We start from the raw sequence: 208,822 nt of genomic DNA, 5'->3' as shown, positions 1-208,822 counted from the left end.
ATGAAGTCGCCCTTCTCGTTGATGCCCGAGAAGTCGACGATCTCCTGGTAGCGCTCCTTGATCTGCTCGCGGGACATGCCCATGGCGAGCCCGCCGAGGTGGACGTTCCGCTCGCCGGTCAGGTCGTTCATCAGGGCCGCGTTCACGCCGAGCAGCGAGGGCTGGCCGTCGGTGTAGATCTTGCCGCTCTCCACCGGGAGCAGGCCCGCGACCGCCTTGAGCAGCGTGGACTTGCCGGAGCCGTTGGTGCCGATCAGGCCGATGGCCTCGCCGCGGTAGGCGGTGAAGGAGACGCACTTGACCGCGTGGACCTTGCGCACGCCCGCCGCCTTCTCGGACTGCTTGCGGCGCAGGATGCGGTTGAGCGCGGCGGTGGCGCTGCCCCGTCCGGCGCCGGTGCCGTTGACGCGGTACACGATGTCGACGCGGTCCGCGATGACGGTCGGGACGCGCCCGTCGCCGGCCGCGGGCGCCGCGTCCTGCGGCTGGGTGTCCTGCGTGATGATGTCAGCCACGGCCGTACCTCTCCTCAGCCTTCCAGAAGTAGATGAAGCCGCCGACGGCCGTGACCACGGCCCAGAAGACGGCGATGGCCCACACGTGCGGGGGCAGGTTGGAGGAGCCGTAGCCGTCGATGAGCGCGAAGCGCATCAGGTCCATGTAGACGGCGGCCGGGTTCACCTGGAGCACCCGGGCGATCCACTCGGGCCGGCTGGCCAGCATGGTGCTGATGGAGAACATGACACCGGAGGCGTACATCCAGGTGCGCATGATGAACGGCATGAGCTGGGCGAGGTCGGGCGTCTTGGCGCCCATCCGCGCCACGATCAGCGCGAGACCGGTGTTGAACAGGAACTGCAGGAACAGCACCGGGACGATCAGCAGCCAGGACGGGCCCGGGTAGCTGCCGAAGGCGATCGCCACGACGAACAGCACGAGCATCGAGAAGAGCAGCTGCTGGAGCTGCTGGAGGGCGAAGGACACCGGCAGCGAGGCGCGCGGGAAGTGCAGCGCGCGCACCAGCCCCAGGTTGCCGGAGATCGCCCGGACCCCCGCCATCACCGAGCTCTGCGTGAAGGTGAACACGAAGACGCCGGTCACCAGGAACGGGATGTACACGTCGTGCGACATGCCGTGGTTGGCCTTCAGGATCAGGCCGAAGATCAGGAAGTAGACCGCCGCGTTGAGCAGCGGCGTCACCACCTGCCAGAGCTGGCCCAGCTTGGCCTGGCTGTACTGGGCGGTGAGCTTCGCCTGCGAGAACGCGAGGATGAAGTGCCGCCGGCCCCAGAGCTGACGGACGTACTGGATCAGTCCGGGCCGGGCCCCGCTGACCGCGAGGCCGTACTCGGCGGCGAGGGCCGCGGCGTCGCCGGCGGGGGGAACCGGTGACGCTGTCGGGGGCGGTGTGTTGAGGACCTGGCTCACATCCGTTGCTTTCGCTCGGGGGGTGGGGGTGCGCGGTCGGACCCGGGGCGTTTCCGACGGCGTTTCCTGCCGTTTTCCTGCGTCGGAACGGGACCGTATCGTCGTAACGCGAGAGTAGGCCCAGTCGACGTCGGAACGCAACCGTTTCGTCGTAACGCCCTATGCTGGTGCGTATGACGACGAACGCCGACACAGCCGCGAGTGCCGCCACGCCCGCGCCTGCCGACGGAAAGCCCCGGCGCCGCCGGGCTCCCGCCGGTGCGGCCGTCCTCCGCGAGGACGTCACCGAGGCGATCCGCGCCGCCGTCTTCGAGGAACTCGCCTCCGTCGGGTACGCCAGGATGTCCATCGAGGGCATCGCCCGCCGCGCGGGCGTCGGCAAGACCGCGGTGTACCGGCGCTGGCGCTCCAAGCTCCATCTCGTGCTCGACCTGGTCTCGGCGATCGCGGTCCAGGGGCTCCCCGCGCCGGACACCGGTTCCCTCGAGGGTGACCTGCGGCTGCTGTACGAGGTCACCTCGCGCGCGCTGCGGCACCCGGTGGCCGGCCAGATCATCCCCGACCTCCAGGCCGAGGCGGCCCGCAACCCCGAGATCGCGGACGCCATGCAGCGGGCGCTGAAGGAGGGCCAGCAGTCGGTGGCGAGCGGGATCGTCGCGTCGGCCGTCGCGCGGGGCGAGATCCGCGAGGGCGTCGACGTCGAACTCGCGCTGGACCTGATGTCGGGACCGCTGTACTGGCGCGCGGTCGTCGTCCGCGGACCCAAGGTCCCCAAGGGCTACCTGGCCAGCCTGGCCCGCGCGACGGCGGCGGCGCTGAAGGCGCTCTGACCCCGGCGGCGCTACCCGGCGGGCCGCCGCCCGGCCAGCCGGACCGCGAGGTCGGCGAGGTCGGCCGCCCGCAGGACCCGCCCGCCGAAGCCCGGCAGGGGCACGTGCAGCGGCTCGCTCCAGCGGGCGGGCACGGCGTCCTCCCCGTACACGGCCCCCGCGAGCGCGCCCGTCACCGCCGCGACCGTGTCCGTGTCACCGCCGAGGTCGACCGCGGCGCGCACGGCCTCCTCGAAGGAGCCGGTGGTCCGCACGGCCCAGACGGCCGAGCCGAGACAGGGCCACACGGCTCCGTTGAACTCGGTCGCCAGGTCGGGGTGCCAGTCGTCGGCGAGTACCGTGGCGTAGCGGGCCCGGTGGTCCGGGTGGACGGCGTCGAGGGTGTCGGGGAGCGCGTCGAGGGGGTCCTCGCCGAGCAGCGCGACGCGGATCAGTTCGTGGAGGACCGCCGTGCCCTCCCAGGCGGCACGGTCGCCGTGGGTCAGGGCGGCGATGCGGCGCGCGGCGGACATCGTGGCGTCCCGCCCGCGGGGGGCGAAGAACACGGCGGAGGCCGACGCCCGCATCAACGAGCCGTTCCCGGCCCCGCGTTGACTGCTCTGGAAGTGCAGGGCGGCTGCCAGGTCCCAGGGGTCGCCGCCCGTCAGGACCGCCTCGGTCTGCAGGCCGATGTCCTTCGGGTCCGCCGCCGCCCAGCGCCGGAACCGGTCGAAGACGTCCGGGAGTTCGAGACGGCCGTACCGGGCCAGCGACTCGCCGACCAGGACGGCCATCTGCGTGTCGTCGGTCGCCTCACCCGGGTCCCAGCCGCCGCCCCCGCACATCTCGCCGTCCTGCCCGGGCACCGGGAAGCGCCGGGTGAACGCGCCTTCCGGGCCGAACTCGAAGGGCGCGCCGAGGGCGTCGCCCACCGCGGAGCCGAGGACGGTGCCGATGGCGGTCATGGGGCGAGCGTACGGGGTGATGTGGAGGGGGCCGCCGGGGCCCGGACCCGGTCAGGGCGACAGGGGCCCGGGCCGGCTCGCGCCCGGGTGGTGGCGGAGCCAGCCCGACCAGGCGGAGGCGATCATGTCGTCGACGCCGTGGCGGGCCTTCCAGCCGAGCTCCTCGGCGATGCGGTCGGCGGAGGCGACGACGCGGGCCGGGTCGCCGGGGCGGCGCGGGGCGGTGACCGGGGGCCGGTCGTGGCCGGTGAGCGCGTTGATGCGGTCGATCATCTCGCGCACCGAAACCCCCTCGCCGCGGCCGATGTTGAGGGTCAGACAGGTGCCGGGAGAGGCGGTGAGGGCACGGGCCGCGGCCACGTGCGCCTCGGCCAGGTCGACCACGTGGATGTAGTCGCGCACGCAGGTGCCGTCCGGCGTCGGGTAGTCGTCGCCGAAGACGCTCGGCGGGGCGCCGTCCGTCAGCTTCTCGAAGACCATGGGGACGAGGTTGAAGACGCCCGTGTCGGCCAGCTCGGGGGCCGCCGCGCCCGCCACGTTGAAGTAGCGCAGGCAGGCCGTGGACAGACCCGTCGCACGGCCGGTCGAGCGCACCAGCCACTCGCCCGCCAGCTTCGTCTCGCCGTACGGGCTCATCGGCGCGCACGGGGTCTCCTCCGTCACCAGGTCCACGTCCGGCATGCCGTACACCGCGGCCGAGGAGGAGAAGACGAACGCCGTCACGGAGGCCGCGGTCACGGCCTCCAGCAGGACGCGCAGGCCCTCGACGTTCTCCCGGTAGTAGTGCAGCGGCAGCTCCACGGACTCGCCGACCTGCTTCTTCGCCGCCAGGTGGACGACACCGGTGACGGAGTGCTCCGCGAGTGTCCGGGCCACCAGGCCGCCGTCCAGGGTCGAGCCGACCACCAGCGGAACGTCCGGGGGCACCCGCTCCGCGACCCCCGTGGACAGGTCGTCGTACACCACGGCCTGCTCGCCCGCCTCGCGCAGGGCGCGGACCACGTGCGCTCCGATGTAGCCGGCGCCGCCGGTGATCAGCCAGGTCATGTGCGGCCCTTCCCCTCGTGTGTGAGTCCGTGGTGCGGACCGTGTGCCCGCGGGCGGGGAGAGGCGGGCGCGCGTGACGGTGTCCGCGTCCGGGCCTCGTGTCTCCGCGTCCGCGTATCAGTGAAGCAGGCGGCGGAGCCTGCGGGAGACCACGCCGGCCGCTCCCCTCCAGCCGGACGCCGTCCGCAGCCCCAGTGCCCCCGCGTGCGTCCGGTACGGCTGTACGAGGAGAACACCGTGGTGGGCGTCAGCCAGCGCGCGGCGGCGCAGCAGACCGGGGCCGCCGAGGGCGTGCGCCGACACCTTCCGGCTCGTACCGTCGTGAAAGCGCACGGACAGGCGCAGATCCCAGGTGCCCGCGCCCAGCGCCGACAGCTCCACCGGCGCCTCCGCGCGCCAGGAGGCGCCGTGCCGGTCGGCCACCAGGACCGCCGTGCCGCTCAGGCCCACCCGCCCCTCCTCCCGGTGGACGAACTCCACGTCCACCGAGGCGGGGCCCGCCTCGGCCATCCGTCCGTACAGCTCGTGCAGGCGCAGCCGCAGCCGGGTGCCCCGCGCGCGGGGGCGCAGTTCCGCGTCGACGGCGGCGGGCAGCAGGTGGGCGGGCCGCTCCAGGAAGTGTTCCAGGGTGACCTCGGGGAGGTCGGCGGACCACACGGGCGTGCCGTCGTCGTCGCGGGTGTAGGGCGGCAGCAGCCGGGCCGGGCGGGCCGCCAGTTCCCTCAGGCGGGGCAGGTCGCGCGGGGCGGGGCAGGCGAGGATCACGCGGGCGACGAGGCGGCCGGGGGCCGAGGGGCCGACGCCGAGGTCGGCCGCCCCGAACGTCGACAGGTACGCCCGCGTGTGGTCCCACCAGGCGCTGCGGTAGCCGGGGGAGCGCAGTTCCAGTTCGCGCGTGTACATCCGCAGCTCGTGGTCGAGGAACTTGGCGCGCACGGCCCGCGCGAGCCGTTCCTCCCCGGCGTCCAGGAGGATCTCGTACGCCGCGCGGTTCGCCTCCGTGCGCGCCCGCCAGTTGCCGATGCCCGCGCGGTCGAGCGAGATGGACAGGCGTTCCGCGTCGCGCCTGACGTGCCAGACGTACACGGTGTCGGGGATCAGAGCGATGCGCGGAGCGGCGGCCAGCACCCGCGCGGTGAACACGAAGTCCTCGTAGGGGTAGCGGCCTTCGGGGAAGCGGATGCCGTGCTCGCGCAGGAAGCCGGTGCTGTACAGCTTGTTGACGCAGAGGGTGTCGTGGGCGAGGCGGGGGCGGCGCGAGGGACGGGATATCAGGGCGGGCCGCGCGTAGAGCGCGCGTTCCCAGGGCACCTCGCGGCCCGAGGGCAGTTCACGGCGTACGCACAGCCCGGCCGCGACCTGGGCGCGGTGGTCCTCGGCGGCGCCGAGCAGCGCGTCCACCGCGCCGGGCGGCAGGATGTCGTCGCTGTCCAGGAACATCACGTACGGGGCGCGGGCCGCGTCGACGCCGTCGTTGCGCGGGCTGCCGCAGCCGCCGCTGTTGGCCTGCCGGTGCACCACCCTGAGGCGGGGCTCCCCGGCGGCGAGGGCGTCGAGGAGGGCGCCGCTGCCGTCCGTCGAGCGGTCGTCCACGGCGATCACCTCGCGCACGGCCGGACCCTGCGCGAGCGCCGAGCGCACGGCGTCCGCCACATGGGCGGCGTCGTCGTACCCGATGACGACGACGCTGACCTTCGCGTGGTGAGAGTTCATGTGATCCCGCTCCGAAATCGCAAGGATTGCGGGCAATTCTCCGTCAAGCGGCGGTCACTGTCGCGTCCGGAGCCCGGCGTGCGCCGGGTGGGCGCCGCGCTCCGGCCCGGCCGGCGCGGCGCGGGGCGCGGCCGCGGACACGCCCGACCGCCACAGCCGTACGAACGACATCCCCGCGGCCGTCGCGAGCAGGCCGTTGCGCGCGAGCATCAGCAGACAGCCGGTCCAGGTGCTGCGCACCACCTCGCCGTACAGCCCGGGGTACGCCACCGCGCTGACCGCCGTCGCCGCCAGGACCAGCGCGGCGACCGGGCGCTGGGTGGTGTGCCGCGAGGTCAGGCAGACGGCACAGAGGCCCAGCAGCCACACCATGTACTGGGGGCTGATCACCCGGCTCGTCACGGTGAACAGCAGGACGGCCGTGAGCGCCGCGTCGTACGGGGTGGCCGTCGTCCAGCGCCGTGCGCGGACCCGCCACAGCAGCACGAGCGCGAACGCGGCGACGGTCAGGGCGAGCGAGCAGGCCGCGACCGCGCCGGTGTACGGGCCGACGAACTCCATCGCGCCGTACTGGTAGCGGGCGGTCCCCGGCCAGCCGGCGTGGCGCGCGAGGCCCAGGACGGTGCCGCCGAAGGACTCGATCTGGACGCCCCGGCTGCCCTGCTGGCGCAGGAAGTCGAAGGGGCCGTCGAAGAGGGCCGCGAGGACGGCGAGCAGCGCGGCCGCGGTGACCGCCGCCGAGGCCCACGCCTGCCGGGTGGTGCGGCCCCGCGGGGTTCCGATCAGCGCCAGCGCGGGCCAGACCTTCACCAGGGCCCCCGCCGCGGCGAACGCGCCGCCCACGCGCGGGCGGCGCGCGAGCGCCAGCAGGGAGACGACGGCGAAGGCGGTGACCTGCACGTCGTAGCGGGCGAGCGGGATGTGCAGCAGGAGGGGCAGGCCCAGCACCCACAGCCAGGCGCCGCGCGGACTGCGGCCGGGGCGCAGCCCGGCGCGGGCGAGGGCGGCGGTGACCACCGCGTCGGCGGCGAGCGTGCAGGCCACGAACGCGGTGAAGTACGTCAGCCCCGGCAGCAGTCCGGGCGCCAGCAGCACCGGGCCGGCGCCGGGCGGGTACTGCCACAGCCGGTCGTCCACCGGGAACGAGCCCCGGGAGAGCACGCCGTACCAGTGGAAGTACAGATGGCCCACCTCGCGGGACACCCCGCCCCTGCCGAGCGGGGCGAGCCGGTCGTGGGCGAGGAGCCACAGCATCAGGGCACGGGTGGCCAGCCAGGCGGCGGCCAGGGCGGGCGAGACTTCGCGGGCACGTCCTGGCGGGCGGGGGTTCCGGAGGGTGCTCATCAAGCCCGGATCGTAAGCCGCATGGATGGGGCATGCCGCGCGATACGCCGTCAATACCGAATAAAGGTTGTTAATAGCAAAAAATCGCTCCCATGGTGCATGCGTGGATGAGGCTGCCGACGGCCCGGCGTCCGGCGGCCGGACCCCCGGCCGGGCGGCGCCGGGAGGCCCTGGGGCGGGAGGCCCTGCGCCGGGAGGTCCGGCGTGGGAGGACCCGGCGCCGGGAGGCCCGGCGCGGGAAGGTCCGGCGGCGGGAGACGGCGGCCGTCGTCCTGTCCGTCCTCGCGCCCGTCCTGGTCATGCTCGCGGTCGGTCTGTGGGGCCTCGACCGCGGCGGCATGTGGCGCGACGAGGCCGTGACGTTCCAGGTCGCCCAGCGCTCGGTGCCCCAGATCTGGCACCTGCTGCACACCGTGGACGCCGTGCACGGCCTGTACTACCTCCTCATGCACGCCGCCGTCGCCCCGCACCCCGGCGAGGTCGCCCTGCGCCTGCCCTCCGTCTGCGGCGCCGCCGCGACCGCCGGGCTCGTGGCCGCGCTCGGGGTCCGGCTGAGCCGCCCCCGCGTCGGCCTGTGGGCGGGCCTGCTGTACGCCGTCACGCCCATGGCCGGCCACTTCGCCCAGGAGGGCCGCTCCTACGCGCTGGTCGCGGCCGGGGCGGCCGGGGCGACCCTGCTGCTGGTCCGGGCCGCCCGGTCCACCCGGCCCGGCCCCTGGCTCGCCTACGCGGCGACGGCCGCGGCCACCTGTCTGCTGCACGAGATGGCCCTGCTGCTGCTCCTCGCCCACGCCACGACGCTGGCGCTCGTCCGCGTACCGGCCGGGGTGTGGCGGGCCTGGGCCCTCGCCGCCGCGGCCACGGTCCTGGTGCTCGTGCCCCTCGTCCTGGTCTCCCACGACCAGGCCGCACAGGTCGCCTGGCTGCCCCGCACCGGCCTCGCGAGCGCCCGCCGGCTGCTCGGGCTGTTCACCGGACCGGCCCGGCTCGTGATCGTGCCGTACCTGGTCCTCGCCGCCCTCGCCTTCCGCCCGGAGCGCACCCCGCGCGGCACGTTCTCGCTCCCGGCCGTCGCCCTGCCGCTGGTGGCCGTCCCCCCGGCGGTGCTGCTGACGGTGTCCCACTGGCGGCCTCTCTACGACGAGCGCTACGTCCTGTACGCGCTCGCCGGAGCCCCGCTGCTCGCGGCCGCCGGAGCCGACCACCTCGCGACGAGACTGCCGCGGCTGCTGCCCCACGCGGTCACCACCGGCGTCCTCGCCGTGACCCTCGTCCTCGCCGTCCAGCTCCCGCTGCTGCGCGCGGACCGCAGTCCCGCCCGCCGCCCCGACGACCTCGCCGCCGTCTCCGTCGTCGCCCACCGCGAGCTGCGCCCCGGCGACCCGGTGCTGTTCCTGCCGTCCCTCGCGCGGCGCGCGGCCCTCGCGTACCCGAAGGGCTTCCGCGGGATCCGCGACGTCGCGCTGAGCGTCCCCGCGCCCGCGTCCGGAACCCTGTACGGCCGCGAGGCGGGCCCCGCCGAACTGCGCCGCAGGCTGGATCGGCTCGACCGGGTGTGGGTGGTCGCCGCGCCCTTCGCGGCACGCCGGTCCTGGAGGCCGGGCGCGGCGACCGAGCGCCTCAAGCTCGCCGTGATCGGCGAGCAGTTCGAGCGGCGGGAGCAGATCGTGCGCAGGGGCGTGACGCTGCGCCTCTACGTGCGCCGGCCTACGCGCATCCCGGAGCCTCCGACAGGGCTGCCTCGTCCAGTGCCGCCGTCAGCCGGTCCAGCCGGGCCCGGAGCGCTCGGATCTCCTCCAGGTCCGCCCCGGTAGCCGCCGCGATCCGGCGCGGCACGTCCAGCGCGCGCTCCCGCAGCGCGGCCCCCTCCTCGGTGAGCCCCACCCGCACGGACCGCTCGTCGCGCGCGCTGCGCTCCCGGCGCACGAGCCCGGCCGCCTCCAGCCGCTTCAGCAGCGGCGACAGGGTCCCCGAGTCGAGCCGCAGGTGCTCGCCGACCTTCTTCACGGGCAGCTCGCCGTGTTCCCACAGCACCAGCATCACCAGGTACTGCGGGTAGGTGAGCCCGAGGTCCTTCAGGAGGACGCGGTAGACGCCGCCGAAGGCGCGCGAGGCGGCGTTCAGCGAGAAGCAGATCTGCTCGTCGAGGCGGAGGAAGTCCCCCGCGGCGGGGGCCCCGGGGCCCGGGGCGGGTGTCACGGTCATGACCCCAGAATAGCTCTGGTGAGCAATTGAGTTGTGCACAATTGAATTGCGTGCTCTAATTCTGGTCGTGGGGCCGCCGGACCGGCGGTCCCCGCAGGATCTCGACTTGAGAGGGATGGTCCCCATGGACGCGCTCTACACCGCTGTCGCCACCGCCACCCACGGCCGCGAGGGCCGCGCCGTCAGCTCCGACGGCACGCTCGACCTCCAGCTGGGCATCCCGGCGCAGATGGGCGGCAGCGGTCAGGGCACCAACCCCGAGCAGCTGTTCGCCGCCGGGTACGCGGCCTGTTTCGCGAGCGCCCTCGGCCTGGTCGGCCGCGCCGCGAAGGTCGACGTCACGCAGGCCGCGGTGACCGGCGAGGTGAGCATCGGCAAGCAGGGCGAGGGCTTCGGCCTGGCCGTCACGCTCCGCGTCGAGCTGCCCGACACCGTGGACGAGGCCACCGGCCGCAAGCTCGTCGAGCAGGCCCACCAGGTCTGCCCCTACTCCAACGCCACCCGCGGCAACATCCCGGTCGAGCTCGTCATCGAGTAACCGGCACCGAGCGGGCCGGTGCGGGACGGTCCGTCATCGAACGGCACGGACCCCCGCGCCGGCCTTCACCCCGGCACCCGCACCACCTGTCGCGCCGGCCCCTGCACCGGCCGGCGCACCGGTGCGGGTGCCGGGCCACTCGCCGATCCGGGCCAGCACCTCCCCGGTCTCCGGGCTCCACGCCACCACCGTCGCCTCCTCGGGCACCTGGCGCCAGCGCGTCAGCAGCAGCCAGCGGGCGTGGTAACGGCGGGCCACGGCGGCGCGTCCGGCCCTGGTCGACGACGGGTCGAGATAGGCGCGGACCGCCGTGAGCCGGCGCAGCCGCTCGCTCTCGGCGAGGGCCGGGTCGGGCCAGGCGGGCGCCGCGAGGTCCGGGCCGTAGCCCGCGAGCAGGTGGACCGAGTAGTACCCGTCCGCGATGACCGCCTCGCCGGGCCTGATGTGCCGGGCCGCCCAGTCGTACGTCGGCCAGCGCGGCGGCTGGGCGAAGCCGACCGGGTCGAGCCGGCGTGGCACCACCGCCCCGGCCTGCACGGTCAGGAACCCGGTCAGCGCGCCCGCCGCCGCAACCCCGCCCAGCACCCGTCGCCACACCCCCCACGGCCGCGGCTCCGCCAGCTCCACCCCGAGCGCGAACTGCAGCGGCACCAGTGTGAGCCCGAGGATCCTGCCGTACGTGTAGTGCCCGCTCACCCAGCCGTACGCCACCGCCGCGCACTCCAGTACGAACATCAGCACCAGGGGATCGCGCCACCACTGCCCCCCGCTCCGCCGGGCGCGCCGGACCCGCAGCCACAGCGCGGGCACCCCGGTCAGCGCCAGCCAGAAGTGCCCGGGCATCGACTCGTACAACCGCCTGTGCATGGCGTCCACGCTGCGGTCGCCGGTCAGCGCGAAGACGTCGAAGTACGGCCACGCGTACGCCACGAGGAACGCCGACGCCGCCGCGAGCAGCCAGCGGGCCGCCACCGCCGGACGCCGGCCGCGCTGCGGTCCCGCCGCGAACGCCACCCCGCCCAGCACCGCCGCGACCGACGTGATCGGATGCACGAGCAGGACCAGCCCGTACAGGGCGCCGAGGGCCGCGTACCCCCACAGGCTCCCGAGGCCGCCCGGGCCCACGAACCGGACGGGGCCGCCGGTGCCCGCGGCGAGCCGGCCGGTGAACGCCCAGGCCCAGAACGCCAGCCCGATGGCGAGCGTCGAGGGATAGCCGAGGCTGCCCGTCATCGACATCAGCCCGAGGTAGCCGCTCCACCAGGCGCGCTCCGTGCCCCACAGCAGCACCATCGCGAACAGGCACAGGACCGGGGCCGTGCGGCGGGGCGTCAGCACACGGACGAAGCGGCCGATGCCGGTCAGCAGCACCAGCAGGTTCACGGGCCCCGACAGCCGCACCACCGCCCAGCCGCCGAGCCCGGTCAGCCGGGCGAAGGCGCCCTGGGCCACCGCGTACGGCGAGTAGTACGGGCTGCCCGCGCCCGGCAGGTCCGCCATCGGATGGCGCGGGTGCAGCAGGTCCGCCCGCAGCCGTTCGACGACCGCCGCGTGCTGGCCCGCGTCGCAGCACAATGGGACCCGCCAGTAGGCGAGCGTCATCACCAGCCAGAACAGGCCGCCCCAGACCTGGTACGGCGTCGGACGCCGGCGGCCCCGGCCGCGCAGCGCGGTCGCGCCGCGGACGGACTCCCGCCGGCTGACGACGTCGGCGCTCATCGGGCGGCGGGGGAACGGGGAGCGGCGGTTTCCGGCATCTGCCGTATATGCCCGCCCCGATCGGCCGCCTAGCCCTCGATCACCTCATCGGGCGACCCCGGACTCCTTCCGCCCGGGCCCCGGAACCAGCCCGCCGGGCAGCCGCGCCCCGGGCCGGACGACCGTGTCGAGGAGCAGCGGGAGGCCCACCGCGGGCAGCAGCCACAGCAGCACGATCAGCCGGTCGCCCCAGACGTTGATGTCGGGGTGCGCGGCCTGGTTGAGCACCCCGGTGCCCGCCGCCGCGACGAGGAAGACGGCGAAGGCCCGGTGCCTGCGCAGCGCCCCCCACCCGGCCGCCAGCACGGCCGCGAGGAACAGCGGCTCCCAGAATTGGCGGCGCGTCCACTCGATCCAGAAGGCCGACTCCAGATGGAGGAACTCCGGCCACGGATGGACGCGGTCCGGACGCGCGTAGTGCCCGGTGAGCAGGTCCTGCAGGCTCTCCGACTGCGACGGGTGGTGCAGCGCGTCCGCGAGCAGCACGGTGGCCAGCACGCCGCAGCCCGCCACCACGCCCAGGGTCCGCAGCGGCCCGTCCCACCTGCGCCGGCGCGCCAGGAGCACCGCGCAGGAGGCGCCCAGGCACAGCCCGAGGAACAGCGCCTGCGAGTGCTTCACCGTGAACAGGACCGCCAGACAGCCGCCGGTCAGCCAGGTCCCGGCCCGCGCGCGGCCCTCCAGGACCAGCGCGCAGCCCCACAGGGCCGCGAGGGTCAGGGCCATCATCAGGCCCTCGGTCATCGGGCGCATCGCCGTCGTGCCGCACGGCAGGACGTAGTAGAGGACCTGCCCGGTCAGGGCCGCGCCGGTGGAGACGCGCAGGGTGCGCAGCAGCAGGAAGACGAGGACGCCCCCGGCCACCGTCACGGCGACGGCCGAGGCCCACAGGCCCCAGGTCACCCCCAGCACCGTGACGAACGGCACCAGCAGCACCGGGTACCCCGGCCGGGCCTCGAAGATCCGCATGAAGCGGGGCGGCATGAACGGCACGGTGTGCTCCGTCGTCCGCCCCGTCGCCAGCCGCGCGGACACGCCCCGCCACTGCTCGCGCCGGCACTCGGCGACGACCCGCCGGGTCGGGCTCGCGCGGTGGAAGCGCACCACGTCGACGGCCTGGTTCCGTCGGGCGACGGACGCCTTGCCGGCGCAGACGTAGTCGATCGTCAGGGCGGCGGCCTCCTGCTTGCCGTAGCCGCTGAGGTCCAGCGCGTACGACAGGTAGTTCTTGGTGTCGGGGGTGTCCCGGCCGGTGACGTTGGCGAGCTGGAGGACCGCGAAGACGAGGGCGATCAGGATCACCCGGGCCCGGGCCGTCCGTGGGGCCCGCACCCGGAACCGACGGACCCGCCCGGCCCCGGCCGCACCACCTGAACTGCCTGAACCGCCTGAACCGCTGGAACCACCTGAACCGCTGGAACCACCGGGACCGCCCGGGACGCCGACCGCCGTGCCGATCACGGGTCCCCGCGTGGGACCGTTCGCCGTGCCGATCACGGGTTTCCGCGCGGGGCCCGGTGCGGGTCCGTCCGGAGGGCCGGTCGCGGGGCCGGTCATGAGGGGGCGAGGACGTCGTGGCCCGCCTGGGCGGGCAGGGGGGCGACGGTGGCCGGCGGCACGGGCCGCTCGCCGAGCATCAGCGTGCGCACGACCCGCTCGGCGGCCCGGCCGTCGTCGAACTCGCAGAACCGCGCACGGAATCCGGCCCGCAGCCGCTCCGACTCCCCGTCCTGCCAGGCCCCCGACGCGAACAGCTCCACCAGCTCGGGCCGCGAGCGCGCCACATGACCCGGCGCGTCGGAGGTGATGTCGAAGTAGGCGCCCCGGCTCGCCGCGTACGCGCCCCAGTCGTCGGCGAGGAGCACGATCGGCCGGTCGAGGTTGGCGTAGTCGAACATGAGGGCCGAGTAGTCGGTCACCAGGGCGTCGGAGGCCAGCATCACGTCCTCGACGCGCGGTTCGTCGGTCGCGTCGAGGACGACACCGCGCCGGTGCAGCTCGGCCAGCCCCGTCCCGCGCGCCGGACCGTCCGCGAGCGAGGGGTGCAGCCGTACGACGAGGGTGTGGTCCGGGCCGAGGCCGTCCGCGAACGCGGCCAGGTCCAGGCGCTCGGCATGCCCGCCGCGGACGTACTCGCGGCGCGTCGGCGCGTACAGCACCACCCGGTTCCCGGCCGGGATCCCGAGCCGCGCGCGGGCCGCCGCCCCGTCCTCGGGCCGGGCCCGCACCAGGACGTCGTTGCGGGGGCTGCCGCTGCGCAGCGAGGCGAAGTGGCAGGGGTAGGCGCGCTCCCAGACCAGCTCCGAGTGCCGGTTGGCGACCAGGCTGTAGTCCCAGCGGTCGGCGCGGCGCAGCATCTGCGGCACGTCGACGCCGTGCCGCGCGCCCGGCTTGTGCAGCAGGTCCGCGGCCATGTACTTCAGCGGGGTGCCCTGGTGGGTGTGGACGTGGACGCTGCCGGGGCGCTTGGCCAGCGAGCCGGGCCAGTTGACGTTGTTCACGAAGTACGTGGCCCGCGCGGTGATCCGGCGGTAGGCGAGCGAGTCGAGCAGGACGTGCTCGGTGTCCGGCGGCAGCAGCGCCGCCGTCTCCTCGTCGCGCACGACCCACACCCCGCGCAGGTGCGGGGCGAGTTCACGCGCCGCCGCGTACACCGCGGCCGGATCGCCGAGGACCCCCCGGTGCGAGAACGCCGAGTACACCGCCAGGTGCGGGTCCAGCGGACGGTGCCCGTGGACCGCGGACCAGCCGTGCTTGACCCGCGCGGCGGCGGCCCGGCGGACCTGACGGCCGCGCCGGCCCAGTTCCCGGCCCGCGCGGCCGGCCTGCCGCCGCAGCCGGTAGCGGGCGAAACCGCCCTCCAGGACGCGCAGTCCGGGCGGCACGGGACCGCTCCCGTGCTCGCGGAACAGCGCGGCCGTCAGCCGGAAGAACTCGGCCTTGTCCTCCTCGGGCAGCCGGTCCTCCTTGGAGAGGATGTCGAGGCAGTGCTCGCCCATCTTGTGGCGCAGGTACGGGCGCCAGTGCGCGAGCTCGGGCCGGGAGCCGACGAACGCGAAGACCCGCTCGTACTGGTCGTGGACGTCGAAGTGCTTGCGGCTGGTGGTGGACAGGATGTTGCCCTGGCGCCGCTGGCGGTAGGCCAGACAGATCCGGTCGAGGGCCGCGATCCGCTCCGCGCTGAGCATCACCGGGAACGTCCAGGGCGTGTCCTCGTAGTACCCGGGCGGGAAGGCGAAGCCCTCGCGCTCGACGAACGCGCGGCGGTAGACCTTGTTCCACACCACCATCAACAGGTCCAGGATCTCCGGGTGTTCGGCCGCGCAGAAGGTGCCGGGGCCGGCCTCCGCGAGGACCCGCGCGAGCACGTTCCTGCGGGTCCCGCCCCACCAATAGGTGCGCGCGTAGTCGAAGACCAGCACGTCGGGGTCGGCGGTCTCGTCCAGACGGTCGGCGACGGCGCGCAGCGCGCCCGGGGTGAGGGTGTCGTCGCTGTCGAGGAAGAGGAGGTAGTCCCCGCGGGCGAGCGGCATCCCGGCGTTGCGGGCGCGGCCGAGCCCCACGTTCTCCGGCAGGTGCAGCACCCGTACCCGGGGATCGCGGGCCGCGTACTCGTCGAGGATCTCCCCGCAGCCGTCCGGTGAGCAGTCGTCGACGGCGACGACCTCGATGTCCGTGTACGACTGCTCCAGGACCGAGTCGAGGCACTCGCGCAGGAAGCCCTGCACCTTGAAGACGGGGACGATGACGCTGAAGCGGGGCACGTCAGCTCCTTACGAGGGTGGACGCGGCGGGAGCCGGGACGCGTTCGGCGAGCGGCAGGACGGGCGGGATCGTCTCCGGGGACTCGCCCAGCAGCACTCTGCGCACGACCCGCTCGGCGGCGTGGCCGTCGTCGAACTGGCAGAAGCGCTCGCGGAAGCGGGCCCGCAGCCTGGCCGCGGCCGGGTCCGCCCAGGAGCCGTCGGTGAACAGCGCGGCCAGTTCGTCCGGGGTGCGCGCCACCTTGCCCGGCGGCTCCTGAAGCACGTCGAAGTAGACGCCCCGGGTCTCCCGGTAGACCTCCCAGTCGTCCGCGTACACGACGATCGGACGGTCGAGGTTGGCGTAGTCGAACATGATCGACGAGTAGTCCGTGATCAGCGCGTCGGCGGCCAGACAGACGTCCTCGGAGGACCGGTGCCCGGTCACGTCGATGATCCGCCCGCCGCCGCGCCCGCGGCCCTCGTCGTAGAAGTAGTGGGCGCGCAGCAGGACGACGAACTGCTCGCCGATCGCCTCGCAGAACGCCTCCAGGTCGAGCCGGGACTCGAAGCCGGTGCTGTGGTCGCGGTGCGTGGGCGCGTACAGCAGCGCCGTCCGGCCCTCGGGCACCCCGAGCCGTTCACGGATCCGGGCCACGTCCTCGGCACTCGCCGTGCAGTAGACGTCGTTGCGCGGATAGCCGTACTCCAGGGTCTCGTAGCCGCCCGGGAAGGCCCGTTCCCACATCTGGGTGGAGTGCCGGTTGGAGGAGAGGTTGTAGTCCCAGCGGTCCACCCGGGCCAGCAGTTTCGTGAAGCTGCCGGTCGCGGCGGCCACCACCGGGAACGTCGACTGGTCGACGCCCATCCTCTTCAGCGGTGTGCCGTGCTGGGTCTGCAGGTGCACGCTGCCGGGGCGTTTGACCACGCCGTCCGCGAAGTTGGCGTTGTTGACCAGGTACTTGGCGCGGGCCAGCACCTCCCAGGCGCGCCGGCTGCCGATCACCGCGTGCTCGACGTCCTCCGGCAGCGCGTCCACCGCCTCCGGCTCGACCAGGAACACCGACCGGATGTGCGGGGCGAGTTCGCGGGCCTTGGCGTGGACCGCCGCCGGATTGCAGGCGTAACCCCGGCCCCAGTACGCGCAGTACACCGCGAGGTTCTCGTCGAGGGGGCGGCGCAGCTGGAGGGCGTAGCGCGCCCGGGTGCGCAGCGTCCGCCCGCGGGGTACCCGCCGCAGCACACCGGAGACGGCCCGGTTCGTGCCGCGCAGCGCGCGGAACGCGCTGTACGCGCCCGCCGCGAGCAGCAGGTGCTGCACCCCGAGACTGCCCGCCGGAACCCGGAACCCGGCCGGACGGTGCCGCCGGTAGAGCCTGCCGGCCCGGCGGAAGAAGGCCCGGCGGCGCCGCGCGGGCACCCGGGCCGGGTGCGCGGCCGTCTTCAGGACCAGGGAGAAGAGTCGGCCGAACAGCGCCTTCGACCGGGCCGCGGGCAGGGTCCGCTCCGAGGCGTGGACGAGGACCCGCTCGACCTGGTCGAGGAGGTCGAAGTGGTGCTCGCCCGGCGCGTTGAGCCGGCTGCCCTGGCGGCGCAGATGATGCCGCACGCAGACCGTGCGCAGCACCGCCGGACGCTCGGCCGTCACCGTCACCAGGCCGCCCCACCCCGTGTCCGTGAAATGCCCGTCCGGGAAGGCGAGTCCGTGCTCGGCGACGAAGCCGCGGCGGTACACGGCGCTCCACGCCGGAACGTGCACGCCCAGCACCTCCGGGGCCTTGTCGAGCGGGGGCGTGCTCGGCTCGCCCTCCCACCAGGGCACCCGCTGGTGCGCGAAGTAGAGGACGTCCGCGCCGGCCGGGAGCCCCGCGTCCAGGGCGCCCAGCGCACCCGGCACCAGTTCGTCGTCCCCGTCGAGGAAGAGCAGGTACGCGCCCTTCGCCGCCGCGATCCCTGCGTTGCGCGCCGCGCCCAGTCCGTCCGACGGCGGCGAATGGACCGGGACCACCCGGGAGTCCCGGTCCGCGTACGCGGCGGCGACCGCCGTGGCCGGGGAGTCCGGCCCGTCGCATACCGGGATCAGCTCGAAGTCGCCGAAGGACTGGGCCAGGACCGAGTCCAGCGCGCGGGCCAGGTGCCCGGCGACTCCGAAGGTGGGCACGATGACACTGAAGCGGGGCATTCTGCTCTTTCTCTCAAGGGCGCCGGAGGGGATTCATCGCCCGGGGCGCCCGGCCGGCCGCCGGGTGGAGGGCCGGGCGGGCACGGGCCGCGAGGGACCGGACGGCACGCGGACCCCGGATCAGAGGGACTCGGTCAGGGGAACGGCGGCACCGGGGGCCGGCACGCCCCCGGACGGCAGACCCGGGTCCGGGACGCCCCCGAGCGGTCGGCCGGAGTCCGGGGCGCCCGGGTCCGCGACGCGCGCGAGGACCGCCTCGGCCGAGGGGACCGGGCGGCGCTCGGCGAGGGGGACGAACGGCGGCAGCCCGGCGCTCTCGCCGAGCACCACGTGCCGTACGACCCGTTCGGCGGCCCGGCCGTCGTCGTACGGGCAGAACCGTTCGCGGAACGCGGCCCGCAGCCGCGCCGATTCCGGGCCGCGCCAGTACCCGGTCGCGAGGACGTCGACCAGCTCGTCCTCACCGCGGGCGAGGGCGCCCGGCGGGAAGGCGCGCACGTCGAAGTAGGTGCCGCGGGCCGCCTCGTACGCCTCCCAGTCGTCCGTGAGCACGACGACCGGCCGGTCCAGGACCGCGTAGTCGAACATCAGCGAGGAGTAGTCGGTGACCAGCACGTCCGAGGCGAGGCACAGCGACTCGACGCTCGGATGGCCGGAGACGTCGATGACCCGGCCGCCCGCCGCCTCGGCGAGCGGAGTCCCGTAGCTGTGGTGGGCGCGGGCCAGCACGACGAAGCGCGGGCCCAGCCGGTTCAGCACCCGCTCCAGGTCCAGGACGTGCGGCTGGCTGTGCCGGTAGTCCCGGTACGTCGGCGCGTACAGCACGGCGACCGTGCCCGCGGGGACGCCGAGCGAGGCGCGCAGCCGGTCCACGTCCCCGGGCGTCGCGTGCTGGAACACGTCGTTGCGGGGCAGCCCGTACTCCAGCGTCGTGTACGAGGAGGGGAAGACGCGTTCCCAGACGAGCGTGGAGTGGCGGTTGGCGGACAGGCAGTAGTCCCACGTGTCGGCCCCGCGCAGCAGCTCGGCGAAGTCGGTGCCGCGCGCGGCGGCCGGGCGGTCCTGGAGGTCGAGCCCCATCCGCTTGAGCGGTGTCCCGTGCTGCGTCTGGATCATGATCTGGCCGGGCCGCTTGACCAGCCGCCGGTCGAAGTTGACGTTGTTCACCAGGTACTTGGAGCGGGCGAGCGCCGTCCAGTACCCCGCCGTGCCGGGACGCAGCCGCCGCGTCCGGTCCGGGATCGTGTGGTGGTGCTCGGCGCGCGCGATCCACGCGGTGCGGACGTGCGGCGCGAAGCTGCGGAACGCGGACTCCAGGGCTCCCGGGTTGCAGCCGTGGCCCCGGCCCCAGTAGCTGGAGAAGACGGCGTGGTCGGCGCGCAGCGGGAGCCGGAGCTGCACGCGGTAGTGGAGCTGGAGCGCGGCCCCGTGCACCGCCTGCCGCAGCCCGGCGGCCCCCCGCACCGCTCTCCTCGCGACCCGCGACAGGAGCGACAGCAGACGGTACGTGCGGTGCGTGCCGAGGCCGACCATCGCGTGGCGCAGCCGGGTGCGTCGGCCGGCCGGCGCACCTGGGACGCGGTAACGGCGGTAGTGCGCACGGGCCTTGAGGAGGAACTCGGCGCGGGCCGCGCGCGGCAGCCTGCCGCGCTTCACGAACACCGTGGCGAAATGGTCGATCATGCGCCGGAACAGCACCGGGCGCCACCGGTCCAGCTCCGGGTGGGCGGCGACGTGCGCGAAGACACGGTCGTACTGGTCGAAGACGTCGAGGTGCTTTCGGCTGCTGGTGCCGAGGATGCTGCCGTGGCGCCGCTGGCGGTAGTGCACGCAGACCCGGTCGAGGGTCGCGATCGCCTCGGCGGACATCAGCGCCGGATACGTCCAGGGCGTGTCCTCGTAGTAGCCGGGCGGGAACCGGAGACCGGCGCGCTCGACGAACTCCCGGCGGTAGGCCTTGTTCCACACCACCATCAGCAGCCGCAGCAGTCCGGGCCGCTCCTCCAGCAGGAAGGGCGCCGGGCCCTCCTCGGTGAGCTGCGCCGCGACCTGGTTCCGTACGGTCTCGCCCGACCAGAACGTGCGCGCGTAGTCGTAGACCAGGACGTCCGGCTCCCCGGTCTCCTCGATCCGGCCGGCGATGGCCCGCAGCGCGTCCGGGGTGAGGGTGTCGTCGCCGTCCAGGAAGACCAGGTAGTCGCCGGTGGCGCGTTCGAGGCCGGCGTTGCGGGCGCGTCCGAGCCCCACGTTCTCGGGGAGGTGCACGGCGAGCACCCGGGCGTCACGCGCCGCGAACTCGTCGACGATCGCCCCGCAGCCGTCGGGCGAGCGGTCGTCGACCGCGATGAGTTCGAGATCCGCGAAGGACTGGCCGAGCACGGATTCGAGGCACTCGTGCAGGTACGCCTGAACCTTGTACACGGGGACGATGACACTGAACCTGGGCACGGGACATCCATGGGTCGGCGTGGGCATACCTTGCCCGAAAACGGCCGAAGGGGTGATTCGGTTACGCCAGATGTGGCATCCGGGGGACGCGGGGTGAACGCCGGGGGGCGGGCCGGTGTCCGGCCCGCCCCCCGAAGACCTCCGCGACCTGCCTACTTGACCGCGCCCGCCATCACCCCGGAGACGAACTGCCGCTGGAACGCGAAGAAGACGGCCAGCGGGACCACCATCGAGATGAAGGCGCCCGGCGCCAGCACGTTGATGTTGTTGCCGAACTGGCGCACCTGCGTCTGGAGCGCGACCGTGATCGGCTGGCTCCCCGAGTCGGAGAACACCAGCGCGACCAGCATGTCGTTCCACACCCACAGGAACTGGAAGATCCCCAGCGAGGCGATCGCGGGACCGCCGAGCGGCATCACCACCCGGGCGAACAGGCGCAGTTCACCGGCGCCGTCCAGCCGGGCCGCCTCCAGCAGCTCCCTCGGGATCTCCGCGAAGAAGTTCCGCAGCAGGAACACCGCGAAGGGCAGGCCGTACCCGACGTGGAAGAGGACCACGCCGGTGACCGATCCGAAGACGCCGATCTTCCCGAAGAGTTCGGCGATCGGGATCAGGGCCACCTGCACCGGGACGACCAGCAGGCCGACCACGCCGAGGAACCACCAGTCGCGGCCGGGGAACTCCATCCAGGCGAAGGCGTAGCCGGCGAGCGAGCCGATCACGACGACCAGCAGCGTCGCCGGGACCGTGATCAGCACCGTGTTGAGCAGCGAGTCGGTGATGTCGCCGTTCTCCAGGAGCTTCCGGTAGTTGTCCACGGTGAGCTGCGAGGGCGCGCTGAACACCTTCCACCAGCCGCTGCCGTTCATGTCCTCGGGGCTGCGCAGCGAGGACAGCAGCAGCCCGATCGTCGGCACCAGCCAGAACAGGCCGACGAGCAGCAGGAAGACGCGTACGACGCCGCCGCCGAGCCCGCTCGCGATCCGTGAACCGAGCGAGGGCCGCGCCCTGTTCACGGCCGTCGCGGGCGCGGTCCTCTCCACCTGTCCGGCATGCGTGCTCATCGCCGCACCTCCCGCCTCAGCCGTCTCACGTTGAAGGCCATCACCGGGATCACCAGCAGGAGCAGGAACACCGCGATGGCGCTCGCCACGCCCGGCCTGCCCTCCGAGAAGCCCTTGCGGTACAGCTCCAGGGCCAGCACGTTCGCGTCGTCCTGGGAGGAGCCCGGCGCGATGATGAACACCAGGTCGAAGACCTTCAGCACATTGATCATCAAGGTCACCGCGACGACCGCGAGCACCGGCGCCAGCAGCGGCACGGTGATCCGGCGGAAGACCTGCCACTCGTTCGCCCCGTCGACCCGGGCGGCCTCCAGGAGCTCACGCGGCACACCGGCCAGGCCCGCGGCGATCAGCACCATGGCGAAGCCCGCCCACATCCAGACGTAACTGCCGATGACGGCCGGGGTGACCAGCGACGGGCCCAGCCAGTCGACCCCGTTGTACGGCTCCGCGAAGTTGCTCGCGGGGAGCCGCAGCCGGGCTCCGTCCGCCTTGGCCGACAGCGAGAACGTGCCGTCGTCGCCCACCTCCGCCGAGTCGACGACCTTCCCGTCCTTGACCGCCTCGATCCTCATCCCGGAGTAGCCCAGCTCGCCCGGGTCGACCTGGCCGAGCCTGCCGACGCCCTTGCCGCGGGTGAAGTCCTGCCAGGCCGTGCCGGTGACCTTTCCGGGGTCGGTGGCCGCCTGTACGGCCTTCTCGGCGCTGTCCGGCATCAGGTCCGGGGCGACGCCCACCAGCGGCAGGGCGACGGACTGTCCGGTGTGCACGGCGTCCCGGGTGATGAACCCGCCCCCGTCGGCGGTGAGGGGCGACTGACGGCCCGGGTGGGCCTTGGGGAACGCCGACGACGGGGCGAAGGTGTCGTGCACCCCCACCCACACCGCGTTCGCGACGCCCTTGTCCGGGTCCTGGTCGTACACCAGCCGGAAGATGATGCCGGCGGCGAGCATCGAGATCGCCATCGGCATGAAGACGACCAGCTTGAACGCCGTTCCCCAGCGCACCCGTTCGGTGAGAACCGCGAAGACCAGCCCCAGCGCGGTCGCGACCGACGGGGCGAACACCACCCAGATGACGTTGTTCTTCAGCGCGGCACGGATGCCGTCGTCGGTGAACAGCGCCTCGTAGTTGTCGAACCCGGCGAATCCGTCGCCCTGCTGGTCGTAGAAGCTGCGCACGACCGAGTACCCGATCGGGTAGACCACGAGCGCGCCGAGCAGCACCAGGGCGGGCAGCAGGAAGAGCGCCACCACCGCCTTGCGGGTCCCGGTCACGCTCTTGCGTGTACGGGCCGGGGGCACCGGTGCGGTGTCCCCGGCCGTCGCCGACGTCATGGCCGGATCAGCCCTTGTAGGCCGCTGCGGCGTCCGATTCGAGCTTCGCCTGTGTCCCCGCCACGTCCTTCGGGTTCTTCAGGAAGTCCTGCAGGGCCTTCCACTCGCCCTTGCCGGGCGTTCCGCCGAAGGCCTGCGGGGCCTGGTCGGACATGTCGAAGCGGAAGTCGTCGCCGGCTGCGACCAGCGCCTTGGCGATGGCCCGCTGGACGGCGTTGGGATAGGCGGACTGAGCCACGTTCTTGTTGGGGGAGAGGTAGCCGCCGAGCTTCGCCTGGATGGTCGCCGCGTCGGGCGAGGCGAGGAAGGTCAGCAGCGCCTGGGCCGCCTTCGAGTCCTTCAGGACGACGGCCGCGTCACCGCCGCTGACCACCGGTGCCTTGTCGCCGACCGCCGGGAACGGGAACACCTTCGCGTCCGTCCCGATCCTCGCCTTGGTCTCCGCGATGTTGACGCCCACGAAGTCGCCCTCGAAGACCATGCCCGCCTTCGGCTGGTCGCCGCCGGTGAACGTCTGGGTGACCGAGGCCGGGAACTCCGTCTGGAGCGCGCCGTCCGGCCCGCCCGCTATGAGGTTCTTGTCGCCCCACAGCTGGGCCAGCGTGGTCAGGGCGTCCTTCACGGACGGATCCGTCCACTTGATCTCGTGCCGGGCGAGCCGGTCGTACTTCTCGGGACCCGCCTGGGAGAGGTAGACGTTCTCGAACCAGTCGGTGAGCGTCCAGCCGTCGGCGCCGCCGACCGAGACGGGGGTGACACCGGAGTCGTAGACCGTGCGCGCGGTGTCCAGGAACTCCTTCCAGGTCCCCGGCTCCTTCGCCCCCGCGTTCTCGAAGACCTTGGTGTTGTACCAGACCAGGGACTTGTTGGCGGCCTTGTAGTACACGGCGTACTGCTTGCCGCCGACCTTGCCGAGGTCCTGCCAGCCCTGCGCGTAGTTCTTCGTCAACTGCGCCTGCGCGTCCGGCCCGACGGGCTTGGCCCAGCCCTTGTCGACGGCCTGCTTCACCGCGCCGACCTGGGGGAGCAGCGCCACGTCCGGGGGCGCGCCGCCCGCGATCTTCGAGCCGAGGAAGTTGATGATCGGGTCCTGCGCCGGTACGAAGGTGACCTTCGCGCCGGTGCGCTCCTCGAACTCCGTCAGCACCTTCTTGAAGTTGGCCTGTTCCGCCCCGGTCCACACGGCGGCGACCTCCAGGGTGGCCCCGTCGAGCTTCGGCAGGGTGACGGAGTCCGCGCCGGCGCTCCGGGTGGCCGTACCGCCGCTTCCCTTGTCGTCGTCGCCGCCCCCGCACGCCGTCAGCGTGAGGGCGCCCGCGACGGCGGCGGCTGCGGCGGCCGCCGCGACTCTGCGCGAGCGGTGGGTGGAGTGACCGGGCGACCTGCGTATCTGAGGAATGCTGCGCATCACTGCCCCGTTCTTCGTTCCTCGTCGAACGTCAAAGCGGCTGCTGCCCCGATCGCTCCGGTCTACGCCTGCCCCTCCGGGTCGGCAAGACCGCCGGTACTGTCAAGTGGGCGATCGTGACGGGGTCGTGACGTCACGTCACGGAGGCGGGGCGCGCCGACGCGGCTCGGGCCGACGGGGGCGGGAGCGGCGCCGACGCCGTGACGTGCGGGGCCGCGGGACACCGGTCCCGGGTTCCGCCCGCGCGGGCGCCCCGGCCGCGGGGGTCAGGCGTCCTGGTCGTGGGTCACAGCAGCGAGGGCGTCTCGGCCGCGGAGACGGAACGCGCGGCCCGTTCGAGGGCGCTGGCGAGCAGGGCCAGGTCCGTGGGTCCGTTGCCCAGCTCGCGGACCGGGCGGCGGGCCGGCGGGTCGCCCATGCGGTGCCACTCCAGGGGGACGACCGTGGGGCGCAGGGTCGCCGTCCGCGGAATGCGCCCCGTGACGCGCCCGCCCTGGAACGGGGTCTCCCGGCCGTCAGGGAGCAGCAGCCGGCCCCGCCCGGGAGCCGGTTCCTCGGGTCCGGACGACAGCGCGTCGAGGGTGACGCGCAGCGCGGCGGAACGCGCCAGCTCCGACGCGGCCGTACGGCCGCCGGCGCCGGACGCCGCCACGAGGTGCACCCCGAGCCGGTCGCCCTCCCGGACCACGGCCTCCAGCGCCCGTACGACCGAACCGGCCGCCGGGCGTCCCGGGGACCCCAGCGGCGGTGACAGCAGGGCGTCCAGGTCGTCGACGACCACGACCAGGCGGGCCAGCGCGGGCCCCGGCTCGGTCTGCCGGCGGGCGGCGGCGGGGCGCAGCCGCAGCGTCGAGCTGGACGGCGTGTCGAGGTCGGCGGCGCCGGGGGACGAGGTCCCGGTCGACGAGCTGCCGCCCGAGCGCTGGGCCACGATCCGGCCGGGGACCGTCCGTCCGGCGTGCCACTCCGCGAAGCCGAGCCGGCCCAGCAGCTCGGACCGCCGTTTCAGCTCGGCGCTCAGGGACTGGGCGAACTCCCGCATCCGCACGGGGTCGTTGGCCGTGAGGTGCGTGGTGACGTGCGGCAGGTCGGTGCAGGCCCGAAGGCCCTCACCGCCGCCCGCTCCGCCGGGGGCCGCGGCCGCGTCGCGTCCGTCCACCAGGACGATCCCGAGCCGGTCGGGCCGTTCCGCGGCGGCGAGGGACGCGGCGACCGAGCGCAGCAGTTCCGTACGGCCGCTGCCGGGCGGGCCCTCGACGAGCAGGTGCGGGCCCTCGACGGGCAGGTCGACGGCGACGGGTCCGCGCGGGCCGGCGCCGAGCACCGCCCGTGCCCGTCCGCCGAACGTCTCGCTGTCGTCCGCGGCGTCCGCCCAACGGGCCATCAGGGAGGCGGGGGTGGCCCGCGCCAGCCCCAGCTCGTCCAGCAGCCGGGCCGTCTGGGGCAGGGGCGCCGACACGCGCGTGTGCCGGTCCCCGAGCGTGCCGTCCGTCCGCAGCGGCGCCAGCGAGCGGGCGAACCGCTCGGCCCAGGCCAGGGACACGGCGTCCACGGCGGCGACGGTGCCGTGGCCCACGGGGCCGCGCGTGAACCGGCCCGTGCGGCCGGCACCGTCGCGCCGGGGACCGGAGTGCGCGGGCGAGGCGTGCGCGGCGCCGGACGGTCCGCGTCCGGCGGCGTCGGGTCCGCCGTGCCGGGACCCCGGGTGCGGGGCTCCGTCCGGGGCGCGCTCGCCGCTGCCGCCCGGTGCCACCCGCATCAGCCGCAGCGCCGTTGCCACGTCCCCGCTCAGCAGCGCCACCGCTCCGCACTCACGGAACGCCGGTGACGCCCCGCACGCCGCCTCGTAGGTCTCCGTCACCGGTGACGCGGGGGAGGCGGCGGCGGTCTCGGCGAGGCACACCAGGTGGATCCCGGCCCGCGAGCCCTCGTGCGCGAGGCGCATCAGGCCCTCCCGCACGTCGGCGCCCCCGGGGTCCCCGTCCACGATCACCACCGCGTACGGGCCTTCGTACCCCTCGTCCGTGTCGTCGGCCCGCGCCCAGGACGGCCTGCGCGCCGCGCCCCGCGAACCGGTCCCGGCGGACGGGGCGGCGTGCCCGCCGTCGGCGTCGTGCGTCCCGGAGCGGGCGGCCGGAACCGTGGCACCGGAGCCCCCGGACGGCGCGCCCCGCGTCTTCGCCGGGTGGTCCTCCAGGCGGCGCAGGAGCTCGTCCACGCGCGCCGCCGCCTGGTCGCGGTCGTAGGCGAGCAGCAGACGGCAGTCCTGGCCATGGGCGGGACGCAGATGGGGGAGCCAGCCGAGCCAGGACCACTCGGCGGTGCGCTCCTCGACCGTGCGGGCCCGGTCGGTGCTGACGAGGACGATCTCCAGGGTGTCGGGGGAGTGCAGCGCGGCGAGCTGCGCGACGACCGAGCGGGCCAGCCCCGACAGGCGCGCCCGCGGTCCGGCCAGGCCCAGGGAGCCGGCCTCCCGCAGCCCGGCGGTCACCGGCACGGCGGGCAGCAGGCCCGAGCCGTCCGGCGCCGCCCGGTCGGCCGTGCCCAGCCGTACCGTCAGCGCCTCGGGGTGGCCGGGGCTCCGCTCCCACAGCCGGGGACCGGGGCCCAGCGCGGTGAGCAGCAGGGTCGCCGGGTCGGGCCAGCTGTCGGGCGAGCGCCGCACCGCGGGGAGGAGTTCCTCCACCGCGACGTCTCCGGCCCCGTACACGTCCCGGCCGGCCTGGGACGGGCCTCCGCGGCCGCCCGCCAGCCGCCGGGCCCACGCGCCGATGCCGCCCCGCCTGCGCGCGCCCGGGACGTCCGCGCCGTGCGCGGGTGTGCCCCCGCGCGCGCCCGGGACGGTGGCCCCGGGCGTCTCGGACGCGTCCTCGGCACCGGGGCCGAAGGTCCCCGCGTCCGCCGGGCCCGTCCCCTCCCGTCCGCCGGCGTCCGTACGTCCGCCGGTCCCGCGGGCGGAGCCGCCGGCGCCGAAGCCGCGGCCTTCCGTCGTCGAGCCCCGCGGTCCGCTCTCGATCCGGGGTGCCCGGCCCTGTTCCGGAACGGCGGGGGGCACCGCGAGTCCGTGCTCCAGCGCTCCGGGGACGGCGCCGGCGAAGGCGCCCCACTCCGCGGTGCCGTAGGCGTGGTGCGTCTCGTCGGCGGGCGGCAGAACACCGCCCCGGGCGGGCGAGGGGCTCTCCCCGCGCGCGTGGGGCACGGCTCCGCGCGGCGCCGAGGCGCCTTGCGGGGTGCCCTGCGGGGTGGCGGAGGCCGCGCCCGGTCCGGTGGCGGCGCCCGATGCGGGTTGCGCCGGGAAGCCGCCGGTGCTCACGGAGGGCGCGGAACCCGGGGAGGCCGCGGAATCCGGGGAGGACGATCCGGGCCGGGCGGTGGCGGAGGTGCCCGCCGGAGCGCCGTGCCCGGCGGACCGGGCGGACGCCTCCTCGGCGGACCCGGCCCGCACCCGTACATGACCCTCGCCGTCCGGAGCCGTCTCCACGGGGCCCGGGCCTCCCGGCGGGGCGAGCCGCAGGGCGGACTCTCCGACGCGCAGCAGCGCGCCCGGGGCGAAGGGGACGGGGCGGCCGCCGACCCGGGAGCCGTCGAGCGTCGTGCCGTTCGTGGACCCGTTGTCCGCGACCGAGACACGGCCGTCGGGGGTGACGGTGACCGCGCAGTGCAGGCGGGACACGTCGGGGTCGTCCAGGGGCACGTCGGCGTCCGCGGAGCGGCCGATGCGGATCTGGCCGCCGTGCAGCAGGTGCACGCCGCCGGCGTCGGGTCCCGCGACCACGTGGAGCTGGGCCGAGACGCCGTCCAGGTCGGGACCGGGTTCGGCGGGCGCGCCCAGACTGAGCACGGCGCCGTCGGTCAGCGGCGGCTCGCCGAGCGTGCAGCGCTGGGCGTCGAGCCGCTCCGCGCCCGCGTAGAGCACGGTCTGGCTCCCGCCGGGCTCACGGCCCCGCTCGCCCGGGGAGGCGCCCCCGCTTCCCCCGACCGCCGCGGCCAGCCCCGACGCGACCGCGGCCAGCGCCGTACCGGCGGGCGCGGTGACCAGGACGTCGCAGGCCGTGCCTCGCCCCCGTGGCTCCGAGGGCGAGCCCAGCGGGTCTACGACGGTCAGCCGGATCTGCATCGCCGTCAGGGGTCCCTTCCGCGCAGGTGTCCGCGACGAGGACGAGGCTGCGCTGCGGTCCCCCACCGCAGATCCCCCCACCGCACACGGGCACGTCGGCCAGTAGCTGGAGGCATCCTCGCACCTGTCACCGACAGCGTGCCCGCTCCCCACCCGTAAGTGATCTTGATTGGTCGGCTCTGCCCGTAAAAGTTCCTGACAGGTGGCCGCCCGATGTCGGCTTGGGATCGCTCACGCCCGCTCCCTGGCAACCGAGCGACCGAAGTGAGCGTCTTTCCGTCGAACGACATGCGGGCGCCCTCACCGTCGAACACGGACGGCGGCGTCCGCGCAAGCGTCCGTGCGAACCAAAGGTGCGCACGGGACCTATGGGAAAGCACACGGGCGGGACAGCCCGTCGCCGGGTGGTACGGCACTACAGTGGGTCGGAAACTCCTGTACCACGGTGATCACGGTGGACGGACCAGGCAAGCAAGCAACAGGGAGCGCATGACGTGCGGCCGGTAGGGAGCAAGTACCTCCTTGAGGAGCCGCTGGGGCGCGGCGCCACAGGCACGGTCTGGCGAGCCCGCCAGCGGGAGACCGCCGGCGCGGAGGCGGCCGTCGCCGGGCAGCCCGGCGAGACCGTGGCGATCAAGGTTCTGAAGGAAGAGCTCGCCGGGGACGCCGACATCGTGATGCGGTTCCTCCGGGAGCGGTCGGTGCTGCTGCGCCTGACCCACCCGAACATCGTGCGGGTGCGCGACCTCGTCGTCGAGGGCGAACTCCTCGCCCTCGTCATGGACCTGATCGACGGTCCCGACCTGCACCGCTACCTGCGCGAGAACGGACCGCTCTCGCCCGTCGCGGCGGCCCTGCTCACCGCCCAGATCGCCGACGCGCTCGCCGCCAGCCACGTCGACGGCGTCGTGCACCGCGACCTGAAGCCCGCGAACGTCCTGCTCAAGCAGGAAGCCGGCCAGATGCACCCGATGCTGACCGACTTCGGCATCGCGCGGCTCGCCGATTCCCCCGGCCTCACCCGCACCCACGAATTCGTCGGCACGCCCGCGTACGTCGCCCCGGAGTCCGCGGAGGGACGCCCGCAGACGTCCGCCGTGGACATCTACGGCGCCGGCATCCTGCTGTACGAGCTGGTCACCGGGCGCCCGCCGTTCTCGGGCGAGTCCGCCCTCGAGGTGCTGCACCAGCACCTGAGCGTCGAACCGCGCCGCCCCTCGACCGTCCCCGACCCGCTGTGGACCGTCATAGAGCGCTGCCTGCGCAAGAACCCGGACGAACGGCCCAGCGCGGAGAACCTCGCGCGCGGACTGCGCGCCGTCGCCGCGGGCGTCGGGGTGCACGCCTCGCCCGCGCAGATCGCCGCCGCCGAGGGCGTGGGCGCCCTGCTCGGGCCCGACCCGGCCCCGGCGCAGGTCCCGGGCATGCCGCCCGGCGCGGCCGACGCCACCCAGGTGCTCCCGCAGGGCGCGGGCTCCTACGACCCGTACGGCGCCACCAGCGTGCTGCCGCACACCGCGGGCGCGGGCGCGGCCGACCCGACCGCCGTGCTGCCGCCGGTGCCGCAGAACCAGCCGGGCGGAGCGCCCGGTCAGGGCGAGGACCCGCACCCCTGGCAGAACCAGATGCGCGCGGCCCGCGACCGCAACGAACAGACGCAGGTCCAGTACCTCGACCCGAACGAGGACCCGCTGCGCCGCAGGCCGCAGCGCCAGGTCGCGCGCCCGCAGCAGCAGCCCCAGCAGCAGCGCCCGCAACCGCAGCAGCCCCAGCAGCGCCCGCAGCGGGGCCAGCAGCCGCCGCCCGGATACGGCTATCCGCAGCAGCAGCAGCAGCAACAACAGCAGTACGCGCCGCAGCCCCAGCAGCAGCGCTACGCTCCCGCGCCCCAGCAGCAGCCCCAGCCGCAGCGGTACGCGCCCGAGCCGCAGCGGCCCCAGCAGCCCGCCCCCCGGCAGCCGCGCGAGCCCCGTCAGCGCAGCGCAAACCCCATGAAGATCCCGGGACTCGGCTGCCTCAAGGGGTGCCTGTTCACGATCGTCATCTTCTTCGTGGCCGGCTGGCTGATCTGGGAGTTCAGCCCCCTCCAGGACTGGATCGGCTCGACCAAGAGCTTCTGGGGCCAGCTCACCGACTGGTTCGACACGGTCACCGACTGGATAGGGGATCTCGGCTCGAAGGACCCCTCGGGCGGCTCGGGCACCTCGGGCACCTGATCCCCGGCCCCCGGACGGCCGGCTCTGGGGATTTGTCGATATCTGACGGGTGATTTCGGTCCCGGGCGTGAAGACTGGCTCCGCGGGCGCGTACTTTAAGCGGCAACACGCGTCTGTAGGAGCAGTCTTGGCACGCAAGATCGGCAGCAGGTACACCGCGAACCAGATCCTGGGGCGGGGGAGCGCCGGCACGGTGTGGCTGGGCGAGGGGCCCGAGGGACCCGTCGCCATCAAGCTGCTCCGCGAGGACCTGGCGTCCGACCAGGAACTGGTGGGGCGCTTCGTGCAGGAGCGCACCGCGCTGCTCGGCCTCGACCACCCCCACGTGGTGGCGGTGCGCGACCTGGTCGTGGACGGCAACGACCTCGCCCTCGTCATGGACCTCGTGCGGGGCACCGACCTGCGCACCCGGCTCGACCGGGAGCGCAGGCTGGCCCCGGAGGCCGCGGTCGCGATCGTCGCCGACGTGGCGGACGCCCTCGCCGCCGCGCACGCCGCCGGGGTCGTCCACCGCGACGTGAAGCCCGAGAACGTCCTGCTCGACATGCAGGGACCGCTCGGTCCCGGCGGCTCCCACCCGGCCCTCCTGACCGACTTCGGCGTGGCCAAGCTCATCGACTCGCCGCGCCGGACCCGGGTCACGAAGATCATCGGCACGCCCGACTACCTGGCGCCCGAGATCGTCGAGGGTCTGCCGCCGCGCGCGGCCGTCGACATCTACGCGCTGGCGACCGTGCTCTACGAGCTGCTCGCCGGCTTCACGCCCTTCGGGGGCGGGCACCCCGGCGCGGTCCTGCGCCGCCACGTCACCGAGACCGTCGTCCCGCTGCCGGGCATCCCGGACGAGCTGTGGCAGCTCGTCCTCCAGTGCCTGGCCAAGGCGCCCGCGTCCCGGCTGCGCGCCTCCGAGCTGGGCGCGCGCCTGCGCGAGCAGCTTCCGCTGCTGGCCGGGATGCCGCCGCTGGACGTGGACTCCCCGGACGCGGAATCCGCGGACGAGGACGCGGAGCCCGAGGAGAGCGCGGAGCCGGCCGCGCCCGCCGTGGCGCGCGAGCGGCGGGGGGCCGTGCCCCTCGTGCCGGGGGCCGCGCCCGATTCGAACCGGGACACCCACACCTCGATGCGGGTGCCGGCACCCGACGAGCTGGCCGGCGGGGCCCGGGGGACGGCCCGTGTGCCCCGGGCCGCGGGCGCGCCCCGGCCCGGTTCCGCCCGGCACCGTGCCTCCGCGCGCAGGCGGCGGCTCACCCTGGGGGCGGCGGCGGTCGCCCTGGTCGCCGCCGTAGGGGTCGGCACCTGGCTCGCCACCTCCGACGACGGTGAGGCGGCCCCCCAGGACACGGAGAACTCGGCCCCGGCCTCCCCGTGACCCCCGGCCGGCACACGGGAAAGGCTTTTCTCGCCCCCTCCGCCCCTGCCCTCCCCCAAGGTCTCGGCTTCGCTCGACCGGGGGGGGACCCCCATCGTCCCCGGGGGCTACCGCCCCCGGACCCCCGCTTCGGCCTGACGGCCTCGTCCTCAAACGCCGGACGGGCTGAGAAGTCAGCCCCTCCGGCGTTTGAGGAGCGGGGTCCGGGGCGGAGCCCCGGGTACGGGAAGGGAAGGGGCGGAGGGGGCGAGATCTGCTTGGTGGCCGGTCGCGGGGCGGGGTTCCCCGCGGGGACGAGGACGGGCCCGGTTGCCGTAACCGTTACGCTGGAGGCGTGGCAGTCGTCGATGTATCCGAAGAGCTCAAGTCCCTCTCCTCGACCATGGAGTCGATCGAGGCCGTCCTGGACCTCGACAAGCTGAGGGCAGATGTCGCCGTGCTCGAGGAGCAGGCGGCCGCGCCGTCCCTGTGGGACGACCCGGACGAGGCGCAGAAGATCACCAGCAAGCTGAGCCACCTCCAGGCGGAGGTCAGGAAGGCCGAGGCGCTCCGCGGGCGCATCGACGATCTGGCCGTGCTCTTCGAGATGGCCGAGGAGGAGGACGACCCGGACACCCGCGCCGAGGCCGACGCCGAGCTCGTCGCCGTCAGGAAGGCGCTGGACGAGATGGAGGTCCGTACCCTCCTGTCCGGCGAGTACGACTCCCGCGAGGCCGTCGTCACCATCCGCGCGGAGGCCGGCGGCGTGGACGCCTCGGACTTCGCCGAGAAGCTCCAGCGCATGTACCTGCGCTGGGCCGAGCGCCACGGCTACAAGACGGAGCTGTACGAGACCTCGTACGCGGAAGAGGCGGGCATCAAGTCCACCACCTTCGCCGTCCACTCGCCGTACGCGTACGGCACGCTCTCCGTGGAGCAGGGCACGCACCGGCTGGTGCGCATCTCGCCGTTCGACAACCAGGGGCGCCGCCAGACCTCCTTCGCCGGTGTCGAGATCCTGCCGGTCGTCGAGCAGACCGACCACATCGAGATCGACGAGTCCGAGCTGCGGATCGACGTGTACCGCTCGTCCGGTCCCGGCGGCCAGGGCGTCAACACCACCGACTCCGCGGTGCGTCTGACCCACCTTCCCACCGGCATCGTCGTCTCCTGCCAGAACGAGCGGTCGCAGATCCAGAACAAGGCCTCGGCCATGAACGTCCTGCAGGCCAAGCTCCTGGAGCGGCGCCGGCAGGAGGAGCAGGCCGCGATGGACGCCCTCAAGGGCGACGGCGGCAACTCCTGGGGAAACCAGATGCGTTCGTACGTCCTGCACCCGTACCAGATGGTCAAGGACCTGCGCACGGAGTTCGAGGTCGGCAACCCCGAGGCCGTGTTCGGCGGCGAGATCGACGGCTTCCTGGAAGCCGGAATTCGCTGGCGCAAGCAGCAGGAGAAGTAGGCACCCGGCCGAAGCGGTCCGGGCGGACGTTCCCCGCCCCCGCCGAAGCTTCTTTGTCGACAAGGCAACTGCCGCCCACCGGGCGGCAGTTGCCTTGTTTTATGAGGCTGTCTGGGTTTTCCGTCACAGTCACATGTCCTCAGGCCGGGCAAACAATGGTGTTCCGGACATCGCGTACGCAACGACCTTGACGCTGCTTTGAAAACTGGGAAGGGTGACGTGTGGCATGCGTATCACCGGGGTGCATGTGAACCGGGGGGTCGAACGCAATCTCCTGTGACGCCGTGGGCTCCGGGCGCTGCTCCATTGACGATCGGCTACTGGGGGTAGCAGGAAGATGACCAAGAAGACGCGGATCCGCGTGGCGCGAATAGCCGCCTGCGCGGTGATCGCCGCCGGCGCCTCACTGACCGCGGCGGGTGCCGCCTCGGCGCTCGACCTCAACGTCGGTCTCACCGCGACCACCGCGGACAACCCGGCCCCGGACCCGGACCCGGACCCGACCGGCATCCCGACGGACCCGGCGCCGACCGACCCGGCCCCGACCGAGCCCGCGCCGACCGAGCCGGCTCCCACGGAGCCCGAGCCGACCGAGCCGGCCCCGACCGAGCCGGAGCCCACCGAGCCGGCCCCGACGGAGCCCGAGCCGACCGAGCCGGCCCCGACCGCGACCGACCCGACCGAGGAGCCCACCTCCGGCAGCAGCTCCGGCCCCTCCGGCGGCGGCACGGGCGGCAACGACGCCGACCCCGACGGCGGTTCCAGCACCCAGGAGGAGGGCTCCTCCGCCCTCACCGACACCGGTTCGGACGCCCAGGTCCAGGGTGAGGACGGCGAGCTGGCCGACACCGGTGCCGGTCAGACCACCTTCCTGATCATCGGTGCCGCCACGATGATCGCCGGCGGTGTCGGCTTCCGCCTGCTGCCGCGCCTCGCGGGCGGCCGCGGCGCCGCCGCCTGACGTTCCGCACGTACGACGAAGGGCCCGGAGCAGCTCGCTCCGGGCCCTTCCCGTGCTACCGGGCCCCCGGGGAGGCGGCGGCAGTGCCGGGCCGTCCCCGCGCCTCTCACACCGTCTGGTGGGCCAACAGGGCCAGCGCCGCGATCAGCACCACGAGCAGGGCGATCAGTGTCATGGGGTTGAGCCCCGCGAAGAGGCTCTCCTGCTGGAGCCGCTGCCGGTTCGCGCGGCAGACGGGGCAGCGGCCCTCGCTGACGGGTGCCGCGCAGTTAGCGCATACCAGTCGGTCGTACGTCATGCGCCGGCCCTCCTTGCGACGTCTCCGCGTACGCGGCACTGCCGCGTACACATCGCTCTCTCAACGCTGCGGCTAACGCAACCGTTCCCCTACCACTGTGCCAGGTTCCGCGGATTTCGGCGCGGCCCTCCTCGTCCTGCCCCGTCCGGAGTACCCTCAGCCCCTCTGGACGGGTGTGAATCGCGCCTCGGATCCATGACAAATCGTGCAAGCGGTGTGTAACCCCGTACGCCGACTGCGCTCGCACACCCGGTTCGCGTATGGTCACGCACACCTACCCCCGGCGACCCGTGGTGCACCCGTGATCCGATTCGACAATGTCTCCAAGGTCTACCCCAAGCAGACCCGCCCCGCTCTCAGGGATGTCTCCCTGGAGGTCGAGCGCGGAGAATTCGTGTTCCTCGTGGGGTCCTCCGGCTCCGGAAAGTCCACCTTCCTGCGGCTGATCCTCCGCGAGGAGCGGACCAGCCAAGGCCAGGTGCACGTCCTGGGCAAGGACCTCGCGCGCCTCTCCAACTGGAAGGTGCCGCAGATGCGCCGCCAGCTGGGGACCGTCTTCCAGGACTTCCGCCTGCTTCCCAACAAGACGGTCGCCGAGAACGTGGCCTTCGCCCAGGAGGTCATCGGCAAGTCCCGCGGCGAGATCCGCAAGTCCGTGCCCCAGGTGCTCGACCTCGTCGGTCTGGGCGGCAAGGAGGACCGGATGCCCGGCGAGCTGTCCGGTGGTGAGCAGCAGCGCGTGGCCATCGCGAGAGCCTTCGTGAACCGGCCCAAGCTCCTCATCGCCGACGAGCCGACCGGAAACCTCGACCCACAGACCTCCGTGGGCATCATGAAACTGCTCGACCGGATCAACCGGACGGGCACCACGGTCCTGATGGCGACGCACGACCAGAACATCGTGGACCAGATGCGCAAGCGCGTCATCGAGCTGGAGAAGGGCCGCCTCGTCCGTGACCAGGCGCGCGGCGTCTACGGCTACCAGCACTGATCATCGTCCACGGAAAGGTCTGAGGAAGACGCCATGCGCGCGCAGTTCGTTCTGTCGGAGATCGGTGTCGGTCTCCGCCGCAACCTGACCATGACCTTCGCGGTCGTCGTCTCGGTCGCCCTCTCGCTCGCCCTGTTCGGCGGGTCGCTCCTGATGAGCGACCAGGTGAACACCATGAAGGGCTACTGGTACGACAAGGTCAACGTCTCGATCTTCCTCTGCAACAAGAGCGACGCCGAGTCCGACCCGCACTGCGCCAGGGGCGCGGTGACCAGTGACCAGAAGAAGCAGATCGTCGCCGACCTGGAAAAGATGTCCTCGGTCGTCCAGAAGGTCACCTACGAGTCCTCGGACCAGGCGTACAAGCACTACAAGGAGCAGTTCGGCGACTCCCCGCTGGCCAGCTCCCTCACGCCGGACCAGATGCAGGAGTCGTACCGGATCAAGCTGAAGAACCCGGAGAAGTACCAGGTCATCGCGACCGCCTTCGACGGCCGGGACGGCGTGCAGTCCGTCCAGGACCAGAAGGGCACCCTGGACAACCTGTTCGAGCTGCTCAACGGCATGAACTGGGCGGCGCGCGCGGTGATGGCGATGATGCTCGTCGTCGCCCTGATGCTGATCGTCAACACCGTGCGCGTCTCGGCGTTCAGCCGGCGCCGCGAGACGGGCATCATGCGGCTCGTCGGCGCCTCCGGCTTCTACATCCAGGCGCCGTTCATCGCCGAGGCCGCGGTGGCCGGACTCATCGGCGGCGGCGTCGCCTGCGGGTTCCTGCTGATCGCCCGGTACTTCATCATCGACCACGGCCTGGCGCTGTCCGAGAAGCTCAGCCTGATCAACTTCATCGGCTGGGACGCCGTGTTGACCAAGCTCCCGCTCATCCTCGCGACGAGCCTGCTGATGCCCGCCCTGGCCGCTTTCTTCGCATTGCGCAAGTACCTGAAGGTGTGACGCATCCCAACAGGGCCGCCCCGTCAACCGACGGTGCGGCCCTTCGCGTTGTCCTAGACTCACCGGCATGTCAGGCCGTGACCTGTTCTGCGAGCCCCGCCGCATCCGCCGCGGGGCGGCCCTGACATTGGTGTTCGCGAGCCTCCTCGTCGCGGGCGCGGCCACCGGGTCGTTCTCCGACTCCGACCCGAAGACCGGGGCCGAGGCGCCCGGTTCGGCGGCGGCGCGCCGGCACGACGAGGTCGCCCGGGCCGCCGCCCAGGCGATGGCCGACGGCAAGTCCCCCGTGGAGGCCGCGGAACGGGCCGTCAGCCGCAGCGGAGACCGCTGGGGAGCCGTCTACTCCCAGGGCGAGTACGAGGAGTTCGAGGAAGCCCTCGACGGCCAGTACACCGGCGTCGGCCTGTGGGCCCGCCGCGAGAGCGACGGGCGGATCGAGGTCACCCGCGTCAGCACCGGCTCGCCCGCGGCCGCCGCGGGCATCCGCCAGGGCGACCTGCTGCGCAGCGTCGACGGCGCGAAGGTGGACGGCCGGCCCGTCACCGAGGTCGTCTCCTTACTGCGCGGAGACGCGGACGGCGCGGCCGCCGGCACGAAGGTCTCCCTCGGCCTGGAGCGCGGCACGCACTCCTGGAGCCGCACCCTGCGCCGCGCCCGCCTCTCCACCGACTCCGTGACCGTCAAGGGCCTTCCCGGCCGGGTCACCCTGATCAAGGTCGACGCCTTCACCAAGGGCGTGGGCGACGCCGTACGCACCGCCGTCGGCCGGGCGCCGGACCGGGGCGGGATCGTCCTCGACCTGCGCGGCAACTCCGGCGGCCTGGTCGCCGAGGCCGTCACCACCGCCTCCGCCTTCCTCGACGGCGGCCTCGTCGCCACGTACGACGTCAACGGCGACCAGCGCGCCCTGCACGCGGACGCGGGCGGCGACACCGCCAGACCCCTCGTCACGCTCGTGGACGGCGGCACGATGAGCGCGGCCGAACTGCTCACCGGCGCCCTCCAGGACCGCGGCCGCGCGGTCGTCGTGGGCACCCGGACCTTCGGCAAGGGCTCGGTCCAGATGCCGAGCCGGCTGCCCGACGGCTCCGTCGCCGAGCTGACCGTCGGCCACTACCGCACCCCCTCGGGCCGCTCCGTCGACGGCCGGGGCATCACCCCGGACCTGGAGGCGGACAAGGAGCCGCTGCGGCGGGCCGGGACCGTGCTGAGCGGCCTCGGGGACCTTTCCTGACCCGTCGGACGCCGGCCCGGTAATCGGCTTTCCCCCAGGGCCCCCCGTAGTGCGAAAATGGCCAGCACTATGAGCAAGGGAATGTACGTACCGAAGGAGTCCCAGCCCAAGCAGGGCGGGGCTGCCGCCAAGTCCAAGGACGGCGAGAAGGGCGGCAAGCGCAAGATCGTCGCGCAGAACAAGAAGGCCCGCCACGACTACGCGATCATCGACACCTACGAGGCCGGGCTCGTCCTGACCGGCACCGAGGTCAAGTCGCTGCGCCAGGGCCGGACCTCGCTGGCCGACGGGTTCGTCCAGATCGACGGGGGCGAGGCGTGGCTGTACAACGCCCACATCCCGGAGTACAGCCAGGGCAGCTGGACCAACCACTCCGCGCGCCGCAAGCGCAAGCTGCTGCTGCACCGCGAGGAGATCGACAAGCTGTCCGTGAAGTCCGAGGAGACGGGTCACACGATCGTGCCCCTCGCCCTGTACTTCAAGGACGGCCGGGCGAAGGCGGAGATCGCGCTCGCCCGGGGCAAGAAGGAGTACGACAAGCGGCAGACCCTGCGCGAGAAGCAGGACCGGCGCGAGTCGGACCGGGCCATCGCGGCGGCCAAGCGCAGGCAGCGCGGCGAGTAGCGCGGCGCCCCGCCGGAATAGGCTGGCACCGTCGTGCGTTGGTCACGTACGATGGCATCGCACCTCACAGCGGGTGCGGGTTCCTCCCCGGAGGGACCGGAGCTTTGAAAAAACAACATGGGGATGATCGGTTTCGACAGCGGCTGTCGAAGCAGGGGAAGCGTGTCGAGGAAGCGGCAATGATCTCGTAAACCATATGTCGCAAAAAATAATCGCCAATACCAAGAGCGATTCCCAGTCCTTCGCCCTCGCTGCCTGATAAGCAGTGAGTGAAGGACCCTTAATGGGTGTCAGCCCGGGGATGTTCCCGACCCGGATCCTGGCATAATCTAGGGAACTAAACCAGCGGGCCCGGTCACGGGGTTCGCTGGGAAATCAAACAGTGACTGAGCCCGTCGGCGACTTGTTCGCGTGATCGCCGGGGCTGAGAAAATCGCAGCGAACTGCACACGGAGAAGCCCTGATTCTGCACCGTTGGACGCGGGTTCGATTCCCGCCATCTCCACTCATCCCATGTTTTAATTAAATAGCGTTCAATTGAATATCGTGACGAAGGCCCCGCTGCCCAGGCAGCGGGGCCTTCGCCTTGCCATCTCAGGAATTCAGCGTCCGGGGGGCCGTGCTGGCACGCTCCGTCATCCGGGGCGTGAGCAGGGTCGCCTCGGGGCAGGGCGTGCCGTTCAGCTTCCTCATCAGCAGGTCGACGGCCCGTCCGCCCGCCTCGGCCGACGGGATGGCGATGGAGGTGACCGGGACGCGCAGACCCTCCGCGAGCTCGTCCGGGCAGATGGCCGTGACGGACAGATCGTCCGGAACCCGCAGACCCAGTTGCTCGAAGGCGTCGATCAGCGGTTCCAGTACCGGCTCGTTGTGGACCACGACACCGGTCAACGCGGGCTGCTCGCGCAGGAGTTGCTCGGCCACCCGGCGCGCGGCGGCGGGCGATGCCTCACAGGGCCGGACGGACGAGACCAGGCCGCCTCGGTCGGCGGCGGCCGTGAACCCCTGCACCACCCGCTGCGCGAACGCCGTCCCCCGCACGTACACCTCGGGCGGCGACCCCACCAGCGCGACGACCCGGTGCCCGAGCCCCGCCAGCCGCTCCACGCACAGTTCGCCCGCCGCCTTGAAGTCCAGGTCGATGCAGGTGAGCCCGTCGGGGGCGGCCGGGAAGCCGATGAGCACCGACGGCCGGTTCAAGGCGCGCAGCAAGGGCAGCCGGGGGTCGTGGAGCTGGACGTCCATCACGATCAGCGCGTCCACCAGCGCGGTGTCCGCCACCCGCCGCAGCCCCTCCTCGCCCTCCTCCTGGGTGAGCAGCAGGACGTCGTGGTCGTGCAGCCGGGCCGCCGTCACCACCGACACCGCGAACTGCATCACCACCGGCACGTGGATGCCCGCCCGCAGCGGTACGACCAGCGCGAGGACGTTCGACCGGCTGCTGGCCAGTGCCCTGGCCCCCGCGTGCGGACGGTAGCCCAGCCGGCGGATGCTCTCCTCGACGCGCTGCCGGGTCGCCTCGGAGATCGGCCGCTTGCCGCTGAGGGCGTAGGAGACGGTGCTCGGGGACACCCCGGCGTGCCGCGCCACATCGGTGATCTTGACCATCAGTCCGCCTCCGGCTCGTCCGGCTCCAGTTCGACGGAGAGGAAGCCCGTCCCGGCGCGGGCCCGTGCCTCGCGTCCGCCCGCGGCCAGCCCCCAGGGCGCGGAGGGGTCGCTGCAGGACGCGCGCAGGGTGTTCCCCTCGCGCACGACGGTGAAGGTGACCGCGCCGACCGGCACCGACACCCGGGCGCCCCGCTCCAGGCCGTACGCGCGCAGGGTGACCCCGTCGGCGTGGTCGTACTCGGGGCGGTCGTCCACCGCGCCGACCGGGATCACCGCGCCCGGCCGCACCAGCAGCGGCACGCTCAGGAAGCCGTGCCGTTCGCGCACCCAGCGCGGCCCGGTCACCGGCGGGCCACCGAGGTAGGGGGTCCAGGTGCCCTCGGGCACGTAGTACGAGACGTCCCCCTCGTCACTGAAGACGGGCGCGACCAGCAGGTCGGGGCCGAGCATGTACTGCCGTTCCAGGTGCGCGCACCCCGGGTCGTCCGGGAACTCCAGGACCATCGCCCGCATCATCGGCACCCCCTCCGCGTGGGCGGTGCGGGCGGCCTCGTACAGGTACGGCATGAGGCCCATCTTGAGCCGGGTGAACAGCCGCAGGACGTCCACGGCCTCCTCGTCGAACAGCCAGGGCACGCGGTACGAGGACGAGCCGTGCAGCCGGCTGTGCGAGGACAGCAGCCCGAAGGCGATCCACCGCTTGAACAGCGCGGGCGTCGGTGTCCCCTCGAAGCCGCCGATGTCGTGGCTCCAGAACCCGAACCCCGACATGCCGAGACTGAGCCCGCCGCGCAGCGACTCGGCCATCGACGCGTACGTCGCCTCGCAGTCGCCGCCCCAGTGCACCGGGAACCGCTGGCTCCCCGCGGTCGCCGAACGGGCGAAGACGACGGCCTCCTGCTCCCCGCGGTGTTTGCGGAGCACGTCGAAGACGGTCTGGTTGTAGAGGTACGTGTAGTAGTTGTGCATCCGCTCCGGGTCGGCGCCGTCGGCGTAGGCCACGTCCACCGGGACCCGCTCGCCGAAGTCGGTCTTGAAGCAGTCGACGCCCTGGTCCAGCAGCGCCTCCAGCTTTGCGGCGTACCAGTCGCGGGCGGCGGGGCTGGTGAAGTCGACCAGAGCCATGCCCGGCTGCCACAGGTCCCACTGCCACACGCTCCCGTCGGGCCGCCGCAGCAGGTGCCCGAGGGCCCGCCCCTCCGCGAACAGCGGTGAGCGCTGCGCGATGTACGGGTTGATCCAGACGCAGATCCGCAGCCCCTTGTCCTTCAGCCGCGTCAGCATCCCCTCCGGATCGGGGAACACCCGCGGATCCCACCGGAAGTCGCACCAGTTGAACTCGCGCATCCAGAAGCAGTCGAAGTGGAAGACGGACAGCGGTAGTTCCCGCTCGCGCATGCCGTCGATGAAGGAGGTGACGGTGTCCTCGTCGTAGGAGGTGGTGAAGGACGTCGACAGCCACAGGCCGAACGACCAGGCGGGCGGCAGGGCCGGGCGCCCGGTGAGCGCCGTGTACTTGCGCAGGATGTCCTTCGGCGTCGGGCCGTGGATGACGTAGTACGTCAACTGCTGCGTCTCGGCGCTGAACTGGACCCGGGAGACCGCCTCCGAGCCGACCTCGAAGGAGACCCGGCCCGGGTGGTCGACGAAGACCCCGTAGCCCGCGTCCGTCAGATAGAACGGCACGTTCTTGTAGGCCTGTTCGGTGGCGGTGCCGCCGTCCGCGTTCCACATGTCCACGACCTGGCCGTTCTTGACGAGCGGACCGAACCGCTCGCCGAGCCCGAAGACCTGTGTGCCGACACCGAGGTCGAGCTGTTCGCGCAGGTAGTGGGCGCCGGTCGCGTCCCGCATGATGCCCATGCCCTTGGGGCCGCTGCTGGTGAGGGTGCGGCCGTGCGCGAGGAAGTCGATGTGCCAGGGGGTGGTGCGGGCGATCCGGACGGACAGGGCGCCCGCGGTCAGGGTCGCGTGGCCGTCGTCGTACTCGGTGTGCGGGGTGAACCCGGTTCCGTGCAGTTCGAACCGGGGTCCCCGGGGTTCCTCGCCCTGGAAGTGGGTGAACGTGACGCCGATGACGTCGGGCATGGGCGCGTGGGCGCTGATCGTCACGACCGGTCCCTTCAGCAGGTCGCCGCGGTGCCGGATGGGCTGTGTCGGCGCGTGGATCTCCAGGCCGCCGGGGTCCGAGGTCACGTCGAGGACCTCGACCGGGTGGGCCGCGGTGACCCCCTCGCGCAGCAGCCAGTAGCCGTCCGTGAACTTCACTTTCGTACCCCTTACTTGACCGCGCCGACGGCGATGCCGCGGGTGAGGGTCCGTTGGAAGACGAGGAAGAAGACGACGGCGGGCAGCACACCGAGCAGGGCGGCCGCGTTCGTCATCGTGGCGTCCATCAGGCGCTGTCCCTGGAGGACGCCGAGGGCCACCGACACCGTCTGGTTGTCGTTGGAGATCAGCATGACCAGCGGCAGCAGGAACTCGTTCCACGTCCAGACGAAGAAGAAGACGAGGAGCACGCCGATCGTGGGGCGGCTGACCGGGATCACGATCCGCCACAGCACCTGCCACCGGCCGGCCCCGTCGATCCGCGCGGCCTCGATGATCTCGCGCGGGAAACGGCCGAGGACGGAGGAGAGCAGGTAGGTGCCGAAGGCCGCCTGGATCACCGTGAACACGATGATCACGCTGAGTCTGGTGTCGTAGAGGCCGGCCTGTTTGCTCAGGTGGTACAGCGGATAGACCAGCGCCTCCTGCGGCAGGGTGTTGGCGAGGACGAAGAACGCGAGCACCCAGGCGCGGCCCCTGATCCGGCCGATGCCGATCGCGTACGCGTTCAGCACGGACAGCACCGCGGCCCCGATGGCCGCCGAGCCGGAGATCAGCACCGAGTTGAGGAGCTTCCGCCCGAAGTCGACGCGCTGCCAGAAGTCCCTGAGGCCGTCGAGGTGGAGGCCGCGCGGAAGGCTGAGCGGGCCGTGCGCGGAGTAGTCGGCGGGCGACTTGACCGCGTTGAGGACGACCAGGGCGAAGGGCAGCACCATGAACAGCGCGCCGACGGCGAGGGCCACGAGCACCGGGTAGCGGCGGAGGGCGGTCATGCGCGGACCCCTTCCTCGGCGTCCTCGGCGCGGGTCTGGAACCTCAGCCCGACCATCGCCAGAGCCAGGACGACCACGGTCAGGACGGTGGAGATCGCCGCGCCGTAGCCGACCTGGGTCTTCTCGAAGAAGGTCGTGAAGGAGAAGTACGACGGCACGTCGGTGGCGCCGCCCGGACCGCCCTTCGTCAGGACGTAGACCGCGCCGAACACCTTCAGCGCGGCGATCGTGCACCACAGCAGGACGACCGAGATCTCCGGGCGGAGCTGCGGCAGCGTGATGTGCCGGAACCGCCGCCACCAGCCGGCGCCGTCCAGCTCGGCGGCCTCGTGCAGCCCGGGGTCGACGCGTTGCAGACCCGCCATGAAGACGACCAGCGGGAAGCCGAGTTGCACCCAGACCATCACCCCCATCACGCTGTACAGCGCGAAGTCCGGGTCACCGAGCCAGTCCTGCCGCCAGGAGCCGAGACCGACGGCGTCGAGCAGCACGTTGAGCGAGCCGTCGTCGGGCGCGAGGATCCAGCTCCACACGATGCCCGCGACCGCGATCGGCAGCACCTGCGGGAGGTAGTAGCAGGCCCGCAGCACCGCCACGGTCCTGCTGCCGAAGTGCTTGCCGATGTGGTCGAACAGGGCCGCGGCCAGGACGAGTCCGATCGCGGTCGGGACGAGGGCCATCGCCAGCACCATGAAGAGGCTGTGCCGGAACGACGCCCAGAACTCGCTGTCGTCCACGAGCTCGCGGTAGTTGGCGAGACCGGCCCAAGAAGGGGTGCCGACGCCCTGCCAGTCGGTGAAGCTGACCCAGGTGTTCATCAGGAACGGCACGACGACGACGGCCGTGAAGGCGATCACGCCGGGCAGCAGGAACGGCGCGTAGGAGGTGCGCGGGCGGCGCGGGTGACCGGCCCGGGCCTTCAGCCCGGTCACCCGCCCGCCGCGTTCGGCGGTCACCGTCATTTCTGCGGTACGCCCTTGTCGTACGCCTTCTGGAGGTTGTCCAGGTAGGCGTCGGGCTCCTCGCTGCCGGTGATCAGCTTCTGCGTCTCGGAGACGAGGGTGTCGTAGAAGCCCGGCACCGGCCAGTCGGGGTAGAAGGCGAGCCCGTCACGTTCCGCGAGGGTGTTGTAGTCGGATATCAGGGTCCTGGCCCTGGCGTCGGTGATCGCGGAGGGGTCCGCGGCCACCGGGACGCCGCCCTTGTCGCCCAGCAGGTTCTGGATCTTCTCCGACATGGTGATGTCGATGAAGTCGTAGGCCAGTTCCTTGTTCTCGGCGCCCTTGGGAACCACCCACAGGTTGCCGCCGGAGCCCAGGGTCAGGTTCGAGCCCGGGAACAGGCCGGAGTCCCAGTCGAACCCGGCCTCCTTCGCGAAGCGGCCGTACCACCAGCTTCCGGAGAACAGGATCGGCGACTTGCCCCGGATCCAGGAGACGCCCGCGTCCTCGGCCTTGGTGCCGCTGGACTTCTTGGAGATGTACCCCTTCTCCACCCAGTCGGCGAAGGTGTTCGCGGCGTAGCTCCAGGCCGTGTCGTGGAAGTCGGTCTTGCCCTTGTACAGCTCGTAGGTGTCGACCCAGGAGCGGTCGGCCTTGGAGAGGGCGAGCTGGTAGAGGTACTGCTGGGCCATGTACTCGGCGCCCGCGTTGGCGAGCGGGGTGACGCCCTTCGCGACGAACTCGTCCATCACGGCGACCAGTTCGTCGTACGTGCTCGGCTCCGCGATCCCGTACTTCTTGAAGAGGTCCTTGTTGTAGAAGACCATCGTGTACTCGGCGTAGTTGGGCACGCCGTACCACTTGCCGGAGCCCATGACGCCGTCGGTGTCGTACCGGCTCGTGGTCCTCACGCCGGCGCTGAGCTTCTTGTCCCAGCCGCGCTTCGTGGCCTCGGCCGTGAGGTCGGTCAGCAGTCCCTGCTTGGACAGGAGCCCGGCGGTCGCGTTGCCCTTGTTGTACTCCATGACGTCGGGGGCGTCGTCCGAGTTGAGGACCATGGGCGCGGTCTTCTGGATCTGCTCGAAGCCCTTCTCCTCGAACTTCACCTTCACGCCGGGGTGTTGCGCTTCGAATTCCTTGATGGCCTCCTTCCAGGCCACCCCCATCGCGCTGTCCGGCCCTTCGTAGTGCCACAGTCTGAGCGTTCTGCCGTCCGAGGAGCCACCGTCCGAGCCGCCGCAGGCCGCCGCCAGCAGGGCGCCCGCCAGGGCCATAGCCACCGCCGCCGCCGTGCGCCGTCGTGTCGTCGACATCCACTGCCTCCAGAGGAGTTGGATGGGTACCGGGTCGTCATGCACCGTCGTCGAACCGTTTCGATGCATGGCGTCGAAGCGCTTCGACGGGGGAAGGTAGGTGGCAGCCGTGAGCACGTCAATGGGCTGGACCGGAATTGCGGCAGAGGTTCGACGGGCCGGACGGTGAGGGCGGGGTGTTCGACGGGCCGGGCCGGGAGGCGGGCCGGGGCGGAGCGGCGGTGTCCGGTGTCCGCCCTGGCGGCGGGGGGCCGGGACGGACCACGGAGGGGCCGGGGGCCGGACTAAGGAGTGTGCGCGGGGGTGCGTTCGACGTGGCGCTCCCTGGACTCGGCCGCATCCGCGCCCGCATCCGCGCCCGTGCCTGCGCCTGTGCCTGTACCCGAGCCCGCATCCGTACCCGTACCCGTACCCGCGTCCGTGCCTGCCCCCGCCCCCGCGCCCGTGCTCAGCGCGGCGATCACGAGCGCGGTCGCCGCCGCCGCGACCGGGACCGTGTATCCCGTGGCCGCCGACCAGTGCTCCACCATCCAGCCGGCCGCCGCGGAGCCGCCGGCTATCCCGCCCAGCAGGCCGGTCACCGCGAGCGTCATGCCCTCGTTCAGCCGGCCCTCGGGCGTGCGCCGCTGGACCAGCGTCATGCCGGTGACCATGGTCGGAGCGGTCGCCATTCCGGCCACGAGCAACGCGCCCGCGAGAACCGGCAGCGAGCCGGTGAGCCGGACGGCGAGGAGGGGCAGCGTCAGCAGGACGGCCATGGCGCCGACGCACACCACGTACCGCCGGGCGGCGGACGCCCCGGCGTCGGCCGGGGCACCCCGTTGCAGCGTGCCGAACAGCAGTCCCGCCACGCACGACCCCGCCGCCTGGAGGGCGAGCACCACGCCCGCGGCGGACTTGTGCCCCCGTTCGTCCGCGAACGCGATCGTGGCCACCTCCATCGCGCCGAACACCGCGCCGGTGGCGAGGAAGGAGAGCAGCAGCGCGGGCATCCCGGGCGCGAGCACGGGCGACCCGGACGCCGGGACCGGCCGGGGCGGCGGCTGCGTCGAACGCTGCGCCGTGAAGAGCAGGACGCCCGTCATCAGCAGCGCGGACCCCACGAGCATGCCCGCCTCCGGGGAGACCGCCCCGCACAGGAAGGCCGCGAGCACCGGGCCCAGCATGAAGCACAGCTCGTCCACGGCCTGCTCGAAGGAGTTCGCGGTGTGCAGCGCCGCCGCGTCCCCCTCCAGGAGGTGGGCCCAGCGCGCACGGGACATCCCCCCCGTGTTGGGGGTCGTGGCGGTGGCGGCGTACGCGGCGAAGAGGGTCCAGTCGGGCGCGCCGAAGCGCACGCACGCCACCAGTCCGGTCCCGCCGAGCAGCGCGAGGGCCGTGGCGGGCACGGCCACCCGGGCCTGCCCGTACCGGTCGACGAGCCGCGCGGTCCAGGGCGCGACCACGGCCGTCGCCGCGAGACCCGTCGCGGTGACGGCGCCGGCGAGCGCGTACGAGCCCCGCGCGCCGGCGATCATGATGACCGCGCTCACGCTGAACATGCCCATGGGAAGCCGGGCGACGAGGTTTCCGAGGGTGAAGGCACGGGTGCCGGGCAGCGCGAAGAGACGCCGGTACGGCGTGAGCGGTGACATGGGTGAAGCCTCGCCCGGCGTCCCGGGAGCGGTCCAACACTTACTCCGTCGCGATTGACGCACTCGGGTTGTAAATTCGCGTGGTGCCTGGTCAACGTCCATTCCCCGGTCATCTGGACCTCCGTCTGCTGCGTGCCTTCCTCGCCGTCGCCGAGGAACTGCACTTCACCCGCGCCGCCGCCCGCCTGTACGTCGCCCAGCAGTCCCTGAGCCGTGACATCCGCAGGCTGGAACGGGAACTCGGGGCGGAGCTGTTCGTGCGGACGACCCGCCAGGTGACGCCGACGCTGGAGGCCCAGCGGCTGCTGCCGTACGCGCGCCGCGTGCTGGAGGCGCACGACGCGCTGCTGGACGCCTTCGCCCGGCCCGGCGGCGAGGAGCGACCGCTGCTCGTCGACGTCAACACCCCCGGCCTGGTCTCCAGCCGCATCCTCGACCGGGCCCGTGACCTCGCCCCCGGCAGCGAGCTGATGGCCCGTTACGAGACCGGGCTCACCGGCGCGGCGGCGGACCTGCTCGCCGGCCGGCTGGACGTGTCGTTCGGCCGGTTCGCGGGACTCGACCCCGCCGTCCGGGCCCGCCTGGAGCAGCGGATCGTGCGCTACGAACCGATGGCCGTCGTCCTGCCCGAGGACCATCCCCTCGCCGGACTGGACGCGGTGCCGCTGGCCGCGCTGGCGGGCGAGACGGTGTACGCCGGGGCGGGAAACCCCCGGACGCTGGAGTGGACCGACCTCGCACATCACCTTTTCGAGGGACGCGGTATCGGCATCGCGTCACCCGCGCCGGTGGCTCTGGGGGCCGAGGAATTCAGGCGGATCATGGCGAAGTGGCGGAATCCCGTTCTCGCCGTGGTGGAGTTTCCGGCCATGCCCGGTTCGGTGTCGAGGCCCCTCGTCGACCCCGTCCCCCTGTCGCCCGTGTCACTCGTGTGGCGCAAGGGACTCGTCCATCCGGGAATCGATGCGCTCATACGGGCTGCCGACGAACTCGCGAGCGAAGAAAAGTGGCTCCTGAGCCCCCATGAAGGGTGGATTTCAGCCACTGATGCCCTCGTTCTCATGGGGCACACGTGAGACGAACCACACGAGTCCTACACGTGCGCTACATTTTTCGTCCGGGCGCGATGTGGTATTAGGGGGCGCTTTGGTCGGGTGGGGGCCCGGTCCGGACGACATGGACGGCATTGCCCGGAGTCGCCGCGCACCCGTGAGCAGTCCCATGGGGGGATGTACGTGCGCGCTGAGAACTGGCGGAAAGACACCCAACCGGCCGGTCGTGACATCGATCGGCGGGACGGGCGCCGCGCCGATCCGTCACCCGGGCGGGAAACCGGGGAGCCGAGTGCCCGGCAGACGGCCGACAGAACCCTTTCGTGGCCGGACATGGGGGCCGGTATCGGTCATGAGCGCGGGGAACGCGCCGAGCGGGCGGCCGGCGGACGTCGCAGGCGAACCCCGGATCCGGAGACCGGACTGCTCGTCGGCCGCACGGCGGAGATCGACGTGCTGTCCGGCCCCCGGCCCGAGGCGGGACCGGCGTCCGGGCAGGAACCGGGAGCGGGGCCGGCGGCCGGGCACGAGCCGGAAGCGTGGCCGACTCCCGGGCACGAGCCGGGAGCGTGGCCGACTCCCGGGCACGAGCCGGGAGCGTGGCCGGCCTCCGGGGGAACGGTGACGGCGGAGGCGTCCTCCCACACCCTCACGGCTCCCGCCCCGCCCTTCTTCAGCGACGGCCCCGCCTTCGACGACGGCCCGGACACCGAACTGCTCCCCGAGGCCGTGCCGGACCCCGGCCGTCCGCCGCTCGCTTCCCGGGAGAACCCGGGCGAACCGGCGAGCGGCCGCGACCCGCACGAGGTCCACGACCCGCACGAGCTCACCGTCCAGCTCGACCCCGCGGGCCGTGGGGCGGGCGACCGGCCGGGCGAGGACGTCCCCGCGGCCGCCGAGGTCTCCGACGGGCCCGTCTTCGTCGACGAGTCCGGCCGCCGCAGCCGCCGCTTCCGCCGTCTGGGCATGCTCGTCGCCGCGGCCTGCGCGGTCTACGCCGTCGTGATCGTCGGCACGCTCCTGTCGGGCAACTCGAACGCGCCCTGGCTCCCGGTGCCCGGCCAGGAGGAGGACACGCCCGCCGACGAGGTCGAGCCCTCGCCGCTGACCGAGAAGCCGGTGAACCCCTCCGGCAAGGCCACCGCCACCGCGCCCGGCGCGGTGCCCACGGCCTCCGACGGCACGACACCCTCAGCCAGTTCGACCGCCAAGGTCTCCGCTCCGGCCTCCGCCTCCGCCGCGGGCGCGTCCAGCAGCGCCGAGCCCAGTGCGCCGACGACCCGGAAGCCGGACCCCGGCGTCACCCCCAAGAGCCCGGACCCCGAGTCCGGACCGCCCTCTCCGACGGACGGGCCCTCGGCCCCGGCCTCGCCCACCACCCCCGACGGCACGTCCACTCCCACGGAGGCGCCAGGCCCCGCGGTGGACGGGGCCGGTCCCGGATGAGCGGCCCTCGCCGGTGCGCACCCGCCCGGCACCGGCGCGCACCCGCGTCCGTCACCGTGCCCGTGCCGGTGTCCGCGCCCGCCACTGCACCTGCGCTCGCCGTCGTACCCGTGCCCGCCACCGTGCCTGTGACAGTGCTCGCCACCGTGCCCGCACCCGCCGTCACGCCCGCGCACGCTCCCGTCACCGCTCCCGGCGCGGTGGCGGCACCCGTGAAGGGCCCGTTCGCGCCGGCCGGGCGGCCGGGCCGCCCCGGTCCTCCGTGCACCCTCTCCCTCTCGTCCCCGGAGAACGTTCTCTGATGTCCCGCACCAGACGCCGCGGTCCGGCGTCCGCCAAGCCGGGCCCCGGCTCCGGCACCGTCCCGCGACAGGACCGCGACGCCCGGCGCCGCCTTCTCCCGCGCCGCCGCCTCCCCCTGCGCTTCCTGCTGCCCGTCCTCGTCCTGGCCGCGATGATGGGAATGCTCATGCTGCGCGGCTACGCGCACAGCGAGGTCCTCGCGGACCACCGCGTCCGGCCCGAGGCCGCCACGGACAAGGTGCCGCGGAAGATCCTCGACGGCGGCCCGGTCATCGACACCCGCGGCGGCCGTACGGCCAGCCTGAGCGTCCCGGACCACCGTCTCGTCCTCACCTTCGACGACGGACCGGACCCCACCTGGACCCCCAAGGTCCTGGACGTCCTCAAGGCGAACCGCGCCCACGCGGTCTTCTTCGTCACCGGCACCATGGCCTCGCGCTACCCGGACCTCGTCGAACGGATGGTGAAGGAGGGGCACGAGGTCGGCCTGCACACCTTCAACCACCCCGACCTGTCGTACCAGTCCAAGAGCCGTATCGACTGGGAACTGTCGCAGAACCAGCTGGCGCTGGAGGGCGCGGCGGGCATCCGCAGCTCCCTGTTCCGTCCCCCGTACTCCTCGTTCGCCGACGCCATGGACGACAAGTCCTGGCCGGTGACGCAGTACGTCGGGACCCGCGGCTACATCACCGTCGTCAACGACACCGACAGCGAGGACTGGAAGAAGCCGGGCGTCGACGAGATCATCCGCCGGGCCACGCCCGAGGGCGGCGAGGGCGCCGTAGTCCTGATGCACGACTCGGGCGGCGACCGCCACCAGACCGTGCAGGCGCTGGCCGAGCTCCTGCCCCGGCTCCAGGCCAGGGGCTACGAGTTCCAGAACCTCACCGAGGCACTCGACGCCCCGAGCGCGAACACCCCCGTGACCGGCCTCGACCTGTGGAAGGGCAGGGCCTGGGTCTTCCTCGTACAGGCGTCGGAGAGGACCACCGACGTCCTGGTCGTCGGTGTCGCGATCATCGGCGTGCTGGTCTTCGCCCGCTTCGGGCTGATGCTCCTGCTCTCCGCGCTGCACGCCCGCCGGGTCCGCCGGAGGGACTTCCGCTGGGGCGCGGCACCGGTCACCGAACCGGTGACGGTGCTGGTCCCGGCGTACAACGAGGCCAAGTGCATCGAGAACACCGTGAACTCCCTCATGGCGAGCGAGCACCCCATCGAGATCATCGTCATCGACGACGGATCGAGCGACGGCACCGCCCGCATCGTCGAGGACATGCGCCTGCCGAACGTACGCGTCGTGCGCCAGGTCAACGCCGGCAAGCCCGCGGCCCTCAACCGGGGCATCGCGAACGCGAGCCACGACATCATCGTGATGATGGACGGGGACACCGTCTTCGAACCGGCGACCGTCCGCGAACTCGTCCAGCCCTTCGCCGACCCGAAGGTCGGCGCCGTCGCGGGCAACGCCAAGGTCGGCAACCGGGACTCCCTCATCGGCGCCTGGCAGCACATCGAGTACGTGATGGGCTTCAACCTCGACCGCCGCATGTACGACCTGCTGCGCTGCATGCCGACCATCCCCGGCGCCGTCGGAGCCTTCCGCCGTACGGCACTGGAGCGCGTCGACGGCATGAGCGAGGACACGCTCGCCGAGGACACCGACATCACGATGGCCCTCCACCGCGACGGCTGGCGCGTCGTCTACGCGGAGGACGCGCGCGCCTGGACCGAGGCCCCGGAGTCCGTCCAGCAACTGTGGTCCCAGCGCTACCGCTGGTGCTACGGCACCATGCAGGCGATCTGGAAGCACCGGCGCGCCCTGATCGAGCGGGGCCCCTCGGGCCGCTTCGGCCGGGTCGGCCTGCCCCTGGTCTCCCTCTTCATGGTCCTGGCCCCGCTCCTGGCGCCGCTGATCGACGTCTTCCTCCTGTACGGAGTCGTCTTCGGCCCGACGCAGAAGACGATCCTCGCCTGGCTCGGCGTCCTCGCCGTCCAGGCGGTGTGCGCCGCGTACGCGTTCCGCCTGGACAAGGAACGCATGACCCATCTGGTCTCGCTGCCCCTGCAGCAGATCCTCTACCGGCAGCTCATGTACGTCGTCCTGCTGCAGTCCTGGATCACCGCCCTCACCGGCGGCCGGCTGCGCTGGCAGAAGCTGCGCCGCACCGGTGTCGTGGGGGCGGCACCGGGGGCGACACCGGGACCGGCCCCGGGGGCGGCGCCCGGACCGGCCCCGGGAGCGGTCCCGCAGCAGCGGGTGTCGCACGGCGGGAACGAACGGAGGCCGGTGGGATGACCGCGCACGAGTACCCGGCGGGGACGACTCCGCCGATGGCCGCCCCGAAGCCGGCCGTCCCGCACCCGCGTACGTACCCGGGAGCGCCCGAGGCCGTGACGGCAGGGCCCGGGACCGTGGCCGCAGGGCCGGAGGCCGTGGCAGGACCGGAGGCTTCGCGGGCTCCGGGAGCTTCGGGGGCTCCGGGAGCTTCGGAGGCCGGGGAGGGGCCGGCCCCGCGCCGCCCCGGCCGCGACCGCTACCTGGACCTGCTCCGCTCCCTGGCACTGATCCGCGTGGTCGTGTACCACCTGTTCGGCTGGGCCTGGCTGACGATCCTCTTCCCCTCCATGGGCGTGATGTTCGCGCTGGCGGGCTCCCTGATGGCGCGCTCGCTGAGCCGGCCGCCGCTGGGCGTGATCCGGGGACGCCTGAAGCGTCTGCTGCCCCCGCTCTGGGCGTTCAGCGCGGTCGTGCTGACCATGATGTTCCTGGGCGGCTGGAACCCGGGGAAGGACCCCGACCTCGACGGCTCCTGGGGCCTGGTCGAGCTGTTCGACTACCTCGTCCCGATCGGCGCCCCCCCGTTCCCCTGGCACCTGGGCTCCAAGTCGGGCCTGCTGGAGGACACCTGGGCGGTCGAGGCCGCGGGGGTGCTCTGGTACCTGCGCGCGTACCTGTGGTTCGTGGTCGCGTCCCCGCTCATGCTGTGGGCGTTCCGCCGCGCCCCGTGGGTGACGGTGGCGGCTCCCCTCGCCCTGACGGCGGTTCTCGGCACCGGGCTGGTCACCGTTCCCGGTGAGACCGGCAACGCCGTCACCGACTTCGCCGTCTACGGCGGCTGCTGGCTCCTGGGCTTCGCGCACCACGAGGGGACGCTCGCGAAGGTCCCGCGCTACCTCGCCGTCTCGTGCTCGGCCCTGATGATGGCCTTCGCGCTGTGGTGGGCCTCGGGTCATCTGGGCCCCGACGGCTGGGACCTGAACGACATCCCGCTCGCCGACGCGCTGTGGTCCTTCGGTTTCGTGGTGATCCTGCTCCAGTACAGCCCGTCCTGGCAGAAGCTGCCGGGCCGCCTGGCCCGCTGGGACAAGCTGGTGACGCTGTCCAACAACCGCGCGGTCACGATCTACCTGTGGCACAACGTGCTCATCATGGCCACGGTCCCGGTCCTCGACCAGCTCTACGGCCTCCCCTTCCTGGACAACGAACGGGCGACGGCGTTCCTCGACTCCACCTACGCCCTGTGGATGTTCGTCCTGGTGTGGCCGCTCATGGGCCTGACCATCCTGGCCCTCGGCTGGATCGAGGACATCGCGGCCGGCCGAGGCCCGCGCCTCTGGCCGAACGGGGCCAAGGGCCGCCGCGGCGGCGGACGTCCGGCGAGCAGGGGGCGCCGGGCGAGGACCTAGCGACCGCGGTCGGTCGGCTTCGGCTTCCGGCTTCGGCTTCCGCCCGTCCGAGGCACGGACCCGGCGGAAGCCGAACGACGGGGTGTCCCGTGAGTCCGGTGCTCCGCCGCACCCGACTCACGGGACTCACCGAACTCACCGAACTCACAAGACTTACGGGACACCCTCGTCCTGTTTCATCCCGTGATGTCACTCGATCGAAGGTTCTGGCCGACCGTTTGATCACGTTATGAACCGCTATACCCACCTGCTCGACCCCTTTCGTCCTGGTGCCACGTCAGGGCTCCCGCTAGCGTGACGTGCTGCCGCCCCCACGCCCCGCCCCCGCCGCCCAGGAGCCCCGCGAAGGGTCGTGCCGGGGGATCGCGCGCCGAGCAGGGCCGAGCAGAAAGAGCAGAGGGCGTGGCAGAGCGGTTGGCCGTCGACGGCGATGAGCTGTCGCACTTCATGAACCTGCTCCGCAGGTCGACCGGGTCGTTGCAGGGATTGCGCAGGGCGCTGGAGGACGCCACGGTCACCGGTCTGGGAACGGACGACCTCGACCGCGCCTGCGAGGAGTTCCAGGACGACTGGAAGTACGGAGCCGACCGGATCGGTGAGCAGACGGAGGACCTGTCCAAGATCATCGGGAAGAGTAGGGACGGTTACCGCGAGGTGGACAGGGCCCTGGAACGGTCCCTGAGGAAGGCCGGGGGCGGCGGGGGCGGCGGTACGAGGTGACGTACGTGCCCGAGGACACGGGGGCGGCCCTCGACCCGAGATCCCTCGCCGACCGCGACCGGCCGCAGGGCCTCAAGTCGGTCCCGCGCATCCCCAACCCCGACTACCCGCACCTCGGGTTCAACCCGGTGCCGGGCAGCACGGAGACCGTGAGCGGCCTCCGCAAGAAACTCACCGGGTGCGCGAAGGTCCTCGAAGAGACGCGCGAACTCGTCACCAGGCTGATGGACGGCAGTTGCTGGAAGGGCGACGCGGCCGTCGCCTTCCGCGAGCAGCTGGACGGCGGACCGCTTCCCCTGAACCTCAAGAACGCGGCGCGCTCCATCCGCAAGGCGGCCGGACAGCTCGACCGCTGGGAAGGCGAGCTGGAGGACTTCCAGCGGCGGGCCAGGCGGCTCGAACAGGACGCCGAGGACGCTCGGGCCGCCGTGGACCGGGCGAAGGGCCACGCCGCGAAGGCGGGCGACAGTCCGGACCTGGACGGGAAGGGGGCCGCGCACGACGAGGCGCGGAAGGCGCTGACCAGGGCGAAGGCGGCGGTGGACGACGCCGAGGACGTTCTGCGCGGGATTCGCGCCAAGGCGCGCGAACTCGCCGAGGAACACGAACAACGGGCCCGGCTCCGGGCCGGCAAGATCCGCGACGCCACGAAGAGGCTGACGCCCCATGAGCCGGGCTGGTTCGACTCGGCCCTCGACTGGGTCACCGAGAACCTGCCGGACATCCTGAGCACGTTGGGGGCCGTGATCGGTTTGGTGGCGCTGTTCGTCGTGTCGGGTGGGACGTTGGCCGCGGTGCTGTTGCTGGTTGCGTCGGCTTTGAGTGCGACGGCTTTGACCATCCGGGTCTCTGAGCACCCCACCGTATGGGCGTCGTTGAGAGACGGCTTTGCCAAGGGGGAGCTCGACACCGATTTCTGGAGCAATTTCGTGACTGTCGGGGGTGATGCCCTTGGCATGGTTCCCGGAATTTCCGCAGTGGGCAAGGGGGCTGCGGTTGGGCTCCGGGCCGTGAGCGAGACGGGTGATGCTCTTTCGCTCGGGCAACGGGTCATCCGTTCTGGAGGCAGCACCATGGAGCATGCGAAATCCATTTCGAGCTTGGACAACGCGCTGCTTGGTTTTACGGTTCGCGGCGCCCGAGCGGCGCAGATCACGAAAGGCATTGAGGTCACTTCGGCTTCGGTGGGTGTCGGCACCGCAGGCTTCGGCCTCGCCATGACCGCCGTGGACACCGACGACGACGGGATCAAGGACGGCTCGGTGGCGAGTATCGACGGCGCCAGGCTTGGACTCGACGTCGGAGGACTTGTTGATGTCGCCCGGCATGTCTTCTGACTCCCGAACAGAGAGAAGGCGTCACATGTCCCCGACCCGATTTCCGACTGCGTGGGAGCACCCCCCGACCAGAAGGGCCTTCGTTCACCACTTGCTCTTGATCGTTCTGCGCCTGGTGGGCTGGATCGCTGTTTGGACCAGCTCGTTGGCTGCCCTCGTGGTCTTTCTGTCGCCGGGGTTCACACCCCTCTTCCTGCCCATCCTGGGCTACGCGGCTTTCCGGGCCGTCCTCCAACTCGCCTACATCCGGCCCTCCATCCAGATCCAGCGCGTCCTCTGGCAGTACCCCTGGCAGCTCCTTTCGGATGTGCCCCGGGGGCGGAACCGGCATCCGTCGGTCGAAGAGGACGAGATGTGGCTGGAGCTGCCCAATCCCGAGGAGCCGGGGGAGCGGATTCCCCTGCTGTTCCTCTCCGGCATGCGTACCTTCTGGTGGATGCGGCGGTTCGGTACCGCTCGTACGAAACCCGGGCTGAAGGCGGAGATCGAGCCGCTCTGGTTCGCCGGTGACCCCCGTTTCATCGCCGTCATCGCGGCTTCCGGGCGAAGGGGCGAGGGTCCCAGGAGGCTGCACCTGCTGTACCAGCGCACGGCCACGGGCCGCCGGGGCGTCGAGCCGACCGACTGGAACGCGAGCCCGACCGCCCTCGAACGGGCCCGCCGTTCGGGCGCCCATGTCCCCGACCCGGTACGCCCGCACCCGCATCCCCACTGACTCGCCCCTGGCAGGACCCGATGACCACGGCCCCCCGCTTCACCGTCGCCGACTCGGCCGAAGACCCCGACGCCGAGATCTGGTTCGCGGAACCCGCCGGTTTCACCGCGGTGCCCCTCGGCGCCCTGCTTCCCGCACCGGACTCCTCGGCCGCGGACGATCTGCGCACCGCCCTCGCGCCGTTCCTCCGGGCGGCTCCCGACGAGTCGGTACGGCAGCAGTTCGTCGCCCGGTTCACCCAGGCGCAGCGGATGCTCGGGGCGTTGGTGGAGACGGGGACCGTCCACTGCTCGATCGGGCTGCACCGGGACGACGTCGAGGAGGGGGCCGGGAGCGGTGGCTGGCCGCTGCTGTCGTTGCTCACCGTCTCCTGGCGGACCACGGCGGTGGCGCCGCGAGGTGTGACGGCCGCCCGTGCGGTGAGCGGACTCGACGCGGGGGCGCGTATCGATTTCGTCGAACTTCCCTGCGGGCCGGTCGCGTTCAGCGAGGCCGTCCATGTCCCTGGTGGCACCGGGGGTCTTCCTCAGGCGCCGCTCGTCCAGTTCCGCGCCCACCTGCCGCATCCGGACTGCAGGCGGCTGGCCGTGTTCACGCTGAGCACGACGGCTGTCGGGCACCGGGAGCAGTACCGGGCGATCCTCCGCCGGATCGCGGCCCTGGCCACCTTCGACAACCCGCTGCGTCCGGCTTCCTCCGGGCCGCCGTGAGCTCGGGCCACGGGCTTTGCGGACAGCAACCGGGTGAACCGTCTTTCGGTGGGATGTTCCTCAACCGAGGCTCCAGGGAGGCAAGTTGACCACGTTATGGATGCTTATGGCCGCCACTGTTACCCGCTTGGCACCATTCGCTCTGGTGTCGTCGCACAGGCCCCCGCTAGCGTGTTGGTGCCCCTTCGCACCCCACGCCGCACAGGAGTCTGCCGTGAACCGCCGTTCCCGCCTGCTTGCCACAGCCGCTGTCGGAGCGTCAGCCGTGCTGCTTTTGACCGCGTGCGGCGGGGGTGGTGAGAAGCCGAAGGCCAACGACAAGATCGCCGGCGCGGACACCGGGGACAAGACCTCGGCTTCACCCAGCGCGAGCACGCCCCGATCGACGGGACGACCGAAGATCGAGCTGCCATCGGACCTCACGCTGACCTTCGAGGGAGCGAAGACCGGCGACGACACGAAGGATGCCGTCCTCGCCGACAGCGCAGAGCGCATGCGGGCCGTGGACGCGGCGATCACCGGGACCGACCCCAAGGGCGAGGCGATCGGGTACTACAACACCGGCAAGGCCCTTGAGGCCGCCCTGACCTGGGTCAATCAGTTCAAGGAGGCGGGCTCCACCCTCACCGGTGCGGCGCGGTACTACGACCGGACCGTGACTCTCGACGGCAAGACCTCTGCCTCACTCGTGTTCTGCGCAGACGAGAGCAAGGGCTACAGCAAGGACAAGAAGACCAACAAGATCAACAAGACGCCGGTCACCAAGAACAGCTACGTCCTTTACAACACGCGCTTGGACAAGAACTCGGAAGGTGTCTGGCAGACATCGCAGATCATTTCCACTAGGGGGGCGGCTCAGTGCCAGCCGTAACGAGAAACACCGTTCGCGCCGCTCTGCTGGCGGGCGTTCTGGTAGTCGGGAGTGCCCCGGACGCTTGGGCGGACTTCGTCCCGGGCGGCAAGGGTTCTGGTTCCGAAACGCAGGTGAACGGAGGGCAGAAGGACCGCAAGGTCACCGCCACAGCAGGTGCCGTCGTGTTCGATCGGTCCAAGAACGGGTCGGGGGACTCCTCCGGGCCGGTGACCTCGGCGTCGGGGAACTGGACCCCGCCCGCCTGCTACTACGCCCCGAGGTACACGCCGGACGAGCTGCAGAAGTACTTGGAGCCCATCTGGAACGCCGAGTCCACCGGTTCCCAGTGGGACCAGGAACAGCGTGACAGGTACGTCAACGGCGGCGAGGCCGAGGATTTCAACAAGGCCAAGACCGGCAAGGGCTACTGGTGGGACTCGTACGTCACGCCGGGCCGTGAGGGCGACCCCGGCGCGCTGAAGTGCGACAAGCCCATCTTCTGGGTGGACACGGGTGACGCCCCGCCGGCGGACGTTCCCGAGGCGATCACCCCGGAGATGCTGGCGCAGCTCGCGTACGCGGAGATACGCGTGCCGTCGACGAAGGTGGACCTGGCCCCGGCGGGGACGACGAAGGTGAACCTGCCGACGTGGGCGTGGCTGGACACGGCGAAGTTCAAGCCGGTGTCGGTGACGGCGTCGGTGCCCCTGCTGAGAGTGACGGCGACGACGACGGCGGAGCCGGTCGCGCTGAAGATCGAGCCGGGGACGGCGGACGCGCAGACGTACCCGGCGTCGGGCGTCTGCGAGATCACGGGCGATCGCATCGGCGAGGCGTACGCGAAGGGCAAGGCCGGGAAGACTCCCCCGTGCGGAGTGAAGTACCTGCGCTCCTCGGGCGACGGCTCGTACAAGCTGAGGGCCACCATCACCTGGAAGATTCACTGGACGGGCACCGGCGTCCCCGACGCGCAGGACCTGCCGGACGGCACCTTCGGAGCCGACCAGGACGTCGTCGTACAGGAGATCCAGTCCATCAACCGCTGAGAGACGGGTGTGCCCCGGTGAGGGGCGGAACGGGAGCGAGTGGGAAGTGACGTCACCCCGGTCTGCCGGCAGCGACACCGTGTTCGGCTTGATCACGCCCGAGGACTGGTACCGCATCCCGCTCCGGTCGCGGGAGCAGCGCGAGGCATCCGTGGGCGCACTGATCCGGCGCCGGTTCGCAGGTGTCGACGACCAGCCCGTTCTGCGTCGACAGGCCGAGGAACAGCTGAAGGGCGCTGCTCTCGCGGGTTTCGACCAGGGCGGCGTGGTGCTTTACCTGTCTTTCCTGGAGGCGGCCGGTATCCCGTTGTCCGCCTCCCTTCTTGTTTCCCGTGTTCACCGACGGTTCGACAGCCTTGATGCCATTGCCGCACTTGCCGGACAGGGGGAAGTGGCGCCTGTGACCCTGCCGGCGGTAGGAAGGGCCGCTCGGCGCCGTCGTACCGAACGAACGCGCGAGTCGCGGAAATTGGGATCGGAATTCGACGACACGATCGTCGAGTATTTTGTTCCCGCGCCTCGGAACGACGAGACCTTGATGCTCACGTTCAGCACTCCGATGGAGCCGATCGCGGACGCGATGGTCGAGCTGTTCGACGCGATCGCGGGCACGTTGCGCTGGCGGACACGGACCACCGGTGGGGAAGAGGGCCCGCATGAGTGAACGTCTCAGAGTCTCCACCGACGACTTGCGCGTGGTCGGAACCGGACTGAGAACGGTGGCGACGGAGTTCGAGGGGCTCGACAGGCTCATGGAGTCCTACGACCGGCGGGCAGTCGGGCACAGGCTGCTGCACGAGAGGCTCCAGGACTTCTCCGACGACTGGGACGACAACCGCGAGAAGATGATCAAGGACATCGAGGCGCTCGGAACCGTCGCCAAGGAAGCGTCCAAGGCGTACGTCGAACTCGACAACGCGCTCTACGGCGCTCTGGTCGGAAGGAAGCCGAAGACGTGAGCCGTCCGGCCGATCACCGCTGGGAGGTGCTGGACGAGAGCGGTGACCCCGTTCCCGGAGATGTGCACGATCTCAAGGCGCTGGCACGGCGGTTCACGGCTACGGCCAAGACGATCTCCGACACCGCGGCCGCGCTGCGTCGGGTCGGAGACCAGAAGAGCTGGGATTCGAAGGCGGGACGGGAGTTCGCCGACAAGGCGGACGAGACCGCCAGGACGGTGAGCAGGGCACACGGCCGTTACGAAGAGGCCGGGGCTGCGCTCAAGGAGTACTGCACCGATCTCGAGACGATCCAGAAGGAGGCGGACAGCCTCCTCGGGAAGGCCGAGACGCAGGCCGCGGACCTGGCGGCCGCGAGGTCCCGGGCGGACAGCCCGCCCGAAGGAGCGGACGACGACAGTCAGGGCGAGCTCGACAAGAAGGTGACCGACCTGCGGGACGGTCTGGACGGGCTGCGCGGCAAGTTGGCGGCTTTGAAGTCTCGTCACAAGAGCGCGGGCGACACCGCAGCGAGACGCATCCACGACGTGGCGGAGGGCGACGGTCTCAACGACAGCTGGCTGGACGACCTGCGTGACTCGCTGGACTTGATCAGCAAAGTCGCCGGGGCCGTCGCTGCCGTGTGCGGAGTGATATCGCTCCTGGTCGGATGGATCCCCGTCATCGGACAGGCGATCGCCGGTGTCCTCGGCACGATCGCGCTCCTCATGACGGTCCTGTCGCTCATCTGCCATGCGCTCCTCCTGATCAACGGCGACGGATCGTGGCAGGACGTGGCTCTGGACGTTCTGGGGCTGGCGACATTCGGCATCGGGCGGGTCTTCTCGTCGGGAGCGAAGCTCGCGGCCACGGTCGGACGCAGCAAGGTCTGGACAGCCGCGACGCAGTACGTGCGCGGCTGGAATCCGGGGCTCGGTTCGGCGGCACGCCGGACCCTCGTCCAGGAGATGGTGGGCGCGCGTGCCGGTGCCGTCTCCCGCCCGGCGCGACCGGACGTCAGCCTCGGGGCCGCCTTCAAGGGGCTGCCGGGTTCCCTGGCGGACGACCTCGGCACGATCCGGGGCAACTGGCGGGACCTCTTCAACGTGAGTGACAACGTCTCGGCGGTCCGGAACGCCTGGAACGTCGGTGGGGTCCGCGGGCTGGCCAGTATGTACGTCGGGCCAGGCATGGTGGACGAGCTCGGCCGTATGAGGAACGTCAGCTCGGCCGATCTCGACTTCATCGGAACTCCTGACGCGTTCAGGCAGGCGATGCGCTACAACACCTGGGCGCTTGCCGCCACCGGCACCGGAGCGAGTTCCGACTCGTACAGCTTCCAGGGCATCTTCGAGGGCGAACCGGAGATCGACGTCACGGGCCCCGACGCCTCTCTGGCCGGAAGGTGACTTCCATGGCGCTCGGTGCGGAGGCCCCTCGGCACGGCTGGAGTGAGTGCAGGATCGAACTTCCGGCTCCCGAAAGCTGGTTGGTCCTTGACCTTGCCGCAGACCGGCCGCGGCTCTGGGCCCGTACGGTCGTGGAGGACCACGCCGGCGCAGATGCCTCCGCGGACCGACGTGACGCCCTCGTCGAGGACGTGCTGTGGTACCGGGGTGCCGCGATTCGGCAGCGAGCGATCTGCGCGGCGCTGTTGGCTCCCGTGGGCGGCCCCGTTCTGGCGAGCTACACGGTGAGAGAAGTGCCGGTCTCCCCGGAGCTGATGAGCCTGGAATCCCTTCACCGCGAGGCCGGGCTGGCCGAAGGACCCTTCTTCGGGAGCCCGTCGGTCTCGGAGGTGGACCTCCCGGTGGGATCCGCGGTACGGGTCCATCGTATGGAGCCGACCGCGCCTGAATCCTCCGGCGGGGAAGTGATCGAAGGCGTCGCCCACTACGTCCTGCCCCGCCTGTACCCGGTGGTGCTGGAGGCCCGGTTGCTCTGGTCCTCCCTCGGCCTCGGTGATGAGCTGGCGACGGTGGCCGACGCCCTGGCCGAATCAATCAGGCTCGTGTGAGTCCGGCCTGACGCCTGGGCCGAGCCGCACACCTGTGACGGTGAGCCCGAACCTCTCCCACGGGATCAGGGCCAAGGGCATCCAGCTGAATCCGATGGCGAAGACACTCAGGAGTACGGTCAAGCCCTCCGGGAGGATCCTCCCCGATTGGGCCACGACCACCGAGACGGCCAGCAGATACACGTCGAAGGCGAGAAGGGCCAGAACCTTGGTGAAAGCCTCGGCCGGACGGAGCCGGGGCCTCTTCTCGGTCCCCTTCACGAGACCCGCGAGGATCAGGGGGACGAGCAGCCCGGTCAGGCCGCCCACGCCGATGCCGCCGATCACCAGGCTGCCGCGACCCTCCGCCGGTACGGCGTCCGAGAGGACGGAATCGTCCGCGAGGCCGGTCGCGAGGGAAACGCCCGCGAAGGCTCCGAGGGTCATGGTGGCCAGGACGCCGATGACTCCCGCGGCGAACGCGGCACCGTGAGCCTTCGAGCGCCGCGGGTTCCTCGCCTCAGGCCGTCCGGGCCCGGATCCAGCGGACATGAAGGCTCCCGTTCATCGAGGTGCGATCGACGATAGTGGGCGCCGCGGAGGGAGGTCCACGACGGCGACCGTGTCCGGTGAGGCCCGCGGCCTTGCCGCCCGCCCCTCCCGGAACCCGCCCCGGCCCCACCCCCCACCCCCGTCCTCACCGTCAGGTCCCCGGCCGGGTGAGAGCAACGTTCCCTTCAGGTCACTCACAGCCACAGGGCGGAAACGCGACCTCCCTACCTTCGGGAAACAGCAGGTCGGTAAGCCCGGAGAACCAATGGAGGCGTGAGATGACTGCCCCAGCCACGAGTACGGCCCCCGCGCGGGGCGGTCGCTGGATCGAGGAGTGGGATCCGGAGGACGAGGTCTTCTGGGCGGAGAAGGGTGAGAAGGTCGCCCGGCGCAATCTGTTCTTCTCCGTGCTGTCCGAGCACATCGGGTTCTCCGTCTGGACCATGTGGTCGGTGCTGGTCCTGTTCATGGGACCGGAGTACGGGCTCACCCCGGCCGACAAGTTCCTGCTCACCTCGATGGTGACGCTGGTCGGCGCGGTGGTGCGGGTGCCCTACACCTTCGCCGTCGCGATCTTCGGCGGCCGGAACTGGACCATCGTCTCCGCGGCGCTCCTGCTCGTGCCGACCGTCGCCGCGTTCGTGGTGATGGAGCCCGGCACCTCGTTCAACACGTTCCTCGTGGTGGGTCTGCTGGCCGGCGTCGGCGGCGGCAACTTCGCCTCCAGCATGACCAACATCAACGCCTTCTTCCCGCTGCGGAAGAAGGGGTGGGCGCTCGGCCTCAACGCCGGCGGCGGCAACATCGGCGTCCCCGTCATCCAGCTCGTGGCGCTCGCCGTCATCGGGGCGACCGGCGGGCCCCGGGTGCTCCTCGGTATCTACATCCCGCTCGTCGTCGTGGCCGCCGTCCTCGCCGGCCTCTTCATGGACAACCTCACCACCGTGAAGAACGACACCGGCGCGGCCCTGGACGCCGCGAAGGACGCGCACACCTGGATCATGGCGTTCCTCTACATCGGGACCTTCGGCTCGTTCATCGGCTACGCCTTCGCCTTCGGGCAGGTGCTCCAGGTCGAGTTCGGGCGCACGCCGCTCCAGGCCGCCTACCTCACCTTCATCGGCCCGCTGCTCGGCTCGCTGATCCGGCCCGTCGGCGGCTGGCTCGCCGACCGCTACGGCGGCGCCAGGATCACCCTGTGGAACTTCGTCGCCATGGCCGCCGCGACCGGGGTCCTGGTGTTCGCCAGCAGTGAGAAGTCGCTGTCCCTGTTCGTCTCGGTCTTCGTGGTGCTGTTCGTGCTCAGCGGCCTCGGCAACGGGTCGACGTACAAGATGATCCCCGGCATCTTCCAGCGCAAGGCCCTGGAGGCGGGGCTCGAAGGGGAGGAGGCGGCCCGCCACGGACGGCGCCTGTCCGGTGCCGCGATGGGACTCATCGGCGCGGTGGGCGCGCTCGGCGGCGTCGGCATCAACCTCGCCTTCCGGCAGTCGTTCCTGGAGTCCGGCTCCGGGACCGGCGCCTTCGTCACCTTCCTCGTCTTCTACGCGGCCGCCTTCGCGGTCACCTGGGCCGTATACCTTCGCCGCCCGGCCGCCGACACCGGGGCGAGCGCCACCGCAGAAGCGAAGCCCCAGCTCAGCTACGTCGAGGTGTGACGTAACACGCCCGACATCACCTTGATCCGAGCCTGTCACGCTCCATTGACAGGCTCGGATCAGCCACGACGTACGACAGCACAGACCCGTACGACGACTCGACGAGCGCGAGACGAGAACCCATGTACGACGAACAGCAGCGACCCGAGCACGGGCCTCTCTCCGGGTTCACCGTGGGGGTGACCGCCGCGCGGCGGGCCGACGAACTGATCGCACTGCTCCAGCGGCGCGGGGCCACCGTCGTGCACGCGCCGGCCCTGCGGATCGTGCCCCTCGCCGACGACGGTGAACTCCTCAACGCGACCAAGGAGTTGATCGACAACGCCCCGGACGTGGTGGTGGCCACCACCGCCATCGGATTCCGCGGCTGGGTCGAGGCCGCCGACGGCTGGGGCCTGGGCGAGGAACTGCTCGCGCGGCTGCGGAGCGTGGAACTGCTCGCCCGCGGGCCCAAGGTCAAGGGTGCGGTCCGGGCCCAGGGGCTGACGGAGGAGTGGTCGCCGTCCTCCGAGTCGATGGCCGAGGTGCTCGACCGGCTGCTGGAGGAGGGCGTGGACGGCCGCCGCATCGCCGTGCAGCTGCACGGGGAACCGCTGCCCGGTTTCGTCGAGTCGCTGCGGGCCGCCGGGGCCGAGGTCGTCCTCGTCCCCGTGTACCGGTGGATGCCGCCGGAGGACATCGGCCCCGTCGACCGGCTGCTCGACGCGGCCCTCACCCGCGGCCTGGACGCGCTCACCTTCACCAGCGCCCCCGCCGCGGCCTCCCTGCTGTCCAGGGCCGAGGAGCGGGGTGTGCACGAGGAGTTCCTCGCCGCGCTGCGCCACGACCTCCTGTCCGCCTGCGTCGGCCCGGTCACCGCCCTGCCGCTGCAGGCGCTCGGCATCGACACCGTCCAGCCCGAACGGTTCAGGCTCGGCCCCCTCGTACAGCTGCTCTGCAAGGAACTGCCCGGCCGGGCGCGGGCGTTGCCCGTCGCCGGGCACCAGGTGGAGATCCGGGGTCACGCGGTGCTGGTGGACGGAACGCTGCGGCCCGTCCCGCCGGCCGGGATGTCACTGCTGCGGGCCCTCGCGCGGCGGCCCGGCTGGGTGGTGGCACGTGCCGAACTGCTGCGCGCGCTGCCGGGATCCGGCCGCGACGAGCACGCCGTGGAGACCGCGATGGCCCGGCTGCGTACGGCACTCGGCGCGCCCAGGCTGATCCAGACGGTCGTCAAGCGGGGCTACCGCCTGGCGCTGGACCCGGCCGCGGACGCCAAGTACGCCGACGCCTGAGGCCGCCGGTGCCGCAGCAGGGCACCGGCGAGGCAGGCCAGCGCGAGCGTCGACAGCAGTGTCCGTACGACGTTCCAGGCCACCCAGGCGTCCTCGAACCGGTCGCGCACCGCGGCCGGGTCGGCGATCCGCGCGGGGGCGCCCGCGTCCGCGAGACCGTTGTTGAGCGGGACGTTGAAGACCGCGGTGACCGTGAACGCGAGCGCGTGCGCGGCGAGCGCGGCCAGCACCCACCACCGCTCCGGCCCGCCGCGCGACCACCGGGCGGCGACCGCGGTCAGCAACGGCGCGCCCAGGAAGCACAGGAGGAAGACGGGGTTCTGGATCACCTCGTCGATGTTCCGCATGACCTCGATGAAGACGCGGTCGTCGCTGCGTGCCAGCGCCGGCATCACGGCGCAGGCGAAGACGTAGAAGGTCCCGGCGATCAGGCCGGTGGCGACCGTGGCCGCGCCCAGTACCCAGGAGGCGGCGTCACGCCGCTTCGTGCTGTCGTCCGTCATGTCCCCCAGTCAACCGGCGGCCCGGAGCGGGTGACATGGCCGAGGGTCGCGGGCACATGCGCGGGCGTCCACGGCGCGCCCGGCCGCGCGTCGGACAGGCGTCCGGCAGGTGTCCGGTACGGGACCGGTGCCGAGTCTTCCGGCGGGGCGCCGGGGCGTGCACTGTAGGAGGGACAGCGGCGGGTGACCCCAAGGCGGTGACAGGCGCATGGCATCGGGCATGGCCACAGCCTCGTACGAGCTGCGGTTCGACTCCGGGCGGATCTGCCTGGACCTGACGGCGACCACCCACCCCGAGGAACGCCTCGACTCGGCCGCCCGGTTGGGCGCCTGGGTCGTCGCCTCGGGGCTGGTGCCCGTGGGCACCGCGCCGGCCGTGGACGCCTCCTGGCTGCTCGGCTTCCGGGAACTGCGCGGACATATCACCCAGTTGGTACGAGGGGAACTGGACGGACGGCCCGCGGACGGCGCGCTCGCCCGTGTCAACGCCGCCGCCCTCGCCGCTCCGCCCGCGCCCTGGGCCGTCCGCGCCGACGACGGATCGCTGTGCCGGAGGCTGCGCACCCCGCCGTACTGCGGTGAACTCCTGTCCGTGGTGGCCCGGGACGCACTGGACCTGCTCACCGATCCGAGCGCCCGTGCGAGTCTGAGAGAGTGTGCGGGTGACAACTGCCCGATCGTCTACCTCGACACCTCGCGCGGCCGGCGCCGCCGTTGGTGCTCCAGCGAGGTGTGCGGCAATCGGGAGAGGGTGGCCCGCCACCGACGACGGGCGGCCCTGTCACGCGCCTGATCACACCCGTCCGTGATGTTCCAGTGACGTGAGGTGATCGGTATCCATTCTTTTCGCTGTCTACACATCTTCACCAGAAAAAATCCTGAACACTTTGAACACCCGAGTACCAGCACACGTACCCGGTGTTGAGCGACCGACTGGGGGAACCCCCGGACACCGGAGGTAGGCGTGCGCAAGGATTCAGCCGTGGCTGATGAACACAGGCCAAGAGCCCGACATCGCATGTCTCAGCAGTCCTCGTCGACCGAACCCGACGAGGAGCTGATGCGTGCGCTGTACCGGGAACACGCGGGGCCCCTGCTGGCCTACGTGCTGCGACTGGTCGCCGGAGACCGGCAGCGTGCCGAGGACGTCGTGCAGGAAACCCTCATCCGTGCCTGGAAGAACGCCGGCCAGCTCAATCGAGCGACCGGTTCGGTACGCCCCTGGCTGGTGACGGTCGCCCGGCGCATCGTCATCGACGGCCACCGCAGCCGGCAGGCCCGGCCGCAGGAGGTCGACCCGTCGCCGCTGGAGGTCATCCCCGCGGAGGACGAGATCGACAAGGCGTTGTGGCTGATGACACTGTCGGACGCGCTGGACGACCTGACCCCTGCTCACAGGGAAGTACTGGTCGAAACTTACTTCAAAGGGCGTACCGTCAATGAGGCGGCCGAAACGCTCGGCATACCCAGCGGAACCGTGCGCTCACGGGTGTTCTACGCCCTGCGGTCGATGAAGCTGGCGCTTGAGGAACGGGGGGTGACGGCATGAACACGTACGGGGGTTACGGAACAGGTGGTCCGGGAGCCATGCAAGGTCCGCGAGGGCAGCAAGGATCCGGGGACAACGTTCACGAGACTGTCGGCGCCTACGCGCTCGGCATCCTCGACGACAGCGAGGCGACGGCCTTCGAGGAGCACCTCGCCTCCTGCGAGTGGTGCGCCCAGCAGCTCGACGAGCTCGCCGGCATGGAACCGATGCTCGCGGCACTCGCCGACCTGCCCGCCTCGCAGGGCAGCCCGGCCATCGCGGAGTCCCTCTCGGCCCGCCCGAGCCCGCGGCTCGCGGAGCGGCTGGTGGACGAGGTCTCGGCGCGCCGCGCCCAGAAGCGCCGGCGCGGCATGTACCTGGTGGCGGCCGCGGCCGCGCTGATCATCGGCGGCCCGCTGACCGTCCTGGCGGTCAACGGCGGCAGTGACAGCGGCGCGAACCCGCCGCAGGCGCACGAGACCAGCCCGGCCAAGGCCGCCTTCCAGGTCATGAACGACAAGGCGTCGGCCACGGACCCGAAGACCAAGGTCAACGCCGTCGTCGCGGTCGAGCCGAAGGACTGGGGCACCCACGCGGTCCTCCAGCTCAAGAACGTCAGCGGTCCCGAGAAGTGCTCCCTGATCGCCGTCGGCAAGAACGGCCAGCGCGAGACGGTCACGTCCTGGTCGGTCCCCGAGTGGGGTTACGGCACGCCCAACGCCAAGACCGAGGAGGCCAAGCAGCCCCTCTACGTCCACGGCGGCGCGGCCTTCGAGCCGAACGAGATCGACCACTTCGAGGTCATGACCTTCTCGGGGAAGCGCCTCGTCGAGGTGAAGGCGTGAGCGGACTCCGGGCACGCACGTAGCCCGGCGGGCCTCCCTTCGCGTACGGTTGACGGCTGCCCAGCACGTCAGAAGGGGGCGCCCGGTGGCCGCTCAGGCTCAGCAGGAAACCGCGCTCGGCTCGGTCCGCGCATCCGTAACGGACGAATCCGTCAAGGACGACTCCGTACGGGAGCGTGAGATCGCCGTCGAACAGGAACATCTGGACCGGGTCTACCGGCGCCTCGAAGAGAAGATCGACGAGGCCGAGTTCCTCATGCACGACGCCGCCCAGCGCGGTCACGTCGGCACACCGGGGGCGCTCGCGGAGCGGGACGCCCAGGTGTTCCGCGCGGGAATCCATCTGAACCGTCTCAACAACGAGTTCGAGGACTTCCTCTTCGGCCGGATCGACCTGCTCCGCGGCAAGGACGGCGTGAAGGGGCCCGACGGCGCCTACACCGCGGTGGAACCCGCCGAGGGCGCGGTGCGCGAGGACAACACCGCCGACATCGCGGAGACGCTCCACATCGGACGCATCGGCGTCCTGGACGCCGAGTACGCGCCGCTGGTGATCGACTGGCGGGCGCCGGCCGCGGCCCCGTTCTACCGCTCCACCCCGGTCGACCCCGGCCGGGTCGTCCGCCGCCGGGTCGTCCGCTCCAAGGGCCGCAGGGTCCTCGGGGTCGAGGACGACCTGATGCGTCCGCAGGTGAAGGCGTCCCTCGACGGCCGTGAACTGCCCGTCGTCGGCGACGGCGCGCTCATGGCCGCGCTCGGGCAGGCCCGCAGCCACACCATGCGGGACATCGTCGCCTCCATCCAGGCCGAACAGGACATGGTGATCCGCGCCCCCGCCGCGTCCGTGACCTACGTCGAGGGCGGCCCCGGCACCGGCAAGACGGCCGTCGCCCTGCACCGGGCCGCCTACCTCCTCTACCAGGACCGACGCCGGTACGCGGGCGGCATCCTGATCGTCTCCCCGACCCCGCTGCTCGTCGCCTACACCGAGGGCGTGCTGCCCTCGCTCGGCGAGGAGGGGCAGGTCGCGATCCGGGCGATCGGCTCCCTCGTCGACGGCGTGGCCGCCACGCTGTACGACTCCCCGGCCGTGGCCCGCGCCAAGGGCTCGTACCGGATGCTGAAGGTGCTGCGGAAGGCGGCGCGCGGGGCGCTGGAGACCCCGGCCGGCCCGGCGGGCGGCGGCGACGGCCAGCTCACCCTCGGCGAACCGGACCAGGCCCCCGCGGGCACTCCCACCCGGCTGCGGGTCGTCGCCTTCGGGCGCCGGCTGGAGCTGGAGTCCGCCGAGCTGGACCGGATCAAGCACAACGCGCTCGGCGGGACCGCGCCGGTCAACCTGCTGCGTCCGCGGGCCCGCAGGCTGCTGCTGGACGCGCTGTGGGCGAAGTCCGGGGCGGCGGGCCGGCACTCGGACCCGGAACTGGCCGCCGAACTGCGGTCCTCGTTCGACGAGGACGTCACCTCCGAGGACAGCTTCACGGCGTTCCTGGACGCCTGGTGGCCGGAGCTGACCCCGCGCGGGGTGCTGGCCGCGATGGCCGACGAGCGGCGCCTCGGGCGCTGGGCGCGCCGGATCCTCAACCCCGGCGAGGTCCGCCGGGTGGCCCGCTCGCTCAAGCGGGACGGGTTCTCCGTGCACGACGTGGCGATGCTCGACGAACTGGAGGCGATCGTCGGGACGCCCGCAAGGCCCCGCAAGCGCCGCGACCTGGACCCGCTGGACCAGCTCACCGGTCTGGAGGAGCTCATGCCGGTGCGCGAGGAGACCCAGCGCGAGCGCGCCGAGCGGCTGGCGCAGGAGCGGACCGAGTACGCGCACGTCATCGTCGACGAGGCGCAGGACCTCACGCCCATGCAGTGGCGGATGGTCGGCCGGCGCGGCCGCCACGCCACCTGGACGGTCGTGGGCGACCCGGCCCAGTCCTCGTGGTCCGACCCCGACGAGGCGGCCGAGGCCCGTGACGAGGCGCTCGGCACCCGCCCCCGGCGCCGCTTCACCCTCACCGTCAACTACCGCAACCCCGCGGAGATCGCCGAGCTGGCCTCCAAGGTCCTCGCGCTCGCCATGCCGGGCTCGCCGTCGCCGTCGGCCGTACGGTCCACGGGCGTCGAGCCCCGGTTCGCGGTCGTACGGGACTCCCTCGCGCAGACCGTGCGCGCCGAGGCCGCCCACCTCCTCGACCGGGTCGAGGGCACGGTCGGCGTGGTCGTCGCCATGAACCGGCGCGAGGAGGCCGCCCGCTGGCTCGCCGGGCTCGGGGACCGGGTGGTGGCCCTGGGGAGCCTGGAGGCCAAGGGCCTGGAGTACGACGCGACGGTGGTCGTGTCGCCCGCGGAGATCGCCGACGAGTCGCCCGCCGGACTGCGTGTCCTGTACGTGGCCCTGACCCGGGCCACCCAGCAGCTCACCATCGTCTCCAGCGACCGCGACGAGCCCGACGCGGACGGGGTCCCCGACCTCCTGCGGGACTGACGCCCTCCGCGTCGCCCGCCCGGCCCACGGGCGGGCGTCCCCCGTCCGGGCCCCTGCCGGGCCGCCGTCCGGCTCCCGTGCGCCCCGCGTCCCGTCCCGGCCGAAAAGATCTCCCGGGACGGGAATTGCTCCACGGGAATCCTTTGTTACCTTTGACGTGGCACCGGCCCGATCCAAGCCCCCGGGCCCAACCTTCGTCGCTACGAGCGACCACTTGCCGCGAGGCGAGCATGGCGGGTCGGTGTCATTGAACGTCGTCCTTCACCGAAGGACCCGAAGAGGCCCACGTCACCTGTGACGTGGGCCTCTTCCGTCGTCCGGACCCCCGCGGGGGGGCGGATCGCGCTCTCGTGGAGTGGAATCCGTTTTCCGGTGACGCGAACCCCCGGCGAACAAAACGTTCGCAATCCGGGGCGACTACCGCGTACTCAGGGGTAGGTGCGACGATCGGACGGCACAAAGCAGTGTCTCGGTGAAAGCAGAGGAAGTCGGCCATGGCAACGGCGCCCAGCGTCTCCTACTCGATGACGGTCCGGCTGGAGGTGCCCGCGAGCGGAACCGCGGTCTCCCAGCTCACGACGGCCGTGGAGTCCAGCGGAGGCTCGGTGACCGGCCTCGACGTGACCGCGTCCGGCCACGAGAAGCTCCGGATCGACGTCACCATCGCGGCGTCCTCCACCGCGCACGCCGACGAGATCGTCGAGCAGCTGAGGCACATCGAGGGCGTGACCCTCGGCAAGGTCTCCGACCGTACGTTCCTCATGCACCTCGGCGGCAAGATCGAGATGCAGTCCAAGCACCCGATCCGCAACCGTGACGACCTCTCCATGATCTACACCCCGGGCGTGGCCCGGGTGTGCATGGCGATCGCCGAGAACCCCGAGGACGCCCGCCGCCTCACCATCAAGCGCAATTCCGTTGCGGTCGTGACGGACGGCTCCGCGGTGCTGGGCCTCGGCAACATCGGCCCGAAGGCCGCGCTGCCCGTCATGGAGGGCAAGGCGGCCCTCTTCAAGCGCTTCGCCGGCATCGACGCCTGGCCGCTGTGCCTGGACACCCAGGACACCGACGCGATCGTCGAGATCGTCAAGGCGATCGCCCCCGGCTTCGCGGGCATCAACCTGGAGGACATCTCCGCGCCGCGCTGCTTCGAGATCGAGGCCCGGCTGCGCGAGGCCCTCGACATCCCCGTCTTCCACGACGACCAGCACGGCACCGCGATCGTCGTCCTCGCCGCCCTGACCAACGCACTTCGCGTCGCGGGCAAGGCGATCGGCGACATCCGGGTCGTCATGTCCGGCGCCGGAGCGGCCGGTACGGCCATCCTCAAGCTACTGATCGCCGCGGGCGTGAAGAACGCCGTCGTCGCCGACATCCACGGCGTCGTGCACGCGGACCGCACCGACCTCGTCGACGCCGCCGCGGACTCGCCGCTGCGCTGGATCGCCGACAACACCAACCTCGAAGGGCTGACGGGCACGTTGAAGGAGGCGGTGCAGGGCGCCGACGTGTTCATCGGTGTCTCCGCCCCGAACGTGATCGACGGCGCCGACGTGGCCTCGATGGCGAAGGACGCCATCGTGTTCGCGCTCGCGAACCCCGACCCCGAGGTCGACCCGGCGATCGCCCGCCAGACGGCGGCAGTTGTGGCCACCGGCCGCTCCGACTTCCCCAACCAGATCAACAACGTCCTGGTGTTCCCGGGCGTCTTCCGTGGCCTCCTGGACGCCCAGTCGCGTACCGTCAACACGGACATGATGCTGGCCGCCGCGGCCGCGCTCGCGAGCGTGGTGACCGAGGACGAGCTCAACCCGAACTACATCATCCCGAGCGTCTTCAACGACAAGGTCGCGGGCGCGGTCGCCGGAGCGGTGCGTGACGCGGCGAAGGCGGCGGGGGCGACGGCGGGCGCGGCCAACGCGAGCGTGTAGCACGGGCCGAGCCGGGCCGCACGCCCGTGCCGTACCGGCTGACGCCCCGTCTGTGACGGGCGCCACGACCGCCCGGAGCCCGGCGCGTCGCGGAACGCGGGGCCGGTGCCGCCTCTAGGGTGGCGGCCAGGTTCAGGCCTCGCAGGGGCCTCTTCGTGTGACCCCCAAGGGTGTTCGTGTGACTCCCAGGGGTGCCGGATTGGCTTTCCCGCCGCAGGTGGGGGCAGGATGCGTCTTTGGGCGCGACGGTCCGGCTACGGACCCGGGTCCAGGAGCCGACCGAGGACCCTGGCAGCATCGGCTTCACTGTGCCCGATATGCGGCTTCGCCGCGTGGCACGCCTCAACAGCAAGAAGAACACGGGAGTAACAACATGAACCGCAGTGAGCTGGTGGCCGCGCTGGCCGACCGCGCCGAGGTGACCCGCAAGGACGCCGACGCCGTTCTGGCCGCTTTCGCCGAGACCGTCGGCGAGATCGTCGCCAAGGGCGACGAGAAGGTGACCATTCCCGGCTTCCTGACCTTCGAGCGCACCCACCGTGCCGCTCGCACCGCCCGCAACCCGCAGACCGGCGACCCGATCCAGATCCCGGCCGGCTTCAGCGTGAAGGTCTCCGCGGGCAGCAAGCTCAAGGAAGCCGCCAAGGGCAACTAGTCCCGGCGCCGGTACGTTCCCCTCGGACGCGGGACGCGGGACGCGTACAAGGCCCAGCAACGCCAATGGGGCGGCCCTTTCAGGGGGCCGCCCCATCGGCGTACGCGGATCGGTGTACCCGGACGAGTCCGCAGAGGTACGCGGCGGGTCCGCGGAAGTGCTAGCCGAGCGCCTTGCCCGGCAGCTCGACCTTCGCGCCCAGCTCGACGAGCTTCTCCATGAAGTTCTCGTAGCCGCGGTTGATCAGGTCGATGCCGTGGACGCGGGACGTGCCCTGGGCCGCCAGCGCCGCGATCAGGTACGAGAACCCGCCGCGCAGGTCGGGGATGACCAGGTCGGCGCCCTGGAGCTTGGTCGGGCCCGAAACGACCGCGGAGTGCAGGAAGTTGCGCTGGCCGAAGCGGCAGTTCGAGCCGCCGAGGCACTCGCGGTAGAGCTGGATGTGCGCGCCCATCTGGTTCAGCGCGGACGTGAAGCCCAGCCGGGACTCGTACACCGTCTCGTGGATGATCGACAGGCCGGTGGCCTGCGTCAGGGCCACGACCAGCGGCTGCTGCCAGTCCGTCTGGAAGCCGGGGTGGACGTCCGTCTCCAGCGCGATGGACTTGAGCTGCGAGCCCGGGTGCCAGAAGCGGATGCCCTCGTCGTCGATCTCGAAGGCGCCGCCCACCTTGCGGTAGGTGTTCAGGAACGTCATCATCGACCGCTGCTGGGCGCCGCGGACGTAGATGTTGCCCTCGGTCGCCAGCGCCGCGGAAGCCCAGGAGGCGGCCTCCAGGCGGTCCGGGAGCGCCGCGTGGGTGTAGCCGCCGAGCGAGTCCACACCGGTGATGCGGATCGTCCGGTCGGTGTCCATCGCGATGATGGCGCCCATCTTCTGCAGGACGCAGATCAGGTCCTCGATCTCCGGCTCCACGGCCGCGTTCGAGAGCTCCGTGACGCCCTCCGCGAGGACGGCGGTCAGCAGCACCTGCTCGGTCGCGCCCACGGACGGGTACGGCAGCTGGATCTTGGTGCCGCGCAGCCGCTGCGGGGCCTCCAGGTACTGGCCGTCCTCCCGCTTCTCGATCTTCGCGCCGAACTGCCGCAGCACCTCGAAGTGGAAGTCGATCGGCCGGCCGCCGATGTCGCAGCCGCCGAGGCCCGGGATGAACGCGTGGCCGAGACGGTGCAGCAGCGGGCCGCAGAAGAGGATCGGGATGCGCGACGAGCCCGCGTGGGCGTCGATGTCGGCGACGTTCGCGCTCTCGACGTGCGAGGGATCCATGATCAGCTCACCGGGCTCGTCACCCGGGCGTACGGTCACACCGTGCAACTGCAGCAGCCCGCGTACGACACGTACGTCGCGGATGTCGGGGACGTTGCGCAGTCGGCTCGGCCCGCTCCCCAGCAGGGCGGCGACCATGGCCTTCGGTACGAGGTTCTTCGCACCGCGGACACGGATCTCGCCCTCAAGCGGGGTTCCGCCGTGGACAAGCAGGACATCGTCGTTGACGGTCATGTATCTCGCGTTCCGATGAGTTGGGCTGGTGTGGGTCGGCAGGCCGGTCGTACGGGAGCCGAACAGCAAGGGTAATGGCCGCCCACCCCGGCGCAGTAAGCCCGAGCAGGACTCAGCTGGGTCATAGCTTGGCCACAACACGAGCCGTTCCGTACCGGGCACGCGGGGTCACCGCCGGGGGTGTGCGCGGGCAACGCTTCGTTGCGCCCTGAGCTGCATTCACTCCCGTACGCGTATTGGCTCCCCACATGAAGGGAATGTGCGGGATCATGTCTGGCATGACCGAGGTGTCCTCGCTCACAGGGCGGCTGCTCGTGGCCACGCCCGCCCTGGCGGACCCGAACTTCGACCGCGCGGTGGTGCTGCTCCTCGACCACGACGAGGAGGGCTCCCTCGGTGTCGTCCTCAACCGCCCGACCCCGGTGGGCGTCGGCGACATCCTGGAGAACTGGGCCGGGCTGGCCGGGGAGCCGGGCGTCGTCTTCCAGGGCGGTCCCGTCTCGCTGGACTCCGCGCTGGGGGTGGCGGTCATCCCGGGCGGCGCGGCGGGGGAGCGGGCGCCGCTCGGCTGGCGGCGGGTGCACGGCGCGATCGGGCTGGTGGACCTGGAGGCCCCGCCCGAGCTCCTCGCCTCCGCCCTCGGCTCCCTGCGCATCTTCGCGGGGTACGCGGGCTGGGGGCCGGGCCAGCTGGAGAACGAACTGGCCGACGGCGCCTGGTACGTCGTCGAGTCCGAGCCCGGTGACGTCTCCTCCCCGTCGCCGGAACGCCTGTGGCGCGAGGTCCTGCGCCGCCAGCGCAGCGAGCTGGCGATGGTCGCGACGTACCCGGACGACCCCTCCCTGAACTGACCGGCGCACCGGCCCCGGGGCTTCCGCCGGAGGCGCGCGGACCTTCCCTCAACTGATGGGCGCGAGCCCCAGTACCCTTGGCTTCATGAGCACTCTTGAGCCTGAGACCCAGCCCCAGCGAGGCACGGGGACGGGGACCCTCGTGGAGCCGACGCCGCAGGTGTCGCACGGCGACGGGGACCACGAGCGCTTCGCCCATTACGTCCAGAAGGACAAGATCATGGCGAGCGCGCTGGACGGCACGCCCGTGGTGGCGCTGTGCGGCAAGGTGTGGGTGCCGGGCCGCGATCCGAAGAAGTACCCCGTGTGTCCCATGTGCAAGGAGATCTTCGAGTCCATGGGCGCCGGCGGCGACCAGGGCAAGGGCGGCGACAAGAAGTAGCCCCGGGACTCCGGTCCCGGCGCGGTGCCGCGCGCACGGACCACGGCCGCGACGCCCCCGGCGAGGGGCGCCGCGGCCGTGTCGTGTCCGGAGACGTGCCGTGCCCGGGGCGGGGCGGGGCCGGGAGTCGGGGGGTCCGTTCGGGGCCGGGAGCCGGGCCGGGGCGGTGCCCGCGGCCGGATTCGGGGCGGTGTCGTCCTCGGGGCCGGGCCGCCTGGGGTGCCGGGCCGTTTTTCGCGGTGCCCCGCGATCACAGAGTGGTGTAGACCTCTTGTGGACAGGTCCCCGCAGTCCTTAGCCTCCGCAGTGTTGTGCCATGCGAAACCGTCATTGCGCGTACCGCAACACGCTCCGCTGGAGGACGCCCTTGAAGTCCAGTGCCCCCCGACCGCCATGGTCCGGGCGGTGACCACCGCGCCACAGGCCGGGGCCCGGCGTCCTGGAGCCGTCCGCCTGCCGGAGGTCCGGCGCCTTTCGGTCGCACGCCTGGCGGGGGCCTGGCGCCCTTCGGCTGTCGTCCGCCCGTCGGGGGTCCGGCGCCCTTCGGTCGTCCGCCTGCCGGGAGCCTGGCGCCCTTCGGTCGTCCGCCCGTCAAGGGCCCGGCGCCTTCGGGCCGTCCGCCCGTCGGGGACCCCGCGTCCACCGGCCGTCCGTCCGCCCGGGGTCCGTGGCGCCCCCGCCCCGGCGGCCGGGGCCTTTCCGCGGGCCTTCCCGGAGCGTCCCGGGGCGGCGGGAATTCGTCCACCGGTCCTTCGGACGCGTTCTCGCGTCCGACCGCTCCGCGGCCGTCCCCGCGTTCGCCGGATTTCCCCCGACGGCACCGGCGAGGCGATTCCGCTTCCGATTCCGGGCCGCCCCGCCGGTCGTGTTCCCGGCCGCCCGGAAGATCCCCGGGAAGGCCCCGACGGACATCTCCCGTGCTTCCCGCGGGACTTCGGCGGGGCGAAGTCGACGGCTTCGAGGCCCCTCCCGCGCGCGGCCTTCTCACGGCCCTTCGAGGCCCGGACGCCGTGCCCTTTCGGCGAGGCCGCCGCGGAGGCGCGGAAGGCGGCGGTGAACCCGGGGGAGCGCGCCGCACGCGATTTCCCCGGCCGGTCCCTTTCCCGCCCGTCTTCCCCCGGCGCGCGGCCGCCGGGAGGTTTTCCCGCGCCGGCCCGCCGGGAAGGGTTCCGCTTTTCCCGGGCCCTTCTCCCCGCTTCTCCCCGGCGTCCTCGGGCGCGGTCCGCGCGAAGGTCCTCGCCCCTCGGGAGCGGGCCCGGGAGCCCGACCGGACGGTATGGCGACCGTCTTCGCGGTGAGGGCCATTCACGGCCATTCACGTGCCGGTCCTCCCCGTGTGATCTTCCGGGTGCCGATCTCCCGCACGCCGATTTCCCGCGTGCCGATCTTTCACGTGCCGGTCTTCTTCGTACACGAACCCCGGCGACTCGTCTCCGCCCCCGCGGCGGCAAAGGACCGAAGGACGGATGGACATGATGGACACGGGCCTGATTCCCGCCCCCCTCGTCGTCGAAGGCGCCGCCCACGGGCGCTTCACGCTGGACGCGGACACCGTCCTGTGGGCCGCGCCGGGCACGGACGCCACGGGGCGCTGGCTGTGCTCGACGCTCGGCGCCGCCCTCGGACTGCCCCTGCGGCCCGGGCCGCCGGACACCCCGCGGGCGCTGCGCCTGCTCCTCGACGACACCCTGGGGCCGGAGGCGTACCGGCTCGAGGTCGGCGACGACGGCGTCGAGGTCCGCGGCGGCGACGCGGCCGGGGTCTTCTGGGGCGCCCAGACCCTGCGTCAGCTGCTCGGCCCCGAGGCTTTCCGCCGCGCTCCCGTGCGTCCGCGGGCGGCGTACGAAATCGCGCACGGCGTCATCGAGGACGCGCCCCGATTCCGCTGGCGCGGTCTGATGCTCGACGTCTCACGCCACTTCATGCCCAAGGAAGGCGTCCTGCGCTATCTCGATCTGCTGGCCGCGCACAAACTCAACGTCTTCCACTTCCACCTCACCGACGATCAAGGGTGGCGTGTCCAGATCAATCGCTACCCGAAGCTGACGGAGACCGGTTCCTGGCGGGCGCGCACCAAATTCGGCCACCGGGCCTCGACGCTGTGGGAGGAGAAGCCGCACGGGGGCTTCTACACCCAGGACGACATCCGGGAGATCGTCGCGTACGCGGCCGAGCGGCATATCGCCGTCGTCCCCGAAATCGACATCCCCGGACACTCGCAGGCGGCCATCGCCGCGTATCCGGAACTGGGCAACACCGACGTCATCGACACGGCCTCCCTGACGGTCTGGGACGACTGGGGCGTCTCCAAAAACGTACTCGCCCCCACCGACAACACCCTGCGCTTCTACGAGGGGGTCTTCGAGGAACTCCTCGACCTGTTCCCGGCGGACCCCGGCCGCTTCCCGGAGTTCTCCCGCTTCTTCCACATCGGGGGCGACGAGTGCGCCAAGGACCAGTGGCGGGAGTCGGCGACCGCGCAGGCGCGCATCGGGGAACTCGGGCTCGACGGCGAGGACGCGCTGCAGGCCTGGTTCATCCGGCACTTCGACACCTGGCTGTCCGCGCGCGGACGCCGCCTGATCGGCTGGGACGAGATCCTGGAGGGCGGTCTCGCCCCCGGCGCCGCGGTGTCCTCGTGGCGCGGCTACCGGGGCGGTGTCACGGCCGCGCGCGCGGGCCACGACGTCGTCATGTGCCCCGAGCAGCACGTGTACCTGGACTACCGGCAGGCCGCGGGCCAGGACGAGCCCGTGCCGATCGCCTACGTGCGCACCCTGGAGGACGTCTACCGCTTCGAGCCGGTTCCGCCGCAGCTCACCGAGGCGGAGGCGCGGCACGTGCTGGGCACCCAGGCCAACCTGTGGACCGAGGTGGCGGAGGACCAGGCGCGCGTGGACTACCAGGCGTTCCCGAGGCTCGCCGCCTTCGCCGAGGTCGCCTGGAGCCGTCTGCCGGCCCCCGGGGAACGGGACTTCGCCGGCTTCGAACGGCGGATGAACGCCCACTACGGGCGGCTCGACGCCCTCGGAGTGGCCTACCGCGCGCCCTCGGGTCCGCGGCCCTGGCAGCGGCGCCCCGGCGTGCTCGGACGCCCGCTCGAGGGAGCGCCCCCGAACGTGTGAGACCGCTCACGGTCGCCCGGTGCCGCCCCCGGTGCCCCGGAGCCGTTGCACCGCAAGGAAAAAAGGCCCCCAAGGGGCACCGAAGAGCGATAATCGGCTCTCACCGGTGATGCCGTGCGAAAACCGGCCATCTCCCTGGTGAGGCGGGCGAATGCCTCCTAGCGGACCCCTGCGCCGAGGGCCCGGGAAGATGTGCCAGAGTTGCCACGTCCGCCCTGTCAGCACGTACCGTACGGCAGCACAGGTGGGACCAGGTGGGGCAGCGGGAAGGGGCAACCGGTTTGACCACGCACGCACCGCAGACGGCGCAGGCCGTGACGCTGCCCGTCTCGCTGGACGAGGCGGTGGCGGCGCTGTCCGCCATGCCGACGGCCGTTCCGGTGGCGGGCGGCACGGATCTGATGGCCGCGGTGAACTCCGGCCAGCTCAGGCCGTCCGCGCTCGTCGGCCTCGGCCGGATCACCGAGATCCGCGGCTGGCAGTACCAGGACGGCCACGCGCTGCTCGGCGCCGGACTCACGCACGCCCGCATGGGCCGCCCCGACTTCGCCGCCCTCATCCCGGCGCTCGCCGCCGCCGCGCGGGCGGCCGGACCGCCGCAGATCCGCAACGCGGGCACCCTCGGCGGCAACATCGCGTCGGCCGCCCCCACCGGGGACGCGCTGCCCGTGCTGGCCGCGCTGGAAGCCACGCTGATCATCGCGGGACCGGGCGGAGCCCGCCGCGAGATCCCCGTGTCGCACCTGCTCGCCGGCGTGGACATGCTCCGCGGCGGAGAGCTCATCGGCTACGTGCGCGTGCCGCTGCTGCACGCCCCGCAGGTCTTCCTGAAGGCCACCGGCCGCACCGGACCCGGGCGCGCCATCGCCTCCGTCGCGGTCGTCCTCGACCCGGCCCGGCGCGGCGTGCGCTGCGCCGTGGGCGCCATAGCCCCGATGCCGCTGCGACCGCTGGACGCCGAGGCATGGGTGGCCCAGCTCATCGACTGGGACAACAACCGCACGATCGTCCCCGAGGCGCTGCACGCGTTCGGCGAGTACGTGGCCGCGGCCTGCATCCCGGACCCCGTCCCCGCCGAGGACGGAACCCTCACCCCGCTTCCGCCCGCCGTACTGCACCTGCGGCGTACCGTCGCCGCGCTGGCCCGACGAGCACTTGGAAGGGCACTGTCGTGACCGACGACCAGCACGAAGAGGGCGCTTCCCGCGGCGTGAGCCGCTGGGACCCCCTGCCCCAGGGTGACTACGACGACGGGGCCACCGCCTTCGTCAAGCTCCCCGAGGGGGGCATCGACGCCCTCCTCGCCGCCCGGGAACCGCTCGCCGCGCCCGGACAGGGCTACGTGCCCCCGCAGATCGCCGTGACGCCCGCCCCGCCGGAGACGGCGGACCCGGCCGCCGGCGGACCCTGGACGGGGCAGGACGGCGCCGCGCAGTGGCCGGATCCCGGCATCGCGCAGCCGCAGGCCGGCACCCACGACGACCGGTTCGCGTACCACCCCGGGTCCACCGGGCAGTGGCAGTTCGACGACGGCACCGGCCACGGCCAGGCGCAGGGCCCCGGACACGACGTGACCGGCCAGTGGTCGATCCCGGTGGCCGGAGGCGACCTCCCGGACGAGTCGGGCGAGTTCACCACCTCCGCGCTCGTCGAGCAGTGGGGCGGCACACCGCCCGCCACGCTCCCCGGCGGCGCCGCCGCACCCTGGGCCGGCGAGATCGGCCAGCCGTGGACCGCCGAAGCGCCCGGAACGGCCGCTGAGGCCCCCGCGGAGCACGCGGGGCAGTCCGGAGCCGAAACGCTCCCGCAGGCCGCCCAGGCCCCCGTCGGACCCGCTCACGAGGCCCCCGGGCCCGCCGCCGACCCCGAACCGGTGACGGCGGGGGCGCACGAGGCGGCCGAGCCGGATCCGGCGCACGAGCCCGCCGTGACGGGCGAGGCGGCGCCGGACGCGGGCCTCCTGGCCCCGGACGCGGACCTCCTGACCCCGGCCGTGCACGACGACCACCCCCTCGCGTCCTACGTCCTGCGCGTCAACGGCACCGACCGGCCGGTCACCGACGCCTGGGTCGGCGAGTCGCTGCTCTACGTGCTGCGCGAGCGGCTCGGCCTCGCGGGCGCCAAGGACGGCTGCTCGCAGGGCGAGTGCGGCGCCTGCAACGTCCAGGTGGACGGCCGGCTCGTGGCGTCCTGCCTGGTGCCCGGCGTCACCGCCGCGGGCAGCGACGTACGCACCGTCGAGGGCCTGGCCACCGACGGACAGCCCTCCGACATCCAGCGGGCGCTGGCCAGGTGCGGTGCCGTGCAGTGCGGTTTCTGCGTACCCGGCATGGCGATGACCCTGCACGACCTGCTGGAGGGCAACCCCGCGCCGACCGAGCTGGAGACCCGCCAGGCGCTGTGCGGCAACCTGTGCCGCTGCTCCGGCTACCGCGGTGTCCTGGACGCCGTGCGCGAGGTCGTCGTCGAACGCGAGGCGCACTCCGCCGCCGAGGCCGAGGCCGCCTCCGGGGCGGACGAGGCCCGCATCCCGCACCAGGCCGGTCCCGGCGCGGGCGGCGTCCACCCGTCCGCGTACGAGGACGGTGCCGCCTACGGCGCACCGGCGCAGCACGAACAGCCGTACGGCCAGGACGGAGGCCAGGCGTGACCAACCCCGCCGCGACCGCGACACCGGCGGCGCCCGAGACGGGTCCCGAGCCCCTGCCGCACGGGCTCGGCGTCTCGCTGCCCGCCGCCGAGGACCGTGCCAAGACCGAGGGCACGTTCCCCTACGCCGCCGACCTGTGGGCCGAGGGCCTGCTGTGGGCCGCCGTGCTCCGCTCGCCGCACCCGCACGCCCGGATCCTGTCCATCGACACCAGCCACGCGCGCGAGATGCCCGGCGTACGCGCGGTCATCACCCACGAGGACGTGCCCGGCACCCCGCTGCACGGCCGCGGCAGAGCCGACCGCCCGGTGTTCGCCTCCGACGTCGTGCGCCACCACGGCGAGCCCATCGCGGCCGTCGCCGCCGACCACCCGGACACCGCCCGGCTGGCCGCCGCCGCCGTCATCGTCGAGTACGAGGTGCTCGAACCGGTCACCGACCCGGAGCACGCCTTCGAGGCCGAACCGCTGCACCCCGACGGCAACCTGATCCGGCACATCCCGCTGAGCCACGGCGACCCGGACGCGGTCGGCGAGGTCGTCGTCGAGGGCCAGTACCGCATCGGCCGCCAGGACCCCGCCCCCATCGGCGCCGAGGCCGGACTCGCCGTGCCCCGCCCCGACGGCGGCGTCGAGCTCTACATCGCCTCCACCGACCCGCACAGCGACCGCGACGCGGCCGCCGCCTGCTACGGCCTCGAACCCGCGCGCGTGAAGGTCGTCGTCACCGGCGTCCCCGGAGCCACCGCCGACCGCGAGGACCAGGGCTTCCAGCTCGCCCTCGGCCTGCTCGCCCTGAAGACCGGCTGCCCGGTGAAACTCAACGCCACGCGCGAGGAGTCCTTCCTCGGCCACGCCCACCGGCACCCGACCCTGCTGCGCTACCGGCACCACGCCGATGCCGAGGGCAACCTGGTCAAGGTCGAGGCGCAGATCCTGCTCGACGCGGGCGCCTACGCCGACACCTCCGGCGAGTCACTGGCCGCGGCCGTCTCCTTCGCCTGCGGCCCCTACGTCGTCCCGAACGCCTTCATCGAGGGCTGGGCCGTGCGCACCAACAACCCGCCCTCGGGCCACGTGCGAGGCGAGGGCGCCCTCCAGGTCTGCGCCGCCTACGAGGCCCAGATGGACAAGCTGGCGAAGAAGCTCGGCGTCGACCCCGCCGAACTGCGCCTGCGCAACGTCATGGCCACCGGCGACGTCCTGCCCACCGGCCAGACGGTGACCTGCCCGGCGCCCGTCGCCGAACTGCTCCAGGCCGTACGCGACTTCCCGCTGCCCGCCCTCCCCAAGGACACCCCCGAGGACGAGTGGCTGCTGCCGGGCGGCCCCGAGGGCGCGGGCGAACCCGGTGCCGTACGCCGCGGTGTCGGCTACGGACTCGGCATGGTCCACATGCTCGGCGCCGAGGGCACCGACGAGGTCTCGACGGCCACGGTCAAGGTCCACGACGGCGTCGCCACCGTGCTCTGCGCCGCCGTGGAGACGGGCCAGGGCTTCACCACGCTGGCCCGCCAGATCGTCCAGGAGACCCTCGGCATCGACGAGGTGCACGTGGCCCCCGTCGACACCGACCAGCCGTCGGCCGGTCCGAGCTGCCGGGGACGGCACACCTGGGTGTCCGGCGGAGCGGTGGAGCGCGCGGCCAAGATGGTCCGTACGCAGCTGCTGCAGCCCCTGGCGCACAAGTTCGGCATGTCCACCGAGCTGCTCCAGATCACCGACGGCAAGATCACCTCGTACGACGGGATGCTGTCGACGACGGTCAGCGAGGCGATGGACGGCAAGGAGCTGTGGGCGACCGCGCAGTGCCGCCCGCACCCGACCGAACCGCTGGACGAGCACGGTCAGGGCGACGCCTTCGTGGGCCTCGCCTTCTGCGCGGTCCGCGCCGTGGTGGACGTCGACATCGAACTGGGCTCGGTACGGGTCGTGGAGCTGGCACTCGCCCAGGACGTCGGCCGGATCCTCAACCCGGCACAGCTCAGGGCCCGCATCGAGGCCGGAGTCACCCAGGGCGTGGGCGCCGCGCTGACCGAGAACCTGCGGACCAACCGCGGTCTGGTCCGCCACCCCGACCTCACCGGCTACGCCCTGCCGACCGCCCTGGACGCGCCCGACATCCGCATCGTCAAGCTCGTCGAGGAGCGCGACGTCGTCGCCCCCTTCGGCGCCAAGGCGGCCAGCGCGGTGCCGGTCGTGACCTCGCCCGCGGCCATCGCCTCCGCCGTGCGGGCGGCCACCGGCCGTCCGGTCAACCGTCTGCCGATCCGCCCGCAGGCGGCCGTGGTGACCTCCGTCTGACCCGGCGGGAGCGGCCGGCCGGCCCCCGCCGGGCGCGTCCGCTCTCCCGGCCCCCGGGGCCGGCGCGGTCTCGCGCGAACGTCTTCCCGACCGTGTCCGGCCGGTCCCGGCGCGTCCCTGGCGTTGTCAGTGGGGCGGCGTATCGTTCTGGCTCGTGGGGAACCGCCGTGCCACGTCCGGTCGTTCCCTTCCGGGGGAGCACGGAGCGTTCACATGCGCGGGGGAGCCATGAGTACGACTGACACCGAGGTCGGCGGCACGATCACACTGACCGTCGACGAGCTGGATCCGTTCGTCACGCACACGGGGACCCGGGACCGGCTCACCGGCCCGGGGCTGCCCCACGACGGCGCGCTGCTCGGGTTCGGCGCCCTGCGGGAGCACGGCCTGCGCACGGTCGCCGACCTCGCGGGCGACGCCGACAAGCTCGCCGGGGAACTGCGCGACCGGCTCGTCATAGGGACGCTGCGCAACCTCGACCGGGACCTGGAGTCGATCCTGCTCGACGGGACGACGGGCGCGGTCTGCTCCGCCCACGTCCTGCGGAACCCCGCCCACCTGGACCTCTCGCCCCTGGCGCCCTCCCTGGACGCCCTGCTGAGCTTCGCGGCGGCCACCGAGGAACTGACCCTGTCCCGGGGCCGTTCCGGCCCGTTCGGCCCGAAGGCGGTCGCGCAGGCGGCGGACCGGCTGAGCGCCGTCTTCGAGGACGCCACCGGCGAGGACGTGCCGCCGTACTGGCGGATGGCCGCGCTGATCCGCCCGCTCGCCCGGATCGCCGGACCCGGTGACGGGCTCGTCCTCGGCCTGCCGGGACGGCTGCTGGACGAGGAGTTCGGGGCGGGCGGGATCATGCGCTTCGAGGACGTCGACTTCCCGCCCGCCCTGACGCACGAGCCGACCCGCCGCTTCCTGCGGGAGTCGGGCCTGCCCGAGGACGGGTTCCTCTTCCAGCTCGACACCGAGATGCCGCTCGCGGTCCTCACCGAGTACTACGCGGACGAGCGCCCCGACGTGTTCCCCGCCGCCCTGCTCCCGGCCGGGGCCGACGGCCTGATACGCCTCGGCCACCTCCTGGAGGACACGAGCCTGGTGGTGGACGGCGCCACGGGCGCCGTGCTCGCCTGGAGCGAGCCGGACCTCACGCTGCGCCCGCTCAACGCGGACGTCTCCACGCTGGCGTTCACCCTCTGGCTCCTGCACCGCGAGAGGACCGTCGACGCGGCCCACCACCTCAGCGACTCCTACGAGCAGCTCGCCGCCACCCTGACCCAGACACTCGCCACCGTCGATCCCGGCGCCTGCGACCGGACCCCGGCCCTCCCGGGCGACGACGGCCGGCGCCACTGGCCGGAGATATTCGAGGACCGCTCGGCCGGCACGCTGTACGCGTAGCGGCCCCGACCGCCCCGTGGAGGGCGGAAAACAGGCCGGCCGCCCCGATCGGGACGGCCGGCCTTCGCACGGAGACCGTGGCGGGATTCGAACCCACGTAACTCGAGTTGCAGTCGAGCCCCTGAACCACTCGGGCACACGGTCGTCATCAGATGCGGCACGGCTCACTCGTTCCGAACCTGATGAGAAGACCGTAGGCGGGGCGCGGGAAGGGGATCAAGGGTTCCGGGGCGGCCGCAACGCGACTGCCACACGCCGTTCACGAACGGCCGCGCGGCCCGCCGGGACGGGGTCCCGCGACCGTCCGGGGAGCGGTCCCGGGGCCACCCGGGGAAGTGGTCCTAGGTCCAAAGGACCGCCTGATCACCACCCCTCGACAGGAGTCAACGAAAGGCGAGCACCTTACGCTGGCCGGCATGACAGCAGTGCGGGCCAGCGAGACCACGACGACTCCCTCCGGGAGCGAGGGCGAGGACGACGGCGGAGTGCTCGGCCGGGCCTACCGGGCGCTCACCGTCGGGATCGTCTCCGTGGTCCTGGTGATCGCGTTCGAGGCGACGGCCGTGGGGACGGCGATGCCCGTCGCCGCCCGGGAACTCGACGGGGTCGCCCTGTACGCGTTCGCGTTCTCCTCCTACTTCACGACCAGCCTGCTCGGGATGGTGCTCGCCGGGCAGTGGTCCGACCGCGACGGACCGCTGACCTCGCTGGCCTCGGGCATCGGCGCGTTCGCCGGAGGGCTGCTGCTGTCCGGGACGGCCGGCGGGATGTGGACGTTCGTCCTCGGACGGGCCGTCCAGGGACTCGGCGGCGGGCTCGTCATCGTCGCCCTGTACGTCGTCGTCGGACGGGCCTACCCGCAGCGGCTGCGCCCCGCGATCATGGCGGCGTTCGCGGCGGCCTGGGTGGTGCCGTCCGTGGTCGGGCCCCTCGCCGCGGGCGCGGTCACCGAGCACATCGGCTGGCGCTGGGTGTTCATCGGGATCCCGGCACTGGTCGGCGTCCCCCTCGCGCTCGCGCTGCCGCAGATACGGCGCCGGGCCTCCGGGCCCGCGGGAGCGGGCGACCGGGCCCCGCTGGACCGGCGGCGCGTCCGGCTCGCGTTCGGGATCGCCCTGGGCGCGGGGCTGCTCCAGTACGCCGCGCAGGACCTGCGCCCGCTCTCCCTCCTGCCCGCCGCGGCCGGTGCCGCGCTGGTCGTCCCCGCCGTGCGCGGGCTGCTGCCCCGCGGAACCTTCCGGGCCGCCCGCGGACTGCCGTCCGTGGTGCTGCTGCGCGGAGTCTCCGCCGGTGCCTTCATCGCCGCCGAGTCCTTCGTGCCGCTGATGCTCGTCACCCAGAGGGGACTGTCGCCGACGCTCGCCGGGCTCTCGCTCGCGGCCGGCGGCGGGACCTGGGCCCTGGGCTCCTGGGTGCAGGCACGGCCGCGCGTGGAGCCGTACCGCGAGCGCCTGATGTTCCTCGGCATGCTGCTGGTCGCGGCGGCCGTCGCCGCCGCACCGAGTGTGCTCGTCCCCGCCGTGCCGGTGTGGACCGTCGCCGTGGCCTGGGCCTTCGGCTGCTTCGGGATGGGCCTCGTGATCGCCTCGACCAGCGTGCTGCTGCTCCACCTCTCGGCCCCCGAGGAGGCCGGCGCCAACTCGGCCGCCCTGCAGATCTCCGACGCCCTGTCCAACGTGCTGCTGCTCGCCGCGGGCGGAGCCGCCTTCGCGGCCCTGGGCGGTGGCGCGGTGGCCGACGTGGCCACCGCGGCGGTCCCCGGCGCCCACCCCTCCCACCCGGCCGCCTTCGCCGCGGTGTTCCTGCCGATGGCGGGAGTGGCGCTGGCCGGGGCATGGGTCACGACCCGCCTGCGGGAGGTCCCGGACCCGGCCTGACGCGGCCGCGGAGGAGGCTCGCCGGGAGGCCGGAGGGGGGTGCCCGTGGTGCGGGCGGGTGATCTGTGACGTCAGTCCCATCCGCCGCCGCCCCGGCCTCGTCCGCACATCGTCGTGAGCCGGGCGCCGGTAGGGTGGCCCGGTTGTCATAAGAAGCAGCCCGCCCGCGCGCCTCCCGTCAGGCCCCGCCCGACGCGCCGCGCACGGACACGGGGCGTTCCCGTTCGACACCCAGACCGGAGACCGTGACTACCACCGCCGCCAGCACCTCCTCGCACACCCACCACCTCTCGCCCGCCTTCCCCGGACGGGCCCCCTGGGGCACCGCCAACAAGCTGCGCGCCTGGCAGCAGGGGGCGATGGACAGGTACATCCAGGAGCAGCCGCGCGACTTCCTCGCCGTAGCCACCCCCGGCGCCGGAAAGACGACGTTCGCACTGACCCTCGCGTCCTGGCTGCTGCACCACCACGTCGTGCAGCAGGTGACCGTCGTCGCGCCGACCGAGCACCTGAAGAAGCAGTGGGCCGAGGCGGCCGCGCGGGTGGGGATCAAGCTCGATCCCGAGTACAGCGCCGGACCCCTCAGCAAGGAGTACCAGGGCGTCGCCGTCACCTACGCCGGAGTCGGTGTGCGGCCGATGCTCCACCGCAACCGCTCCGAGCAGCGCAAGACCCTCGTCATCCTCGACGAGATCCACCACGCCGGTGACAGCAAGTCCTGGGGCGAGGCGTGCCTGGAGGCGTTCGAGCCCGCCACCCGCCGGCTCGCGCTCACCGGTACTCCCTTCCGGTCCGACACCAACCCCATCCCCTTCGTGACGTACGAGGAGGGCAACGACGGGATCCGGCGGTCCTCCGCCGACTACACGTACGGTTACGGCCACGCGCTGGCCGACCACGTCGTGCGGCCCGTCATCTTCCTCTCCTACAGCGGCAACATGCGCTGGCGCACCAAGGCCGGCGACGAGATCGCCGCCCGGCTCGGCGAGCCGATGACCAAGGACGCCGTCAGCCAGGCATGGCGCACCGCGCTCGACCCGCGCGGCGAGTGGATGCCGAGCGTGCTGCGCGCCGCCGACCAGCGCCTCACCGAGGTGCGCAAGGGCATCCCGGACGCCGGGGCGCTCGTCATCGCCTCGGACCAGGACTCCGCGCGCGCGTACGCCAAGCTGATCCGCGAGATCACCGGCACCAAGGCGACCCTCGTGCTGTCCGACGACACCGGCGCCTCGAAGCGGATCGACGACTTCTCGGCGAGCAACGACCGGTGGATGGTCGCCGTCCGCATGGTGTCCGAGGGCGTCGACGTGCCGCGCCTGGCCGTCGGCGTGTACGCCACCACCATCTCGACCCCCCTCTTCTTCGCCCAGGCCGTCGGCCGCTTCGTGCGGTCCCGCAGGCGCGGCGAGACGGCGTCCGTGTTCCTGCCGACCGTCCCCGACCTGCTCACCTTCGCCAACGAGATGGAGGTCGAGCGCGACCACGCCCTCGACCGGCCCAAGAAGGAGGGCGAGGAGGACCCGTACGCCGAGTCCGAGAAGGAGATGGAGGAGGCGAACAAGGAGCAGGACGAGGACACCGGCGAGCAGGAGCAGTTCTCCTTCGAGGCGCTGGAGTCCGAGGCCGTCTTCGACCGGGTCCTCTACGACGGCGCCGAGTTCGGCATGCAGGCCCACCCGGGAAGCGCGGAGGAGCAGGACTACCTCGGCATCCCCGGGCTCCTCGAACCCGACCAGGTGCAGCTGCTGCTCCAGAAGCGGCAGGCCCGGCAGATCGCGCACAGCCGCAAGAAGCCGGACACCGAGGCCGACCTCCTCGAACTCCCCGCCGAGCGGCGGCCCGTGGTCTCCCACAAGGAGATGCTGGAACTGCGCAAGCAGCTCAACACCATGGTCGGCGCGTACGTCCACCAGAGCGGCAAGCCGCACGGCGTGATCCACACCGAGCTGCGCCGGACCTGCGGTGGCCCGCCGAGCGCGGAGGCCACGGCCGGACAGCTCCGGCAGCGGATCGCCAAGGTCCAGGAGTGGGCCACCCGGATGAGGTGACGTCCCGGCGCCATCCGGAACCCGTGGCGCGGGGCGGGAGAGCCGTGCCACGGGGGCGTGCCGCGCCGGGGCAGGCGTGCGCCACGGCCCGTGCGCTGCGTACGAGGGCGGTGCACGCCGAGTGGCGCGCGCCCCGCGTTCCGGGACAAACGGAAGCACTTCGCGCCGGACGGTGCCCGGATTCTGGACGGAGGCTTCCGCTGAGCGGACCGGCTCGCTACTGTCCGGCTACGCACACGCCCCGTGGCAGCGCCGCCGCGGAGCGCAGCCGTGAAGCGACTGCGGCCCGGGAAGAAGCCCGGGGCGCCGGCCGACCGGCGGCCTCTGAAGCGCGTCGCCGACGGGACTCGGTGCCGTATCCGCCGTACGGGGGCCGTCGACCTCACCACTAAGGAGTGGGCGTCGTGACCGCGGAGACCTCTCAGACGCTCGACCGGGGACTGCGGGTCCTCAAACTGCTCGCCGACACCGATCACGGGCTGACCGTCACCGAGCTCTCGAGCAAACTGGGCGTCAACCGGACCGTGGTGTACCGGTTGCTCGCCACCCTGGAGCAGCACGCTCTCGTACGCCGTGACCTGGGCGGCCGTGCCCGGGTCGGGCTCGGCGTCCTGCGCCTGGGCCGCCAGGTGCATCCGCTGGTCCGGGAGGCCGCGCTGCCCGCGCTGCGGGCACTGGCCGAGGACATAGGCGCGACGGCGCACCTGACCCTGGTCGACGGGACGGAGGCGCTCGCCGTCGCGGTCGTCGAGCCGACCTGGACGGACTACCACGTGGCCTACCGCGCCGGTTTCCGGCACGCCCTGGACCGGGGGGCCGCGGGCCGCGCGATCCTCTCCGCCCGGCAGGCGCCGGTGGGCGAGCCCGGATACACGCTCACCCACGGAGAGCTGGAGGCGGGCGCGTGCGGAGCCGCGGCGCCGCTGATCGGGGTGACGGGCGTCGAGGGCAGCGTGGGCGTGGTCATGCTGGCGGACGCCGTGCCGGAGCGGGTCGGCCCGCGCGTGGTCGACGCGGCCCGCGAGGTGGCGGACGCCCTGCGCTGACCGGCTGCCGACGCCCTGCGCCGACCGGCTCCCGGGGTCCCCGCGCGGGCCTTGGGACCTGTCCGGAGGCTCCGAGGGGGCGTGACGTTAGATTGACTCCGTGCTCTCTCGCCTCACGCGCCCCCAGGCCGTCGCCGTCTGCGCCCTTCCCTTCGTGGCCCTGCTCGCCACGGCGGTGTTCGCGCCGCTGCCGTTCTCCCTCGCGCAGCCGGGCCTGACGGCGAACGTCCTCGGCGAGAACAAGGGCGAGCAGGTGATCACCATCAGCGGGGCGCCCACCCGGAAGACCAGCGGCGAACTGCGGATGACGACGATCGAGGCCACCGGCCCGGACGCGAAGGTGTCCCTCGGCGACGTGCTCGGCGCCTGGTTCGCCACGGACAAGGCCGTGATGCCCCGCGACTCGGTGTACCCGAGCGGCGGCAGCGTGAAGGAGATCGAGCAGCACAACGCGAACGAGATGAAGGAGTCCCAGGACGACGCCACCGAGGCGGCCCTGGGGTACCTGCACGAGAAGGGTGACGTGAAGGTCACGCTCAAGCTCGCCGACGTCGGCGGACCGAGCGCCGGACTGCTCTTCTCGCTCGGGATCGTCGACAAGCTGGACGGCGACGGCAGCGGCGGCGACCTCACCGGCGGCCGTGTCGTCGCGGGTACGGGGACGATCGACGCCGACGGCAAGGTCGGCGCGGTCGGCGGTGTCAGCCTCAAGACCCAGGCGGCCCGCCGCGACGGCGCGACCGTGTTCCTGGTCCCGAAGGCGGAGTGCTCGGACGCGAAGGCGGAGCTGCCGGAGGGGCTCCGGCTGATCCCGGTGAGCGACCTCGACGGAGCGGTGGACGCCCTGGTGGCCCTGGAGAGGAACAAGGGCTCGGTCCCGGCCTGCTGACCCCGGTTCAGCGCTCGGTCGCCGCCTGTTCCACGAGCGGGATGATCCGCAGCGGAACCGGGTTCTCCATGACGATCGCCGTGGACGCCCGGACGATGCCGTCGAACCCGACGACCCGGTCGATCACGCGCTGGAGATCGGCGTTCGAGCGGGCCACGAGCCGGCACAGCATGTCCCCGCTGCCCGTCGTCGTGTGCAGCTCCAGCACCTCGGGCACGGTCGTCAGGTGGGCGCGCACGTCCGCGCCCTGTCCCTGGCGGATCTGGAGCGTGGCGAACGCCGTGACCGGATAGCCGAGCGCCGCCGGGTCGACCTGCGGACCGAAGCCCCGGATGACCCCGTTCGACTGGAGCCGGTCCAGCCTGGCCTGCACCGTTCCCCGCGCGACCCCGAGCCGCCGCGACATCTCCAGGACCCCGATGCGCGGCTCCCTGGCCAGCAGCACGAGCAGCCGCCCGTCCAGATGATCGATCGCCATGGGAGCCTCCGTGATGGTCATCATGTACAGAAAGCCCGGCGTTCTGGGCTGCCAGCTGAACATATTGCACAGCCGACGGGCGAACTATTGCGCACCTTGCGGAACGGAGGGAGCCTGCGGCCATGACGCAGACCACACACGACACTCCCGACACCGCCCGGCAGGCCGATCCCTTCCCGGTCAAGGGAATGGACGCGGTCGTCTTCGCCGTCGGCAACGCCAAGCAGGCCGCCCACTACTACTCCACGGCCTTCGGCATGCGGCTCGTCGCGTACTCCGGACCGGAGAACGGCAGCCGCGAGACGGCGTCGTACGTCCTCGAGAACGGCTCGGCGCGCTTCGTGTTCACCTCGGTGATCAAGCCCGCCACCCCCTGGGGCCACTTCCTGGCCGAACACGTGGCGGAGCACGGCGACGGCGTCGTCGACCTCGCCATCGAGGTCCCGGACGCCCGCGCCGCGTATGCCTACGCCGTCGAGCACGGCGCCCGCTCGATCGCCGAGCCCTACGAGCTGAAGGACGAGAACGGCACGGTCGTCCTCGCCGCGATCGCCACGTACGGCAAGACCCGCCACACGCTCGTCGAGCGACGCGGTTACGAGGGCCCCTACCTGCCCGGGTACGTGGCCGCCGCCCCGATCGTCGAGCCGCCCGCCCACCGCACCTTCCAGGCCATCGACCACTGCGTGGGCAACGTCGAGCTCGGCCGGATGAACGAGTGGGTCGGCTTCTACAACAAGGTCATGGGCTTCACGAACATGAAGGAGTTCGTGGGCGACGACATCGCGACCGAGTACAGCGCGCTGATGTCGAAGGTCGTGGCCGACGGCACGCTCAAGGTCAAGTTCCCGATCAACGAGCCCGCCATCGCCAAGAAGAAGTCCCAGATCGACGAGTACCTGGAGTTCTACGGCGGCGCCGGCGTCCAGCACATCGCGCTGAACACCAACGACATCGTGCGCACGGTGCGCACCATGCGCGCGGCCGGCGTCCAGTTCCTGGACACCCCGGACTCGTACTACGACACGCTCGGCGAGTGGGTCGGCGACACCCGCGTCCCCGTCGAGACCCTGCGCGAGCTGAAGATCCTCGCCGACCGCGACGAGGACGGCTACCTGCTCCAGATCTTCACCAAGCCGGTCCAGGACCGTCCGACCGTCTTCTTCGAGATCATCGAGCGGCACGGTTCGATGGGCTTCGGCAAGGGCAACTTCAAGGCCCTCTTCGAGGCGATCGAGCGCGAGCAGGAGAAGCGCGGCAACCTCTGACGACCCGTGCGGCGGGCCCTCCCCGAAGGCCCGCCGGCCGGTCCTCATCTGCCCGGCCGCATCTGTCCGGTCTCCATCTGTCCGGCCTCATCCGTCAGGCGGACGCCAGGACGGCGTCCGCCGGTCAGGTCCGTTCCGGCACGCACCGGTCACGCCCCTCCAGGCGTCCGCCGTACACGCTCGCGCGGGTGCTCAGCGCGCCGTCGGCTGCCCCGGCACGGCCGGTGCGGCTGGTGCGACCGACGGGTCCGACGGCGCGGACCGCTCCTCGTCACCCGACGCACCCGACTCACCCGACCCACCCGCCCCACCCGACTCCCCCGACTCCCCCGACTCCCCCGACTCCTCCGGCGGGCCCCCCGCGGGCGGCTCGCCCAGCGTCCTCAGGGCTTCCTGGGCCGCGGGCGCCAGCAGCGGCGAGAAGTACGGATTGATCCGCAACGCCTCCGTGAGGTGCCGGCGGGCCGGACCTGCCAGCCCCAGATCACGCTCGATCTGCCCCCGGTGGTACGCGTACAGCGCACTGCGCACACCGCCCCCGCGCTCCTTGTCCGTCGCCCGCAGGGCGAAGCCGAGCGCCTCCCGGTCCTCCCCGGCACGGTGCAGCGCCCATCCCAGCGCGTCCGCCACCGCGATGCCGGGCTGCCGCCGCCACTCCGCGCGCAGCCCCCGCACCGCGGCCCGCGGGTCGCCGTGGTCCGCCTCCAGGAGCCCGAGGACCAGCGCGTCGTCCACCCCCTCGGCGCTCTCCCGCCGCACCAGCTCCCGCAGCAGGTCGTACTGCACGCGCGCCGCCCCGACGAGCCCGAGACTCTCGTACAGCTCGCCCAGCTCCAGCGCGTGACGCGGCACGGGCCGCTCGGCGAGCGCCTCCCGGTACGTGCTCAGCGCCTCCGACGTGCGCCCCAGCGCCACCAGCGCGCGCCCCTGCCCGGCCAGCGCGCCGTCCGCGTCCGCGTCGGTCCTCAGCGCCGCCCGGTAGTGCTCCAGGGACTCCTCGCGGTCACCGCGCTCCCACGCGAGGTCACCGGCCTGCGCCAGCAGGGCCGCCCGTCCGGACGGGGTGGCCGTGCCCGCCGCCGCGTCCGAGACCGCCGCCGCGGCGTCCTCGCGCTGCCCGCGGTCCCGGTACACCCGCGCGGCGATGCCCCGCCCCGCGGGCCCGGGGCGCAGCGCGAGCAGCTTGCCGAGGGCCCCGTCCACGGCCTTGTGGTCGCCGAGCCCGGTGTACGCGTCGATGAGCGCCGGATACGCCGTCCACCGCTTCGGCGCCAGCTTCACCGCGGCCTCGCCCCACCGCTTCGCCGTCCGGAAGTCGCCCCGCGCCCCCGCGAGCGAGGCCAGCCCCTCCAGCGCCGCCACGTTGCCGCCGGAGCGCAGGTCCAGCGAGGTCCGCAGCGCCTTCTCGGCCTTCGGGTAGTACGCGGGCGCGGCCGTCCGCCGCCCCCGCTCCGTGTACGCGGCGCCCAGCACCGCCCACGACACGTCGTCGCGCGGACGCGCCCGCACCCGGGACTCGTGGTCGTCGATGAGCGCGGCCAGATCGGGCAGCGCCGCGGGCGTCCCGGCCCCCACCGCGCTCGCCGCCCGCGCCACCGGACCCGCGGCGGGCCGCGGCGCTCCGCCCCCGTCCAAGGAGGGCAGCAGCACCAGCACGCCGCCGAGCACGGCACAGCCGGCCACCGCTCCGATCAGCGAGCGCCGGGCGAGCGGGGAGCGGCGCGGGCCGGAAGCCCCCCGGGACCGCTCGCCGACGGGCTCGTCGGACCGCGCGCCGGCGGACACCGGGCCTTCGGACCCGGCCGGCACCGGCCGTCCCTCTTCGATCTCCATGCCGCTCACTGTGCGTCAATACGAAGACCGCACCCGGGCACGCGAAGCCCCGCGCGAATGGGTTCACACCGATGGCCCCGGGTGCGACCCTGTGATCATGAGCCGTACCGAAGCCCCGCGCGACGAGGACACGGCAGCCGCCGGCGGCCTCACCGGCCGTCTGCTGAGCGGACTGCCGGCCGACGCCGTCCTCACAGACCCGGACGTCACGGCCTCCTACGCCAACGACATGGCGAGCTTCTGCGAGGCGGGCGCACCCGCCGTGGTCGTCCTGCCGCGCACGGTCGAACAGGTCCAGCACGTCATGCGCGTCGCGACCGAACTGCGCGTCCCCGTCGTCCCGCAGGGCGCCCGCACCGGTCTGTCCGGGGCGGCCAACGCCACCGACGGCTGCGTGGTGCTGTCCCTGGTGAAGATGGACCGCATCCTGGAGATCAACCCGGTCGACCGCGTCGCCGTCGTCGAACCCGGCGTCGTCAACGCCGCGCTCTCCCGCGCCGTGGGCGAACACGGCCTGTACTACCCGCCGGACCCCTCCAGCTGGGAGACGTGCACCATCGGCGGCAACATCGGCACGGCCTCCGGCGGCCTGTGCTGCGTGAAGTACGGGGTGACCGCCGAGTACGTCCTCGGCCTGGACGTCGTCCTCGCCGACGGGCGGCTGATGTCCACCGGGCGCAGGACCGCCAAGGGCGTCGCCGGCTACGACCTCACCCGCCTCTTCGTGGGCTCCGAGGGATCCCTCGGCATCGTCGTACGGGCGGTCCTCGCGCTGAGGCCGCAGCCGCCCCGACAGCTCGTCCTGGCCGCCGAGTTCGCCTCGGCGCGGGCCGCGTGCGACGCCGTGTGCAGGATCATGGAGGGCGGTCACGTCCCCTCCCTGCTCGAACTGATGGACCGTACGACCGTCAAGGCCGTCAACGACCTCGCGCACATGGGCCTCCCGGAGACCACCGAGGCGCTGCTGCTCGCCGCCTTCGACACCCACGACCCGGCGGCCGACCTCGCCCTGGTGGGCGCCCTCTGCGAGGCCGCCGGCGCGACCCAGGTGGTCCCCGCCGAGGACGCCGCCGAATCCGAACTCCTGCTCCAGGCGCGGCGGTTGTCGCTCACCGCGCTCGAAGCGGTCAAGGGCACCACGATGATCGACGACGTGTGCGTCCCGCGCTCCCGGCTCGGCGACATGCTCGACGGCATCGAGCGCGTGGCGGAGAAGTACGCGCTGACCATCGGCGTCTGCGCGCACGCGGGCGACGGCAACACGCACCCCACCGTCTGCTTCGACGCAACCGATCCCGACGAGTCCCGGCGCGCCCGCGAGTCCTTCGACGAGATCATGGCCCTCGGCCTGGAACTCGGCGGCACGATCACCGGCGAGCACGGCGTGGGCGTGCTGAAGAAGGAGTGGCTGGCCCGCGAGCTCGGCCCGGTGGGCATGGAGATGCAGCGGGCGGTCAAGGCGGCCTTCGACCCGCTGGGCCTGCTGAACCCCGGCAAGCTGTTCTGAGGACCCGGTGCCGGCCGTCCGCCGGTCCGTCAGGACCGCTCGTCGTCCGCCGACTCGTCGGAGGGCCAGGGGTCGCGCAGCCACAGGTCGTCGGGGGACGGCGCTCCCGTCCGGTCGAGCGGGGCCGGGAGCCGCGGGGACGGCGCGAGCAGTTCGGCCAGACCGGCGTCCATGCCGAGCTGCCCGGCCTCGGTGCCCGGCGGGACCGCCCTGAGGGTGCGCTCCAGCCAGGCGGTGATCTGCGCGGCGGGCGCTTCGAGCAGCGCTTCTCCGTGCGGCGAGCTCAGCGCCATCAGGACGACGCCGCGGCCGCCGACCTTCGTCGGCCACACCCGTACGTCGCCGTGACCGCACGGCCGGAACACCCCCTCGACGAGCAGCTCGCGGGCGAAGGTCCAGTTGACGGGACGGTCGGAGTGGACGTGGAAGGAGATGCGGACGGCGTACGGGTCGTCGGCGCGGTAACTCAGGCGCGCCGGAACCGGGATGCTGTGTTCGGGCGACAGGACGAGATGAAGTTCCAGTTCGCGTTCCACCACGGTGTGCATGTCGATGCCCTTCCCTTCGTCGTACGGGCTCCTGCGGACGGGCCCGTACGAGTGGAGAGCGCCCCGCGCCGCGACCATTACGCGGGTTCGGAGAATTCTTTCGGGCCGTTCCCGCGTCCCTTCGGGCACACCGCGGTACGGCCCCGGGCGTCCGGCCGGGAGAGGGGGCGCAACGTTGCCCGAAAGGAGTGGGTACGGCCGGACCGGCCGTGACGCGTGCGCGGGTCTGGTAGATGTGGACGTCCCACACGACCCCCGAGCAGATACGGGACGACGGACATGAGCGCCCCAACCCCGGCCCCCGGTGAAGACAGGCCCCGCGAAGGGTATTACCCGGACCCCTCCATCCCTGGATACGTCCGGTACTGGAACGGTGCCGCCTGGGTGCCGGGCACGAGCCGCCCGGCGCCGTCGGGCGGCGAGGCGCTCTCCCCGCCGCCCGGCGCGCGTCCCGCGCACGTGCCCGCTCCGGCGTCGTCCCCCGAACTCCCGGACCCGCGCGGGCAGTCGGGCGCCCCCGCCGTGGAGGAGACGGGTCCGCACTTCTTCGACGAGGACCCGCAGCCCCGGCGCGCCGCTTCCGCCGACTCCCAGCACGGCAGCCGGCCCGGACCCGCCGCCTCGTGGGGCGCCGACCGTTCCCGGCAGTCCGGTTTCGGCGGCGGCCAGGACCGCCGGGTGTCCTGGGGCTCGCCCGGGACGTCCGAGACCCGTGACCCGCGTGTCGCGGGACCCGCCGACGCGGTGAGCCAGCCGGAGGGGGCGTCGGCCCGCGCGGACGGCACGACGACGATCCCGCCCGCCGACTCCGGCACCGCCTCCCCGCCTCCGGCGTCCGCGGGGCCCGTGGTCTTCCGCAGACCGAACAGGCCGGTGCCGTCCGGGGGGCCGAAGGACGCGGGGGGCGGTACGAGCCGTACCGGTGAGGCCGGTCCGGACCCCGCGTCCGCCGCCGACGCCCCGGTGTTCCGCGCGCCCTCCCCGCGTACGGAGGGGCAGGCCGGGGGCACGGCCCCGACGGGTGTGCCGGACGTGTCCACCACGCCCGGCCCCTCCACGGCACCGGCCGCCTCCGGGTCGTCCACCGCCCCCGGCCCTGGGGCGCCCGAGTGGCCCGCGGCACCTGCCGCGTCGGGGCCGTCGGCCGCGTCCGGACCGGCTGCCGGGGCCGGTCCGTCCGCCGTACCGGGGGCCGACCCCTCCGGCGCACGCACGGGAGGCCCGACGGCCGGCCCGTCGGCCGCCTCCACCGCGTCGCCCGGAGCCGGCCAGGGTGCCGTTCCCCCGGGCGCCGGTGCCCAGGCCGCCGCCTCCGCCCCCGTCGTTCCCCAACAGCCCGGCGGATCCACCCCCATGGCCTCCGGGGCCGGGGGCGGTCAGCCCTCCTGGGCCCAGCAGGTGCACCAGCTCGCGGGCGACCCCGCCGACGAGGGACAGCGCGTCGCGCCGTGGAAGCCGCCGGTCGAGGACCCCTTCCAGGCCGCCGCGCGCCGGCAGGCGGCGGCCCGCCCGGCCGGTCTCGGCCGGCGGCTGGCCGCCCGGCTGCTGGACACCGTCGTCATCGCGGGCGTCACCGCGGCGGCGGCCGTACCGCTGGGCACCATGGCCGTCGACCACATCGACGAGAAGATCGAGACGGCCAAGCTGTCCGGCGAGAAGGTCACCGTCTGGCTCCTCGACGCCACGACCGCCTCCTGCCTCGGCGCCGTCCTCGCCGTGCTGCTCGTCTTCGGCGTCCTCTACGAAGTCCTGCCCACCGTCAGGTGGGGCCGTACCCTCGGCAAGAAGCTGTGCGGCATCGAGGTGCGCGACATAGAGGGTCACGAACCGCCCGCCTTCGGAAGGGCGCTCGGCCGCTGGCTCGTCCTCAGCGTGCCGTCCCTGCTGGTCGTCGGTCTCTTCGGCGTCGTGTGGTGTCTGTTCGACAAGCCCTGGAACCAGGGCTGGCACGACAAGGCGGCGCACACCTTCGTGGCGGGCCCCGCCCGGTGATCCGGTACTCCGGACGGCCCTTCGCCGGATGCGGAGCCGGGGGGTTCGCGGTCGACTCGGGCCATGAGCAGCGAACCGCCGCCCCCGGGCCCCGGCAGGCCACCGGACGACGACCCGTTCAAGAAGCAGCCGCCGCCCGGTGAGGGCACGGGTTCCCCGTACGACCCGCCGCCCCCGTCCGGCGACCGCACTCCGCCCTACGGCAGCGAGCCGCCCCCGTTCGGCGGCGGACCCTACGGCGGGGGCGACGGCCCGCCCCCGGGGAGCGGCGCCCCCTATGGCGGCGGGGGGCCCTACGGAGGCGACCCGCTCGCCGGGATGCCGCCGCTCGCGGACAGCGGGAAGCGGGTGCTGGCCAGGATCCTGGACATGATCCTGGTGGGCCTCGTGGTGTGGCTGCTGTCCTGGGCGATCGGGGTCACCGAGTACGACGTGGACTCGAACCGGATCGACTACGGCAAGTCGCTCGGGCAGTCCCTGGTGGCCGCGGTGCTCTACGTGACCTACGACACCGTCATGATCAGCAAGACGGGGCAGACCTTCGGCAAGCGGCTGTTCAACCACCGGGTCGCCGACCTCGACAACGGCTCCACGCCCTCCGTGCAGACCTCGCTGGTCCGCGCCCTGGTGCTGTGGATCCCGTTCGCGTTCTGCTGCTTCTGCGTCTGGACGGCGATCGCGGGCGGCTGGAGCTTCTTCGACAAGCCTTACAAGCAGGGCCTGCACGACAAGGCGGCCAAGACGGTGGTGGTCGACACCGGCTGACGGACGCCGGACAGGGCGCGGGGCGCACACCGGAACGGCGGTTCCGCGGACCACGGAACCGCCGTTCGGGTACGGGACCGAGGCGCCCGGGGCGTCGCCGGTCCGCAGGAGAACGGGTGTGCCGGCGCCTACGCGGCTTCGGGCCCCGCGGGTTCGCGCACCGGCTCGGGCGCGGAGGACACGGAGGAGACGGAGGACACGGAGGCGGACACGGACGCGGTCTCGCGCCGCGCCGGCACTCGCTCGTGGACGACGGCCTCGGCTCCGGGCTTCGGCAGCGGGACCGTCATGGCCACCAGCAGTCCGAGAGCGAGCGCCGAGAGGGTGATCAGCACGATCCCCAGACTCGAACTCGTCTGTGACAGCAGCAGCATGGCGAGGGTGGAGAAGATCACGGTGCAGGAACCGTAGGCGAGCTGTGCGGCGGTCGGACGAGGCATGGCAATCGTGTCCTCGGATGGGGGTTCTCCCCCCGGTGCCTCTCGCGGTGGGGGAGGGGGCGGATGGATGTCGGGGTGGGACAACGGTGTCGACGCGGCTGTCCGCCGGTTCCCGACGCTTCGCCGATCGACTCTATTCGCCTGCATGCCCGAGTGGAACGTCCGGTAAGCGTGACCTTACCCACGGTGCCGGTGCACGGGGGGCGCACGGATTCACCGACCCTCTCAAGTAGGCCTGAAGGCGCGCCTGTCGAGAGGTTTCGGAGCCGTCCGGATACCGAACTGGTGCTCCGCATAATGCACTTGCCAGGTTCAAGTCAAGATCTGTTTTTTCTTCTGTAACTCCGGTCAAATGTCGTCACTTGAATCGCGTAGACGCGCGCGGACCTCCATGACCCGGAACCCCCTCCGCGCGAACGTGCGCGGGGGAGGACATCAAGTGACCAACAGACCATGGACGTTCAGAGCGGCCGCGGTGGGCGTCGCCCTCGCGGCGGCCACCGCCACGTTCTCGACGTACGCCGTGGCGCAGGCCGACTCGGCCGCCGCGTCACCCGTCGTGGACCGCCACGACCCCCAGCCGGTCAGGAACACGGTCGACCACGACCTCGAGGGCCCGCTGAGCAAGACCCAGGACGCCCAGCGCCAGGAGGCGCTGAACCAGGTGATATCCGGCGACGCCAAGGTGCAGAAGCGCAACGGCTCGCAGGTCGTCCAGCTCAAGAGCAAGAAGGGCGACAGCAAGTACGTCGAACTCGGCCGCGAGAAGACCGACAAGATCTTCACGATCCTGGTCGAGTTCGGCGACAAGACGGACCCGAAGTACGGCGGCACCGCCGGTCCGCTGCACAACACGATCGCCAAGCCGGACCGCAAGAAGGACAACAGCACGGCCTGGCGGGCGGACTACGACCAGAAGTACTTCCAGGACCTCTACTTCGGCACCGGCAAGAACGTCGAGTCGATGAAGAAGTTCTACGAGGCGCAGTCCTCGGGCCGCTACTCGGTGGACGGCAAGGTCGCCGACTGGGTCAAGGTCCCCTACAACGAGGCGCGTTACGGCAACAACGCCTGCGGCGACACGAACTGCCCGAGCGTGTGGAACGTCGTCGGCGACGGTGTCACCGCCTGGGTCGCCCAGCAGAAGGCGGCCGGCAAGTCCGACGCCGCCATCAAGACGGAGCTGGCCGGCTTCGACCAGTGGGACCGCTACGACTTCGACGCCGACGGCAACTTCAACGAGCCCGACGGCTACATCGACCACTTCCAGATCGTGCACGCCGGTGAGGACGAGTCCGCCGGGGGCGGCGTCCAGGGCACCGACGCGATCTGGGCCCACCGCTGGTACGCCTTCGGCACCGACGCGGGCGCCACGGGTCCCGCGGACAACAAGCTCGGCGGCGCGCAGATCGGCGACACCGGCATCTGGGTCGGCGACTACACCGTCCAGCCGGAGAACGGCGGACTCGGCGTCTTCGCCCACGAGTACGGCCACGACCTCGGTCTGCCGGACCACTACGACACCGCCGGCGGCGACAACTCCACCGGTTTCTGGACCCTGATGTCCTCCGGTTCGTGGCTCGGTACCGGCAAGGACTCCATCGGTGACCTCCCCGGCGACTTCAACGCCTGGGACAAGCTCCAGCTCGGCTGGCTGAACTACGACACCGCCAAGGCCGGCAAGCAGTCCACGCACAAGCTGGGCGTCGCCGAGTACAACACCTGGAACAAGCAGGCGCTCGTCGTCGACCTGCCGAACAAGGCGGTCACGACCACGGTCGTCAACCCCGCCCAGGGCTCGTCCCAGTGGTGGAGCGGCAGCGCCAACAACCTGAAGAACACGCTGACCCGTTCCGTGGACCTCACGGGCAAGTCGTCGGCGAAGCTGACCCTCGACGGCTGGTACGACATCGAGGCGAACTACGACTACCTCTACACCGAGGTCTCGACCGACGGCGGCGCCAACTGGACCGCCCTGGACGGCACGGTGGACGGCGCCGCCATCCCGCGTGACGGCAGCGACAAGCCCGTCCTCACCGGCACGGTCGACGCGTACAAGAAGCTGGTGTACCCGCTCGACGCCTACGCGGGCAAGAAGTTCGACCTCCGCTTCCGCTACACGAGCGACGGCGGTGTGGCGCAGAAGGGCTTCGCGGCCGACGAGATCACCGTCACCGCCGACGGCGCCACGCTCTTCTCGGACAACGCCGAGACGGCCGACGCCGCCTGGACCGCCGCCGGCTTCTCCCGCATCGGCGCCTCGTTCACCAAGGACTACGCGCAGTACTACCTCGCGGAGAACCGCCAGTACGTCTCGTACGACAAGACCCTCAAGGTCGGCCCGTACAACTTCGGCTTCTCGACGACCCGTCCGGACTGGGTGGAGCACTACGCGTACCAGACCGGCCTGATGATCTGGAAGTGGGACACCTCGCAGGCGGACAACAACACCAGCCAGCACCCGGGTGTCGGCCTCGCGCTTCCGGTCGACTCGCACCCGAAGGCGCTGTGGTGGGAGAACGGCAAGCTGATGCGCAACCGCATCCAGGCCTACGACTCGCCGTTCAGCCTGTACCGCACGAGCGGTATGACGCTGCACAGCGCGGACGTCGCCACGAAGATCCCGTCGTCGAAGGGCGTGTCGGTCTTCAACGACCACACCAGCGACTACTACGACAACCGGAACCCGACCGGTGGCGTCGAGGTCACTGACACCAACACCAAGATCGAGATCGTGAAGCAGGCCAAGGACGGCTCGACGATCTCCCTCAAGGTCGGCCCCGCGGTGAAGTAAACAGCATTTCCGCAGGTCAGAAGCGTATCGGCGGCAACCCCTGGCGGGTTGCCGCCGATCGTGTTTAGGTGCCTCCTGTGCCTGGCTTATTGACACCGACATCGACATCCACACACACGGGGGTGTGACCGCATGGCCGCAGGAGGTTTCTGCAGACTGCCCAACGGCAGCGTCGTGGTGGCGCTGAACCTGCCCAGCCCGGCGGGTCCGGCGGGCGGCTGCGTGCGCTTCCTGGTCCTCGCCCCGAACCGCGCCCGAGCCCTGACCAGGCTGCGCAACCTGGGCCTGCGCGCCGTCTACCTCCGGGGCAACGCGGCCCCGCCCACCCCCGACGAGATCACCGCGGTCCTGCACCATCCCGACGGGCTCATATGGCGCACGGCCCCCGAGAGCGGTGTCCCCGGGCTCACCCAGGAGCTGTGGCACCCGGCCAGGACCCTGCTCAGGCGCCCGGCACCCCAGCCGTGACCACGGGGGAGCGCCCCGGTCCCGCGGGGCCGGGCGGCCCGGTCACACCACGGGCTTGCCCGTGAGCTCGACCCCCGCGGCGCGCATCTCCTCCAGCGCCCGCTGGGTGGTCTCCTCCGCCACCCCGGCCGTCAGGTCCAGCAGGACGGTCGTGCGGAAGCCCTGCCGCGCCGCGTCCAGGGCGGTGGCCTTCACACAGTGGTCGGTCGCGATGCCGACCACGTCCACCTCCCCGATACCGCGGGCGCGCAGCCAGTCACCCAGCGGCAGCCCGTTCTCGTCGGCGCCCTCGAAGCCGCTGTACGCCGCCGCGTAGGCGCCCTTGTCGAAGACCGCGTCGATCGCGCCGGAGGCCACGGCGGGGGCGAAGTTCGGGTGGAAGCCCACCCCCTCGGTGCCGGCCACGCAGTGCGCGGGCCAGGAGTGCACGTAGTCGGGGTTGTCGGCGAAGTGGCCCCCGGGAGCGATGTGCAGGTCGCGGGTGGCGACCACGTGCCGGTAGCCGGCCGGGGCCTGCCCGATCAGCTCCGTGACGGCGGCGGCCACGTCGGCGCCCCCGGCCACCGCGAGGCTGCCTCCCTCGCAGAAGTCGTTCTGCACGTCTACGACGATCAAGGCGCGGCGCATGGGTTGTGTCCTTCGGCTATGGGTGCGGCAGACAAGGGTGCGGGCCCGGCCGTTGAACTTCCGAGCCTAGAGAGTTCCGGGGTGGAGCGGGAGGGGGCGTTCGGCTTCGGCGGCGCGCTCGGGCACGCTGCCGTTGCATTCCCGCTCACCGAGGGTTCATGCGCGGTGCCACTCCGGTAACGCCCGCACCACCCGTCCCGGGCGTCCCAGAGGTGTCCGGGGCGGACGCATGCAGATCCGGGGCGGACGTATTCGGAGGTGTCCGGGTCAGACGTACTCGGTGGGGATCACCGGCTCGCCGCGCGAGAGCTGGGTCGCCGACAGCGGCAGCCGGGCGAGGGCCTCCGCGTGCCGGTCGCGCACGACGTCCAGCGGCTCGCGGGAGCGGACCTGTCCGCCCTCGACCAGCCGGACCAGGAGCTGCCGGTCGGCCAGCTCGGCGGGCACCGGTCCGACGCCGATCACCTCGGCCTCCGCGACCCCCTGCTCGTCCAGGCGGCGCGCGGCCCACTTGCGGCCGCCGATGGACGTCTTGCCGCCCGTGGACTTCTTGGCCACCGGCTCCAGCGGCGCCTGCGGGTCGGCCGACCCGGCGCGGGCGACCAGCTTGTAGACCATCGAGCACGTCGGATGGCCGGATCCCGTCACCAGCTGGGTGCCGACGCCGTACGCGTCCACGGGGGCCGCCGCGAGCGAGGCGATGGCGTACTCGTCGAGGTCGGAGGTCACGACGATCTTCGTCTCGGTCGCGCCCAGCTCGTCGAGCTGCCGGCGCACCCGGTGGGCGACGAGCAGCAGGTCGCCGGAGTCGATGCGCACCGCGCCGAGTCCGGTCCCGGCGACCTCGACGGCCGTGCGGACCGCCTCGGCGACGTCGTAGGTGTCCACGAGCAGGGTGGTGCCGCGGCCCAGCGAGTCCACCTGGGCGCGGAAGGCGTCCCGCTCGTGGTCGTGCAGGAGGGTGAAGGCGTGCGCGGAGGTGCCCACGGTCGGGATGCCGTAGCGGAAACCGGCGGCCAGGTCGGAGGTGCTGGTGAACCCGCCGACGTACGCGGCCCGTGAGGCGGCCACCGCGGCCAGCTCGTGGGTGCGCCGGGCGCCCATCTCGATCAGCGGCCGGGTGCCCGCGGCGGAGGACATGCGGGAGGCGGCCGCCGCGATGGCGGAGTCGTGGTTGAGGATCGAGAGGATCACCGTCTCCAGGAGCACGCACTCCGCGAAGCTGCCCTCGACCCGCAGGATCGGGGAGCCCGGGAAGTACACCTCGCCCTCGGGGTAGCCCCAGACGTCCCCGCCGAAGCGGTAGGAGGCGAGCCACTCCAGGGTCGGCTCGTCCACGATCCCGCGTTCGCGCAGGAAGCCGAGGACGTCCGGGTCGAACCGGAAGTTCTCGACGGCGTCCAGGACGCGTCCGGTGCCCGCGACCACTCCGTAGCGCCGCCCCTCGGGCAGACGGCGGGTGAAGACCTCGAAGACCGAGCGCCGCTCGGCGGTCCCGGCCGCGAGCGCGGCCCGCAGCATCGTCAGCTCGTACTGGTCGGTGAAGAGCGCCGTAGACGGAACAGCCACCGGCAACCCAAGGTCCGCTGTGTTCATGGCGGGATCGTACCCCCATTTCGTCAGTCTGACGATTTCTGTCGGGAGCGGCGGTTCCCGGGCGTCCGGACCCCGGTCGCCGGGGTCGTTTATGCGACTGGCCCCCTGTGGTGGGAGCATGGGCGGTGTGACGGCTCCCGCACCTCTAGAGATCGAGAAGACCGAGTCGGCGGAGGAGGTCTTCGCCGTACCCGAGCCGGACGTCCCCTGGGTCACGATCGTCCACAACGACCCGGTCAACCTCATGAGCTACGTGACGTATGTCTTCCAGACGTACTTCGGCTACTCCAAGGACAAGGCCAACAAGCTGATGATGGACGTCCACCACAAGGGCCGGGCCGTCGTCTCCAGCGGTACGCGCGAGGAGATGGAGCGCGACGTGCAGGCCATGCACGGCTACGGTCTGTGGGCCACCCTCCAGCAGGACCGGAAGTAGCCGGCCCCCTGTCAACCGACCGCCCGCAGGACCGGAAGTAGCGAACTCACTCCATGCCAGGACACTTCGAACCGCTCCCCGGCGGCGGCGCGGCCGTCGCGCTCGACGAGGTCGAGATCTCCATCATCCGCTCCCTCGCCGTCCAGCTCCTGGAGCTCATCGGTCCCGGCCCCGCGGAGGACGCCTCCGCCGATCCGCTCGCCGAGCTGTTCGCCGAGGGCCCCAGCGAGCCCCCCAGTGACCCGGTGCTCAGGCGTCTGTTCCCCGACGCCTACAGCGGCCCCGGCGTCACGGCCGACACGCCCGAGCGGGCCGAGGAGCAGCGGGCGCACTCCGCCGAGTTCCGCCGCTTCACCGAGAACGACCTGCGCGCGGGCAAGCGGGAGAACGCCCTCGCGGTGATCCGCTCGCTGGACGCGCTGACGCCCGGCGGTGACGGCGGGGCGGTCCTGGAGCTGACCCCCGCGCAGTCCGAGCAGTGGCTGCGCGCCCTGAACGACCTGCGCCTGGCCATCGGTTCGCGGCTCGACGTCGTCGACGAGGACGACACGGACCGTCTCTACCGCCTCCCCGACGAGGACCCGCGCAAGCCGATGGTGATGGCGTACCTGTGGCTGGGCGGCCTCCAGGAGACCCTGGTCGCCACCCTCGTGCCCTGATCCGGCAGGGCCCCTCACCAGGCACGACAACCTGAGTGTTCGCTCAGAGGACGCTCAAATCCGAATAACGATCGCGTCACCGAAACCGCACCCTTTGGGGTGCGGTTCATCGTTTTGTCCGGTTCTTCCTGTGTTCTGCGCGACATCACCCGTAGCCGATCAACGCCGCCGCCGTGATAAATCTTCACGACCGCCCGGCAGGACACCACCCACGTCCCGCCGGGTGCGCCACCAGCCGGCGGATCGCCGGCCAGGCAGCAGGCTCCACCTGTCCGGGGGGATCGGAAGCCGATTCGAAGCCGAGGGACTGGCTCGTACCGGTATGGAGAAAGGCGCACCAGACATGACCTCATCGCAGGTCGACAAGCAGTACGACGGCAGTGAGGCCGTGAACGGCGACGCCCCCGAAGAGGGGTACGAGCGCGGGCTCGGCAGCCGTCAGGTCCAGATGATCGCGATCGGCGGCGCCATCGGCGTCGGCCTCTTCCTGGGAGCCGGGGCGAACATCGCCAAGGCCGGCCCCAGCCTCATCCTGATGTACGCCCTCGCGGGCGCCATCGTCTTCTTCATCATGCGGGCGCTCGGCGAGCTCCTGCTCTACCGCCCGGTCTCGGGATCCTTCGCGGAGTACTCCCGCGAGTTCCTCGGCCCGTTCTTCGGCTACTTCACCGGCTGGACGTACTGGCTGATGTGGGTGGTCACCGGCATGGCCGAGCTCACGGCCGCCGCCATCTACGTCCACTACTGGTTCCCGGACGTCCCCCAGTGGGTGACCGCGCTGGTCTTCCTGGTCGTCCTGTTCGTGGCGAACCTGATCTCCGTGAAGCTCTTCGGAGAGATCGAGTTCTGGTTCTCGATGGTCAAGGTCACCGCCCTGATCGGCATGATCGTGATCGGCCTCGGCGTCCTGACCTTCGGTTTCAGCTCCGCCGGTGACACCGCCGCCGTCAGCAACCTCTGGGCGTTCGACGGCTTCTTCCCCAAGGGCATCGGCTCGTCGCTCATGACCCTCCAGGGTGTCATGTTCGCCTACCTCGCCGTGGAGCTCGTCGGCGTCACCGCGGGCGAGTCCGAGGACCCCGAGAAGACCCTCCCGAAGGCCATCAACACCCTCCCGTGGCGCATCGCCCTCTTCTACGTCGGTGCCCTCACGGTCATCCTCTGCGTCGTGAAGTGGACGGAGTTCGCCCCGGGCGTCAGCCCCTTCGTCGCGGCCTTCGCCAAGATCGGCATCCCGGCCGGCGCCGGCATCGTCAACTTCGTGGTCCTCACCGCCGCCCTGTCCTCCTGCAACTCGGGCATGTACTCCACGGGCCGCATGCTGCGGAACCTGGCCGAGAGCGGCGAGGCCCCCAAGGTCTTCAGCAAGCTGTCCTCCACCAAGACCCCCGCGTTCGGCATCACGATCTCCGTGCTCTTCATGGGCATCGGCGTGATCCTGAACTACGTCGTCCCGGAGAAGGCCTTCGGCTACGTCATGTCCATCGCCACCGCGGCCGGCATCTGGACCTGGCTGATGATCCTGATCAGCCACGTCCTCTACCGCCGCGCGGTCGTCGCGGGCCGGCTGCCCGCCTCGTCCTTCCCGGCGCCGGGCGGCTCGGTGTGCAGCTGGATCGCCATCGTGTTCCTGCTCTTCGTCACCGGCCTGATCGCCTACGACGCGGACTCCCGCGTCTGCCTGTACGTCATGGCCGGCTGGGCCGCCGCCCTGGGCGTCGGCTGGATGGTCCTCAAGGCACGCAACCCCCAGGTCACCGAACGCCGCGAGCCGGAGCTCGAGAAGGTCGGCTGACCGCCACCACGGACGCCCGGCCCCCCGGGCCACCGCTCAGGACGTCCGGCATACGGGCCGTCTCGTACCACGCCTCGGTACGGGACGGCCCTTCTGTCTATCCTGACCAGCATGCTGACCATCACCGAGGCCCTGTTCGACCAGATCGTCGCCCACGCGCGCCAGGACCACCCCGACGAGGCGTGCGGCGTCGTCGCGGGCCCCGCCGGCACCGGCCGCCCCGAGCGCTTCATCCCCATGCTCAACGCGGCCCGCTCGCCCACGTTCTACGAGTTCGACTCCGGCGATCTGCTGAAGCTCTACCGCGAGATGGACGACCGGGACGAGGAGCCCGTCGTCATCTACCACTCGCACACCGCGACCGAGGCCTACCCCTCCCGCACCGACCTCTCCTACGCCAACGAGCCCGGCGCGCACTACGTCCTGGTCTCCACGGCGGACACCGACGACGCCGGCCCCTTCCAGTTCCGCTCCTACCGGATCGTGGACGGCGAGGTCACCGAGGAGGAGGTCAAGGTCGTGGAGAGCTACTGATCTCATCCATCGACCCAAAAGCGTCCAGCATGCGAGATCACACTCCGGAGTCCGTACCGGGAATCGATACGATGAGCCCATGGTTCTGAACGACGTGAGCGAGAAGACGCCGGGCACACTGCTCGTGGCGCGGCTGCACGTCGACCTCTGCAGGCTGCAGAGCGCCATCTGTACGCACTGACCTGCCGCCGTACGGCCGGAGAGCCGCGGCCCCGCAACCGGTGTACCCCTGCCCTGCCCGCGCTGCCGCGCGTCGTCCGACCTGACTTTCCTTCCGACAGGAGCCCGCAACCATGGCCATCGAGGTCCGCATCCCCACCATCCTCCGCACCTACACCGACGGCGAGAAGGCCGTCGAGGGCGGCGGGGAGACCCTCGCCGAGCTGTTCACCGACCTCGACACCCGTCACACGGGCATCCGGGACCGGATCGTGGACAACGGCGAGCTGCGCCGTTTCGTCAACGTCTACCTCAACGACGAGGACGTCCGCTTCCTCGACGGCATCAACACCAAGCTCACCGACGGCGACAGCGTCACCATCCTGCCGGCCGTGGCCGGCGGCATGGCCTGATCGGACCCTGGTCACCGATGCGCTACGACTCCCCGCTCGCCGCGGTGGGCAACACCCCCTTGGTGCGCCTGCCGCGGCTGTCGCCGTCCGCGGACGTCCGTATCTGGGCGAAGCTGGAGGACCGCAACCCGACCGGTTCCGTCAAGGACCGGCCGGCCCTCCACATGATCGAGCAGGCAGAGAAGGACGGCCGTCTGACACCGGGCTGCACGATCCTGGAGCCGACCAGCGGCAACACCGGCATCTCCCTGGCCATGGCGGCGAAGCTCAAGGGCTACCGCATGGTCTGCGTGATGCCCGAGAACACCTCCCAGGAACGCCGTGACCTGCTCGGCATGTGGGGCGCCGAGATCATCTCCAGCCCGGCCGCAGGCGGCTCCAACACCGCCGTGCGCGTCGCCAAGGAACTCTCCGCGCAGCACCCCGACTGGGTGATGCTCTACCAGTACGGCAACCCGGACAACGCCGGAGCCCACTACGCCACGACGGGCCCGGAGATCCTCGCCGACCTCCCGTCCATCACCCACTTCGTGGCGGGCCTCGGCACCACCGGCACCCTCATGGGTGTCGGCCGCTACCTGCGCGAGCAGAAGCCGGACGTCAAGATCGTCGCAGCGGAGCCGCGCTACGACGACCTGGTCTACGGCCTCAGGAACCTGGACGAGGGCTTCGTGCCGGAGCTGTACGACGCCTCGGTCCTCACCACCCGCTTCTCCGTCGGCTCGGCGGACGCGGTCACCCGCACCCGGGAACTCCTCCAGCAGGAGGGCATCTTCGCGGGCGTCTCCACCGGGGCCGCGCTGCACGCCGCGATCGGCGTCGGCAACAAGGCCGTCAGGGCCGGGGAGTCCGCCGACATCGCCTTCGTGGTCGCCGACGGCGGCTGGAAGTACCTGTCGACGGGCGTCTACACGGCGGCCACGACCGAAGAGGCCATCGAGACGCTGCAGGGCCAGCTCTGGGCCTAGGTCCGGACAGGTCCTGGGGCACACAGGACGAACCCAGGGGCGCGCGGACCGGTCGACGGTTCCCGCGCCCCTCGGCGTCTCCGCGGAACCGCCGGAGCGCCCCGGCCCGCCGGGCGGCCGAAGCCTCAGCCCGCCAGATAACGGACCTGGTCCCACAGGACCGGGTCCACCACGCCGACCCGCCGCCGGAAATCGCCGACGGGCACCTCCCGCAGCTCGTCCGTCTCCAGGAAACTCGGCCGCCCCTGCGCGTCCCCCACGGCCCCCGGCGGCAGCGGGATCACCCCGGGCCGCTCGTCGTGGTACTTGCTGGTGATCTTCGCGACGGTCACCCGTTTGCCGCGCACCACCAGCACCAGGCACGGCCGGTCCTTGGCCCCCGGGCCGTCCTCGTAGGGAACGTTCGCCCACCAGATCTCCGCCGCCCGCGGCAGCGGCCCGTCCCGCCGGGTCCCGCCCGGTCGGGGTCCCCGCCCCCGCCCCGGCGGACGCGTCCGCCCGGACGGCCGGCGCCCGCGGCGCCCCCAGCCGTCCACCAGCGCCGCCACCAGCGCGAGCAGAACCACCGCCGCCAACGCGAGCCACCAGGACGTGTCCACAGCACAGAAGGTACCGGCGCTCGTGTGCCCCCGCCCGCCCTGCGGTCACCCGGCATCCGCGGGGGCGGCGTCCGAACTGATCCAAACACCGCCCCTCACGTCCATCCGAACCGGTGACAGCACAGGTGAGTTCGCCCACAACAGCCCCTGGCGGAGGAGCGACCGGCCGTTTCGCGCCTTACGCTCGACGGACCGCACGACCCCCGTCCTCCCCCTTTCCAGCCGCTACCCGCCAGCGGAGGTTTCTGCTTTATGAAGCTCACCGTCGTCGGCTGCTCGGGGTCGTTCCCGTCCGCGGAATCGGCCTGCTCGAGCTACCTCGTCGAGGCCGACGGCTTCCGGCTGCTTCTCGACCTGGGCAACGGTGCCCTGGGAGAGCTGCAGCGTCACTGCGGTCTCTACGACCTCGACGCGATCTTCCTGAGCCATCTGCACGCCGACCACTGCATCGACATGTGCGCCTACTTCGTCGCGCGCTACTACCGGCACGACGGCGGCCGCTGCGACCCCCTCCCGGTCTACGGTCCCGAAGGCACCGAGCACCGTCTCACCACGGCCTACGCCGACACCCCCACCGCCTCGTCCATGAGCGAGGTCTTCGACTTCCACACGGTCAAGCCGTCCACGTTCGAGGTCGGCCCCTTCACCGTGCACACCGAACGGGTGGCGCACCCGGTGGAGGCGTACGGCATCCGGGTGGAGCACGGCGGACGGTCGTTGACGTACTCCGGTGACACCGGGGTGACCGAGACCCTGGACGAACTCGCCCGCGACACGGACCTGTTCCTGTGCGAGGCCGCGTTCACCCACGGCAAGGAGAACATCCCCGGCCTCCACCTCAACGGCCTCGAGGCCGGCGAGACCGCGGCCCGCGCGGGTGCCCGCCGCCTGGTCCTCACCCACATCCCCCCGTGGACGGACGCCGGCACCAACCTGGCGGACGCCCGCTCGGCGTACGACGGCCCGGCGGAACTGGCGGTGCCGGGGGCCACGTACGAGGTCTGAGGCCCCGCGGAGCGCGCGAAGGCCCCCGGAACCATCGGGTTCCGGGGGCCTTCCGCCGTGCTGGGGGAGGGCTCACGCCTTGGTGAGGTCCTCGATCTCCTCCTCGGGCTCACGGCCCGGGGTGGGGAGGTTGAACTTGGTGATCGCGAAGCGGAAGACCGCGTAGTAGATCGCCGCGAAGACCAGGCCGATCGGGATGATCATCCAGGGCTTGGTGGCCAGGTTCCAGTTGAGCGCGTAGTCGATGAAGCCCGCGGAGAAGGTGAAGCCCGCGTGGACACCGAGTGCCCAGGTGATCGCCAGGGACAGGGCGGTCAGCACCGCGTGGATCACGTAGAGCAGCGGCGCGATGAACATGAACGCGAACTCGATCGGCTCGGTCACGCCCGTCACGAAGGAGGTCAGCGCCAGCGAGATCATCATGCCCGTCACGGCCTTGCGGCGCTCGGGGCGGGCGGAGTGCGCGATGGCGATCGCGGCGGCCGGCAGACCGAACATCATGATGGGGAAGAAGCCCGACATGAACTGTCCGGCGGTCGGGTCGCCGGCGAAGAACCGGTTGAGGTCACCGTGGACGACGTCACCGGCGGAGTTCGTGAAGTCACCGATCTGGAACCAGGACACGGTGTTGACGAACTGGTGCATGCCGACCGGGATCAGCGCGCGGTTGATGAGGCCGAACAGACCCGCGCCGACGGCGCCCAGGCCGGTGATCCACTCACCGAAGTTCGAGATGCCCTCGCCGATCGGCTCCCAGACCAGACCGAAGAAGACGCCCATGGCCGTGCCGACGAACGCCATGATGATCGGCACCAGGCGGCGGCCGTTGAAGAAGCCGAGCCAGTCCACCAGCTGCTTGCGGTGGTAGCGCTGCCACAGCACGGCGGACAGCAGACCCATGACGATGCCGCCGAGGACACCGGGGTTGTTGTAGGTGGCCGCTATGTCCGCGCCCGCCTGGACCTTCGCCTCGGTGACGGGGAACGCCTTGAGGACGTTGCTGTAGACCAGGAAGCCGACCAGGGCCGCGAGGGCGGTGGAACCGTCCGACTTCTTGGCGAAGCCGATCGCGACACCGACGCAGAACAGCAGCGACAGGTTGTCGAAGATCGCACCGCCGGCCGTGGCGAAGACCGCCGAGACCTTGTCGGGCAGGTTCAGCTTGTCGTGGACGTCCTGCTGACCGAGTCGCAGCAGGAGACCCGCCGCCGGAAGGACGGCGATCGGCAGCTGCAGGCTGCGGCCGACCTTCTGCAGGCCCTGGAACAGGCTGGTTCCCCGCTTCTTCGCGGGTGCCGCCGATGCGGTGGCGGTGCTCATAGTTCCTCCATGCAATGGCGCTGCCGGGGCGACAGGAAGGTAGGGCAGGGGTCGGCAGCGACCATGTGGTCTACACCAGCAGTGGTGTAGACCTGTTTCTAGCATGGTGAAGGCTGGATAAGGAAGGCTTGATTTTTATCTACCGGCCGTAACCGGAATAACTTGCTCCGGTCGAGGGGCGGGACATGCCGGAGGCCCCCGGACCAGCAGGTCCAAGGGCCTTCCGTGCGAGGGGTCTTCCGGGGAAGCGGCGGGCGCGGCGGCTACGCCTTCGTCGTGTCCTCGACCTCCTCCTCCGGCTCGCGCCCCGGAGTCTTCAGGTCGAACTTCGTGATCGCGAACCGGAAGATCACGTAGTACACCACCGCGAAGCACAGCCCGATCGGAATGATCAGCCACGGTTTCGTCGCCAGGTTCCAGTTGATGATGTAGTCGATCAGGCCTGCCGAGAAGCTGAACCCGTCGTGCACCCCGAGCCCCCATGTCACCGCCATCGACACGCCCGTGAGCACCGCGTGCACCGCGTACAGCAGCGGGGCGATGAACAGGAACGAGTACTCGATCGGTTCGGTGATGCCCGTGACGAACGACGTCAGCGCCACCGACAGCATCAGGCCGCCCACCTCCTTGCGGCGGTGCGGCTTCGCGGTGTGCGTCATCGCGAGCGCCGCCGCCGGCAGCGCGAACATCATGATCGGGAAGAAGCCCGTGAGGAACTGCCCCGCGTCCGGGTCGCCCGCCAGGAACATGTTGATGTCGCCGTGCACCTCCGTGCCGTCCGGCTTGACGTAGGTGCCGAACTGGAACCAGATGGGCACGTTCAGGAACTGGTGCAGACCGATCACCAGCAGCGCCCGGTTCGCCAGGCCGAACACGCCCGATCCCCACGCCCCCAGGCCCACCAGCCAGTCGCTGAAGTTCTCCAGCCCGTCACCGATCGGCGGCCAGACCCACAGGCACAGGACCGCGAACGCCATGGACACGAACGCCATGATGATCGGCACCAGACGGCGGCCGTTGAAGAAGCCCAGCCAGTCCACCAGCTTCGTACGGTGGTAACGCTGCCAGAAGAACGCCGACATCAGCCCGATGATGATGCCGCCGAACACCCCGGGGTTCTGGTAGGTGAACGAGACGACCGAGTTGTCCTCCAGCTGGCACCCCAGCGCGATCTTGACGCTTCCGCCCGGGCAGGTCTCCGGGAACGCGCGCATCACGTTGTAGTAGACGAGGAAGCCCACGACCGCCGCCAGCGCCGTCGAGCCGTCCGCCTTCTTCGCCATGCCGATGGCCACGCCGACGCAGAACAGCATCGGCAGCCCGAGGTTGCCGTCCAGCAGCGCGCCACCCGCCGCGCCGATCACCTTGGACAGGTTGTCCCAACCGAGCCCGTCCGCGCCGAACACGTCCGGCTGGCCGAGCCGGTTGAGGATGCCCGCGGCCGGCAGCACCGCGATCGGCAACTGCAGGCTGCGGCCCATCTTCTGCAGACCCTGGAAAGCCTTGTGCCAGCGTGCGCGTGCTGGCGAAACGTCACTTACGGCGCTCATGGGAGTCCTCCGGGCGGGCCGGTTTGGCGACGGCCCGCCGACTGGTGTAGACCAGTCGGCGACGGGTCGCTCTGTCGTGATCGCCATCTTTCGGCACCTACGACACGACCGCTCGCGAAGTTGGGCCAATTGTGGGTTACTGCGACAAAGCGGTTCTGATCAGGGAGTAGGACATGGCCACCAAGGCTGAGAAGATCGTCGCCGGACTCGGCGGCATCGAGAACATCGAAGAGGTCGAAGGCTGCATCACCCGCCTGCGCACCGAGGTCAACGACCCCTCGCTCGTCAACGAGGCCGCCCTGAAGGCCGCCGGCGCCCACGGCGTCGTCAAGATGGGCAGCGCCATCCAGGTCGTCATCGGAACCGACGCCGACCCCATCGCCGCCGAGATCGAAGACATGATGTGACCTGCACGACCCGCTGAAGCCACCCGCCCCCGCGAGCCGCACACCGCTCCAGGAGCCGCACCGGCTTCGGGGCCGCACCGCTTCAGGAGCCGCACCGGCTCACCCGTGAGGGGCTGTTTCCGCCACCGGCGGACAGCCCCTCACCCGTGTGCGGATAGGCTCGGCGCCATGTCTCGCATCGACGGCCGCACCCCCGAACAGCTGCGCCCCATCACCATCCAGCGTGGCTGGAGCAAGCATGCCGAGGGCTCCGTCCTCGTCTCCTTCGGCGACACCAAGGTCTTCTGCACGGCCTCCGTCACCGAAGGCGTCCCCCGCTGGCGCAAGGGCAGCGGCGAGGGCTGGGTCACCGCCGAGTACTCCATGCTGCCCCGCGCCACCAACACCCGCGGCGACCGCGAGTCCGTCCGCGGCAAGATCGGCGGCCGCACCCACGAGATCAGCCGCCTCATCGGCCGCTCCCTGCGCGCCGTCATCGACTACAAGGCGCTCGGCGAGAACACCATCGTCCTCGACTGCGACGTCCTCCAGGCCGACGGCGGCACCCGCACCGCCGCCATCACCGGCGCGTACGTCGCCCTCGCCGACGCCGTCACCTGGGCCCAGGGCAGGAAGCTCGTCAAGCCCGGCCGCAAGCCGCTCACCGGCACGGTCTCCGCGGTCTCCGTCGGCATCGTCGGCGGCGTCCCGCTCCTCGACCTCCGCTACGAGGAGGACGTCAAGGCCGACACCGACATGAACGTCGTGTGCACCGGCGACGGCCGCTTCGTCGAGGTCCAGGGCACCGCCGAGGCCGAGCCCTTCGACCGCAAGGAGCTCAACGCCCTGCTGGACCTCGCCGTCGCGGGCTGCGGCGAACTCGCCGCCATCCAGCGCGCGGTACTCGAAGAGGCGTCGGAAGCAACCGCGGGTTAACCCTTAGCGTTCTTATGGGTACGGGCGTACGGTCCAGCCGTGCGCCCACCGGCCCCTCCGGGCGGATCGGGCCGACCGCACTGCGGACCGGTGCGATGCGGTCGGTGTGGCCGCACCACACCACGCCCACGGGGAGGGACCGTTCCATGGCCGCGCGCCACCGCAATCGCCGCCGTACCGCCGTACTCGCCGCCGTCGCCGCACTCGTCGTCCTGCCGGCGGCCGTCGGCTGTGACGCCGTCAGCAAGGCGCTCGACTGCGTGCAGACCGCCGACGCGATAGCCGACAGCGTCACCGATCTCCAGCAGGCCGTCGAGAGCGCGGCGAACGACCCGTCGCAGACCGACGAGTCCCTCGACGCCATCGAGAACAACCTCGACAAGATCGGCGACCAGACCGACAACGCCGACGTCGACAAGGCGGTCGACGAGTTGAGCAAGGCCGTCGCGAACGTCCGCACGGCCGTCAAGAACGGCGACGCGACACCCGACATCAGCCCCGTCACGGCCGCGGCGGGCGAACTGACGAAGGTGTGCACGCCGTAACGCCTCCCGGCTGACCGGACACGTCCGGGCCCGGCCGGAACCCGGCCCCGGACGTCTCCGGGGCCGGGAGCCGCGGGTCATCGGGAATCCGACCCCAGCCGGTCTGCGGGCCGTCGGAAACCGGTGCCGGGGCGGACTCGGCGATACTGGCGGGCATGACCCGCCTGATCCTCGCCACCCGCAACGCCGGAAAAATCACCGAGTTGAGGGCGATCCTCGCCGACGCAGGACTCACCCACGACCTCGTCGGCGCGGACGCCTACCCCGACATCCCCGACGTCAAGGAAACCGGCGTCACCTTCGCCGAGAACGCCCTGCTGAAGGCCCACGCCCTCGCCCGGGCCACCGGTCTGCCCGCCGTCGCCGACGACTCCGGCCTGTGCGTCGACGTCCTGAACGGCGCCCCCGGCATCTTCTCCGCCCGCTGGGCAGGCCGCCACGGCGACGACCGTGCCAACCTGGACCTGCTCCTCGCCCAGCTCTCCGACATCGACGCCCCGCACCGGGGCGCCCACTTCGCCTGCGCGGCGGCGCTCGCCCTGCCCGACGGCACGGAACGCGTCGTGGAGGGCCGCCTGCTCGGCACCCTCCGCCACACCCCCGCCGGCACGAACGGCTTCGGCTACGACCCGATCCTCCAGCCGGAGAACGAGTCCCGCACGTGCGCGGAACTGACACCGGAGGAGAAGAACGCGATCAGCCACCGCGGCAAGGCGTTCCGGGCATTGGTACCGGTGGTACGGGAGCTGTTGGGCTGAGGCTCTGGGTGACGAAGGGTCGGCTCGCAGATTCTGCGAGCCGCCCCTTCGATTGGAGGCGTGCGGCCGGTGGGACTCGAACCCACATGGGATTGCTCCCAGGTGCCCCTAAAACACCCGCTTATGCCAATTCAGCAACGACCGCCAGTTGCCAGCCATGGTAGCGGGCTGACGGTCATGGCGCTGCTGCGCCTTCACCGCCTACGTCGCCGATCGCCTCCGCGGCACCAGGTGTTGGTTATCGCATGACAGTTGGGGCACAGCAGCCGCAGATTCTCGCGCCGGTTGTCACGCCAGTCGCCGTTGATGTGATCGACTTCCAACGTCATGGGTTTCCCGAGCCATACGGGGCCGACGCCGCACGTGGCGCACTGCTCGGGGACGCCCGCTGCGCAGAGGGCACGCCGCAAACGGGGGGTCTTGATCCGATGCATGCCGTCGTGGTGTACGAGAACATCCTCAACGGGGCGTGCGGTCGGGCTCGGCTTTCCTCGCTGATGGGCCTGGCCGAGAAAGTGCGCGGTCGTGAGGGCGTCCTCGGCGATCCACTTGCGCAGCTTCGCGCGCTGAGAACCGTTGTCCGCGCGCCCGAGGCGGCGCAGCGCTTCCGCGATCGAGAACGATTCGGTGATCGCCACTCGCAACTCGTCGTGCGTGGGTCGGGCGCGCCTGGTGCTCATCAGGCACAGCCTTTGACGTGGTGCTTGCCCCGTCCTCGGTAAGTATCCGTTGTGGAGTGGCAGTTGGGGCAAAGGAGGCGCAGATTCTCGATCCGGTTGTCGCGCCAGTTGCCGTCGATGTGGTCGACCTCGAAGGGGAGTGGTTCCCCCATCCAGAACGGTTCGATATCGCACAAGGCGCAGCGTTCCTCGATGCCTAGTTCCCGCATGGCTCTCTTGAGTCGTTGTCCCGGGATGCGCCTGGCGTCTGCCGACTCGTCCTCGACGAGGATCTCTTCGGCGCTCCGGCGGCGCTGGTTGTGCCTCATCCGTTCGGTTTGGACCCGCGCTGCGAAGTGAGAGGTGTCAATCCCGCAGGCCTTGATGCGTCTGGCGATGTTGACCTGGTGGCCGCCGACCGAGGCAAGTCCGAGTCGGCGTACGACTTCGCTGACGCTTACGGACACGGCGACCACGGGTTCAAGGACCTCCCGCGTCCACTTGACCCCCTCCCGTTCGAAGTGGGAAGTGTCCACCCCCAGCTTCTTCATCCGTTCCCGGATGTAGTTCCGCCTGGAACTCCCTGGATCCACCCCCAACTTCCCCAGTGCCTCGGACAGTGTTCGCGACGTCCGAGCCGCCGCTGTCAGGCGTTCCTTGGTGTACGGGCTGACCGGCATTGCCCCCTCCGTTCCGATCGCGCGTTCGCGATCTCGTACGGGCTAACGAACCGTTTATCGGACGGTTACGCCCGGTGAGGGGGTGGTTCGGGGAGGGTCAGTGGCCCGAGGTGGCCTTCAGGCCCACCACCGAGGCCAGGAGCAGGCAGATGAAGAAGATGCGGGCCGCTGTCGCGGGCTCGTCCAGGAGGGTCATGCCGAGGATCGCGGCGCCCGCCGCGCCGATGCCGACCCAGACGCCGTAGGCGGTGCCGATGGGGAGCGTCCTGGCCGCCTGCGACAGCAGGACCATGCTCGCGACGATGGCCGCGCCGGTCAGGACGCTGGGGAGCGGGCGGGTGAATCCGTCGGTGTACTTCATCCCGACCGACCAGCCGACTTCGAGCAGACCGGCGACGATCAGCAGGATCCAGGCCATGACGGGTACCTCCGGGAGACGACGGCTCGGCAGGGGTGCGTCGTCTTTGCGGACCCGGTACGGCGCGTCTCGTCGGGGTCCTTCCACCGTAGCAAGGAACGGCGGAAGGGGCCGGTGACCATGGTCACCGGCCCCTTCCGGAGGCGTGTGTCCTACAGGTAGAGGCCGGTCGAGTCCTCGGACCCCTCGAAGCGGTCCGCGGCCACGGCGTGCAGGTCCCGCTCGCGCATCAGCACGTAGGCGATCCCGCGCACCTCGACCTCGGCCCGGTCCTCGGGGTCGTACAGGACCCGGTCGCCCGGCTCCACCGTACGGACGTTCTGCCCGACCGCGACGACGTCGGCCCAGGCGAGGCGGCGGCCGACGGCGGCCGTAGCCGGGATCAGGATGCCGCCGCCGGAGCGCCGCTCGCCCTCGGTGGCGTCCTGCCGTACCAGCACGCGGTCGTGCAGCATCCGGATGGGCAGCTTGTCGTCATGGGTGCTGTGCGTTTCACGGTTGGTGCTCACGCCCCGAACCTACCTGTCCCGGCCGGTTTCGTACGCGGGCGGGTCAGCCCTTGCGCCGCCGCGTCCCGAGGACGAGCAGCCCGACGAGTCCCACCGCGACGAGGGCCACCGGCACGATGCGCTCCAGCCGGGGCGCGCCGTCCTCCGAGACGAACTGGCCCTTCACGTCGCCGACGACGCGGTTGACGCCGACGTAGGCGCGTCCCAGGGTGTGGTCGATGTTCGAGGCGACCCTCGCCTTGGCGTCCCCGACGATCGTCTTCGGGTGCACCCGTACGCCGATCTCGTCGAGCGTGTCGGCGAGCGTTGTGCGGCGGTGCTTGATGTCCGCCTCGATCTGCGCCGGAGTCCTGGTATCCGGCGTTCTCGACGTATCCGACACCGCGCTGCCTCCGTGGTCGTGTAGTGACTCCCTGATTCGGACAGTCTGTCAGTTCGTACCGGACCGCACCCCCCGGCACCCCCCATTACGCTCGTTCCGTATCCATTCCGTCCCCCTGGTCACGTGAGGTTCCGATGAGCGAGCGACTCCAGCCCGGCGACACCGCCCCCGCCTTCACCCTGCCCGATGCCGACGGCAACGAGGTCTCCCTCGCCGGCCACAAGGGCCGCAAGGTCATCGTCTACTTCTACCCGGCGGCCCTCACTCCCGGATGCACGAAGCAGGCCTGCGACTTCACGGACAACCTGGAGCTGCTGGCGGACGCCGGTTACGACGTGATCGGTGTCTCCCCGGACAAGCCCGAGAAGCTCGCCAAGTTCCGTGAGAAGGAGTCGCTGAAGGTCACGCTGGTCGGTGACCCCGACAAGACGGTCCTGGAGGCGTACGGGGCCTTCGGCGAGAAGAAGCTGTACGGCAAGACGGTCGTCGGGGTCATCCGTTCCACGGTGGTCGTGGACGAGGAGGGCAAGGTCGAGCGGGCGCTGTACAACGTGAAGGCGACCGGACACGTGGCGAAGATCATCAAGGACCTGGGGATCTGACCCCGGTACCTGTCGTGGCGTCTCCGCCGCCCGTGGAGCCGCCGGTGGCGCCCGTGGTGCCGCTCGTGACGCCGCCGGTGGTGGTTCCGGCGGTTCCCGTGGTTCCGGCGGTGCCCCCGCCCGTGGGGGTGCCGCCGGTGGTGGCGGCCGTGGTCCCGCCGCCGGTGTCGGTGCCTCCGTCGGTCCGGCCCTGGGGCCGTCCTTCGGGCCGGCCCGGGGTCCGGCTCTGTCCCGGGGTCCGGCCGTTCGCCGTCGCCGGTGCGCTGCCGCCCGTCCCGCCCTGGGTGACGCCCGTGTCCTCGTGGTCGCCCGTGGTGGTGCCGTCCGTGGTGGTGCCGTCCTGGTCGCCGGTGGTGTCCGGGTCGTCGGTGTCCTCGTCGTCCGGCTCGTACGTCTCCTCGGCGCCCGGCTGGAGCCGGAGGTCGAAGTCCGACACCTCGGTCCCCTCCAGGGCGTCCCGGGTGAACTGGGCCCAGACCTGTGCCGGGCAGCCCCCGCCGTTGATGCGGGACTGTCCGAGGGCGCCGTACAGGGACTTGTGGGCGCCGGTGTCGGGGTCCTGGCCCATCACGGCGACGACGGTGGCGAGTTCGGGGGTGTAGCCCGCGAACCAGGCGGCCGTGTCCTCCTCCGCCGTGCCGGTCTTGCCCGCGGCGGGCCGGCCCGCGCTCTGGGCGGCCTGTCCGGTGCCGCCGTCGACGACGCTCTGGAGCATGGAGGTCGTCGTGTCGGCGGCCTCGCGGCTCACGGCCTGCCGGACCGCGTGCCTGGCGGGCAGCTCCACGGTCTCCGCGCCGCCCTTGGTGATCTTCTCGACGAGTGTGTACGTGCCGTGCCTGCCGTGGTTGGCGAGCGTGGCGTACGCCTCCGCCATGTCGAGGACGCTGGCGGTGGCTGGGCCGAGCGCGATGGAGGGGGAGGCGGTCAGGTCGGGGGTGTCGGCGGGCAGGCCGAGCGCCACGGCGGTCTTCTCCACGCGGGCGGGGCCGACGTCGACGGCCATCTGCGCGTACACCGAGTTGACGGACCTGTCGGTGGCGGTGCGCACGGAGATGTCCCCGTACGATCCGCCGTCCTCGTTCTCGGGCGCGTAGGCGGCGCCGTTCCAGCCCTGCACGGGGCGCTGGTCGGTGCCGTCGTAGACGGTGTTCGGGGTGATGTCGCGGCCGTCCTGGGTCTGTGAGCCGTTCTGGACGGCCGCGGCGAAGACGAACGGCTTGAAGGTGGAGCCGACCTGGTAGTCGCGGCGGGTGGCGTTGTTGACGTACTGCTTGGTGTAGTCGATGCCGCCGTACATCGCGAGGACCTTGCCGCTGGCGGGGTCGATGGCGACGCCGCCGGCGCGGACGTAGGTGTCCACCTTGCGGTCCGCCTTGTCGAGGCGGGCCGTCACCTGGTCGTTCACGGCCCGCACGAAGGCGTCCTGCTTGGGCTTCTGGAGGGTGGTGGTGATGCGGTAGCCGCCGCGGGTGAGCGTGTCCTCGTCGAGGATCCCGTTCGAGGTCAGGTAGGCGGTCACGGCCTGGACGAGGTAGCCGCGCTGGCCGGACAGGCCCGCCGAGACCCTGGCCTGCCCGGGGACCGGGAAGGTGACGCGGTCGCGGGCGGCCCGGGTCAGCCACTTCTGCTCGACCATGCCGTCGAGGACGTAGTTCCAGCGGGCGAGGACGCTCGCCCTGTTCTCGGGGTGCGCGATGACGTCGTACTCGCTGGGCGCGTTGAGCAGGGCGGCGAGGTAGGCGCCCTGGCCGACGGTGAGGTCCCTGGCGTTCACGTCGTAGTAGGCCTGGGCGGCGGCCTGGATGCCGTAGGCGTTGCGGCCGTAGTAGCTGGTGTTGAGGTAGCCCTCCAGGATGTCGTCCTTGCTCTTCTCCCGGTCGAGCTTGACGGAGATGAAGAACTCCTTGACCTTCCGGGTGACGGTCTGTTCCTGGCCGAGGTAGTAGTTCTTGACGTACTGCTGGGTGATGGTCGAACCGGACTGCCGGCCCTTGCCGGTGACGGTGTTCCAGCCGGCGCGGAGCATCGCCCCGGGGTCGACGGCGGACTCGCTGTAGAAGTCGCGGTCCTCGGCGGCGAGGGTGGCGTGCTGGGCGTCCTTGGAGATGTGCTCCAGCGCGACGTTCTCGCGGTTGACGTCGCCGTCGCGGGCGAGCCCGCTGCCGTCGGCGTACAGGAAGACGTTGCTCTGCTTGACCGCGGCGGCGTTGGCGGAGGGGATCTTGACGAGGACGTAGCCGAGTGCGAAGAGGCCGGCCAGGAGCAGTGCCGTGCCGAGGACGGTGCCGAGCAGCATGCGCCAGGTCGGGACGATTCTGCGCAGGCCGGTGCGCTTCGGCCGCGGCTTCCGCCCGGGCCTCGTCCTCTGCTGCGTGCCCGGTCCGCCCCGCCCGTTCCGTCCGCCCGGCCCCGGGCCCGCCTCCGGTTCCCTGGGTGCCCAGCCCTGGCTGCGCTGCTGCGGATCGTCGCTCATCTGTTCGCCGGACTCCTGTTTCGCGTCGTACGTCGCCGTACGCCCTCGTACGCCTGGTTCGCCCCGTACGAAGACTCTCGCACCATGTGTTCCGATCCCCGATCCCGGCACGCGTCGCGCCGGAAAATGCCTGGCGGACCGGGACGGGCCGGGGCTAGGCTCCTGCGCTTTGGCTCGGCGCAGGGGAAAGGGACGGGTTGTGGGCACGGCGCGGTTGTACGCGGCTGTCGCGGGCAGCGGGTTCCGGCGGTACGCCACCTATCGGGTCGCGACCGCGGCCGGCGTCTTCACCAACACCGTCTTCGGGCTGATCCTGGCGTACCTGTTCACCGCGCTGTGGGACAGCGAGCCGCACCTCGGCGGCTACGACCGGGCGCAGGCGCTCAGTTACGTGTGGCTCAGCCAGGGGCTGTTGATGGTGGTCGCGATGATGGGCGGCGGCTTCGAGGACGAACTGATCGAACGAATCCGTACGGGTGACATCGCGATCGACCTCTACCGGCCGGCCGACCTCCAGATGTGGTGGCTCGCCCAGGACATGGGCCGGGCGCTGTTCCACCTGCTGGGCCGCGGTGTGGTGCCGCTCCTGTTCGGCGCGCTGGTCTTCGATCTGGCGCTGCCCTCGGATCCGCTGGCCTGGCTCGCCTTCCTGGTCGCGGTCGCGCTCGGGGTGGTCGTCGGGTTCGCGATCCGTTTCCTGGTGGCGCTGTCCGCGTTCTGGCTGCTCGACGGCGCGGGGGTGGCCCAGCTGACCTCCATCGCGGGGATCTTCTGCTCGGGGATGCTGCTGCCGCTGAACGTCTTTCCCGGCGCGCTGGGCGAGGTCGTACGGGCGCTGCCCTGGTCGTCGCTGATCCAGGCGCCCGTGGACGTCCTGCTCGGCACGGCGGATCCGCTGGGCACGTACGCGGTGCAGGGCGCCTGGGCGGTCGGGCTGCTGGCGGCCGGGCGGCTGCTCCAGTCGGTGGCGACACGGAGGGTGGTGGTGCAGGGTGGCTGACCCGGCGGAGGAGCGGGGTGCGGGGGTCGCGACGGGTCCGGCGGGGGAGCGGGCCGGGACGGGTGCGGCGGGCGTGCCGGAACCGGGGCGGGCGCGGACGGCGCGGGCCGGGGCCGGGCCGCTCCGTGAGCCGGTGGTCCGGGAGGTGGACCTCCGGCCGTTCGAGCGGCAGGGCGCGTCCGAGCGGCTGTGGGACGGGCTGCGGGCCTACCGGCTGATCGCCGCGATGTGGATCCGCTCGACGATGGCCTACCGGGCCTCCTTCGCGATGACCGCCTTCGGGAACTTCGCGGCGACCGCGCTCGACTTCGTGGCGATCCTGCTGATGTTCTCGCGGGTCGACCGGCTGGGCGGCTACAGCCTGCCCGAGGTCGCCCTGCTCTACGGGGTGTCCGGTGTCGCGTTCGGGTTCGCGGACCTCGCGCTCGGCTCGATGGACCGGCTGGGGCGCCGGGTGCGCGACGGCACGCTGGACACCCTGCTGGTGCGTCCCGTGCCGGTGCTCGCCCAGGTCGCCGCGGACCGTTTCGCGCTGCGCCGCCTCGGCCGGATCACGCAGGGACTGCTCGTCCTCGGGTACGCCCTCGCCGTCCTGGACATCCACTGGACGCCGCTCAAGGTGCTGATGATGCCGGTGATGCTGCTCAGCGGCGCGGCGATCTTCTCGGCGGTGTTCGTGGCCGGAGGGGCGTTCCAGTTCCTCGCGCAGGACGCCTCCGAGGTGCAGAACTCCTTCACGTACGGCGGCAACACGCTCCTGCAGTACCCGCCGACCGTGTTCGCCAAGGACATGCTGCGCGGGGTGACGTTCGTCCTCCCGCTCGCCTTCGTCAACTGGCTGCCCGCGCTGTACGTGCTGGGGCGGCCCTATCCGCTCGACCTGCCGACGTGGGTCGCGTTCGCACCACCGGCCGTGGCGGCGCTGTGCTGCGCGCTGGCCGGGATCGCCTGGCGCGCGGGGCTGCGCGCCTACCGGAGCACGGGAAGTTAGGGGAACGGTCGTGGCCGACGCCGCAGACAGGGAGCAGGCCGGTCCGGTCCGGGAGGCGGGCCGGCGGGACGGGTTCATCGAGCTGGAGGGGGTCGAGAAGGTCTTCGACGTGCGCAGGAGGACGGGGTTCCTGCGCGGCGAGCGGCGGCAGGTACGGGCCGTCGACTCGATCTCGTTCACCGTGGGGCGCGGCGAGATGGTCGGCTACATCGGGCCGAACGGCGCCGGCAAGTCGACGACGATCAAGATGCTGACCGGCATCCTCACCCCGTCCGGCGGCCGGCTGCGGGTCGCCGGTCTCGACCCGGCGCGCGAGCGGACCCGGGTCGCGCGCCGGATCGGGGTCGTGTTCGGACAGCGTACGACGCTGTGGTGGGACCTCCCGCTGATCGACTCCTACCGGCTGATGCGCCGGATGTACCGGGTGCCGGACGCGCGGTTCCGGGAGAACCTCGACCGCTGTGTCGAACTCCTGGAGCTGGGAGCCCTGTTGGACGTGCCGGTGCGGCAGCTGTCGCTGGGGCAGCGGATGCGCGGCGACATCGCGGCGGCCCTGCTGCACGATCCCGAGGTGCTGTACCTCGACGAGCCGACGATCGGGCTCGACGTGGTCAGCAAGGTGCGGGTCCGGGAGTTCCTGCGGGACCTGAACGCCGAGCGGGGCACGACCGTCCTGCTCACCACGCACGACCTCACCGACATCGAGCAGCTGTGCCGCCGGGTGATGGTCATCGACCACGGGCGGCTGATGTACGACGGCGCGCTGAGCGGGCTGCACGAGGTGGGGGAGAGCGAGCGGACCCTCGTCGTGGACCTGGAGCGGGAACTGCCGCCGATCGAGCTGGAGTCGGCACGGGTGGTGAAGGTGGAGGGGCCCCGCCAGTGGCTCGCCTTCCCCGCCGCGATGTCGGCCGCTCCGCTGGTGGCGCGGATCGCGGCGGAGTATCCGCTGATGGACCTTTCGGTGCGGGAGCCGGACATCGAGGCGGTCATCAGCCGTATGTACGCCGGCAAGACGGCGGGATAGCGGGGCTTCCGCGGGGGCGGGCAGGATGGCCCGCGGGCGGGGGACCTCGTAGGCTGGCGCCCATGACCGACGAACTCCCGGAGCTGCGCGCCTCCGACGCCGATCGTGAACGAGTCGCCGAACAGCTCAGGGACGCCCTCGCGGAGGGCCGCCTCGACATGGAGGAGTTCGAGGAGCGGCTGGAGGCGACGTACGCGGCCCGTACCTACGGGGAGTTGACGCCGATCACCCGCGATCTGCCGGGGGCGGCGACGGCTCCTCGCGTCTCCATGGTCAAGCAGCCCGTGGACGACGGGAGTTGGGGATCGCGGATCGTCGGCGGCGAGGGCTCTTCCTCGTGGGCCGTGGCGGTCCTGTCCGGTTTCGAGCGCAAGGGCCGCTGGACGGTGCCGAAGCGCTTCAACTCCTTCGCCTTCATGGGCGGCGGGGAGATAGACCTGCGCGAGGCGAACTTCGCGGACCGTGAGGTCGTCGTCAACTGTGTCGCGGTCATGGGCGGGTTGAACGTCATCGTGCCGCCGGGCGTCGAGGTCGTGGTCCGCGGCATCGGCATCATGGGCGGCTTCGACCACCGCGAGGAGGGTCGGCCGGGTGACCCCGGCGCGCCCCGGGTGATCGTCACCGGGTTCGCCTTCTGGGGCGGCGTCGGGGTGGAGCGCAAGCTCACCCGTGCCGAGCGCCAGCGCCTGAAGGAGGAGCGACGGCAGGAGAAGCTGGAGCGCCGGGAGGCCCGCAAGGAGCTGCACGGCTCCGGGAACAGCGGTCTCGACCACATGCTCGACGCGCTCGACGAGGCCCATGACCTGATGCGCGAGCACCAGGAGGAGCGCCGCGAGCGCCACGAGGAGCGCCGTCTGCGGCACGAGGAGCGCAGGGAGGACCGCCGGCGGCGGCGCGACGGCGACTACTGAGCCGCGGGGGTGCTGCCGGGGCCGCGGACGTTCGGCCCGCGCCGCCCGCGCCACTCGCGCGACCCGGGCCGTCGGCCTCCGGCGGGTCACAGCTCCGCCGGAACCGGGCCCTTCAGTTCCTTCAGGTCGAACACCTCGGCCATGCGCGCGAACCCCTTGTCGCTGGGGTGCAGATGATCGCCCGAGTCGTAGTCGGGCAGCAGCCGGCGCGGGTTGTGCGGGTCCCGCAGCGCCGCGTCGAAGTCGACGACGGCGTCGTACACCTTCCCGGCCCGGATCTCCGCGTTCACGGCCCGGCGCACGGCGTCCCGCGCGTCGGTGTATCCGCGGTGTCCCTGGAAGGGCATCAGCGTGGCGCCGACGACCCGCAGCCCGCGGGCGTGCGCCTGCCGCACCAGGGTCCGCAGGCCGTCGGTCACGGTGACCGGGTCGACCTGGTTCGGGTTGCGCAGGATGTCGTTGACGCCGAGGTCGATGACGACGGCCTTGACGTTGGGACGGTCGAGGACGTCGCGGCCGAACCGGTTCAGCCCGCTGGGGTTGTCGGCCGGCCGGCCGAACCCCGCGGCGAGGACCTGGTTCCCGCTGATGCCCTGGTTGACGACGCTGTAGCGGGGCGTGTCACCGGATCCGGCCGCGTCGCGCAGCCGCTCGGAAAGGGCGTCCGTCCAGCGGCGGTTGGCGCCCACGGTGGAGGTGATGCCGTCGGTGAGCGAGTCGCCGAAGGCCACGACGGTGCCCGTGGCGTCGTCGCTGAGCACGTCGAGCGCGGTCAGGTAGCGCCAGTAGGGGGTCTGCTCGGTGTACGCGATGGCGCTCGGGTCCTCGGTGCGGTCGCCGTCGGCCACGTACGAGATCTGCCGGGCGTGCGGGTGGTAGGTGACCGGGCCGGACAGGGTCGGCGAGTACGTCGTGACGAGGACGTCGGCGCCGTGCGGGACGCGTACGCGCGCGGCGTCGCTCGTCACCTGGCGGCCGACCGGGATCTCGACGGCCGTGGCGCCGCCGAACGTGAGGCGGCGCATGGTGTCGGCCGTGGCGGCGGCGCTGTCCGCGGTGTCGGCGAGGGCGATCGTGGCGTGCGTGACGACCAGCGGCTGCTGCCCGTAGAGATTGGACAGCGTGATGCGGGCACTCGTACCCCCGGCGGCCGTGTGCACGACGTTGCGCACGGAGCGGCCCGCGAGTCCGTCGGGCTCCGTGCCCGGCTCGGCTCCGACCGGGGAGGCGGACCAGGCGCCGACCCAGGTGCCGGTGGAGGCGGGGGCGGCGTCGTGCGACGTGTGGCCACTGGCGACGGCGGGCTTGGCCGCGGTGCCGTCGTCCGCCGCGACACCGATGTATATGGCTGCGGAAAGGACCACGACCACGGCAAGGATCGCGGCGAGCAGGGCATAACCGTGACGCTTGGTCATGCGGTGCGTTTCTCCTCGGACTGGGAGCCCGGGGCTCCGATGTGATCACTCCATGATGCGGCATGGGTCGGGAGAGCTACGAAGCGCCCCCCGAGGGACCCCTTCGGCCCTTGGGGGATCCTCGTCGATTCCCCCCGTCCGGACAGACGCCGGGAACTCCCGCGGCGTTCCAGGAGTCGGTGAGGAAGAGAGGGAGAAAGGGACAATGTGTACGGGGCACGACGTGGCCTGCGAACGGGTGGAGTGAATGGGACGCACGAATTCGGGTGAAGCGGACGGCACGGAGCGGCATGCCCGCCCGGGCGACGCCGCGAACGCCGGTGATTCCGCTGCCGCCGACGCAGGTGACGCTGCTGGTGCTGGTGGCCTTGGTGCCGGTGCCGGGAGGGCGACCGGCATCGCGGGCGGCCGGACGGCCCCCGCGCCGCCGGGCCGGGCGATGAACACCTTCAGCCCCGCCGACGAGGAGAAACGCCGAGGGGTGCGCCGGATGAAGGCGACCGCCACCGGCCTGCTCCTCTTCGTCGCCCTCGTCTACGTCCTGGCCAAGTGGGCCTCGAACGAAGGCGCGGGCGCCTGGGCCGGCTACGTCGCGGCCGCCGCCGAGGCGGGCATGGTCGGCGCGCTGGCCGACTGGTTCGCGGTCACGGCCCTCTTCCGGCACCCGCTCGGCCTGCCCATCCCGCACACCGCGATCATCCCCAAGAAGAAGGACCAGCTCGGCGTCTCGCTGGGCGAGTTCGTCGGCGAGAACTTCCTCTCCGAGGAGGTCGTCCGCCAGCGGCTGCGCGCGGTGGGCATCGGCAGCAGACTGGGCGCCTGGCTCGCCGACCCCGAGCACGCCGACAGGGTCACCGCCGAACTGGCCGCCGCGCTCAGGGGCGCGCTGACCGTGCTGCGCGACTCCGACGTCCAGGCCGTCGTCGGCGAGGCGATCACCCGCCGCGCGGACGCCCAGGAGATCGCGCCCGGCATGGGGAAGATGCTGGAGAAGATCGTCCTGGACGGCGGGCACAAGCGGTTCGTCGACCTGGTGGTGGTCCGTGCGCACGACTGGCTGGTGTTCCACGACACGCAGGTGATGAACGCCGTCCAGGGCGGCGCGCCCGGCTGGACCCCCCGGTTCGTCGACAAGAAGGTCGGCGAGCGGGTCTACAAGGAACTGCTCCGCTTCGTCACCGAGATGCGCGACTCCCCGACCCACCCGGCCCGCGGCGCCCTCGACCGCTTCCTCACCGACTTCGCCTCCGACCTGCAGTCCGACACCGACACCCGCGCGCGCGTGGAGCGCCTCAAGGGCGAGGTGCTGGGCCGCGGCGAGGTCCAGGACCTGATCGCCTCCGCCTGGACGGCCGTACGGTCGATGATCGTGTCCGCGGCGGAGGACGAGCGCAGCGAGCTGCGGCTGCGCGTACGGGCCTCCCTGCTGTCCCTCGGCTCCCGCATGGCCACGGACCCGAAGCTCCAGGCCAAGGTGGACGGCTGGTTGGAGGGCGCGGCCGTGTACGTCGTGACGACGTACCGCAAGGAGATCACCTCGCTCATCACGGACACGGTCGCGGGCTGGGACGCCGAGCACACGACCCGGAAGATCGAGGCGAACATCGGCCGTGACCTTCAGTTCATCCGGATCAACGGCACGGTGGTCGGATCCCTGGCCGGACTGCTGATCTACGTGGTGTCACGGGCGCTGGGGGCCTGACCGGTCGCGGGCAGGAGGGACTCGTGCGGGCTTCCGGTGCGGGAAGCCCGCACGAGTGGTCCTTTCCTGAGTGCTTTTTCTGAGTACGCGTACTCTGTCGCGGTACCGCCGGGCGCGGAACCCTTGTACACATGACCGAGAAGCTGCTCCGCCCCTTGCGAACGCGCCCCCGGCCGGAACGCTGGCTGACGCGTGTCCTCGGCGCCGCCCTCTCCTGCGCGGCGTACCTCGTCTGCATTCCCTGGGACCTGCGCGACCGTCCCGAATCGCCGGGCTCCTACGTGGAGACCACCCCGGTGACGGGCACGGGTCTCCTCGCCCTCGCCGCGGTCCTGCTGCTCCTGGCCGTCCACTTCGGACTCCGGGACGCGCTGGCCTGGCCGCTGCTCCTGGTCGCGGCGCCTCCGGCGATCCTGCTTTACGTGTCGCTGCGGACCCATCCCGGTCCCGCGGACGGCTTCGCCGGGCTGTGGCCGCTGACCTGGGCGGCCGTCACGCTGCTCGGAGCCACCGCGGTGCTGGTCGTGAGCGCGGTGGCCCGGCAGTTCAGGACGGACCTGGCGGACGCCCTGGACGAGGAACGGTTCCTGGCCGGCCAGTGGTGAGACACCCGGCCGGGTCAAGTGCCCTGTGCCACCTGTGCCGCCTGGGCAGCCGACCAGGCGGCACACGCACGCCTTCTCACTGCCCGTAGAAGTACCGCGAGCCCTTCTCGTTGAAGTACGAGGCGTAGACGCGCCCGAGCACCGGCTTGCCGCGGTACATCCCGACGTACTGACGCGAACTGTCGACCACGACGGGCCGTGTCATGCAGGCGAACTTGACCCGCTGCTGCGCCTCGGCCCACTGCACGGCCGCCGGATCGACGCGGTCGCTGACGAGCAGCGGGAAGGCGCCGATGCCGTTCTGGAAGCCGACGGGCAGGCCGCCCTTGGTGTCCTTGGCGTACTTCATCACCTGGTCGGTGAACCCGGAGATGGCCGGCACGGTTATCTCGGGGACGACCGCGGCCACCGTGAACAGGTGCAGCTTCGTCCCCATCCAGCTCAGCCGGAACTCGGCCCGCCGTCCCACGAGTACGGGCACTCCGGCCCAGTCCTCCCACCGCGTGGTACATCCGTCGGCGGTCAGCTGCCCTTGCACGAAGTTCAGATAGGCGGCCGGTGCCGAGTGCTGTTGGTTCGCATCCATGGCGGGATCCTAGGGGCGCGGGGCACCGGCCGGAACAGTCCTACGCGCCGGTCGTGGACCCCGGCCGGATGATCATCAGTACGGTGACGGTGGCCCACAGCAGGTTGAAGATCCCGGTGAACATCGCGAGCCGCACGGTCGCCGCGCGGTCCACGGTCCCGTCGCCGAGCGCCCCCTCCAGGATCGCGCCCTGCCGGGGCAGGACCAGCGCGGCGAGGACCACGGCCGCGAGCGCGGTCAGCACGATCGAGACGATCAGCCAGGTGTCGCCGAGCACGCCCATGTCGCTCGCCGTGGCGAACCCGAAGACGGGAACGGCGGCGCCCGCCACGGCGTACACCTGGCAGATGCGGTGCAGCAGCCGGACGGTGGCGAGGGCGCTCGTGTCGTCCGGCGCTTCGAGGACCTTGCGCGCGGCCGGCGGGAACATGCTCGCGGCGACGGTGACGGGCCCGATGGCGACGATCGCGGCGATGACGTGGACGGCGAGGAGGAACTTGGTCACGGGGTGACGGTAGGGGCCGGGAAGATCGCGGAGAAGTGGCACTTCTGCCAGGAGTCAACGGATTCTCGCCAGCACTCTTTCTGACCGGCCAGAGTCGGAAAGGCTGCCGACGAACCCTGTACGAGCGCATGACGAGAACCCGTCGTATGCCTACGCTCTGGTCATGCACACCGTGGCCGTACTGGCACTGGACCAGGTCATCCCGTTCGATCTCTCCGCCCCGATCGACACGTTCGGCTGGGCCCGGCTGCCCGACGGCCGTCCGGCGTACCGGACCCGGGTGTGCTCGGTCACGGCGGGCGCGGAGCTGAGCGCGGGAGCGTTCACGCTGCGCGCCCCGTACGGCTTGGAGGCGCTGGCGGACGCGGACACGATCATCCTGCCGGGCGTGGCCGACCCGTCCCCCGTGCTCCCGCCGGGCGTCGCGGAGGCGCTGTGCGCGGCGGCCGCGAACGGCACCCGGATCGCTTCGATCTGCGTCGGCGCCTTCGTCCTCGCCGCCACCGGCCTGCTGGACGGCCTGCGCGCGACCACGCACTGGCTCGCGGCCGGGGAACTGGCGGCCAGGCACCCGGCGGTGACGGTCGACCCGAACGTGCTCTACGTCGACAACGGCCAGTTCCTGACCTCGGCGGGCGCGTCGGCGGCGCTGGACATGTGCCTGCACATGATCCGCAAGGACCACGGCTCGGCGGTCGCCGCGCACGCCGCCCGGCTGTCCGTGATGCCCCTCGAACGGGAGGGCGGCCAGGCCCAGTTCATCGTCCACACCCAGCCACCGGTCCCGGCGGGCACGACCATGGAGCCGCTGCTCGACTGGCTGGAGGAGAACGCGCACCGGGAACTGACCCTGGACGACATCGCGGCCCACGCAGGCATGAGCACCCGTACCCTCAACCGCCGCTTCCGCGACCAGACGGGCACGACACCGCTCCAGTGGCTGCACCGGGCCCGGGTGCGCCGCGCCCAGTACCTCCTGGAGACGACCACGTACCCGGTCGAACGCATCGCCACCCAGGCGGGCTTCGGCTCCCCGACGGCGTTCCGGGACCGCTTCAAACGGGTGGTGGGGACGAGCCCGTACGCGTACAGGCGGGCGTTCCGGGGCCCGGAGGAGCGGGTCTCCTGAGAACCGGCCGGCCCCGGCGCGGATGCGCGATCCGGTCCCGGCTCGGGTGTGTCGGCCGGGCGCGTCCCGGTCCGGGGACCCGGCCGGACGCTCGGGCGCACCCGCGGTCCCCGGCGGCCCGCGGTCCCCGGTGACCCGGGGTCCCCGATGTTCCGGGCCCGGGCCCGTGCTCAGGCGCGCCGGTCGGCCACGGCCCAGGAGGCGAGGGCCATGGCACCGGCGACACCGAAGACGGCGGGCCAGGCGCCCACCTTCTTGGCCAGCGGGTGCGACCCGGCGAACGCGGCGACGTACCCGGCGGTCAGCACCCCGGCGGCCACCCCGCCGGCCTCCTGCTTCCACTGCCGCGCGGCGGTGACCCCGGCGGCTGCGAGCACGACCCCGCCGAGCTGCCGCTTCCTCGTCCACCGGGCGACGCCGTACCCACCGACAAGCCCTCCGGCGGCCACCACCGCGGCCGGAACCTTCGCCATCACTGCCTCCTCGTCCGTCACCCGAGGCTAACCTCCGGGCGGACCCCGGCGGGCGCGCGGGTGGCCGCGGGCCGGGTGAGTTCCGGCCACTGCCCGGGGCCGCCCCCGGGACCGGCCTCGGCCACTGCCCGGGACCGACTGTCGGTGGGAACCGGTTGGATGGCTGGTATGACAGCTCAAGACATCACCGGCACCCTGCCCGACATCGACTCCCTGAAGGATCTCTGCCGGTCGATGGCCATGGCGGACGCGATCCTGAACCCCGACGGCGAGCGCATCCACTCGTACGACGCCCGGTGGTCGGAGACCGAGCAGGTGGCGTCCATGCGCAACGGCTCGGGCGACGAGTACGACATCGTCTTCGCCCCCGAAGGCGCGTACATCCGCGGCTTCGACCACGAGTCCCCCTTGAGCCCGTACCACCACGAGGACGTGCCGAAGCCCTGGCCCGGCGTGCTGGACTCGGTGCCCGAGGCATTCCGGCGCTACGTGGAGGAACCCGCCTTCACCGACGAGGACGGGTGCCCCGTGGTGACGGTGTGCCTGTGGCGCGAAACGGACGCCCCGTCCTGGCGGACCGGCCGGATCACCTTCCCCGAGGACCACCCGGACCCCGACGGCTCCCACTGGCTCTTCGAGCTGCTGCTCGACCCGACCCCGGAGGCGTTCCGGTCGTTCGCCGAGGACTACTACGAGGCCCCGGCGGACATCGAGACGCTTCGCCACATCTACGCCCTGCGCCCGCTCGGGCTGCCCCAGATCCTCGGGCTCAACCCGGAAGCCTCCGTTCCCGAAGTCGTCGCGGCCGCAAGAGCCATGGGATACCCCCTGACCGACGAGCTGCTGTCGGACGCGTCCTGAACCCGGCGCGCCGGGACCGCGCGGCGCTACGTCAATGGGGCGTTGAAGGCTTTGTGTTCTGGTCCCGAGCTTGGAAGCGTTGACGGCGTCCTGCGGGACGTCTGGACAACTGCACTCTGAACCTCCGTGGAACAGAAGCATTGAGCCGAGTTCCTGTTTGGCATGCCGATGTGCGAACTGGTCTGCGAAGCTAAGTTAGTTGAGAGTGGCCTGATGCCAGGGAACACCTACGGGTGATGGACGGAGCAACATGGCGAACGATGACGTACCAGAGTGGGACGACGCAGACGGGGAAGAGGAGGACACCGCTGCATCGGTGACCTCTGAGGAGGTCACCCGGGCTGTTGTCACGGACACAGACTGGACCGCCGAAACCATTCTCAGTCAGTTGCGTCGGGGTAACATCCAGCTCAATCCCAGATTTCAGCGTAGGGATGCCTGGAATAAGCCCAGGAAAAGTCGCTTTATTGAATCCTTGATTCTCGGCTTGCCGATTCCCCAGATTGTCCTAGCGGAAGATAAGAATCGGCGCGGAAAATTCATCGTGCTAGACGGAAAGCAGCGGCTCTTGGCTCTCCGGCAGTTCGCGGCGGGTTCGTCATTTGCCGCATCTGCAGAAGAAGAAGATTTTAAGGGTTTCTCGCTCACGGGGCTTGAGGTTCGCGAAGATTTGCGTCTCGCTACGCTTCGCAAGATGGAACATGACGACAGCTACGTCGACGATCTAAACTCGCTCCTTAACGAGACCATTCGCACCGTCGTCGTGCGCCGTTGGCCCAACGAAGATTTCCTTAATTTGGTTTTTCTTCGCTTGAACACAGGTAGCGTCAAACTGTCTCCCCAAGAACTTCGGCAAGCTTTGCACCCTGGCCCGTTCACTGACTTCCTGGATGACTGCGCATCGGAGAGTGAATGGCTGCGCGCGGCCCTGCGAATTGACAAGCCGGACTTTCGAATGCGTGACGTCGAAGTGTTGCTTCGGTATTTCGGATTCCAGTTCACCTTGGATGAGTATACGGGTAACCTGAAGAAATTCCTTGATGACACCGTGAATCTCCTTAATGCACAGTGGGAGAAAGAAGATGTCCGCATCAAGCAGGTTGGAGATAACTGCAATCGGGCAATTGAAGCGACGTTCAAGGTGTTTGGTGATAATGCGTTCTATCGCTGGGCTGCGGGTAAATATGAGGGACGTTTCAATCGGGCCGTATTTGATGTAATGACGTATTACTTCTCGGAGGAGGTGATTCGGGTCAAGGCGTTTTCTCGCATGTCGAGCGTCGAATCAGCTTTTCGCGATCTCTGTGACACCAATCCGCGGTTCGTTGAGTCGATCCAGACCACAACTAAGACTCCGCTAGCCACTCATCGACGCCTGTCCCTCTGGGGTGAAGCCCTGGGTGGTGCCCTCGATACGAAGTTGCGTGTCCCTGAATTGCGCGACAATCGCCTCGTTCCGTAGGAGTTTCAGGTGAGTTCTTCACGGTTCGATGAGTTGGAGAGGCGGATCAGGGAACTGCGGCAGAATTTCCTGCCTCAGGAGTTTGATCCCACGGGAGACTACGAGGACCTAGTCTATGAGCAGACGCGTGCTTTTAGGGTCCTGGCGCACGCAGAGTTTGAGTCTTTCATCGAGGATCGTGTCATTGAGGTTATAGATCAAGCTGTTTCCGGATGGAAGGTTAGTGGCTCAATAGCTATTAGCCTTCTGGCGGTCGTCGCGTACAGGGAGTCTGCTCCAGCCATCCCTGAGTCTTTAAGTGAGGCTGCCGCCAAGCCGGTAAAATATCCTGCATTGGAGGCGCGAATAGAAGCCGCGCGAGCCGATATACATCGTTATGCACGCAAGCAGAATCACGGCATAAAGGAAAAGAATCTCCTCCGATTGCTCTTACCCATCGGCTTGCAGGAAGCTGATATTGATTCTGGGTGGCTCAGTGCGACCGAGACCTGGGCTACGGCTCGCGGTGATGCTGCCCATAAAGGGGCGAAGATGCAAGTTAAGCCTGATCCGCAGAATGAGCTAAAAATAGTAAATGTGGTCCTAGGTGGATTTCGCGATCTCGACATGCAGATGGAGAGCAAGTAGAGTGGATTGAAGATCCTCAGATCCTATGCCCTCCGATGCGGATTGTCTTGCATCGGAGGGCATGCCTAGTTCCTTAGCTAATTTAATCGAGATTTGAGGTTGAGGTAAACTAGGTCTCAATTTTCGGCTTTTGGCATCGCTCCGACCTGCAAGGCTTCTATGAAGGCATTCCACGCCAGTCTTCGAACAGCGACTGCGGGGCCATAGGCGCTCTTCGAGTCGCGCAACAGTGCACCATCCACCGTAAGTGCACACTCCACGCACTCTGTCCCGCTGCCGCCACTGTAGGTGGACTTGAACCATTGGTGCGTCGAGGGTGAGGCCATCAGGGCTCCTTGCTTATGCGATCAATGATCTCAGCAGAGGATTCCAGATCGAGTGCCTGTGCGCTGAGGTATTCGAACGCCAGCCTGTAGCGCTCCAGTTCTTGTGGCTTCTCCATGAACAGGCCGCCGCCGATCAGATCCACATAGACCACGTCCAGCTGGCGGGTCACCCCTCTCAGGACGGCGAAGCTACCAACGGCGGCCGCGTGGGCTCCCTTTGAGAACGGCAGTACCTGGAGAGTCACATGGGGGCGTTGTGCCACTGTGAGCAGATGGAAGAGTTGCTCACGCATGACGTCGCTGCCGCCGACCCTGCGTCGTAGTGCCGCCTCATCAACAACACACCACAGATGGGGCGGATCATCTCGATCGAGCAGTTCCTGCCGCTTCATGCGAATGTCGACCATGTGCTGGACTTCTCGCTCCGCGCACTGCACCTCTGAAGCTCGGTGCACGGCTTCGGCATATGAGCGGGTCTGGAGGAGTCCTGGAATGTACATACAGGCGTAGTGGTCCTCGCGGACGACCTCATCCTCAAGTGTGAGCATGAGGTTCATGGATTCGGGGATGGGATCGGCCAGTGATCGCCACCAACCCTGGATCTTCGCGCCCTTGGCGAGCTCGACCAGGGCGAGCCGCTCTTCGTCGGAAGCGCCGTACTCGCGACACAGGGCATCCACCGCTGGCCACTTGACGCTGCCTTCCTTGGTCTCGTAGCGGCTCAAGGTCGCCTTGGAGATCCCCACACGCGCGCCGGCTTCTTCCAGGGTTTGCCCCTTCGCTTCGCGGAGGCGGCGCAGGTCGGCGCCGAGCTGGCGCCTGCGGGTCGTGGGTCCGGCTGCCATGTTTCAAGGCCCTTCATGTTGATGCGTTAGATCGTGCGGGGCGCGCGAGCGCGGGGGCAAGACGGCGTGCGCCGGGGGTACTTGGATGGGCCGCGAGCTCCTCTTCGCTCACCATGAGAGTTCCATTTTGAGAGTTTCAATGCAACTCTCTGTGCGTAACTCATCGCGATGAGCGACCGAGTCGAGCGGGAAGGACTTGCCGTGGTGCACAACGACCCACCCGTGAGCAGGAAGCCGTGGAGCCTCGACTTCCTGGCAGAACCCGAGGAAGTAGCTGCCCTGCGTCGACTGATGCGCCTCCACCTGACCCTCTGGGGGCTGCCCGAGGTGATCGAGGGAGCTCAGCTCTGCGTGACCGAGCTGGTTTCCAACGTCATCACGCACGTGGGCCCAGGTACTCCCACGACCCTCGCGGTGTCAGTGAGCGGCCCGCTTCTGAAGATTGAGATCCAGGATCCAGACACCCGAGCTCTCCCCACTCTGCTTCAGCCCGGAGTCGACTCCGAAGGCGGTCGCGGCATGGCCCTTGTCGAGGCCACTGCCGTGCGTTGGGGTGTCGAGCTCTACGGAGATCGGAAAGTGACGTGGTGTGAGTTGGTGTCAGCAGTAGCCGTGCCTGTGCCGGTGAGTAGCAGCCCGCACTCGAGTAGAGCTGAGGGGCTATTGGACTTGTATGGAGCGGGGAGAGCATCCGGCGGCGGGTTCGCTGGCTCGTGCCGCTTGAGCATGGCTCAGGCGGAGAAGTCGGCGATTGAGATCATCGCCGACCTCCTGCATTGGTTTCATGCGCGAGGCCGAGACGCCGATGACCTCCTGGACCGGGCTCAGACACACTTCGAGGCGGAAGACCATACCTCCGCATAGGCGGAGGCCGAGTCAACTCGTGATCGAGGCGTACGAGCTCACATCGGCAGGAAGCTCGTGATGTAGATCCCAAGTGATTGCCATGGGCTTGCTGCCGGAGTGGTCGAAGTATGTGGCTGGCCCCAGGAGCATCCACGGCTCGGCCTTGCCGATGCTGTTGCGCTTGTAGCGGCGCAGGAAGAGCAGGACATGGCTCCCGAGCTGGTCGTGCTGCTGGTAGCGCAAGCCAGTTGCGGAGTTCGCCGGAGTGGTGCTCTGGGACTCCCAGTGGAAGCGGGTGGGGCTGAGCGCGTAGTCCTTGTAGCGGACCGTGGGGGAGAAGTCGCGCTCGCTCTTTTCCAGGGTGATGAGGAGGGCATCGGTCTTGAGCTTCTCCACCCACCGCACTCCTTGCCCGAAGTCCCGGGGCATCTGGCCGCCCAAGCGCGCCACTCCCAGAGCCGAGAGGATCTCGGAACGGTTGTAGGAGCTGTGGATCTTCAAGGGGACGTGAGCGAGCGGGCCTTCCAGCGGAAGGGGGAAGTGGTCCACCTCTTCAAGGGCGTACGAGAGGACCTGCTGGAGTTCGTCTCGCAACATTGGCTGCGATCGTAGTGAATCGAGGCCCTGCCGGTAGTTGGAGAAGCCCCCGGCGTTGTCCCACAGGTTGAAGAAGAGCATGCGAGCGTACGCTGCCTCCTCCATGGACAGGGAGTCGTAGTCGGGGGCGTCATCTGTGAGTAGCCGTAGATATGCGTGGATGCGGTCCGGGTCGTCGACGTGCAGGAAGGCATGGACGCGCTTGAGGAGCTCTGCTTCACCCGGCGGCGCCTCCTCAGAGATGAAGCCGGCCTTGCGCAGCACCTTGGTCCAGGAGTTGTCACTCTTGTAGAGCTCCTGGATGTCCCGGCGGCTCTCGCGCAGGTAGTCCGCCAGCCGTGGGGTGCTGTAGTCCCTGGCTTCTTTGGCCAACGTGGTGATGGTGGCCTTGAGCTGCGTGCGGATGTTGTCTAGGACGAGGTCCTTGGATTTGCCCTCCAGGATGATCTGGCATCCGGACGGCAACTGTGGGAAGTCCTGCTCGATGCTGTTGACGAGCCGGTTACGGGACAGGTTCGTCAGGGCCCGGAACTGTTCCTCAAAGCGGAACTCCGCTCGATGCTGGCCGATGAAGTCGAGCACTGTCAGGACTGGCTTGTTCGGCGTGCGGCGCAGTCCGCGTCCAAGCTGCTGGAGAAAGACGGTCGCGCTGTTGGTAGGGCGCAGCAGCAGGAGCGTGTCGACGTCAGGGATGTCCAGGCCCTCGTTGAACAAGTCGACAGAGAAGATCACCTGGATGCGACCTGCTTTGAGGTCGTCAAGCGTCTGCGTACGCACCTCGGGGCGGGAGTCGCTGTCGAGAGCCGCTGCTTGGAATCCTGCCCGACGGAAGCAGTCCGCCATGAAGTGCGCATGCGCCTTGGACACGCAGAATCCGAGGGCCCGCATGGAGGCGGGAGTCGAGATCTTGTCCTCAACCTGCTTGATGACGATGCGCGCCCGGGCCTCGTCACCCGTGTAGAGATGGCCGAGTTGATCCCGGTCGTAGGTACCCGAACGCCAGTTGAGGCGGGTCAGGTCCGTACCGTCCGGAAGGCCGAAGTAGTGGAAGGGGCAGAGCAGATCATTCTCTAGGGCTTCCCAGAGACGAAGCTCCGCGGCAATACGCCCGTCGAAGAACTCGTTCTGCACACTGCGCCCGTCCATCCGCTCTGGGGTAGCGGTGAGACCTAGCAGCTGGGTCGGCTTGAAGTGCTTGATGACCCGTCTGTATGTCTCGGCCGTGGCGTGATGGAACTCATCGATGACGATGACGTCGAAGTGCTCGGGGTCGAGCTGCTCCAAGCGCTGGAGGTTGAGCGATTGGACGCTGGCGAACACGTGCGTCCAGTCGCGTGGCTCTTTGCCACTGTGGAGGAGCTCGCCGAACGAGGCGTTGTCCAGTACTTCCCGATAGGTCCGCAGAGACTGGTTCAGGATCTCCTTGCGGTGAGCGACGAAGAGCAGGCGAGGGAGATCGCCGCCGCGTTTGTCGCGCATACTGCGATAGTCCAGCGCTGCCATGACGGTTTTGCCCGTCCCCGTCGCGGCGACGAGGAGATTCTGGCTGCGGCCACGAATGTCGCGCTCGACACGGAGTCGCTCCAGCATGTCTTTCTGGTGGGGGAGGGGATGCACCTCAAGACCCGAAAGGCTGATCTTGAGATCACCAGCGGAGCCAGTGCCCCCCGCCCGGGCAAGTGCGTCAGTGAGCCGCTCGCTGTCGTGATCAGGGTCGTAGTCCTCGAAGGCGGTGTCGGCCCAGTACGCGTCGAAGGTCGCCTCGAACTTGTCGAGCACCCTCGGCGTGGCGATCGATGACAGCCGTACGTTCCACTCCAGGCCGTCGAGCAAGGCAGCTTTAGAGAGGTTCGAACTGCCTACGTACGCGGTGTCGAACCCCGTGTTGCGCCGGAACAGCCACGCCTTGGCGTGCAAGCGCGTCGATCTGATCTCGTAGTTGACCTTCACCTGGGCGCCGAACTCGCGCACCAGTCGGTCCAAAGCGTGTCGATCGGTGGCGCCGATGTAGGTGGTGGTGATGACCCGGATGGGGACCCCACGTTCTTTGGCCGCGCGGAGCGAGTCCTCGAGAACCCTTATTCCATACCACTTCACGAACGCGCAGAGCAGATCGATGCGGTCGGCGGTAGCGAGTTCGGCCCGCAACTCCGCCCCCAGGCTCGGATCATCTGGCGCATTGGTGATCAACGCTGTTTCAGACAGCGGAGTCAGGGGCCTGATGGCATACGCGCCGGGCGCCTTCTGCTCGGCCAAGGCGAGGAGCTGGCGAGGGCCATCGACAATGGTGGTCGACGATTCGTCCGCATCCGGGTCCGGCACGCTGCTGACGAGGGACTGCATGATCTGGTTGGCTGCGGCGACCTGCTTGTCATGAGGCAGCAGGCTCAACCGTCGCCCCACGGCTTCCCCGATGTAACGCGCCAGGACATGGGGTGACGACTCAGCGCTGACCTCAGCGTGAATTGGCTTCCATCCGGCCGCGCTCAGCTGGTCGATCTGCGCCTGCACGTCTTCGGTGACGAGCTCCTCATACACACCCGCGACAGGCTGTGACACATCCCCTGACTGAACCATGCTGGCCCCCCGATCGCTCATTGCGCCGTGCACAGTTCTAACAGGGGGCACTGACACGATCGAGTCAAGGGCGAAGGATCAAGACGAAGGTGCACCCCGTCTGCTCGTAGCCCGGGATGCACCTTCATGGGAGATGACGGGTTGTGGCGATGCCACTGGTCATCACACGGTTCCGTGGCACTCCCCGTAAGAGGCCCCCGACCCGCACCAGCACCCCGCCCCCCGCTGCGGCGGCCAGGCGACCGCGAGGCCCCGGGCCGCCAGGGTCGTCGCGTACTGGGGGAGCAGGGTCGTGTCCGAGGGGGAGGCGGCCTCCGAGGCGGCGAAGGCCTCGTAGGAGGGGACCGTGGCGGTGACGATGCCGAGGTTCGGGGTGCCGGAGCCGGCCAGTTCGCGCAGGGACGCCTCTATCGTCGTCAGGTGCTCGCCGTGGGAGGGGTACTCGGTGGTGAGGTCCGGGTACGCGGTGGTCAGTTCCGTCAGTTCGGGGGCCGACCAGTGCAGGACCGCCACCGGGAACGGGCGGGAGAGGGCCTCGCGGTAGGCGCCCAGTTCGGCCTGGAGGCGGGTGATCTCGGCCTGGAGCTCCGCGGGGTTGTCCGAGCCGAGGGACCAGACGCGCTTCGGGTCGTGGAGCTCGTCCAGGGAGATCGGGGACGAGTGGAGGGTGTCGGCCAGGGCGTCCCACTCGTCGTGGGCAGCGCCCAGCATGCGGCGCACCCGGTGACGGCCGAAGAGGAGGGGGAGCGTGGAGTACGGGGGCTCGGGCACGTCCGTCAGGAGCAGGGTCGTTCCCTCGGTGAAGGTGTCCTGCGCCGCCTCCAGTTCGTCGTGCGACTCCAGGGACTCCGCGACGATCACCCAGGGGGCCGGGTCGCGGGGTGCCGCCGCCCGTACCCCGTCGATGATCGCGCGGGCTTCGGCCTCGTGGCCGTACTCCCACAGGTTCGACGCCTTGAGGGCGCGGACGAGATGCGGCTTCTCCAGGGGGGCGCCCGAGGAGAGGAGGCGGTCGTAGAGGGTGGTGGCGCCGGGGCGGTCGCCGGCCAGTTCGAGGTGGGCCGCGGCCTGCAGGAGCAGGTGCTCGGCGTCCTCCGGGTACAGGCCGGCGGTCCGCTCCAGGCGAGCCGCTTCGGCGGTGTGGTCGACGTTCTCGGCAGGCGTGTCGGGGCGCATGGGGGACACCGTACTGCCGCCGGGCCGCAGAGGAGAGAGACCTGCTGGCCACAGACACGGAGCCATCGAGGGCAGGTTCGGGAATGCCGCGGGGGCCGGAGGTCCCGGCGCGTCGGGCGGGCGCCCGTACGTCGGCCGGAGGCGGGACCTGCCCGACACGGAGAGGGCGGAGCGGCGACGGGCACCTCGGTGGCTGCCTCGTCCCGTGAGACGGTCCCGGGACGCCCGCTGACCGCACCGGCCCGCCGGGAGACCCCGCGTTCCCGGCGGGACCGGCCTCAGGCGGTCGCCGCGACGGCGGAGGGCTGCCGGGTGTGCCAGCTGTCCGATCCGACCCTGGTGATGGACCAGTACTTGGCCGGGTAGACGAGGAGGAGCATCATCAGCGCGTACAGCGGCACCAACAGGGGTGCTGCCAGCCGCTCCTTCATGCTCAGCCCCGGCCTGAGGGCCGCGTAGAAGACGGTCTCCGCGAGCATGAAGACACCTCCCATGGCGAAGGCGTGGGACATCGCGAGGGCTCCGTCGTGCCACATGCCGACGACCAGGCCGACGTAGAGAACGGGCATCAGGACGTCGGTGCACAGTTCGACGAGCCGGGTCGCCACCGACGCCCCGGGCAGATTGGTCAGTTCCCAGGGGACGAAGCGCCAGCCGGACTTGCCCCAGCGCAGCCGCTGGTGGAACGTTCCCCTGGCGGTGTCGGGCATGTCGGTGGTGACATACGCGTCGGGGACCGACACGACACGGCCGCGCATCAGGGAGTAGTCGCACAACTGGCGGTCGTCGCCGTCCGTCCCCGAGGACAGGTAGTGGTCGAGGTTGTCGAACAGTACCGGTGCCCGGTACAGGGACAGCGCGCCGGACGTGGGGTTGACGACGCCGAGCCCGGAACGCACGCCCCTGCTCAGTGCGCAGAAGATGAACAGGTTGAGATCGGACAGGCGGGCGAGGATGCTGGCGTGCCGGTTGCGCACGAGCACGGTGCCGGTGCACGCCTGGACGCGCGGATCGTTCATCACGCGGAGCATCTGCCGGACGGCGTCCCCGTCGACCTCCGAGTCGGAGTCCACGGTCAGGACGTAGTCGTAGTGCGTCCCCTCTTCCTGGATGTGCCGCAGTGCGGTCGCCTGGGCCGCGCGTTTGCCGCCGTTGGGCTGACGGTGCCAGGTGACCAGCGGGTGCTCGAAGGGGACGACCGGGATCTCCGAGCCGTCGTCGACCACATGGATCGCGGACACGGGCCAGGACTGGTCGATCAGTGACCTGACCGTCGCGTAGAGACCTTCAATGTTCTCCTCGTTGTAGGTCGGGACGATCGCCACCACACGTCCGGGCGCCGGCTGCCGGTGACCGCTGCGGACCGGGAACGCGGCCAGGGCCATGTACAGCAGTACGGACAGGGTGAGGAGGACGTAGTAGATCCCGAGGAATCCGGAGACGCCGTGGGAGGAGTGGGTGGCGACCGCCCAGGCGGCCACCGCTCCCATCACCGTGACGGTGGTCGCGACCTGCAGCCACCTGCGAGAGTGCTCAGCCGGCATGACGTCTGCCCCTGGTGGCGCAGCGGTAGGTGAGACCGCCGGCGACGATCAGTGCCACGACGGTCGCCGCGATCAGACTCAACGACGCCGATATGCCGAAGATCGTGAGTCCTACGCCGGTCTGGGCCAATGTGCCTTTGCCGTACATGCCGTCTGTTTTCCTTTCGCGTGGCGGACTTGAGCTGTACCGGGTTCCGCGGAGACCGATCTCGGCGGTTCGGGCGAAGGGGCGGTTCGGGCGGACTCGCGGGACTCGGGCCCGGTTCCGCCGGAAGGTCGCCGGAGGGCCCGGCCGAAGTGCTTCCGCGGGCTGCCGAAGTGCTTCCGCGGGCTCTGCGCCTCGATCGGCCCTGCCCCCGCAGTGCCGTCCGGTACCTCGGTCGTGGCGTTGCCGCAGTCGTCTGCGGACGAATCGGCCGACGCGGAAAAGTGGCGCCGAAAAGCACCCCGATGTCCAAATCGTAATATGACGCGGCTCACCATAACTGTGATGAACCAGACAAAAGCCCCTCTTATTTTTCCTTGATCTCCTCGTCTCCGCGGCAGCCCTTTCCCGAACCGGTGAAGGAAGCCTCGGCCGGGGGCGGTGAGGAGCGGGCGAGGAGGGTTCGTACGTACAGGAGCCGCGCGGGGCTGGAGAGTTGGCGTGGCCGCGCTTATCGTGCGCCCGGCGAAGGGGGCGTACGGATGCGGGCTCCGGGGGTCGTGCACCACGGCACGCGGCGACGGCGGGCGGCGTACCGGCGGGTGCTCCTGAGCGGCGCCGAGGTCCTCGTCACCGTCGGGGTGGTGCTGCTCCTGCTGGTCGCGCACCAGCTGTGGTGGACCAACCGGCAGGCGCGGCACGGCGCCGAGCGCAAGGTGCAGGCGCTGGAGCGGGAGTGGGAGTGGGGGACCCCGGACACGGGGACCTCCGGGCCGGGCGCGGGGACCTCGGGGTCCGGCACGGGCGCGTCCGGGTCCGGGGGGAGCGGGGACGGTGCGACCGGCTCGGAGGAGGGCGGCGGCGGGCGGCCGGTGGGGCGGAGCGCCTTGTCCGGATCGGCGGTCGATAGCGGTCGTACGGGCCCCCGTCGCTCCCAGGCCTACGCCGTCCTCGGCATCCCGCGGCTCTCCCTGCGGGTGCCGGTCGCGGAGGGCGTCAGCAAGGGGGGCGTCCTGGACAAGGGCTACGCCGGTCACTACACGGACACCCAACAGCCGGGACAGGCCGGGAACTTCGCGCTCGCCGGGCACCGGAACACGCACGGGGAGCCGTTCCGGTACCTCCCGAGGCTCCGGCGCGGCGACACGATCACCGTCGAGACGAAGGCCGCCGTCTACACGTACACCGTCGACCGGACGCTGCCGCGGACCTCCGCGCGGGACGTCGGGGTGATCCGCCCGGTGCCGCGCAGCACCGTCCGGCCGTCGTACGGGTACACGCAGCCCGGGTACTACATCACGCTCACCACGTGCACCCCCGAGTACACCTCCCGGTACCGCATGGTGGTGTGGGGGAAGCTCACCTCCGTGCGGCCCCGCTGACGAACGAGGGGCCCCGCCGGCCGCACCCGCCCCACATCCGGTCCCGCGGGACCAGGACGTTTCCCGCGGCCGGTTCCGGACGGTCGGCGGCGGACCGTCCCGTACGCGGCGAACCGTCCTGTATAACGAACGGAGGGACACGCGCACCGCGTACGAGAGGAGGAGCGGTCGATGATCCGGACCGGGGCCGACGCCCGCCCCACCGCCGTACTGCTGCTCCTGCTCCTCCAGGTCGTCCTGCTCGACACGGGCACCCTCACCGCCACCGTCGCCGTCGCGGCGACGGCCGCCGCCGGGTCCGCCTTCGCCGCCTGCTCCCTCATCGTGGCGCGCTGCGCGCCCGTCGTGCCGCCCACCCGGGTCCGCACGGCCATCCGCGACCGGGACCTCCGCACGGCCTTCCTGGCCCAACGCGATCCCGACGCCAGCGGACGGCCGCGTCCCAGGGCGCCCGGACACGCCCTCCCGGCGACCGCGTAGGACACCCCTCCTCCACCGTTCCGCTCCCGGCGACCGTCCGCCCGGTGCGGTGCTCCGTCACGGGTGACCCGCGCGGGTCGTCATGCCGCATTCCGTACTCCCGGCACGAGAGACCCCCGGAGGGCTCACGCATGTCCACGTTCATGTCCGTCTTCGCGCACCTGGTCGAGCACATCGCCGACCTGCTCCAGCCCCTGTTCCACGCCTCGGCCGCCGCCGCGGCGATCGTCCTGTTCACCGCGCTCGTACGCCTGCTCGTGCATCCCCTGTCACGGGCGGCGGCCCGCGGGCAGCGGGCGCGGGCGGCGCTCCAGCCGCGGATCGCCGAGCTGAGGAAGGAGCACGGGAAGGACCGCGAGAAGTTCCAGAAGGCGCTGATGGAACTGCACGCCGAGGAGAAGGTGTCGCCGCTCTCCGGCTGCCTGCCCAGCCTGCTCCAGATGCCGGCCTTCTTCCTCCTCTACCACCTGTTCTCCAGCTCGACGATCGGCGGCGAGGCCAACGCCCTGCTCGGACACGAGCTCTTCGCCGCGCCGCTCGGGGGCCGGTGGGCGGACGCGCTCGGCGACGGCGGGCCCTTCGGGCCGGCCGGTCTCGTCTACCTCGCCCTCTTCGCCGTCGTCACGGCCGTGGCCTGCTTCAACTACGTACGGACGAAGCGGACGGCCGCCGTCGCCGCCGCGCCGGTGGCGGGCGAGGACCGGAACGAGGACCGGAGCGAGAGCGAGCAGGCGACCGCGGCGGCGCTCGCCTCGGTCGGCAGGATCATGCCGTTCATGTCCTTCCTCACGCTGATCACCGTGGCCGTGGTGCCGCTGGCCGCCGCGCTGTACGTGGTGACCAGTACGGCCTGGAGCGCGGTGGAGCGGGCGGTGCTCTACCGGGACATGCCGGGGGCGGCGTCCGCGACCGCGGCCCTCGTCTGACGGCTCCTGCCCGGCGGCGGGGTACCGGTCGGTCCGGTCCGTGAACGGGGTCTTGCGGGCTGGACGGTGAACTTGGAGGATCGCACGGTCCCGTGACGGCCGTACCCATCGGTCGGACGGCCCGCGACCGAGGGAGATGGTGACCATGAAGCTGCTGCGAGTCGGTACGGCCGGGTCGGAGCGGCCCGCGCTGCTCGACGCCGGGGGAACCCTGCGGGACCTGTCGGGCCTCGTCGCCGACATCGACGGGGCGCTGCTCGCCGACGACGCGGCGCTCGGCCGGATCCGGTCCGCGGAGGCGGCCGGTGAGCTGCCCGCGCTCGACGCGGACGGACTGCGCGTGGGACCGCCGCTGGCCCGGATCGGCAAGGTCGTGTGCATCGGGCTGAACTACCACGACCACGCCCGGGAGACCGGGGCCGAGCCGCCCGCCGAGCCGGTGGTCTTCCTCAAGGCGGCGGACACCGTGGTCGGGCCGGACGACACGGTGCTCGTGCCGCGCGGGTCGGTGAAGACCGACTGGGAGGTCGAGCTGGCCGTCGTCATCGGCCGTACCGCCCGCTGCCTGGAGTCCGACGAGGAGGCGCTCGCGCACGTCGCCGGGTACGCGGTGGCGCACGACGTCTCCGAGCGCGAGTTCCAGATCGAGCGCGGCGGCACCTGGGACAAGGGCAAGAACTGCGAGACGTTCAACCCGCTGGGGCCCTGGCTGGTGACCCGGGACGAGGTCCCGGACCCGCAGGCGCTGTCGCTGAGGCTCTGGGTGAACGGGGAGCTGAAGCAGGACGGGACGACGGCCGAGCAGATCTTCCCGGTCGCCGAGGTCGTCCGGTACGTCAGCCGGTTCATGACCCTGTACCCGGGGGACGTCATCAACACCGGTACGCCCGCCGGGGTCGCGCTCGGGCGGCCCGAGCCGAAGCCGTACCTGCGGGCGGGTGACGTCGTCGAGCTGGAGATCGGGGGGCTGGGGCGGCAGCGGCAGGTACTCGCCAACGCGTGAGCGCTCCGCTGGGTTCGCCGGGTGGGGTCCGCTTCGGCCGGGGGCCTCTTTCCGGTGCGGGTGCGTCGTGGTTGCTCGCGCAGTTCCCCGCGCCCCTGACGGGGCCCACCGTGCGCCGTTCCCCGTGCCCCTGACGGGGCTCGTCGTGCGCGGTTCCCCGCGCTCCTGGCCGGGGCGCGGGGAACCTTTTCGCTAGGTGGAGAGGAACTTCTCCAGGGCCTCCACCACCATCTTGTGGTCCTCGACCTGGGGCAGGCCGGAGACCACGACCGTGCCGACGACGCCCGCGCCCGTCACGGCGATCGGGAACGCGCCCCCGTGGGCCGCGTACGCGTCGGGGTCGAGGCGCGAGGACTCCTCGAACGTCGTGCCCTTGGCGCGGAAGCGCGAGCCGACCAGCAGCGAGGAGCAGCCGTACCGCTCGACGACGCGGCGCTTGCGGTCGATCCAGGCGTCGTTGTCCGGGGTGGAACCCGGCAGCGCCGCGTGGAAGAGCTGCTGGCCGCCACGGCGGATGTCGATGGCGACCGGCGCCTCGCGCTCGCGGGCGAGGTCGACGAGGAGCGTGCCGAGGGCCCAGGCGTCGTCGTGGGTGAAGCGCTGGAGCGTCAGCCGGCGCTCCTGCTCCTCCAGTTCGGCGATCTCCGGTGCGGCGGGCGTCGTCACAGGGACACCACCACGGACTCGCGGGCGGAGCGGCGGGCGGCCTCCAGGACGTCGAGGGCGGCGGCGGCCTCGTGGGCGGTGACCGGGTTCGGGCCGCCGTCACGGATCGCGGCGGCGACGGCCGCGTAGTACGAGGGGTACGCGCCCGGGACCGTCGGCTCGGGACGGCCGCCGCCGGTCTGCGGGGACTCGCCGGAGCCGACGCGGCCCCACAGGGCCTCCGGCTCGACGCCCCACTCGGAGCCGTCGCCGGGGCGCTTGCCGTCGCGCAGGTCGGCCTCCTGCGGGTCGAGGCCGTACTTGACGTAGCCCGCCTGCGAGCCGAGGACGCGGAAGCGCGGGCCGAGCTGGGCGGTCGTCGCGGAGACGTACAGGTGCGAGCGGACCCCGCTGCGGTGCGTGATCGCGATGAACGTGTCGTCGTCGGCCAGCGAGCCCGCACGGCGGGCGTCCGACTCCGCGTACACCGAGGCCGCGGGGCCGAAGAGGACGAGCGCCTGGTCCACGAGGTGGCTGCCGAGGTCGTAGAGGAGACCGCCGATCTCCGCCGGGTCGCCGGACTCGCGCCAGCCGCCCTTCAGCTGCGGGCGCCAGCGCTCGAAACGGGACTCGAAGCGCTGGACGTCGCCCAGCTCGCCGTCCGCGAACAGCTTGCGCAGCGTCAGGAAGTCGTTGTCCCAGCGGCGGTTCTGGAAGACGGAGAGCAGCAGGCCGCGCTCGTCGGCCAGGGCGGCCAGCTCACGGGCCTCCGCCGCCGTGCCGGAGATGGGCTTGTCCACGACCACGGGCAGGCCGGCCTTCAGGGCGGCGGTCGCGATCGGGACGTGGGTCTTGTTCGGGGACGCGATGACGACCAGGTCGAGTTCGTCGGCGCGCGCCAGCAGTTCCTCGGGGGTCGCGGCGAAGCGGAGTCCGTCGCCGAACTCGGCCCGGGCCTGCGCCTGGCGCTCCGGGTTCGAGGTGACGACGGTGTCGAGGGCGAGTCCCTCGGTCGTGGCGATCAGCGGGGCGTGGAAGACGGAACCCGCGAGGCCGTAGCCGACGAGACCCACGCGAAGGGGCGTACCAGTACCAGTCATGCCTGTCATGCGGCTACTTTCGCAACACTGTTGCCAAAGTGCAAGCGCAGGGGACAATGGGTGATGTGAACAGGACCAGTGCGGGTGGGGCCGGAGCGCAGGAAATCCCCGGGAATCCAGGTGTACCCCGGACCCCGGGAGTTTTCGCGGACCAGGGCGGTGTGGCCGGGATCTCCGGCGCCTTCGCGAACCGGACGGTTCCCGGGGGGCCGGGAGCGGGTGTCGGCGTGGGTACGGGAGCGGGGGCGGCGGGGGTGAACCTGCCGGCCCTGCGCAGTCACAACGCGGCGCTCGTACTCGATCTGCTGCGCACGGCGGGGGCCTCCGGCATAAGCCGTCTGGAACTCGCCGAGCGGACCGGGCTGACCCCGCAGGCCGTCAGCAAGATCACCGCACGGCTGCGGACGGACGGCCTCGCGACGGAGGCGGGGCGCCTCGCGTCCACGGGCGGCAAACCCCGTACGGTGCTGCGGCTCGTGCCCGAGGCCGGGCACGCCGTCGGGCTGCACCTCGACCGGGACGAGCTGACCGTGGTGCTCTGTGACCTCACCGGGGCCGTGGTGGCCGAGCGGCACGCCCCGCTCGACCTGGGGGCCGGGGCCGACGCGGTGGTCGAGGGGGCGGCCGGGGAGGTCTCGGCCCTGCTCGGCCCGGTGCCGCCGCTGGGCGTGGGGGTCGCGCTGCCGGGGCCGCTCGATCACGTCCGGGGGGTGCTGCACCGGGTGACGGGTTTCCCGGAGTGGGACGGGTTCGCCCTGCGGGACGCGCTGGCCGGGCGGCTCGGGATGCCGGTGGTCGTGGACAAGGACACCAACGCGGCGGCGCTCGGGGTCGCGGTGGGGGCCGGCGCCCGGCCCGGCCCCGGGATCGCGGGCGGCGGGTCCTTCGCGTACCTGCACCTCGGTACGGGCCTCGGCGCCGGGCTCGTGATCGGGGGAGCCGTGCACCGGGGGGCCCGTACCGGGGCCGGGGAGTTCGGGCACCAGGTCATCCAACTCGACGGGCCGCTGTGCGAGTGCGGGAACCGGGGGTGCGTGGAGGTGCTGTGCCTGGATGCGGTGGGGCGGGGGAGCGTGGCCGAGGCGGCCAGGGTGCTCGGTGCCGGAGCGGCGAACCTGGTGGGGCTGCTCGACATCGACCTCGTCCTGCTGGGCGGGCGCACGGTCGCGGCCCACGAGGAGGTCTTCCTCCGGGGGGTCGGGGCCGTCCTCGACGAACGGGCCCGGCGTGAGGGCGGCGGCGCGGCGGTGCCGGTCCGGGTGGCCCCCGGCGGAGCGCGAGGGGTGGCCGAGGGCGCGGCCCAGCTCCTGCTGGCCCCGCTGTTCGGGCGGGGGGAGGGCTGAGGGGGGCGCGGGCCTGTGGCGCGTTCTTTGGTGCGGTGGGCTTGCGGCGCCTGTTTTCGGTACGGCGGGCCTGCGGCGGCTGTTCCGGTGCGGGTGCCCGAGCGGGACGGCCGGCCCGCGGTGTCCGTCCGGGGTGCGGGGTGGCCTGGGGTTCGGGTGCGGGGGCGGGCGAGTGGGCCGGGGCATCCGCGCGGGGCCCGTCCGGGGGCGGCGGTCCGCGTCTGCCGGGGTGCCGCCGGGGGATCTTTGGGGCCGGAGCCCTGGTGCGGCGGTCCGCCGGGGGTGCTGCCAGGGGGATTTCGGGGGCCGGGCCCGGTGTGGCGGTTCGTGCCCGCCGGGTTCGTGTCCGTGGTGGTTCGCCGGGGTGCCGCCGGGCGGGGGGAATCCGGGGGCCGAACGGGGGCGGCTCCCCGTATGGCGGTCCGGCGGCGGGGGCGAGGTGTGTCAGGGTCGCGAGGCCGTTGCCCGGTACCGACCGACGCTTTTGATCCTCCCGATCCACGCCCCTTCCCGATCGGCCAAAGGCTCCCCATGCGACTGCGTACGTCTCATCCGCTCGCCCCGACCGCCCTCGCCCCGACCGTTCTCGCGCTGTTCGTGACGTTCACGCCGGCCCCGGCCCACGCGCTGGAGCCCCGCCCGGACTGCGTCTCGTCCGACACCCGCGACTTCCCGATCAGGACCCGGATCCACGGCGGCCCCGCCACCTACCGGGCGGGCGGCGACTCCGGGACCTGGTACATCGACCTCACCAACACCACGGCGCGCGCCTGCGGCGCGATCCACCCGGTCGTCGTCCTCGTGGACGAGAAGCGGACGCTGCGTCCGGAGCAGACGCGCCTGGAGTTCTACGAGGGGGAGCGGGCCCACGCGGTGAGGTTCGAGCGGAGCGACGAGGACGAGAACGTGGGACCGTTCGACGACGGCTTCCCCGGGTTCACCGTCGCCCCCGGCCGCACCCTCAGGGTGAAGGTGCGGCTCTCCCTGGCCTCCGGCGCGAGCACCCCGAACGCCGTCGTCGCGCACGCGGCCGTCGTGCAGAGGCACGACGACGACGGCGACTGGGTGGGGGAGTCGAACGCCTACCGCTTCCGGATCGAGGGCGCCGCCGGGGACCCGGAGCCGGGCAAGGCGTCCGGCACGGGCGAGGACCGGGGCGGCGGCGCGGACAGCGGTGCCGACGCCGGCGCGAGCCCCGAGGCCAGTTCCGGCCCGGAGGCCGGGGACCGTACGGGTACGGGCAGCGGCTGGACCACCGCCGGGACCGGTACGACGGCGCCGTCCGCCGACGAGCTGGCCATGACCGGCCCCGGCAGACCGAACCGGCCGGTACTGGCCGCGCTCGCGCTCGCCCTCGTCGCCTCCGGCGCCGGGCTGTCCGCCCTGGCCCGGTGGACGCGCCGGAGCTGACACCGGCGAGGCAGGCCCGGCCGGGCTCCGGGCGGCCGACGACGGGTGGAAGGGGCGCGCGTCGGTTCCGGTCGGACGGAAGTGCGCGGAGGAGCCGTGGCCGGGGCGGCCCGGTCACGACCGTTTCGGCCTGACTACGCTGGGCGCGTCGGTACAGCGTCGTTCCGGCGCCCCCGGTTCGAGTGCGTAGGTACGCCAGGACGGCAGGAGACCCAGCACGTGTCAGAGCGCAAGCCGATCGAGTCGTGGCTCACCGACATGGACGGCGTCCTCATCCACGAAGGCGTGCCCATCCCCGGCGCCGACGCCTTCATCAAGAAACTGCGGGACTCCGGGAAGCCCTTCCTGGTCCTGACGAACAACTCCATCTACACGGCGCGCGACCTGCACGCCAGGCTCGCGCGCATGGGCCTGGACGTACCGGTCGAGAACATCTGGACCTCCGCCCTCGCCACCGCGAAGTTCCTGGACGACCAGCGGCCCGGCGGCACGGCGTACGTCATCGGCGAGGCGGGTCTGACCACCGCGCTGCACGACATCGGGTACGTCCTGACCGACCACGAACCGGACTACGTGGTCCTCGGCGAGACCCGTACGTACTCCTTCGAGGCCATGACCAAGGCGGTCCGGCTGATCAAGGCCGGCGCCCGGTTCATCGCCACCAACCCGGACGAGACCGGCCCGTCCACCGAGGGCCCGCTGCCGGCCACCGGAGCGGTCGCCGCGCTGATCACCAAGGCCACCGGCAAGCAGCCGTACTTCGCGGGCAAGCCGAACCCGCTGATGATGCGGACCGGTCTGAACGCGATCGGCGCGCACTCCGAGTCCAGCGCGATGATCGGCGACCGCATGGACACCGACGTGCTGGCCGGTCTGGAGGCGGGGATGCAGACCTTCCTCGTCCTGACCGGGCTCACCACGACGGAGGAGATCGAGCGCTACCCGTACCGTCCGTCGAAGATCGTCGACTCGATCGCGGACCTCGTCGACCGCGTCTGAGCCCCGCTCCGAGCACCCGGCGGGCGGGCGGGGCCGGTCCTGGGCCGGACCCTGGAGCGCGCCGGGCGGGGACCGGCCTCCCCGGCGCCGCGCACGGACCCGTACGGAGCAGTGGCGGCCCCCTGAGGATGCGGGAGGCCGCCGCGAGGGGGAGTCTCCAGGTGTCTGGAGGTTTCACGATGTGCTCGATGCGACTCACTCTCTGTGCCGGGGCGGTGGTCGCGGCCGCGTTCACGCCCGCTGCCCACGCGGCCGACGCGGGGCCGGGCGGTGTCTTCGCGAACCCGGCGCACCCCGCCGCCGGCAGCGACATCCGGCTGCGGGCGACGGGCTGCGAGGGGCGCACGGGTACCGCGGTGTCGGACGCGTTCGTTTCGGACGTGCGGCTGACCGGCGGGGGCGGCGGCGGGCTCGTCGGGGACACCCGGGTCCGTACGGCACTGCGCCCCGGCAGCTACGGCGTCCAGGTCGATTGCGACGGCCGGCGCGACCAGGTCAAGGGCACGCTCACCGTGCCCGCCCCCGACACCTCCGCGCGTGTCTCCGCGCCCGCCTCCCCGGTCGCGCCCGTGAACGCGGGCGGCGGCGGGACCGCCCGCCTCGCCGCGGCGGACGACGCCCACGCGACCGGACCCGGCACCGGGCACGCCGTGGTCGGCCTGGTCCTCGCGAGCGCCGCCGCGATCGCCGTGGCGGTCCTCGGCGCGCGCCGGGGCCCCGACGGCCGCGACTGACATGGCCGAACGGGAGCGTTCCCCCGGCACCGGGCGGCTGCTGACCGGTGTGGCCTGGCTGGTCCTGCTGCTCGGGCTGTGGCTGTGGGGCCGCGAGGTGACGAATCCGCGGCTGGGGACGTCGGCGCCGACGACGGGGGACATCGCCGCCGTCGGACGGCCGCCCGAGGTACGGCTGCCCCCCGCGATCGAGCCCCTCGGCGGCGCCCGGCCGCAGCGCGTCGACATTCCCTCGATGGGGGTGCAGGCCCCCGTCGTGGCCCGGGGGCTCGACGGCCGGGGCGCCCTCGATCCGCCGCCTTTCGACCAGCCGGGTGTCGTCGGCTGGTACGCGGCGGGGGCGAGGCCGGGGTCCGCCGGGACGGCGCTGATGGTCGGCCACGTCGACACCGAGGCCCGGCCCGCGGTGTTCTACCGGCTCAGCGCCGTCAAGCCCGGCGACACCGTCCGGGTCATGCGCGACGACGGGACGGTCGCCGAGTTCACCGTGGACGACGTCCAGGTGCTGCCGCGCGACCACTTCGACGCCCGCCGGGCCTACGGGGCGCGGGAGCCGGGGCGGGCCGAGCTGAGGCTGATCACCTGCGGCGGAACCTTCGACCGGGCCGACGGCAGCTACACGGCGAACGTGGTCGTCTCGGCGTATCTCACGGGGGACGGGCCGTAGGGCGTGGCGGGTTGCGGGGCGGAGGGCGCTCGGCGTGCCGGGCCGCCCCGTGGACCCGCCGCCCGGCGAAGCGGTACCGGGCCCGGCCGACGGCCCGCTCCCCCCGAAGCCGCCGACCGGGCTGGTCCTCGACCACGCGCGCACGGGTTGCGGGAGTAACCCGGCGCCGACGCGGGAGGCTCGGGGCCCGTCCACCGGGGTGGCGCGGCCGGGCCGGAGCAACCGAGCCGATGCCGAGCCCGCTTGAAGCCACCCTAGAACGGATGAGCGCCGTGATTCCTAGTCTGTTTGACGCCAAGTCCGCGACGGGCTTCCGTGCGTCGCGACGGACTCGGGGCATGACGAAGGGCCCCTCGTCGATGACGAGGGGCCCTTCGGTCGGTGCGCCGCCAGGGACTCGAACCCCGGACCCGCTGATTAAGAGTCAGCTGCTCTAACCAACTGAGCTAGCGGCGCCTGCTGACAAGGAAACTCTACCCGACCCGCGGGGGTGCTCCCGACCAGGTGGGCGCACCCGGGCGGGCGGGGTGGTCCCGTACATCATTCGGACCGTCAGCGTGCGGCGCCGGAAGCCGGTTGAGAAACTGACGGACGTGCAGAATTGCGGACATTTCAATCTGGAGCGTGAGGGGCGCCACATGAGGACTCCGGTGTTCGAGGAAGTCGATCCCGCGAGTGACTGCGACTGCCCCGGATGCGTTCACTGGCGGCGCGTCCTGCCCCTCTCCTCACGGCTCGGACGGTCCGGTCCCCTGGGGCATCCGGCGGCCCGCGCCCACGCCCTCGCCCGCGCGGGGGCGGCGCGCACCCCCGTGGCGCTGGCCCTGGCCGCCTCGGCGGGAACCGTCCTCGGCGCGGTGCCGGCGGCCGCCGCCGTGCACGGCCCCGCCCGGCCCGGTCCTCCCCGGGCCGACGGACACGGCGGGACCCCCCAGGGCCACAGGGCGCCGCTGCACGGCCCCGCGGGGAAGTCCGCGCTGCCGGTCGGGCCGGGGGAGGCGGTACGGGCGCCCGCCACCACGCGGGCCGAGATCATCGGCCGGGCCATGACGTGGATCGACGCGCGGGTGCCGTACAGCGTGGACGACTACTGGCGTGACGGGTACCGCCAGGACTGCTCCGGCTACGCGTCGATGGCCTGGAACCTGCCGGGCAACGAATGGACCGGCAGCCTCGACGGCTTCGGGGTGCGGATCACCCGGGACCGGCTCCAGCCGGGCGACATCCTGCTCTTCCACAACCCCGCCGACCCCGAGAAGGGCTCGCACGTCGTCATCTTCGGCGGCTGGACGGACCACACGCACACCCGGTACGTCGCCTACGAGCAGACCCCGCCGAGCGCCAGGAGGCAGCCCACCCCGTACGCGTACTGGACCGACTCGGACCACTACGTGCCCTACCGCCACCGGGGCGTCGCGGAGGGCGCGGGCGGCCCGCCGCCGCCCACGCCGACCCGCTATCCGGGGGCCGCGTACTTCGGGGCCGGTGCGGACGACGCGTACGTCGCCCGGCTCGGCCGGCTCCTGGCGGACCGGGGCGGACGCCGCTCCCACGGCAGGGGGCCGGGGCCGCGCCGGCCGGCCGCGGACCGGCTGCCGGGACCGAAGACCTGGTCGTACCCGGCCGGCCGGAAGGGCGGGAACGTCCCCGCCGTGACGGCCGGCCCGGGTTCCCCGCGCACCGTGCCGGGCTATCCGGGGCGCACGGCGTTCCGGCCGGGAGCGGACTCCGCGCGGGTGACCGAGCTGGGGGAGCGGCTGGTCGAGAAGGGGTTCGGCACGTACTACACGTCCGGTCCCGGGCCGCGCTGGGGCGAGGCGGACCGGCGCAACGTCGAGGCGTTCCAGCGGGCCCAGGGCTGGCGCGGCGGGGCGGCGGACGGCTACCCGGGACCGGAGACCTGGCGGCGGCTCTTCTCCTGAGCAGGCCGGGTTCCCCACGGCTCGTGAACGCACTTCCACGCGCGGAGGCATGGAGGCAGTTATGAGTACGACGACGTCAGGCACCCCGGAGCCCGAGGGGGCGCCTCCGGTGGAGCCCCGGTCCGACACGGCGGCCGAGTGCGGCGGCGCCCACCGGCCCGCCCGGCTCATCCACAACGAGGCCACCACGGAGATCCCCGTCCACCTGCTCTTCCGCGACGACCCCGAACCGGTGTCCGTGCCGCTCGCGCCCGCCGTCGTGGGCCGCCGCCGCGGTACCGGGGAGCAGCCGAGGATCCGGCGGCCCGCGCCCGGCCCGCCTCCGCGCCCGGTGCCGGAGGCCGACCCCGACCTGGTCGAACGGCCCGCGCGGGTGCTGCCCGGCGCGGCGGGCGTGCTGGCGGGGGCCTGCGGTGCGGCCGGGTGCGCGCTCACCACCTGGTGGGCGGGTCTGCTGCCGCCCTCCGTGCCGGCGGCGCTGGAACTGCACGGGCACGCGGGCGCCGGACTCGGCCCCGCGCAGTGGGCCGCGTACGCCGGGGCGGGCGCGCTCGGCCTGTTCGGCTTCGGCGGTCTCGCCCGCGGCCGGACCGGACGGGCCTGGGTGCTCGGTCTGTTCGGGCGCTACCGCGGCACGGTCCGGCGCACCGGACTGATGTGGGTCAACCCGCTGGTGCTGCGGCGCCGGGTCGACGTGCGGCTGCGGCACTGGCGCAGCGAGCCGATGTCCGTGGTGGACGCGAACGGGGTCGAGCTGCGGGTGGTCGTGCTCGTGGTGTGGCGCGTCAAGGACACCGCGCGGGCCACGCTCGCGGTCGACGACCACCGGACGTACCTGCGCGAATGCGTGGAGGCGGCCCTCTCGCGGGTGCTCTCCCAGCTTCCGGCCGAGCTGCCGCCCGCCGTGGTCAGGGACCTGACCCTGCGCAACACGGACGCGGTCGGCGAGGCGCTGACCCGGATGGTGGCCGCGGACACGGCCCCGGTCGGTCTGGAGGTGTTCTCCGCGCAGCCGACCCGGATCGAGTACGCGCCGGAGATCGCCGCGGTGATGCAGCGCCGCCGGATCGCGGCCCTGGACGCCCAGCACCGCGACAGCGTGCTCGGCTCGGTCGTGGACTCGGTCGAGGACACGGTGACCCGGCTGACCCTGCGCGGCCTGGTCGAACTGGACGACTACGAACGCAAGGCGCTGGTGAAGGACTTGACGGTGGCGTTCTGCACGGGGCGCGGGGAGGTCTCCTCGTAGGCGCCGGGGCGGGGCGGGAGGGGGCGCCGTCGGTGCGGATGTCCGCCATCGGTACGGAGGCCGCCGTCGGTACGGAAATCCGTCGCAGGTGCGGAGGTCCGTCGTCGGCATGGAGGTCCGCTGTTGGTATGGACACGTTCAACTACCCGCAATAATCTGATACTTGGTCTAGACCTGAAAATCGCGCGCGGCTCACGGAACATCCCCCACGTCCTCCAGGAGCGGCAGCATGCGCACACGGACGAAACAGAACCCCGACGGCCGGTCCCGCACCGGCCGGAAGGCGAAGATGTACGCGGCGGCGCTCGGTCTCGCCACGGCGGGCACGTTCGTGCTCTCCACGGGCGGAGCCAGCGCCCACGGCTACACCGACCAGCCCCTCAGCAGGCAGAAGATGTGCGCCGCGAACGGCGGCGTCGTGGCCAACTGCGGTGACATCCAGTGGGAACCGCAGAGCGTCGAGGGCCTCAAGGGCTTCCCGGCGGCGGGCCCGGCCGACGGCAGGATCTGCTCCGCGGGGCACACCAACTTCGGCCAGCTCGACCAGCCGAGGACTCCCGCGGGCACCGCGTGGCCGACGACCAGGGTCACCGCGGGGCAGAACTACACGTTCCGCTGGCAGTTCACCGCGATGCACGCGACGACCGACTTCAAGTACTTCATCACCAGGACCGGCTGGAACCAGAACCACGCGCTGACCCGCGCCGACCTGGAGGCCACCCCGTTCCTGACGGTCCCCTACAACGGACAGCGCCCTCCGTCCACGCTCACGCACACCGGCACGCTGCCCGGCGGCAGGAGCGGACACCACGTCGTCCTCGGGGTGTGGACCGTCGCGGACACGGCGAACGCGTTCTACTCCTGCGCGGACGTCACGTTCTGAGCACAGGGTCCCCGAACGCCCGTGTTCTGAGCCTCGTTTGAGGCGCCGAGGGTGCCGGGACGGGTATGTTCCCCGCACGTCGACATGACCAGGTCGGCGCGCGGGGAACCGTATCCGACCACCGGGGGACCGTCATGAGTGTGCTCTTCTACGCCGTACCCGTAATGATCATCGCCGTGGTGCTCCTGATGGCGACCAGGGCGGTCCGCCGGTCGCTGGAACTGCGCAGCGCCTGGAGCAGCGGACTGACCGCGGAGGCGCGCTGCCTGCGCTCGTACACGACCGTCAGCGGGGGCGGCCACGACACCTCCGTCACCACGACCCTGCACCACGTCTACGAGTTCACGACGCGCGACGGCCGTCCGGTCCGCTTCGAGGAGAGCAGCGGGCGGCCGACGGTCGTCGAGGGCGACATCGTCACCGTGCACTACGACGACCGGAACCCCGAGAAGGCGACGGCGCACGCGCCGAGCCAGGCCAGAGCGGCCACGGGCACCGTCGTCATGCTCGTCTTCTGCGGGCTGATCATCGCCTTCTGCGTCTTCCTCATGACCGCCCTCCACGAGATGTCCGAGGGCGTCGACTCGCTCTTCGGCGGGATCTGAGCCACCCGCCCGAGTCCGGGTGCGCAGCTCCCTCCCCATCTGACGAGCCGTCAACTACCTTGCTTCGGCATGGAGTCCAGCAGGCGCACCGTCGGGGAGCTCGTGCGGGAACGGTGGGGCGACCACCGGCCGGGACTGTGGTTCGAGGGCCGGGCCGTCAGCCACCACCAGGTCGCGGCGGGCGCGGCGGCACGCGCGGCACTGCTCGCCGAGGTGATGCCGCGCGGCGCGGAGCCGCACGTGGGGGTGCTGCTCGACAACACCCCCGAATACCCGCTGTGGCTGGGGGCGGCCGCCCTCGCCGGTGCCGCCGTCGCCGGGATCAACCCGACCCGGCGCGGACCCGAACTGGCCCGGGACGTCCTGCACACCGAGTGCCGCGTCCTGATCACCGAACGGGCCCGCCTGCCGCTCCTCGACGGACTCGAACTCCCCGGCGTACGCGTCCTGGTGACCGACACGGACGCCTACGCCGAGCTCCTGAGGACGTACGAGGGAGCGCGGCCGGACGACGGCGGGGCGAGCCCGGACAGCCGCTTCCTGCTGCTCTTCACGTCCGGTTCGACCGGCGCGCCCAAGGCCGCGATCTGCACCCAGGGCAGGATCGCCGCCGCGGGGCGCTCGCTCGCCGGCCACTTCGGGGTGCGCGCGGACGACACCCACTACATCTGCATGCCGATGTTCCACGGCAACGCGGTGATCGCCGACTGGGCCCCCGCGCTGGCGGCCGGTGCGGGGATCGCGCTGCGGCGCCGTTTCTCGGCCTCCGGGTTCCTGCCCGACGTACGGGCCTGCGGGGCCACGTACTTCACCTACGTCGGCCGTGCCGTGCAGTACCTGCTGGCCACGCCCGCCCGCCCCGACGACCGCGACAACCCGCTGCGCCTGGGGTTCGGGACGGAGGCCGGGGCGGTCGACGCGGCCGCCTTCGAGAAGCGCTTCGGGGTACGGCTCGTCGAGGGCTACGGCTCCTCCGAGGGCGGCGCCGCGATCCAGCGCACCCCCGGCACCCCGGCCGGGGCGATCGGCAGGGCGGCGCCCGCGGACGACCTCGCGGTGATCGACCCGGACACCCGGCACGAGTGCCCGCCGGCCGTCTTCGCCGGGGACGGCCGCCTCCTCAACGGCGGTGAGGCGATAGGGGAGCTGGTGAACCGGGGCGCGAGCCTCTTCGAGGGGTACTGGCGCAACCCCGAGGCGGAGGCGGCCCGGCGCCGGGGAGCGCCGCCCGGACCGGAGGAGGGGGAGGCGGGACGGGGGAGGAGCGCGGCGGGGGAGGGCTGGTACTGGACCGGTGACCTCTTCTACCGCGACGCCGACGGGTTCCTCTACTTCGCCGGACGGGCCGACGACCGGCTGCGCGTCGACAGCGAGAACCTCGCCGCCGCGATGATCGAGAACATCCTCGCCCGGTACGAGGACGCCGCGGCCGTCGCGGTGTACGCCGTGCCGGACCCGGTGGCGGGCGACCAGGTGATGGCGACCCTGGCCCTCAGGGAGGGCGGCCGCTTCGGCCCCGCGTCCTTCGCCGCGTTCCTGCTCGCCCAGCCGGACCTGGGCACGAAGATGGCACCCCGGTTCCTGCGGATCGTGGAGCGGATGCCCGTCACCGCCACCAACAAGATCCACCGGGTGACCCTGCGGCGCGAGGGCTTCCGCTGCGCGGACCCGGTGTGGTGGCGGCCCCCGGGCGAGTCGGCGTACCGGAGGCTGACGGCGGCGGACGTGGACAAGCTGGCGGCCGAGTACCGGTCCCACGGCCGGGAGGAACTGCTGACCCGGTAGTCGTCGGGAGGCATCCCCGCCGCTTTCCGGGGGGAGGATATCCGGGCACGTGTGCCGGGGGCCTGTGCGCCAGGGGCCCGAGCCGAGGGAAGAAGGGCGTTGCGTTGCCTGATCCGGGTCGCGGACACGCAAGCCGCGGGGTGCTGCCGCCCCGGCCCGCGTCCGCGCCGGTGACACCGGAGCCGAAGCCCTCGCCCGGCCGGGGACCCGTCGCGCCCCCGCGGCCCAGACCGCCTCCCGGGAGGACCGCGGCCCCGCCGGGCCGTGCGCACGGCGGACGGTCCGAGGCCCCCACCCACATCCTCGACGGCACCCGAAAGGCCATCATGTCCCCCACGCATGACACGCTCGACCGCGGACACAACGACGACCTGCTCGGCTTCGTCAGAGCCAGCCCCTCGCCCTACCACGTGGTGGCGAGCGCGGCGCAGCGCCTGGAGAAGGCGGGGTTCGCGGAGCTGCGGGAGCGGGACGAGTGGACGGCCGGAGCCGAGGGGGGACGTTACGTCGTACGCGGGGGAGCGCTGGTCGCCTGGTACGTCCCGCCGGGTGCCCCCGCCCACACCCCGTTCCGGATCGTCGCCACCCATACCGACTCGCCGAACCTGCGGGTCAAGCCCAGGCCGGACAGCGGCTCGGCGGGATGGCGGCAGATCGCCGTGGAGATCTACGGCGCGGTGCCGCTCAACACCTGGCTCGACCGGGATCTAGGCGTCTCGGGGCGGCTGGTCCTGCGCGACGGCTCGACCCGGCTGGTCCGCGTCGACAGGCCGCTGCTGCGGGTGCCTCAGCTCGCCATCCACCTCGACCGCACGGTGAACGAGGGGCTCGCCCTCGACCGGCAGCGGCACATGACCCCGCTGTGGGGGCTCGGCGGCTCCGAGCCCGGCGCGCTGCTCGGCCGGATCGCGGACGAGGCGGGCGCCGACGCCGCCGAGGTCCTCGGCTGGGACCTCATGCTGCACGACATCCAGCGGCCCGGACGTCTGGGCGCGGACGAGGAGTTCATCGTCGCGCCGCGCCTCGACAACCAGATCTCGGTGCACGCGGGTGTCACCGCCCTGGTCGCCGCGGCCGGCGCGGAACGGACGCCCGACTGCATACCGGTGCTGGCCGCCTTCGACCACGAGGAGGTCGGCAACGGATCGGAGTCCGGGGCCCTGGGACCCCTCCTGGAGCGGGTGCTCTCCCGTGCCGTGACCGCGCGGGGCGGCGGTCCCGAGGACTTCGACCGTGCCCTCGCCGGCGCCCTGTGCGCCTCCTCCGACATGACCCACGCGGTCCACCCCAACTACGCCGAGCGCCACGACCCGGACCACCGTCCACTCCCCAACGGCGGACCCGTGATCAAGGTCAACGCGAACCAGCGCTACGCCAGCGACGGCGTCGGGGTCGCGGCCTTCGCCGCCGCCTGCGAACGGGCCGGGGTGCCGTACCAGTCGTTCGTCTCCCACAACGCGATGCCGTGCGGGACCTCGCTCGGTCCGGTCGCCGCGGCCCGCCTCGGGGTGACGACGGTCGACGTGGGGGTGGCCGGGCTGTCGATGCACTCGGCGCGCGAACTGTGCGGGGCGCGGGATCCCGAACTGCTGGCACGGGTGCTGACCGAGTTCGTCACGGTGGGGCGGGCCCCGGGGGTGACCGCGGGCGTCTGAGGCCGCCCGGACACGCGTGAAGGCCCCCCACCGAAGTGGAGGGCCTTCACAGAAGTGCGCCGCCAGGGACTCGAACCCCGGACCCGCTGATTAAGAGTCAGCTGCTCTAACCAACTGAGCTAGCGGCGCATGACTCCCGCCTTCCGCTCTCGCGGTCGGCGACAAAAGAAATACTACCTGGTCCGCGCGGGTGCTTCCGACCAGCCGCGCGGACCGATGGTCCGACCGTGTGACGGCCCGCCCGGTGGCGCCCGTCAGATCGCGAGGGAGAGCAGTACCGGGGTCGCTCCGCGGTTCAGCGTGTCCGCGGCACGGCGGAGCCGGTGGGCGTGCTCGACCGGGAGGGAGAGGGCGAGGCAGCCCACGGAGGAGCCCGCGGTGATCGGGACGGCCGCGCAGACCGTGCCGACCGCGTACTCCTGGAGGTCGAGCACGGGCACGGTGGCCGGCTGGGAGTCGAGGCGGGACAGCAGGAGCCGCTCGCTGGTGATGGTCCGCGAGGTGAGCCGGGCCATCTTGTGGCGGGCGAGGTGGTCGCGGCGGCCGTTGTGGTCGAGCTGGCCGAGAAGGCTCTTGCCGACCGCGCTGGCGTGTGCGGAGGAGCGGAAGTCGACCCACTCGTTGACCGCGGGGGTGGACGGGCTCTCCGCGTACTGGGTGACGCGCACCTCGCCGTCGATGTAGCGGCTGATGTAGATCGCCGCGCCGACCGAGTCGCGGAGCCGGTCGATCGTCTGCTGGAGCTTGTCGCGCAGCGCCTGCTCGCGGCCGTGGGCGGATCCGAGGCGGCCGAGGGCGGCGCCGGTGACGTACGCGCCGTCCGCGGCCTGCTCGACGTAGCCCTCCCGGCGCAGCATGCGCAGCAGTGCGGTCAGCCGGTCGGCGCCGAGGCCGGCCCGGCGGGCGAGTTCGGTCGCGGTGACACCGGTGCTGTGCCGCGACACCGTCTCCAGGACGCGCAGGGCGTCCTGGGCCGAGTGGTACGGCGCGGTCGGCTCGTTCATCAGCGCCACGGTTTCCCCCTGCGCTTCATGGCCCGGCTCAAAAATGACGTCGGCCCGGACACCTGGGCTCACTACACGATAACGGGCAAGACGCCATCTGTGGCGGTCCGTTGACGAGATTGGCGGCGCGCTCCACGCCTCCCAGCAGGAGCGCGCCACTCTGGCATATGCCGCAGGCATGACACCGTGGGCATGTCCCGGCGGCCGGACCTCGCACCTTGCCGTCCGCGCTCCCCTCGGCCCCCCGCCCGCTCCCCGCCCCCGGGGGATCGGGCCGGGGAATCCCCTGGTCCGCTCGTGTTCCGGGGTGCCGGAGATCGCCTCCGGAGGGCCGGACCCGGCGGCATGGCCAGAATCGAACATCAGGACCCGGTCCGGGGCGGTCCTGGCGGAATTCGTCCCATGGGGCACGCGAGGCACGGCGATGCCCGTGGTGTGAGCCACGTCACGTGGGGTGCCGGCCGACGGGCTCCGGGCCGGTCCCCCGGGGCGGTTCAGTGTCCCGGCACGTACCCGCGCTCCTTGTCGACCACGTTCGACAGCGGCTTGCCCGCGGCCCAGCGCTCGTACAACTCCACGAACTGCCGGCTCAGTTCGTCCCGCCAGCCGGCCGTGTCCCCGCTCATGTGCGGGGACACGATCAGCCCGGGGACGTCCCACAGCGGGCTGTCGCGGCCGAGCGGTTCGTGCCGGAAGACGTCGAGGGCCGCGCCCGCGATCCACCGCTTCGACAGCGCCTCGGCGAGCGCCTCCTCGACGACGAGCTGCCCGCGCCCCACGTTGAGGAAGCGGGCCGACGGCTGCATCATCCCGAAGCGACGGGCGTCGAACATGCCGCGCGTCTCCTCGGTGAGCGGTGCCGCGGACACCACCCAGTCGGCGCGCGCCATCAGCCGGTCCAGCTCGTCCGGGCCGTGGATCCCGGTGCGCGGGACGCGTCCCACCAGCGCCGTGGTGACATCGAGCGCCTTCAGCGTGCGCACGATCGCCCGCCCGATCGGCCCCGACCCCACCACGCAGGCGCGGGTCCCCGCCACCCGCTGCGCGTCGCGGTGCCGCCACTCGTGCTGCCGCTGCAGGTCCCAGGTCCGCGGCAGGTCCTTCGCCATGGCGAGGACCAGGGCGGCCACGTACTCGGCGATCGGCCGGTCGAAGACGCCGCGCGCGTTGGTCACCACCGTGTCGGAGGCGGCGAGCTCGGGGCACATCAGATGGTCCACGCCCGCGCTCGCGGTGTGCACCCAGCGCGGCCGCGGCCCCTCGCCCGGCCAGGCGCGCCGTACCGCCTGCGAGGCGAAGTCCCACACGAGCAGCACGTCCGCGTCCGGCAGCCGCTCCGCGAGCGTGGACTCGTCGGCGTGCTCGATCCGCACCCGGCCGGTGAGCCGGCCCAGCCGGGGGAGCGGGTCGGCATCCAGGACGAGCAGCGTGGCCGGGGCCGACGGGCGGGGCGTGCCGGAGGACGTGCGGGTGTTCATCGGAGGGAGCCGTTTCGCAAGGGGAGTCCGCTTCTCTCGGGGGACCCTGGGGCCTCTCCGGGAGGTCCCTGGGCGACATGGCCGGGCAGACGTGCGGGCGAACGGGGGCGGAGCCGTCCGGGACGGGCGGACCGGCCGCGCTCGCACCCGAACCTACCGCCGTCAACACGGGCCCGCACACGGTCCGTTGCCCGCCGGTTCCCTTCCCGCCCGTCCCCCTCCCGTCCGTCTCCTTCCTGTCCGTTCCCGTCCGGTCCGAACCCCGGACGCGGCCGCGCCCGCCGTCGCGCCCGCGCCCGCGCCCGCGCACGCGCTCGGGTCCGGGGCGTCCGGCCGGTCCCGGTGATCCCGGCCGGCCGGGTGACGGGGCGGTCGTCGCTGCGCCAACCGGGTACCCGGGCGGTGGGCCCCCGCCCGCGGCTGATTGACCGGGCCGTCCGGCGGGGACCCGTACTGTCCGGAGAACAGGAAGGTTGGGCATGACCGCACTCGGATTCCTCTACCCCGGCCACTCGGCCGAGGACGACTACCCGCGCATCGAGCAGCTCCTCGGCAGCGACGTCCGCCTGACCGTCGTCCACACGGACACGGCGGAGGACGCCCACGGCGTGGACGCGCTCCTCGAAACGGGCTCGGCCCCCGGCCTCGCGGCGGGCGTCGAGGAACTGCGCCTGTCCGGCGCGGAGGCCGTGGTCTGGGCGTGTGCGAGCGGCAGTTTCGTGCGCGGGGTGCGGGGCGCGCACGAGCAGGTCCGCGGCCTCGCCCGGGCGGCCGGCCTGCCCGCCTCCTCGACGTCCTTCGCCTTCGCGCACGCGGCGCGGGAGATCGGGGCGGGCCGGGTCGCGATCGGGGCGACCTGCCCCGACGACGTGGCCGCGCTGTTCGCGGAGTTCCTGAAGGAGACCGGGACCCAGGTGGCCGCGGTGCGCGGCTCCGCTGCCGTCACCGGAGCCGAGGCCGCCGGCTGGGACTACGGCCGGGTCCTCGCGCTGGCCCGGGAGGCGGACCACCCGGACGCCGACGCGGTCCTCCTCCCCGACACCGCCCTGCACACCGCCTCCCACCTCACGGCCCTGGAGAAGGACCTCGCCAAGCCGGTCCTCACCGCCGCGCAGGTCACGGTCTGGGAGGCACTGCGCCTGACGGACCGCAGGGTGAACGCCCCGGACCTGGGCACCCTCTTCACGAGAGAACCGATCGTCCAGGCGTGAGAGCCCAGCCAGGTTCAGCCCCTCCGGCGTTTGAGGAGCGGGGGTCCGGGGGCGGAGCCCCCGGGGACGGGAAGGGAAGGGGCGGAGGGGGCGAAACAAAGCCCCCAGCCCCAGCCGGGGTGACCTCCGTGCTCCCCCTGGGGGGAATAAGCGGAGACGGCCTCCTGTTGCCGACGCGAGGACAGCATCAGGTACGCAACAGGAGGCACCCCCGGTGGACGAGACGCCCGAGACGGACGAGATCCGAGGCGCGGCACGGGGCACCGCCCCCGTACCCCTGTCCGTACTGGACCTGGTCACCGTGGGCGCGGGCCGCACCGCGACCGACGCCCTGCGCACCAGCGTCCGCATGGCCCGCCTCGCGGAGTCCCGCGGCTTCCACCGCTACTGGGTGGCCGAGCACCACTCGATGCCCGGCGTGGCCAGCTCCTCGCCCGCGGTGATCCTCGCCCACCTGGCCGCCCACACGGACCGCATCCGGCTGGGCTCCGGCGGAGTGATGCTCCCCAACCACGCCCCGCTGGTCATCGCCGAGCAGTTCGGCACCCTGGAGGCGATGGCGCCGGGCCGCGTCGACCTGGGCCTCGGCCGGGCCCCGGGCACGGACGGCGCCACGGCCGCCGCGCTGCGCCGCACCCAGCGGCTGGGGGAGGGCGCCGACGACTTCCCCGAGCAGCTCGCGGAACTCGTCCGCTTCCTGGACGACGACTTCCCCGACGGCCACCCCTACGCCCGCATCCACGCCGTCCCCGGCCCCGTCCAGGCGACCTCGCCGGGCGGGGTCCAGTCACCGCGCCGGCCCCCGGTCTGGCTGCTCGGCTCCTCCGGCTTCAGTGCCCGTCTCGCCGGGACCCTCGGCCTCCCCTTCGCCTTCGCGCACCACTTCTCGGCGCAGAACACGATCCCGGCGCTCGACCTCTACCGCGCGTCCTTCAGGCCGAGCGCGGTCCTCGACGCCCCCTACGCCCTCATCGGCGTGTCCGCCCTCGCCGCGGACGAGGAGAAGGAGGCCCGCCGCCAGGTGCTGGCGGCAGCCCTGAGCATGGTCCGGCTGCGCACCGGGCGCCCCGGACTCGTGCCCACCCCCGAGGAGGCCGAGTCCTACGAATTCAGCCCCATGGAGCGGGAGTTCGTCGATTCCTGGAACGCCAACGTCGTTCACGGCACCGCCGACGAGGTGCGTGCCGGCCTCGACGGCCTCCAGAAGCGCACCGGAGCCGACGAGTTGATGATCACGGGCAACGCGCACAGCGGTGACGTACGGCTGCGCTCGTACGAACTGATCGCGGACGCCTACGGGTTGCCGGGGGAGCCGGCCGCTCAGGTCTGAGGACAGGTCGCCGACATCAGGAGCGCGGAGATGCGTTCCGGCGCCACCGGCCGGGAGTACAGCCAGCCCTGGCCGGTGTCGCAGCCGATCCCGCGCAGCCGTGACGCCTGCGAGGCCGTCTCCACGCACTCGGCGGTGACCGTCAGGCCGAGCCGGTGGGCGAGCTGGATCAGCGCCTCGACGATGACCTCGTCGGCCGGATTGGGGTGGGCGGAGGACCCGTCGGCGTTCTCGTACTGGAAGCCGCGGACGAAGGAGCCGTCCAGCTTCAGCACGGACACCGGGAGCCTGCTCAGGTAGGCGAGGTTCGAGTAGCCCGTGCCGAAGTCGTCGATGGCGATGCGGACCCCCATGTCGCTGAGCGCCTGCAGTGCCTGGAGCGGCCGGCCCGCCGACCCCATCACCGCCGACTCCGTCAGCTCCAACTGCAGCAGACGCGGGGCGAGTCCGGTCTCCGCCAGGATCTTCGCCACGTCCGCCACCAGGTCGGAGTCCCAGACCTGGCGCACGGCGACGTTGACGCTGACGAAGATCGGCGGGGCGTCCGGACGGTCGAGCTGCCAGCGCCGCGCCTGGCGGCAGGCGGTGGCCAGCACCCAGCGGCCGAGCTGGACGATCGAACCGTCCTCCTCGGCCAGCCCGATGAACCGGTTCGGTGTGAGCGTCCCGAACCTCGGGTGGTTCCAGCGGACGAGCGCCTCGACGCCATGCACCCCGCCGTCCTCCAGGCCCACCAACGGCTGGTACTCCAAGGCGAATTCACCCCGCTCGACGGCCGAGCGCAGGGTGGACGACAGGGCCTGGCGGGTCATGCGGTGCGCGTTGCGCTCCGGGTCGAAGAGCGTCCAGCGGCCCTTGCCGTCCGCCTTCGCCCAGTACAGCGTGGTGTCCGCGGCCTGCATCAGACCGGTCGCGGTGGTGCCGGTGGCGCGCCGCTCGACGACCCCGATGGACGCCGACAGGGACAGCCGCTGCCCCGACAGGTCGAACGGGGCCTGGAGCGCCTTCAGCACGGACTCGGCGAGGTCCGCCAGCTGGTCGGTGCCCGTGGAGTCCTCCACGAGCAGCGCGAACTCGTCCCCGCCCAGCCGCGCCACCAGGGGAGCGGTCGCCCTGGTGAGGCCCGCCCCCTCGGCGCAGCGCGTCAGACGCTCCGCGACGGCCGCGAGCAGCCGGTCCCCGACCCGGTGGCCGAGGGTGTCGTTGACCGCCTTGAACCCGTCCAGGTCCAGATAGCAGAGCCCGATCCGGCCGGTGCCGCACTCCTCGTACGCCTCCGCCTCCAGCGCCGCCGACAGCCGCTCGAAGAACAGGGCGCGGTTGGGCAGCCGGGTCACCGGGTCGTGCATCTGCAAGTGGCGCAGCCGCGCCTGGAGTTCACGCCGCGCGCCGATGTCGGTGACCGAGACCAGGACCGCCCGCTCCTGCGGCATCGGCGCGATCGTGACCTGCGCCCAGACCGCGTGGCCGTCGGGGTGCTTGAGCCGGCGGGTGCAGCGCAGCCTGGCCTGGCTGCCGCCCAGCATCTCGCGGTACGCGTGCCAGGCGCGGGTGTCGGAGGCCAGGTCCAGCAGGTCGGCGGCGACCCGTCCGACGAGCGTCCGCGTCGCGGCGCCGAGCAGCGTGCCCAGTGCCTCGTTGGCGGTGACGACGAGACCCCCGCGGTCGACGACGGCCATGGCGAGGGGGGCGGTGGCGAAGGCCGCGTGGAAGGTGCGGAGTGACGTTCCGTCGGGAACCGCCGGGGGTGCGGGCGTCCCGGAGGGCGGCCCCGGCGCCACGGACGGTACGGAGGGGGCGAGTGGGCCGGGAGAGGTCCCGGCGGACGTACGAGAAGACGTGTCGAGGTTACGTTCTGTGACGGCCGGCCGGACGAGGTCTCCCGCGGGCGCCGGCCCTTCGGACGTTCCGCTCACCGCTCGCTCCCGCAGTGCACTCGTTCTTCGTATGGGTCTTCCGGGGCGGTCGGCCGGTCGTGGACGGCCGCACAAGCCGTGTCCGTGCAGGAAAGTGTGCCGATCATAGAGGCTGCCCACGAAACGCTGCAGCCACTGTCCAGTGTCCAGGAACAACCGCCAGTTCTGACAGATCGTTTCTGCCTGTTATCCGGACGGGTTCCCTCTCCTGTCGACCACAGGTGACGTTCCGTGCATCTCCGGGGGTGTCGGAGCGCTCGCGCGCTCACCCTTCCGGCTCAGACAAACAAGGCGAAATAGTACAAATTCAATCAGGCTGGATGCGGTGTCCCGAAACCGCATCCGGAGGTCGACGTGCCGCGTCCGCTCCCCCTGAGGTTTTTCGCTCGCGGGGCCCTGCGCGGTCCCGCCCGCGACGGGGCGCCCCGCTGGCGCAGCACCGCGGCCATGTTCACCTCGATGACCGCGCTCGCCGCCACCTCCCTGGGACCGGGCCACGCGCTCGCCGAGTCCTTCGCGTCACCCTGCGCCCTGACGCGGACCGCGGCACACCACTCGGAGGGCGCCGACACCTGGAACACCGCCTACGAGCGCCCCACCCGCCCCCTCGACGCCGTGATGGTCTTCCTCTCCTTCCCCGACTCCGTCCCGCGCACCACGCCGGCCGAGCTGACGGGCGACTACTTCCCGGCCACCAGCCGCTTCTTCGAGCAGGCCTCGTACGGGAAGTTCACGGTCCGGCCGCACCCCCGGCGCACCTGGATCCGGATGCCGCACTCCTCCACGTCGTACGCCATACAGCGCGACTGGGACGCCGGCGACCGTGCCGCCTACCTGCGCGACGCCCTCTCCGTGGCCGATCCGCGGATCGACTTCTCGCGCTACGACATCGTCTACTTCGTCGCGGACCCGGACGCCCCGGGCGTCGACTCGGACGCCACGAAGGTCGTCAACCTGGACACGCCCCTGCGTGCGGACGGCAAGGACATCCGGCGCGTCGTCACGGTCTTCGAGAAGCATCCGCCGGACCGTCTCGTCCTCGCGCACGAGACCGGCCACGTCTTCGACCTGCCCGACCTCTACCACCGCCCGGCCGACGGCAAGGGCGACTGGGACACCCACGTCGGCGACTGGGACCTCATGGGCAGCCAGTTCGGCCTCGCCCCCGACCTCTTCGGCTGGCACAAGTGGCGGCTGGGGTGGCTGGAACCGCACCAGGTGGCGTGCGTCCTGGGCTCCGGCACCACCCGGCTGACACTGGAGCCGCTGGAGACCGGGCCCGTGAGCCCCGCGGTCGGTTCGGCCGGCGCGAGCGCGGGGGAGGCGGCCGGGACGCGTGGGGCGACCGGGGCTAGCGGTGAGGCCGGGGCGGAGGTGGCCTGGCAGGGGCCGCGGACGCCTTCGGGCGGACCGCGGACGGCGCCGCGCGGTCCGGGTGCGCCGGTCACGTCCCCGGCCGCGGTGGGTGTGGCGGCGCCTCCCGGATCGCGGCCCTTCGGCGAGGGCCGGGGCACCAAGCTGGCGGTGGTCCCGACGGGCCCGGACAGCGCGATCGCCTTCGAGGCCCGAGGACCGGCGGGCAACGACAGCTCGGCGTGCGAGCGGGGCGTTCTCGTCTACCGGGTCCACAGCCGGACCGAGTCGGGCAACGGCCCCATCCAGGTCCTCGACGCCCACCCCCGCACCGAGTCCTGCTGGGAGGACTCGGTGTACCCGCCGCTCGCGGACGCCCCGGTGGGCCTCGGGGAGAGCTTCGCGGTGCCGGGTGCGGGCGTCCGGGTCCAGGTGGAGGACCGGGCGGCCTCGGGGGCCTGGACGGTGCGGATCACCACGGGCTGAGCCGTGCCCCCCCGGGAGCGGCGGACCGGGCGGGGGCGGAACCCGCACGGGCGGAGAGCGGGGAGCGCGGGAGGAGGGGAGGCGAGGGGAGCGGAAACGACGAGAGCGGGACGCTCGCGTTTCCGCGAATCGTCCCGCTCTCGTTGGCGTGCGCCGCCAGGGACTCGAACCCCGGACCCGCTGATTAAGAGTCAGCTGCTCTAACCAACTGAGCTAGCGGCGCCTGCTGACGTCGTAGACCTTAGCATCCTGATCGGGGCGAGGAAAAATCGATATCCGTACCGCCGCCGAGGCCGCGGCGCGGGCCGCCCGCACGGCCGCCCAGAGCAGGATCTCGGGGCCGGGAAGCCAGGGCCGCCGCGTGTCGGGGGCGACCAGCCAGCGGGAATCGGGCCGGGCGGCCTCCGGTCCCTCGTCCCCGGGGTGCGGCGGGGGCACGGTGACCGCGTCCCCCACGCCGTGGCAGAGCAGCGGCGGCACCTCCCGGGAACGCCCCGCCCGTCCGTCGTGTCCCGCGCCCGCCGGTTCCCCGGGCCCGCCGGGCGCCGCGACGGCTCCGTCCCCCGGACGGCCGCCGCGCCCCGCGGTGCCCTCGCGCCCCGGTGGGGTGCCCGTGCGCCCCGGGAAGGCGCCCGTGCCCCACTCCTCCCACTCCAGGAGCGAGGGGAGCCGTCGGGCCGTGCCGGGCGCGGCGAACAGCAGGATGCGCCCGCGGTGGGCCGCCACCGGACCCGAGCCCGGCCCCTCGTCCCGGAGCCGGTCGAGCATCCGGCGCCCGAAGAGGGCCGATGCGCTGACGACGTCGAACGTGCCGCCGCAGAGCAGGACGACCGGGGTGCCGGGCCGCTCGCGCCAGAGGGCGAGCGTGCTGCGCGGATGCGCTCCCGCCGAGGCGAGCCAGGCGGCGCCCTCGGCGGTGACGCCCGAGACACCCGGGACGCTCGGGACACCCGGGACACCCGGGACGCTCGGGGCATCCGTGATGCCCGAGATACCCGTGACGCCCGGGACGTCCAGCCGTTCGGGCGACTTCGCCCCGGGGCCGCGCGGGCTGCCGGTCGGCGGGTTCCGTGTGCTGCTCATGCCGCATACATCTACCGGCGGTGAGCATCCCGCCCCGGAGGGTTGCCGGAAACCGGGACGGGCGGGGGTGAGGTGGGGTATCTTGCCCGGCCGGCATATGCCAGGAGGGCGGAAAGAGCCGTCCCGGCCGAGCGGGGGCGCGGGGTGCGGGGGTGCGTCAGAGCGGGTCGGCCACCCCGTGACCGTGTCCGCCGCCCTCGGCGCCCCGCAGCAGATCCTGGCCGAACTCGACCATCTTCTTCGCGTAGTCCTCGGTCCACTCGGCCCGCTCGGCGATCGACGCGGCGGTCAGCCGGTCGAAACGGCGCGGATCGGCGAGTTGCGCGGCGGCGATGGCCTGGAACTCGACGGCCCGGTCGGCGGCGGCGCGGAACGCCTGCGCCAGCTCCGTGGAGCGGTCGAGCAGCGCGCGCGGATCGTCGATCGACTCCAGGTCGAAGAAGTGCTCCGGGTCCCCGGCGGCTTCCGCGGGCTCGAAGAGCAGGGGCGCGGGGCGTAGCCGCGGTTCGTTCCGACGCGGCGTGTGCTCCGCCATGTCTTCTCCTCCTCGTACGGTTCGGGGCCCCTCTCCGCAGAGGGCCACCGTCCATTGTCTCGCGCCCGCGCAAGTGGGCCCGAGGGTCCGGGCGCGCCCCCGGGGACCCCGACCTCGCCGGGTCCCGGGGCCACCGGGGCGGGGTTCAGGGCCGCCAGGCCACCCGGTGTTCCGCCAGGTGCGAGAGCACCGAGTGATTGGCCTCCCAGCCGTCCGGGAACTTCACGGTCACCCCCAGCTGTACGGGCTCGGTCGACGGGTGGTCGTCCAGCAACTCCGTGATTCCTTCCCGGCAGATCACGATGCACGCGTGCCGGTGCCGGGAAGCGAGGACGCACAGGCGTCCGGTCTCCAGGTGGAAGGCCGTGGCGTCGGGCCGCCCCGACAGCGGGTGCAGGACGACCGTGACGTCGAACTCCCGCCCCTGGAGCCGGTTCGCCGTGTCCACGGTGACGTCGGTGACGCCGAGACCGGCCAGTTCCGCCCGCACCGCCGCGGCCTGGTCGCGGTGCGCCGTGCCGACGGCGATCCGGTCGGCCGTCAGCGGCACCGGGTCCTCCGCCCGCTCCGACGTGGCCGCCCCGCCCCGGTCGAGCAGCCTCCGGACGACCCCGGCCACCGCCCGCACCGCCTCCGGGTCGGTGCGCGGGGTGTGCCGGGCCGGCAGCTCCAGCAGACCCCAACCGGACTCGGCCGCCTCGTCGATGACCCGGTCGGTGCCCGAACCGTCCGACGGGACACCGAAGTTCAGCCGCCGGTCGCCGTGACCGGTGCCGCTGCGGAACGGTGTGTACGGGTAGAAGGCGCCCGAGACCAGGGGCGCGGCCGACGCGGGCAGCCGCCAGGACACCGGCAGCCGGTGCTGCGGCAGCCGCGGATTGTGCGCGAGCAGCGTGGACACCGCGGACGCGGACGGGTCGTAGGACAGTCCCGCCCACTGCTCCGCGCCGACGATCGAGAACGGGTCCAACTGCCCGGGGTCGCCCACGAACAGCGCCCGCTCGAACAGCCCGGCGACCGCGAGGAGCGCGTCCGAGCGCATCTGGTACGCCTCGTCGACGATCGCGTGCCGCCAGGGCTCGACGCCCTTGACGTGGGCCCACTTCGCCGCGGTCGAGACGACGACGTCCAGGCCCGCCAGGTCGGCCGCCTTCGTGGACTTGCGGACCTGCTCCAGTCCGTCGAGCGCCTTGTCGTAGGGGTCGGAGTCGCTGCTGTGCAGCCGGCCCACCGGCAGCTCGGGCGCCTTCTCCGCGAGCCGCAGCACCAGGTCGTCCACCTGGGCGTTCGTCTGCGCGATGATCATCAACGGGCGCCCGGCGGAGGCCAGTTCGAGTGCGGCCCGGACGACGAGCGTCGACTTGCCGGCACCCGGCGGGGAGTCGACCACGACACCGCGGTCGGCGCCGTGCAGCGTGTCGTGCAGGATCGCGTCGGTGGCACGGGCGGCCTCGGCGCCCGGGTCGAAGACGGCGGTCACAGGACGTCCTCCTCGGTCACCGGGTCCGGCAGCGGCAGCGCGCCGGGCTCACCCGGCGGCCCTCCGTGCGTCCAGGGCGTCTCCTCCGGGTCGGGCAGCTTGGCGCCGCCGCGCTGCTCGTGCTCGAAGAGGGTGAAGCAGACGGCGTCCCCCTTCTCCGGCACGGACCCGGCCTCGGGCTCCTTGCCGCGCCCCATCTTGTCGACGATCCGCAGCACCACGGACGCGCCCCCGTCGTCGTACCCCACGAACTCCGCCGCCTGCGGCTTCCCGCCGAGCGAGCGGTACACCCTGGCCCGTTCCCCCAGGTGCGGGCGGTCGTCCGTGCGGACGGTCACCAGCGGGCGGGGGCTCGGCCGCTTCCCCTCCCCGTACGCCATCACGACCTCGGTGACCTCACCGGCGAACGCCTCCCCGGCGAGCCGCCGGCCGGCCATGACCAGCGGGTCGTCCAGGGCCTCCTGCGCCTCCAGCCGGGCCTGCTCCCGCTCGCGGGTGGCCAGCTTGTTCGCCGCCGTGACCGCGTCGTCGCGGCGCGGCTGCGGCGGCTCACCCGCCACGACCCGGTCGCGGTGTCCGGTGAAGGACCAGCGGTCACGGGTCCACCGGTCGGCGGCGTGCGCCCCCTCCGGCAGCGCCCGCAGCAGGTCGAGCCCGTGCCAGACCGCGTCCCAGGTGGGCCGGGTGACGCTCTCGACCAGCTCGCGGATCCTCCGCTCCGCCGCGGTGAGTTCACCGAGCCGGTCGTCCGCCTCGACGCCGTCCTCGGCGGCGGCCAGCGCCGTACGCGCGCGGTCGTAGCGTTCGATCGCGGGCGCCAGCAGGTCGTTGTCGAAGGCGGGGTCGGTGGCCGGTCCCGCGGGCGGGCACACGAGCTGGCCGCGCGCGTCCCGCTGGACCTCGGCCCGCACCGCGGCCTCGGCTCCCGGCCCGCCGTCCGGCGGATCGAGCCAGGCGAGCAGCGCGCCGAGGTGCTGGTCCTCCAGGCTGCTCTGCCCGGTGGCCCAGTGCCGGGACAGCACGTCGGTGAGGGCGAGGAGCAGGGCCGAGCCCGGCACCCGGGCGCGCTCCCCGAAGTGGGTCAGCCAGCGTCCGAACAGGGGCACCCGGGGAGGCGCCGGATGCGGTGTCTCGGGATCCTGCTCGGCGGTGCGGCGAAAACGGGTGGAGCGCCCGAGGAGGCGGACGAACTCGATGCCGGCCCGGCCCGGCACGACGATCTGCGGCGCGTCCGCGCACAGCTCGACCTCGACCTTGACGCGCTTGCCGGTCTCCGGGTCGGTCTCGCTGCGCTCGGCGGCCTCGACCACGTCGGCGTACGCCTCGATGTGGGGCAGGACGACGTCCGCCAGCTCGGCGAGGAAGGCGGACCGCAGGTCGCGGTCGCGGGGCTGCGGCACGACCAGCAGCCGGGGCGCGTCCCGGTCCGTGCCGACCAGGGCGCCGAGCGGGGCTCCCGCCTCGCCCGCGGTGGTGAGGGGCACGAACACCAGCGGCCGTTCGACGAGGTGGCGGTGGAGCACGGTGGCGGCGGGCTGCGCCCGGCCGCTCTCGACGGCCTCCAGCCGGGCGAGCGCGGTGATCAGCGACATGCGTCCGCCTCCCGTCCGTCCTGGCCTTCCCGGCCGTCCCGTCCGCCGGGCGCGGTGGGGGTCCCGGTGAGGGGGCCGTCGGCGGAGCCCTCCCGGCCCGCCGCGCGGCCCTCCGGCGTGCCGGCGCACGCCTCCACCGCGACCGCGACCGCGCCCCGGACCTCACCGGCCCGGGCAGGGGTGTCCGCGGCGGTGCCGGGCAGGGCCTCCGACCGCAGCCGTGCCGCTCTCCTGAGGGCCGCGACCGTGGGGTCCTCGGGGTCGCCCGCCCGCCCGTGGGCCGCGGCCAGGACGTCGGGGACGGTCGTCAGACCGCCCAGCTCCGCGCGCAGCGAGCGGCCGAGCGAGGTCACGGCGCCCTCGGCGCGCGAGCGGGCCCGGCAGTGGAAGGCCAGCTCGCAGGCGGACAGGCACTCGGGGGCGTAGGAGGCGGGGACCGACTCGACGGCCGTGATCAGTTCCTCGGCGGGAAGACCGGGGGAGAAGCAGGTGCCCTCGGGGAGGGCCGCCGCGATGTCCTCGACGCGGGTGAGCCGGGCGAGCTGGCGGCGGGTGACCGCGCGCTGCTTGCGCACGTCGACGGCCGAGGCCGCCGGGAGGTTGGAGAAGTCCTTCGGGCAGACCAGCAGGACACGGTGGTGGACATCGGGAGCGGGGTCGAGGCGGGCCGCGAGCTCCTCGAGCGCCAGGACGTACACCGCGGACTGCCGGGCGGCGGCGCCCACCTTGGCCGGGTCGGCCGATCCGTCGAGCATCGGGAACGACTTGATCTCGACGACCGTCCAGCCCCCGCCGGGGTGCACGACCACGGCGTCCGGCTCCAGGAAGGCCGGGGAACCCGCGACGTCCAGGGCGAGCATGGGGTGGTCGAGCAGGGTCCAGACGCCGGCCCCCGTGGCCTCGCGCAACGCCCGTGCCGTACGTTCCGTACGCCCCTCGGGGCCGACCGCGCTCAGGTCGGGCACGGCACCGGAGCCGGGCGGTTCGGCGCCGGGGTCCAGCTTCTCGCGCACCAGCCGCAGCAGTTCGGCGCCACCGTCGGCCTTGACCCGCGCCTCGAACGCGTTGCCCCGCATGAAGGCGAACTGGGACATCCCGAACGCGGCCGGCGCGCCGAGCGCGCCGGCCAGCTTCGCCTTGTCGACGCCCACGCCGTCCAGCAGCGCGCGCCGGTCGCACCCGGGGTTGGCGGCGAGCGCCGCGAGGGCGCGCGCGTCCAGCGCCTTCGGCGCGGTGTCCGGACCGCGCAGCTCAGCGAGCTGCTGTCGCAGCGCTGTCGTCCGCGTCCGTGGCGGAGGCACCCGGCTCGGTTCCCGGCCCGGGTCGGGACTCGCGCTGTCGGGGAATTCGTTCACCCGCGGAAGTCTGGCATCCCGCACTGACAATCGCTGAACTCTCGTCCCCCGAGGCCCCGGTGACCCACGGGACACGGGTGCTCAGCAGCGTCCGCACCCGGTTCGCCGCCCGTATGACGAACGGGGTCAGCAGCAGGCCGGCCCCCATCACCGCGACGCCCGCGACGGCGTCCAGGAAGTAGTGGTTGGCCGTGCCCATCACGACGATCGTGGTGAACAGCGGGTAGACCACGGCGGCGACCCTGGCCGCGGGCGTACGGCCGTGGCGCCACAGCATCACACCGCACCACAGCGCCCAGCCCACGTGCAGGCTCGGCATCGCCGCGTACTGGTTCGTCATCCCGCCCATGCCGCGCGGCGCGCTCGCCTCGCCGCCCCACCAGCCGTAACTGCTGTAGTGGGCCATCGTGTCGACGAAGCCGTGCTCGGGCGACAGCAGCCGGGGCGGGCAGGTCGGCAGCAGGGTGAAGCCGATCAGGCCGATGAACGTGGAGGTCCACAGCCAGGTGCGGGCCGCGCGGTAGCGCACGGGCCGGGAGCGGAACAGCCATATCAGGACCGCCGGCGTCACCAGGTAGTGCAGCGAGGCGTACCCGAAGTCGGCGGGTATGCCCAGCCAGGGCTCCCGCGTGAACAGCCGGTTCAGCGGGTGTTCGGCGTTGAGGTACAGGGCCTTCTCGATCCGCAGGATCTCCAGGCCGTGGTCGACCGCGCCGGAGGTGTCGCCCCGGGCGAGCAGCCGGCCCGCGGTGTACGCCGCGTACACGAGCAGGATCAGCGGTATCTCGGTCCACCAGCGCAGCCGCGCCTGCGACGCGGCGGACGCGCCGAGCGCGGTCCACCGTGACCGGGCGCGCGGTGCCGCTTCGGTACGCGGTGCATCGGTCTGCGGCATCCGATCGCCCTCATCCATCTGCTCGTGGTGACCGGCGGTCCGCGGCCATCCGGGGATCCTACGGTGTACGCGCGTACGCCGAAGGGGCGCCCCGGATGTCAAAGACGCGGACGTCGCCCGACGGGTTGCCCGGAGCGCGGGTGAGCGATGATGGAGTGACCTACCCCTCAGGCGCACGAGCGAGCGGATGTCTCGTTCGTGCCGTCCGTCCCGGAAAGGCTCTTCGTCATGGCACCGCGCATCCTGCTGGCCCGGCACGGACAGACCGAGTGGTCGCTGTCCGGAAAGCACACCGGCAGGACCGACATCCCGCTCCTGGAAGAGGGGCGGCTCGGGGCCAAGCTGCTGGGCGAGCGGCTCCACCGGCCGCCCTTCGGCTCGCTGTCCGGGGCCGAGGTGCGCACCAGCCCGCTCTCGCGCGCGAGCGAGACCTGCGAACTCGCCGGTTTCGGGGAGCGGGCGACGGCCTGGGACGCGCTCCTGGAATGGGACTACGGCGCCTACGAGGGCATGACCCCGGCCGAGATCCAGGACGTCCGTCCCGGCTGGTTCATCTGGCGCGACGGCGTTCCCGAGGGGGAGACCCTGGAGCAGGTCACCGCGCGCGCGGACGAGGTCGTCTCGTTCGCCCGCTCCGAGGACCGCGATCTGCTGATCTTCGCCCACGGCCACATCCTGCGCTCCATCGGCGCCCGCTGGCTGGGCCTTCCGCTGGACTTCGCGGCGCGCGTCCGCCTCAACCCGACCTCTTTGTCGGTGCTCGGCTGGGCCTACGGGGAGCCCGCGATCGAGGTGTGGAACGACTGCGGGCACCTGAGCGGCTGACCCGCGACGGCGGCGGCCCTCACGCCGTGCGGGGCAGGCTCGCGTGGCGGTCGAGGAACGCCGAGACGCCCGAGGCCCTGCGGTGCGGGAGCAGCACGCGGGCCGTTCCCGCCAGCATGGTCTGGATGCGGGAGGACTGGACCTCGTTCAGCAGGTCCAGGACGCGCAGACCGGCGACGGCGGCCTCGTCGGGGCGGCCGCCGCGGGCGAGGTCGTCGGCGAGTTCCGCGGTGTAGAGGGCGATGTTGCGGGTGAAGTGCGGGTCCTGCAGATGGGCGGCGCGGCGTGCGTGGCGGGCGGCCCGGGGCCAGTCGCCCAGCGTCGACCAGCACTGCGCTTCGAGCCCTTCCAGCTCGGCCTCCCCGTAGAAGGTCATCCACTCGGGGTCGGTCTCCGCGGGGCCGCGTTCGTAGAGGGCCTGTGCGCGGGCCATCGACTGCTCGCAGCCGCGGCGGTCGGCGAGTCCGGCCCAGCCGCCCGCCTCGCGCAGGGCGAGCAGGGAGAGCAGGCGGGAGGACCCGAGGGGACGTGCCGCACGCTGGGCCGCCTGGGCGGCGCGGACGGCCTCGCGCGGGCGCCCGGCGTCGCGGGCGAGGAACGCCGTGTTGCAGAAGGCGTGGGCCTCCAGGCCCGCGTCGCCCGCCATCCTGGCGGTCGCCAGGGCCTCCGCGTAGTGCGAGCGCGCGTCGTCGAAGCGCCCGGAGTCGTGTGCCAGCCAGCCCACCGAGATGGCCAGTTCACCGGCTCCGGAGTACAGCCGGTCGGCGGTCGTCTGCCGGGTCGTGCCCGCGTCGAGCAGTTCGTACGCGGTGCGCAGGGGTGCCGCCGCGCGCCGGTAGAGCCCGTCGGCCCCGTGTCTGTCGTCGAGCAGCCGGATCCTGCGGACGGCCTCCTCGAGGGCGCCCGCCTCGGACGTACCCGCCCGGTGGACGCGTCGTTCGCCGGCCGTGGCGGTGCCGCCGAAGGCGCCCGCGAAGGGTCCCAGTGAGGCCGCCGCCACGGTGGCGGTGCCTCCGGTCATGAATGCGCGACGCTGCACGTCGCTCTCCTCGTGGTTCTGATCGCGTTCTTCGTACGGGTCGTACGGATCGCACGGACGGTGCGGGTCGTACGGATCGTGCGGGCTGGGCGGATCGTGCGGGCTGTCCGTGTGGTGCGCGGTGCGCGGGCCGTACGGGGCCGGGACGTGGAGCGGACCCGACGTCTCGTACGTCTCGTGCGCCCCGTGCGCCTCATGCGGGGCGTGTGAAGGGTTCGTGGAGTGCGTGAGGGGTGGCTCCCCCGGGTCGCGGGCCCCGCGTCCGCGTACCCACGAGCGGGGCGTGAAACCGAGGTCCGTCAGCGTGCGGCCGGGAAACATGTGCAGGAACACCCGCTCGTACGCGTAGTTGGGACAGCGGATCTCTCCCGCCTCGACGCGCCCGATGTAGCGCGCGTCGCAGCTGACCCGCTCGCCGATCTCGCGCGCGGCCCTCCGCACCAGCGCGGCGAACTCGCCCGGGGAGCGCTGGCCGCGCAGCCTCCGGAAGGCGAGATTCGGCCGCGGTGGCCGGGGGGACGGGGACGAGGTCACCGATGACGACGCCATGGCCGGGCCCTCTCTTGCGAACCGTCGAACCACGCCGGATCCGGGGCGGATTCGACCGGGTCGTATCCGGTGTGTGCCCTGCGTCCGGCGGGGCAAGAACGTACCCGTTGTGACAACGTCACCACGCTGGGTTTAGCTACAAACCGGATATCTCATCCACGATCTGCCATGAACTGCCATCCTTTATGGCGGAGTTTCGCCGTAGCCGTTGACGTCCTGGCGCGTTGAACCGGGTGGACCGGGAGCCACCCGAACTCCCGACCCACTCGTCACGAGGAGGGGTTCCGTTGGAGGCGGGGATGCAGATCACGCAGAGCACCGAGTCCCGTAGACAGGCGTCGACCGCGCGGCGCGGACCGTCCCCGGAGCGCGGCGTCCCGCCGCGGTCGTCCGCCGAGTGCGACCTGGTGACCGTCCCGGCCCGCCAGGGGCTGGAGGCGGTCGACATCCTGCGCCGCGGCGCGGCCGACCTCGTGGGACCCGTCCTGCACGACGGCGGCGGCGACACCCTCGGCTTCCTGGTGCCGCCCGGCACCGCCGACGCCTGGGACGTGCCCGGCAGCACCTGCACGCAGACCGACGGCCGCGGTCTGGGTCCGGCCCCCGAGCCCCCGGTCGAGGGTTCGGACTGGCTGCTCCCGCCCGGTGACGCGGACCTCGCGACGGATCCGGCGGTGCTGCGGGCCGCGCTGGACGAGGCCGCGCGGCTGATCGAGGCGGCGGACGGCTGTCGCTGAGCCGACCCGCCCCCGCGCCCCGATAATGGCCAGATGGCAAGGGCGAGGAAACAGCGGGCGGACGACGGCCGTGACACGGGGCGGGGCGGACGGCGCGGGCAGGCCGCGGCCGAGGCGGTCGTCGAGGCCGTCGACGGCGGGCTCGCCGAGCTGATGCCCGACCGCGACCGGGCGCGGGCCTGGACCCTGCTCATCGACGGCGCCCCGCAGTCCCACGTCGACCTCGACGACCCCTCGTACCTGAGCTTCGAGTACCAGCGCCGGCTCGGCCACGTCATCGACCTCGTCGCCCCGCCCGGCAGGCCCGTGCAGGTCGTCCACCTCGGCGGCGGCGCCCTCACCCTGGCCCGCTACACGGCCGCCACCCGCCCCCGGTCCACCCAGCAGGTCGTCGAACGCGACGTGGCCCTCGTCCAGCTGATACGCCGTGAACTGCCACTGGACCCGAACGCCCGGATCAGGGTGCGTTCCGTGGACGCGCGGGAAGGTCTCGCCAAGGTGCCCGACGGCTGGGCGGACCTGGTCATCGCCGACGTCTTCAGCGGCGCGCGCACACCGGCCCACCTGACGTCCGCCGAGTTCGTCACGGAGGTCCGCCGGACCGTGAAGGACTCCGGGGTCTACGCCGCGAACCTCGCCGACGGACCCCCGCTCGCCCACCTGCGCGGCCAGATCGCCACCGTCGCCTCCGTCTTCCCCGAACTCGCCCTGGTCGCCGACCCGACGGTGCTGCGCGGCAAACGCTTCGGGAACGCCGTCCTCGTCGCCTCCGGCCGGCCGCTGCCCGTCGCCGAACTGACCCGCCGCGCCGCCTCCGACCCGCACCCCGCCCGGGTCGAACACGGCAAGGAACTCATGGACTTCACGGGAGGCGCGGCACCGGTCACGGACGCGGTGGCGGTCGCCTCCCCGGCACCGCCGCCGTCCGTGTTCCGCTGACCCGGCGTCAGCGTGCCCCCGGACACCGGTTCAGTACGTGTTGATGTCCACGTGCGGAGGCCCGTCGTGCCAGTCGCAGAACACCGACACCCGGTCGGCGCCCGAGCTGAACTCCACGCGGATCCACGTCTCGGTCTTCCACACCTGCATCGACCAGCCCGTGTTGGGCGTCGCGGACACCAGCGTCCCGTACGTGTCGGTGATGTCGAAGACCACCCGGCCGCCGTCGGAGTCGTAGCTCTTGACCTGACCGGAGGCGGACGGAGACGCGGCCGGGGTCGACGGGGCCGGTGACGGACCGCCGCTCGGAGAAGCGGACTTCGAGGGCTTCGGCCTCGGCTTCGGGGTCGTGGAGGGCCTGCTCGGAGCGGGCGTGGACGGCTCGGCCCGCCGGGTCGAGGACGCCAGGGGCCTCGTCTCCTCGGCCGTCGCGCCCGCCACGGTGATGGGCAGGGCACGCGGCGGGTCGTAGGCCGTCCCCGTCATGACGGTGTGGACACCCCACCACGACAGCGTGACTGCCGCGCCCGTGGCGAGCAACCACGCGAGTACGTGTACGAGTCCTCTGCGCATCGCGGCCATACTGCACCACGGGCACCACGGGTGTCTCACGACCCCGCCAAGATCCGGAATGTCCCCGGGGGAACGGGCCGGGATTGTCCACAAGTGCCTGGCGGGCGTTGTCCACAGGCATCGGACGGCATGGCCCCGATGGCGTACGGTGCGGCCCATGGCAAGTGTGCTCGTCGTCGAGGACGACCAGTTCGTACGCTCGGCGCTCATCCGGCATCTGACCGAGGCCGCGCACATCGTGCGCAGCGTCGGCACGGCCCTGGAAGCGCTGCGCGAGGTCGCCCATTTCTCCTTCGACGTCGTGATCCTCGATCTCGGACTGCCCGACCTGGACGGGTCCGAGGCGCTGAAGATGCTGCGCGGGATCACCGACGTCCCGGTGATCATCGCCACCGCGCGGGACGACGAGACGGAGATCGTCCGCCTGCTGAACGCCGGCGCGGACGACTACCTGACCAAGCCGTTCTCGGTCGAGCACCTGTCCGCGCGCATGGCGGCGGTGCTCCGCCGTTCGCGCACCACCGCGGGCGAGGCCCCCGTGCCGACGGTCATCCGCGTCGGCGGGCTCGCCATCGACCCGCTGCGCCGCCAGGCGGAGCTGGACGGCGTACGACTCGACCTCACCCGGCGCGAGTTCGACCTGCTCGCCTTCCTGGCCGGGCGCCCCGGAGTCGTCGTGCCGCGCAGGGAACTGCTCGCCGAGGTGTGGCAGCAGGCGTACGGCGACGACCAGACCATAGACGTCCACCTCTCCTGGCTGCGCCGGAAGCTGGGGGAGACGGCGGCGCGCCCGCGCTATCTGCACACCCTGCGGGGCGTCGGCGTGAAGCTGGAGCCGCCGAGGGCGGAGCGGCCGCTGTGAGGTGGGCACTGGTCAAGGTGTGCGTGGCGGTGACGACGATGGTCGTCGTCGCCTTCGCGGTCCCGCTCGGCCTGGTGATCAAGGAGATGGCGCGCGACCGGGCGTTCTCGAACGCCGAGCGGCAGGCCGCCGCCATCGCGCCCGCGCTCTCCATCACCACCGACCGGGACGAGCTGGAGCGCGTCGTCGCCTCGGCCGGCTCGGACGCGCAGATGGCCGTGCACATCCCCGCCGCCGACGGCAAGCCGGCGGTCGAGATCGGCAAGCGGCGCGCCGACGGCAAGGACATCGTCATGACCCGGCGGCTGGGCCGGGCCTCCACCGCGGAGGTGCCCGGCGGCTCCACGCTGCTCCAGCCCGTCGCGCTCAGTTCCGGCGTCGCGGTCATCGAGGTGTACGTGCCCGAGGCCGAGGTCAGCAACGGCGTCGGCACGGCCTGGGCGGTCCTCGCCGCGGTCGGCGTCGCCCTCGTCATCGGCTCCGTCGCGGTCGCCGACCGCCTCGGTGTGCGGATGGTGCAGCCCGCGCAGCGCCTCGCCGAGAGCGCGCACGAACTGGGCGAGGGGAAGCTGGGCTCCCGCGTGCCCGAGGAGGGGCCGACCGAACTGCGGCAGGCCGCCGTCGCCTTCAACTCCATGGCCGACCAGGTCGTCCAACTGCTGGCCAACGAGCGGGAGCTCGCCGCCGACCTCTCGCACCGGCTGCGCACACCGCTGACCGTGCTCCGCCTCAACGCCGCCTCGCTCGGCGACGGGCCGGCCGCCGACCAGACCCGGGCCGCCGTGGAGCAGCTGGAGCGCGAGGTCGACACGATCATCAGGACGGCCCGGGAGGCCAAGCCGCAGACAGCGGCGATCGGCGCCGGTGCCGGGTGCGACGCCTCCGAGGTCGTCCGTGAGCGCATGGACTTCTGGTCCGCGCTCGCCGAGGACGAGGGACGCAAGGTGCGGGTGGCCGGTGTGGAGCGGCCGTGCCGCATACCCGTGGCCCGCGCCGACCTCGCCGCAGCGCTCGACGCCCTCCTCGGCAACGTCTTCCGCCACACGCCCGAGGGCACGGCCTTCGCGGTCGACGTGCACAACGCCGAGGACGCCGTGATCGTCCTGGTGTCGGACGCGGGCCCCGGGATCGTGGATCCGGAGACGGCGATGGCGCGCGGACGGGGTTCGGGCAACGACGGGTCGACGGGCCTCGGCCTCGACATCGTGCGGCGGCTCGCGGAGTCGACGGGCGGGGACGTACGGATCGGGTCCTCCGTGCTGGGCGGAACCGAGGTGCGCATCTGGATCCAGCTCGACGGCAGGGCCCCGGTCCGCAGCGGCCACCGGGGCACCGTACGCCGCCGCAGACGCACCCCCGCCACCCGCTGACCCCGCCGGGCGGGCGCACCCGGCCGCCCGCCGACCCTGTCGGGAAGGCGGGCCGCGGCCACCTGCTGACCCTGCCGACGGGCGAGCCGCGGGCGGCGGACCGCCCGTATTGGTCTCGACCTTTAAAGCCTCCCGATGCCTTCCTTAAGCGGACCCTAAGTTCGTCAACCGCCGTCCGGATCAACCGGTTTGACCGATTCCGGATCGCTAGCGTGATGCCCGCACCCCCTGGGACGACCCCAGCGAACCCCCGTGATTCCGCGAAGGCAGGCACACGCGATGAGCAGCACGCACCGGCGCAAGGTCAGTGGCAGGAACAAGGCGATAGGCGGCATCGTCGCGGCGGCCGTCGCCGCCGGCGGCGCCATCGTGTTCGGCGGCGTCGCGAACGCCTCCAGCGTCGGCGCCGCGTACACCAGGACCAGCGAGTGGTCCACGGGGTACACCGCGCAGTACGTCGTCTCCAACGACACGGGCCAGCGCAAGCCGGACTGGAAGCTGGAGTTCGACCTGCCCTCGGGCTCCAAGCTCAGCTCCCTGTGGGACGCGACCTCGGCGGTGAGCGGACAGCACGTCACCGTGACACCCCCGGCCTGGGACAAGGACGGTCTGGCGGCCGGCGAGTCCGTCACCGTCGGCTTCGTCGTGAACGGCACCGCGAACCCGACGGGCTGCGTCATCGACGGCACCAAGTGCTCGGTGGACACCGGCGCGACCCCCGAGCCGAGCGGCCGCCCGACGCAGACCGCGACCCCCACGGCCACGCCCACCCCGACCGCGAGCGCCACGCAGACCGCGACCCCGAAGCCGACGGCCACGGCCACCGCCACCGCCACGGCCACCCCGACCCCCACGCAGACCTCGGGCGGCGGCAACACGACGACCGCCGGCTTCGCGCCCTACGTCGACACCTCCCTCTTCCCGGCCTTCGACCTGCTCAAGGCGGCCGACGCCACCGGCGTGAAGAACTACAACCTCGCCTTCGTCACCGACGGCGGCGGCTGCACGCCGAAGTGGGGCGGCGTGAGCGACCTCGCGAGCGACGCGGTCGCCGCGCAGATCGGCGCGCTGCGCGCCAAGGGCGGCGACGTCCGGGTCTCCTTCGGCGGGGCCTCCGGCTCGGAGCTGGCCACCACCTGCTCCTCGGCCGACGCGCTGGCGGCGGCGTACGGCAAGGCCGTGGACGCCTACAAGCTCACGAAGGTCGACTTCGACGTCGAGGGCGGCGCGTTGCCCAACACGGCGGCGAACACCAAGCGGGCGAAGGCCATCGCCAAGCTCCAGCAGCAGCACCCGGGCCTGGACGTCTCCTACACCCTGCCGGTCATGCCCCAGGGCCTCACCCAGGACGGCGTGAACCTGCTCGCCGACGCCAAGGCCAACGGCGTGAAGATCAACACCGTGAACATCATGGCGATGGACTACGGCCCGGCCTTCAGCGGTGACATGGGCGACCTCGCCGAGCAGGCCGCCACGGCCACCCAGGCGCAGATCAAGGGCGTCCTCGGCCTGTCCGACAGCGCCGCGTGGAAGACGGTCGCCATCACCCCGATGATCGGCGTCAACGACGTGGTCTCGGAGATCTTCAAGGTCGACGACGCCTCGCAGCTCGTGGCCTTCGCGAAGTCCAAGGGCATCGGCTGGCTCTCCATGTGGTCCGCCACCCGTGACAAGCAGTGCGCCGGCGGTGCCAAGAACGCCGCGGACGCGGTCTGCAGCTCCATCGTCCAGAGCGACGGCGCCTTCTCCAAGGCGTTCGCCGCTCTCAAGTAGCCACTGCGAAACGGGGGGTTGCCCGCCCCGGCCGGACCTCTCCACCCCCCACCCGGCCGGGGCGGCGCAGCCGGGCCATGACCAGGTCGTGGGCCCGGGCCGTGTCCGGAGAACACCTTCCGGACACGGCCCGGGCCCTTTCGCTTCCTCACCGCCGGGACGGCGTCCAGGAGTCGTCCTTGAGCACGAGCAGCAGACCGGCCAGGGCGTGGGGCGTGGAGGTGGCGACGTCGTCCGGCCGGTCGCTCTCCCGGAGGTGGATGTGGCCGGTCGCGGATGCCGCCAGTTCTATGCAGTTGCCTTCACCGCCCGTGCTGAACGAGGACTTCTGCCACGTGAGTCGGGACATCGCGGGTTCCTTTCACAGGGCGTACATGACGTGCTGGATCAGGCTCAGCGAGTCACGTGACGCGTGCGACTCCGGCGCCGACTCGGGGTCGACCGGCGCCAGCGCCAGCCTTGACAGCCGTTCGAGCATCTTGGCGTACCCGTTGAGGTGTTCCGCGTCCCGCAGGAAGAGCGAGTTGGTCGGGTGTTCCAGATAGACCGTGTCCAGTTCCGGTGCGTTGCTTCCGTGGAGGACGAACGACTGGGTGTGCGCCGAATAGATCCCGGCTTCGAACGGGTACACCTGTACGGACACATGGGGCAGCCGCGAGATCTCCATCAACCGCAGCAGTTGGCGACGCATGACGGCGGAGCCGCCCACCCGAGTGTGCAGCGCGGCCTCGTGGACGACGGCGCGATACGTCACCGGTGAGTCTCCGGTCAGCACGCGCTGCCGGGCCAGACGGAACTCGGTGTAGCGGTCGGCGCGTCGAGGATCGTCCTCGGTGGCTCCCAGTACCGCGCGGGCGTACTCCTCGGTCTGGAGCATTCCCGGGATCACCAGTGGCTCGTGAGTGCGGAGCACCGTCGACCGGGATTCGAGTTCCGCCAGGTCCCGGGCCGATCGTGTCGTTGAACCCGTCCCACCACCGTTCCTAATCAGTGAGCAGGAGTGGGTCTTGGACCCATGCCTGGTCACTGCGGACATCCCGAACGGTGTTGGGTGTCCTGGTCGCCCGCGTACTCGCCGCGTCCGGCGGCACGGATCGTGTCCGTGGTCCGGGGATGCGGGGGCGGGGTCCCTCACGCCCGGGGACACGCCGGTCGGCCTGGACGGTCCGATGCCCGTGCACATCGCTCTGGTGTGCACGGGGCGGTGCCGTCCTCCCCCAGACTTCGTCCGGGGGTACCCCCAGCCTGATCGGGTGCCCCAGGGCGCGTCTTCCGATGGCCACGGCGGCAGCGTCGTGGCGGGTGGTCTTCCTGGTGGTGCTGGTGAGGGGTTTCTGCCAGTGCTGGGCGCCCCACCTGCTGGTGTAGGCGGGGTCGACCGCCACCAGCGGAACACCGAGGTCGGCGGCCATGGACACCAGCCGGGCGCGCAGCCGGGCCACCGGCATGCCGGAGATCAGGCTGCGGAACTTCTTCTGGCGGCCGTGTTTCTCCCGGCTGGTCTCTGCGGTGAAGTCCAGGTCCTCGACCGCGATGGCCAGGCGGTGGCGTCGGGCCCAGTGCAGCAGCCGGGTCAGCGCGTGGCGTACCTGGGCATCACGGTGATCGGCAGTGCCGGACAGGTCGTAGGCGAAGCGGCGTGGGTTGCCGACCGGGTTGCCGTGTGCGTCCAGTCGCCAGGCGGCGAGGTGGTCGGCGTTGGTGTCGACACCGATCAGACCACCGGCCTGGACTGCGGCCAGCGGCACCACGGGGGCGGGCGGGAGGGTCCAGGAAGCGGTCAGGTACCAGCGCTGACGCTGGACGTCTTCGTGGATGCGATAGGCCACGGCCCGGTTCGCCTCGATGCGGTCGGCCCACTGCTCGCCCCGGTGCGCGAACGACACCCGCGCGCTGAGGACGTAGCGGCCGTGCGGGGCGTTGGCCAGGTGTGTGAGCGGTGCCGGGAGCCTGATGCTCACCTGGCCGTCGGGGCTGATGCGGATGGTCTCGTTGCCGTACTGCTTGCCGGACTCGCCGTCCGCCTGCAGGAACCGGCGCGACGCCTGCCACCGGGCCCGCCACACCTCCTCGGTGAGCTGTGCCTCTTGCAGGTGGTAGCGGGTGTTGAGCAGTCGTTTTCCGCCCCGTACCACCCGGACCCGCCCGGCCGCCCAGTCCGCCCGTGCCCGATCAAGCCGGCCCTCCAGCACCCGCAGCCGACGCGTCTTGGCATGCCACTCCCGCCGACTGCGGTAACCACCGGCCGCCCGTTTCGAACCCTTCTCCCCGAGAGGGAGGGACAGCCGGTGCCGGATCATCTCCACCCCGGCCTCCAACTGGCGGATATGCGCGTGTCGGCCGCGTCGGGCCAGTGCCCACAGGTCATGGGTGGCCTTCGTCAGCGATCCGGCCCACCGCGACGACGACAACCCGGTCAGCTCCCGCTTCCGCGCCGCCCACGACTCGTTGTCGTGCTCCAGCCCGGCCGCACATCGTGCCTTGAGGTCCCGAGCGGCGAGTGAACCGAGGTGATCGCCGACCAGCCGCAGCACCCTCTCGTCCTGGGCGGTCAGACCCTTGAGCCGGTCCCGGACCGCCACCCCCGAGGGGCCGGGCACCACGAACGACGCCCCCATCTCGCGTAATTTGCCCAACCCGCTCACCCCCAGCCCCGTCCGGCCCGAACGATCCGTCACCCCACCCAACGACCACCATCCAACGAGGTCACGCATTCGAGATAAGAACTCCCGTTTCCTCTACGAGTGAAGACCGCCGACACTCACTCACACATGCCAGAACACACTTACGCGCAGTCGACTGGTAACAGTTGCCATCCCCCGGCCCCGATGAGGAGGGGGCCGGGGGATACAGCTGATCTCCAGGGGCGCCGACGCCTGGGGTGTGTGCGGGCACGGGCCGGGGCGGGGCAAGGCGACCTGGTTCGAGCTGGGGCGGTCGGACCCCCGCGGGTGACCGTCCGGGGGCGGCGGCCGGCGCGTCCTCGGGGGGCGGGCCGTCGCTGAGGCCGAACCGGGCGTGCACCGAGCGCAGGGGCTTCGGCGCGTACCAGGCGGCGCCGCCCAGCAGCCGCATGGCGGCCGGGACCAGCACCCCTCGTACGGCCACCGCGTCGATCAGGATCGCCAGACCGCTGCCGAGGCCGAACATCTGGATGAAGCTGACGTGGGAGGTGCCGAAGGCGAAGAAGCTCACGGCGAGCAGTCCGGCGGCCATGGTCACGATCCGGCCGGTGTGCGAGAGCCCGCTCGTGACCGCGGTCCCGGTGTCGGCGCCCGCGTCGTGGAGTTCCTTGATGCGGCTGGTCACGAACACCTCGTAGTCCATGGACAGACCGAAGGCGATGCAGAACATCAGCACGGTCATCGAGGTGTCCATCGGCTGCGGCGTGAAGCCGAGCAGGGAGGACAGGTGACCGTCCTGGAAGATCCACACCATCACGCCGATGGCCGCGGTGAGACTGACGGCGTTCAGGACCAGGGCCCGCAGGGGCTGGACCACGCTGCCGGTGAAGAGGAACAGGATCACGAAGGTGCTGCCCGCCACCAGGGCGATCGCGGCCGGGAGCCGGTCGGCGATCGAGGACTTGGAGTCGACCAGCCGGGCGTCCGTGCCGCCGACCAGTGCCTCGGTCCCGCCGGGCGCGGGGACCGCCCGTACCGCCTCGACCAGGTCCTGGGCCTCGTCCGACTTGGGAGTGAGGCCGGTGACGACGGTGATCCGCTGGGCGTCGGGGCGGCCGAGCGCGGCGGCGCCGGGTCCGGGCGGAGCCGAGCGGCCGTCGGTGTGGACACCTGCGGAGGTCTCGACGCGGGCCGCGCCGTCGAGCCGCGACAGCGTGGTCGCGTACGCGCTCAGCTCGCCGCGTGACACCGGACCCGTGGTCACGATCTGCACCGCCGACTCGTCGCTGCCGGTGAAGCCGTGCTGTACGGCGGTGGCGACCTGCCGGCTCTGCGCGCTCTCGGGCAGGACCCGTTCGTCGGGTGTGCCGAAGACGACGCCGAGCAGCGGGGAGGCCGCGAGCAGCAGGACGGCCAGGACCGGCAGCGCGGTCAGGGCGGGCCTGCGCATCACCGTGCGGGACAGCCTGGCCCACAGCGGGGCCTCGGCGCTGCGTACCGTGCTCGCCCAGGGCAGACGGCCCTTGTTGATGCGGTGGCCCAGCAGGGCGAGCAGGGCCGGCATGACGAACAGCGCGCTCAGGGCGGCGACGGCCACCACGCCGATGCCCGCGTAGGCGAAGGAGCGCAGGAAGAACTGCGGGAAGACCAGCAGCGCGGCGAGCGCGGCGGCGACGGTCGCGGCGGAGAAGGTGATGGTGCGTCCGGCGGTGCGGACCGTGTGCCGCAGGGCGTCCGGGATCTCGGCCCCCTCCGCGAGGTGTTCGCGGAACCGGCTGATCATGAGCAGCGCGTAGTCGATGCCGAGGCCCAGCCCCAGCGCGGTGGTGAGGTTGATCGAGAACACCGACACGCTGGTGAGGCTGCCCAGGACGTAGAGCTCGGCGAAGGTGCCGACGATCGCGATCAGCCCGACGGCCAGCGGGAGCAGTGCCGCGACGACGCTGCCGAAGGCGATCACCAGCAGGACGAGGATCAGCGGTACGGCGATGGCCTCGGCCACCGCCAGGTCCTCGGCGACCTGGGTGGGCACCTCGTCGCCGACCGCGGCCTCGCCGCCGGCCCGCACGGTCAGTCCGCCGTGGTCACCCGTGTACCGGTCGATGATCACCGAGGCGTTGTCGCCCCGCTCGGTGTCGTCCCCTTTCACATGGGCCAGTACGAGGGCCTGCCTGCCGTCCCGGGAGGTCAGGGCGGAGGCACCGGTGTCCCAGTACGAGATCACGTTCGACAGGGCGGGTTCGTCCTTGAGCCGGGAGGTCAGGTCGCGCCCGGCTCGTTCGGCGGCGGGGGAGCCGACGGTCCCGCCGTCGTCGGGCCGGGCGAGCAGGACGAGGTTGCTCTCTCCGCCGAACTTCTGGTCGATGAGGGTCTGCGCGCGGGCCGAGGGCGCGCTCGGGTCCTCGAAGCCGCCGCTCTGGAGCTTGCCGAAGGCCCCGAGGCCGACGGCCGCCATGGCGACCACGGCCACCGCGGCGAGGGCGAGCAGAAGCCGGCTCCGATGGAGGGCCAGTTGTGCGATGCGGTCGAACACGATGATCGCCTCCGGATGTTTACGCCGTTAACATCGACGATGGCATAGGATGTTAACGGCGTCAACTTCGAAGGTGGCGGCAGGGACGGAAGGACGGACGGGGGTGCGGGCGGAACCGCCGGTTCGGGCAGGATGGAGTCATGGAATCGATCGCGGGCGGCAGAACGGACACCGGCGGTGACCCGTCGGTCGGGGGCGGCACCGACTCCTTTGGCGCGGACGCCGGTTCCGGTGCGGACATCGGCTCCGGTACGGACACCGGTTCCGCCGCGGACGCCGGTCCGAAGGCCGACGGCGGCGGCCGGGGGAAGGCGGGGACCCGTGGGCGGGCCGGCGCGGGCAGGGCGCGGTACCACCACGGCGATCTGCGCAACGCCCTGATCGAGGCCGCGGTCGAACTCGCCGCGGAGGGCGGCCCGGAGCGGGTCGTGCTACGGGAGGCCGCCCGCAGCGTCGGTGTGTCGCCCACCGCCGCCTACCGTCACTTCGAGGGGCAGGGCGAACTGCTCGAGGAGGTCAAGAGCCACGGCCAGCAGGCGCTCACCGCCTCGATGAAGGAGGCCGTACGCGCCCTGCCCGCGTCGGAGGACCCGGGCGAGGCGGCGGTGCGCAGGACCGAGGCCATCGGGCGCGGCTACGTCCGCTTCGCGATCGAGCACCCGGGCCTCTACCGCACCGCCTTCTGCCGCACCGCCGCGGCGGTCGAGCACGACTTCACCGGCATCGAGGCGCCCGGCGCCGGGGCCGAGTTCGCCGCGTTCAGGGAACTCTCCGACACCCTCGACGCCCTCGTCGCGACCGGCCGGATGCGGCCGGAGAACCGCCCCGCCGCCGAGGCCGCCGCCTGGTCGACCGTGCACGGCCTGTCCCTGCTCATCCTCGACGGCCCGCTGGCCCTCCTGCCCCCGGACCAGCGCGACGCGGTGGTGGAGCGGACCTTGACCACGATCGTCGCGGGGCTCGTCCGCCAGGACGTGCCCTAGCCGGCCCGGGGTGCCCGCGAACGTGACGGGGCGCGGCACCCCCCTCGGGTGCCGCGCCCCGTTCCCCGTGTCCCCCGTGTCCTCGGGTCCGCCCTACTCGGCGGGCGTCACCGGTGCCAGCGTTCCCGTGCGGGCCGCCTGGCCGTACCAGTGGGCACTCGACTTCGGGGTGCGGACCTGGGTCGCGTAGTCGACGTAGACCGCGCCGAAGCGCTTCTCGTAGCCGTAGGCCCACTCGAAGTTGTCCAGCAGGGACCACAGGAAGTAGCCGCGGACGTCCGCCCCGTCGGCGATCGCGCGGTGCACGGCGGACAGGTGGCCGTGCAGGTAGGCGACACGCTCGGGGTCGTGGACACGGCCGTCCGGGTCCGGCTTGTCGTCGTAGGCCGCGCCGTTCTCCGTGATGTACAGGGGCAGACCCGGAGCCTCACGGGTGTACCGCATGATCAGGTCGTGCAGCCCCTGCGGCTCGATCGTCCAGCCCATCTCCGTGCGCTCGCCCGGGGTCTGGTGGAACATGACGTCGTCCGCGCCCGGCCAGGGGGAGTGCGAGCTCGAGCCGTGACCGTCCGCGCGCGGGCCGTCGGTGGGGGCGGTGGCGGCCGACACCAGCGTCGGCGTGTAGTAGTTGAGGCCGAGGGCGTCCAGCGGCTGGTGGATCAGCGCGAGGTCGCCGTCCTGGACGTACGACCAGTCGGTGATCGACCGGGTCGCCGTGAACAGGCTCTGCGGGTAGGCGCCGTGCAGCATCGGGCCGTGGAAGACGCCGTTGGCCAGGTCGTCGATGCGCTGGACCGCGGCCAGGTCCGCCGGGTCCTGCGAGAGCGGCCGGATCGGGCAGGAGTTGAGGCTCACCGCCACCGAGTTGCGGGACGGCATCACGGAACGCAGCGCCGACGTGCCGAGCCCGTGCGCGAGGTTCAGGTGGTGGGCCGCGCGCAGCGCCGCCACCGGGTCCGTCCGGCCGGGGGCGTGCACACCGGAGCCGTAGCCCAGGAAGGCGCTGCACCAGGGCTCGTTCAGCGTGATCCACTGCTCGACGCGGTCGCCCAGCGCCTCGCCCACGATCTGCGCGTACTCCGCGAAGCGCAGCGCCGTCTCGCGCTCCGGCCAGCCGCCCGCGTCCTCCAGCTCCTGCGGCAGGTCCCAGTGGTAGAGGGTGACGGCCGGCTTGATGCCCTTCGACAGCAGCTCGTCGACCAGTCGGCGGTAGAAGTCCAGGCCGCGCTGGACGGCGGGGCCCCGGCCGGTGGGCTGCACCCGGGACCAGGAGACGGAGAAGCGGTACGCGCCGAGGCCGAGGTCCGCCATCATGGCCACGTCGTCGCGGTAGCGGTGGTAGTGGTCGACAGCGATGTCACCGTGTTCGCCGCCCGCCGTCTTGCCAGGGGTGTGGCTGAAGGTGTCCCAGATCGACGGCGTGCGGCCGTCCTCCCGTACCGCGCCCTCGATCTGGTAGGCGGAGGTAGCCGCACCCCAGAGGAAGGCCGGAGGAAAAGTCACGGGCGTTGCGGGCTCAGGCATGGAAGCGCTCCCAAGGGGGTCGTGAAGACCGACGAGTTGGAGATGGGGAAGGTGGAGGCGGGGCTGAGGGGCCGAGGCGGCGGTGGCCCGGCCCCCTGCGGGGCGGTCAGCCCTTGACCGCGCCCTGCATGATCCCGCCCACGATCTGCTTGCCGAACAGGAGGAAGGCGATGAGCAGCGGCAGCGTGCCGAGCAGCGCGCCCGCCATGATGACGGCCTGGTCGGGGATGTAGCCGGTGCCCAGCGAGTTGAGGGCGACCTGAACCGTCGGGTTCTGCTGGTTCAGGGCGATGATCGGCCACAGGAAGTCGTTCCAGGCCATCACGAACGTCAGCAGGCCGAGCACCGCCATGGCGGGGCGTGCCGCCGGGAAGACGACGTGCCACACCACGCGCAGACTGTTCGCGCCGTCCACCCGTGCCGCCTCGATGAGCTCGGAGGGCAGGGCCTGCACCAGGTACTGGCGCATGAAGAACGTGCCGAAGGCGCTCACCAGGGTGGGCAGGATGACCGTCTGGAGCTGGTTGGACCAGCCCAGGTCGCTCATCCACAGGTACAGCGGCACGACGGCGAGCTGCGGCGGGATCATCATCGTGCCGATGGTCAGCAGCAGCAGGAGCCCGGAGAACTTGAACTTCAGCTTGGCGAACGCGAACCCGGCGAGCGTGGAGAACACGACCGTGCCGATCGTGATGGTGCCGGCGACGATCGTGGAGTTGATCATCGCGGTGCCGAGTCCGGCCTGGTCCCAGGCGGCCTCCAGGTTCTTGAACAGGTTCCCGCCGAACCACAGCGGCGGCGGCGACTGCGCCAGCCGGGTGTTGTTGCGCGAGGCCGCGATGGCCGTCCAGACCAGCGGGGCGAGCGAGACCAGGGCGAAGAGGGCCAGGACTACGTAGGTGACCGGACCGGCGTGGAGCTGCTTGCCCGCGCCGAGCACCCGGCGGCGTCCGGGGTTCCGGCCGTCCGCGGCGGTCTTCGCCCGTTCCTGGTCAGGGGTCAGTTCGGTCGTGGTCATTGGGATTTCCTCAGCCATCGGGTGATCAGCAGGTTGACCGCGGCGATGATCAGCAGGATCAGGAACATCGTCCACGCGATCGCCGACGCCTTGCCGAGGTTGCCGATGCCCCAGCCCTGGTCGTACATGTACAGGCCGAGCGTCTGGTACTGGTGGGCGGAGCCGCCCTTCGAGCCGCTGACCCCGCCGAACAGGAGCGGTTCACCGAAGAGCTGGGTCGCGCCGATCGTGGACACGACCACCGTGAACAGGATCGTCGGCCGCAGCATGGGGATCGTCACGTGGCGGAACTGCTGCCAGCGGCCGGCGCCGTCGAGGGCGGCCGACTCGTACAGGTCCGTGGGGATCGCCTGCATCGCCGCGAGGTAGATCAGCGCGTTGTAGCCGGTCCAGCGCCAGATGACGATCGAGGAGACGGCGAACTGGCCGCCCCAGTCGGACTCGCGCCAGTTGATCGGGTCGACCCCGACGAAGTGCAGCAGCCAGTTGATCATGCCGCCGTCCCACGAGTACAGCAGCGTGAAGACGAGCGTCGCCGCCGCCACCGAGGTGGCGTACGGGGTGAGCATCACGACCCGCCACACGGTCGAGCCGCGGAGCCGGTAGTTGAGCAGGTGGGCGATCCCGAGCGCCATGAGCAGCTGGGGAACCGTGGAGATCACACCGATGGTGAAGGTGTTCCCCAGGGCGTTCCAGAAGAACTCCGAGGACAGCAGGTTCTTGTAGTTGTCCAGACCCACCCAGGTCTGGTGGTCGAGCCCGGAGAGCTGCACATTGTGCAGCGAGTACCAGGCGGTGTAGAGCAGCGGTACGAGCCCGAAGGCCCCGAAGATGATGAAGAAGGGGGCGATGAATGCGTACGGGGACGCCTTCATGTCCCAGCGGTACAGCCGGCTGCGCCAGGAACCCGGGTCCTGCGGCGGCGTACCGCGACCCTGAGCGCCCCGGGCCGCGCCCGGCTGGGAGCCGGGCGCGGCGTCGGCGCTCGTCGCGGGATGCGCGAGAGCCTGCTTGGAGCTGGTCACTGGCCGAGCACGTCCTTGATCTCTGCCTTCGCCGCGCTCCAGCCCTGGGCGGGGGACTTGCCCTTCTGCTCGACCTGGAGGATGCCGACGTCGGTCAGAGCGGTGTTGATCGGCTGGTCCTTGGTGCCGAAGTACTGGACCGGGATGGTGTTCGCCGAGTCGCCGAAGATCTGCGTGATCGGCGCGTTCGAGAAGTACTCCGTGGTGGCGGCGGCCGGCTTCAGGCTCGAGTAGGCCGACGGGGTCGACGGGAAGCTGGCCTGCTTGGCGAAGACCTTCGCCTGCTGCTCGGGGGCGGTCAGCCACTTCGCCAGCGCGACGGCCTCCTTCTGGTGCTTGCCCGCCACCGGGACACCGATGAACGAACCGCCCCAGTTGGCCGCGGTCGGCGCGGCCGCCACGTCCCACTTGCCCTTGCCCGCGTCACCGGACTTCTCCTGGATGTAGCCCATCATCCAGGCGGGGCAGGCCACGGTCGCGAACGAGCCCTTGGCGTAGCCCTGGTCCCACGTCGGGTCGAACTGCTTCAGCTTCGCCGACATGTCGCTGGTCGCCACGGCCATCGCGGCGCTCCAGGCCTGCTTCACGCCCTTGGACTTGTCCCAGATGACGTTGCCGTCCTTGTCGTAGTACCGCTCGCTGCCGCCGCCGAGGGCCGCGTTGTACACCGAGGAGGCGGAGTCCACGAACTTGGTGCCGCTGGGCGCCTTCTTCATGTAGTCCTTGCCGACGGCGACGTACTTGGACCAGTCGCCCTTCCACTGCGCGGCGAGCTTGGTGCGGTCGGTCTCCAGACCGGCCTTCTCGAAGAGGTCCTTGCGGTAGCAGATCGCCATGGGACCGATGTCGGTGCCGAGCCCGATCGTCTTGCCGTCCTTGGTGGTGGCCTGGGAGGTCTTCCAGTCCAGCCACTGCGACTTGTCGACCTCCTTGCCGAGGTCGACGAACTTGTCGGCCTGGGTCTGGACGGCCTCGGCGACGTTGCCGACCTCGATCGCCTGGATGTCGTCGGTGCCGGAGCCGGCCTGCAGACGGGTGAGCGTCTTGGGCCAGTAGACGTCGGTGCGGGTGGTGACGTTCTCCTTGATGGAGATCTCGGGGTGGAGCTTCGTGTACTCGTCGTAGAGGCCGGCCTGCTTGTATCCGAAGACGCCGAAGGTGCCTATGGTCAGGGTCGTCTTGCCCTTGCCGCTGCCACCGTCGTTCGCGTCGGACGAGCCGTCGTCCGGGTCGCTCGAACAGCCGGCCAGCAGTCCCGTTGCCAGCGCGGCGACGACCGCGATGGCCCCCAGCCTGCGGGACCGGCGGGTACTCGTGCGCATTGCGTCCTCCTGTTGCCTGACGTGCCGACCCCCCGGCCAACTGCATTGGTGGCGCCCGTTGTTTCTCGCTGCGGCTCGGGCGGGGAACGTGCGGGATGTGTATGTGTCAGGTACTGTGGGAGCGCTCCCACAGGTGATGTGTTGAAGAGTCGCCGGTCCGGGCGGGGGTGTCAAGGGTGTGAACGCGGAGAGATGCGTTCAGTTATCGGCCCGTTAGCTGAAGATGTCATTCCGCCACATGGCCGGAAGCGTCTCATGGTCCGTCCGTCGTCCCGGGGGCGGCCGTCCGCGAGATGGCGCCTCCCGGGCTGCGGCCGAGTGGCGCGAGTCCCGCCGGGCGGGGCTGTTAGATTCCAGGCCAGATCGGTGTCGACGGGAGGCGGAAGCCATGGCAGTCCACGGAGCGCGGGGCCGTAGCGGTGGGCGGCCGACCCTCGAAGAGGTGGCCGCGCGTGCGGGAGTGGGCCGTGGCACGGTCTCCCGGGTGATCAACGGCTCGCCGCGGGTCAGTGACGCGACCAGGGCCGCGGTCGAGGCGGCGGTCGCGGAGCTCGGCTATGTCCCGAACACGGCGGCCCGCGCCCTCGCGGCCAACCGCACGGACGCGATCGCCCTGGTCGTCCCCGAACCGGAGACGCGTTTCTTCGCGGAACCGTACTTCTCGGACATGCTGCGCGGTGTCGGTGCCGAACTCTCCGAGACCGAGATGCAGTTGCTGTTGATATTCGCGGGCAGCGACCGGGAGCGGCAGCGCCTGGCCCAGTACCTGGCGGCGCACCGCGTCGACGGTGTCCTGCTGGTCTCCGTGCACGCCGACGACCCGCTCCCCGACCTGCTCTCCCAGCTGGAGATCCCGGCCGTGATCAGCGGCCGGCGCTCGGCGGAGGAGACGCTTCCCTCGGTGGACTCCGACAACTACGGCGGCGGGCGCGCGGCCGTGGAGCACCTCGTCTCGCGCGGCCGCACCAGGATCGGCCACCTCGCGGGCCGGATGGACGTCTACGGCGCCCAGCGGCGCGTCGACGGCTACCGCCAGGGCCTGCGGGACGCGGGCCGCGAGGTGGACGAGCGGCTGATCGTCCCCGGCGACTTCACCGAGGAAGGGGGGCGGCGGGCGATGACCCTGCTCCTCGAGCGCTTCCCCGACCTCGACGCGGTGTTCGCCGGCTCCGACGTCATGGCCGCGGGCGCCCGCCAGGTGCTGCGCGAGAGCGGCCGGCGCATCCCGGACGACGTGGCGCTCATCGGGTACGACGACTCCGCCATAGCCCGTCACATGGATCCGCCCCTGACCAGCGTCCGCCAGCCCATCGAGGAGATGGGCCGGGCCATGATCGACCTCCTGCTCGGCGAGATCGCGGACCGCCGCCCCGTGGCCTCCCGCGGGCTGGAGAGGCGGCAGCTCGTGCTGCCCGCGGAACTGGTGGTGCGGGACTCGTCCTGAGGCCCGCACGGGCCGGTCCCCGTTCCGGACGACGAGCCCGCCCCGCCCCGCCCCGGCGCACCGGGGCGGGCTTCGTCGTTCCGGGGCCTCGGGGCCCCGGGGCGGCGGTGGAGGCGGGGGTTCCGCGACGGCGTGCGGCGCTCCGGGGCGGCGTCCCGGTCGGTTTCGGTGCCGTGGCGTCCGGGACGGGGCCGGGAGGAAGCCGGAACGGGGCCGGGAACGCGATCAGCCGGTGACCTTTTCGCAAGGTCACCGGCTGATCGATCAGGGTGAGTGACGGGACTTGAACCCGCGGCCACCTGGACCACAACCAGGTGCTCTACCAACTGAGCTACACCCACCATGTCCGGTCTTCGAGTTTTTCTCTGACCGGCCGAGAAAAAGTGTACAGGGTCCCGAGGGGTGCTCGTGCACACCTTTTTCCGGGGCCCGCCGGGGCCCCGTCAAAGGCCTATTCGATGGGCAGGACGTGCTTGGCCGCGATGGAGCGGGCGGTGTCCGAGTCGGGGCCGGGCTGCGGGACGAAGATCGCCTCGCGGTAGTAGCGGAGCTCGGCGATGGACTCGCGGATGTCGGCCAGGGCCCGGTGGTTGCCGTTCTTCTCCGGGCTGTTGAAGTACGCCCGGGGATACCAGCGGCGGGCCAGCTCCTTGACGGAGGACACGTCCACGATGCGGTAGTGGAGGTAGTCCTCCAGCGTCGGCATGTCGCGCAGCAGGAAACCGCGGTCCGTCCCGACGGAGTTCCCGCAGAGCGGCGCCTTGCCCGGCTCCTTGACGTGTTCACGTACATAGGAGAGGACCTGCTCCTCGGCGTCCGCCAGGGTCGTCCCCCCGGCGAGCTCCTCCAGCAGGCCGGAGGCCGTGTGCATCTGGCGCACCACGTCCGGCATCGTCTCCAGGGCCGCGTCCGGCGGGCGGATCACGATGTCCACCCCTTCGCCGAGCACGTTCAGCTCAGAGTCCGTGACCAGCGCGGCCACTTCGATGAGCGCGTCATCCGACAGCGAGAGTCCTGTCATCTCGCAGTCGATCCACACCATGCGATCGTTCATGTGTCTCACCCTACGGCCCGTCCCCTCCGGTCAACCCTCCCGTGCGTCCCGCCGTGACGGTGGATCGCGCCGGGCACGGGACCGCGCGCGAAGGGGCCCGCACCCGAAGGTGCGGGCCCCGCGCGTCCTGCCGCCGACGGACCGCGGCGCGCCACCTGCCGGCGGGCCACGGCGTCCTGCGGCCGGCGGACTACGGCGCGCTGCGCTGGCCCGGCAGGCTCGGCCTGCCCGCGGTGTACAGCTCCGCGCGCTCGCGCAGGGCCTCCGCGGAGAGCGACGCCGCCGCGCCCAGGCCGGCCGCCGCGGTGCGGCGGGTCTGCATCGGGACCGGGCCCGAGTGCTCCTGGTGCAGTGACGGCGGCGGTCCGACCGGACCCGTCGGGCCGTCCGCGTCCGCGGACCGGTCGGCCTGCGGCCTGCGGGCGCGGTACGCCGCCCGGTACGCGGCCGGGGACGAGCCGAGCTGGCGCCGGAAGTGGCCCCGCAGCGCGACCGGCGAACGGAAGCCGCAGCGGCCCGCGACCTCGTCGACCGAGTAGTCGGACGTCTCCAGGAGACGCTGCGCCTGCAGGACGCGCTGGGTGATCAGCCACTGCAGGGGAGCGCTTCCGGTGAGCGAGCGGAACCGGCGGTCGAAGGTGCGGCGGCTCATGTAGGCGCGAGCCGCCAGCGTCTCGACGTCGAACTGCTCGTGGAGGTGCTCCAGCGCCCAGGCGACGACCTCCGCGAGGGGGTCGGCGCCGATCTCCTCCGGCAGTGACCGGTCGAGATAGCGCTCCTGGCCTCCGCTGCGACGCGGCGGGACCACCAGACGCCGGGCGAGTGCGCCGGCCGCCTCGTTGCCGTGGTCCGTCCGCACGATGTGGAGACAGAGATCGATTCCGGCCGCCGTGCCCGCCGACGTCAGTACGTCGCCGTCGTCCACGAAGAGCTCGCGGGGGTCGACGTGCACCGACGGATAGCGCTTGGCCAGCGTCGGCGCGTACATCCAGTGGGTGGTCGCCGGACGGCCGTCCAGTAAACCGGCCGCGGCGAGCACGAAGGCGCCGGTGCACAGCCCGACTATGCGGGCGCCTTCCTCGTGGGCCCGGCGCAGTGCGTCGAGCGCCTCCTCCGGTGGCGGCGAGGTGATCGACCGCCAGGCGGGCACGACGACCGTGCCTGCCCTGGAGATCGCTTCCAGGCCGTGTGGTGCGGTGAGTTCCAGGCCCCCTGTGGTCCGCAGCGGGCCGTCCTCGCCGGCGCACACCAGAAGGCGGTAGCGCGGCACGCCGGCGTCCTGGCGGTCAATCCCGAACACCGACAGCGGAATGGAACTCTCGAAAATGGGGCCGCCGCTGAACAGCAGCACCGCGACGATCTCCTTGCGGCGTCGCCCGGACAGTTTCCGGGCCGCGGTTTCCGGCGCGGCAGTGGAGTCGTGGCTCATCCTGCTAAGCCCCCCTCGGTGGTCGCGGCTCCTCGGTTGTGTCGCTCCTGCACGTTTCCCCTCGGTCCTGCACGAGTCCCCCGCCGTAAGACAAGATCGAATCTACTGCGTCCTGTGGCGCCGAGGTGACCAGTTCGATACTCCGCAGAATGTCGACATGGCAACTTGGCGTGAAGCATTCGATCACGAAGCGTTGCACTCGTGGGCGCCGCAGGGAAGTGCGCCTTCCGGCAGTGGCCAATCCACGTAGGGTGCGCGAGCCCTCCGTACCCCTTTAGGTGCAGGTCGAACGGGGGTTGAGGGGTCGTTCGAGCAAGGGATGCGCCACTGCCGGAAGTTGGCTGAAAACAAACGTAGGTGTACGCGCAAACCGGTCAGTCGACCGGCTAGTTCCCCCGGGTGTGACGTGCGCCTCGGTGAACTCCCGTGCCGTTGCCGCCCCATGGGCCGACCCACGGCCCCGCTCCGCTCCCGCGCCCCGTGACCCCCGCGCTCCCCGCGCGCCCCGGACCGGTCCTCCCGTGCCGTCCGTGCCGCCGCGGGGCGCGCCGACGTGCGCGCGAGCGTGACGTGCCCCGCCGTTCACCGGCCTGCCGTACCGCCTCCCGTTCGGACCGGCGCAGCAGGATCACACAGGCTCCCGTCCCGGCCGCGAGACCGAGGGCCGTACCGGCCGCGCGGGCGAGCGGGGCGCCGTACCAGAGGAGGACCACCGGGACCAGGACGCAGCAGAAGGCCGCCCAGCGGACCACCTCGCCCACCGGGTCCGTCGCGCGGGGCGTGCGAACCGGAGCGTGTTCCCGATCGCGATCCGGGGCGCGCTCCGGGCGGTGGCGCGGGCGCCGGGGAGGGGGCGCGGCGCGCCGGTGGGACGGAGGGCGCGGCGGAGCGGGGTGCGGCACCGGGTCCGGGCGCGTGCCGCTCCCCGAGGCTCCGGTGTCCTTCGTGCTCTCCACGTTCTCCGCGCTCTCCGTGCTCTTCACGGGGTGTGATCTCCATGGCGTGCCTTCTCCGCGGCGGCTGCGACCGGTTCAACGCGCGTTCGACCCGCCGGTCACTGCCCGGCGGGTGGGGTGCGCGTCCGGAAGGGGGCCGCCCGGTCTCCTCCGGGGAGGGGGTTCCCCGTCGTCGGCGGCCGGTGCAAATTCACGGGAGGCCGTGCGCAAACCACCTGTACATGGCAGCAACCATTGCGTTACGGGCACCCTCTCGTGCATGCTCCCTGGAACGCCGCGCGAGGCGCGCGGGATCTGGGCAGAGGAGGCGTGCCGCCGTACCCTTGGGGGTATGGGGTTGGGAAGATGTTTCCCAGACACAGAGCTCTGCCGTTCGTTGTCGTCCCCACCACGAGGATCCAGACGCCGAGACACCCATGGCCGGTCACGAATTCTTCGATCCCGCGGACCGCAAGCGCCCGCTCGCCGATCCCACGGCGGCCGAGCCCCTGGCGGCGGAAGAACCCCGCCAGTCCTGCGATCCCGCCTTCAAGCACGGCGTCGTCGTCGGTTTCGACGGTTCGACGTCCAGCGAGCGCGCCCTCGCCTACGCGATCGGGATGGCCCACCGTTCGAGCTCGGGCCTGATCATCGTCCATGTGGCCAACCGGCTGCCCACCACGGTGTGGGCGGGCTGCGAGCCGCCCGTCTTCGTCGACGTCCCCGACCACCGCACCGAGGTGCTGGGGCTCGAACTCGCCTGCGCCGACTACCTCTCCGAGGTGCCCTGGATCCTGGTCGAGCGCGGCGGCGACATCTGCCACGAACTCGAGGAAGTGGGCCGGGAGTACGAGGCGGACGCGATAGTCGTGGGCTCCACGCACGGCATCGTCGGGCGCATCTTCGGCTCCGTCGCGGGACGCCTCGCCAAGCGCGCCAAGCGCCCCGTCATCGTCATTCCCTGACGCCCGTCCCTGACGCCCGCCCTCGACGCCCCGCCCCGTCGCTCCCGGACCCTCCTCCCTGACGCCCCGCCCCCGTCGCTCCCCGGCGCCTCCTCCCCGTCCTCGCCCCCTCGTCCGGGGCCGGCTCCTCCCGCTCTCCGTGCGGTGCGTGAACCTACCCGCGCGTAGAGGTGTTTGTGCCTTTGTGAAGGGCATATAGGGGACGCCGGTCCCGAGCGGCGGCCGGTACGGCGCAGTACCACCGCACAGGCATGAAGGGAGCCCGCCGTGGACAACGACGTCTCCGCGGGAAGCACCACCACGGTCATAGGAAGACTCGCGCTCGGCGTGACCCTGCTGGCCTTCGGCCTCGGGCACACCGACCTGATCGACGGGGTGACGGCGGCTGACGCCGTGTCACTGGCCCACTACGTAGGCGGCGTCGCGCTCTTCGTCGCCGGTCTGCTCGCCCTGCGCGACCGTGACACGGCCGACGGCACGGCCTTCACGGCACTCGGCGCCCTCTGGTTCACCTGGGCCGTCTCGGCAGGCGGTCAGGTCTCCGACAACGCGGCGGGACTCTTCCTGCTGCTCTTCGCGCTCGTCGTGCTCCCGCTCGCCCTCGCGGGCGGGGACGCCCTGGGCCGGGGCGCCCACGGACTGTTCTTCGTCTCCCTGCTGCTTCTCGCCGTCGGACGCTTCGCGGACAGCGCCGGCCCGGTCAAGGCCGGCGGCTGGTTCGCCGTCGCGGCCGGCGCGGTCGTCTGGTACGCGGCGACCGCCGCCCTCGCCCACTGGCCCACCGCACTTCCGCGACGCGCCGCCGGCCGGGGGGTGACGGCCACCGGCTGACCCCGGCGCGGGCCGGGGTATTGGGCGGCTCCGGCCCCTCGAAGAGCGGTCCCCGTGCGCGGGTGGTGCGCACGGGGACCGCTCATGTCGTCAGGCCGCCGGCGAGGGACGTGCCGGGCGGCGGGCGGGGCCGGCGAACCGCCGTCCGGCCCCGCGGGGGTGTCTGCTACTCGACGGTGACCGACTTGGCGAGGTTGCGCGGCTTGTCGATGTCCCGGCCGAGCGTCAGCGCCGTGTGGTATGCGAGGAGCTGGAGCGGGATGCCCATCAGGATCGGGTCGAGCTCGTCCTCGTTCTTCGGGACGACGATCGTCTGGTCGGCCTTCTCCTGGTGCTGGTGCGCGACGGCGAGGATCTGGCCGCTGCGGGCCTTGATCTCCTCCAGGGCGGCGCGGTTCTTCTCCAGCAGGTCGTCGTCGGGGACGATCGCGACGGTCGGGAGCGCCGGCTCGATGAGCGCCAGCGGACCGTGCTTGAGCTCCGAGGCCGGGTACGCCTCGGCGTGGATGTACGAGACCTCCTTGAGCTTCAGGGAGGCCTCACGGGCCACCGGGTAGCCCCGGACGCGGCCGATGAAGAGCATCGAGCGGGCCTCGGCGTACTGCTCGGCCAGCTTCTTGATCTCGTCCTCCTGCTCCAGGATCTCGGCGATCTGGGCGGGGAGCCTGCGCAGGCCCTCGATGATCCGCTTGCCGTCGCGGACCGACAGGTCGCGGGTGCGGCCGAGGTGCAGGGCGAGCAGGGCGAAGGCGACGGTGGTGTTGGTGAAGCACTTCGTCGAGACGACGCAGACCTCGGGGCCGGCGTGCACGTACATGCCGCCGTCCGCCTCGCGGGCGATCGCCGAGCCGACGACGTTGACCACGCCGAGCACCCGCGCGCCCTTGCGCTTCAGCTCCTGCACGGCGGCCAGCACGTCGTAGGTCTCACCGGACTGGGAGACCGCGATGTAGAGGGTGTCGGGGTCGACGACCGCGTTGCGGTAGCGGAACTCGGAGGCCGGCTCGGCGTCGGCGGGGATGCGGGCCAGCTCCTCGATCATCTGGGCGCCGATCATGCCCGCGTGGTACGAGGTGCCGCAGCCGAGGATCTTCACGCGGCGCACGGCGCGCGCGTCGCGGGCGTCCAGGTTCAGGCCGCCGAGGTGGACCGTGGAGAACCGGTCGTCGATCCGGCCGCGCAGCACGCGGTCCACGGCCTCGACCTGCTCGTGGATCTCCTTGTGCATGTACGTGTCGTGGCCGCCCATGTCGTAGGAGGCGGCCTCCCACTCGACGGTGGTCGGCTCGGAGGTCGTCCGGGTGCCCTCGGTGGTGTACGTCCGGAAGTCGTCGGCCTTGAGGGTGGCCATCTCGCCGTCGTCCAGCGTGACGATCTGGCGGGTGTGGGTGACCAGGGCGGCGATGTCCGAGGCGACGAACATCTCCTTCTCGCCGATGCCGAGCACGACGGGGGAGCCGTTGCGCGCCACCACGATGCGGTCGGGGAAGTCGGCGTGCATCACCGCGATGCCGTAGGTGCCCTCGATGACCCGCAGCGCCTCGCGGACCTTGTCCTCCAGCTTCTCGTGCTGGGAGCGGGCGATCAGGTGGGTGAGGACCTCGGTGTCGGTCTCGGAGAGGAACTCGACGCCGTCCGCTTCCAGCTTCTTGCGCAGGTCGGAGGCGTTGTCGATGATGCCGTTGTGGACGACCGCGACCTTGGAGTCGGCGGACATGTGGGGGTGCGCGTTCACGTCGGAGGGGGCGCCGTGCGTGGCCCAGCGGGTGTGGGCGATGCCCGTGGTGCCGGCGAAGCGCTTGGGGACCTTCGCCTCCAGGTCGCGGACGCGGCCCTTCGCCTTGACCATCTTCAGGCCGGCCGACTTCGGGGAGGTCACGACTATGCCCGCCGAGTCGTAGCCGCGGTACTCCAGGCGCTGGAGGCCTTCGAGGAGCAGCGGGGTCACGTCACGCCTGCCGATGTATCCGACGATTCCGCACATACAGGTAGATTCCCTCAGCCGTAAACGATGCGGCGCAGCTGCCTGAGCGTGAACTCCGGAGGCGCGACCGCGCGATATCTCAGGTCCGCCTCGATCCGTTCGAAGATCGACGCGTTCACCAGGCCCTGGGCCTGGAGCTCGCGGTGGCGGCGGCGGACGAACTCCTGGGCCGTCTCGTCGAAGTAGGCGAGAACGTCCTGGACCACCCGCAGCGCCTCACCCCGGTTCAGGGGTGTCGACCGCGTCAAATGATCAACGAGTTCGTCGTGCACCCGTTGATCCTGGAGTACGGGAGGGGCATTCGCAAGATTTCTGCCCGATATCGGGCAGGCCCTTGCCGGAGCTCTCCAGGTGTGCTGTTCGCGGGCCGCCCGTCCCGCGTCGCTCCGGCCGCCCGGTCCGTCCGCCGCTACAGGCGCTTGAGGACCGCCTGCTTGGCCAGGGTGAACTCCTCGTCCGTCAGCACGCCCTCCCTGTGCAGCTCGCCCAGTTCGCGCAGCCTGCGCAGGAGGACGTCGTGGTCGGTGTCCCCGGCCCCCGGTGCGAGGGCCGCCGGCTCCCCGTCCGGCGCCCTCTCGGGCCGGTCGTCCCCGGCCGCGGCCGGGTGCGGCAGCCTCACCTGTACGGCCGCCGCGACCAGCGCCATCAGGGGGTCCCGCTTGAAGCCCCACAGCTCCACGGAGTTGGGGTCGTACTTGGGCGGCGCCTTGGTGTCGGCGCCGCGCACGGTGAAGCGCAGGCAGCCGTTCTCCAGCCCGGCCGAGGGCCGCCACTCGACGGCCGTGATGTCGCCGAGGGCGAGGGTGCGGGTGCCCGCCGTGGCCTTCGCCTCCTCCGTCTTCCAGTTCCACTCCAGGCGTACGCGCTCGCCGTCGAAGCTCGCCGTGCCGTCACCCGCGGACGCGGACAGCGGGACCGCGGGGCCGGGCAGCAGATAGCCGTCGACCGGGCCGGAGGGGACCTGGTCGAGGAGCAGCGCGCTCCGCACCTCGTCCACGAAGTACTCGGCGACGCCGAGACGGTCGGCCTCCACCGTGAGCTGGTACGGGTCGTTCGGCTCGGTGAGCTTGCCGCCGGTCGCCTGGAGCAGCGGGTCGGCGCCGTCGCGCAGCCGGAGCCTGAGCCGTCCGGCCTTCCTGCCCTGTTCCAGCGAGACGCCCGCCAGCGCGCCCAGCGGTACGGTGATCTCGCCGAGTGTCCGGCGCAGCAGAGCGACGTTCTTGTCCCGTCCCGGGGTCAGCCGAAGAGTGTCGCCGTCGAAGATCCACGTGCCGTCCCGCTGGATTATTTCCGCCATGGGGACGATTCTTCCATCGCGTCCGGGACGGCATGGTCTAGACCAATAGGGCGTGGGGGCCCGGGGGGGCGGGCCCGGGGGCCCCGGCGGGGGGGGGGGGGCGGGGGGGGCGGGGGGGGGGAACCCGCGCAAGGGGGGGACGGG

Annotated in this window: 179 protein-coding genes, 6 tRNA genes, 1 other RNA gene and 1 riboswitch; of the genes, 103 read left to right on the top strand and 83 right to left on the bottom strand. The window is 71.9% G+C overall.

Annotated features, from left to right (window positions below; genetic code table 11):
• Both ACFW6B_RS02160 and ACFW6B_RS02155 read right to left on the bottom strand, forming a co-directional pair.
• On the bottom strand, nucleotides 1-506 hold a 506-nt coding region (locus ACFW6B_RS02160), incomplete at its 3' end, for an ATP-binding cassette domain-containing protein (protein ID WP_386591385.1).
• A 1-nt stretch (nucleotide 507) separates the two neighbouring features.
• Nucleotides 508-1,428 carry an ABC transporter permease gene (locus tag ACFW6B_RS02155; protein ID WP_386591363.1) on the bottom strand — a complete coding sequence of 307 codons (921 nt, stop codon included), beginning with the start codon at nucleotides 1,426-1,428 and terminating at the stop codon, nucleotides 508-510.
• Nucleotides 1,429-1,589: 161 nt separating this feature from the next.
• Here ACFW6B_RS02155 and ACFW6B_RS02150 point away from each other — a divergent pair, with 161 nt between their 5' ends.
• On the top strand, nucleotides 1,590-2,258 hold the full coding sequence (locus ACFW6B_RS02150; protein ID WP_386591362.1) for a TetR/AcrR family transcriptional regulator: 669 nt from the start codon (nucleotides 1,590-1,592) through the stop codon (nucleotides 2,256-2,258).
• 11 nt (nucleotides 2,259-2,269) lie between these two features.
• On the opposite strand, the gene ACFW6B_RS02145 is transcribed toward ACFW6B_RS02150, so the two are convergent.
• The 4 genes from ACFW6B_RS02145 to ACFW6B_RS02130 form a co-directional block, all read right to left on the bottom strand.
• The gene (locus ACFW6B_RS02145; protein WP_386591361.1) at nucleotides 2,270-3,202 is read right to left on the bottom strand and encodes an ADP-ribosylglycohydrolase family protein; all 933 of its coding nucleotides are present in this window, start codon (nucleotides 3,200-3,202) and stop codon (nucleotides 2,270-2,272) included.
• A gap of 51 nt (nucleotides 3,203-3,253) precedes the next feature.
• A complete protein-coding gene (gene galE / locus ACFW6B_RS02140) occupies nucleotides 3,254-4,249 on the bottom strand; it encodes a UDP-glucose 4-epimerase GalE (RefSeq protein ID WP_386591360.1) in 996 nt (331 codons plus the stop codon).
• Between the two features lie 117 nt (nucleotides 4,250-4,366).
• Nucleotides 4,367-5,962: a glycosyltransferase family 2 protein gene (locus tag ACFW6B_RS02135; protein ID WP_386591359.1), complete on the bottom strand. Its 1,596-nt coding sequence runs from the start codon at nucleotides 5,960-5,962 to the stop codon at nucleotides 4,367-4,369.
• Between the two features lie 54 nt (nucleotides 5,963-6,016).
• Nucleotides 6,017-7,306 carry a glycosyltransferase 87 family protein gene (locus ACFW6B_RS02130; protein WP_386591358.1) on the bottom strand — a complete coding sequence of 430 codons (1,290 nt, stop codon included), beginning with the start codon at nucleotides 7,304-7,306 and terminating at the stop codon, nucleotides 6,017-6,019.
• Nucleotides 7,307-7,398: 92 nt separating this feature from the next.
• Between ACFW6B_RS02130 and ACFW6B_RS02125 the strand changes: the two genes are divergently transcribed.
• Nucleotides 7,399-9,120 (top strand): hypothetical protein, encoded by a 1,722-nt coding sequence (locus tag ACFW6B_RS02125; RefSeq protein ID WP_386591357.1) that lies wholly within the window; start codon nucleotides 7,399-7,401, stop codon nucleotides 9,118-9,120.
• On the opposite strand, the gene ACFW6B_RS02120 is transcribed toward ACFW6B_RS02125, so the two are convergent.
• Nucleotides 9,014-9,511, bottom strand: a complete 498-nt coding sequence (locus ACFW6B_RS02120; protein WP_386591356.1) for a MarR family winged helix-turn-helix transcriptional regulator — start codon at nucleotides 9,509-9,511, stop codon at nucleotides 9,014-9,016. The two genes, ACFW6B_RS02125 and ACFW6B_RS02120, sit on opposite strands and share 107 nt — an antisense overlap.
• Before the next feature lie 124 nt (nucleotides 9,512-9,635).
• Between ACFW6B_RS02120 and ACFW6B_RS02115 the strand changes: the two genes are divergently transcribed.
• Nucleotides 9,636-10,049, top strand: coding sequence for an organic hydroperoxide resistance protein (locus ACFW6B_RS02115; protein WP_103549486.1), 414 nt, complete (start codon nucleotides 9,636-9,638; stop codon nucleotides 10,047-10,049).
• A gap of 33 nt (nucleotides 10,050-10,082) precedes the next feature.
• Here ACFW6B_RS02115 and ACFW6B_RS02110 read toward each other — a convergent pair whose 3' ends face one another.
• The 9 genes from ACFW6B_RS02110 to ACFW6B_RS02070 form a co-directional block, all read right to left on the bottom strand.
• The gene (locus tag ACFW6B_RS02110; RefSeq protein WP_386591355.1) at nucleotides 10,083-11,768 is read right to left on the bottom strand and encodes a hypothetical protein; all 1,686 of its coding nucleotides are present in this window, start codon (nucleotides 11,766-11,768) and stop codon (nucleotides 10,083-10,085) included.
• 84 nt (nucleotides 11,769-11,852) lie between these two features.
• On the bottom strand, nucleotides 11,853-13,109 hold the full coding sequence (locus tag ACFW6B_RS02105; protein ID WP_386591354.1) for a hypothetical protein: 1,257 nt from the start codon (nucleotides 13,107-13,109) through the stop codon (nucleotides 11,853-11,855).
• 251 nt (nucleotides 13,110-13,360) lie between these two features.
• On the bottom strand, nucleotides 13,361-15,571 hold the full coding sequence (locus ACFW6B_RS02100; protein ID WP_386591353.1) for a CDP-glycerol glycerophosphotransferase family protein: 2,211 nt from the start codon (nucleotides 15,569-15,571) through the stop codon (nucleotides 13,361-13,363).
• 1 nt (nucleotide 15,572) lies between these two features.
• Entirely contained in the window at nucleotides 15,573-17,732 is a 2,160-nt protein-coding gene (locus tag ACFW6B_RS02095; protein WP_386591352.1) for a CDP-glycerol glycerophosphotransferase family protein, read from the bottom strand.
• A 120-nt stretch (nucleotides 17,733-17,852) separates the two neighbouring features.
• Nucleotides 17,853-20,180, bottom strand: coding sequence for a CDP-glycerol glycerophosphotransferase family protein (locus tag ACFW6B_RS02090; protein WP_386591351.1), 2,328 nt, complete (start codon nucleotides 20,178-20,180; stop codon nucleotides 17,853-17,855).
• A gap of 152 nt (nucleotides 20,181-20,332) precedes the next feature.
• Nucleotides 20,333-21,244, bottom strand: coding sequence for a carbohydrate ABC transporter permease (locus tag ACFW6B_RS02085; protein WP_386591350.1), 912 nt, complete (start codon nucleotides 21,242-21,244; stop codon nucleotides 20,333-20,335).
• A complete protein-coding gene (locus ACFW6B_RS02080; RefSeq protein WP_386591349.1) occupies nucleotides 21,241-22,581 on the bottom strand; it encodes a carbohydrate ABC transporter permease in 1,341 nt (446 codons plus the stop codon). The genes ACFW6B_RS02085 and ACFW6B_RS02080 overlap by 4 nt, the downstream gene beginning before the upstream one ends.
• Nucleotides 22,582-22,588: 7 nt before the next feature.
• On the bottom strand, nucleotides 22,589-23,989 hold the full coding sequence (locus tag ACFW6B_RS02075; protein WP_386591348.1) for an ABC transporter substrate-binding protein: 1,401 nt from the start codon (nucleotides 23,987-23,989) through the stop codon (nucleotides 22,589-22,591).
• 286 nt (nucleotides 23,990-24,275) lie between these two features.
• The gene (locus ACFW6B_RS02070; RefSeq protein ID WP_386591347.1) at nucleotides 24,276-28,106 is read right to left on the bottom strand and encodes an FHA domain-containing protein; all 3,831 of its coding nucleotides are present in this window, start codon (nucleotides 28,104-28,106) and stop codon (nucleotides 24,276-24,278) included.
• A 494-nt stretch (nucleotides 28,107-28,600) separates the two neighbouring features.
• Here ACFW6B_RS02070 and ACFW6B_RS02065 point away from each other — a divergent pair, with 494 nt between their 5' ends.
• From ACFW6B_RS02065 to ACFW6B_RS02050, 4 genes are all read left to right on the top strand, one after another.
• Nucleotides 28,601-30,322, top strand: a complete 1,722-nt coding sequence (locus tag ACFW6B_RS02065) for a protein kinase (protein ID WP_386591346.1) — start codon at nucleotides 28,601-28,603, stop codon at nucleotides 30,320-30,322.
• A gap of 127 nt (nucleotides 30,323-30,449) precedes the next feature.
• Entirely contained in the window at nucleotides 30,450-31,691 is a 1,242-nt protein-coding gene (locus ACFW6B_RS02060) for a serine/threonine-protein kinase (protein ID WP_386591345.1), read from the top strand.
• 334 nt (nucleotides 31,692-32,025) lie between these two features.
• Nucleotides 32,026-33,132, top strand: a complete 1,107-nt coding sequence (gene prfB, locus ACFW6B_RS02055; RefSeq protein WP_386591344.1) for a peptide chain release factor 2 — start codon at nucleotides 32,026-32,028, stop codon at nucleotides 33,130-33,132.
• Nucleotides 33,133-33,469: 337 nt separating this feature from the next.
• Nucleotides 33,470-34,093, top strand: coding sequence for a hypothetical protein (locus tag ACFW6B_RS02050; protein ID WP_386591343.1), 624 nt, complete (start codon nucleotides 33,470-33,472; stop codon nucleotides 34,091-34,093).
• Between the two features lie 106 nt (nucleotides 34,094-34,199).
• Here the strand turns inward: ACFW6B_RS02050 and ACFW6B_RS02045 are convergent, their stop codons facing one another.
• The gene (locus tag ACFW6B_RS02045; protein ID WP_386591342.1) at nucleotides 34,200-34,391 is read right to left on the bottom strand and encodes a hypothetical protein; all 192 of its coding nucleotides are present in this window, start codon (nucleotides 34,389-34,391) and stop codon (nucleotides 34,200-34,202) included.
• Between the two features lie 301 nt (nucleotides 34,392-34,692).
• On the opposite strand from ACFW6B_RS02045, the gene ftsE reads away from it, so the two are divergent.
• The 5 genes from ftsE to ssrA all read left to right on the top strand — a co-directional run bounded on the left by ftsE (nucleotide 34,693) and on the right by ssrA (nucleotide 38,702).
• A complete protein-coding gene (gene ftsE / locus ACFW6B_RS02040) occupies nucleotides 34,693-35,382 on the top strand; it encodes a cell division ATP-binding protein FtsE (RefSeq protein WP_037619290.1) in 690 nt (229 codons plus the stop codon).
• A gap of 33 nt (nucleotides 35,383-35,415) precedes the next feature.
• Nucleotides 35,416-36,336, top strand: a complete 921-nt coding sequence (ftsX, locus tag ACFW6B_RS02035) for a permease-like cell division protein FtsX (protein ID WP_386591341.1) — start codon at nucleotides 35,416-35,418, stop codon at nucleotides 36,334-36,336.
• Nucleotides 36,337-36,403: 67 nt separating this feature from the next.
• A complete protein-coding gene (locus ACFW6B_RS02030; RefSeq protein WP_386591340.1) occupies nucleotides 36,404-37,570 on the top strand; it encodes a S41 family peptidase in 1,167 nt (388 codons plus the stop codon).
• An 81-nt stretch (nucleotides 37,571-37,651) separates the two neighbouring features.
• Nucleotides 37,652-38,194 carry an SsrA-binding protein SmpB gene (smpB, locus tag ACFW6B_RS02025; RefSeq protein WP_206300940.1) on the top strand — a complete coding sequence of 181 codons (543 nt, stop codon included), beginning with the start codon at nucleotides 37,652-37,654 and terminating at the stop codon, nucleotides 38,192-38,194.
• Between the two features lie 119 nt (nucleotides 38,195-38,313).
• Nucleotides 38,314-38,702, top strand: a transfer-messenger RNA (tmRNA) gene (gene ssrA / locus ACFW6B_RS02020).
• A gap of 86 nt (nucleotides 38,703-38,788) precedes the next feature.
• Here the strand turns inward: ssrA and ACFW6B_RS02015 are convergent.
• The 6 genes from ACFW6B_RS02015 to ACFW6B_RS01990 all read right to left on the bottom strand — a co-directional run bounded on the left by ACFW6B_RS02015 (nucleotide 38,789) and on the right by ACFW6B_RS01990 (nucleotide 46,895).
• Nucleotides 38,789-39,802, bottom strand: coding sequence for a LacI family DNA-binding transcriptional regulator (locus tag ACFW6B_RS02015; RefSeq protein WP_386591339.1), 1,014 nt, complete (start codon nucleotides 39,800-39,802; stop codon nucleotides 38,789-38,791).
• Complete coding sequence (gene yicI / locus ACFW6B_RS02010; protein ID WP_386591338.1) at nucleotides 39,802-42,072, bottom strand: alpha-xylosidase; 2,271 nt, start codon at nucleotides 42,070-42,072, stop codon at nucleotides 39,802-39,804. The genes ACFW6B_RS02015 and yicI overlap by 1 nt, the downstream gene beginning before the upstream one ends.
• Nucleotides 42,073-42,083: 11 nt before the next feature.
• The gene (locus tag ACFW6B_RS02005; protein WP_386591337.1) at nucleotides 42,084-42,905 is read right to left on the bottom strand and encodes a carbohydrate ABC transporter permease; all 822 of its coding nucleotides are present in this window, start codon (nucleotides 42,903-42,905) and stop codon (nucleotides 42,084-42,086) included.
• On the bottom strand, nucleotides 42,902-43,867 hold the full coding sequence (locus ACFW6B_RS02000) for a carbohydrate ABC transporter permease (protein WP_386591336.1): 966 nt from the start codon (nucleotides 43,865-43,867) through the stop codon (nucleotides 42,902-42,904). The genes ACFW6B_RS02005 and ACFW6B_RS02000 overlap by 4 nt, the downstream gene beginning before the upstream one ends.
• Nucleotides 43,864-45,159 carry an ABC transporter substrate-binding protein gene (locus ACFW6B_RS01995; protein ID WP_386591335.1) on the bottom strand — a complete coding sequence of 432 codons (1,296 nt, stop codon included), beginning with the start codon at nucleotides 45,157-45,159 and terminating at the stop codon, nucleotides 43,864-43,866. The genes ACFW6B_RS02000 and ACFW6B_RS01995 overlap by 4 nt, the downstream gene beginning before the upstream one ends.
• Before the next feature lie 284 nt (nucleotides 45,160-45,443).
• Nucleotides 45,444-46,895: an MFS transporter gene (locus ACFW6B_RS01990; RefSeq protein ID WP_386591334.1), complete on the bottom strand. Its 1,452-nt coding sequence runs from the start codon at nucleotides 46,893-46,895 to the stop codon at nucleotides 45,444-45,446.
• On the opposite strand from ACFW6B_RS01990, the gene ACFW6B_RS01985 reads away from it, so the two are divergent.
• From ACFW6B_RS01985 to ACFW6B_RS01920, 14 genes are all read left to right on the top strand, one after another.
• Entirely contained in the window at nucleotides 46,877-47,869 is a 993-nt protein-coding gene (locus ACFW6B_RS01985; RefSeq protein WP_386591333.1) for a LysR family transcriptional regulator, read from the top strand. The genes ACFW6B_RS01990 and ACFW6B_RS01985 overlap by 19 nt on opposite strands.
• Before the next feature lie 309 nt (nucleotides 47,870-48,178).
• Entirely contained in the window at nucleotides 48,179-49,291 is a 1,113-nt protein-coding gene (locus ACFW6B_RS01980; RefSeq protein WP_386591332.1) for a hypothetical protein, read from the top strand.
• A gap of 298 nt (nucleotides 49,292-49,589) precedes the next feature.
• Nucleotides 49,590-51,890, top strand: a complete 2,301-nt coding sequence (locus ACFW6B_RS01975; RefSeq protein WP_386591384.1) for a glycosyltransferase — start codon at nucleotides 49,590-49,592, stop codon at nucleotides 51,888-51,890.
• Nucleotides 51,887-53,281, top strand: a complete 1,395-nt coding sequence (locus tag ACFW6B_RS01970; protein WP_386591331.1) for an acyltransferase family protein — start codon at nucleotides 51,887-51,889, stop codon at nucleotides 53,279-53,281. Before ACFW6B_RS01975 ends, ACFW6B_RS01970 begins: the two co-directional genes overlap by 4 nt.
• A 402-nt stretch (nucleotides 53,282-53,683) precedes the next feature.
• Nucleotides 53,684-54,001: a hypothetical protein gene (locus ACFW6B_RS01965; protein WP_386591330.1), complete on the top strand. Its 318-nt coding sequence runs from the start codon at nucleotides 53,684-53,686 to the stop codon at nucleotides 53,999-54,001.
• Nucleotides 54,002-54,006: 5 nt separating this feature from the next.
• Entirely contained in the window at nucleotides 54,007-55,338 is a 1,332-nt protein-coding gene (locus tag ACFW6B_RS01960; RefSeq protein WP_386591329.1) for a hypothetical protein, read from the top strand.
• 91 nt (nucleotides 55,339-55,429) lie between these two features.
• Nucleotides 55,430-56,053, top strand: a complete 624-nt coding sequence (locus ACFW6B_RS01955; RefSeq protein ID WP_386591328.1) for a hypothetical protein — start codon at nucleotides 55,430-55,432, stop codon at nucleotides 56,051-56,053.
• Nucleotides 56,054-56,073: 20 nt separating this feature from the next.
• Nucleotides 56,074-56,763, top strand: coding sequence for a hypothetical protein (locus tag ACFW6B_RS01950; protein WP_386591327.1), 690 nt, complete (start codon nucleotides 56,074-56,076; stop codon nucleotides 56,761-56,763).
• A gap of 214 nt (nucleotides 56,764-56,977) precedes the next feature.
• Nucleotides 56,978-57,634 (top strand): hypothetical protein, encoded by a 657-nt coding sequence (locus ACFW6B_RS01945; protein ID WP_386591326.1) that lies wholly within the window; start codon nucleotides 56,978-56,980, stop codon nucleotides 57,632-57,634.
• Complete coding sequence (locus ACFW6B_RS01940) at nucleotides 57,622-58,662, top strand: hypothetical protein (RefSeq protein WP_386591325.1); 1,041 nt, start codon at nucleotides 57,622-57,624, stop codon at nucleotides 58,660-58,662. Before ACFW6B_RS01945 ends, ACFW6B_RS01940 begins: the two co-directional genes overlap by 13 nt.
• Nucleotides 58,663-58,750: 88 nt before the next feature.
• Entirely contained in the window at nucleotides 58,751-59,326 is a 576-nt protein-coding gene (locus ACFW6B_RS01935) for a hypothetical protein (RefSeq protein WP_386591323.1), read from the top strand.
• On the top strand, nucleotides 59,319-59,621 hold the full coding sequence (locus ACFW6B_RS01930) for a hypothetical protein (protein ID WP_386591322.1): 303 nt from the start codon (nucleotides 59,319-59,321) through the stop codon (nucleotides 59,619-59,621). Before ACFW6B_RS01935 ends, ACFW6B_RS01930 begins: the two co-directional genes overlap by 8 nt.
• Nucleotides 59,618-61,009 (top strand): hypothetical protein, encoded by a 1,392-nt coding sequence (locus ACFW6B_RS01925; protein ID WP_386591321.1) that lies wholly within the window; start codon nucleotides 59,618-59,620, stop codon nucleotides 61,007-61,009. Before ACFW6B_RS01930 ends, ACFW6B_RS01925 begins: the two co-directional genes overlap by 4 nt.
• A 131-nt stretch (nucleotides 61,010-61,140) precedes the next feature.
• On the top strand, nucleotides 61,141-61,617 hold the full coding sequence (locus tag ACFW6B_RS01920) for a hypothetical protein (RefSeq protein WP_386591320.1): 477 nt from the start codon (nucleotides 61,141-61,143) through the stop codon (nucleotides 61,615-61,617).
• Here ACFW6B_RS01920 and ACFW6B_RS01915 read toward each other — a convergent pair.
• Entirely contained in the window at nucleotides 61,600-62,148 is a 549-nt protein-coding gene (locus ACFW6B_RS01915) for a hypothetical protein (RefSeq protein WP_386591319.1), read from the bottom strand. The two genes, ACFW6B_RS01920 and ACFW6B_RS01915, sit on opposite strands and share 18 nt — an antisense overlap.
• 278 nt (nucleotides 62,149-62,426) lie before the next feature.
• Here ACFW6B_RS01915 and ACFW6B_RS01910 point away from each other — a divergent pair, with 278 nt between their 5' ends.
• Together ACFW6B_RS01910 and ACFW6B_RS01905 are read left to right on the top strand one after the other, a co-directional pair.
• Nucleotides 62,427-63,806 (top strand): nitrate/nitrite transporter, encoded by a 1,380-nt coding sequence (locus ACFW6B_RS01910; protein WP_386591318.1) that lies wholly within the window; start codon nucleotides 62,427-62,429, stop codon nucleotides 63,804-63,806.
• A 122-nt stretch (nucleotides 63,807-63,928) separates the two neighbouring features.
• Entirely contained in the window at nucleotides 63,929-65,080 is a 1,152-nt protein-coding gene (locus tag ACFW6B_RS01905; protein WP_386591317.1) for a uroporphyrinogen-III synthase, read from the top strand.
• Here ACFW6B_RS01905 and ACFW6B_RS01900 read toward each other — a convergent pair.
• A complete protein-coding gene (locus tag ACFW6B_RS01900) occupies nucleotides 65,029-65,583 on the bottom strand; it encodes a DUF1772 domain-containing protein (protein ID WP_386591316.1) in 555 nt (184 codons plus the stop codon). The two genes, ACFW6B_RS01905 and ACFW6B_RS01900, sit on opposite strands and share 52 nt — an antisense overlap.
• 208 nt (nucleotides 65,584-65,791) lie before the next feature.
• On the opposite strand from ACFW6B_RS01900, the gene ACFW6B_RS01895 reads away from it, so the two are divergent.
• The 6 genes from ACFW6B_RS01895 (at nucleotide 65,792) to ACFW6B_RS01870 (ending at nucleotide 73,018) form a co-directional block, all read left to right on the top strand.
• Nucleotides 65,792-66,376, top strand: coding sequence for a CGNR zinc finger domain-containing protein (locus ACFW6B_RS01895; protein ID WP_386591315.1), 585 nt, complete (start codon nucleotides 65,792-65,794; stop codon nucleotides 66,374-66,376).
• Between the two features lie 225 nt (nucleotides 66,377-66,601).
• Nucleotides 66,602-67,132, top strand: coding sequence for a sigma-70 family RNA polymerase sigma factor (locus tag ACFW6B_RS01890; protein ID WP_037619265.1), 531 nt, complete (start codon nucleotides 66,602-66,604; stop codon nucleotides 67,130-67,132).
• Between the two features lie 38 nt (nucleotides 67,133-67,170).
• Nucleotides 67,171-67,956: an anti-sigma factor family protein gene (locus tag ACFW6B_RS01885; protein WP_386591314.1), complete on the top strand. Its 786-nt coding sequence runs from the start codon at nucleotides 67,171-67,173 to the stop codon at nucleotides 67,954-67,956.
• An 85-nt stretch (nucleotides 67,957-68,041) separates the two neighbouring features.
• Nucleotides 68,042-70,432, top strand: coding sequence for a HelD family protein (locus ACFW6B_RS01880; RefSeq protein ID WP_386591313.1), 2,391 nt, complete (start codon nucleotides 68,042-68,044; stop codon nucleotides 70,430-70,432).
• 494 nt (nucleotides 70,433-70,926) lie between these two features.
• Nucleotides 70,927-72,363, top strand: coding sequence for an NAD-dependent malic enzyme (locus tag ACFW6B_RS01875; RefSeq protein ID WP_386591312.1), 1,437 nt, complete (start codon nucleotides 70,927-70,929; stop codon nucleotides 72,361-72,363).
• Between the two features lie 373 nt (nucleotides 72,364-72,736).
• Nucleotides 72,737-73,018 carry an HU family DNA-binding protein gene (locus ACFW6B_RS01870; protein WP_037619258.1) on the top strand — a complete coding sequence of 94 codons (282 nt, stop codon included), beginning with the start codon at nucleotides 72,737-72,739 and terminating at the stop codon, nucleotides 73,016-73,018.
• 160 nt (nucleotides 73,019-73,178) lie between these two features.
• On the opposite strand, the gene murA is transcribed toward ACFW6B_RS01870, so the two are convergent.
• Nucleotides 73,179-74,519 carry a UDP-N-acetylglucosamine 1-carboxyvinyltransferase gene (murA, locus tag ACFW6B_RS01865; protein WP_103554930.1) on the bottom strand — a complete coding sequence of 447 codons (1,341 nt, stop codon included), beginning with the start codon at nucleotides 74,517-74,519 and terminating at the stop codon, nucleotides 73,179-73,181.
• Between the two features lie 278 nt (nucleotides 74,520-74,797).
• Between murA and ACFW6B_RS01860 the strand changes: the two genes are divergently transcribed.
• The 7 genes from ACFW6B_RS01860 (at nucleotide 74,798) to ACFW6B_RS01830 (ending at nucleotide 85,225) form a co-directional block, all read left to right on the top strand.
• Complete coding sequence (locus ACFW6B_RS01860) at nucleotides 74,798-75,370, top strand: YqgE/AlgH family protein (RefSeq protein WP_386591311.1); 573 nt, start codon at nucleotides 74,798-74,800, stop codon at nucleotides 75,368-75,370.
• Between the two features lie 85 nt (nucleotides 75,371-75,455).
• A complete protein-coding gene (locus ACFW6B_RS01855) occupies nucleotides 75,456-75,752 on the top strand; it encodes a DUF3039 domain-containing protein (RefSeq protein ID WP_103554931.1) in 297 nt (98 codons plus the stop codon).
• Nucleotides 75,753-77,224: 1,472 nt separating this feature from the next.
• Entirely contained in the window at nucleotides 77,225-78,877 is a 1,653-nt protein-coding gene (locus ACFW6B_RS01850) for a beta-N-acetylhexosaminidase (protein WP_386591310.1), read from the top strand.
• Nucleotides 78,878-79,158: 281 nt separating this feature from the next.
• Nucleotides 79,159-80,052: an FAD binding domain-containing protein gene (locus ACFW6B_RS01845; protein WP_386591308.1), complete on the top strand. Its 894-nt coding sequence runs from the start codon at nucleotides 79,159-79,161 to the stop codon at nucleotides 80,050-80,052.
• Nucleotides 80,049-81,527 (top strand): 2Fe-2S iron-sulfur cluster-binding protein, encoded by a 1,479-nt coding sequence (locus tag ACFW6B_RS01840; RefSeq protein ID WP_386591307.1) that lies wholly within the window; start codon nucleotides 80,049-80,051, stop codon nucleotides 81,525-81,527. Before ACFW6B_RS01845 ends, ACFW6B_RS01840 begins: the two co-directional genes overlap by 4 nt.
• Nucleotides 81,524-83,830, top strand: coding sequence for a xanthine dehydrogenase family protein molybdopterin-binding subunit (locus ACFW6B_RS01835; RefSeq protein WP_386591306.1), 2,307 nt, complete (start codon nucleotides 81,524-81,526; stop codon nucleotides 83,828-83,830). The genes ACFW6B_RS01840 and ACFW6B_RS01835 overlap by 4 nt, the downstream gene beginning before the upstream one ends.
• Nucleotides 83,831-84,058: 228 nt before the next feature.
• On the top strand, nucleotides 84,059-85,225 hold the full coding sequence (locus ACFW6B_RS01830; protein ID WP_386591305.1) for an SUKH-4 family immunity protein: 1,167 nt from the start codon (nucleotides 84,059-84,061) through the stop codon (nucleotides 85,223-85,225).
• 72 nt (nucleotides 85,226-85,297) lie between these two features.
• On the opposite strand, the gene ACFW6B_RS01825 is transcribed toward ACFW6B_RS01830, so the two are convergent.
• Nucleotides 85,298-85,369 (bottom strand) — tRNA-Cys (locus ACFW6B_RS01825).
• 272 nt (nucleotides 85,370-85,641) lie between these two features.
• Here ACFW6B_RS01825 and ACFW6B_RS01820 point away from each other — a divergent pair.
• The 4 genes from ACFW6B_RS01820 to ACFW6B_RS01805 all read left to right on the top strand — a co-directional run bounded on the left by ACFW6B_RS01820 (nucleotide 85,642) and on the right by ACFW6B_RS01805 (nucleotide 91,085).
• Complete coding sequence (locus tag ACFW6B_RS01820) at nucleotides 85,642-87,102, top strand: MFS transporter (protein ID WP_386591304.1); 1,461 nt, start codon at nucleotides 85,642-85,644, stop codon at nucleotides 87,100-87,102.
• Nucleotides 87,103-87,347: 245 nt separating this feature from the next.
• The gene (locus ACFW6B_RS01815) at nucleotides 87,348-89,150 is read left to right on the top strand and encodes a DEAD/DEAH box helicase (RefSeq protein ID WP_386591303.1); all 1,803 of its coding nucleotides are present in this window, start codon (nucleotides 87,348-87,350) and stop codon (nucleotides 89,148-89,150) included.
• 404 nt (nucleotides 89,151-89,554) lie between these two features.
• Nucleotides 89,555-90,196, top strand: a complete 642-nt coding sequence (locus ACFW6B_RS01810; protein WP_386591302.1) for an IclR family transcriptional regulator — start codon at nucleotides 89,555-89,557, stop codon at nucleotides 90,194-90,196.
• A gap of 100 nt (nucleotides 90,197-90,296) precedes the next feature.
• Nucleotides 90,297-91,085: a PDZ domain-containing protein gene (locus ACFW6B_RS01805; protein WP_386591301.1), complete on the top strand. Its 789-nt coding sequence runs from the start codon at nucleotides 90,297-90,299 to the stop codon at nucleotides 91,083-91,085.
• Nucleotides 91,086-91,092: 7 nt separating this feature from the next.
• Here ACFW6B_RS01805 and ACFW6B_RS01800 read toward each other — a convergent pair whose 3' ends face one another.
• Nucleotides 91,093-91,563, bottom strand: a complete 471-nt coding sequence (locus tag ACFW6B_RS01800) for an Lrp/AsnC family transcriptional regulator (RefSeq protein ID WP_386591300.1) — start codon at nucleotides 91,561-91,563, stop codon at nucleotides 91,093-91,095.
• 122 nt (nucleotides 91,564-91,685) lie between these two features.
• Between ACFW6B_RS01800 and hppD the strand changes: the two genes are divergently transcribed.
• Nucleotides 91,686-92,831 carry a 4-hydroxyphenylpyruvate dioxygenase gene (gene hppD, locus ACFW6B_RS01795; protein ID WP_386591299.1) on the top strand — a complete coding sequence of 382 codons (1,146 nt, stop codon included), beginning with the start codon at nucleotides 91,686-91,688 and terminating at the stop codon, nucleotides 92,829-92,831.
• A gap of 192 nt (nucleotides 92,832-93,023) precedes the next feature.
• On the opposite strand, the gene ACFW6B_RS01790 is transcribed toward hppD, so the two are convergent.
• Entirely contained in the window at nucleotides 93,024-94,664 is a 1,641-nt protein-coding gene (locus ACFW6B_RS01790) for a tetratricopeptide repeat protein (RefSeq protein WP_386591298.1), read from the bottom strand.
• A 91-nt stretch (nucleotides 94,665-94,755) separates the two neighbouring features.
• On the opposite strand from ACFW6B_RS01790, the gene ACFW6B_RS01785 reads away from it, so the two are divergent.
• Nucleotides 94,756-96,171 carry an FAD-binding oxidoreductase gene (locus ACFW6B_RS01785; protein WP_386591297.1) on the top strand — a complete coding sequence of 472 codons (1,416 nt, stop codon included), beginning with the start codon at nucleotides 94,756-94,758 and terminating at the stop codon, nucleotides 96,169-96,171.
• A 29-nt stretch (nucleotides 96,172-96,200) separates the two neighbouring features.
• Here ACFW6B_RS01785 and ACFW6B_RS01780 read toward each other — a convergent pair whose 3' ends face one another.
• On the bottom strand, nucleotides 96,201-96,719 hold the full coding sequence (locus ACFW6B_RS01780; RefSeq protein WP_386591296.1) for an SsgA family sporulation/cell division regulator: 519 nt from the start codon (nucleotides 96,717-96,719) through the stop codon (nucleotides 96,201-96,203).
• Between the two features lie 279 nt (nucleotides 96,720-96,998).
• On the opposite strand from ACFW6B_RS01780, the gene ACFW6B_RS01775 reads away from it, so the two are divergent.
• Both ACFW6B_RS01775 and ACFW6B_RS01770 read left to right on the top strand, forming a co-directional pair.
• Entirely contained in the window at nucleotides 96,999-98,711 is a 1,713-nt protein-coding gene (locus ACFW6B_RS01775) for an RDD family protein (protein ID WP_386591295.1), read from the top strand.
• 63 nt (nucleotides 98,712-98,774) lie between these two features.
• The gene (locus ACFW6B_RS01770) at nucleotides 98,775-99,476 is read left to right on the top strand and encodes an RDD family protein (protein WP_386591294.1); all 702 of its coding nucleotides are present in this window, start codon (nucleotides 98,775-98,777) and stop codon (nucleotides 99,474-99,476) included.
• 128 nt (nucleotides 99,477-99,604) lie between these two features.
• Here the strand turns inward: ACFW6B_RS01770 and ACFW6B_RS01765 are convergent, their stop codons facing one another.
• On the bottom strand, nucleotides 99,605-99,916 hold the full coding sequence (locus tag ACFW6B_RS01765; protein WP_386591293.1) for a hypothetical protein: 312 nt from the start codon (nucleotides 99,914-99,916) through the stop codon (nucleotides 99,605-99,607).
• Between the two features lie 439 nt (nucleotides 99,917-100,355).
• On the opposite strand from ACFW6B_RS01765, the gene ACFW6B_RS01760 reads away from it, so the two are divergent.
• Both ACFW6B_RS01760 and ACFW6B_RS01755 read left to right on the top strand, forming a co-directional pair.
• On the top strand, nucleotides 100,356-102,710 hold the full coding sequence (locus tag ACFW6B_RS01760) for an immune inhibitor A domain-containing protein (protein WP_386591292.1): 2,355 nt from the start codon (nucleotides 100,356-100,358) through the stop codon (nucleotides 102,708-102,710).
• A 132-nt stretch (nucleotides 102,711-102,842) separates the two neighbouring features.
• Entirely contained in the window at nucleotides 102,843-103,178 is a 336-nt protein-coding gene (locus tag ACFW6B_RS01755) for a hypothetical protein (protein WP_386591291.1), read from the top strand.
• A 42-nt stretch (nucleotides 103,179-103,220) separates the two neighbouring features.
• Here the strand turns inward: ACFW6B_RS01755 and ACFW6B_RS01750 are convergent, their stop codons facing one another.
• Complete coding sequence (locus ACFW6B_RS01750) at nucleotides 103,221-103,805, bottom strand: isochorismatase family protein (RefSeq protein WP_386591290.1); 585 nt, start codon at nucleotides 103,803-103,805, stop codon at nucleotides 103,221-103,223.
• Nucleotides 103,806-104,072: 267 nt separating this feature from the next.
• Complete coding sequence (locus tag ACFW6B_RS01745) at nucleotides 104,073-105,401, bottom strand: nicotinate phosphoribosyltransferase (RefSeq protein WP_386591289.1); 1,329 nt, start codon at nucleotides 105,399-105,401, stop codon at nucleotides 104,073-104,075.
• Between the two features lie 118 nt (nucleotides 105,402-105,519).
• On the opposite strand from ACFW6B_RS01745, the gene clpS reads away from it, so the two are divergent.
• The 7 genes from clpS to ACFW6B_RS01710 all read left to right on the top strand — a co-directional run bounded on the left by clpS (nucleotide 105,520) and on the right by ACFW6B_RS01710 (nucleotide 110,365).
• Nucleotides 105,520-105,837 (top strand): ATP-dependent Clp protease adapter ClpS, encoded by a 318-nt coding sequence (clpS, locus tag ACFW6B_RS01740; RefSeq protein WP_386591288.1) that lies wholly within the window; start codon nucleotides 105,520-105,522, stop codon nucleotides 105,835-105,837.
• 53 nt (nucleotides 105,838-105,890) lie between these two features.
• Complete coding sequence (locus ACFW6B_RS01735) at nucleotides 105,891-106,496, top strand: DUF2017 domain-containing protein (protein WP_386591287.1); 606 nt, start codon at nucleotides 105,891-105,893, stop codon at nucleotides 106,494-106,496.
• Between the two features lie 343 nt (nucleotides 106,497-106,839).
• A complete protein-coding gene (locus ACFW6B_RS01730; RefSeq protein WP_386591286.1) occupies nucleotides 106,840-108,291 on the top strand; it encodes an amino acid permease in 1,452 nt (483 codons plus the stop codon).
• Nucleotides 108,292-108,402: 111 nt separating this feature from the next.
• Nucleotides 108,403-108,825, top strand: coding sequence for a Mov34/MPN/PAD-1 family protein (locus tag ACFW6B_RS01725; RefSeq protein ID WP_386591285.1), 423 nt, complete (start codon nucleotides 108,403-108,405; stop codon nucleotides 108,823-108,825).
• A gap of 79 nt (nucleotides 108,826-108,904) precedes the next feature.
• On the top strand, nucleotides 108,905-109,006 hold the full coding sequence (locus ACFW6B_RS01720) for a putative leader peptide (protein WP_386591284.1): 102 nt from the start codon (nucleotides 108,905-108,907) through the stop codon (nucleotides 109,004-109,006).
• 112 nt (nucleotides 109,007-109,118) lie between these two features.
• A complete protein-coding gene (locus tag ACFW6B_RS01715) occupies nucleotides 109,119-109,397 on the top strand; it encodes a MoaD/ThiS family protein (RefSeq protein WP_386591283.1) in 279 nt (92 codons plus the stop codon).
• Nucleotides 109,398-109,414: 17 nt separating this feature from the next.
• The gene (locus ACFW6B_RS01710) at nucleotides 109,415-110,365 is read left to right on the top strand and encodes a PLP-dependent cysteine synthase family protein (protein ID WP_386591282.1); all 951 of its coding nucleotides are present in this window, start codon (nucleotides 109,415-109,417) and stop codon (nucleotides 110,363-110,365) included.
• 125 nt (nucleotides 110,366-110,490) lie between these two features.
• Here ACFW6B_RS01710 and ACFW6B_RS01705 read toward each other — a convergent pair whose 3' ends face one another.
• Nucleotides 110,491-110,964, bottom strand: a complete 474-nt coding sequence (locus tag ACFW6B_RS01705) for a type II toxin-antitoxin system PemK/MazF family toxin (protein ID WP_386591281.1) — start codon at nucleotides 110,962-110,964, stop codon at nucleotides 110,491-110,493.
• A gap of 252 nt (nucleotides 110,965-111,216) precedes the next feature.
• On the opposite strand from ACFW6B_RS01705, the gene ACFW6B_RS01700 reads away from it, so the two are divergent.
• Nucleotides 111,217-111,969 carry an MBL fold metallo-hydrolase gene (locus tag ACFW6B_RS01700; RefSeq protein WP_386591280.1) on the top strand — a complete coding sequence of 251 codons (753 nt, stop codon included), beginning with the start codon at nucleotides 111,217-111,219 and terminating at the stop codon, nucleotides 111,967-111,969.
• Between the two features lie 72 nt (nucleotides 111,970-112,041).
• Here ACFW6B_RS01700 and ACFW6B_RS01695 read toward each other — a convergent pair whose 3' ends face one another.
• Nucleotides 112,042-113,289 (bottom strand): PTS transporter subunit EIIC, encoded by a 1,248-nt coding sequence (locus ACFW6B_RS01695; protein WP_386591279.1) that lies wholly within the window; start codon nucleotides 113,287-113,289, stop codon nucleotides 112,042-112,044.
• Nucleotides 113,290-113,552: 263 nt separating this feature from the next.
• Nucleotides 113,553-114,839 (bottom strand): PTS transporter subunit EIIC, encoded by a 1,287-nt coding sequence (locus ACFW6B_RS01690; RefSeq protein WP_386591278.1) that lies wholly within the window; start codon nucleotides 114,837-114,839, stop codon nucleotides 113,553-113,555.
• Nucleotides 114,840-115,012: 173 nt separating this feature from the next.
• Here ACFW6B_RS01690 and ACFW6B_RS01685 point away from each other — a divergent pair, with 173 nt between their 5' ends.
• The 4 genes from ACFW6B_RS01685 to rdgB all read left to right on the top strand — a co-directional run bounded on the left by ACFW6B_RS01685 (nucleotide 115,013) and on the right by rdgB (nucleotide 117,464).
• Nucleotides 115,013-115,246 carry a glucose PTS transporter subunit EIIB gene (locus ACFW6B_RS01685; protein ID WP_386591277.1) on the top strand — a complete coding sequence of 78 codons (234 nt, stop codon included), beginning with the start codon at nucleotides 115,013-115,015 and terminating at the stop codon, nucleotides 115,244-115,246.
• A gap of 168 nt (nucleotides 115,247-115,414) precedes the next feature.
• Nucleotides 115,415-116,161, top strand: coding sequence for a ribonuclease PH (gene rph, locus ACFW6B_RS01680; RefSeq protein WP_386591275.1), 747 nt, complete (start codon nucleotides 115,415-115,417; stop codon nucleotides 116,159-116,161).
• Between the two features lie 146 nt (nucleotides 116,162-116,307).
• A complete protein-coding gene (locus ACFW6B_RS01675; protein ID WP_386591274.1) occupies nucleotides 116,308-116,706 on the top strand; it encodes a hypothetical protein in 399 nt (132 codons plus the stop codon).
• A gap of 155 nt (nucleotides 116,707-116,861) precedes the next feature.
• A complete protein-coding gene (rdgB, locus tag ACFW6B_RS01670; RefSeq protein WP_386591272.1) occupies nucleotides 116,862-117,464 on the top strand; it encodes an RdgB/HAM1 family non-canonical purine NTP pyrophosphatase in 603 nt (200 codons plus the stop codon).
• Nucleotides 117,465-117,525: 61 nt separating this feature from the next.
• Here the strand turns inward: rdgB and ACFW6B_RS01665 are convergent.
• The 6 genes from ACFW6B_RS01665 to ACFW6B_RS01640 form a co-directional block, all read right to left on the bottom strand.
• Nucleotides 117,526-117,609 (bottom strand) — tRNA-Leu (locus ACFW6B_RS01665).
• Nucleotides 117,610-117,658: 49 nt separating this feature from the next.
• Complete coding sequence (locus ACFW6B_RS01660; protein ID WP_386591271.1) at nucleotides 117,659-118,144, bottom strand: HNH endonuclease; 486 nt, start codon at nucleotides 118,142-118,144, stop codon at nucleotides 117,659-117,661.
• Nucleotides 118,144-118,803: an HNH endonuclease signature motif containing protein gene (locus ACFW6B_RS01655; RefSeq protein WP_386591270.1), complete on the bottom strand. Its 660-nt coding sequence runs from the start codon at nucleotides 118,801-118,803 to the stop codon at nucleotides 118,144-118,146. The genes ACFW6B_RS01660 and ACFW6B_RS01655 overlap by 1 nt, the downstream gene beginning before the upstream one ends.
• 97 nt (nucleotides 118,804-118,900) lie before the next feature.
• The gene (locus tag ACFW6B_RS01650) at nucleotides 118,901-119,221 is read right to left on the bottom strand and encodes a DMT family transporter (RefSeq protein ID WP_386591269.1); all 321 of its coding nucleotides are present in this window, start codon (nucleotides 119,219-119,221) and stop codon (nucleotides 118,901-118,903) included.
• Nucleotides 119,222-119,255: 34 nt separating this feature from the next.
• Nucleotides 119,256-119,324: riboswitch (guanidine-III (ykkC-III) riboswitch) on the bottom strand.
• A 49-nt stretch (nucleotides 119,325-119,373) separates the two neighbouring features.
• The gene (locus tag ACFW6B_RS01645) at nucleotides 119,374-119,676 is read right to left on the bottom strand and encodes a GroES family chaperonin (RefSeq protein WP_386591383.1); all 303 of its coding nucleotides are present in this window, start codon (nucleotides 119,674-119,676) and stop codon (nucleotides 119,374-119,376) included.
• A 97-nt stretch (nucleotides 119,677-119,773) separates the two neighbouring features.
• Nucleotides 119,774-120,112: a DUF3618 domain-containing protein gene (locus ACFW6B_RS01640; RefSeq protein ID WP_386591268.1), complete on the bottom strand. Its 339-nt coding sequence runs from the start codon at nucleotides 120,110-120,112 to the stop codon at nucleotides 119,774-119,776.
• 134 nt (nucleotides 120,113-120,246) lie between these two features.
• On the opposite strand from ACFW6B_RS01640, the gene bcp reads away from it, so the two are divergent.
• Complete coding sequence (gene bcp / locus ACFW6B_RS01635; protein ID WP_386591267.1) at nucleotides 120,247-120,714, top strand: thioredoxin-dependent thiol peroxidase; 468 nt, start codon at nucleotides 120,247-120,249, stop codon at nucleotides 120,712-120,714.
• Here bcp and ACFW6B_RS01630 read toward each other — a convergent pair.
• Nucleotides 120,695-123,187 carry a transglycosylase domain-containing protein gene (locus tag ACFW6B_RS01630; RefSeq protein ID WP_386591266.1) on the bottom strand — a complete coding sequence of 831 codons (2,493 nt, stop codon included), beginning with the start codon at nucleotides 123,185-123,187 and terminating at the stop codon, nucleotides 120,695-120,697. The two genes, bcp and ACFW6B_RS01630, sit on opposite strands and share 20 nt — an antisense overlap.
• A gap of 199 nt (nucleotides 123,188-123,386) precedes the next feature.
• Between ACFW6B_RS01630 and ACFW6B_RS01625 the strand changes: the two genes are divergently transcribed.
• The 4 genes from ACFW6B_RS01625 (at nucleotide 123,387) to ACFW6B_RS01610 (ending at nucleotide 127,116) form a co-directional block, all read left to right on the top strand.
• Nucleotides 123,387-124,187 (top strand): ABC transporter permease, encoded by an 801-nt coding sequence (locus ACFW6B_RS01625; protein ID WP_386591265.1) that lies wholly within the window; start codon nucleotides 123,387-123,389, stop codon nucleotides 124,185-124,187.
• A 133-nt stretch (nucleotides 124,188-124,320) separates the two neighbouring features.
• Complete coding sequence (locus ACFW6B_RS01620; protein ID WP_386591382.1) at nucleotides 124,321-125,178, top strand: ABC transporter permease; 858 nt, start codon at nucleotides 124,321-124,323, stop codon at nucleotides 125,176-125,178.
• Between the two features lie 76 nt (nucleotides 125,179-125,254).
• Nucleotides 125,255-126,205, top strand: coding sequence for an ATP-binding cassette domain-containing protein (locus tag ACFW6B_RS01615; protein WP_386591381.1), 951 nt, complete (start codon nucleotides 125,255-125,257; stop codon nucleotides 126,203-126,205).
• 62 nt (nucleotides 126,206-126,267) lie between these two features.
• On the top strand, nucleotides 126,268-127,116 hold the full coding sequence (locus ACFW6B_RS01610; RefSeq protein ID WP_386591263.1) for a DUF1707 domain-containing protein: 849 nt from the start codon (nucleotides 126,268-126,270) through the stop codon (nucleotides 127,114-127,116).
• 86 nt (nucleotides 127,117-127,202) lie between these two features.
• Here the strand turns inward: ACFW6B_RS01610 and ACFW6B_RS01605 are convergent, their stop codons facing one another.
• On the bottom strand, nucleotides 127,203-128,531 hold the full coding sequence (locus ACFW6B_RS01605) for an SGNH/GDSL hydrolase family protein (protein WP_386591262.1): 1,329 nt from the start codon (nucleotides 128,529-128,531) through the stop codon (nucleotides 127,203-127,205).
• A gap of 247 nt (nucleotides 128,532-128,778) precedes the next feature.
• Here ACFW6B_RS01605 and ACFW6B_RS01600 point away from each other — a divergent pair, with 247 nt between their 5' ends.
• The gene (locus ACFW6B_RS01600; protein WP_386591261.1) at nucleotides 128,779-130,233 is read left to right on the top strand and encodes a DUF445 domain-containing protein; all 1,455 of its coding nucleotides are present in this window, start codon (nucleotides 128,779-128,781) and stop codon (nucleotides 130,231-130,233) included.
• Nucleotides 130,234-130,364: 131 nt separating this feature from the next.
• Nucleotides 130,365-130,838: a hypothetical protein gene (locus tag ACFW6B_RS01595; RefSeq protein WP_386591260.1), complete on the top strand. Its 474-nt coding sequence runs from the start codon at nucleotides 130,365-130,367 to the stop codon at nucleotides 130,836-130,838.
• A 76-nt stretch (nucleotides 130,839-130,914) separates the two neighbouring features.
• Here ACFW6B_RS01595 and ACFW6B_RS01590 read toward each other — a convergent pair whose 3' ends face one another.
• Both ACFW6B_RS01590 and ACFW6B_RS01585 read right to left on the bottom strand, forming a co-directional pair.
• A complete protein-coding gene (locus ACFW6B_RS01590; protein ID WP_386591259.1) occupies nucleotides 130,915-131,424 on the bottom strand; it encodes a levansucrase in 510 nt (169 codons plus the stop codon).
• A gap of 40 nt (nucleotides 131,425-131,464) precedes the next feature.
• Nucleotides 131,465-131,929: a hypothetical protein gene (locus ACFW6B_RS01585; RefSeq protein ID WP_386591258.1), complete on the bottom strand. Its 465-nt coding sequence runs from the start codon at nucleotides 131,927-131,929 to the stop codon at nucleotides 131,465-131,467.
• Nucleotides 131,930-132,092: 163 nt separating this feature from the next.
• Between ACFW6B_RS01585 and ACFW6B_RS01580 the strand changes: the two genes are divergently transcribed.
• Nucleotides 132,093-133,058 (top strand): GlxA family transcriptional regulator, encoded by a 966-nt coding sequence (locus tag ACFW6B_RS01580; protein ID WP_386591256.1) that lies wholly within the window; start codon nucleotides 132,093-132,095, stop codon nucleotides 133,056-133,058.
• 170 nt (nucleotides 133,059-133,228) lie between these two features.
• Here ACFW6B_RS01580 and ACFW6B_RS01575 read toward each other — a convergent pair whose 3' ends face one another.
• Nucleotides 133,229-133,531 (bottom strand): hypothetical protein, encoded by a 303-nt coding sequence (locus tag ACFW6B_RS01575; protein ID WP_386591255.1) that lies wholly within the window; start codon nucleotides 133,529-133,531, stop codon nucleotides 133,229-133,231.
• 168 nt (nucleotides 133,532-133,699) lie between these two features.
• Between ACFW6B_RS01575 and ACFW6B_RS01570 the strand changes: the two genes are divergently transcribed.
• The 3 genes from ACFW6B_RS01570 to ACFW6B_RS01560 all read left to right on the top strand — a co-directional run bounded on the left by ACFW6B_RS01570 (nucleotide 133,700) and on the right by ACFW6B_RS01560 (nucleotide 136,481).
• Nucleotides 133,700-134,392 carry a hypothetical protein gene (locus ACFW6B_RS01570; RefSeq protein WP_386591254.1) on the top strand — a complete coding sequence of 231 codons (693 nt, stop codon included), beginning with the start codon at nucleotides 133,700-133,702 and terminating at the stop codon, nucleotides 134,390-134,392.
• Nucleotides 134,393-134,642: 250 nt separating this feature from the next.
• On the top strand, nucleotides 134,643-135,854 hold the full coding sequence (locus tag ACFW6B_RS01565; RefSeq protein ID WP_386591253.1) for a DUF262 domain-containing protein: 1,212 nt from the start codon (nucleotides 134,643-134,645) through the stop codon (nucleotides 135,852-135,854).
• A gap of 9 nt (nucleotides 135,855-135,863) precedes the next feature.
• Complete coding sequence (locus ACFW6B_RS01560; protein WP_386591252.1) at nucleotides 135,864-136,481, top strand: HEPN domain-containing protein; 618 nt, start codon at nucleotides 135,864-135,866, stop codon at nucleotides 136,479-136,481.
• A gap of 116 nt (nucleotides 136,482-136,597) precedes the next feature.
• Here the strand turns inward: ACFW6B_RS01560 and ACFW6B_RS01555 are convergent, their stop codons facing one another.
• The gene (locus ACFW6B_RS01555) at nucleotides 136,598-136,807 is read right to left on the bottom strand and encodes a DUF397 domain-containing protein (protein ID WP_386591251.1); all 210 of its coding nucleotides are present in this window, start codon (nucleotides 136,805-136,807) and stop codon (nucleotides 136,598-136,600) included.
• Nucleotides 136,807-137,652, bottom strand: coding sequence for a helix-turn-helix domain-containing protein (locus ACFW6B_RS01550; RefSeq protein ID WP_386591250.1), 846 nt, complete (start codon nucleotides 137,650-137,652; stop codon nucleotides 136,807-136,809). Before ACFW6B_RS01550 ends, ACFW6B_RS01555 begins: the two co-directional genes overlap by 1 nt.
• Nucleotides 137,653-137,820: 168 nt before the next feature.
• Between ACFW6B_RS01550 and ACFW6B_RS01545 the strand changes: the two genes are divergently transcribed.
• A complete protein-coding gene (locus tag ACFW6B_RS01545; protein ID WP_386591249.1) occupies nucleotides 137,821-138,516 on the top strand; it encodes an ATP-binding protein in 696 nt (231 codons plus the stop codon).
• Between the two features lie 12 nt (nucleotides 138,517-138,528).
• Here the strand turns inward: ACFW6B_RS01545 and ACFW6B_RS01540 are convergent, their stop codons facing one another.
• From ACFW6B_RS01540 to ACFW6B_RS01525, 4 genes are all read right to left on the bottom strand, one after another.
• Nucleotides 138,529-141,672, bottom strand: a complete 3,144-nt coding sequence (locus ACFW6B_RS01540; protein WP_386591248.1) for a DUF3427 domain-containing protein — start codon at nucleotides 141,670-141,672, stop codon at nucleotides 138,529-138,531.
• A 162-nt stretch (nucleotides 141,673-141,834) separates the two neighbouring features.
• On the bottom strand, nucleotides 141,835-142,848 hold the full coding sequence (locus ACFW6B_RS01535) for an SEC-C domain-containing protein (RefSeq protein ID WP_386591247.1): 1,014 nt from the start codon (nucleotides 142,846-142,848) through the stop codon (nucleotides 141,835-141,837).
• Nucleotides 142,849-143,126: 278 nt separating this feature from the next.
• A complete protein-coding gene (locus ACFW6B_RS01530) occupies nucleotides 143,127-144,173 on the bottom strand; it encodes a glycosyltransferase family 2 protein (RefSeq protein ID WP_386591380.1) in 1,047 nt (348 codons plus the stop codon).
• Between the two features lie 208 nt (nucleotides 144,174-144,381).
• Nucleotides 144,382-144,540, bottom strand: a complete 159-nt coding sequence (locus ACFW6B_RS01525) for a hypothetical protein (protein ID WP_386591245.1) — start codon at nucleotides 144,538-144,540, stop codon at nucleotides 144,382-144,384.
• A gap of 539 nt (nucleotides 144,541-145,079) precedes the next feature.
• Here ACFW6B_RS01525 and ACFW6B_RS01520 point away from each other — a divergent pair.
• The 4 genes from ACFW6B_RS01520 (at nucleotide 145,080) to ACFW6B_RS01505 (ending at nucleotide 148,328) form a co-directional block, all read left to right on the top strand.
• Complete coding sequence (locus ACFW6B_RS01520; protein ID WP_386591244.1) at nucleotides 145,080-145,919, top strand: class E sortase; 840 nt, start codon at nucleotides 145,080-145,082, stop codon at nucleotides 145,917-145,919.
• A gap of 171 nt (nucleotides 145,920-146,090) precedes the next feature.
• Nucleotides 146,091-146,399, top strand: coding sequence for a DUF6412 domain-containing protein (locus ACFW6B_RS01515; RefSeq protein ID WP_386591243.1), 309 nt, complete (start codon nucleotides 146,091-146,093; stop codon nucleotides 146,397-146,399).
• A gap of 143 nt (nucleotides 146,400-146,542) precedes the next feature.
• A complete protein-coding gene (locus ACFW6B_RS01510; RefSeq protein ID WP_386591379.1) occupies nucleotides 146,543-147,325 on the top strand; it encodes a YidC/Oxa1 family membrane protein insertase in 783 nt (260 codons plus the stop codon).
• 145 nt (nucleotides 147,326-147,470) lie between these two features.
• Nucleotides 147,471-148,328 carry a fumarylacetoacetate hydrolase family protein gene (locus tag ACFW6B_RS01505; protein WP_386591242.1) on the top strand — a complete coding sequence of 286 codons (858 nt, stop codon included), beginning with the start codon at nucleotides 147,471-147,473 and terminating at the stop codon, nucleotides 148,326-148,328.
• Between the two features lie 192 nt (nucleotides 148,329-148,520).
• Here the strand turns inward: ACFW6B_RS01505 and ACFW6B_RS01500 are convergent, their stop codons facing one another.
• Nucleotides 148,521-148,994, bottom strand: coding sequence for a heme-degrading domain-containing protein (locus tag ACFW6B_RS01500; RefSeq protein ID WP_386591241.1), 474 nt, complete (start codon nucleotides 148,992-148,994; stop codon nucleotides 148,521-148,523).
• Nucleotides 148,991-150,082, bottom strand: coding sequence for a Gfo/Idh/MocA family oxidoreductase (locus tag ACFW6B_RS01495; protein WP_386591240.1), 1,092 nt, complete (start codon nucleotides 150,080-150,082; stop codon nucleotides 148,991-148,993). Before ACFW6B_RS01495 ends, ACFW6B_RS01500 begins: the two co-directional genes overlap by 4 nt.
• A 218-nt stretch (nucleotides 150,083-150,300) precedes the next feature.
• Between ACFW6B_RS01495 and ACFW6B_RS01490 the strand changes: the two genes are divergently transcribed.
• The 5 genes from ACFW6B_RS01490 to ACFW6B_RS01470 all read left to right on the top strand — a co-directional run bounded on the left by ACFW6B_RS01490 (nucleotide 150,301) and on the right by ACFW6B_RS01470 (nucleotide 155,226).
• Nucleotides 150,301-151,416, top strand: coding sequence for an ROK family protein (locus ACFW6B_RS01490; RefSeq protein WP_386591239.1), 1,116 nt, complete (start codon nucleotides 150,301-150,303; stop codon nucleotides 151,414-151,416).
• Between the two features lie 531 nt (nucleotides 151,417-151,947).
• Entirely contained in the window at nucleotides 151,948-152,826 is an 879-nt protein-coding gene (locus tag ACFW6B_RS01485) for a hypothetical protein (protein ID WP_386591238.1), read from the top strand.
• Nucleotides 152,827-153,045: 219 nt separating this feature from the next.
• Nucleotides 153,046-153,825, top strand: a complete 780-nt coding sequence (locus ACFW6B_RS01480; protein ID WP_386591237.1) for an HAD-IIA family hydrolase — start codon at nucleotides 153,046-153,048, stop codon at nucleotides 153,823-153,825.
• Nucleotides 153,826-154,004: 179 nt separating this feature from the next.
• Nucleotides 154,005-154,559, top strand: a complete 555-nt coding sequence (locus ACFW6B_RS01475; protein ID WP_386591378.1) for a hypothetical protein — start codon at nucleotides 154,005-154,007, stop codon at nucleotides 154,557-154,559.
• Between the two features lies 1 nt (nucleotide 154,560).
• Entirely contained in the window at nucleotides 154,561-155,226 is a 666-nt protein-coding gene (locus tag ACFW6B_RS01470; protein ID WP_386591236.1) for a class F sortase, read from the top strand.
• A gap of 382 nt (nucleotides 155,227-155,608) precedes the next feature.
• Here ACFW6B_RS01470 and ACFW6B_RS01465 read toward each other — a convergent pair.
• A tRNA-Lys gene (locus ACFW6B_RS01465) sits at nucleotides 155,609-155,682 on the bottom strand.
• Nucleotides 155,683-155,864: 182 nt separating this feature from the next.
• Between ACFW6B_RS01465 and ACFW6B_RS01460 the strand changes: the two genes are divergently transcribed.
• The 6 genes from ACFW6B_RS01460 to ACFW6B_RS01435 all read left to right on the top strand — a co-directional run bounded on the left by ACFW6B_RS01460 (nucleotide 155,865) and on the right by ACFW6B_RS01435 (nucleotide 163,325).
• On the top strand, nucleotides 155,865-157,148 hold the full coding sequence (locus tag ACFW6B_RS01460; protein ID WP_386591234.1) for a peptidoglycan-binding protein: 1,284 nt from the start codon (nucleotides 155,865-155,867) through the stop codon (nucleotides 157,146-157,148).
• Between the two features lie 61 nt (nucleotides 157,149-157,209).
• Entirely contained in the window at nucleotides 157,210-158,397 is a 1,188-nt protein-coding gene (locus tag ACFW6B_RS01455) for an SPFH domain-containing protein (protein ID WP_386591233.1), read from the top strand.
• A 229-nt stretch (nucleotides 158,398-158,626) separates the two neighbouring features.
• Nucleotides 158,627-159,280 (top strand): lytic polysaccharide monooxygenase, encoded by a 654-nt coding sequence (locus ACFW6B_RS01450; RefSeq protein ID WP_386591232.1) that lies wholly within the window; start codon nucleotides 158,627-158,629, stop codon nucleotides 159,278-159,280.
• Between the two features lie 134 nt (nucleotides 159,281-159,414).
• Nucleotides 159,415-159,885: a DUF3592 domain-containing protein gene (locus ACFW6B_RS01445; RefSeq protein ID WP_386591231.1), complete on the top strand. Its 471-nt coding sequence runs from the start codon at nucleotides 159,415-159,417 to the stop codon at nucleotides 159,883-159,885.
• Nucleotides 159,886-159,954: 69 nt separating this feature from the next.
• Entirely contained in the window at nucleotides 159,955-161,670 is a 1,716-nt protein-coding gene (locus tag ACFW6B_RS01440; protein WP_386591230.1) for an AMP-binding protein, read from the top strand.
• A gap of 326 nt (nucleotides 161,671-161,996) precedes the next feature.
• On the top strand, nucleotides 161,997-163,325 hold the full coding sequence (locus ACFW6B_RS01435) for a M18 family aminopeptidase (RefSeq protein WP_386591229.1): 1,329 nt from the start codon (nucleotides 161,997-161,999) through the stop codon (nucleotides 163,323-163,325).
• A gap of 55 nt (nucleotides 163,326-163,380) precedes the next feature.
• On the opposite strand, the gene ACFW6B_RS01430 is transcribed toward ACFW6B_RS01435, so the two are convergent.
• The 3 genes from ACFW6B_RS01430 to ACFW6B_RS01420 form a co-directional block, all read right to left on the bottom strand.
• A tRNA-Lys gene (locus ACFW6B_RS01430) sits at nucleotides 163,381-163,454 on the bottom strand.
• Nucleotides 163,455-163,579: 125 nt separating this feature from the next.
• Entirely contained in the window at nucleotides 163,580-164,338 is a 759-nt protein-coding gene (locus ACFW6B_RS01425; RefSeq protein ID WP_386591228.1) for an IclR family transcriptional regulator, read from the bottom strand.
• 485 nt (nucleotides 164,339-164,823) lie between these two features.
• Nucleotides 164,824-165,807 carry a D-2-hydroxyacid dehydrogenase gene (locus ACFW6B_RS01420; protein ID WP_386591226.1) on the bottom strand — a complete coding sequence of 328 codons (984 nt, stop codon included), beginning with the start codon at nucleotides 165,805-165,807 and terminating at the stop codon, nucleotides 164,824-164,826.
• Nucleotides 165,808-166,286: 479 nt separating this feature from the next.
• On the opposite strand from ACFW6B_RS01420, the gene ACFW6B_RS01415 reads away from it, so the two are divergent.
• Both ACFW6B_RS01415 and ACFW6B_RS01410 read left to right on the top strand, forming a co-directional pair.
• On the top strand, nucleotides 166,287-167,018 hold the full coding sequence (locus tag ACFW6B_RS01415) for a decarboxylase (RefSeq protein WP_386591225.1): 732 nt from the start codon (nucleotides 166,287-166,289) through the stop codon (nucleotides 167,016-167,018).
• A 214-nt stretch (nucleotides 167,019-167,232) separates the two neighbouring features.
• Nucleotides 167,233-168,348, top strand: a complete 1,116-nt coding sequence (locus ACFW6B_RS01410) for an LLM class flavin-dependent oxidoreductase (protein WP_386591224.1) — start codon at nucleotides 167,233-167,235, stop codon at nucleotides 168,346-168,348.
• Here ACFW6B_RS01410 and ACFW6B_RS01405 read toward each other — a convergent pair.
• Entirely contained in the window at nucleotides 168,339-170,264 is a 1,926-nt protein-coding gene (locus tag ACFW6B_RS01405; RefSeq protein WP_386591223.1) for a putative bifunctional diguanylate cyclase/phosphodiesterase, read from the bottom strand. The genes ACFW6B_RS01410 and ACFW6B_RS01405 overlap by 10 nt on opposite strands.
• A 354-nt stretch (nucleotides 170,265-170,618) precedes the next feature.
• On the opposite strand from ACFW6B_RS01405, the gene ACFW6B_RS01400 reads away from it, so the two are divergent.
• Nucleotides 170,619-172,103, top strand: coding sequence for a M6 family metalloprotease domain-containing protein (locus tag ACFW6B_RS01400; protein WP_386591222.1), 1,485 nt, complete (start codon nucleotides 170,619-170,621; stop codon nucleotides 172,101-172,103).
• A 149-nt stretch (nucleotides 172,104-172,252) separates the two neighbouring features.
• Here the strand turns inward: ACFW6B_RS01400 and ACFW6B_RS01395 are convergent.
• From ACFW6B_RS01395 to ACFW6B_RS01365, 7 genes are all read right to left on the bottom strand, one after another.
• A tRNA-Lys gene (locus ACFW6B_RS01395) sits at nucleotides 172,253-172,326 on the bottom strand.
• Nucleotides 172,317-173,087: a hypothetical protein gene (locus ACFW6B_RS01390; protein ID WP_386591377.1), complete on the bottom strand. Its 771-nt coding sequence runs from the start codon at nucleotides 173,085-173,087 to the stop codon at nucleotides 172,317-172,319. The genes ACFW6B_RS01395 and ACFW6B_RS01390 overlap by 10 nt, the downstream gene beginning before the upstream one ends.
• A gap of 256 nt (nucleotides 173,088-173,343) precedes the next feature.
• On the bottom strand, nucleotides 173,344-173,721 hold the full coding sequence (locus ACFW6B_RS01385; protein ID WP_386591221.1) for a hypothetical protein: 378 nt from the start codon (nucleotides 173,719-173,721) through the stop codon (nucleotides 173,344-173,346).
• Between the two features lie 145 nt (nucleotides 173,722-173,866).
• A complete protein-coding gene (locus tag ACFW6B_RS01380) occupies nucleotides 173,867-175,201 on the bottom strand; it encodes an AAA family ATPase (RefSeq protein ID WP_386591219.1) in 1,335 nt (444 codons plus the stop codon).
• Nucleotides 175,198-176,793: a hypothetical protein gene (locus ACFW6B_RS01375; RefSeq protein ID WP_386591218.1), complete on the bottom strand. Its 1,596-nt coding sequence runs from the start codon at nucleotides 176,791-176,793 to the stop codon at nucleotides 175,198-175,200. Before ACFW6B_RS01375 ends, ACFW6B_RS01380 begins: the two co-directional genes overlap by 4 nt.
• On the bottom strand, nucleotides 176,784-178,094 hold the full coding sequence (locus tag ACFW6B_RS01370) for a hypothetical protein (RefSeq protein ID WP_386591376.1): 1,311 nt from the start codon (nucleotides 178,092-178,094) through the stop codon (nucleotides 176,784-176,786). Before ACFW6B_RS01370 ends, ACFW6B_RS01375 begins: the two co-directional genes overlap by 10 nt.
• On the bottom strand, nucleotides 178,045-179,043 hold the full coding sequence (locus ACFW6B_RS01365; RefSeq protein WP_386591217.1) for a phosphatase PAP2 family protein: 999 nt from the start codon (nucleotides 179,041-179,043) through the stop codon (nucleotides 178,045-178,047). The genes ACFW6B_RS01370 and ACFW6B_RS01365 overlap by 50 nt, the downstream gene beginning before the upstream one ends.
• A 228-nt stretch (nucleotides 179,044-179,271) precedes the next feature.
• On the opposite strand from ACFW6B_RS01365, the gene ACFW6B_RS01360 reads away from it, so the two are divergent.
• Nucleotides 179,272-179,868, top strand: a complete 597-nt coding sequence (locus ACFW6B_RS01360) for a histidine phosphatase family protein (protein WP_386591216.1) — start codon at nucleotides 179,272-179,274, stop codon at nucleotides 179,866-179,868.
• Between the two features lie 19 nt (nucleotides 179,869-179,887).
• Here ACFW6B_RS01360 and ACFW6B_RS01355 read toward each other — a convergent pair whose 3' ends face one another.
• Nucleotides 179,888-181,456 (bottom strand): hypothetical protein, encoded by a 1,569-nt coding sequence (locus tag ACFW6B_RS01355; protein ID WP_386591214.1) that lies wholly within the window; start codon nucleotides 181,454-181,456, stop codon nucleotides 179,888-179,890.
• Between the two features lie 299 nt (nucleotides 181,457-181,755).
• On the opposite strand from ACFW6B_RS01355, the gene ACFW6B_RS01350 reads away from it, so the two are divergent.
• Both ACFW6B_RS01350 and ACFW6B_RS01345 read left to right on the top strand, forming a co-directional pair.
• Entirely contained in the window at nucleotides 181,756-182,193 is a 438-nt protein-coding gene (locus tag ACFW6B_RS01350) for a hypothetical protein (protein WP_386591213.1), read from the top strand.
• A gap of 33 nt (nucleotides 182,194-182,226) precedes the next feature.
• Complete coding sequence (locus ACFW6B_RS01345) at nucleotides 182,227-183,132, top strand: spermidine synthase (RefSeq protein ID WP_386591212.1); 906 nt, start codon at nucleotides 182,227-182,229, stop codon at nucleotides 183,130-183,132.
• 30 nt (nucleotides 183,133-183,162) lie between these two features.
• Here the strand turns inward: ACFW6B_RS01345 and ACFW6B_RS01340 are convergent, their stop codons facing one another.
• On the bottom strand, nucleotides 183,163-183,705 hold the full coding sequence (locus tag ACFW6B_RS01340; RefSeq protein ID WP_386591211.1) for a hypothetical protein: 543 nt from the start codon (nucleotides 183,703-183,705) through the stop codon (nucleotides 183,163-183,165).
• Nucleotides 183,706-183,862: 157 nt separating this feature from the next.
• Between ACFW6B_RS01340 and ACFW6B_RS01335 the strand changes: the two genes are divergently transcribed.
• The 3 genes from ACFW6B_RS01335 (at nucleotide 183,863) to ACFW6B_RS01325 (ending at nucleotide 187,710) form a co-directional block, all read left to right on the top strand.
• Complete coding sequence (locus tag ACFW6B_RS01335; protein WP_386591210.1) at nucleotides 183,863-184,567, top strand: response regulator transcription factor; 705 nt, start codon at nucleotides 183,863-183,865, stop codon at nucleotides 184,565-184,567.
• Nucleotides 184,564-185,937 (top strand): ATP-binding protein, encoded by a 1,374-nt coding sequence (locus ACFW6B_RS01330; RefSeq protein WP_386591209.1) that lies wholly within the window; start codon nucleotides 184,564-184,566, stop codon nucleotides 185,935-185,937. Before ACFW6B_RS01335 ends, ACFW6B_RS01330 begins: the two co-directional genes overlap by 4 nt.
• Before the next feature lie 279 nt (nucleotides 185,938-186,216).
• Nucleotides 186,217-187,710: a cellulose binding domain-containing protein gene (locus tag ACFW6B_RS01325; protein WP_386591208.1), complete on the top strand. Its 1,494-nt coding sequence runs from the start codon at nucleotides 186,217-186,219 to the stop codon at nucleotides 187,708-187,710.
• Nucleotides 187,711-187,858: 148 nt separating this feature from the next.
• On the opposite strand, the gene ACFW6B_RS01320 is transcribed toward ACFW6B_RS01325, so the two are convergent.
• From ACFW6B_RS01320 to ACFW6B_RS01305, 4 genes are all read right to left on the bottom strand, one after another.
• Nucleotides 187,859-188,059 (bottom strand): DUF397 domain-containing protein, encoded by a 201-nt coding sequence (locus ACFW6B_RS01320; protein WP_386591207.1) that lies wholly within the window; start codon nucleotides 188,057-188,059, stop codon nucleotides 187,859-187,861.
• 12 nt (nucleotides 188,060-188,071) lie between these two features.
• Nucleotides 188,072-188,746: a DUF5753 domain-containing protein gene (locus tag ACFW6B_RS01315; RefSeq protein ID WP_386591206.1), complete on the bottom strand. Its 675-nt coding sequence runs from the start codon at nucleotides 188,744-188,746 to the stop codon at nucleotides 188,072-188,074.
• Entirely contained in the window at nucleotides 188,694-190,328 is a 1,635-nt protein-coding gene (locus ACFW6B_RS01310) for an IS200/IS605 family accessory protein TnpB-related protein (protein WP_386591205.1), read from the bottom strand. The genes ACFW6B_RS01315 and ACFW6B_RS01310 overlap by 53 nt, the downstream gene beginning before the upstream one ends.
• Before the next feature lie 88 nt (nucleotides 190,329-190,416).
• Complete coding sequence (locus tag ACFW6B_RS01305; RefSeq protein ID WP_386591204.1) at nucleotides 190,417-192,867, bottom strand: MMPL family transporter; 2,451 nt, start codon at nucleotides 192,865-192,867, stop codon at nucleotides 190,417-190,419.
• Nucleotides 192,868-193,007: 140 nt separating this feature from the next.
• Here ACFW6B_RS01305 and ACFW6B_RS01300 point away from each other — a divergent pair, with 140 nt between their 5' ends.
• Nucleotides 193,008-193,850: a TetR/AcrR family transcriptional regulator gene (locus tag ACFW6B_RS01300; protein ID WP_386591203.1), complete on the top strand. Its 843-nt coding sequence runs from the start codon at nucleotides 193,008-193,010 to the stop codon at nucleotides 193,848-193,850.
• Nucleotides 193,851-193,943: 93 nt separating this feature from the next.
• On the opposite strand, the gene ACFW6B_RS01295 is transcribed toward ACFW6B_RS01300, so the two are convergent.
• The 4 genes from ACFW6B_RS01295 to ACFW6B_RS01280 all read right to left on the bottom strand — a co-directional run bounded on the left by ACFW6B_RS01295 (nucleotide 193,944) and on the right by ACFW6B_RS01280 (nucleotide 198,739).
• On the bottom strand, nucleotides 193,944-195,374 hold the full coding sequence (locus ACFW6B_RS01295; RefSeq protein ID WP_386591202.1) for a GH1 family beta-glucosidase: 1,431 nt from the start codon (nucleotides 195,372-195,374) through the stop codon (nucleotides 193,944-193,946).
• Between the two features lie 106 nt (nucleotides 195,375-195,480).
• Nucleotides 195,481-196,392: a carbohydrate ABC transporter permease gene (locus ACFW6B_RS01290; protein ID WP_386591201.1), complete on the bottom strand. Its 912-nt coding sequence runs from the start codon at nucleotides 196,390-196,392 to the stop codon at nucleotides 195,481-195,483.
• Nucleotides 196,389-197,417 (bottom strand): carbohydrate ABC transporter permease, encoded by a 1,029-nt coding sequence (locus tag ACFW6B_RS01285; RefSeq protein ID WP_386591200.1) that lies wholly within the window; start codon nucleotides 197,415-197,417, stop codon nucleotides 196,389-196,391. Before ACFW6B_RS01285 ends, ACFW6B_RS01290 begins: the two co-directional genes overlap by 4 nt.
• Nucleotides 197,414-198,739: an extracellular solute-binding protein gene (locus ACFW6B_RS01280; protein ID WP_386591199.1), complete on the bottom strand. Its 1,326-nt coding sequence runs from the start codon at nucleotides 198,737-198,739 to the stop codon at nucleotides 197,414-197,416. Before ACFW6B_RS01280 ends, ACFW6B_RS01285 begins: the two co-directional genes overlap by 4 nt.
• Nucleotides 198,740-199,127: 388 nt before the next feature.
• Between ACFW6B_RS01280 and ACFW6B_RS01275 the strand changes: the two genes are divergently transcribed.
• The gene (locus tag ACFW6B_RS01275; protein ID WP_386591198.1) at nucleotides 199,128-200,183 is read left to right on the top strand and encodes a LacI family DNA-binding transcriptional regulator; all 1,056 of its coding nucleotides are present in this window, start codon (nucleotides 199,128-199,130) and stop codon (nucleotides 200,181-200,183) included.
• Nucleotides 200,184-200,451: 268 nt separating this feature from the next.
• Here the strand turns inward: ACFW6B_RS01275 and ACFW6B_RS01270 are convergent.
• From ACFW6B_RS01270 to ACFW6B_RS01260, 3 genes are all read right to left on the bottom strand, one after another.
• Nucleotides 200,452-200,524: transfer RNA gene (locus ACFW6B_RS01270), tRNA-His, on the bottom strand.
• A gap of 110 nt (nucleotides 200,525-200,634) precedes the next feature.
• Nucleotides 200,635-201,237, bottom strand: coding sequence for an oligoribonuclease (gene orn, locus ACFW6B_RS01265; RefSeq protein ID WP_386591197.1), 603 nt, complete (start codon nucleotides 201,235-201,237; stop codon nucleotides 200,635-200,637).
• A 190-nt stretch (nucleotides 201,238-201,427) separates the two neighbouring features.
• On the bottom strand, nucleotides 201,428-202,666 hold the full coding sequence (locus ACFW6B_RS01260) for a helix-turn-helix domain-containing protein (protein WP_386591196.1): 1,239 nt from the start codon (nucleotides 202,664-202,666) through the stop codon (nucleotides 201,428-201,430).
• Between the two features lie 1,372 nt (nucleotides 202,667-204,038).
• Between ACFW6B_RS01260 and ACFW6B_RS01255 the strand changes: the two genes are divergently transcribed.
• Together ACFW6B_RS01255 and ACFW6B_RS01250 are read left to right on the top strand one after the other, a co-directional pair.
• Nucleotides 204,039-204,566, top strand: coding sequence for a universal stress protein (locus ACFW6B_RS01255; RefSeq protein WP_386591195.1), 528 nt, complete (start codon nucleotides 204,039-204,041; stop codon nucleotides 204,564-204,566).
• Nucleotides 204,567-204,833: 267 nt separating this feature from the next.
• Nucleotides 204,834-205,397: a GPR1/FUN34/YaaH family transporter gene (locus ACFW6B_RS01250; RefSeq protein WP_386591194.1), complete on the top strand. Its 564-nt coding sequence runs from the start codon at nucleotides 204,834-204,836 to the stop codon at nucleotides 205,395-205,397.
• A gap of 166 nt (nucleotides 205,398-205,563) precedes the next feature.
• Here the strand turns inward: ACFW6B_RS01250 and glmS are convergent, their stop codons facing one another.
• The 3 genes from glmS to ACFW6B_RS01235 form a co-directional block, all read right to left on the bottom strand.
• Nucleotides 205,564-207,381 carry a glutamine--fructose-6-phosphate transaminase (isomerizing) gene (gene glmS / locus ACFW6B_RS01245; RefSeq protein ID WP_386591193.1) on the bottom strand — a complete coding sequence of 606 codons (1,818 nt, stop codon included), beginning with the start codon at nucleotides 207,379-207,381 and terminating at the stop codon, nucleotides 205,564-205,566.
• A 14-nt stretch (nucleotides 207,382-207,395) separates the two neighbouring features.
• Nucleotides 207,396-207,653, bottom strand: coding sequence for a hypothetical protein (locus ACFW6B_RS01240; protein WP_386591192.1), 258 nt, complete (start codon nucleotides 207,651-207,653; stop codon nucleotides 207,396-207,398).
• A 137-nt stretch (nucleotides 207,654-207,790) separates the two neighbouring features.
• Nucleotides 207,791-208,678 carry a DUF4429 domain-containing protein gene (locus tag ACFW6B_RS01235; RefSeq protein WP_386591191.1) on the bottom strand — a complete coding sequence of 296 codons (888 nt, stop codon included), beginning with the start codon at nucleotides 208,676-208,678 and terminating at the stop codon, nucleotides 207,791-207,793.
• Nucleotides 208,679-208,822 lie beyond the last annotated feature (144 nt).

The organism is Streptomyces sp. NPDC058751, from assembly GCF_042746485.1.
GTDB lineage: Bacteria > Actinomycetota > Actinomycetes > Streptomycetales > Streptomycetaceae > Streptomyces.
Note: the sequence above shows the minus strand (reverse complement) of the source record. Positions and strands in the feature narration are given on the sequence as shown.

Coding starts and splice junctions, on each gene's coding strand:
- ACFW6B_RS02150 (WP_386591362.1), top strand. CDS start 1,590: ATGCTGGTGCGTATGACGACGAACGCCGACACAGCCGCGAGTGCCGCC.
- ACFW6B_RS02145 (WP_386591361.1), bottom strand. CDS start 3,202: ATGACCGCCATCGGCACCGTCCTCGGCTCCGCGGTGGGCGACGCCCTC.
- galE (WP_386591360.1), bottom strand. CDS start 4,249: ATGACCTGGCTGATCACCGGCGGCGCCGGCTACATCGGAGCGCACGTG.
- ACFW6B_RS02135 (WP_386591359.1), bottom strand. CDS start 5,962: ATGAACTCTCACCACGCGAAGGTCAGCGTCGTCGTCATCGGGTACGAC.
- ACFW6B_RS02130 (WP_386591358.1), bottom strand. CDS start 7,306: ATGAGCACCCTCCGGAACCCCCGCCCGCCAGGACGTGCCCGCGAAGTC.
- ACFW6B_RS02125 (WP_386591357.1), top strand. CDS start 7,399: ATGGTGCATGCGTGGATGAGGCTGCCGACGGCCCGGCGTCCGGCGGCC.
- ACFW6B_RS02120 (WP_386591356.1), bottom strand. CDS start 9,511: ATGACCGTGACACCCGCCCCGGGCCCCGGGGCCCCCGCCGCGGGGGAC.
- ACFW6B_RS02115 (WP_103549486.1), top strand. CDS start 9,636: ATGGACGCGCTCTACACCGCTGTCGCCACCGCCACCCACGGCCGCGAG.
- ACFW6B_RS02110 (WP_386591355.1), bottom strand. CDS start 11,768: ATGAGCGCCGACGTCGTCAGCCGGCGGGAGTCCGTCCGCGGCGCGACC.
- ACFW6B_RS02095 (WP_386591352.1), bottom strand. CDS start 17,732: ATGCCCCGCTTCAGTGTCATCGTGCCCACCTTCGGAGTCGCCGGGCAC.
- ACFW6B_RS02085 (WP_386591350.1), bottom strand. CDS start 21,244: ATGAGCACGCATGCCGGACAGGTGGAGAGGACCGCGCCCGCGACGGCC.
- ACFW6B_RS02080 (WP_386591349.1), bottom strand. CDS start 22,581: ATGACGTCGGCGACGGCCGGGGACACCGCACCGGTGCCCCCGGCCCGT.
- ACFW6B_RS02075 (WP_386591348.1), bottom strand. CDS start 23,989: ATGCGCAGCATTCCTCAGATACGCAGGTCGCCCGGTCACTCCACCCAC.
- ACFW6B_RS02070 (WP_386591347.1), bottom strand. CDS start 28,106: ATGCAGATCCGGCTGACCGTCGTAGACCCGCTGGGCTCGCCCTCGGAG.
- ACFW6B_RS02050 (WP_386591343.1), top strand. CDS start 33,470: ATGACCAAGAAGACGCGGATCCGCGTGGCGCGAATAGCCGCCTGCGCG.
- ACFW6B_RS02045 (WP_386591342.1), bottom strand. CDS start 34,391: ATGACGTACGACCGACTGGTATGCGCTAACTGCGCGGCACCCGTCAGC.
- ftsX (WP_386591341.1), top strand. CDS start 35,416: ATGCGCGCGCAGTTCGTTCTGTCGGAGATCGGTGTCGGTCTCCGCCGC.
- ACFW6B_RS02030 (WP_386591340.1), top strand. CDS start 36,404: ATGTCAGGCCGTGACCTGTTCTGCGAGCCCCGCCGCATCCGCCGCGGG.
- smpB (WP_206300940.1), top strand. CDS start 37,652: ATGTACGTACCGAAGGAGTCCCAGCCCAAGCAGGGCGGGGCTGCCGCC.
- ACFW6B_RS02015 (WP_386591339.1), bottom strand. CDS start 39,802: ATGGTCAAGATCACCGATGTGGCGCGGCACGCCGGGGTGTCCCCGAGC.
- ACFW6B_RS02005 (WP_386591337.1), bottom strand. CDS start 42,905: ATGACCGCCCTCCGCCGCTACCCGGTGCTCGTGGCCCTCGCCGTCGGC.
- ACFW6B_RS02000 (WP_386591336.1), bottom strand. CDS start 43,867: ATGACGGTGACCGCCGAACGCGGCGGGCGGGTGACCGGGCTGAAGGCC.
- ACFW6B_RS01995 (WP_386591335.1), bottom strand. CDS start 45,159: ATGTCGACGACACGACGGCGCACGGCGGCGGCGGTGGCTATGGCCCTG.
- ACFW6B_RS01990 (WP_386591334.1), bottom strand. CDS start 46,895: ATGGACGTTGACCAGGCACCACGCGAATTTACAACCCGAGTGCGTCAA.
- ACFW6B_RS01980 (WP_386591332.1), top strand. CDS start 48,179: ATGGGGGCCGGTATCGGTCATGAGCGCGGGGAACGCGCCGAGCGGGCG.
- ACFW6B_RS01970 (WP_386591331.1), top strand. CDS start 51,887: ATGACCGCGCACGAGTACCCGGCGGGGACGACTCCGCCGATGGCCGCC.
- ACFW6B_RS01950 (WP_386591327.1), top strand. CDS start 56,074: ATGACCACGGCCCCCCGCTTCACCGTCGCCGACTCGGCCGAAGACCCC.
- ACFW6B_RS01930 (WP_386591322.1), top strand. CDS start 59,319: ATGAGTGAACGTCTCAGAGTCTCCACCGACGACTTGCGCGTGGTCGGA.
- ACFW6B_RS01915 (WP_386591319.1), bottom strand. CDS start 62,148: ATGTCCGCTGGATCCGGGCCCGGACGGCCTGAGGCGAGGAACCCGCGG.
- ACFW6B_RS01910 (WP_386591318.1), top strand. CDS start 62,427: ATGACTGCCCCAGCCACGAGTACGGCCCCCGCGCGGGGCGGTCGCTGG.
- ACFW6B_RS01905 (WP_386591317.1), top strand. CDS start 63,929: ATGTACGACGAACAGCAGCGACCCGAGCACGGGCCTCTCTCCGGGTTC.
- ACFW6B_RS01900 (WP_386591316.1), bottom strand. CDS start 65,583: ATGACGGACGACAGCACGAAGCGGCGTGACGCCGCCTCCTGGGTACTG.
- ACFW6B_RS01895 (WP_386591315.1), top strand. CDS start 65,792: ATGGCATCGGGCATGGCCACAGCCTCGTACGAGCTGCGGTTCGACTCC.
- ACFW6B_RS01890 (WP_037619265.1), top strand. CDS start 66,602: ATGTCTCAGCAGTCCTCGTCGACCGAACCCGACGAGGAGCTGATGCGT.
- ACFW6B_RS01885 (WP_386591314.1), top strand. CDS start 67,171: ATGCAAGGTCCGCGAGGGCAGCAAGGATCCGGGGACAACGTTCACGAG.
- ACFW6B_RS01875 (WP_386591312.1), top strand. CDS start 70,927: ATGGCAACGGCGCCCAGCGTCTCCTACTCGATGACGGTCCGGCTGGAG.
- ACFW6B_RS01870 (WP_037619258.1), top strand. CDS start 72,737: ATGAACCGCAGTGAGCTGGTGGCCGCGCTGGCCGACCGCGCCGAGGTG.
- murA (WP_103554930.1), bottom strand. CDS start 74,519: ATGACCGTCAACGACGATGTCCTGCTTGTCCACGGCGGAACCCCGCTT.
- ACFW6B_RS01860 (WP_386591311.1), top strand. CDS start 74,798: ATGACCGAGGTGTCCTCGCTCACAGGGCGGCTGCTCGTGGCCACGCCC.
- ACFW6B_RS01855 (WP_103554931.1), top strand. CDS start 75,456: ATGAGCACTCTTGAGCCTGAGACCCAGCCCCAGCGAGGCACGGGGACG.
- ACFW6B_RS01850 (WP_386591310.1), top strand. CDS start 77,225: ATGATGGACACGGGCCTGATTCCCGCCCCCCTCGTCGTCGAAGGCGCC.
- ACFW6B_RS01830 (WP_386591305.1), top strand. CDS start 84,059: ATGAGTACGACTGACACCGAGGTCGGCGGCACGATCACACTGACCGTC.
- ACFW6B_RS01820 (WP_386591304.1), top strand. CDS start 85,642: ATGACAGCAGTGCGGGCCAGCGAGACCACGACGACTCCCTCCGGGAGC.
- ACFW6B_RS01800 (WP_386591300.1), bottom strand. CDS start 91,563: ATGGCGATCGATCATCTGGACGGGCGGCTGCTCGTGCTGCTGGCCAGG.
- hppD (WP_386591299.1), top strand. CDS start 91,686: ATGACGCAGACCACACACGACACTCCCGACACCGCCCGGCAGGCCGAT.
- ACFW6B_RS01790 (WP_386591298.1), bottom strand. CDS start 94,664: ATGGAGATCGAAGAGGGACGGCCGGTGCCGGCCGGGTCCGAAGGCCCG.
- ACFW6B_RS01780 (WP_386591296.1), bottom strand. CDS start 96,719: ATGCACACCGTGGTGGAACGCGAACTGGAACTTCATCTCGTCCTGTCG.
- ACFW6B_RS01775 (WP_386591295.1), top strand. CDS start 96,999: ATGAGCGCCCCAACCCCGGCCCCCGGTGAAGACAGGCCCCGCGAAGGG.
- ACFW6B_RS01770 (WP_386591294.1), top strand. CDS start 98,775: ATGAGCAGCGAACCGCCGCCCCCGGGCCCCGGCAGGCCACCGGACGAC.
- ACFW6B_RS01765 (WP_386591293.1), bottom strand. CDS start 99,916: ATGCCTCGTCCGACCGCCGCACAGCTCGCCTACGGTTCCTGCACCGTG.
- ACFW6B_RS01755 (WP_386591291.1), top strand. CDS start 102,843: ATGGCCGCAGGAGGTTTCTGCAGACTGCCCAACGGCAGCGTCGTGGTG.
- ACFW6B_RS01750 (WP_386591290.1), bottom strand. CDS start 103,805: ATGCGCCGCGCCTTGATCGTCGTAGACGTGCAGAACGACTTCTGCGAG.
- ACFW6B_RS01745 (WP_386591289.1), bottom strand. CDS start 105,401: ATGAACACAGCGGACCTTGGGTTGCCGGTGGCTGTTCCGTCTACGGCG.
- clpS (WP_386591288.1), top strand. CDS start 105,520: ATGGGCGGTGTGACGGCTCCCGCACCTCTAGAGATCGAGAAGACCGAG.
- ACFW6B_RS01735 (WP_386591287.1), top strand. CDS start 105,891: ATGCCAGGACACTTCGAACCGCTCCCCGGCGGCGGCGCGGCCGTCGCG.
- ACFW6B_RS01730 (WP_386591286.1), top strand. CDS start 106,840: ATGACCTCATCGCAGGTCGACAAGCAGTACGACGGCAGTGAGGCCGTG.
- ACFW6B_RS01725 (WP_386591285.1), top strand. CDS start 108,403: ATGCTGACCATCACCGAGGCCCTGTTCGACCAGATCGTCGCCCACGCG.
- ACFW6B_RS01720 (WP_386591284.1), top strand. CDS start 108,905: ATGGTTCTGAACGACGTGAGCGAGAAGACGCCGGGCACACTGCTCGTG.
- ACFW6B_RS01715 (WP_386591283.1), top strand. CDS start 109,119: ATGGCCATCGAGGTCCGCATCCCCACCATCCTCCGCACCTACACCGAC.
- ACFW6B_RS01710 (WP_386591282.1), top strand. CDS start 109,415: ATGCGCTACGACTCCCCGCTCGCCGCGGTGGGCAACACCCCCTTGGTG.
- ACFW6B_RS01700 (WP_386591280.1), top strand. CDS start 111,217: ATGAAGCTCACCGTCGTCGGCTGCTCGGGGTCGTTCCCGTCCGCGGAA.
- ACFW6B_RS01695 (WP_386591279.1), bottom strand. CDS start 113,289: ATGAGCACCGCCACCGCATCGGCGGCACCCGCGAAGAAGCGGGGAACC.
- ACFW6B_RS01690 (WP_386591278.1), bottom strand. CDS start 114,839: ATGAGCGCCGTAAGTGACGTTTCGCCAGCACGCGCACGCTGGCACAAG.
- ACFW6B_RS01685 (WP_386591277.1), top strand. CDS start 115,013: ATGGCCACCAAGGCTGAGAAGATCGTCGCCGGACTCGGCGGCATCGAG.
- rph (WP_386591275.1), top strand. CDS start 115,415: ATGTCTCGCATCGACGGCCGCACCCCCGAACAGCTGCGCCCCATCACC.
- ACFW6B_RS01675 (WP_386591274.1), top strand. CDS start 116,308: ATGGCCGCGCGCCACCGCAATCGCCGCCGTACCGCCGTACTCGCCGCC.
- rdgB (WP_386591272.1), top strand. CDS start 116,862: ATGACCCGCCTGATCCTCGCCACCCGCAACGCCGGAAAAATCACCGAG.
- ACFW6B_RS01660 (WP_386591271.1), bottom strand. CDS start 118,144: ATGAGCACCAGGCGCGCCCGACCCACGCACGACGAGTTGCGAGTGGCG.
- ACFW6B_RS01655 (WP_386591270.1), bottom strand. CDS start 118,803: ATGCCGGTCAGCCCGTACACCAAGGAACGCCTGACAGCGGCGGCTCGG.
- ACFW6B_RS01650 (WP_386591269.1), bottom strand. CDS start 119,221: ATGGCCTGGATCCTGCTGATCGTCGCCGGTCTGCTCGAAGTCGGCTGG.
- ACFW6B_RS01645 (WP_386591383.1), bottom strand. CDS start 119,676: ATGCTGCACGACCGCGTGCTGGTACGGCAGGACGCCACCGAGGGCGAG.
- bcp (WP_386591267.1), top strand. CDS start 120,247: ATGAGCGAGCGACTCCAGCCCGGCGACACCGCCCCCGCCTTCACCCTG.
- ACFW6B_RS01630 (WP_386591266.1), bottom strand. CDS start 123,187: ATGAGCGACGATCCGCAGCAGCGCAGCCAGGGCTGGGCACCCAGGGAA.
- ACFW6B_RS01610 (WP_386591263.1), top strand. CDS start 126,268: ATGACCGACGAACTCCCGGAGCTGCGCGCCTCCGACGCCGATCGTGAA.
- ACFW6B_RS01605 (WP_386591262.1), bottom strand. CDS start 128,531: ATGACCAAGCGTCACGGTTATGCCCTGCTCGCCGCGATCCTTGCCGTG.
- ACFW6B_RS01600 (WP_386591261.1), top strand. CDS start 128,779: ATGGGACGCACGAATTCGGGTGAAGCGGACGGCACGGAGCGGCATGCC.
- ACFW6B_RS01595 (WP_386591260.1), top strand. CDS start 130,365: ATGACCGAGAAGCTGCTCCGCCCCTTGCGAACGCGCCCCCGGCCGGAA.
- ACFW6B_RS01590 (WP_386591259.1), bottom strand. CDS start 131,424: ATGGATGCGAACCAACAGCACTCGGCACCGGCCGCCTATCTGAACTTC.
- ACFW6B_RS01580 (WP_386591256.1), top strand. CDS start 132,093: ATGCACACCGTGGCCGTACTGGCACTGGACCAGGTCATCCCGTTCGAT.
- ACFW6B_RS01575 (WP_386591255.1), bottom strand. CDS start 133,531: ATGGCGAAGGTTCCGGCCGCGGTGGTGGCCGCCGGAGGGCTTGTCGGT.
- ACFW6B_RS01570 (WP_386591254.1), top strand. CDS start 133,700: ATGACAGCTCAAGACATCACCGGCACCCTGCCCGACATCGACTCCCTG.
- ACFW6B_RS01565 (WP_386591253.1), top strand. CDS start 134,643: ATGGCGAACGATGACGTACCAGAGTGGGACGACGCAGACGGGGAAGAG.
- ACFW6B_RS01555 (WP_386591251.1), bottom strand. CDS start 136,807: ATGGCCTCACCCTCGACGCACCAATGGTTCAAGTCCACCTACAGTGGC.
- ACFW6B_RS01550 (WP_386591250.1), bottom strand. CDS start 137,652: ATGGCAGCCGGACCCACGACCCGCAGGCGCCAGCTCGGCGCCGACCTG.
- ACFW6B_RS01545 (WP_386591249.1), top strand. CDS start 137,821: ATGAGCGACCGAGTCGAGCGGGAAGGACTTGCCGTGGTGCACAACGAC.
- ACFW6B_RS01540 (WP_386591248.1), bottom strand. CDS start 141,672: ATGGTTCAGTCAGGGGATGTGTCACAGCCTGTCGCGGGTGTGTATGAG.
- ACFW6B_RS01535 (WP_386591247.1), bottom strand. CDS start 142,848: ATGCGCCCCGACACGCCTGCCGAGAACGTCGACCACACCGCCGAAGCG.
- ACFW6B_RS01525 (WP_386591245.1), bottom strand. CDS start 144,540: ATGTACGGCAAAGGCACATTGGCCCAGACCGGCGTAGGACTCACGATC.
- ACFW6B_RS01520 (WP_386591244.1), top strand. CDS start 145,080: ATGCGGGCTCCGGGGGTCGTGCACCACGGCACGCGGCGACGGCGGGCG.
- ACFW6B_RS01515 (WP_386591243.1), top strand. CDS start 146,091: ATGATCCGGACCGGGGCCGACGCCCGCCCCACCGCCGTACTGCTGCTC.
- ACFW6B_RS01510 (WP_386591379.1), top strand. CDS start 146,543: ATGTCCGTCTTCGCGCACCTGGTCGAGCACATCGCCGACCTGCTCCAG.
- ACFW6B_RS01505 (WP_386591242.1), top strand. CDS start 147,471: ATGAAGCTGCTGCGAGTCGGTACGGCCGGGTCGGAGCGGCCCGCGCTG.
- ACFW6B_RS01495 (WP_386591240.1), bottom strand. CDS start 150,082: ATGACAGGCATGACTGGTACTGGTACGCCCCTTCGCGTGGGTCTCGTC.
- ACFW6B_RS01485 (WP_386591238.1), top strand. CDS start 151,948: ATGCGACTGCGTACGTCTCATCCGCTCGCCCCGACCGCCCTCGCCCCG.
- ACFW6B_RS01475 (WP_386591378.1), top strand. CDS start 154,005: ATGTGCTCGATGCGACTCACTCTCTGTGCCGGGGCGGTGGTCGCGGCC.
- ACFW6B_RS01470 (WP_386591236.1), top strand. CDS start 154,561: ATGGCCGAACGGGAGCGTTCCCCCGGCACCGGGCGGCTGCTGACCGGT.
- ACFW6B_RS01460 (WP_386591234.1), top strand. CDS start 155,865: ATGAGGACTCCGGTGTTCGAGGAAGTCGATCCCGCGAGTGACTGCGAC.
- ACFW6B_RS01455 (WP_386591233.1), top strand. CDS start 157,210: ATGAGTACGACGACGTCAGGCACCCCGGAGCCCGAGGGGGCGCCTCCG.
- ACFW6B_RS01450 (WP_386591232.1), top strand. CDS start 158,627: ATGCGCACACGGACGAAACAGAACCCCGACGGCCGGTCCCGCACCGGC.
- ACFW6B_RS01445 (WP_386591231.1), top strand. CDS start 159,415: ATGAGTGTGCTCTTCTACGCCGTACCCGTAATGATCATCGCCGTGGTG.
- ACFW6B_RS01440 (WP_386591230.1), top strand. CDS start 159,955: ATGGAGTCCAGCAGGCGCACCGTCGGGGAGCTCGTGCGGGAACGGTGG.
- ACFW6B_RS01435 (WP_386591229.1), top strand. CDS start 161,997: ATGTCCCCCACGCATGACACGCTCGACCGCGGACACAACGACGACCTG.
- ACFW6B_RS01420 (WP_386591226.1), bottom strand. CDS start 165,807: ATGAACACCCGCACGTCCTCCGGCACGCCCCGCCCGTCGGCCCCGGCC.
- ACFW6B_RS01415 (WP_386591225.1), top strand. CDS start 166,287: ATGACCGCACTCGGATTCCTCTACCCCGGCCACTCGGCCGAGGACGAC.
- ACFW6B_RS01385 (WP_386591221.1), bottom strand. CDS start 173,721: ATGGCGGAGCACACGCCGCGTCGGAACGAACCGCGGCTACGCCCCGCG.
- ACFW6B_RS01375 (WP_386591218.1), bottom strand. CDS start 176,793: ATGTCGCTGATCACCGCGCTCGCCCGGCTGGAGGCCGTCGAGAGCGGC.
- ACFW6B_RS01365 (WP_386591217.1), bottom strand. CDS start 179,043: ATGCCGCAGACCGATGCACCGCGTACCGAAGCGGCACCGCGCGCCCGG.
- ACFW6B_RS01360 (WP_386591216.1), top strand. CDS start 179,272: ATGGCACCGCGCATCCTGCTGGCCCGGCACGGACAGACCGAGTGGTCG.
- ACFW6B_RS01355 (WP_386591214.1), bottom strand. CDS start 181,456: ATGGCGTCGTCATCGGTGACCTCGTCCCCGTCCCCCCGGCCACCGCGG.
- ACFW6B_RS01350 (WP_386591213.1), top strand. CDS start 181,756: ATGCAGATCACGCAGAGCACCGAGTCCCGTAGACAGGCGTCGACCGCG.
- ACFW6B_RS01345 (WP_386591212.1), top strand. CDS start 182,227: ATGGCAAGGGCGAGGAAACAGCGGGCGGACGACGGCCGTGACACGGGG.
- ACFW6B_RS01340 (WP_386591211.1), bottom strand. CDS start 183,705: ATGCGCAGAGGACTCGTACACGTACTCGCGTGGTTGCTCGCCACGGGC.
- ACFW6B_RS01335 (WP_386591210.1), top strand. CDS start 183,863: ATGGCAAGTGTGCTCGTCGTCGAGGACGACCAGTTCGTACGCTCGGCG.
- ACFW6B_RS01325 (WP_386591208.1), top strand. CDS start 186,217: ATGAGCAGCACGCACCGGCGCAAGGTCAGTGGCAGGAACAAGGCGATA.
- ACFW6B_RS01320 (WP_386591207.1), bottom strand. CDS start 188,059: ATGTCCCGACTCACGTGGCAGAAGTCCTCGTTCAGCACGGGCGGTGAA.
- ACFW6B_RS01315 (WP_386591206.1), bottom strand. CDS start 188,746: ATGTCCGCAGTGACCAGGCATGGGTCCAAGACCCACTCCTGCTCACTG.
- ACFW6B_RS01310 (WP_386591205.1), bottom strand. CDS start 190,328: ATGGGGGCGTCGTTCGTGGTGCCCGGCCCCTCGGGGGTGGCGGTCCGG.
- ACFW6B_RS01300 (WP_386591203.1), top strand. CDS start 193,008: ATGGAATCGATCGCGGGCGGCAGAACGGACACCGGCGGTGACCCGTCG.
- ACFW6B_RS01295 (WP_386591202.1), bottom strand. CDS start 195,374: ATGCCTGAGCCCGCAACGCCCGTGACTTTTCCTCCGGCCTTCCTCTGG.
- ACFW6B_RS01290 (WP_386591201.1), bottom strand. CDS start 196,392: ATGACCACGACCGAACTGACCCCTGACCAGGAACGGGCGAAGACCGCC.
- ACFW6B_RS01280 (WP_386591199.1), bottom strand. CDS start 198,739: ATGCGCACGAGTACCCGCCGGTCCCGCAGGCTGGGGGCCATCGCGGTC.
- ACFW6B_RS01275 (WP_386591198.1), top strand. CDS start 199,128: ATGGCAGTCCACGGAGCGCGGGGCCGTAGCGGTGGGCGGCCGACCCTC.
- orn (WP_386591197.1), bottom strand. CDS start 201,237: ATGAACGATCGCATGGTGTGGATCGACTGCGAGATGACAGGACTCTCG.
- ACFW6B_RS01260 (WP_386591196.1), bottom strand. CDS start 202,666: ATGAGCCACGACTCCACTGCCGCGCCGGAAACCGCGGCCCGGAAACTG.
- ACFW6B_RS01255 (WP_386591195.1), top strand. CDS start 204,039: ATGGCCGGTCACGAATTCTTCGATCCCGCGGACCGCAAGCGCCCGCTC.
- glmS (WP_386591193.1), bottom strand. CDS start 207,381: ATGTGCGGAATCGTCGGATACATCGGCAGGCGTGACGTGACCCCGCTG.
- ACFW6B_RS01235 (WP_386591191.1), bottom strand. CDS start 208,678: ATGGCGGAAATAATCCAGCGGGACGGCACGTGGATCTTCGACGGCGAC.